The organism is Ralstonia sp. 110700041-2 (genome assembly GCF_056280165.1).
Map to the genome: position 1 here is coordinate 1 of NZ_JBSFAI010000014.1, position 175,254 is coordinate 175,254.

General features: G+C 61.7%; 198 protein-coding genes, 3 pseudogenes and 1 other annotated feature. Of the genes and pseudogenes, 63 read left to right on the forward strand and 138 right to left on the reverse strand.

Annotated elements, in window-relative coordinates; translation table 11 throughout:
* Positions 1 to 116: 116 nt before the first annotated feature.
* The 10 genes from ACUXH0_RS19440 to ACUXH0_RS19485 all read right to left on the reverse strand — a co-directional run bounded on the left by ACUXH0_RS19440 (position 117) and on the right by ACUXH0_RS19485 (position 7,222).
* Positions 117 to 782, reverse strand: coding sequence for a hypothetical protein (locus ACUXH0_RS19440; protein WP_157774047.1), 666 nt, complete (start codon positions 780 to 782; stop codon positions 117 to 119).
* 167 nt (positions 783 to 949) lie between these two features.
* The gene (locus ACUXH0_RS19445) at positions 950 to 1,528 is read right to left on the reverse strand and encodes a hypothetical protein (RefSeq protein WP_157774046.1); all 579 of its coding nucleotides are present in this window, start codon (positions 1,526 to 1,528) and stop codon (positions 950 to 952) included.
* Entirely contained in the window at positions 1,525 to 2,217 is a 693-nt protein-coding gene (locus tag ACUXH0_RS19450; RefSeq protein ID WP_182594754.1) for a hypothetical protein, read from the reverse strand. Before ACUXH0_RS19450 ends, ACUXH0_RS19445 begins: the two co-directional genes overlap by 4 nt.
* 79 nt (positions 2,218 to 2,296) lie before the next feature.
* Positions 2,297 to 2,545 (reverse strand): hypothetical protein, encoded by a 249-nt coding sequence (locus ACUXH0_RS19455; protein ID WP_024542477.1) that lies wholly within the window; start codon positions 2,543 to 2,545, stop codon positions 2,297 to 2,299.
* A gap of 10 nt (positions 2,546 to 2,555) precedes the next feature.
* Positions 2,556 to 3,419, reverse strand: a complete 864-nt coding sequence (locus ACUXH0_RS19460; protein ID WP_182570837.1) for a DNA/RNA non-specific endonuclease — start codon at positions 3,417 to 3,419, stop codon at positions 2,556 to 2,558.
* A gap of 67 nt (positions 3,420 to 3,486) precedes the next feature.
* Positions 3,487 to 4,221: an ATP-grasp domain-containing protein gene (locus ACUXH0_RS19465; protein ID WP_024542479.1), complete on the reverse strand. Its 735-nt coding sequence runs from the start codon at positions 4,219 to 4,221 to the stop codon at positions 3,487 to 3,489.
* A complete protein-coding gene (locus tag ACUXH0_RS19470) occupies positions 4,214 to 5,116 on the reverse strand; it encodes an NAD(P)/FAD-dependent oxidoreductase (protein WP_082076392.1) in 903 nt (300 codons plus the stop codon). Before ACUXH0_RS19470 ends, ACUXH0_RS19465 begins: the two co-directional genes overlap by 8 nt.
* Complete coding sequence (locus ACUXH0_RS19475) at positions 5,109 to 5,750, reverse strand: hypothetical protein (protein WP_024542481.1); 642 nt, start codon at positions 5,748 to 5,750, stop codon at positions 5,109 to 5,111. The genes ACUXH0_RS19470 and ACUXH0_RS19475 overlap by 8 nt, the downstream gene beginning before the upstream one ends.
* Before the next feature lie 3 nt (positions 5,751 to 5,753).
* Positions 5,754 to 6,353 carry a bactofilin family protein gene (locus ACUXH0_RS19480; protein ID WP_024542482.1) on the reverse strand — a complete coding sequence of 200 codons (600 nt, stop codon included), beginning with the start codon at positions 6,351 to 6,353 and terminating at the stop codon, positions 5,754 to 5,756.
* A complete protein-coding gene (locus tag ACUXH0_RS19485; RefSeq protein WP_157774045.1) occupies positions 6,353 to 7,222 on the reverse strand; it encodes a hypothetical protein in 870 nt (289 codons plus the stop codon). Before ACUXH0_RS19485 ends, ACUXH0_RS19480 begins: the two co-directional genes overlap by 1 nt.
* A gap of 160 nt (positions 7,223 to 7,382) precedes the next feature.
* Between ACUXH0_RS19485 and ACUXH0_RS19490 the strand changes: the two genes are divergently transcribed.
* Complete coding sequence (locus ACUXH0_RS19490; RefSeq protein ID WP_024542484.1) at positions 7,383 to 7,649, forward strand: plasmid mobilization protein; 267 nt, start codon at positions 7,383 to 7,385, stop codon at positions 7,647 to 7,649.
* Positions 7,650 to 7,693: 44 nt separating this feature from the next.
* On the forward strand, positions 7,694 to 8,749 hold the full coding sequence (locus ACUXH0_RS19495) for a CAP domain-containing protein (RefSeq protein ID WP_024542485.1): 1,056 nt from the start codon (positions 7,694 to 7,696) through the stop codon (positions 8,747 to 8,749).
* 700 nt (positions 8,750 to 9,449) lie between these two features.
* Here ACUXH0_RS19495 and pilV read toward each other — a convergent pair.
* The 14 genes from pilV to ACUXH0_RS19565 all read right to left on the reverse strand — a co-directional run bounded on the left by pilV (position 9,450) and on the right by ACUXH0_RS19565 (position 24,772).
* On the reverse strand, positions 9,450 to 10,988 hold the full coding sequence (pilV, locus tag ACUXH0_RS19500) for a shufflon system plasmid conjugative transfer pilus tip adhesin PilV (RefSeq protein WP_024542486.1): 1,539 nt from the start codon (positions 10,986 to 10,988) through the stop codon (positions 9,450 to 9,452).
* A 10-nt stretch (positions 10,989 to 10,998) separates the two neighbouring features.
* Complete coding sequence (locus tag ACUXH0_RS19505; RefSeq protein ID WP_024542487.1) at positions 10,999 to 11,478, reverse strand: hypothetical protein; 480 nt, start codon at positions 11,476 to 11,478, stop codon at positions 10,999 to 11,001.
* Positions 11,475 to 12,509, reverse strand: coding sequence for an ATPase, T2SS/T4P/T4SS family (locus ACUXH0_RS19510; protein WP_024542488.1), 1,035 nt, complete (start codon positions 12,507 to 12,509; stop codon positions 11,475 to 11,477). The genes ACUXH0_RS19505 and ACUXH0_RS19510 overlap by 4 nt, the downstream gene beginning before the upstream one ends.
* Positions 12,510 to 12,612: 103 nt before the next feature.
* The gene (locus ACUXH0_RS19515; protein WP_024542489.1) at positions 12,613 to 13,137 is read right to left on the reverse strand and encodes a hypothetical protein; all 525 of its coding nucleotides are present in this window, start codon (positions 13,135 to 13,137) and stop codon (positions 12,613 to 12,615) included.
* Positions 13,138 to 13,329: 192 nt separating this feature from the next.
* Positions 13,330 to 14,379, reverse strand: a complete 1,050-nt coding sequence (locus tag ACUXH0_RS19520; RefSeq protein WP_024542490.1) for a type II secretion system F family protein — start codon at positions 14,377 to 14,379, stop codon at positions 13,330 to 13,332.
* Positions 14,376 to 16,190, reverse strand: coding sequence for a GspE/PulE family protein (locus ACUXH0_RS19525; protein WP_024542491.1), 1,815 nt, complete (start codon positions 16,188 to 16,190; stop codon positions 14,376 to 14,378). Before ACUXH0_RS19525 ends, ACUXH0_RS19520 begins: the two co-directional genes overlap by 4 nt.
* Positions 16,191 to 16,198: 8 nt before the next feature.
* Positions 16,199 to 16,666 carry a type IV pilus biogenesis protein PilP gene (pilP, locus tag ACUXH0_RS19530; RefSeq protein ID WP_024542492.1) on the reverse strand — a complete coding sequence of 156 codons (468 nt, stop codon included), beginning with the start codon at positions 16,664 to 16,666 and terminating at the stop codon, positions 16,199 to 16,201.
* Between the two features lie 140 nt (positions 16,667 to 16,806).
* Complete coding sequence (gene pilO2, locus ACUXH0_RS19535; RefSeq protein WP_027693101.1) at positions 16,807 to 18,054, reverse strand: type 4b pilus protein PilO2; 1,248 nt, start codon at positions 18,052 to 18,054, stop codon at positions 16,807 to 16,809.
* Positions 18,051 to 19,766 (reverse strand): secretin N-terminal domain-containing protein, encoded by a 1,716-nt coding sequence (locus tag ACUXH0_RS19540; protein WP_024542494.1) that lies wholly within the window; start codon positions 19,764 to 19,766, stop codon positions 18,051 to 18,053. Before ACUXH0_RS19540 ends, pilO2 begins: the two co-directional genes overlap by 4 nt.
* Positions 19,763 to 20,836, reverse strand: a complete 1,074-nt coding sequence (locus ACUXH0_RS19545; RefSeq protein WP_024542495.1) for a toxin co-regulated pilus biosynthesis Q family protein — start codon at positions 20,834 to 20,836, stop codon at positions 19,763 to 19,765. The genes ACUXH0_RS19540 and ACUXH0_RS19545 overlap by 4 nt, the downstream gene beginning before the upstream one ends.
* The gene (locus tag ACUXH0_RS19550) at positions 20,833 to 21,645 is read right to left on the reverse strand and encodes a TrbG/VirB9 family P-type conjugative transfer protein (protein ID WP_024542496.1); all 813 of its coding nucleotides are present in this window, start codon (positions 21,643 to 21,645) and stop codon (positions 20,833 to 20,835) included. The genes ACUXH0_RS19545 and ACUXH0_RS19550 overlap by 4 nt, the downstream gene beginning before the upstream one ends.
* Before the next feature lie 3 nt (positions 21,646 to 21,648).
* Positions 21,649 to 23,001 carry a TraB/TrbI/VirB10 family type IV secretion system protein gene (locus ACUXH0_RS19555; protein ID WP_024542497.1) on the reverse strand — a complete coding sequence of 451 codons (1,353 nt, stop codon included), beginning with the start codon at positions 22,999 to 23,001 and terminating at the stop codon, positions 21,649 to 21,651.
* Complete coding sequence (locus ACUXH0_RS19560; protein ID WP_024542498.1) at positions 23,001 to 23,954, reverse strand: TrbG/VirB9 family P-type conjugative transfer protein; 954 nt, start codon at positions 23,952 to 23,954, stop codon at positions 23,001 to 23,003. Before ACUXH0_RS19560 ends, ACUXH0_RS19555 begins: the two co-directional genes overlap by 1 nt.
* Before the next feature lie 23 nt (positions 23,955 to 23,977).
* Positions 23,978 to 24,772 (reverse strand): VirB8/TrbF family protein, encoded by a 795-nt coding sequence (locus ACUXH0_RS19565; RefSeq protein ID WP_024542499.1) that lies wholly within the window; start codon positions 24,770 to 24,772, stop codon positions 23,978 to 23,980.
* Positions 24,773 to 24,933: 161 nt separating this feature from the next.
* Between ACUXH0_RS19565 and ACUXH0_RS19570 the strand changes: the two genes are divergently transcribed.
* Positions 24,934 to 25,425: a hypothetical protein gene (locus ACUXH0_RS19570; protein WP_024542500.1), complete on the forward strand. Its 492-nt coding sequence runs from the start codon at positions 24,934 to 24,936 to the stop codon at positions 25,423 to 25,425.
* A gap of 32 nt (positions 25,426 to 25,457) precedes the next feature.
* Here ACUXH0_RS19570 and ACUXH0_RS19575 read toward each other — a convergent pair whose 3' ends face one another.
* Genes ACUXH0_RS19575 through ACUXH0_RS19610 form a run of 8 tightly spaced genes read right to left on the reverse strand, consistent with a single transcriptional unit; the run spans position 25,458 to position 32,710 of the window.
* Positions 25,458 to 27,071, reverse strand: a complete 1,614-nt coding sequence (locus ACUXH0_RS19575) for a type IV secretion system protein (RefSeq protein WP_045220671.1) — start codon at positions 27,069 to 27,071, stop codon at positions 25,458 to 25,460.
* 9 nt (positions 27,072 to 27,080) lie between these two features.
* Positions 27,081 to 27,380 (reverse strand): hypothetical protein, encoded by a 300-nt coding sequence (locus ACUXH0_RS19580; RefSeq protein ID WP_157774044.1) that lies wholly within the window; start codon positions 27,378 to 27,380, stop codon positions 27,081 to 27,083.
* Positions 27,377 to 28,177, reverse strand: a complete 801-nt coding sequence (locus tag ACUXH0_RS19585; RefSeq protein WP_024542503.1) for a TrbJ/VirB5 family protein — start codon at positions 28,175 to 28,177, stop codon at positions 27,377 to 27,379. The genes ACUXH0_RS19580 and ACUXH0_RS19585 overlap by 4 nt, the downstream gene beginning before the upstream one ends.
* A 10-nt stretch (positions 28,178 to 28,187) precedes the next feature.
* Complete coding sequence (locus ACUXH0_RS19590) at positions 28,188 to 30,674, reverse strand: VirB4 family type IV secretion system protein (RefSeq protein WP_182594753.1); 2,487 nt, start codon at positions 30,672 to 30,674, stop codon at positions 28,188 to 28,190.
* A 3-nt stretch (positions 30,675 to 30,677) separates the two neighbouring features.
* Positions 30,678 to 30,986, reverse strand: coding sequence for a hypothetical protein (locus ACUXH0_RS19595; RefSeq protein WP_024542505.1), 309 nt, complete (start codon positions 30,984 to 30,986; stop codon positions 30,678 to 30,680).
* A 6-nt stretch (positions 30,987 to 30,992) separates the two neighbouring features.
* On the reverse strand, positions 30,993 to 31,322 hold the full coding sequence (locus ACUXH0_RS19600; RefSeq protein ID WP_024542506.1) for a hypothetical protein: 330 nt from the start codon (positions 31,320 to 31,322) through the stop codon (positions 30,993 to 30,995).
* Between the two features lie 9 nt (positions 31,323 to 31,331).
* Positions 31,332 to 32,396 (reverse strand): TadA family conjugal transfer-associated ATPase, encoded by a 1,065-nt coding sequence (locus ACUXH0_RS19605; protein ID WP_024542507.1) that lies wholly within the window; start codon positions 32,394 to 32,396, stop codon positions 31,332 to 31,334.
* Positions 32,393 to 32,710 (reverse strand): hypothetical protein, encoded by a 318-nt coding sequence (locus ACUXH0_RS19610; RefSeq protein WP_024542508.1) that lies wholly within the window; start codon positions 32,708 to 32,710, stop codon positions 32,393 to 32,395. Before ACUXH0_RS19610 ends, ACUXH0_RS19605 begins: the two co-directional genes overlap by 4 nt.
* 150 nt (positions 32,711 to 32,860) lie before the next feature.
* On the opposite strand from ACUXH0_RS19610, the gene ACUXH0_RS19615 reads away from it, so the two are divergent.
* Positions 32,861 to 33,127, forward strand: a complete 267-nt coding sequence (locus ACUXH0_RS19615) for a hypothetical protein (protein ID WP_024542509.1) — start codon at positions 32,861 to 32,863, stop codon at positions 33,125 to 33,127.
* 55 nt (positions 33,128 to 33,182) lie between these two features.
* Here ACUXH0_RS19615 and ACUXH0_RS19620 read toward each other — a convergent pair whose 3' ends face one another.
* The 6 genes from ACUXH0_RS19620 to ACUXH0_RS19645 form a co-directional block, all read right to left on the reverse strand.
* Positions 33,183 to 33,926, reverse strand: coding sequence for a hypothetical protein (locus ACUXH0_RS19620; RefSeq protein ID WP_045220670.1), 744 nt, complete (start codon positions 33,924 to 33,926; stop codon positions 33,183 to 33,185).
* Positions 33,927 to 34,071: 145 nt separating this feature from the next.
* Positions 34,072 to 34,488, reverse strand: coding sequence for a hypothetical protein (locus ACUXH0_RS19625; protein WP_024542511.1), 417 nt, complete (start codon positions 34,486 to 34,488; stop codon positions 34,072 to 34,074).
* An 8-nt stretch (positions 34,489 to 34,496) separates the two neighbouring features.
* Positions 34,497 to 34,994, reverse strand: coding sequence for a TraR/DksA family transcriptional regulator (locus ACUXH0_RS19630; RefSeq protein ID WP_182570835.1), 498 nt, complete (start codon positions 34,992 to 34,994; stop codon positions 34,497 to 34,499).
* 45 nt (positions 34,995 to 35,039) lie between these two features.
* Positions 35,040 to 35,339, reverse strand: a complete 300-nt coding sequence (locus ACUXH0_RS19635) for an HU family DNA-binding protein (RefSeq protein WP_024542361.1) — start codon at positions 35,337 to 35,339, stop codon at positions 35,040 to 35,042.
* Positions 35,340 to 35,356: 17 nt separating this feature from the next.
* Complete coding sequence (locus ACUXH0_RS19640; protein WP_214619643.1) at positions 35,357 to 35,803, reverse strand: endonuclease domain-containing protein; 447 nt, start codon at positions 35,801 to 35,803, stop codon at positions 35,357 to 35,359.
* A gap of 464 nt (positions 35,804 to 36,267) precedes the next feature.
* A complete protein-coding gene (locus ACUXH0_RS19645) occupies positions 36,268 to 36,954 on the reverse strand; it encodes a lytic transglycosylase domain-containing protein (RefSeq protein ID WP_024542363.1) in 687 nt (228 codons plus the stop codon).
* A 159-nt stretch (positions 36,955 to 37,113) separates the two neighbouring features.
* Between ACUXH0_RS19645 and ACUXH0_RS19650 the strand changes: the two genes are divergently transcribed.
* The 5 genes from ACUXH0_RS19650 to ACUXH0_RS19670 all read left to right on the forward strand — a co-directional run bounded on the left by ACUXH0_RS19650 (position 37,114) and on the right by ACUXH0_RS19670 (position 39,579).
* Positions 37,114 to 37,677, forward strand: a complete 564-nt coding sequence (locus ACUXH0_RS19650; protein ID WP_024542364.1) for a hypothetical protein — start codon at positions 37,114 to 37,116, stop codon at positions 37,675 to 37,677.
* Between the two features lie 706 nt (positions 37,678 to 38,383).
* Positions 38,384 to 38,659, forward strand: a complete 276-nt coding sequence (locus ACUXH0_RS19655) for a hypothetical protein (RefSeq protein ID WP_024542365.1) — start codon at positions 38,384 to 38,386, stop codon at positions 38,657 to 38,659.
* A 49-nt stretch (positions 38,660 to 38,708) separates the two neighbouring features.
* Positions 38,709 to 38,843: a hypothetical protein gene (locus ACUXH0_RS19660; RefSeq protein WP_259393754.1), complete on the forward strand. Its 135-nt coding sequence runs from the start codon at positions 38,709 to 38,711 to the stop codon at positions 38,841 to 38,843.
* A gap of 308 nt (positions 38,844 to 39,151) precedes the next feature.
* The gene (locus ACUXH0_RS19665; protein ID WP_024542366.1) at positions 39,152 to 39,406 is read left to right on the forward strand and encodes a hypothetical protein; all 255 of its coding nucleotides are present in this window, start codon (positions 39,152 to 39,154) and stop codon (positions 39,404 to 39,406) included.
* On the forward strand, positions 39,403 to 39,579 hold the full coding sequence (locus ACUXH0_RS19670) for a hypothetical protein (protein WP_167669782.1): 177 nt from the start codon (positions 39,403 to 39,405) through the stop codon (positions 39,577 to 39,579). Before ACUXH0_RS19665 ends, ACUXH0_RS19670 begins: the two co-directional genes overlap by 4 nt.
* Positions 39,580 to 39,716: 137 nt before the next feature.
* Here the strand turns inward: ACUXH0_RS19670 and ACUXH0_RS19675 are convergent, their stop codons facing one another.
* Complete coding sequence (locus tag ACUXH0_RS19675) at positions 39,717 to 41,105, reverse strand: replicative DNA helicase (protein ID WP_024542367.1); 1,389 nt, start codon at positions 41,103 to 41,105, stop codon at positions 39,717 to 39,719.
* A 228-nt stretch (positions 41,106 to 41,333) separates the two neighbouring features.
* Between ACUXH0_RS19675 and ACUXH0_RS19680 the strand changes: the two genes are divergently transcribed.
* From ACUXH0_RS19680 to ACUXH0_RS19710, 7 genes are all read left to right on the forward strand, one after another.
* The gene (locus ACUXH0_RS19680; RefSeq protein ID WP_157774040.1) at positions 41,334 to 41,885 is read left to right on the forward strand and encodes a DUF6878 family protein; all 552 of its coding nucleotides are present in this window, start codon (positions 41,334 to 41,336) and stop codon (positions 41,883 to 41,885) included.
* Entirely contained in the window at positions 41,882 to 42,670 is a 789-nt protein-coding gene (locus tag ACUXH0_RS19685; RefSeq protein WP_024542369.1) for a hypothetical protein, read from the forward strand. Before ACUXH0_RS19680 ends, ACUXH0_RS19685 begins: the two co-directional genes overlap by 4 nt.
* Before the next feature lie 106 nt (positions 42,671 to 42,776).
* The gene (locus ACUXH0_RS19690; protein WP_182570834.1) at positions 42,777 to 43,019 is read left to right on the forward strand and encodes a hypothetical protein; all 243 of its coding nucleotides are present in this window, start codon (positions 42,777 to 42,779) and stop codon (positions 43,017 to 43,019) included.
* A gap of 1 nt (position 43,020) precedes the next feature.
* On the forward strand, positions 43,021 to 43,209 hold the full coding sequence (locus ACUXH0_RS19695) for a hypothetical protein (RefSeq protein WP_024542371.1): 189 nt from the start codon (positions 43,021 to 43,023) through the stop codon (positions 43,207 to 43,209).
* Position 43,210: 1 nt separating this feature from the next.
* On the forward strand, positions 43,211 to 43,585 hold the full coding sequence (locus tag ACUXH0_RS19700; protein WP_024542372.1) for a hypothetical protein: 375 nt from the start codon (positions 43,211 to 43,213) through the stop codon (positions 43,583 to 43,585).
* Between the two features lie 104 nt (positions 43,586 to 43,689).
* Positions 43,690 to 44,676, forward strand: coding sequence for a hypothetical protein (locus ACUXH0_RS19705; RefSeq protein ID WP_182594752.1), 987 nt, complete (start codon positions 43,690 to 43,692; stop codon positions 44,674 to 44,676).
* A gap of 120 nt (positions 44,677 to 44,796) precedes the next feature.
* A complete protein-coding gene (locus ACUXH0_RS19710; RefSeq protein WP_052698651.1) occupies positions 44,797 to 45,291 on the forward strand; it encodes an outer membrane lipoprotein in 495 nt (164 codons plus the stop codon).
* Positions 45,292 to 45,901: 610 nt separating this feature from the next.
* On the opposite strand, the gene ACUXH0_RS19715 is transcribed toward ACUXH0_RS19710, so the two are convergent.
* The 17 genes from ACUXH0_RS19715 to ACUXH0_RS19795 all read right to left on the reverse strand — a co-directional run bounded on the left by ACUXH0_RS19715 (position 45,902) and on the right by ACUXH0_RS19795 (position 60,099).
* The gene (locus ACUXH0_RS19715) at positions 45,902 to 46,438 is read right to left on the reverse strand and encodes a hypothetical protein (RefSeq protein ID WP_024542374.1); all 537 of its coding nucleotides are present in this window, start codon (positions 46,436 to 46,438) and stop codon (positions 45,902 to 45,904) included.
* Entirely contained in the window at positions 46,435 to 46,737 is a 303-nt protein-coding gene (locus ACUXH0_RS19720; RefSeq protein ID WP_024542375.1) for a hypothetical protein, read from the reverse strand. Before ACUXH0_RS19720 ends, ACUXH0_RS19715 begins: the two co-directional genes overlap by 4 nt.
* A 25-nt stretch (positions 46,738 to 46,762) precedes the next feature.
* A complete protein-coding gene (locus ACUXH0_RS19725) occupies positions 46,763 to 47,332 on the reverse strand; it encodes a hypothetical protein (protein ID WP_024542376.1) in 570 nt (189 codons plus the stop codon).
* Positions 47,333 to 47,349: 17 nt separating this feature from the next.
* Positions 47,350 to 47,745 carry a hypothetical protein gene (locus tag ACUXH0_RS19730; protein ID WP_024542377.1) on the reverse strand — a complete coding sequence of 132 codons (396 nt, stop codon included), beginning with the start codon at positions 47,743 to 47,745 and terminating at the stop codon, positions 47,350 to 47,352.
* A 17-nt stretch (positions 47,746 to 47,762) separates the two neighbouring features.
* Positions 47,763 to 48,017: a hypothetical protein gene (locus ACUXH0_RS19735; RefSeq protein ID WP_182570832.1), complete on the reverse strand. Its 255-nt coding sequence runs from the start codon at positions 48,015 to 48,017 to the stop codon at positions 47,763 to 47,765.
* 21 nt (positions 48,018 to 48,038) lie between these two features.
* Positions 48,039 to 48,272 (reverse strand): hypothetical protein, encoded by a 234-nt coding sequence (locus tag ACUXH0_RS19740; RefSeq protein WP_024542379.1) that lies wholly within the window; start codon positions 48,270 to 48,272, stop codon positions 48,039 to 48,041.
* Positions 48,273 to 48,412: 140 nt separating this feature from the next.
* On the reverse strand, positions 48,413 to 50,227 hold the full coding sequence (locus ACUXH0_RS19745; RefSeq protein WP_024542380.1) for a DUF4942 domain-containing protein: 1,815 nt from the start codon (positions 50,225 to 50,227) through the stop codon (positions 48,413 to 48,415).
* Positions 50,228 to 50,334: 107 nt separating this feature from the next.
* Positions 50,335 to 51,060 carry a hypothetical protein gene (locus ACUXH0_RS19750; protein ID WP_024542381.1) on the reverse strand — a complete coding sequence of 242 codons (726 nt, stop codon included), beginning with the start codon at positions 51,058 to 51,060 and terminating at the stop codon, positions 50,335 to 50,337.
* A 150-nt stretch (positions 51,061 to 51,210) separates the two neighbouring features.
* Positions 51,211 to 51,705 (reverse strand): hypothetical protein, encoded by a 495-nt coding sequence (locus tag ACUXH0_RS19755; RefSeq protein WP_052698650.1) that lies wholly within the window; start codon positions 51,703 to 51,705, stop codon positions 51,211 to 51,213.
* A 129-nt stretch (positions 51,706 to 51,834) separates the two neighbouring features.
* The gene (locus tag ACUXH0_RS19760; protein ID WP_045220619.1) at positions 51,835 to 52,524 is read right to left on the reverse strand and encodes a hypothetical protein; all 690 of its coding nucleotides are present in this window, start codon (positions 52,522 to 52,524) and stop codon (positions 51,835 to 51,837) included.
* A 106-nt stretch (positions 52,525 to 52,630) separates the two neighbouring features.
* Positions 52,631 to 53,983, reverse strand: a complete 1,353-nt coding sequence (locus ACUXH0_RS19765; RefSeq protein WP_045220617.1) for a hypothetical protein — start codon at positions 53,981 to 53,983, stop codon at positions 52,631 to 52,633.
* A gap of 108 nt (positions 53,984 to 54,091) precedes the next feature.
* A complete protein-coding gene (locus ACUXH0_RS19770; protein WP_052698649.1) occupies positions 54,092 to 55,306 on the reverse strand; it encodes a hypothetical protein in 1,215 nt (404 codons plus the stop codon).
* Between the two features lie 200 nt (positions 55,307 to 55,506).
* Complete coding sequence (locus tag ACUXH0_RS19775) at positions 55,507 to 56,319, reverse strand: hypothetical protein (RefSeq protein WP_045220615.1); 813 nt, start codon at positions 56,317 to 56,319, stop codon at positions 55,507 to 55,509.
* Between the two features lie 207 nt (positions 56,320 to 56,526).
* Positions 56,527 to 57,348 (reverse strand): ATP-binding protein, encoded by an 822-nt coding sequence (locus ACUXH0_RS19780; RefSeq protein WP_045220613.1) that lies wholly within the window; start codon positions 57,346 to 57,348, stop codon positions 56,527 to 56,529.
* A 17-nt stretch (positions 57,349 to 57,365) separates the two neighbouring features.
* The gene (locus tag ACUXH0_RS19785; protein ID WP_045220611.1) at positions 57,366 to 59,111 is read right to left on the reverse strand and encodes a hypothetical protein; all 1,746 of its coding nucleotides are present in this window, start codon (positions 59,109 to 59,111) and stop codon (positions 57,366 to 57,368) included.
* Positions 59,108 to 59,620 (reverse strand): helix-turn-helix domain-containing protein, encoded by a 513-nt coding sequence (locus tag ACUXH0_RS19790; RefSeq protein WP_045787942.1) that lies wholly within the window; start codon positions 59,618 to 59,620, stop codon positions 59,108 to 59,110. The genes ACUXH0_RS19785 and ACUXH0_RS19790 overlap by 4 nt, the downstream gene beginning before the upstream one ends.
* An 11-nt stretch (positions 59,621 to 59,631) precedes the next feature.
* Complete coding sequence (locus ACUXH0_RS19795; RefSeq protein ID WP_157774038.1) at positions 59,632 to 60,099, reverse strand: hypothetical protein; 468 nt, start codon at positions 60,097 to 60,099, stop codon at positions 59,632 to 59,634.
* Positions 60,100 to 60,201: 102 nt separating this feature from the next.
* On the opposite strand from ACUXH0_RS19795, the gene ACUXH0_RS19800 reads away from it, so the two are divergent.
* Complete coding sequence (locus ACUXH0_RS19800) at positions 60,202 to 60,432, forward strand: hypothetical protein (RefSeq protein WP_024542385.1); 231 nt, start codon at positions 60,202 to 60,204, stop codon at positions 60,430 to 60,432.
* Between the two features lie 338 nt (positions 60,433 to 60,770).
* On the opposite strand, the gene ACUXH0_RS19805 is transcribed toward ACUXH0_RS19800, so the two are convergent.
* From ACUXH0_RS19805 to ACUXH0_RS19815, 3 genes are all read right to left on the reverse strand, one after another.
* The gene (locus tag ACUXH0_RS19805; protein ID WP_024542386.1) at positions 60,771 to 61,106 is read right to left on the reverse strand and encodes a hypothetical protein; all 336 of its coding nucleotides are present in this window, start codon (positions 61,104 to 61,106) and stop codon (positions 60,771 to 60,773) included.
* 158 nt (positions 61,107 to 61,264) lie between these two features.
* On the reverse strand, positions 61,265 to 62,104 hold the full coding sequence (locus tag ACUXH0_RS19810) for a methyltransferase (RefSeq protein ID WP_082076387.1): 840 nt from the start codon (positions 62,102 to 62,104) through the stop codon (positions 61,265 to 61,267).
* A 612-nt stretch (positions 62,105 to 62,716) separates the two neighbouring features.
* Complete coding sequence (locus ACUXH0_RS19815) at positions 62,717 to 63,244, reverse strand: hypothetical protein (protein WP_024542389.1); 528 nt, start codon at positions 63,242 to 63,244, stop codon at positions 62,717 to 62,719.
* Positions 63,245 to 64,999: 1,755 nt separating this feature from the next.
* Between ACUXH0_RS19815 and ACUXH0_RS19820 the strand changes: the two genes are divergently transcribed.
* The 4 genes from ACUXH0_RS19820 to ACUXH0_RS19835 are packed head-to-tail and all read left to right on the forward strand — an operon-like array spanning position 65,000 to position 68,583.
* The gene (locus tag ACUXH0_RS19820; RefSeq protein ID WP_024542391.1) at positions 65,000 to 65,977 is read left to right on the forward strand and encodes a ParM/StbA family protein; all 978 of its coding nucleotides are present in this window, start codon (positions 65,000 to 65,002) and stop codon (positions 65,975 to 65,977) included.
* A 55-nt stretch (positions 65,978 to 66,032) separates the two neighbouring features.
* Positions 66,033 to 66,386 (forward strand): hypothetical protein, encoded by a 354-nt coding sequence (locus ACUXH0_RS19825; protein ID WP_182594751.1) that lies wholly within the window; start codon positions 66,033 to 66,035, stop codon positions 66,384 to 66,386.
* A gap of 5 nt (positions 66,387 to 66,391) precedes the next feature.
* Complete coding sequence (locus ACUXH0_RS19830) at positions 66,392 to 66,694, forward strand: hypothetical protein (RefSeq protein WP_024542393.1); 303 nt, start codon at positions 66,392 to 66,394, stop codon at positions 66,692 to 66,694.
* Entirely contained in the window at positions 66,691 to 68,583 is a 1,893-nt protein-coding gene (locus tag ACUXH0_RS19835) for a DNA topoisomerase (protein ID WP_024542394.1), read from the forward strand. Before ACUXH0_RS19830 ends, ACUXH0_RS19835 begins: the two co-directional genes overlap by 4 nt.
* On the opposite strand, the gene ACUXH0_RS19840 is transcribed toward ACUXH0_RS19835, so the two are convergent.
* Entirely contained in the window at positions 68,507 to 69,067 is a 561-nt protein-coding gene (locus tag ACUXH0_RS19840) for a helix-turn-helix domain-containing protein (RefSeq protein ID WP_024542395.1), read from the reverse strand. The two genes, ACUXH0_RS19835 and ACUXH0_RS19840, sit on opposite strands and share 77 nt — an antisense overlap.
* Before the next feature lie 226 nt (positions 69,068 to 69,293).
* On the opposite strand from ACUXH0_RS19840, the gene ACUXH0_RS19845 reads away from it, so the two are divergent.
* From ACUXH0_RS19845 to ACUXH0_RS19875, 7 genes are all read left to right on the forward strand, one after another.
* Positions 69,294 to 70,508 (forward strand): hypothetical protein, encoded by a 1,215-nt coding sequence (locus ACUXH0_RS19845; RefSeq protein ID WP_182593468.1) that lies wholly within the window; start codon positions 69,294 to 69,296, stop codon positions 70,506 to 70,508.
* 75 nt (positions 70,509 to 70,583) lie between these two features.
* Positions 70,584 to 72,317 carry a type IV secretory system conjugative DNA transfer family protein gene (locus ACUXH0_RS19850; protein ID WP_045220600.1) on the forward strand — a complete coding sequence of 578 codons (1,734 nt, stop codon included), beginning with the start codon at positions 70,584 to 70,586 and terminating at the stop codon, positions 72,315 to 72,317.
* On the forward strand, positions 72,314 to 73,084 hold the full coding sequence (locus ACUXH0_RS19855; protein ID WP_182597235.1) for a hypothetical protein: 771 nt from the start codon (positions 72,314 to 72,316) through the stop codon (positions 73,082 to 73,084). Before ACUXH0_RS19850 ends, ACUXH0_RS19855 begins: the two co-directional genes overlap by 4 nt.
* A 7-nt stretch (positions 73,085 to 73,091) precedes the next feature.
* Positions 73,092 to 75,209: an HD domain-containing protein gene (locus ACUXH0_RS19860; RefSeq protein WP_045220598.1), complete on the forward strand. Its 2,118-nt coding sequence runs from the start codon at positions 73,092 to 73,094 to the stop codon at positions 75,207 to 75,209.
* 256 nt (positions 75,210 to 75,465) lie between these two features.
* Complete coding sequence (locus ACUXH0_RS19865; RefSeq protein WP_157774037.1) at positions 75,466 to 75,705, forward strand: hypothetical protein; 240 nt, start codon at positions 75,466 to 75,468, stop codon at positions 75,703 to 75,705.
* Between the two features lie 72 nt (positions 75,706 to 75,777).
* Positions 75,778 to 76,362, forward strand: coding sequence for a hypothetical protein (locus ACUXH0_RS19870; protein ID WP_037042388.1), 585 nt, complete (start codon positions 75,778 to 75,780; stop codon positions 76,360 to 76,362).
* Between the two features lie 3 nt (positions 76,363 to 76,365).
* Positions 76,366 to 76,968 (forward strand): helix-turn-helix domain-containing protein, encoded by a 603-nt coding sequence (locus ACUXH0_RS19875; protein WP_024542400.1) that lies wholly within the window; start codon positions 76,366 to 76,368, stop codon positions 76,966 to 76,968.
* Between the two features lie 78 nt (positions 76,969 to 77,046).
* Here ACUXH0_RS19875 and ACUXH0_RS19880 read toward each other — a convergent pair whose 3' ends face one another.
* The 9 genes from ACUXH0_RS19880 to ACUXH0_RS19920 all read right to left on the reverse strand — a co-directional run bounded on the left by ACUXH0_RS19880 (position 77,047) and on the right by ACUXH0_RS19920 (position 84,836).
* Positions 77,047 to 78,903 carry a vWA domain-containing protein gene (locus ACUXH0_RS19880; RefSeq protein ID WP_024542401.1) on the reverse strand — a complete coding sequence of 619 codons (1,857 nt, stop codon included), beginning with the start codon at positions 78,901 to 78,903 and terminating at the stop codon, positions 77,047 to 77,049.
* A 36-nt stretch (positions 78,904 to 78,939) separates the two neighbouring features.
* On the reverse strand, positions 78,940 to 79,914 hold the full coding sequence (locus tag ACUXH0_RS19885) for a DUF3150 domain-containing protein (protein ID WP_024542402.1): 975 nt from the start codon (positions 79,912 to 79,914) through the stop codon (positions 78,940 to 78,942).
* 451 nt (positions 79,915 to 80,365) lie between these two features.
* On the reverse strand, positions 80,366 to 81,307 hold the full coding sequence (locus tag ACUXH0_RS19890) for an ATP-binding protein (RefSeq protein ID WP_024542404.1): 942 nt from the start codon (positions 81,305 to 81,307) through the stop codon (positions 80,366 to 80,368).
* Positions 81,308 to 81,416: 109 nt separating this feature from the next.
* Complete coding sequence (locus ACUXH0_RS19895; RefSeq protein ID WP_024542405.1) at positions 81,417 to 81,842, reverse strand: phage protein NinX family protein; 426 nt, start codon at positions 81,840 to 81,842, stop codon at positions 81,417 to 81,419.
* On the reverse strand, positions 81,839 to 82,522 hold the full coding sequence (locus ACUXH0_RS19900; protein ID WP_157774036.1) for a hypothetical protein: 684 nt from the start codon (positions 82,520 to 82,522) through the stop codon (positions 81,839 to 81,841). Before ACUXH0_RS19900 ends, ACUXH0_RS19895 begins: the two co-directional genes overlap by 4 nt.
* Before the next feature lie 190 nt (positions 82,523 to 82,712).
* On the reverse strand, positions 82,713 to 82,919 hold the full coding sequence (locus ACUXH0_RS19905) for a hypothetical protein (protein ID WP_024542407.1): 207 nt from the start codon (positions 82,917 to 82,919) through the stop codon (positions 82,713 to 82,715).
* A 102-nt stretch (positions 82,920 to 83,021) separates the two neighbouring features.
* Complete coding sequence (locus ACUXH0_RS19910; protein WP_182570830.1) at positions 83,022 to 83,507, reverse strand: hypothetical protein; 486 nt, start codon at positions 83,505 to 83,507, stop codon at positions 83,022 to 83,024.
* A gap of 101 nt (positions 83,508 to 83,608) precedes the next feature.
* Positions 83,609 to 84,628, reverse strand: coding sequence for a toprim domain-containing protein (locus ACUXH0_RS19915; protein ID WP_182570829.1), 1,020 nt, complete (start codon positions 84,626 to 84,628; stop codon positions 83,609 to 83,611).
* Positions 84,621 to 84,836 (reverse strand): hypothetical protein, encoded by a 216-nt coding sequence (locus ACUXH0_RS19920; protein ID WP_024542412.1) that lies wholly within the window; start codon positions 84,834 to 84,836, stop codon positions 84,621 to 84,623. Before ACUXH0_RS19920 ends, ACUXH0_RS19915 begins: the two co-directional genes overlap by 8 nt.
* Positions 84,837 to 84,996: 160 nt before the next feature.
* Here ACUXH0_RS19920 and ACUXH0_RS19925 point away from each other — a divergent pair, with 160 nt between their 5' ends.
* Complete coding sequence (locus tag ACUXH0_RS19925; protein WP_182570828.1) at positions 84,997 to 85,899, forward strand: hypothetical protein; 903 nt, start codon at positions 84,997 to 84,999, stop codon at positions 85,897 to 85,899.
* Between the two features lie 24 nt (positions 85,900 to 85,923).
* On the opposite strand, the gene ACUXH0_RS19930 is transcribed toward ACUXH0_RS19925, so the two are convergent.
* The gene (locus ACUXH0_RS19930; RefSeq protein WP_182594750.1) at positions 85,924 to 87,636 is read right to left on the reverse strand and encodes a tyrosine-type recombinase/integrase; all 1,713 of its coding nucleotides are present in this window, start codon (positions 87,634 to 87,636) and stop codon (positions 85,924 to 85,926) included.
* A 189-nt stretch (positions 87,637 to 87,825) separates the two neighbouring features.
* Between ACUXH0_RS19930 and ACUXH0_RS19935 the strand changes: the two genes are divergently transcribed.
* Both ACUXH0_RS19935 and ACUXH0_RS19940 read left to right on the forward strand, forming a co-directional pair.
* Positions 87,826 to 89,826, forward strand: coding sequence for an ATP-binding protein (locus tag ACUXH0_RS19935; protein ID WP_024542415.1), 2,001 nt, complete (start codon positions 87,826 to 87,828; stop codon positions 89,824 to 89,826).
* Positions 89,823 to 91,139 (forward strand): carbon-nitrogen hydrolase family protein, encoded by a 1,317-nt coding sequence (locus tag ACUXH0_RS19940; protein WP_024542416.1) that lies wholly within the window; start codon positions 89,823 to 89,825, stop codon positions 91,137 to 91,139. Before ACUXH0_RS19935 ends, ACUXH0_RS19940 begins: the two co-directional genes overlap by 4 nt.
* A 240-nt stretch (positions 91,140 to 91,379) precedes the next feature.
* On the opposite strand, the gene ACUXH0_RS19945 is transcribed toward ACUXH0_RS19940, so the two are convergent.
* The 17 genes from ACUXH0_RS19945 to ACUXH0_RS20025 form a co-directional block, all read right to left on the reverse strand.
* Complete coding sequence (locus tag ACUXH0_RS19945) at positions 91,380 to 91,901, reverse strand: hypothetical protein (RefSeq protein WP_024542417.1); 522 nt, start codon at positions 91,899 to 91,901, stop codon at positions 91,380 to 91,382.
* A 201-nt stretch (positions 91,902 to 92,102) separates the two neighbouring features.
* A complete protein-coding gene (locus ACUXH0_RS19950) occupies positions 92,103 to 92,972 on the reverse strand; it encodes a hypothetical protein (protein ID WP_024542418.1) in 870 nt (289 codons plus the stop codon).
* Between the two features lie 104 nt (positions 92,973 to 93,076).
* Positions 93,077 to 93,778, reverse strand: coding sequence for an RES family NAD+ phosphorylase (locus ACUXH0_RS19955; protein WP_024542419.1), 702 nt, complete (start codon positions 93,776 to 93,778; stop codon positions 93,077 to 93,079).
* Positions 93,778 to 94,164: an antitoxin Xre/MbcA/ParS toxin-binding domain-containing protein gene (locus ACUXH0_RS19960; protein ID WP_024542420.1), complete on the reverse strand. Its 387-nt coding sequence runs from the start codon at positions 94,162 to 94,164 to the stop codon at positions 93,778 to 93,780. The genes ACUXH0_RS19955 and ACUXH0_RS19960 overlap by 1 nt, the downstream gene beginning before the upstream one ends.
* Before the next feature lie 172 nt (positions 94,165 to 94,336).
* Positions 94,337 to 95,047 (reverse strand): hypothetical protein, encoded by a 711-nt coding sequence (locus ACUXH0_RS19965; RefSeq protein WP_045220687.1) that lies wholly within the window; start codon positions 95,045 to 95,047, stop codon positions 94,337 to 94,339.
* 136 nt (positions 95,048 to 95,183) lie between these two features.
* On the reverse strand, positions 95,184 to 95,675 hold the full coding sequence (locus ACUXH0_RS19970) for a hypothetical protein (protein WP_045220685.1): 492 nt from the start codon (positions 95,673 to 95,675) through the stop codon (positions 95,184 to 95,186).
* Positions 95,668 to 96,045: a hypothetical protein gene (locus ACUXH0_RS19975; protein WP_045220683.1), complete on the reverse strand. Its 378-nt coding sequence runs from the start codon at positions 96,043 to 96,045 to the stop codon at positions 95,668 to 95,670. The genes ACUXH0_RS19970 and ACUXH0_RS19975 overlap by 8 nt, the downstream gene beginning before the upstream one ends.
* A gap of 132 nt (positions 96,046 to 96,177) precedes the next feature.
* Positions 96,178 to 97,221 carry a lambda-exonuclease family protein gene (locus ACUXH0_RS19980; RefSeq protein ID WP_082076394.1) on the reverse strand — a complete coding sequence of 348 codons (1,044 nt, stop codon included), beginning with the start codon at positions 97,219 to 97,221 and terminating at the stop codon, positions 96,178 to 96,180.
* Positions 97,221 to 98,027: a hypothetical protein gene (locus tag ACUXH0_RS19985; RefSeq protein ID WP_052698657.1), complete on the reverse strand. Its 807-nt coding sequence runs from the start codon at positions 98,025 to 98,027 to the stop codon at positions 97,221 to 97,223. The genes ACUXH0_RS19980 and ACUXH0_RS19985 overlap by 1 nt, the downstream gene beginning before the upstream one ends.
* 110 nt (positions 98,028 to 98,137) lie before the next feature.
* Entirely contained in the window at positions 98,138 to 98,590 is a 453-nt protein-coding gene (locus ACUXH0_RS19990) for a zinc-finger-containing protein (protein WP_024542424.1), read from the reverse strand.
* Entirely contained in the window at positions 98,583 to 98,801 is a 219-nt protein-coding gene (locus ACUXH0_RS19995) for a hypothetical protein (protein ID WP_024542425.1), read from the reverse strand. The genes ACUXH0_RS19990 and ACUXH0_RS19995 overlap by 8 nt, the downstream gene beginning before the upstream one ends.
* A gap of 107 nt (positions 98,802 to 98,908) precedes the next feature.
* Positions 98,909 to 99,430: a hypothetical protein gene (locus tag ACUXH0_RS20000; protein WP_157774053.1), complete on the reverse strand. Its 522-nt coding sequence runs from the start codon at positions 99,428 to 99,430 to the stop codon at positions 98,909 to 98,911.
* A gap of 310 nt (positions 99,431 to 99,740) precedes the next feature.
* A complete protein-coding gene (locus ACUXH0_RS20005; protein ID WP_024542428.1) occupies positions 99,741 to 100,022 on the reverse strand; it encodes a hypothetical protein in 282 nt (93 codons plus the stop codon).
* Positions 100,023 to 100,039: 17 nt separating this feature from the next.
* Positions 100,040 to 100,381 (reverse strand): hypothetical protein, encoded by a 342-nt coding sequence (locus ACUXH0_RS20010; protein ID WP_024542429.1) that lies wholly within the window; start codon positions 100,379 to 100,381, stop codon positions 100,040 to 100,042.
* 101 nt (positions 100,382 to 100,482) lie between these two features.
* Positions 100,483 to 100,770, reverse strand: a complete 288-nt coding sequence (locus tag ACUXH0_RS20015) for a hypothetical protein (protein WP_182594749.1) — start codon at positions 100,768 to 100,770, stop codon at positions 100,483 to 100,485.
* The gene (locus ACUXH0_RS20020; protein ID WP_024542431.1) at positions 100,767 to 101,306 is read right to left on the reverse strand and encodes a deoxynucleotide monophosphate kinase family protein; all 540 of its coding nucleotides are present in this window, start codon (positions 101,304 to 101,306) and stop codon (positions 100,767 to 100,769) included. Before ACUXH0_RS20020 ends, ACUXH0_RS20015 begins: the two co-directional genes overlap by 4 nt.
* Positions 101,307 to 101,410: 104 nt before the next feature.
* Positions 101,411 to 102,424 (reverse strand): Sak single strand annealing protein, encoded by a 1,014-nt coding sequence (locus ACUXH0_RS20025; RefSeq protein ID WP_024542432.1) that lies wholly within the window; start codon positions 102,422 to 102,424, stop codon positions 101,411 to 101,413.
* Between the two features lie 14 nt (positions 102,425 to 102,438).
* Here ACUXH0_RS20025 and recD2 point away from each other — a divergent pair, with 14 nt between their 5' ends.
* From recD2 to ACUXH0_RS20045, 4 genes are all read left to right on the forward strand, one after another.
* Positions 102,439 to 104,853: an SF1B family DNA helicase RecD2 gene (gene recD2 / locus ACUXH0_RS20030; RefSeq protein ID WP_082076393.1), complete on the forward strand. Its 2,415-nt coding sequence runs from the start codon at positions 102,439 to 102,441 to the stop codon at positions 104,851 to 104,853.
* Between the two features lie 125 nt (positions 104,854 to 104,978).
* The gene (locus ACUXH0_RS20035) at positions 104,979 to 105,476 is read left to right on the forward strand and encodes a hypothetical protein (RefSeq protein ID WP_024542434.1); all 498 of its coding nucleotides are present in this window, start codon (positions 104,979 to 104,981) and stop codon (positions 105,474 to 105,476) included.
* Between the two features lie 125 nt (positions 105,477 to 105,601).
* Complete coding sequence (locus tag ACUXH0_RS20040) at positions 105,602 to 105,811, forward strand: hypothetical protein (protein WP_024542435.1); 210 nt, start codon at positions 105,602 to 105,604, stop codon at positions 105,809 to 105,811.
* Positions 105,812 to 105,826: 15 nt separating this feature from the next.
* Complete coding sequence (locus ACUXH0_RS20045; protein ID WP_024542436.1) at positions 105,827 to 106,459, forward strand: hypothetical protein; 633 nt, start codon at positions 105,827 to 105,829, stop codon at positions 106,457 to 106,459.
* A gap of 135 nt (positions 106,460 to 106,594) precedes the next feature.
* Here the strand turns inward: ACUXH0_RS20045 and ACUXH0_RS20050 are convergent, their stop codons facing one another.
* The 5 genes from ACUXH0_RS20050 to ACUXH0_RS20070 all read right to left on the reverse strand — a co-directional run bounded on the left by ACUXH0_RS20050 (position 106,595) and on the right by ACUXH0_RS20070 (position 111,914).
* Positions 106,595 to 107,548 carry a replication protein RepA gene (locus ACUXH0_RS20050; RefSeq protein ID WP_027693155.1) on the reverse strand — a complete coding sequence of 318 codons (954 nt, stop codon included), beginning with the start codon at positions 107,546 to 107,548 and terminating at the stop codon, positions 106,595 to 106,597.
* Positions 107,549 to 107,985: 437 nt separating this feature from the next.
* Positions 107,986 to 108,138, reverse strand: coding sequence for a hypothetical protein (locus ACUXH0_RS20055; RefSeq protein ID WP_157774050.1), 153 nt, complete (start codon positions 108,136 to 108,138; stop codon positions 107,986 to 107,988).
* Between the two features lie 363 nt (positions 108,139 to 108,501).
* Positions 108,502 to 109,389 (reverse strand): ParB/RepB/Spo0J family partition protein, encoded by an 888-nt coding sequence (locus ACUXH0_RS20060; protein ID WP_024542438.1) that lies wholly within the window; start codon positions 109,387 to 109,389, stop codon positions 108,502 to 108,504.
* Complete coding sequence (locus tag ACUXH0_RS20065; protein WP_024542439.1) at positions 109,386 to 110,216, reverse strand: ParA family protein; 831 nt, start codon at positions 110,214 to 110,216, stop codon at positions 109,386 to 109,388. The genes ACUXH0_RS20060 and ACUXH0_RS20065 overlap by 4 nt, the downstream gene beginning before the upstream one ends.
* A gap of 507 nt (positions 110,217 to 110,723) precedes the next feature.
* The gene (locus ACUXH0_RS20070; RefSeq protein ID WP_024542440.1) at positions 110,724 to 111,914 is read right to left on the reverse strand and encodes a tyrosine-type recombinase/integrase; all 1,191 of its coding nucleotides are present in this window, start codon (positions 111,912 to 111,914) and stop codon (positions 110,724 to 110,726) included.
* A 185-nt stretch (positions 111,915 to 112,099) separates the two neighbouring features.
* On the opposite strand from ACUXH0_RS20070, the gene ACUXH0_RS20075 reads away from it, so the two are divergent.
* The 4 genes from ACUXH0_RS20075 to ACUXH0_RS20090 all read left to right on the forward strand — a co-directional run bounded on the left by ACUXH0_RS20075 (position 112,100) and on the right by ACUXH0_RS20090 (position 113,922).
* The gene (locus tag ACUXH0_RS20075; RefSeq protein WP_024542441.1) at positions 112,100 to 112,915 is read left to right on the forward strand and encodes a hypothetical protein; all 816 of its coding nucleotides are present in this window, start codon (positions 112,100 to 112,102) and stop codon (positions 112,913 to 112,915) included.
* A gap of 146 nt (positions 112,916 to 113,061) precedes the next feature.
* Positions 113,062 to 113,301, forward strand: a complete 240-nt coding sequence (locus ACUXH0_RS20080; RefSeq protein ID WP_024542442.1) for a type II toxin-antitoxin system Phd/YefM family antitoxin — start codon at positions 113,062 to 113,064, stop codon at positions 113,299 to 113,301.
* A complete protein-coding gene (locus tag ACUXH0_RS20085) occupies positions 113,298 to 113,684 on the forward strand; it encodes a type II toxin-antitoxin system VapC family toxin (protein ID WP_024542443.1) in 387 nt (128 codons plus the stop codon). The genes ACUXH0_RS20080 and ACUXH0_RS20085 overlap by 4 nt, the downstream gene beginning before the upstream one ends.
* 19 nt (positions 113,685 to 113,703) lie before the next feature.
* Entirely contained in the window at positions 113,704 to 113,922 is a 219-nt protein-coding gene (locus tag ACUXH0_RS20090; RefSeq protein ID WP_029738228.1) for a hypothetical protein, read from the forward strand.
* Positions 113,923 to 113,933: 11 nt separating this feature from the next.
* On the opposite strand, the gene ACUXH0_RS20095 is transcribed toward ACUXH0_RS20090, so the two are convergent.
* The 3 genes from ACUXH0_RS20095 to ACUXH0_RS20105 all read right to left on the reverse strand — a co-directional run bounded on the left by ACUXH0_RS20095 (position 113,934) and on the right by ACUXH0_RS20105 (position 118,545).
* On the reverse strand, positions 113,934 to 114,212 hold the full coding sequence (locus ACUXH0_RS20095) for a hypothetical protein (RefSeq protein ID WP_157774049.1): 279 nt from the start codon (positions 114,210 to 114,212) through the stop codon (positions 113,934 to 113,936).
* Positions 114,213 to 114,768: 556 nt separating this feature from the next.
* Complete coding sequence (locus tag ACUXH0_RS20100) at positions 114,769 to 115,530, reverse strand: hypothetical protein (RefSeq protein WP_024542445.1); 762 nt, start codon at positions 115,528 to 115,530, stop codon at positions 114,769 to 114,771.
* Positions 115,531 to 115,578: 48 nt separating this feature from the next.
* Complete coding sequence (locus tag ACUXH0_RS20105) at positions 115,579 to 118,545, reverse strand: Tn3 family transposase (RefSeq protein ID WP_013521180.1); 2,967 nt, start codon at positions 118,543 to 118,545, stop codon at positions 115,579 to 115,581.
* A 167-nt stretch (positions 118,546 to 118,712) separates the two neighbouring features.
* Between ACUXH0_RS20105 and ACUXH0_RS20110 the strand changes: the two genes are divergently transcribed.
* The 4 genes from ACUXH0_RS20110 to ACUXH0_RS20125 are packed head-to-tail and all read left to right on the forward strand — an operon-like array spanning position 118,713 to position 123,231.
* The gene (locus ACUXH0_RS20110; protein WP_069105849.1) at positions 118,713 to 120,431 is read left to right on the forward strand and encodes a Mu transposase C-terminal domain-containing protein; all 1,719 of its coding nucleotides are present in this window, start codon (positions 118,713 to 118,715) and stop codon (positions 120,429 to 120,431) included.
* Between the two features lie 2 nt (positions 120,432 to 120,433).
* Positions 120,434 to 121,342, forward strand: a complete 909-nt coding sequence (locus ACUXH0_RS20115) for a TniB family NTP-binding protein (RefSeq protein WP_011137966.1) — start codon at positions 120,434 to 120,436, stop codon at positions 121,340 to 121,342.
* Positions 121,339 to 122,556 (forward strand): TniQ family protein, encoded by a 1,218-nt coding sequence (locus ACUXH0_RS20120; protein ID WP_011137967.1) that lies wholly within the window; start codon positions 121,339 to 121,341, stop codon positions 122,554 to 122,556. Before ACUXH0_RS20115 ends, ACUXH0_RS20120 begins: the two co-directional genes overlap by 4 nt.
* 60 nt (positions 122,557 to 122,616) lie before the next feature.
* Positions 122,617 to 123,231 carry a recombinase family protein gene (locus tag ACUXH0_RS20125; RefSeq protein ID WP_000904941.1) on the forward strand — a complete coding sequence of 205 codons (615 nt, stop codon included), beginning with the start codon at positions 122,617 to 122,619 and terminating at the stop codon, positions 123,229 to 123,231.
* Positions 123,232 to 123,283: 52 nt separating this feature from the next.
* Here ACUXH0_RS20125 and merE read toward each other — a convergent pair whose 3' ends face one another.
* The 6 genes from merE to merT are packed head-to-tail and all read right to left on the reverse strand — an operon-like array spanning position 123,284 to position 126,431.
* Positions 123,284 to 123,520: a broad-spectrum mercury transporter MerE gene (gene merE / locus ACUXH0_RS20130; RefSeq protein WP_001087809.1), complete on the reverse strand. Its 237-nt coding sequence runs from the start codon at positions 123,518 to 123,520 to the stop codon at positions 123,284 to 123,286.
* Complete coding sequence (gene merD / locus ACUXH0_RS20135; protein ID WP_003465059.1) at positions 123,517 to 123,882, reverse strand: mercury resistance co-regulator MerD; 366 nt, start codon at positions 123,880 to 123,882, stop codon at positions 123,517 to 123,519. The genes merE and merD overlap by 4 nt, the downstream gene beginning before the upstream one ends.
* A gap of 16 nt (positions 123,883 to 123,898) precedes the next feature.
* Positions 123,899 to 125,545, reverse strand: a complete 1,647-nt coding sequence (gene merA, locus ACUXH0_RS20140) for a mercury(II) reductase (RefSeq protein WP_000136268.1) — start codon at positions 125,543 to 125,545, stop codon at positions 123,899 to 123,901.
* A complete protein-coding gene (merF, locus tag ACUXH0_RS20145; protein ID WP_000654684.1) occupies positions 125,542 to 125,787 on the reverse strand; it encodes a mercury resistance system transport protein MerF in 246 nt (81 codons plus the stop codon). The genes merA and merF overlap by 4 nt, the downstream gene beginning before the upstream one ends.
* 2 nt (positions 125,788 to 125,789) lie before the next feature.
* On the reverse strand, positions 125,790 to 126,065 hold the full coding sequence (merP, locus tag ACUXH0_RS20150; RefSeq protein WP_000735441.1) for a mercury resistance system periplasmic binding protein MerP: 276 nt from the start codon (positions 126,063 to 126,065) through the stop codon (positions 125,790 to 125,792).
* Between the two features lie 15 nt (positions 126,066 to 126,080).
* The gene (merT, locus tag ACUXH0_RS20155) at positions 126,081 to 126,431 is read right to left on the reverse strand and encodes a mercuric ion transporter MerT (protein WP_001294667.1); all 351 of its coding nucleotides are present in this window, start codon (positions 126,429 to 126,431) and stop codon (positions 126,081 to 126,083) included.
* 71 nt (positions 126,432 to 126,502) lie between these two features.
* Here merT and merR point away from each other — a divergent pair, with 71 nt between their 5' ends.
* Positions 126,503 to 126,937, forward strand: coding sequence for an Hg(II)-responsive transcriptional regulator (gene merR / locus ACUXH0_RS20160; RefSeq protein ID WP_000429838.1), 435 nt, complete (start codon positions 126,503 to 126,505; stop codon positions 126,935 to 126,937).
* A gap of 124 nt (positions 126,938 to 127,061) precedes the next feature.
* On the opposite strand, the gene ACUXH0_RS20165 is transcribed toward merR, so the two are convergent.
* Together ACUXH0_RS20165 and ACUXH0_RS20170 are read right to left on the reverse strand one after the other, a co-directional pair.
* On the reverse strand, positions 127,062 to 127,526 hold the full coding sequence (locus ACUXH0_RS20165; protein WP_208458422.1) for a cytochrome P460 family protein: 465 nt from the start codon (positions 127,524 to 127,526) through the stop codon (positions 127,062 to 127,064).
* A 111-nt stretch (positions 127,527 to 127,637) separates the two neighbouring features.
* The gene (locus ACUXH0_RS20170; RefSeq protein WP_013521184.1) at positions 127,638 to 128,171 is read right to left on the reverse strand and encodes a carboxymuconolactone decarboxylase family protein; all 534 of its coding nucleotides are present in this window, start codon (positions 128,169 to 128,171) and stop codon (positions 127,638 to 127,640) included.
* Between the two features lie 117 nt (positions 128,172 to 128,288).
* On the opposite strand from ACUXH0_RS20170, the gene ACUXH0_RS20175 reads away from it, so the two are divergent.
* The 16 genes from ACUXH0_RS20175 to ACUXH0_RS20250 all read left to right on the forward strand — a co-directional run bounded on the left by ACUXH0_RS20175 (position 128,289) and on the right by ACUXH0_RS20250 (position 138,668).
* Complete coding sequence (locus tag ACUXH0_RS20175) at positions 128,289 to 129,131, forward strand: helix-turn-helix transcriptional regulator (protein WP_013521185.1); 843 nt, start codon at positions 128,289 to 128,291, stop codon at positions 129,129 to 129,131.
* A gap of 177 nt (positions 129,132 to 129,308) precedes the next feature.
* Positions 129,309 to 129,599 (forward strand): nucleotidyltransferase family protein, encoded by a 291-nt coding sequence (locus ACUXH0_RS20180; protein WP_001247892.1) that lies wholly within the window; start codon positions 129,309 to 129,311, stop codon positions 129,597 to 129,599.
* Positions 129,596 to 129,982, forward strand: a complete 387-nt coding sequence (locus ACUXH0_RS20185) for a HepT-like ribonuclease domain-containing protein (RefSeq protein WP_003100872.1) — start codon at positions 129,596 to 129,598, stop codon at positions 129,980 to 129,982. Before ACUXH0_RS20180 ends, ACUXH0_RS20185 begins: the two co-directional genes overlap by 4 nt.
* 15 nt (positions 129,983 to 129,997) lie before the next feature.
* A complete protein-coding gene (locus ACUXH0_RS20190; RefSeq protein WP_003154411.1) occupies positions 129,998 to 130,171 on the forward strand; it encodes a hypothetical protein in 174 nt (57 codons plus the stop codon).
* A 47-nt stretch (positions 130,172 to 130,218) separates the two neighbouring features.
* Complete coding sequence (locus ACUXH0_RS20195; RefSeq protein WP_003465043.1) at positions 130,219 to 130,575, forward strand: cupin domain-containing protein; 357 nt, start codon at positions 130,219 to 130,221, stop codon at positions 130,573 to 130,575.
* Between the two features lie 254 nt (positions 130,576 to 130,829).
* A complete protein-coding gene (locus tag ACUXH0_RS20200) occupies positions 130,830 to 131,156 on the forward strand; it encodes a hypothetical protein (RefSeq protein ID WP_003100858.1) in 327 nt (108 codons plus the stop codon).
* Positions 131,153 to 131,653: a hypothetical protein gene (locus ACUXH0_RS20205; protein ID WP_003100856.1), complete on the forward strand. Its 501-nt coding sequence runs from the start codon at positions 131,153 to 131,155 to the stop codon at positions 131,651 to 131,653. Before ACUXH0_RS20200 ends, ACUXH0_RS20205 begins: the two co-directional genes overlap by 4 nt.
* Positions 131,650 to 132,021, forward strand: a complete 372-nt coding sequence (locus tag ACUXH0_RS20210) for a hypothetical protein (protein ID WP_003100853.1) — start codon at positions 131,650 to 131,652, stop codon at positions 132,019 to 132,021. The genes ACUXH0_RS20205 and ACUXH0_RS20210 overlap by 4 nt, the downstream gene beginning before the upstream one ends.
* On the forward strand, positions 132,015 to 132,572 hold the full coding sequence (locus ACUXH0_RS20215; protein ID WP_003100847.1) for a recombinase family protein: 558 nt from the start codon (positions 132,015 to 132,017) through the stop codon (positions 132,570 to 132,572). Before ACUXH0_RS20210 ends, ACUXH0_RS20215 begins: the two co-directional genes overlap by 7 nt.
* A 261-nt stretch (positions 132,573 to 132,833) precedes the next feature.
* Positions 132,834 to 133,496, forward strand: coding sequence for a peroxiredoxin-like family protein (locus ACUXH0_RS20220; RefSeq protein WP_013521175.1), 663 nt, complete (start codon positions 132,834 to 132,836; stop codon positions 133,494 to 133,496).
* An 80-nt stretch (positions 133,497 to 133,576) separates the two neighbouring features.
* Complete coding sequence (locus tag ACUXH0_RS20225) at positions 133,577 to 134,482, forward strand: DMT family transporter (protein ID WP_249368007.1); 906 nt, start codon at positions 133,577 to 133,579, stop codon at positions 134,480 to 134,482.
* Positions 134,479 to 135,195 (forward strand): glutathione S-transferase family protein, encoded by a 717-nt coding sequence (locus ACUXH0_RS20230; protein WP_013521173.1) that lies wholly within the window; start codon positions 134,479 to 134,481, stop codon positions 135,193 to 135,195. The genes ACUXH0_RS20225 and ACUXH0_RS20230 overlap by 4 nt, the downstream gene beginning before the upstream one ends.
* 1 nt (position 135,196) lies before the next feature.
* A complete protein-coding gene (locus ACUXH0_RS20235; RefSeq protein ID WP_013521172.1) occupies positions 135,197 to 135,991 on the forward strand; it encodes an SDR family NAD(P)-dependent oxidoreductase in 795 nt (264 codons plus the stop codon).
* A 63-nt stretch (positions 135,992 to 136,054) separates the two neighbouring features.
* Entirely contained in the window at positions 136,055 to 136,669 is a 615-nt protein-coding gene (locus ACUXH0_RS20240; RefSeq protein ID WP_013521171.1) for a TetR/AcrR family transcriptional regulator, read from the forward strand.
* Positions 136,666 to 137,370 carry a glutathione binding-like protein gene (locus ACUXH0_RS20245; RefSeq protein WP_013521170.1) on the forward strand — a complete coding sequence of 235 codons (705 nt, stop codon included), beginning with the start codon at positions 136,666 to 136,668 and terminating at the stop codon, positions 137,368 to 137,370. The genes ACUXH0_RS20240 and ACUXH0_RS20245 overlap by 4 nt, the downstream gene beginning before the upstream one ends.
* Positions 137,371 to 137,498: 128 nt before the next feature.
* Positions 137,499 to 138,668, forward strand: a complete 1,170-nt coding sequence (locus ACUXH0_RS20250) for an AlbA family DNA-binding domain-containing protein (RefSeq protein ID WP_013521169.1) — start codon at positions 137,499 to 137,501, stop codon at positions 138,666 to 138,668.
* A 265-nt stretch (positions 138,669 to 138,933) separates the two neighbouring features.
* Here the strand turns inward: ACUXH0_RS20250 and ACUXH0_RS20255 are convergent.
* Positions 138,934 to 139,203, reverse strand: a pseudogene (locus ACUXH0_RS20255) (transposase); the annotation flags it as partial.
* Positions 139,204 to 139,266: 63 nt separating this feature from the next.
* Positions 139,267 to 139,614 (reverse strand): annotated as a pseudogene (locus ACUXH0_RS20260) (DDE-type integrase/transposase/recombinase); the annotation flags it as partial.
* A gap of 142 nt (positions 139,615 to 139,756) precedes the next feature.
* Here ACUXH0_RS20260 and ACUXH0_RS20265 point away from each other — a divergent pair.
* Positions 139,757 to 142,672 (forward strand): Tn3-like element IS1071 family transposase, encoded by a 2,916-nt coding sequence (locus ACUXH0_RS20265; RefSeq protein ID WP_003049965.1) that lies wholly within the window; start codon positions 139,757 to 139,759, stop codon positions 142,670 to 142,672.
* A gap of 142 nt (positions 142,673 to 142,814) precedes the next feature.
* On the opposite strand, the pseudogene ACUXH0_RS20270 reads toward ACUXH0_RS20265, so the two are convergent.
* The 5 genes and pseudogenes from ACUXH0_RS20270 to ACUXH0_RS20290 form a co-directional block, all read right to left on the reverse strand.
* Positions 142,815 to 143,533: pseudogene (locus tag ACUXH0_RS20270) on the reverse strand (IS3 family transposase); the annotation flags it as partial.
* Positions 143,136 to 143,252, reverse strand: a sequence feature (AL1L pseudoknot). (Overlaps the previous pseudogene by 117 nt.)
* Before the next feature lie 115 nt (positions 143,534 to 143,648).
* The gene (locus ACUXH0_RS20275; RefSeq protein ID WP_182570845.1) at positions 143,649 to 144,254 is read right to left on the reverse strand and encodes a DUF7673 family protein; all 606 of its coding nucleotides are present in this window, start codon (positions 144,252 to 144,254) and stop codon (positions 143,649 to 143,651) included.
* Positions 144,255 to 144,329: 75 nt separating this feature from the next.
* A complete protein-coding gene (locus ACUXH0_RS20280; protein ID WP_182570846.1) occupies positions 144,330 to 144,734 on the reverse strand; it encodes a hypothetical protein in 405 nt (134 codons plus the stop codon).
* 109 nt (positions 144,735 to 144,843) lie between these two features.
* Positions 144,844 to 145,131 (reverse strand): hypothetical protein, encoded by a 288-nt coding sequence (locus ACUXH0_RS20285; protein WP_024542465.1) that lies wholly within the window; start codon positions 145,129 to 145,131, stop codon positions 144,844 to 144,846.
* Entirely contained in the window at positions 145,128 to 146,072 is a 945-nt protein-coding gene (locus tag ACUXH0_RS20290) for a phosphoadenosine phosphosulfate reductase domain-containing protein (protein WP_248694790.1), read from the reverse strand. The genes ACUXH0_RS20285 and ACUXH0_RS20290 overlap by 4 nt, the downstream gene beginning before the upstream one ends.
* A 198-nt stretch (positions 146,073 to 146,270) precedes the next feature.
* On the opposite strand from ACUXH0_RS20290, the gene ACUXH0_RS20295 reads away from it, so the two are divergent.
* Positions 146,271 to 149,198, forward strand: coding sequence for a Tn3 family transposase (locus ACUXH0_RS20295; protein ID WP_024542513.1), 2,928 nt, complete (start codon positions 146,271 to 146,273; stop codon positions 149,196 to 149,198).
* 25 nt (positions 149,199 to 149,223) lie between these two features.
* Here ACUXH0_RS20295 and ACUXH0_RS20300 read toward each other — a convergent pair whose 3' ends face one another.
* The 18 genes from ACUXH0_RS20300 to ACUXH0_RS20385 form a co-directional block, all read right to left on the reverse strand.
* Positions 149,224 to 150,522: a site-specific integrase gene (locus ACUXH0_RS20300; RefSeq protein ID WP_024542514.1), complete on the reverse strand. Its 1,299-nt coding sequence runs from the start codon at positions 150,520 to 150,522 to the stop codon at positions 149,224 to 149,226.
* Positions 150,523 to 150,528: 6 nt separating this feature from the next.
* Positions 150,529 to 151,587, reverse strand: coding sequence for a DMT family transporter (locus tag ACUXH0_RS20305; protein WP_024542515.1), 1,059 nt, complete (start codon positions 151,585 to 151,587; stop codon positions 150,529 to 150,531).
* A 54-nt stretch (positions 151,588 to 151,641) separates the two neighbouring features.
* Positions 151,642 to 152,682, reverse strand: coding sequence for a YncE family protein (locus ACUXH0_RS20310; RefSeq protein ID WP_024972740.1), 1,041 nt, complete (start codon positions 152,680 to 152,682; stop codon positions 151,642 to 151,644).
* Positions 152,683 to 152,741: 59 nt separating this feature from the next.
* Entirely contained in the window at positions 152,742 to 153,677 is a 936-nt protein-coding gene (locus tag ACUXH0_RS20315; RefSeq protein WP_024542565.1) for a DUF1259 domain-containing protein, read from the reverse strand.
* 43 nt (positions 153,678 to 153,720) lie between these two features.
* On the reverse strand, positions 153,721 to 154,989 hold the full coding sequence (locus ACUXH0_RS20320) for an MFS transporter (RefSeq protein WP_029769034.1): 1,269 nt from the start codon (positions 154,987 to 154,989) through the stop codon (positions 153,721 to 153,723).
* Entirely contained in the window at positions 154,982 to 155,287 is a 306-nt protein-coding gene (locus ACUXH0_RS20325) for a hypothetical protein (RefSeq protein WP_024542609.1), read from the reverse strand. Before ACUXH0_RS20325 ends, ACUXH0_RS20320 begins: the two co-directional genes overlap by 8 nt.
* Before the next feature lie 16 nt (positions 155,288 to 155,303).
* The gene (locus tag ACUXH0_RS20330; RefSeq protein ID WP_024979744.1) at positions 155,304 to 155,636 is read right to left on the reverse strand and encodes a hypothetical protein; all 333 of its coding nucleotides are present in this window, start codon (positions 155,634 to 155,636) and stop codon (positions 155,304 to 155,306) included.
* A 90-nt stretch (positions 155,637 to 155,726) separates the two neighbouring features.
* Positions 155,727 to 156,341: a 3-keto-alpha-glucoside-1,2-lyase-like domain-containing protein gene (locus tag ACUXH0_RS20335; RefSeq protein ID WP_024542611.1), complete on the reverse strand. Its 615-nt coding sequence runs from the start codon at positions 156,339 to 156,341 to the stop codon at positions 155,727 to 155,729.
* 20 nt (positions 156,342 to 156,361) lie between these two features.
* Positions 156,362 to 156,823 (reverse strand): chromate resistance protein ChrB domain-containing protein, encoded by a 462-nt coding sequence (locus tag ACUXH0_RS20340; protein ID WP_024542612.1) that lies wholly within the window; start codon positions 156,821 to 156,823, stop codon positions 156,362 to 156,364.
* 35 nt (positions 156,824 to 156,858) lie between these two features.
* Complete coding sequence (locus ACUXH0_RS20345) at positions 156,859 to 157,449, reverse strand: superoxide dismutase (protein ID WP_024542613.1); 591 nt, start codon at positions 157,447 to 157,449, stop codon at positions 156,859 to 156,861.
* A 16-nt stretch (positions 157,450 to 157,465) separates the two neighbouring features.
* On the reverse strand, positions 157,466 to 158,671 hold the full coding sequence (locus ACUXH0_RS20350; protein WP_092582997.1) for a chromate transporter: 1,206 nt from the start codon (positions 158,669 to 158,671) through the stop codon (positions 157,466 to 157,468).
* Between the two features lie 18 nt (positions 158,672 to 158,689).
* A complete protein-coding gene (locus tag ACUXH0_RS20355; protein ID WP_024542615.1) occupies positions 158,690 to 159,655 on the reverse strand; it encodes a chromate resistance protein ChrB domain-containing protein in 966 nt (321 codons plus the stop codon).
* A 73-nt stretch (positions 159,656 to 159,728) separates the two neighbouring features.
* Positions 159,729 to 162,965, reverse strand: coding sequence for a CusA/CzcA family heavy metal efflux RND transporter (locus ACUXH0_RS20360; protein ID WP_024542616.1), 3,237 nt, complete (start codon positions 162,963 to 162,965; stop codon positions 159,729 to 159,731).
* Complete coding sequence (locus ACUXH0_RS20365) at positions 162,962 to 164,134, reverse strand: efflux RND transporter periplasmic adaptor subunit (protein WP_080693769.1); 1,173 nt, start codon at positions 164,132 to 164,134, stop codon at positions 162,962 to 162,964. Before ACUXH0_RS20365 ends, ACUXH0_RS20360 begins: the two co-directional genes overlap by 4 nt.
* Positions 164,131 to 165,378 carry a TolC family protein gene (locus tag ACUXH0_RS20370; RefSeq protein WP_024542618.1) on the reverse strand — a complete coding sequence of 416 codons (1,248 nt, stop codon included), beginning with the start codon at positions 165,376 to 165,378 and terminating at the stop codon, positions 164,131 to 164,133. Before ACUXH0_RS20370 ends, ACUXH0_RS20365 begins: the two co-directional genes overlap by 4 nt.
* Positions 165,379 to 165,468: 90 nt before the next feature.
* Complete coding sequence (locus tag ACUXH0_RS20375; protein WP_024542619.1) at positions 165,469 to 166,041, reverse strand: RNA polymerase sigma factor; 573 nt, start codon at positions 166,039 to 166,041, stop codon at positions 165,469 to 165,471.
* A complete protein-coding gene (locus ACUXH0_RS20380) occupies positions 166,038 to 166,484 on the reverse strand; it encodes a periplasmic heavy metal sensor (RefSeq protein WP_024542620.1) in 447 nt (148 codons plus the stop codon). Before ACUXH0_RS20380 ends, ACUXH0_RS20375 begins: the two co-directional genes overlap by 4 nt.
* Positions 166,481 to 166,768, reverse strand: coding sequence for a CnrY/NccY family anti-sigma factor (locus ACUXH0_RS20385; protein ID WP_024542621.1), 288 nt, complete (start codon positions 166,766 to 166,768; stop codon positions 166,481 to 166,483). The genes ACUXH0_RS20380 and ACUXH0_RS20385 overlap by 4 nt, the downstream gene beginning before the upstream one ends.
* Positions 166,769 to 167,086: 318 nt before the next feature.
* Between ACUXH0_RS20385 and ACUXH0_RS20390 the strand changes: the two genes are divergently transcribed.
* Positions 167,087 to 168,079 carry a DNA-binding protein gene (locus ACUXH0_RS20390; protein WP_068768155.1) on the forward strand — a complete coding sequence of 331 codons (993 nt, stop codon included), beginning with the start codon at positions 167,087 to 167,089 and terminating at the stop codon, positions 168,077 to 168,079.
* Positions 168,080 to 168,318: 239 nt separating this feature from the next.
* On the opposite strand, the gene ACUXH0_RS20395 is transcribed toward ACUXH0_RS20390, so the two are convergent.
* From ACUXH0_RS20395 to ACUXH0_RS20440, 10 genes are all read right to left on the reverse strand, one after another.
* Positions 168,319 to 168,528 (reverse strand): hypothetical protein, encoded by a 210-nt coding sequence (locus ACUXH0_RS20395; RefSeq protein WP_126000476.1) that lies wholly within the window; start codon positions 168,526 to 168,528, stop codon positions 168,319 to 168,321.
* A gap of 40 nt (positions 168,529 to 168,568) precedes the next feature.
* Positions 168,569 to 168,868 (reverse strand): hypothetical protein, encoded by a 300-nt coding sequence (locus tag ACUXH0_RS20400; RefSeq protein WP_024542467.1) that lies wholly within the window; start codon positions 168,866 to 168,868, stop codon positions 168,569 to 168,571.
* Positions 168,869 to 168,877: 9 nt separating this feature from the next.
* Positions 168,878 to 169,924 (reverse strand): phage Gp37/Gp68 family protein, encoded by a 1,047-nt coding sequence (locus tag ACUXH0_RS20405; protein ID WP_024542468.1) that lies wholly within the window; start codon positions 169,922 to 169,924, stop codon positions 168,878 to 168,880.
* 48 nt (positions 169,925 to 169,972) lie between these two features.
* The gene (locus tag ACUXH0_RS20410) at positions 169,973 to 170,155 is read right to left on the reverse strand and encodes a hypothetical protein (protein WP_024542469.1); all 183 of its coding nucleotides are present in this window, start codon (positions 170,153 to 170,155) and stop codon (positions 169,973 to 169,975) included.
* 106 nt (positions 170,156 to 170,261) lie between these two features.
* A complete protein-coding gene (locus ACUXH0_RS20415) occupies positions 170,262 to 170,810 on the reverse strand; it encodes a nucleoside 2-deoxyribosyltransferase (protein ID WP_052698655.1) in 549 nt (182 codons plus the stop codon).
* A 13-nt stretch (positions 170,811 to 170,823) separates the two neighbouring features.
* Positions 170,824 to 171,738 (reverse strand): DNA cytosine methyltransferase, encoded by a 915-nt coding sequence (locus tag ACUXH0_RS20420; RefSeq protein WP_024542471.1) that lies wholly within the window; start codon positions 171,736 to 171,738, stop codon positions 170,824 to 170,826.
* On the reverse strand, positions 171,738 to 172,442 hold the full coding sequence (locus ACUXH0_RS20425) for a DNA-directed RNA polymerase subunit alpha C-terminal domain-containing protein (protein ID WP_024542472.1): 705 nt from the start codon (positions 172,440 to 172,442) through the stop codon (positions 171,738 to 171,740). The genes ACUXH0_RS20420 and ACUXH0_RS20425 overlap by 1 nt, the downstream gene beginning before the upstream one ends.
* 1,045 nt (positions 172,443 to 173,487) lie before the next feature.
* Positions 173,488 to 173,763, reverse strand: a complete 276-nt coding sequence (locus ACUXH0_RS20430) for an H-NS histone family protein (protein ID WP_240480107.1) — start codon at positions 173,761 to 173,763, stop codon at positions 173,488 to 173,490.
* 236 nt (positions 173,764 to 173,999) lie between these two features.
* Positions 174,000 to 174,389: a surface-adhesin E family protein gene (locus tag ACUXH0_RS20435; RefSeq protein WP_338051161.1), complete on the reverse strand. Its 390-nt coding sequence runs from the start codon at positions 174,387 to 174,389 to the stop codon at positions 174,000 to 174,002.
* 247 nt (positions 174,390 to 174,636) lie between these two features.
* Positions 174,637 to 175,254: Tn3 family transposase (locus tag ACUXH0_RS20440; RefSeq protein WP_280818564.1), on the reverse strand; the 618-nt coding region annotated here is incomplete at its 5' end.

Genomic DNA, 175,254 nt, shown 5'->3' on the forward strand with positions numbered 1-175,254 from the left:
GAAAGCCAACAGAATCAACGATCTACCAACACCACCCCCGCGCCAGTGCTGGGTTTGCGTACCGCCAGTTATTGCACTGAAAACGAGGGGACCCCATTGGACAGGCGGGCTTTGACTCAGACAGCTGTACTCGGTGCGCGTGGTGGTACGGGCATCGGCGCGAAGTTGTGGATTGGGCATCCGAATCGATTGGCGAGCTCTCGGGCGTACTTCAGTGCCAGATGTAGTGTGCCGTGATCACCTACACATTCAACCCCGCCCGCGCGGAAGTGCACGTAGACCGAGAAAAGTTCGGGATTCACATCGTCGACTTCGCGGATCCCCACGTTCTCGCCGGCTGGGGTGCGTACGTTACGCACGCCATGCACTTCCAGCGCGTCGAACTCTTCCTGTGTTGTGCCGAAAAGCACGTCATCGAAGCGCTTGTCCAGCGGGGCATCGGTGGCCGGACCGATTCCGGTGTCTGCTTCTTCCCAGCACCACCATCCAGAGCCAACGGCAAACACTTCGATGCGCCTGCCATTGACTTCGATTTGCTGGCCATTGACGAGGAATGGCTCGCCATCGTCGGCGATGACGATGACGGCCGTGCCCGACGCGTCGAATTCCACCTGGCCTGGCATCAGCAGGGCCAGCTGCAAGACAGATGGCCTGGAAAACAGCGGCTGCTGAAATCCATTCCAGAGCCGGCCATTTGTGAATGCCGGAATGCTGGGGCTGCCGTCCAACCAATCGCCTGTAACCCGGCATGCCCGATAGGGGGGCAATGGAACGCTTGCCATGCTCAACTCCTGAAGATCCGGCACAGCGCCGGGGTTCAGGAGTAGTTGTTCAGCGCGGACGAATAAAATGCCCGCCCTTGCAGCCGCGGCAACCGCCCGCGCATTCCAGATAGGTCAAGGGCCGGCAAGGTCGCGGAAATCGGCTGGTGCCAGCAACGGCAAGCGCTTCAACGCCCAAGCAGTTCACGCTGGGCCGCCATCACAAGACCTCTCCAGCCGGCCTGGTCTGGGTCCACACCGTAACGCTCACGCACCAGGCGCTTGGCCTCGGCCTCGACGGATTTGAGCTCTTCTGGAGTTGGCCCCGGTGCTGCGACTCTGGCAGGTGCTGATCGATGTTGGAAGGCTGCCCTGGACCGAGCAAGCCGCTCTCTCTCGGCCTGCTCTCTTCGCAAGCGCTCCTGCTCCCGCAGGCGCTCTTGTTCTTGCTCTTGCTGGCGCGCTCGCTCAATCGCCTGCTGACGCTCAAGCTCGAACTGGGTGATCAGACGCTCGGTGTTTTCGATCAGCAGCTGGCGCTCTTCTGCGCTCAGCAAGCGCCCGGGTCCACCCCCATAGCGCGGCTCGGCCTCACGAGAAAGGCCGACGAAGAGACGATCGAAACAATCCTCGCCGTAGACGCCAAGCGTGCCGTTGTGGCGCACAACGTGGATCCGCTTGTAGACACCCCGGCCGCAGCCTGGCGCTTGGCACACCACTCGATCGTCTTTATCGACTTCGACAACGGCCAACAGTTCTGCGCTCATGATTGATGCCCCAGCTTGTTCTGCGCGGCCTGTGCGTTTTCCTCGCGGGTCTTTCGGCGGCGATCAGCCGGCCCCAGCGCGATATAGCAATTCGACCTCGACCACGGCAGGCTTTGATCCTTGCGGCAGACCGTTTCGCTGAAACCGATCTCGCCGAAGTCCGCCAGAAACTCGTCAAACGCATCCCATCGCGGATCGTATTCGCCATTGACCTTGCCCGCGCCGCGCCGCTGAACATCCCGGCACAAGGCGCGGACCTTGAGCCAGGCGCGATAGATCGAGGTGTGCCCCGATGCCAGTTCGCCATCAACAGCATGGCCGTGGTCCCGCGTTTGCGCACCCTGCTGAACAAGGCGCTCTTCGTGATAACAGCCACAGCTGGTCGTGTCGCCATGACGCAGGCGGGATGGCGTCGTCACAATTTGCCCGCCACAGTCGCAGCGGCAGACGATCTGCGTGTTCTTGGCGGAGCCCCTCTGAATGTCGGTGGCCACCAACCGTCCAAACCGCTTGTGCATCACATCTGCGAACACGCTTTGGCGAGAGGGCTTTTCGTCCTTGCGACGCTCCGCATTCAAACAGCCGCACGACATGACAGTTCCCGCCTTCAGGCCATCCAGGCGTACGTCCTTTTCCGTACCGCAGTCGCAGCGGCACAGAACCCTCGCCTTTCGCCCAATGGACGACACGGCAAGCACGGTATAGCGGCCATAGCGCGTACCGGGTGCCGCTCCAGGTGGGGTCGGGTTAGGCTTGGCTGCCACTATTTCAGTTGAAGGGATTGGCCTCGCTCGTATCAGCCTTGATCGCGATCTTCTTGGGCAGTTGGCCTTTGTCGCGATCGACGGTCAGCGCCGCTTCGATCTGGCGCAGCTGCTCAGCCAGAGCGCGCAGCGTTTTCAGGCCGTCTTCGTCGCGCGTGATGTCCCCCCCGCCGATCGTAATGCGATCAGTGCGGTTGGCAAATTCAAAGTCACCCACCCGCAGCACTTGGCTTTCGTTGGCAAAGTAGTCCATCTGGATCCCCTCAGAAGTTGTTGCTGGAATGGCGCAGCCGCGGCTTCGGCAGGCGCGCCACCATCACACGAGATGCAGCAGAAGCGGCCGGAAAGGGGGCGATACTGGTGCGCCGGGCAAGCTCATCGAGCGAAATCAAATCATACCCGGACTCGTTGGTATTCTCCGTCCACCACACCGCAGCTTCACCCGTGTCGGCCACGTAGACAGCCTTCCAGACGTGCGAGGGAATGGCCACGTGTCCGGTGCGACGCAACTGGCTCCCGAGGAATGCCGGGCCGGTCACCACGTAGACGTCATGTCCATTGAGCGCCAGCTGGCGCGTTGCTCGTTCAATGGATTCCCACAGGTGCTGGTTGTGTTTGGGTGCCTGCGGGATCATGTTCGACAGCAGGAACGTCGCGGACTGGCTGGTTCTGTCCGGTGCGTCCTTGTTGGGACTCATGTGCCCACGATCCCATCCAGATCGTGCGTAATCGTCAAGCTCGGCACGCTCAGCCATCGGCAGACGATCATCGGAGCGGAAGCTGTCTTCGCGGCTCAGATTGATCGAAGCGCGGATACGAGGCTGCGTCAGGTGTTCGGCGCTCCAAAGCGGCGTGCGGGTGATGCCTGAATGAAGCACGGCATACCCGGGGTTGCAAAGCTCGCGCGTTTGGGCGGCCAGCTTTGGATTCGTGACCTGTGGGGCCTGGCCTTGCAAGAAGTTACTCTCGCAGTCTTGTGACAGTGCCGGTGCGCCAAAGATGTCTGTCAGCGAGAGTTGGTGATGGTGTTGGCGCGCCAGCCCTGGCGTAAGCGTGCCACCGAGCGCAACGGCCGCCAGCAGGGCGAGAGCGAAGCGAAGAGAACGGCGGATGTTGTTGAAATTCAAGATTGTGCTCCCCTATGGTTGGTGGCATTTTACCACAATTACCAATAGACGCAACACAATGCAACATTCAGAGGACTTGCTTGGCTATTTCTCCCCAGCGTGCGGCCAGCATCCTGGTGTAGCCCTCCGCCCGGCAGGTTCCCTTGTACAGGCCGATTGCCCAGGCGTCGGTCGCTTCTACAAGCACCGTTTGCCTTGGCCAACGCGCCACATCGAGTGCGTAGCCGCGTGGTGCCCGGCCGGTGGCCTCCCAGCGCTGGATCCACGACTCCACGAGCTTGGCGTCGAGCTCGATGTTCTCCACCGGTCGATCGTCGTACCTGCCGCAGCCAATGATCGCTCCATCGCGCACGTAGACGCGCCACTCAGCTAGCCAGTCAGATTCCGGGATGACGGCTGATTCCCAAACAAGCTCGTCAGGATGGTGGTCACGATCCGATTGCTTGACTTGCGGGAGCCAGGCCTTCGTACGCGCTGGCTTGATCCACGCCCCGATCGTCGCGTCGGCAAATGGCACGCACTGTACGACGCGGCCCAGCACATCGCGTAACGACGCGGGATAATCGATCGGCACCGGCTCGGCCACGCCAGTCAAGCGCATCCACTCGCGGCAGAACTCGACGGTCCCGACGGGACAAAGGTGCCGCTCATCGCGCCTGTAGCCATCTGGCTCGCCGCGCAAAACCGCTATGGCTGCTCCGGCCTCGGCCACAATGTCGTCGCACATCCAGTGCGCTTGGCGTACGGCAGCGCGCTCCACTTTGCACACGCCATCATCGCGCTGCATCATAAACTCAAGCATCGACGGCACCCAGTGACAATGCCTTTTCGGTCCAGCATTGATCGCTGTGCAGGAAGGCTTCTACAGCCTTCGCCACACGTGATCCATCACCCATTGCAGCGAGGATCGATCGCTCCTCGTCAGGAAGGGCGTCACCGATTACCCACAGGCGCGGCAGTGGGTGGCGGCCCTTGAGGGGGGCTCCTGCAGTCAGGCCTGGCGCCTCGATCTTCGGGAGGCGCGGTGCGAATCCCCAGAGCACTGCCACGATGTCAAATTGGTCGTCGTTCCGTGGATCCTGCGCGCGCACGATTCGTCGCCCCTCGATGCGATACGGGCCCACCGCAATCCGTGCGCCAAGATCAAGCGCCTCACGGATGAGTTGCGGTCTTGCGCGGAGATCCCCACGAGAGAACACATCTACACAGGCTGCGCCCTCGCGCCGCATGCGGGCGGCGTTTTCGAACGCGTTGTCACCGCCGCCGCACACCGCCACACGCAGACCACGGACATCGACCGATTCCAACGCCCTGCCCGGCGCGACGATCACTCCCTCGCCGGCGTGCTCCAAACCGCGCGGTGGAGCGCCCGTGGCGAGCACGACGGCAGCATACGGCTGATCATCGGCAAGGATGCAATCCTCGCGCACCTGGATTGATGTCACGCGTCGGCCCAGCAGAAGCGTCAGGCGGGCTTGGCGGGCCTCCTGGCGGAAGCCGGCAACGAGCGAATTAGCGGTCAGGCCAGGAATCGGCACCCAGATTTCGGCGTGCTCATATTGGCGAACCGCGCCACCGACGGCCTGGCCTTGCTCGGCCAGGTCAACCGCCACGTCCATCTTGGCAAGATGGCTTGCGCAAGTCAGCCCAGCCGGTCCTGCACCGACGACCAGCACGCGAGGATTTGCGTCAGGCATGGGCAGCCTCTGGCACGCACTCGCCCGTCATGCGCAAGGCTGCATAGGTCTTCAGAAACCGCTGTTGGCTGGCCAGGAATACGGCGGCCATGGGCAGATGCGCGGTCGGCTGCAAGACGCCAAGCTCGCGGAGCATCGCTTGATCGAACGGGACCACGCTGCGCAGCCCGAACGACGTATGCGGCAGGCCAAGCGCGCAGACTTCGATGTGAAGCGCCTCTACGTCCGCCTGCTTGACGAAAACCCCTGCTTGCGTGCCCGGTTCGCAGCCGAGAGAGCGCAGAACCTTGCGTTCCAGATCATGTTCCTTGCGCTTTGCATGGGTCGTGCCGTAGCCGCCTCCGGTAAGCCATGTTTTCGTGGGGGTGATGACATCGCCGATCAGTGCCTCATGTGCGTCGTGCAAAAGGCCGGCCAAGCATGTCTGGGCCGGCATCCCACGACGGCGCAACAGTTCCGCCGTGAGTACGCAATGGTCAGCGACGCTGTGCCACGAGATCTGGTGATCGTCACGCAGATTGCCGGCAAAACGGCAGATGCGAGAGAGCGTTGCAGCGATGGCGCCAACATCCAGCGCGCCCGGATCGTCCAGATCGATCAGCCGGCCCGCGAAATGCACCGAGCAGCGCTGCATCTCCTAGCCCCTTACCTTGCGCCCCATCCCCTCGATGGTCGCGTCGTCGTAGCAGGCGATACGCCCGTAGTGGTAATTGCCGTAAACCTTGCCGTTACCCAACACCGCCAGTAGGCCCGGCGTGCGGATGATCAGGCGCGTGGCGCCGGTGTTTTCAATGTTGTTTTGGTGCCCCACCTGTCCGTCAACGATAACGCGGCCTTCGGCCTCGATGCCGCCGTCAACGACGCCGGTAGATTCAACGATGACTGAGCCCTTCTCGCAGTAGATACGGCCCTTGACGTGTCCAGCCAAGCGAAGCCCTGAGGTCTTCAGACGAAGATCACCCTCAATGACGTCGCCTTCGGCGATATACGTGCGGATGCCTTCAGCTGCGTCATTGACTTCGACCACGCCGATCGCCATCGGCTTGGCCTGCTTGATCGGTTTGGGTGGTTGCGTAGGGGCGAATTGGCTTGCGTCCTGCCGGTAGCGTTCGATGTTCTGATCGGTGATCAACTGGGCGCGCGGATCTGTGTTTGCGTCGTCTTGCTCATCTTGCAAGTGGGATTGCGGGTTGATCTGGCTATTGTCGCTGTACGAATGTCGGAGCAGGTTGCCCATTATTTTCCTTTGAGAGTAAAGGTCGTGCGGTTGGTGCGCGCCACACCCGACGTCGGATCGGCGGATTCAAGGACGGAGCCATCAGGGAGCTTGCCGCCGGCATGTACCGGCGTGACGTTCTCTCCCTGCGCGACCATCGCGAGCCCAGGCATCGGGATGGAGACGATGCGAAAACCTGGTGTGGCGGGCGCATGCCCGACCGGTTGCGAAGTTGCTGGTGGTACAGGAGCGGAGGGCGCGGGCGCTGCCGGTGTGATTTCCCCCGCGGGCTTTGCGACGTAGAGCACGACGTTTGAAGCATCGGCGTGTGCGGGGCTGCCCGCCACCCTTTCCGGCTTGGCCTTTTCCTGCAGGGGAAGCGCCGGTGCGGTCGCCGCAGCAGGCAACGGAGGCAACGGCATGATGCGACGAAGCTCCTGCATCTGTTGTGCGCCGGGGGCGGCTGCGAGGGGCGCGGAAGCCGCAGGCCGCGTGGTAGGTGAGGCTTTTTGGATTGAGCCCTGCTGAGCTTGCGCGGAGGCGACAACCGCCGATGCGAACACTGGCGCCACGACTTGCGGTGCGCTGGCATCAGACGTTGCAGCAATGACTGCGCTGGCTACCGGAGCAATCGCACTGACCGCGCTTGCTGGAATCGCCATCTGCTTGATCGACGATTGCTTGGCCGACGAGCTATTGATCGTGGGGGCGGTCAACTTTGCGGAATACCACCAAGCGAGTGTTGCTCCGCCGGCTCCCAACATAAGACCCACGACAAGACCCCCTGCTCCACACTGCCAGCGACGGATTCGCTCGTGCTTTTCAAGCAGCATAGCGTCGCGCTCGATGTCGTCGAGAGAGAGTGGCGGCGGAGGCGCGGACACCGCCATGCGGGGCGGCATATGTAACTTGTTCGCGGAGAGGGTAAGGGGGTGGATTTGCATTGTTCGATTGTAGCAAAAAGACCAACACGCGCAACAAATGCTGTAGTACAGTGGTGTTGTAGCAACGCATGTTGCGTTGTGTTGCGCGAGTTGGTATTATTCAGACATGGAACGATATACAGAAAGAATCCTGTTGTTGTTGACGCCTTCGCAGCGCGAACGGGTTGTCGAACAAGCGAAAGCCGCACGGCTTTCACTCGCTGAATATCTGCGTCGCAAAGTCATGGATGAGCAGATCGATACGCCGGCCGCGCACGACAAGCGGCTGAGCGCGGTCGAGGAGCGCATTGACGCGATGGAGAGGGGACTGGCCCAAGTTGTGGCTGGGATGGCGGCGCAGGCCGCAAAGAAAGTACAAGAGCCTTCGGCATAATGCCGCTGGCATGACTGGCAATCCACCAAGAAGAAAGGAGCATCATGAGCACGATTACCTTTAAGCGCACATCTCTCGCGTGCGCACTCCTGCTGTGCACCGCGCTGGCAGCCTGTGGCGGCGGCGATGGCGGCACCACGAGCGGCAGCACTTCCACCGGCGGCACGACCGGTGGCACCACCACGGGCGGCACGGGCGGCAGCACCGGCGGCACATCCACGACCGTAACGGGCACGCTGACGACGCCCCAATACACGGCCTCCAGCGCGCAGCTGGCGGCACTGACCCAGCTGAACCAGTACCGCACGCAATGTGGTTTTCCTGCCTTGCAGGAGAACACGGTACTGGATCAGGCGGCGCAGGCGCACGCCAAGTACATGGGCCTCAACAACGCTGTCTCGGATAGCGAAGTGTCGAGCAACCAGGGTTATACGGGGGCAACGTATGTCGATCGCGCCGTTGCGGCTGGATTCCCGAGTAACGTCCTGGGTGTGGGCGTGAGCGGTGGCTATGCGACAACGAGCGCTTCGTTCACGGCCCAGGTAGCTGGCCAGAATTTCGTGTATTCGCTGCTCGCGGGCGTCTACCACTCGGTTGTTGCGGCATATCCGGTCAACACTGTCGGCATCGGCGAATACGAGACGCAAACGACGTCTGGCAGCTACACCTACACGCAATCCTGGGACAGCATGAGCCTGTTCAACACGCAGGCCCAAGCGATTAGCAACGGCCCGTTGACCTTCCCGTGCCAGGGCGTGACCGGCGTAGCGTACAAGTCGATTTCGGGCGAAATCCCGACGCCACCGAACGTCTCGGCTTCGGGTTGGGGTACGCCGGTGGTTGTCATGGGGAATCCGGGTGCCGATAAGGTATTGCTGACGTCGGCGACGATGGCCGACACCACCGGAACGGTCATCAGCTTGCAGATCCTGAATTCGACGAACGATCCGAACAAGCTCGTTCAACCGGAACAGGCCGTCGCATACCCTGCGTCGCCGCTGCAGCCGAATACGCAGTATTCAGTGAATCTGAGCGGCACGATCAACGGCACGCCTTTCACTCGCAGCTTCACGTTCACAACGGGTAACATCGTCGGCTGACACGCTGCCATCCAAGGAAAAAGGCCCCAAGATTGGGGCCTTTTTTGCGTCTTGCTGGCACTCGCTAGTGGCAAACCTGCCACGACTCGGATGCTGACGCGTTCCCGTTGCCGCCGCCGCCCGCCATAAAAGCTCCGCGGCTGTAACCGGTTCCGGCAAGCGCTTGGTTGATGTCTGTGTCAGTCACAGTGTAGTCGTTCGGCCAAAATTGAAATACGACGGTCTGAAAGCCGTTCCCACCCCACATGACCTGCAATGCCATACCGTCACAGCCCCCATCAGCTGTGCAATTCCCATATGGTGCTAACCGAACATTGTGGTTATAGTCGTAGAGACAGGTCAGCGTCGGCTGAGGGTTGGCGGCGACCGGCGGTGAACATCCTGGCGCACTCCAACTCGATCCGTTCCACGAAGGTGGGCTCGTTTGGGTGTAACCGGCCGGGCAAGCAGGCGGAGCCTGATAATTGCACTGCGGCTGGCTCCATTGCGCCCCCAACCAGACTGCGTTGGAAATCGTAGTCCATCCTGCATCGGTCGAGCACTGGGGGGCTGGAATCGCCCCGTGACTGATCGGCGTGACGCACGTCGAGTCCTGATAGCCAGGCGAACAGAGCGTGGGGTTGGCCAGCGCGGCGCGCGCACCGAACAACAACAGACCCAACAGAAGAATCCGCAAAATCCGCTTCATTTTTCCCTCCCGTTAATAACCGCAATACGTTCCGACTGCGGCCGTTGCACCCCAAAGTGGAGACGACGCGCCATCGACGATGTACACCGTCCAAGGTCCGGATCCCCAAGCGCCATAATTGACAGTCGTGGTTGTATCGACTGAGAAATTGGCCGGCGTGACCACAATCATGGCCGTACCGCCTGCAGGACACGAGGGCGCTGGAATGTACGTCCCGTGGGTCGCTGTGTATTTGCCATAGCGCAGCAGATTGCCGCCAATCGGCTTCCACGTGCCAAAGACGCAATTCAGCCATTGGCCGGATCCGTCAGCATTCACCGCGGCAATACCATTCGGAGAACACGACGTGTTCGGACTGGCTCCCCCATTGACCTGAAGATATTCATTCGCGACGACGCGATGCTGAAACCAGTTTTGAGCGAATTGGCTGTTCAGCTGCCCGGTTCCATTCCACGCCGTAGTGCTCAAATTCAGGTTGTGGCCGTTGGCGGGTTCGACATAGATGTCACCCGTGCTTGCAAGGCCCCACTGATTCAAGGTGGTCTGCCCGTAGCCCGGCGCGTTTGTCGACGAAACTCCGCCGTTGGCCACGGTGTTGCCCGACTGGTCAACAGTCAGCAGCTGCGCGTTCCAGGGACTGTTGACCAGGCGCAAAGTCCCGTTGAGGTTCTCGACGTACATGTTGACGCCATTGGCGCCTTGCATCGTGATGACCCCACCCTCTGCCGCATTATTCCAGGCGGTAACGCGGCCGGCCGCAGCGCTGAGGGTGCCATTGATCGTGGCATTGCCAGCTGCGTTCACGTCACCGTTTGAAACAAGCTTGCCACCGGTCACCGTGCCGCCGGCCGTGACGTTGTTTGCGCCGGCGATGTTGTGTGCTGTTCCGCCGACGTCCTGCATCGAGAGGTCGGTCTGCATTGCGTTCAACTCAGGATGGCCTGGCACCGAGACGCGATACAGGTAGTTGGCGTTGGACTGCTGACTGGTGAAGGCCAGCAGGTTGGCGACGTGGCCAGAGCCGGCGTTGGTGAAACCGGACGCACCCAGGTTCACCTGCCACGCGCCAAACGCGCCGTTGGCGTTGGATGGGCTCATTGCTGAGTTACCACCTTGATTGGCGTATGGCACGAAACCACCCTCTGCCCCAATCTGCGCAGCAATGCCTGCAAGCTGTGCGGTGTTGGTGATCGGATTGCCGCCTGTCGTCATGACGATGGTTTGCAACCTCCCAGCAGTGGGCTGCGAGACTTGCACCTGCCACGTCTGGCCAAACGCAGTGTTTGCCGAAAATCCGCCCGGCAAGTAACCCGCAGTCTGGAGTGTGTTCACGGAGATCGTTGTGGCTGCGCCACCTACGGGCACGCTCGCGGCCAGAGCAGCTGCGTTGTCCTGCACATATTGCGCAGCAGCCTGGTCAATGACGCGGCCCTGGCTGGCGATCGCTGAAGTCTGAATGTTGCGCACACCCATGTCGGCGTACTTTGCGAACCCCGCCATGCTCAGCAAAGAGAGCGTGAGTGCGGCGATGAATCCTATGATTGCGTCCACAATGAATTCCTTACGGGTTGACTTGGGTAAAGCGCACGATGGCAGGCGCCGTGATACTCGCCGGGAAGGCCAGCGTCTGTGCATCCGTCATATTTGTGCCGATGCCCGTGGCAGTTACGCGCCACCAAGCCCGGTCGCTTTGGGTGATGGCATAGACCTGTGCGGAAGTGCCTCCATTGGCCGGCATCCATGCATAGACGTAGCGCCCTCCGCCGGGCGCAGACGTGGTCATGCATGTAGCGCCTGGCGCAATGGCAACCCCGTTGGGCAGTGCGACTGCGATATTGGGAGATACCAGACCTGGACTCGCCGTTGCGGCTTGCGAGCAGGCAGAGCTGAATACGGCGATTTGCTGCGCGCGCACGCGAGCGACAGCCTGCATTTGGCCGGCGGCGCCCGCCCCGGGCACCGCCTGGGCGGTGTCGAATGCTTGTGCAATCAGGCCGGCGAAGAAGATCATGAGGGCCATCGGCACCCACGCGAAGCTCATAGCATTCCTCCTGCTTGCCCGGGAATCAGTAGCACCCGTTTCTGGCGTTCGATTTCCGAGGACAGCTGATGAAATTCGCCGCCGCGCATATGCGCGCGGATGGCCGTAGCGTTACGGCTGCCGGCTACGATGAGAGGAGACACGGTCACGACGCGACGGTTGCGATCTGGTGCGCGCGCATAAGACATCGATTGATGCAGCACTGCCCCCATAGCGTCGCCAAGAAACGCACCATCCAGTCCTTCGTGGACGAGCATGCTTTTGAGACGATGCAGCGCAGACTGGATGTCGTTGGCGTGCAGCGTGGACAACACGAGATGTCCGCTCGTGCCCGCCAGTACGGCCTGAGCCGCAGCTTTAGCGCTGCGGATCTCGCCAATGACGATGATGTTCGGCGCGCCCCTCAACATGCGCTGGATGGCCATCCCAAAATCCTCATCGCGAGGTACTTCAGTTTGGTAGCAGACGCCAGAACCATGCGTGCCATGGAGCAGCGTCTCGACCGGATTTTCAGCAGTCCACGCCACCCCGCCAAACAACTTCAGGCGCGCGGCCAATATGGAGGCGAGCGATGTGCTTTTTCCGCTGCCGGTGGCACCTGTGAACAGAATGAGGCCACCGCCAGTGAATGCGTCAGACAGGAGCGACTTGATCAATTCTGCCGGGTAGCCCAGCCGTTCTACCGGCATCGGTGTCTTCGCGGCTCGGCGGCACACATACACGTCGCCGTCGACTGTGGAGATGCACTGCACGCGCAGTCGTACCCCCTGGATGTCCATCAGAAAATCCACGCTTCCGACGTGCTTGAGCAACTGCTCGCGCAGATACTGCACATCCTCAAGATATGGGCCTTCCAGGGTGTTGCGAACGTTGTCGTCCGGTGCGGTCTTGTACCAAGCGGCACCGTTAGGCTCCAGGTACAGGTCGGAGAATTCAAGGAACGCGAGGCGCGACGCCGCCCCATCCGCCTCGGCAGGATCGATGGCACTGATGACCGCGTCGTCGGTCGGCGTAGGCGGGGTCAGATGCATGTCACGACGGTCTTCTGCGCGCTGTGGTTGTCGGGGTAAAGCGGGAATACGGTAGAAAGGCAACGGCCGGCTGCGCCGGCCGTATTGACGATAGCGAAACGGTTTATTGCATAGTGACCGTAATGGTTTCGCCGTCGTTCATGCACGCAGCGCCGGCGGTTGTGGCATCGGGGGGATTCCCGGTCGTGAAACTCTGACCGGTGCTTGTGGCAACCCGGGTCCAGCCCGTCAGGCTGGTGAGGATCTGCGAGCACTGGCTTGCGGTCAGACCCGTGCCGCCAACCGTCACAGCGAATTGCTGGTTGTTCGACGTAGGAGCGATCGTCACGTCATTACCCCATGCGTCCACGACCCGGCCTGCACGCAGCATGTCGGTCGGAATGACCGCCGAATTACCGGTCGAATCCACAATGCCAGCGGTCGGCGTGCCAGCTGCGACGTTGAAGTTCGCGTAGCCGTTAGCACCCTGGCTGTACTGCGCGCGCGCGTTGGTTTGCAGCAAGCTCAGATCAGTGGTGGTCTGACCGACCTTGTTGCCTGAGAACGCCTTGTAGATGCCCAGACCAACTGCGGCAAGAACCAACAGGCCGAGAACGGTCGCAGCGATACGACCAAGAATTGAATCCATCGAATGACCTCACAGAAGAAAGAATATTGGGGGACAGGAACTACCAAGCACAGTAGCCGTACGACGCGATAACGCTGACAATCAAACGACAGATTGTAAGTTGGGCTGTTGCGCATCCTTAGAAGATTGTAAAGCAAAAAAAAGCCCAATAGGACACCATGTCAACACTCAATTGTTACGAACGCCCCGGCACTACGCTCCAACGCTTTTTGTGATGAGATCCGAAATCGTATTGGCACCGATGGTGATGACACCAAAGGCCATAAACATGGCCATCGAGAACACGCCGCCGATTGCTCCGCCGATGATCATCATCTTGCGTTCCAGGAATTCGGAGTAGTCCCGCGCAACGTTGTCAATCTTTTCCGGAAAATCCGGGAAGTTCATGTAGGCGGCAACTTCATCGATCAGGTCGATCGAGGGGAAGCCCAGCCCGGTTCGGCGCAGTGCGGCCGACAAGTTAAGGCCGTCGCGCAAACCGATCATCACAGGTCGCAAGCGCGACGCGAGCCACGGTGAGGCTGATGTCAGCTGATCTTGCAGTGCGGTGGTGTCTGGCACGCCCGCGCGCAAAAGCGCGGTGAACGACAGCAGCCATGCAAAGCCCTGCACTTCGCGATAGACGTTGTAGGGAAAGACATATTGGTCGCAAAAGGCTCGTCCCCTGCCCGTCCAGCGTGGAAGTGACCAGATGACCGTGGCGCCTAGCACGACCAGGAGGGAAACCGTAATTACCATCCCCCATCCCGTTGCGACGGCTCCCATCAGATACATCCCATAGGCCCATCCCGTCCACTTGCTTACAGGCACTACCTGCGCCAGTGGCGGTACAACGCTTGAGCCGATGACGTACAACGAGGCCAGCAGAGTGATCAGGTACACAATCGGTGCGGTGAAGTAGCTCATCACCTTGCGCTGTATGCGCGTTACACGATCGCGAACGTCGAGCACCAGGCGCATCGAATTGGTCAACTGGCCTGCCTTCTCGCCAGATGCCAGCACACTGCGCTCCATTGGCGAGAGCGTTGGCCCCATCGACTGCACAAAGGTCTTTCCGTCTTTCAGGCAACTGGTGGCTTCACGCATCGCCTGTGCCAGCCCTTTACGCCCGCGTCTCGCCAATCGATCGCGGAAGTCCTCCATTGCCTCGACGAGCGGACGGCCGTTGTCGAGCTGCGACGCCAACTGCTGATATAGCATCTTGCGCGTCGACCAAGACAGCCCGGGCTTAAAGAATTTCAATCTTGTGCTCCTTTCGTGGTGATGATGTCTACGGCGCGCTCGACGTCGCGCGGATCGAATCGGCCGCTGAGAACCCCGACCATTGCGTTACTGAGCATGGACAGGTCGGCCCCTTCTCGCTGGCGTTGTTGCCGACGGGCTTCGTCGGTGCCAAGCTTGATGAAGTCGCGCATCAGTGCTGCGCTGGTTTCCACTACCTCGGCCACAGCGGTTACGCCCTGGATCTTCTCGTCATGGCAATGGTCGCAACCTGCGCCGCGCACCCGCATGGAATCGATCGGCCCCCAGGTCTCCAGCGCGTCGAGCATATCCGCGGGAAGATCCTCAGCGATCTCGGTCAAGGGACGCTTGCAGTGATCGCACAGCACCGGCACCAGGCGCTGCGCCACGAATCCGCGCAGCAGTTTGTGATCGCAGATGATCTCGCGCGACAACTGCCCGCGATCGAGCATTTCCATGCGGTCGATTGTCATGAATGGGTCGTTCACGTGAAGCGTCGTCCAGACAAGGTGGCCGGTCATTGCCTCTTGCAGGGCGGCCACGGCTTCATCAGCGCTGCGCAGTTCGCCTACGAGCACGACGTCCGGGTCCATCCGCAGCGTCATACGCACCATATCGCCGAAAGACAGGTTCGAGGACTTTGTTACGGGCAGCTGCACCGACCAATCCATCGGGTACTCGACAGGGTTCTCGATGGTGATCTGGCGGCTGTCAGGGAACTGCCTGGCTTGATGCTTGAGGAGCTCGTACAGGGTTGTCGTCTTTCCGCTACCCGTCGGCCCCGTAACGACGATGACGCCCGATGGCATACGCGTCATACGCTCCAGGAGTCGGACCTGCAAATCGGAGTACCCCATCTGCTTGAGCGGCAGGGAGCCGAGCGGAGAGCGCGGTGTCCTGAGCGTGAACGGAATCCGTGTCACGTCCGCTTGACCTGTGCTCTTCTTCAGTGGTTGCAAGCGTGCGACGAGGAAGCCGCCGCCCGTCTCCACAGGGTAGGCTGGTCCCCGGATGATCCGCACTGACGCCAAGCCGCTTCCGGGCAGGTCCGAACCGTTGATCTGGGCGTCTTGAAATTCAAACGGGTTGTAGATCGCTTCCTTGACCGAGGAAAGTCCCGTGTACATCGAACGGATGTAGGCCTCGCCCTCGTCGCGGCTCATTTGCAGCGCCGAGCGAAGCGCGCCTTTGACTCGGTATTGCACCTCGGCGATGTCCTCGCGCAGCAGGATATGCAGATCGCTCGCCCCGAGGGCAGCGCCGTGCAAGATGAGGTCGCGCGCAGCATTTAGCGTCGAAAGGTTTGCCGAGTCGCGCTGTACGTTACTTGCGGCGCTCAGGCGAACCTTGTCCTCTCTCAGTTCCTTCAACTCCCTGGGTTGGGTGATGCAGAAGAAACCAAGGTCTGAGGCGTCTTTGCGCCACATGAGGAGCGCTGGGTGCGCGGTGTACCGCTCGTCCACGTAGAGGACGACATGACGCAACGTCTTGGCGATGCGGATCTGATCGGCATCGAGCAACTTGGAAATGAACGTCAGGCGCTCGAAGTCTTCCGTGTCGGCGTTGTGTGGTGGCGCACTTTGAACGTCTCGCTGGTCGATCCACCGCATGGCCAGAGCGATCGCTTCCAAGCCCGCCCGCGTATCTTCCTGCGGCGATGGATCGATTACGACTACATCGCGAAGCACCTCTGGCAAAGCAGGCAATTCAGCGCGCATTGGAGGCTCGATTACCCCAGCAACGGACGCACGGGCGCCGTTCGTGGGGTCTTCGGGCTGAAAGCCGGCTTTCGCCGTCAGCAGACGCATCATGCTTCCCCTCACGGGCGGATCGTTACCGATTTTCCGGACCGCGAAAACACAACTGCCGATGGCATCACATCAGCGACGAGCCAGCCGTCCACGGTAGCGCCGCGGTTAACGATGTGTTGCTCGGCGCCCATACGGACGATTGCCTGGAGCTTGCCGTTGTAGCCCGTGATCGCCAGCACCTGCGGCTGGGACGTGCGTGCGCCCGCCTTGCCTGCGCTGGCTTGGATAGACTGAGCAGGGACACCGATACCTTGCGCAGCCACGCCAAGGGGAGATGGAGCACTGCCAATGCCAAAGCCAGGTGCAGCCGATTGGGGGCCCTGGGAGCCGCCGGAAGGGTGCGCGATTTGCTCCTTCAGCTTCGCGATCTTTGCCTGTGCCTCAAGCAGTGGGATTTCCGCATTCAGCTGCGACAGCTGATCGGCACGCGAACCCGGCTGCGACATCGGCGTGTTGACTTTGTTGACCACCTGCATGGCCGGCGGCGCTGCCGATGTTGCGGACGCCGGTACTGCCATGGGGGCACTAGCGCCCAATGCCACCGGTTGCTGGGCTTGCGTTGCGCCGCAGGTCAGGCAAAGCGATGCCGTGGCGAGAAGAGTACGGGATTTGAGCATCAAGTAGCTCCAGTCGGAAGTGGAATGGCACCGTTTTGGCGGGCCGAATACAGTTGTGCCTGAACGCTCCAGACCGCGCCATCGAACGTCACGCTGGATACGCGAAGTCCCGGCACAGCGTCAAACTGCAGGCCTAAATCCCATGGCGACGAGGACAGGGTTAAGCCCACGCTTTGTGCCACCCAGGGATCAAGCGGCGGGGGTTCTTTGCCTGGGAGCACTTGCGGCCGTGGAACAATGCCCAAGTTCAGCGCGAGGTCATATTGCTGCGCAAACGACCAGATGCGGCGCTGCGCGCCTTCCTGGACCATCACCGAGTGATCTTCTGCCAAGACACCGAGCGCCGCGGATGAATACGCCACAGATTTATTCCCGCTCGGGTCGAGAGCGCCGGGTGCGTTTTCGGCTAAGCCGCCGTTGCGTGAATAATTCGCCTCGGCGGAAACCTGTGCGCCAGCGAGGCTGCATTTCCATGACGACAGGTCCCAGCCATCGGTACTCAACGACTGCTGGCGCCACAGTTCTGCACAGCTGTCCAACACGTAATCCGGCTGCGGCACACGGAACCACGGGGGGATGACCGGCTTGGGCTTGTTTTGCTCCGCCGCGGCACGCAACCGGGCCAGTTCGAGCGCGCGTTGCTTTGCAACTTGCTGGTTGTGGTACGCCCACCAACCCCCGGCAAGCACGGCCAGCAATATGACCGAAGAGCAGGAAGCGAGGATGATCCTCTTGCTTGTCCCTCCAGCGGTCAGACGCCGCACCGGCTTGCGCTTGATAGCCAGATTGCGAACGGCGTCGGCGAGCCCCTGCAGCGAGGCGTCTTCGTCGTAGTCATTCCAAACACCGTAGGCATCGTGCTGAGAACGCAGCTGCGACACTGCGTCTATGGACCCGACGAAATCGCCCTCCGGGATGATCTCCTGCTGATCTCGAACAGCCAGATACCAGTACAGACCATTGCCGATGTCGAAGACGGCGCGCCATGGCGCCGGACGTAAGGCAGCGATAAGCGGCGCAAGCGCGTACATCCGCGCCATCTTCGTGTCGCTCGGCATATCGCTTGGCGGCTGGGAAAAGCCAGCTTGCCAAGCCGCATCGATCGTGTGATAGACCGCGTAGATCTCGCCGCGCTCTTCCGCCATCGAGCGCAGGAGAGCCGGTTTGGGCTGGCTGTCCAGATGTCGCCAGGACAGCCCCAGTAAGAAACTGTCCCGATCGAAACCAGGGAGTTGGATGATCGTCACAGCAACCTCGCCGTAACAACGATGGCCAGAACGTCACGCGCGCGCTGAGCTTCGACCCCGCCGCCGAACAGGGCAAAGTTGGGAGACCCTACGCCGTTGTTCGTATTGGAGGCGGTCTGTTGCTCGTAGCCAGTGAGCACGAGGGTCTGACCAGGCTTGAGTGCCACAGATTGTTGCAGCGTTGCCGACGAGAGCGACGGCAACTGAATCGAACTGCCATTGCTGGTGAAGGTTGAGATACCAAGCAGGTTCGACAGGGTCATGTTGAGTTCCAGCATGATCCGGTCGTTCACGTACTTGGGGAGAAAGACGCCGGTGAAGCCATACGTGACCGAACCCGGCTGCAGCGCAGTGCTCGAGCCAGAGGTCGACGTGAGCGTTGTCTGGCTTGAGGCCAGGTAGCTCTGTGTTTGCGCGGCCTGCAGGTTGAGCATTTGGCCGTTCATCGTTACGCCAGAACGACTGAACACCTGCGACACGTTACCCATGGTCGAAAGCGCTTGGACTGCGGCGTTTGTGCCGCTGAGCGTGCCGCTCAAGATTGATGCGCCGAACTGCACCGGGGTCACGCCGGAAGTCACAGACGGGGCCGCGGCGGACGTCACGGTGAACTTGGCGCCGTTTTGGTTGCCCTGATAGAGGGTGTTGACGGCCAGCGAGAGGTTCAACCCGTAGTTGTCCTCGCGGTTGACGTGCACCTTGAACACGCGCACGTCGATGGCTACTTGCTTTTGCAAGTGGGACGTCAGGGTCTTGACCCACTCGTTGACGCGCTCAATTTGGGGCGGCTGGCCTGTGACGGTGAGCGTACCGAACGATTTGTCGACGATCGACTCAGCGCCGGGGCCCGCAATCGCCTTTGCGGTGGTTTGCAGGTCCGCCCAGTAGTTGACGCTCAGAGCAATGTCGGCATTTGTGCTTCCGCCGCCGCCAGCGCCACTCGTTCCAGAGGACGTGGTCCCGCCCGCCGTTCCGGTGTTACCGTTGTTGCCCGACAGAGAACCGCTGGTAGAGATCGAGCCCGAGCTTTTGGCCTGCACCGGCAGGGTGGGAATGCTCCACGTATGCGTGGTTGTCTTGAAGATCTCGATCTGGCCATTGCGATACGCCCAGTACACGCCAAAGCGCCCAGTGATCAGGTCCAGAAAGCCCTTCAGGTCGCCCGTAAAGCGCAATGGGCGCGAATCCGTGGCCATGCTGGCGACAGCCGACGGCAGCGCAGGCATCGCCATTGTGGAAGCAGCAGCAGGCGACGCCGCCGGCATCTGCATCCCAGGGAATGGAGGAATCGCGGTCGAGCCGGCGCCGGCGTTGGTGGGTGCCGCATAGCCGCCCGTGGCGGCCCCTTCCCTGATCGGCGTGCTGGATAGAGCCGAATCACTCAGATGCGTGACGGCACCGACATTTTGCGAGATCCAGTCCGAGTAGTCGCGCAACGACCAAGAGCCGGAGCTTGCGACGTTGAAAACTACCTGCTTGTCGAGGATGGCCGGCTGGGGCCGGCTCACGGCGATCGCATCACCGGCAAGCCAGGCTGCCTGATGTTCGACCACCACTGGCCGGGACTGCGGAGCGGCATTGGCGGCGGCTTGCGAAGCTTGGTCGGCTACATCCCTTGCTTGTGTGCGGGTCTGCTCAATCGAGCCGCAGCCCACCATGGAGGCGCATGCGGCCAGCGCGATGGCACGATGGAACAACGGTTTGCGATTCAATGCGACTCTCCTGCGGCGTGGACAACAATGGTCTGATTCCCGATATACACATCGGCGCGCACGTCCGCGCCGTTGGCTGCGAGGTTGCTGATGATCTGACGCGCGGCCGAGTCGAAGCTACCTTCGAAAGCGGCTGGGGCTGGCACCATCCAGTCTTGGTCGGCGTTCCAAACCACCGTCCAACCGTGTGCTCTGCCGATGGACATGAGTTGCTGGCCTAGGGGTTGGCCCGCGCTGAGGGTGATGCCCGGCGATGCTATGGCAGCAGTCTTTTCAGGGGCGACGGCTGCCTGCGCAACCGGCACGGACGTTGCAGGCGCTTCCCGCCCAGGAGGCATGGCGCGCGTCGCCACGACTTCGCTGCCTGGCGTGACGGAGATACGTGCGCCGACTTGCGATGCAACACTGGTCAGTGCTTGCAGACGCGGCCCTGCCTTCCAGGTCACGGGCGTCTTGGCGTCCAGACCGATGATTTGCACTTCATCCTTGCTTTCCGAAGCAGGGAGCAAGCGGGGAATCGCCTCAACCAGCATGACACGCTCACCGGCAGGGACAGACTCGCGCCATGTGCCATTCAGTTCGGCTCCCGTGCGCCCCACCTGCACCAAGGCATCCGGCTTCTGGGTCGAATCGCTGGCCGCTGCCGCGGGGGCGTTCTCGGGTGGCAAGGCGGCGGTGATAGCGTCCTCCGCAAGGGGCTTCGCCGGCGCGGGGTTGGTGACGCGTACTGGCGCAACCATCACGGTCTGGCGCACGGGGTCGATCGATGCGCGCAGGCCCATGTCATCGCAGGCCGAGCGCAGTGCTGCACGCCAGTCGCTCGAGGACGGCCAGGTCATCATCAAAGAGCCGGGAACGTTGGCCGCCAGAGTGATTTTCCAAGGCTCTGGAATGATGATCGAGAGAGCTTGGTCGATCGGCGCGGAACCGCCGAGAACGCTGGGGGCCGCCGCTGAGGTTGTCCCCTCCGGGTTGGCCCAGGCTTGTGGGTTCGCAGCGCTCATGCCCCACGCCTCAGCAGTCGTGGCGACCAGCGCCACAACGGAAAGAATTTGCATCGGCTTCTTCATGCCGCATCACTCCCCTGTTGGTATCCATTGACCACAATCGAGCCGTCCGATTCGACGCTCATTGCGAAGGTCCATCCCTTGGCGCTTGCGGCCCGGAGCGCCTTGGCGACCGCTACATACACATTGCTTGCCCTGAATTCGCCCGATGCCCGAACCGGCACGTCCGCACGCGAGTTCCAGCGCACGGCCACGTGGGAACGCTTGCCCCACGCAGCGATGACACGAGACAGCTTTGCTTTGGATGCCTCGACCGGCCAACTCTTGTCTCGTTCCATTGGCGCGAGATCGCTGTCGGCGGTGCTCTGCGCAGGCGCTTCGAACAAAGGCGTGACGGAGTGTGCTATCGGCGTCTCGTCTTTCCCTGCATCCTCAACACTCACGCGCTGCACACGCGACGCCTTCGGATCGGGCATGACCGGGCCCTGCCGGATGGTCTGGCGCTGCTTTGCGTGGACGACAACGGCGCGATAGCCGTTGGCTACGATGTCCATGTGTTCGGGAGTCTGCTGCACCACGATATAAGGCGCGTTGATGGTGAATGGCAGCGGTTGGCCTTCAGCTAAGATCGCCGGCAGCATCTGCCCCGGGCGCATCTGCAAATAGGTCTTTCCCTGCAGACTGAAGACTTGCAGCGGGCGCACGGCGGCATCGCCAGCGATGCTCCATGCCCAGTCCACCCCCACATCGACGGAGGTTGCCGCCGGGCGATCCTGAACTTCAGGATTGCCAGACGCAGGATTGGTCGCACATCCCGCGAGCGTGAGCAGCGTGCAGGTGGCGGCAATGGCAAGACGCGAAAAACGTTGCATGGCTTACCTTGTATTGGCGATAGGGGGAACCTCAATGGCACCCGTCGTGATGATGGTCATCTTGGCGCCCTCGGGCATCGTGATGTTGGGGGCGACGTTATAGCGATGCTGCAATTCCTGATTGGCAGTGTTCGTGATGATCTGCGCGCCATTCACTGCGGGCGAAGTGGTGGTGCCGCCGAAGCTCGTCGAGCTCTGATTTGGCGAGATCTTGTCCATGCCCACGGCTTCGAGTGCGAGTAGCGTCGCGATGCCCATACGCTCAAAAAAGTGCGTGTGCAGGTCGCCTTCGAGGCCGGCACGCCCAAGGGCATCCGCGGCACTCATATTTCCCAGCGGCACCATTCCACCGGCGGGCGTAACGAGCGTGTCGAACACCATGAGTACCCGGTCCTGCCCCTCTTGGACTGAGGAGTTGTACTTGCCCTGCAGCGTCGACCCAGCGGGAATCACCAGATACCGGCCGTAGCGCGAGTCGTATATGTTTTGCGTAACGCGCGCCACGAGTTGACCTGGCAGCTTCGTGTCGACCGCATTGAGCAGCACCGCGCTGATTGCCGTGCCCGGCGCCAGCCAGTAAAGCCCCTTGGCCTGCTGAGCGATGATGGCGGCAGCTGGCTTGACCTCGGCGCTTTGCGTTGCGAACAACCACTTGCTGTTCGCATCGAGGCCCGCAGCCGCAGACTTGCTTGCGTCACCGGAGCCTTGCGCCTGCGCGTATTGCGCAAGCCGCTGCTTTTCAGCGATCAGTCGTGGATCGTAGTTGGGGTCCTGTTGTGCGAATGCTTGGTTGAAACGCTCCCCCTTGTTGCCCGAGTCTCCTGCGTTGAGCGGGTTCGCGCCGCTTTGCACCTGCTGTTCCTTGCCCGACCCGGCCTGGTACATAACGAAACTCGGCTTGGCGGATTGATGATCGCCGGCGGCGTTGCTGCCTGTATCGACCCCGCCGTCGGAGTCGTGTTTGTTGCGGCCTGCTTCAATGGCCTTCTGCGCACGCTCGAGGCGCTCCAAATCGTATTGCGACACAGGCGGTACGCTCGGCATGCCAGCCGGAACGTTGGGAGACGATGCTGCATTGCCAGGGTCGACAGCTGCGGGCGTTGAGGCTGCGTTCGCGATGGCAGCTTTTGCGCGCGTGTATTCCGCCAGCGTTGCTTCGTTCGGATTCTCGATCTTCGTCTGGAGCTTTTTCGCCTCGTCCTGTTGCTGCTGGGCGGCCCGCTTCGCATCGACGGCACTCTGGCCAAAATCGGATCCCTTGGCCACTAGGAGGATGACCGCGAAGAGAGCGATCATGGACAGCCCGACAATCATGGCCAGATTGCGTGACAGCTTCGGACGCGCCAATTCGGCCATCAGCGCGCTCCCTGGGCCGTTACCGTAGTCTCGACCTTGCCAAGCTTGAGGACGAACTTGTCCATCAGTCGGTTGACCAGGATTTGCGAGCCATGGTTGTGCACGGTGTAGTTCACGATTTCAAGCCCGTTGGGGCCATCCGCAAACAGAGCCGGCAACTCTTGAATGTTGTTGGCGAACTGCACCCAGGTAAAGCGGCCGTTGTCCCATACTGCTGTGGGCTTGAATGCCGCGTCGCCAGCGATGCGGTAGTTGAAATTGGGAGCGCCGTTGTAGAGGCCACCCAAATCTGATGCGCCGGTGTCGGTGCTCGCTGCTGGGGTGTTGGCCGCCGCCGACGGCGCTACATACAACCCCCCGCCCATAGAGCTCGCACCGAACTGCTCGTTGTCGAACGCCCAGCTGACGCCCTGATACCACTCGCCTTGTGCTGGCTCGATGCGCAGGTAGTAGATGTGCTTGCTGGTCACTGCTGTTGCGGTCACGACCATCGGTTGCACCAACTTCAGCATCGCGATGTTTGCGGTGGCGTTCACTTGCAGCTGTACGGCTGCAGGAGTGCTGACGGCAATCTGCTGGACCGGCTCGTCCTTCGGGAAAGAGATCGTCGTGAACATCCCAGGGCGGATCGGGATCGCGAACGTCTCCTGAGCGTGGAACGGCAATGTGACCACCTTCGCGCCGCCGGCCTGTTGCGCCGTAACGCTGGCAACCATCTGTTGGGCCTTGCGTACAGCTTCGGGCACTTGATTCACGGTGGCTATCGAGCCATCAGTCGGCACAGTGACCGTATTGACGTCCGGTGAGCCAAACAAGTGCTCTGGCGGCACGGCCATAGCGGGCAGGCATGCCGAGATCATCAGCGTACCTACCGCACAGCGGGCAAATCGAAGAAGGGAATCTGATGCCATGGCGAGCGGCTCGCTTTGGGTGTTTTCTGTTGTGTTGCGCATCCTATGATTTCTCGTAGAAAAAATCAACCGCCACTGGTATTACCGGAAACCTTGAAATCCGTGATGTACAAGCCGATCGGATTGCGATCGATGTCCTCCGGCCCTTGCGGCGGAAGGATGACCCAGTAGACGGTCAAGAGGATGTTGCTGGATTTAGTCATGCCGCCAGCGATCGTCGTCAGCGTCACATTGGCTACCGCGCCATTCTTCGTACCGGCAATGGGCGTAAAGTTTTCGATCTTGATGGTACGCACCATATTGGTGTCCGCAGCCATCCGCTCGAACGTGTGGTCGCTGGCGCGGAAGTTTTGGTACTCGGCAATTGCAGTAGATCCGCGTAGGAATTCCTGAGCGCGCGGTGCATTGATGTTGACCGTCGTGTGCTGGTTGATGGTCAGCATGTCTTCGATCCAGCGCCGCACGAAGAACGACTCATTGGCCCAGGCGGGCTCGAAATGCTCCGACATCTGCTGCCGCGGTGCCGTTACCTCGCCCGTCGTAGTGTTTACGTTGACGACGTATGGAACCACCTTCTTCAGAGGCATGGCCAACATGAGTGCGGCAGACGCGGTAAGCGCAGCGCCGCAGGACAGGATGACTGCGCGCTGCAGTCGGCGATTAACGCCCAGGAGCGTTTCCCTCATGTCGAACTCTGCTCTTGCCACAGAGGACATCGGCGAGAGATCGCCGAGAGCGGGCTTCGCTTCGGCTTCTTTCCGCGACAATACGGGCTCAATGTCGACGACGTTGCCTGCATTACGGCCGGCATTGTTGCCAGGCGACGCCTTCGTCTTCTTGTTGCCAAAAAAAACACGCATAGATAACTCCTCAAGTCTCAAAGAATCGGTGCGGCGCGCTCGCAACGGCGTCGGGTCGCTCGCCGAGCGATGACAACCATCTTAGGACGGTGTGCTAGTATTAACTCGCGCAACACATCGTAGATCAACATGGTTGCTACATAACGAAAGGAAACTGAGCCATGAACCATCCGAGCCAACATCGCATGCGAGCCTTGTTGCACCGGGAATTTCTGGAAACCATCGGCACCGCGCTCTCCGATGCGGGCGGCTTTGCACTTGCGTGCGCCTTGCCGCTGGCCCTGACCGTCGGCCCGCTCGCCGACCTCTTTCTGGCCAATGAAAAGCACTCGCCGTGGTTGGTCGTGGGCGCCCTTTTCACGGGTGCGACCATGTTCCTGGTCATGGCGTCTTTCGCGACCCCTATGCAGACGCGCGCGGGCAGTCTGGTGCGACGCCTCATCATGCTTGCGGGGTTGGCCATCGTGTGCGGCTACATCGGCCTTGCGCGCCATGCACCCAAGCCGAACACACTGAGCGAGATGGTCCAGTCGATTTTTGTCATGGGCGTGTTCGGCATGTTCCTGCTTGCCGTTGTCAGCTACTACATCCTGCGTGCCGCCGAGAAAGTGTCGAGCGCTGGCGCGCACCTGATGGCCGACCGCCGCACTTAATCGCTTGACAGCGACGCCCTGCGCGCGCGCCATCACGAATTGGCCTCGCCGTCGTTCGCAGCCGGTTGGTTGACCTTTGCACCCTGGCCGGTCTTGGGGAGGCTGACAGGCGCAGCGGCCGAACCGGACTGAGTGGCTGACGGTGCTGCCCCTCCCTGCTGTAGGCGCGTATGCACGTTCTTCAGGTACTTTCGCCCGGCCTTCATTGAAACCGCGCCACCAACGACTGCGGCGGCGGTTGCCGGCCCGCCAGCGATGGCTGCCGCGGCGAGTGCGGTTTTAACGGCCGCTTTGCCGAGTGCCTTGCTGCCATCCTTGGCGGCCGCCCCCCCGACAGCCTTTGCCGTGCTACCAAAACTGCCAGCCCCCGCTGCGCCTGCGGCAGTGTTGCCAGCCATTGCCCCGCCAGCTGCGACGGCTGCGCCGGCGGCTCCTGAAACATTCGTGGCCGAGACCGCGCCTGCCTGATTCGACAGGTTCGCCGAACTGCTCGAGGCTGCGCCACCTGCGCCGGCCGCTCCCCCGCCGCCAGATCCACCGCTGCCGCCACCGGGAGCTCCACCTGCGGACTGATTGCTTCCGCCTTCCTTGTCACCATTGTTTTTCTTTCCACCGCCGCGCATTGCACGCAGGGCTCCGCCCATTGCCGCGCCGGCGAGGAAGCCGCCACCACCGATATGCGGCCCGCCAATCAGCGCCGCGCCGAGATGTTCAGCCTTGAACACCATGAAAGCGAGGAAGAGAAGGCCGAGGCCGGTGACAAACATCTGCTGGATGGCGCCTGCCAACGTGGCGCCCTGCATGCTGTGCAGGCTCTGCATGTTGCTGGCGAGTCCAGCAATCATGTTGTTGCTCAGCTTCAGGAACACAATCGCCACGGCGAAGCCCATCCCGGCGGAGAGCATGTATTTGAGCCAGTTGGTTGCCAGTGAGGACAGTGGCTCCCACGGCAGCCAGGCAATCAGAATCGGCCCGAAGATGATGCCAATGGACATCATCAGCAGCGTCCCATAGATCGTGAGCATGGCGGCCAGTGACAGGATGAGAGCCGGCAAGTCAATCAGGAAGATGCTCAGCGCTCGCAAGAACAGGTTGGTCAACAACCCGCCCAGGTCAAAGATGGATGACGCCGCGCTCGGCGCCGTCTTAGGCGGCGTTTGGGCGTTGCCATCGTTGGCGGGCAACGTAATCAGCGGGTCGCCGGCGAAGATCGGATCGGCGTTTGTAGTCGCAGTGGTCGCGTCGGACGTGCCTGTTCCGCTGTCGGTAGACGATCCGACGCTGTTCGCGGCATTTAACAAGCTCGCGACCGCCGTTTTCACGACGTCGGTTCCACCGCCGTAGCCGAGCGCACTCGGGATTTCCTGCTGGAAGAAATTCGATAGGGTCGAGGCTGTAGATTGCCAACTAGCCAATGCCGCCAGGGGAATCGACGCAACCAGCAGGAGGCGAATCGTGGATGCCAGAAAGTCTTGCGCGCCACCTTTGACCCAGAAGGCCAGAAGCGCCGATAGCAGCGGCAGCAGGAAGGCGATCGCCAGCATGGTTTTGCCCAGGCCAACGAGCGTCGTTGACATGCTGCTGGCCTGATCGAACACTCCGGACAGTAGCGTCGCCAAACTACTCCAGTTTGCAATCGCAGACATTCGAATCCCTCAAAACAGGTGACGCAGACCGAAAGCGATCGCGACGCCGTACAGCGTGATCGCTCCCAAAATCACAACCAGCCAAAAAGCCGGTCGAAGGTAAAGCTCGCGCAGTGCCAAATAGGCGAGCGCGAGGCGCAATGACTCCTTGCGCCGCTTTCCGCGCTTCTCATAGAAGCGGATCGTGCGGTCCTCGCTGCCGCCTGCCTCGATCTGTATGGCGGCTTGGCGGGCCGCCCGCAGGACCACTTTTGCCTCATGCGTCGTACGGCATAGCCAGCCGACCGCGACCTTTTCCGGTCCTCTCACAGCTTGTTTGCCCCGGTGAGGTTGATCTGGGTCGGATCGGGCAATTGCAGATCCTGCGCAGATTGCTGTGCTGCGGCTTGTCGCGATTGAACGAAGTTTTGGTATTTGGTCTGTGCGGCGGTAGCCCTCGCCTGCATGTCGTTGGCGTCGTTCTGGGCTTTCATCGAGGCCATGGTGTTGGCCAGCTGCATCTCACGCAGGACTTGCAGATTCGTTGCTTGTTGCTGCGCGCCAAGAGAGAGCACCTGCTGCAGTCCTTGGACCTGACCGGTTACGCCAGGTATTGCGGCAACCGACTGCTGGAGCGCCGTTTGCTGCTGGTTTGCGTTCTGCAACGCGCTCATTTCGCCCTGGTAAATGGTCTGGTACGCCCCGCCCAAGCGCTGGGCAGCGTAGGCCTGCGTCTTCAGGTACTGCATCGGGCTCATGCCGGTGTATTGCACACCGTCTTTAAAGCTCTGCATCTGCGACTGCAGATACTGGTAGGCCTGCAAGGTATTGTTGACCTGGCTGTACAGCCCCATCATCTGGTTCAGCTGATCCATCGGCAGCCCAGAGAGGTTCGCCAGGGTCGACGGGTCCAACTGCTGGAGGCTTTGCTGCAGAGACATCGCCGACTGCAGCGTATTGCGCACCGTGTTGAGCGTGTTGGATGACTGCGTTATGAGCTCAACATGGTTCAGCAACTGCGTGATTTCTGTAGAGCCGCCGGTGCCGGCGACACTACCTGCGCGCGCGTTTAGCGAGACCGCGGCGAACAGCGAGATAAGGGCGATAGCGGCTTTACGCATGCGCATGATGTACTCCTCAGGTGTTTGCCAGCGCCGAGAGATAGCGCTCTTTCCAGGCGGGGTCAGCGGGGTCATAAGTGCGTTCAAGCACCGATTGCGACTGCACGTCACTGCGCAGGCAGTTGACGATTTCGGGTGGAAACTGTGCCTGCATCACTCGGAAGAAACCGGTCTGCGGCTGGAAGACGCAGTATTCGCGGCGCGGCGCGGCGCCGGCGATGAGTTCGATCTGGGTGTTGTTCAGACCGAATGCCTCCCGGTACTTGCTGCTGAGCTCCGGGCGGATGGCCAGGCGGTTCGGCAGGAAGATAATCGTGGCGACGTTGTCGCGGATCGAGGCAGCCAGCTGAGGCTGATGCAGGAAGGTTTCGGGCGACTGGGCCGTCATGACAAGAAATGCGCGCTTCTTGGCCAACGTCATCAGGTAGTCGCGCGCCTTGGCCGCAAAACGAGGATCGTCCAGGAGGAAGCCAGCCTCTTCGAAATAGATCATCGTCGGGCCGAGCTCGTCTTCCTCACGGTCCATCAGGAAGCGCTCGATCCTGTAGAAGGCGTATTCCGAGTACGCCGAGACCACATCGTTCAAACCGGCTGCCAGGAGCGATCCGACCTCGGTAGTGGTAATGCGCGAGATCGAGAACTCATCCTCAGCATGGTCGAAATACTGGCCGTAGGCGCCGCCTTCCACCCACGGGTGCAGCCGCGCGCGTAGGTGTGAGGGCAGCTGCGACATGAGTGTCGAGAGCCGCGCGCCACTCACGCCACCGACACGCTCCAGGGCGGAGTGCAGGTCATTGACATCCTGGGTGCTCAACTGGTCGCCACGCAGGCCGAGCAGTCGGTCCAGCCAGCCAACGAGCCATGAACGGCCGTGTTCGGTCGTGGCCATGCTCACGGGGTTCATGCGCAAGCCGTTGCCGCGCGCCGGGTCCAGATCGATGTGCACACCGTCGAGCAGCAGGGTCTGCGGCTTGCAAGACAGATCCTTGTCGATGTTGAAGATCCGGCTGTTGCGGTACTTGAGGAACTGCGCCTCCAGGAACATCTGGAACATCGTCTTGCCATTGCGAGACGGGCCGACAAGCAGCGTGTGGCCAAGTTGCCCCACGTGGTAGTTGAAGTATTGCACCGTCGCGTAGCGCGAGCGCAGCGTAGCGTTAGGCGGTGTTGGCTGTCCGTCCTCGTCGATCGATGGGTGATGTTGGCTGCCGGAAAAAAGGGAAATGATGGGCGACACGTCGGTCATGTTCGAAGCCTCGCCGAAGTGCCAACGCACCGGATCGCGTACGTTGCCCGGCACGCCCACGCAAAGGCCCGCAAGCGCGCCTTCCCTCTCGCGGATGAAGACGATGCCCGACGCCTCGAGCGTACGCGAGACAATATCCATGCGGAGCTCCAACTCGTCGGGCGTGTCCGCGTAGACCGCGATGGACGCTGCCAGCGCCCCGAACCGCCCGACACGCCGCTTGGCATCGTCCTTGAGCGCCTTGGCTTGGGCGCCGATGCTAGTCTTGGGCGTATCGTCGCCGTCGATCGCATCCTGCGGGGCTGCTGCCATGCGGACGAGCTTGCGTAGCTCCATTGCACGCATCTCGTCGAAGGTGCGTGCCGAATCGAGGAACGACACTGCTTCGGCGACGGAATAGGATCGCCACGCCGCGGCAATGCGCAGCCGCATGGGCAGCGCCAGAAGCGGGTTGAGTACCTGCATCGAATTCGCTGGCGGCACGGTCTTCAGTGTGAACACACCGACGTACTGGCGCTTGACGCCGTCCATCACCAGATAGTCGGCAAACCGGTTGTCGATGAAGGAATCCGACAGCTGGGAGTCCAGGTATTCGTCGGGATGGGCTGCCACCGGAGCGCGCGGATTGACCGACAACGACGCCTTGAGGAAGCCCAGCAGATCCGCGCCTGCCAAGCGGCGCATGCCAAGATCGGGCAGCGCATGGTCGATGGCCGGCACGATGGTCGACTCGAAACGGTGCAGGGCGAGTTCCAGGTCGGCGCGGTTCGAGAAACCTAGTTCCTGCCCGCGCTTGAATTTGGTCTTGAGCGCATCGATGAGCGCCAGCGGCAAGCTTCGGCCGGCATCGAGGGATGCTCGAGCGGCCTCTCCCAGTGTCACCGCATTGCCACGGGTAGGCATCGAGACAGCCAGGGTATGGCGGTTGATGTACAGGTTTGTCGAGGTCAGGTGCTCCTGCCAGCGCTGGTCGATGTACGCCGCCACGTCAACATCAAAGCTCGCCGATGGGTACGTTGTGGCCTGCTCGCGCTCAACGATCGCCCAGACCGTAGCGCCGTCCTCGGCCACGCGGCGCAGCGCGCCGTCCAGCTGCAGGCCGGCGTTCTCCAGCGCATCGACCTCGTTGGACTCGATGTCAATGCCGGTCATGTCCCACGCGGACAGCAGGGAGGAATCCTTGCACGTGACAACGCGCGCGGCGTTATCGGCGAGGAACAGCCACGGCAGCAGTTCAGATGTCGTGTTTTGGGGCATCGCTCAGAACCAGTTGCGCCGCCCGAAGCCGGGCGGGCGTGGGAAACGCAGGTTGGGAAGCGCGCAGTACGCCGGCGAGTACCGGTCGCGGTGCGCCCGGTGGCGCAGATAGACGCGCAGGAAGAACGGATCGCGCAGGCCTGGACCGCGCAGGAACATGATGACCAGTGCCGGCAGGATCAGGACTTGCGGCACGCGGTACATCAGCGCGCCGAAGCCGAAGAACAGGCCGACACCGACGACGATCTTCCATTCGACGCCAGCAATCGTCTTGGGCGTGTTGACGCCCTCGCAGTCGTAGGATTGGCGCATGCCTGATCAGCAGGCGACGGCCGGCAGGCCGATCAGCTGCGGCAGCGTGAAGATGTTGATCAGCAGAGCCAGCGCAACGCCGGTGCGCAGCAGCCAGACCATCACGCCTTCCTTGTTTTCATTGAGCATCCACAGCAGCACCATCACGCCCAGTGTGAGCAGGAAGACCACCGACAGCACCTGCGAGTTCGAGCCGACGAACGGCTTGATGAAGCCGCAGATGCCGGCGACGATGCCGCTGGCCACGCCGCTGGAACCATTGCCGTTGAATTGCGCCCACGAGGCGCCAGGCAGGGTGGCGAGCAACAGGGCCGGAAAGAGAACGCGCTTTTTCATGGAAAGACCTCAGGTGGAAGATGCCGCGTAAACGCGGCGGATGCGGTACTCACCGCGCTCGTCGATCCCGTCGAGGCCGATGACCTCGCGGGGGCCACGCACGCCATCCACCCGCGCCTGGAAGACGACGTAGTGGATTGCTGACGCGATCTGGGCGCGCATGTCGCGCAGCGGCAAGTTGGCCGCGTTCGGGGACATACGCATGAGAGATTCAAGACGCTGAAGTGCCAGGGAGGCGGAGTCGGCATGCAGCGTGCATAGCGAGCCGCCGTGGCCAGTGTTCATTGCGTCCAGGAAGTCGTAGGCCTCCGGGCCGCGAATTTCGCCAACGATGATCCGATCGGGGCGCGAACGCAGGCAGGTGCGGATCAAGTCGCGGATCCCGATGCCATGCGCGGCGTTTGCTTCCAGCTGAACGACGTTCGGCTGGTCCAGCACGATCTCGTTGGTGTCCTCGCAAGTGATCACGCGATCGTCGGGGGAGACCTCAAGCATGCACGACGACAGCAGCGTGGTCTTACCCGACCCGGTGCCGCCGCAAACAATGATGTTGCGCTGGGCCTGCACCGCCCACCGTATAAATTCCAGCAGCCCCCGCCCACCCTGGGAAGCCTGATGCTCGAAATCTTGCTGCGCGGTCATACCGTGCTCGGTTTGCTGGCCAGCCGCCCCGCCGCCCGGTAGAAACGCACCGCTCTGCACATATTCATCCAGGCGAAAGCGCCTGGATGCGTGCTTTCGGATGACGAGCATCGGGCCGTGAATCGACACTGGTGGGAGTGCCGCCGCGACCCGTACGCCGGCCAGGCGAGCATCCATCAGCGAACCGACGTCCTTGTCGTTGAGCATCATGATTGCGCGGATAGAGGCATCCACCGCCATCTGATCGACGCGTGCGTCCACCATCGCCATGCGACCAGCCCGTTCGATGAAGACGCGGATCTCGCCGTCTGCCGTCGGGTTGAGCATGATTTCGGTGACAGTCGAGTCATCGAGATATTCGCGCAGCGCAGACAGCCGATCCCACAATAGCCGCTGCGCCTCTTCAACCTGGCTTGCCCATGGGCGCTTCATTGGTTGGCCCCGCCTCGATTGTCCTCGGCAGTGCGAGTCCGCAGACGCGCGTAGTCGGCGGCATAGAACGAATTCCAGACCCACTGCCGGCATGTTTGGAAGCCGGTATCGAACTTGGATTCCACTGCCTGTGCGGAGCCGGGGGAAAAGATTCGCACTCCGCCAATAACGACCTTCGCTGGCCACTGGAACAATGGCGCGCACGTCCTGTTGATCCTCTCCAGCGGATCACCGGTCAGGAAGAGGTAAATCAAGTACAGGAAGGCAAGCGTGGAGACGATGCCCAGAACCGGTTTGGAGGGATTGAGTTGCATGTACTCGGGACAAACAGGCGTGTCCTGCTGTCAGACGTGTGGTTGTCTCTTTTCGAGAGGCGGCATAACTAGAATTATGCTAGCACGGCAATGCTAAGTAACGCAACGAAGCCATATAATGTCTAATCACATTTCTTCGGAATACCAGTTATGCACGGCTCTTCAATCAACGTCGCGTCCCTGCTTTTCTACGGATTTTTCGTCCTGCTGGCGTTCCTGGTACTGCCTCCGCTGCGGGCCATCCTCGTGTGGATGTTCAAGGAGTTGTCGCCGCACTCGGCCCTTTGGGGGCACGTCAAGAGCCTTCTGCACTTGCTGTGGGAGGCGCACGCGACGGTTCTGCGCAATCTGCAGCCGCGCGCTAAGGTGCTCATGGAGCTCGATCGCAAGCGAACGAGCTATAGCGAGGACATATGAAAAAGCCGCGCGGTTTTCAGGCCGCGCGGCTTTGGGTTCGACTGCCAGGTGCTCGTCAAGCTGCCAGTTCTGGCATCTCCTGGACATCCTCCACTGAACTGACCGTGACTTCGTAGCCCTCCGAATTCATCGCCTTCTCGAGGAAATTGGCCGGCAGGTTTGAACGCAGCACTGTTACCCAGCGCCCATCTTCCTGACGAGCGCTGTCGACGATTACGACGTGGAATTTCTTGCAGATGTCGTGGGGCTGCAGTTGCACTGCGCTCCAGACAAGTACCGTGTCGCTCAACTCCATCATGCCGGCGTCAGCAAGCACCTGCATGCCGGTGCGCCAAATGGTGCTGACAATGTAGCTCAGGCGCTCGACCAGCATTTGCGCTGCCGCGTCATCCTCCAGAGCCTGTCGCATCCAGTGCGCGTCGAACGGGGCTTCGTTGAAGACACGATCGAACAACGTGCGCCGGCCTGGCAGCGTGCGAATGATGTCGGCCGGCAAACCGTCGTAGGCGTGACTGATCTCCATCTTGAGCGACTGAGCGTCGCCGAACACTGCCGACGGCGGCATGATCAACCCAACGCGGACCTCGCCTGGCGTCATTCCACATGTGATGGCGCCAACCTCCTCATGACCGGGGATTTGTCCCTCGGCGTAAAAGGAGGCGACTTCCGGGCGGCACTCGACAACATGCAGTGACGGGGTCGCACGATCCATTGCGTAGAAGGAGACGTTCAACGCCCCATCGACTGGGGAACGCAAACGCTCGAAGGCCATCGTGCAGAGATCGGTAAAGCTGCGCATGGTTGTCTCAGGAAGAAGTTGGTTGATCTTGGCGCCCATTGTAGGACGAATTTTGGTTAAGTTGCACGCATTGGTCATGTAGCAACATAGTTATCTAGTAATTGCTTATCCAATCACGCGTTGCGTACCTGTTTCTGCGGGCGACTCAGCGTCCCGTCGGCTTCACCTGTCTCACACGCCATTCGCTCCGTCGGGCCTGAAGCGCAGGTAGGTCCGCATCGACCCAGTTCCATCCAGCGCCAACTTGGTACACCTCGACACGTTTGCCCTCGATGGTGATCTGCTGTACGCCTATAGTCGTTGCCGCGCCAGAGTCCTCGAACACACTCACGGCGTACGCGGCCTCGTCGAAGATCACTTTGCCCCGCATCAGGCGCACAATCTCCACCACGGAATCCTTCGGAAATAGCGGCTCGGCCCAATTGAGCCCCTTCGCGTACGCAAGGATTCGAGGGCATCCCTCGAGCCAATCGCCGGACACGAAACACCCCCGATAGGGCGTAGATGCGTCTGAAGTTGCCTGAGCGTTGTACTGGCGGCCTGTGGTCGGGCTTTTGCTCATGATCGTTCTCAGACTGCGAACAGTCGGCTGCGGCGCTCGGCGCGCTCTTGTGCCTCGATCGTGCGCGTCGCCAGCGGATTTGCACGCAGGCGTTCGATGGGGATCTCTTCCCCTGTGAGTTCACAGATCCCATATTCCCCGCGGCGCAAGCGGACCAGTGCTGATTCGACCTGGCCAAGCCGCTTGGTCAGCGCGGCCTGAGCAGTGAATCTCGCTTCATGCTCTGCGCGCATTGTTGCGAGGTCTGCTTCGTCACCGTATGCCAGTTCGGTATCGCTCGTAGGGCTTGCCAGTGCGCGAAGATCGGCCTCAATCTGCTCACGCATGGTCTTGAGCGTGGTTGTCGCCCATTTCGCCGTGCTCTCCCAATCATCAGCGGACTGAGCCGGGGAGCCTGCGAGTTCGGGCGCTCGCTCCGCGTCTGGCATGGGCGACGAGGAGGTTTGTGTGGAAGGCTCTTCCATGGCGGATTCCTTGCTGGATGACTGAGAGAGGTTGGCGATCATGTCGTGTCGACCGCCTGGCAACCCAGGCGGGCTCCCTTGAATGGTTTACTTGGACTTCGCCTTGGTGGGTGCCGGCATGGCATCACGCAGGGCCTTGGCTGCGCGGAAGCGCGGCGTCCAGCGCGGCGCGATTTCAACCTGCTCGCCGGTACGCGGATTTCGGCCAGTGCGTCCGTCACGCAGAGAGCGTGAGAACGCGCCCAAGCCAGGCAGCCCCGCCTCATCACCGCGCGCGACGGATTTGGTTACGGCATCAACGAAAGACGCGAGCACTCGCTCAACGGTCGCCTTGCTTTCGCCGCTGTGGGCTGCGATTTCGATAACGAGCTCAGCTTTGGTAGTCATGCAGATTTCCCGGAGAATCAGGCAGCGGATCCAGACGCGATTGCGGGCTCCGCTGCCGAGCGCCCACAAATCGACAGCACCTGTGCGACCACCCCTTCGAGGTCATTGCGCACCTGCGCATGGAAAAACCGCAGCACCCGCCAGCCGTTGGCCACAAACGCGTTCTGGCGCTCACGGTCTTTCTGGAAGGCCTGCTTGCTGCGGTGATATTGGAAGCCGTCGAATTCAATGACCAGATTGGCAGATGCGATAACGATGTCCGCCCGGTATCGCCGCCCTGCGATCAGTCCTGACACCTCGGTTTGCACGGCCTCGTTGCCAAGTCGCGCCCGTAGGGCATCGGCCAGACGTGACTGCGGATCGAATGGGTCCGAACCCGCACGGCGCGGCTGCTTGGGCACATCCAGACCAAGCCTGATCGCCGCCGACGCCGGCAAGCGCAGAGTCCGGCCGGACTGGCGCAAGAGATCCCGCACGGCAGAGACTGGAATGTTCATTTGGGGAAAAAGAGGCGCGCGCCCTGTCCAAAGCGCGCGCTTAACCGGAACAGGGCGCTGGGTGCGCCGGGGGGAGTTCCAGGGGGTCTCTCGTGTCGCTGACGCGAGCAATGCAAATCATGTGTTTGTGCCCCTCGGCTGCATTCCTGCTGCGCGTTTGACCGGCGGGCCGCCGGGGTCAATGCTCACCTTGAGTTTGGACGCGGTTTATTGACCGCTTCCCCCAATCACCCGGAATCGAACCGAGCTCCCTTCTCACCAGACCTCGACCAACGAGCCGGAATCGAACCGACCTTTTGCAAGGATCCTCTGGGGAAGGTCCTTGAAAAAGGCCCCGAAATTCGGGGTAACCCATCTGTTTGGGTCAATGAGGGTAAGTGCAGGTGTTACAGATATGTACTGTATCAGCACATATCAAGTTGCGCAACATATTAGTTTTTTGCGTAAGAAACAGACCTGTACCAGTGAAGCACCTGCGGCACATAGTCCTGTGTCTCGCGGTAGGGAGGAATGCCGCCATAGCGCGACACCGCGCCAGGACCGGCGTTGTAGGCGGCCAAAGCCAGACCGACATTGCCGTGATAGGCCCGCATGAGGTTGGCCAGATACCAGATTCCGCCCCACAGGTTCTGCGCAGGGTCTCGCGGGTTGACGCCCAGACTGCGCGCCGTTGCAGGCATGAGTTGCATCAGGCCGATGGCGTTAGCACCTGAAACAGCCGCAGGCTGGAACTTGCTCTCCTGGTAGATGACTGCGACGACCAGGCGGGGATCGATTTGCGCCTTCGCTGAAATCCAGTTGATCGCCGGCATCCACGGCTGAGCCAGTTGGAGGATTTTCTTGTCGGTCTCCGTCTTGCCAATGACCGTCTGCATTCGCTGGGTGTAAGCGAGGATCCATGTCCCTGCGACAACGCCTGAGCAGTCGTCTGTCCTGACTTTCTGCTCATCAAATCCATAGCGCGAAAGGTAGGGCAACCACCCCTGAGGGATGCCCATCGGGCCGATCGCGCCGGGCTGTTTGGTGCCCGAGTCAATAACATGCTCAATAGTTGCCACAGGGATGCCGTAATTACTGGAGGCGGCGAGTATGCAGGCGCTCAGGGCAATTGCTGGCATCGTAACAATGAATGGTTGTCGTTGCGCGTAATTGTACGACACAATGAAGCGTTGACAACTTTACGATAGCAGTCAGTGGATTCGTGCTCGGCGCTTTAGCCGCCAGGTTGTCGCCATTGGAGCGTTAGTCTCCATCAACGATCGAAACAGGAAAATTCAATGCTCAAAAAATTGGCACCGTTGGCTCTGGCGCTCCTCGCGCCCATCTCGGCACAGGCATGTCGGTATATGGTCCAAGTCTATGGCGAGGGCGATTCATCATGGTTTAGGGAAGTCGTGACGGAGGAGTTTTGCCACAGGTATCCGCACGGCAAATACGAGATTGTGGTCTTCAACAACCAGTTTTCATTCCCAGAACAGGCCGTCACGACAGCAATCGCATACGTGTCGCCAGTGATGAAGAACTCTGACGCGACTAGACCTGTCACCACGCGATACTCAGGTGTCTCCCTGGGCCCAAACCGTGATCGCGCGGTGTTGGTCAAACGCGCGTCGATCATTGCCGTGCAGAATTTGATGGACCATGAGGCTCCTGATCAAGCACCGGCCCCAGTAAATAGCGTTTCACAGGCGCCCAGTCCTGCTGCGCTCAACTATCCGGTCACGTCGCGCGTTGCACAGCCTGAGGCACCAGCTGCTCTGCCGCTTCCTGGCCAGCCGGGATACGTAACGACGTTCCCTGAGGCCGCCAAAATGACGGGCAGCGGCGGCGCACCCTACTGATATGGAGCCGGCCTTTCTCCCGATGCGCAACGCCCCGCCGCTCTGCTCGGGAGAGAGGTGCCAGATTGCCTGCATGACGGCCTGAATAAAGCTGGCAGCCAACGCAAGGCTTCCTTGACCCGCGCATGGGTTTCCTATCTCGCTTCGAATGATTGCCGGTCTCCGGCGCCGCCACCACGCGGGCATACTTGCAGCCCACTTCTCAGCTGGCACATGAAGGCCCCCACTGGCGAAGCGCCATTCGGCCTCCCCGCCTGTCCTGAAACCCCCCACACACAGCGCACTGCGGCACCCTTAGCCCCCCCGACGCCCTTCGGGCGGGGGGCAGAAAAGGCGCATGCGCGCCAAGGGGAGGCGCTGGGCGCCATCGTTTCGGCTGTGCCGATTGTTCCGGCTGCGCCGATGGGGCGCTCGCTCCGCTCGCTTCAAAACGCCCTGCGGGCGAGACGCGCTGCGCGCGCACGCCCTTCGGGCGGCCTGCGATGTGGTTGGGGGACACCCTTCCCTCTCCCCTCTCTTGTGCGTGATCTGGCGCCCGAGCGCGCCGGTCGTCACCGATGGTGCCGACCTTACCCGCGCCTGCGCGGTGCCTGCCTTTGCTGGCCGGCTGGTTTTTTCCCTCTACTGTTCGACAACCACTCTCGAACCATTATCGGCGTCCCATGGGGGGATGCCAGACAAAACATAACTTTGAACGGGTGGAGAAATGAAGAAATTCAACCAACTTTGGAGGGTTGCCTTAGTATTTTTTGGCGACAGTGTCGGGGCCTTGGTGGTCTTCGCAATCATGCTGGGAGGCGTGCGCGGGCTGCACTTTCTGGGGCACGCAATTGCTAACGGCTTGCCGAGCGCTTACTTGCTGTTCGTGGATGCCCTGGAAGCGATTGCCTTCGGTGCGGACTTCTATGTCAGCATGAGCTGGGTCATTTTGAGTGGTGCCAAAGCTATCAAGGAAATCAAAAACATCCTCGACGAGGCGTGAACTCGCCTAATTTATCGGGGATGCCCCGCGTATCCCCTTGGAGTGATCCATGGACACAACGCTCGAACTGATCAAGATCGGATCAAAAGCCTTCTGGCAAGGCTTCACAGAGACCCCAGCCGGCATGATTGCCATGCTGAAGGGGGCATGGCAGGCCGGAATGGAATTTGGCCGCAAGCACTGATCGCAAATCTGTACACCACACCCGCCTCGCGTCATCAGACGCCGGCGGGTTTTCGTTTTACGGGACCGTGCGGGACGTCTTGGTCAACGTACCAAGAACTGCCTGACACTAAATTACCAAATCGCATAAGCGGCGCGGCTTTCATTACCCATAGCCCATCATCGGGGGGGGTAGCCGGATCTTGGCATGGCCTCATCCCAGGCCGACATGCCGTTTTTCTCTTCCCCGTACGCAACAACCACTTGCGAACCCAAGAGGCCATCCCATCCCGGGGCGGCAATTGGGGCAAGAGGGAGGTGCTACGCACAATGACGAATCACAATGGATTGGTCAAAGAGCAGTTGCTGCACATGCTTTTCGGGACTACGATTTTCCTGGTGCTCGGCGGAATTGCGGTGGGTCTTGACCTTGCAGCGGCCTGGGTGGCTGCATTGCATGTCAGTGAATTTACCCACAAAGCCATCGAGTTGACGGCACATGCTATGCTTTTGCTTGACCTGACGCTGTTCGCTCTCTATTTGGGGCGAACGAGTGTTGGGCTGGTCAAGGAGATGTTCAAATGAAATCCCAGATCAATGTTCGTCGAGTGTTTCGCGACAGCTTGCGGATGTACTTCGCGCCGCTCACCGGGGCATTCAAGGGAATCCGCGCTGAGTTGCGCCGCACGGATAGGGAGATTGCGCTGCATCGCTCCCAGGAATCGCGGGAAGACCGCAAGTCGGCGCACATTGCCTGACCGCTGAATTTTGCACACCACATCACCCGCCGAGAGTCGCAAGACTCCGGCGGGTTTTCTCTTTCGGGTCTCCCGTCAATCGAAAATGCCCGCCGCGGCGCGCGCGAGCCGCGCTTGCGGCTCTGGGGTCCTGTGAATCAGGACTCCGCGTCCTCGAACGCGTTCCGACCTGCGAAGTTCTCGAACTTGGTATGTTCGCCCAGGAACGTGAGGCGTACGGTGCCGATGGGGCCGTTGCGCTGTTTGCCGATGATGATTTCGGCGGTGCCCTTGTCCTGGGAGTCCGGGTTGTACACCTGATCGCGGTAGATGAAGAGGATGACATCGGCGTCCTGCTCGATGGCCCCGGACTCACGTAGATCCGACATGACCGGCCGCTTATTCGGCCGCTGCTCAAGGCTGCGGTTCAGCTGCGACAAGGCGATCACTGGACAGTTGAGCTCCTTGGCCAGGCTCTTGAGGGAACGGGAGATTTCCGAGATCTCAGTTGCGCGGTTCTCGCCATTAGACGATCCCGACATCAGCTGCAGGTAGTCGATGATGATCAGGCCGAGTTGGCCGCTCTGGCGCGCCAGGCGCCGGGCCCGCGCGCGCAACTCCATTGGGTTGAGCGCGGGGGTCTCATCGATGAACAGCTGAGCGTCACTCATTTTGCTGATGGCGTGCGTCAGGCGGGGCCAGTCATCGTCACGCAGCCGGCCGGTACGCAGCCGGTGCTGATCCAACCGGCCGACAGATCCCAGCATACGCATGGCCAGCTGCGTGCCCGCCATCTCCATCGAGAACACGGCAACTGGCAGGCCTTGGTCGACCGCCACGTGCTCGCCGATATTGAGCGCCAGGGCGGTTTTTCCCATGGATGGGCGTCCGGCCACGATGATGAGGTCACCCGGCTGCATGCCGCTGGTCATCCGATCGAGATCGACAAAGCCAGTGGCGACACCCGTGATGTCGGTCTGACTGTCGCGATGGTAGAGATCGTCAATTCGCTCGACCACCTGCGTGAGCAATGGCTGGATCTCAAGGAAGCCCTTCTGACCGCGCGAACCCTCTTCGGCGATTGAGAACACCTTGGTCTCGGCCTCGTCCAGCAGCTGGCGCACGTCGCGCCCCTGCAGGTTGAAGGCGCCGGCGGAGATCTCATCCGCCACGGTCACCAAGCGGCGCAAGACGCTGCGATCGCGCACGATCTCGGCGTAGCGGCGAATGTTGGCCGCACTGGGCGTGTTCTGAGCGAGCGCATTCAGATATGGCAGACCGCCCACATCCTCAGCCTTGCCTGCGGCCTGCAGCATCTCGAAGACGGTGACGACGTCCGCCGGCTTGGCCTGCCCGATCAGCCGTCCAATGTTGTGGAAGATCAGCCGGTGGTCGTGCCGGTAGAAGTCCTGCTCATTGATGAAGTCGGCAATGCGGTCCCAGGCAGCGTTGTCCAGTAGCAGGCCGCCAAGAACTGATTGTTCGGCTTCCACCGAATGCGGCGGAACCTTCAATGCATCGAGTTGGAAGTCGCGCGATGTGTTCATTCACGGAATTATAAACACGCGCAACAAAAGAACAATATTTATCCACAGTTTTGGCGAACAAGTGGCCCCCACGAGAAGCAAGACCCGCGCCGCAGGCGGGTTCGACTGGGCTGCTTGAATTTTGGGCATCCGCCCTGAGCAGCATCGACGCGTCCGCTTTTTACGCTCGGCCCAAAGCAACTACTTGGGAACCCCCGGATTTCCCGGGACTTGAGCAAGGAGTTTTTCGTGGGCAACACCGAACTGAAGCAAATCATCCTCTCGAACATCGCAGCGCTCTCGACAGCAGAAGCGGTGCGTCGGCTGACCGGCGCGGTCATCGGCGAAGATGGCCAACCGGCTGCTGCACAACTGAAGATCTTCTATTCGGGCGGCGGCGACAGCGGCGGCATCGAAGAGGTGACCGTCGTGGGTAATGAGGGTGCGCTCCACCCTCTGTCTGACGCGATCGTCCAGGCGCAGTGCGAGATGACGGTTTGCTCAACCTGCTACACCTTTGACGCTGCGGGCAATTACGGAGCGCAAACAACTGTCGCGCAGAAAACGATGTCAGTTGAAGACGCAGCAGAGCACATCCTCAATAACCTAATCGAGCTGACTGACCGCTCCGGCTGGGAAAACGGCGATGGCGGCAGCGGCGAGGCCTACTTTGACCTGCAGACCGGCAAGCTCCTGTCCTTCGTACATACCGTGTACTACACGGAATCGGATACGACGGAGTATGAGCCGGACGAGTTGTTCGGAGTCGAGGAGGCTGCCACCGCGGGGGCAGAACAATGAGCGCCGCCCTCTGCACAGTCACGCCCAACCTGGCGCTCGGGGCCTTTCCCGGGTTTTCGGTGGCGCAGGCGATGCAGGCGGCCCAGTCACTGGCTGATGCCGGAGTGATCCGGCTTGACCACGTTCAGATCTGTCCGCAGAACGCGGGCACGCTGGACGTGGAATCGGCCAGGGCGCTGGCAGCTGCCTACCCGAATACGCGGTTTCGGCTGCACGCCAACGCACGCGTGGCGGGGTGGACATCGTTGGCAGACCTGAGCACGCTCAACCGGCACATGGATTACTACGTCGAATTGGGCAAGGTCAGCCGGGCGATGGGGGCCTGCGCATACACGGTCCACGCCGGACTGCGCCGCAATGCAACGCTGTACGACCTGGCGCGCAACGTCGACGTCCTATCCGACATCATGGGCTGCGACGTTGGTATCGAGGGCATGTACCCGCGCGGGCCGCACCCGGTCGGCGACGAGCACTATCTCGTGGCCACCTGGGCGGAATACGCGGCGCTGGCCGAGAGCGGGATCCCTTACGCCCTGGATCTGTCGCACCTGCAAATACTGGCGCACAAGTCGGGCTGCTGGGACGAGGGCCTGGTGCGCGATCTGCTTGCCAACCCGCTTTGCATCGAGATCCACATCTCGGGCAACGATGGCCAGCACGATCAGCATCGTTCGCTGACTGGAGACGAAGGCTGGCTTGGCCTTCTGGAACATGCGAATGAGCGTGCAGTCATCTTCACTGAAGAGAACCGCCGGGCGCCCGCGAATTCCGCACAGAACGCTTGATTCACCACTCCCCCGAGCAGCATCACGCTGCCGGGGGATTTCTTTCAGCCATACGACGCAACTACTCCCGAACACCGGCATTCCGCCGGCCCTTCAGGAGAGATTGATGAGCAACAACAAGTCCGAAATTCAGATCCGCCTTGAGCAGCAGCAAGCGGTGAAGCTGATGTCGACCATCGCCGATAACGCGCAGGGACTCCCCGTGCACCTGACCATCGAAAGCATCAATGGCGGCCACATCAGCCTTCCCATTCTGATCGATGGCAAGCCGAGCCTGCACGTCTTGCGCCTGGACGCCAACGGTGCCTGGTGGGTCGAGACGGTCCTGCCGGTCATGGAGGGATGCTGACATGGCGACCTACACCCACGCTTACGCCATTACGTTCGAAATCGATTCGCAGACCGAAGACGCGAGCGATGTGACACCGCAGCAGCTTGCGGCGGCGATCCGGGAGCGCGTCGGCAGCTGCGTGGATCACGGCAACTTGCTGGATGCCGTCGGCGCCCCGTATGACACCTTCGAGAAAAAGGAGGTATGACATGGCGACCACCAAGCAAATCCAGCGCATGATGCGGCATCCCGCCGAGTACATGCGCTTTCGGTCCACTGGCCAGTTGCCGAAGGGCATCGTGCCGAAATCGCCATTGCTGGACATCCTCACGCGCATCCCTTCGAAGGATCGTTGCAGGATGCTGGGCTTCGAGATCAACCAGGAGCTGGGTTACGCCGGCCGCCGGCGGTTTCAGACGGTTGAGCAGGCGATGCGCTGGCTCGCGCCGGACTCCGAGGTCTTTGGCTCCTTTCCGGCTGAAAGCTGGCGCATCAAGGGCTTCTGTGCACGACTGAGCTTCGACGATGTGGTGGGACACTGCGCCTGTGTGCCGGACGATGTCTTACTCAGGCACCGCTCTTGACCCGAACCGCCCTCCTGGATCTCCAGGTGGGCGGTTTTTCTTCGGCTGCGCCGCACAACTACCTCCTGAACCCCCGGGCATTCCGGGACCATCAGGAGATCACCATGGGCGCCACCATTTTCACCCGTCAACACATCGAAGTCCTGCCGCTGGCGGACCGCACCAATGCCTTTGTGCTCTGGGAAGAGCACTACGAAAGCAACGTCTATCCCCACAACCCACATTGGTCGTGCACTGGTTTCGGGCGCCGCCCCGAGGCACTGCGGACCATCTTTGCGCACGCGGCCGGCTGCGAAGGCGGATTGTTTCGTCCGCGCTCTGGGCCCTGCCGTCCCGAGAGCTACATCCGGCGCTGGCAACGCGCAGCGAAGCAGGCCAGCATTTGTCCGACGACGACAGTGCGCCTGGACCGCTCGATGAAACCGTTCTTCTGGAATGACGGGGAGGAGCGCGCGTTCGACAACACCATGTCGCAAGACGATCCGCTGGACGAAGCCAGGCGCGGCGCCTGGAACCAGGGGCAGACGATCGAGATCGAGTTGCCTGCGGAATTCGACGTGCTTGCCGCCATTGTCCGCTCCAAGCGGATCCCGGCGTGGCGCGTGTTCAAGTCTGTGCCGGACAGGCTTGGCTATCCCTACGACGCACAGGCCTCGCTGTTTCCGCACGGCGCGCGTAAGAAGGCAACCGAGACGTTCGCACCCCTGGTGCGCATCTCTCAGGCGTCGGACAACCTCTATGAGGAAGTCGAGCCGGGCAAGCTCGTGCATCGCGGCTACGCCTACTCGGCTGTAGCGCAGTTTGTGAAGGATGCAGCAGACGGGGAAATCCACCTCCCGGGCACCTTCCACAGCCGCATTGCTGCGTTCCGCAAGCACGCGCTCGAAGCAAGGGTGCTCGAGGCGACGACGCTGCTCATGCCGTTCGTACCGGAGGGCACGTTGCCCTACCCTGCGGCCGAAACGGCAAAGATGATCCAACGCTACCCGCAAGGCCTTCGCATGAGGGACATCGAAGTGGGTGCGAAAGATGACACGCACATGGCGATGTACGAAGCAGCGAATATCGCCGGTTACCAGATCGTCGCCTGATCTGGGATTTGCCCCAACCCGCTCACCACCCGAACAGGGTGGGAGCGGTTTTTTTCATGCGCGCGCACGACAACAACTCCGGAATCCCGGCAATTTCGCCGGCCCCTTCAAGGAGTCGTCATGCGTTACTTCACCATGCTTTTCACTCTGTCCCTGGCCTTCCTGACCGGTTGTGCGCAGATGCCACTGAATGTGGGCGCGCGGTATCCGTCCTCCGCCTCGATGTACACGCCGCAGCAGACGCAGCAGTTGCAGAACGTTCAGGTTGGCACCGTACTGTCCATCCGGCCGGTCACCATCACCGCCGACACGTCCGCCACTGTACCTACGGGTATCGCTGGCGCGGCCGCCGGCGGGTTGCTTGGCTCGCAGGTCGGCCGCGGTAACGGCAAACTCGCCATCGCGGCCGTCTCCGGTATCGCCGGATATGTTGCGGCGAGCCATGTCGCTCAGACAGCCTTCCAGCGCCATGGCAATCAGATCACCGTGAAGATGGACAACGGCCAGATGGTGGCTGTCACCCAGGCAGGTGACACGGACGTCGCCCTCGGACAACGCGTCCAGATCGTTGGCGGCAACTGGTTCGGCCAGGTGGCGAGAATCATGCCGCTTTGAGCCCCCAACCTGATCGCATCCCCGCACGGCCCTTTTCTGGGCCGGCGGGGATTGTTTTTGGGCCCTTCAAGCAAGGGCTGCGAAGTCGCCCGTTTTTTTCTCTTCTGACTGGACAACAACCAGTGAATCCAAGTTCTCCCTCTGAGGGTGCGGATCGCCTCGCGCCTGGCTGATCACCGGGACTACGCCACGAGGTTCCCAACTTGCACCCCCGAGCGTAGGGGGTATTGGAGGCATTCATGTCTGTTCAAACTGTTGCACGTCTGCTTGGCGAACCGGCTCGCTACACCGTCGCTATGCTCCCGGCTGCGCCGGACCTCATCTTGATGAGAGCACGTATCAGCCCTCGTTGGGCTCGCGGTTGCGCAGAAGAGCTCCGCAGGTCAATCCATTTCTATGGCGGCGCTGACCGTCATGTGGAAGATCTGTTGCGCTCTCTTGACAACCTGAGTACGGTGCCAGCCTTGCTGCGCACCCATCACTGACGACACAATCCCGCTCAGCTTCGGCTGGCGGGATTGTTTTTTTCTGCCGTTGCAGGATGACAGCGCCCAGCCCTACGCCGACCGCTTTGTCCGGGCGATGCTCGACAGGATTGGACGTGAGCGCTTCAGGCGGTAGCGCCGAGCTCAAACGCGGCTTCAAGGGCGGTGAGCAGCGCGACGCGGGAACGTTCGTGCTCGGTCTCCCGCCGGGCTATCGCCGCGGAACTCTCGGTGACGCGTGCCAGACGGATCTTTACCTTGTCGTTGGCGTACTTCTCCGCCAGCGCCATGATTTCCTCGATCGGGCCGGGAGCGCGTTGTCGAGCAGGTTCGTCTGCCGGTTTGCCGGTCTTACACGCATTCATGGCGCGAACGATTTTCGGATGTCTAGCCAGCATGTCTGCATCGGGGTCCAGCAGTTCGTTGCGCGGATCGAGCAGGACAGCCATGCCGAATACCACGCGGAACATGGATCCCTTGCGCGCAGCGTCCAGTAGCCTGCCAAGTGCGATTTGGCATTGGTCAGGGTCGTCCTGGTCAAACCATACGATCCCTTCATCCGAACCACTGGACGGCATGTAGCGTTTGAGCAGGTCATCGAGGATGCGCGTCACTTCAAGCGCAGCGTCCACGTCAGCCTCAGAAGCGCGGGCCATCTTCATGAAGCGCGGTCCTCCACGACTCCGTCGAAATCAGTCGGTTCCTGCAGATCGATGGGCATGACGCTGAAATCGTTGCACGTCGCGCTGTCTTCGCCGGCAGGATGGCGCCTTTGCCACCGATGCTGGCGCTTCATGTACTTTTTCCACTCGGCATCGTTTTCGGGCGTGTCAGCAATGATCTCAGGGCACTCCGGTCGGGCCATGGCGTACGCTCGACACCTGAGCGCGAAAGCCTCTGCCTGGGGCTTCGTTGCAAACGCCTTCACCGGATCGCTGCCCTCGTACAACGAATCGGCCATGACAAGGTGGATGGTCCGCCGCACGTCAACACCCGATCGCTTTCATGAGATGGTAGGTCTTCACGGCGATGCCACCGCCTTTGCGCCATTCTGGCGTCTCAGTGTCCATCAACGTGCAAAGCTCATCCCACCGCTGGACTAATACGGCCCACGTCGGAGAGAGATCGGCCATCATCGGGAATTTCGCCCGGAACTCGGGCACTTGTTCGAGCAGAAGGCGGCAGCGCCTCAAATCAGCGGTGTCGGACGGAGTGGCCGTGGTCCGCGGGACGCTGCCAGAGAGACGGGCGAACATTGCATCGCTGCTGATGCCACGCTCACCGGTCGCGAGCCATGCTCGTGCCGCATCTGACAGGTGATGGTGGGTGGCTGAGACCCGATCCCGCGCTCCAGCCACTACCGACGGATCTTCCTTAAGGCGGTCAATATCAGCTGGCTCGCCGACGACGAAGGTGGCGCCAAGCATCCTCGCAAGATTGGCGTCCATTACTGCCTTCCTGCTCATTCCGTGCGTCAGCACGCCGATGGCTGACAGCGGCAACTCGCCGGTGACGATGCGACAGCCGCAGCGTTCAGTGACCGTGTACGTTGACATGATTTTCCGAGCCCTCTCTATGCGGCAACCTCGTCGCTGGCGGTTGCGCTTTGTGCGCCGGGGGCGCGCTCAACGATTTCGTCAATGACGGCGATGAGGCGCTTCGCATCGCCCTCGGTCTTGACGAACGCGATCGATTTCAGGAGGTCTCGGGCGACTCCCAGCGCCATAGCCGCCTCGTTCGCACCGCTCGTATCTGCAGCGTGGTACTGGCGGGCCATGGGGTCATAACCGATCGCATCGATACGCTCATCCGGCCGCCACATATCAGCCAAGGCTGGGAGGTCGCGACGCGCCTGCGCGTAGTCATACAGGCGCAGGCCATCAAACGCATTACGCAAGCCTGCGCTCAAGTCTTGATCGTTCCAGCCCAGCCACTCAGCAGCGGCCACCAGGCGCTCTCGTGCGTTCAAGTGTTCTCCCCTGTGTCCTACGTTTGCGATGCCAGGTGCTTCTGTTCCGAAGCTTTGCCAAGCTGGATGCCGTCACTCAGTCCATGCTTATAAACGGACACCACGCAACCAACTTGCTCATGCGACCAGTTCAAGCTGGGCAGTCGGAACATGCCCTCGCCGAGCTCGTCGTACACGCGAATAAAGGGGTCCGCGTCTGTGCCCTCCGAATAGGCTTCCCAACCTGTCCCGGAGAACAAGGGGGTGTTCTGCCCCTGGTTGTTTTGTCCCATCTTGAATTTCCCTCGTTGTATTCAGTTAACTCGGTTCGAAGCGCTTTGCCCGGTCTCCTCCAGGATCTGCGCCTCGATCTCGTCGACAGTGATGTCGTAGAACGCAATGTCCGGTCGGCGATTGGCTTTCTCCTGCGCGACCCAATCCAGCCAAGTGCCAACTGGTCCATCCGGCGGGAGATTCAGTGCCGGCACAATCTCTTCGTTCAGATCGCGCTCAAGCGCGGAGAGACTGAAAATTCCGTTGATGTACATCTCGCTATCTCCAAATCATGCAAACGTTGCATGTGTTTGTATTTTGATTGGTGTTGTTTATTGCGTCAAGGTAGGCAAAAAAAACACCGCCGGCCCTGGGTAGGGCGCGGCGGTGGTTGGTCTGAAGGACGTTCTACTGGTCAAGCTGCGACCGCCAGCAGTGGAAGTTGCTCCGGCTCCTTGTGGGATGAAGCGATCGCTGGAAGCGGATCCAGCCCATGCTTGCGAGCGATTGCGTTGAACGCGCTGGCCACTGCATGCTGGGCCCGGGTGGTCCTGCTCTCGTCGCCCCATTCAGGGCCGGTGACAGCACCTATCGACACGCCCGGGGACATACGCGCAGCCTCCGCGCGCACCTCCTCGTCGAACTTCTCGGCCCGCTCGTAGGCGAGCCAGAAGTCCTTCGCGACCATCTCATCGCGCGGCGGCAGCCAGTCCCGCGTGCGGCCGACCAGGCGGTTGAGCCGATCCATCATCTGCTGGTTGCGCGGGAAGATGTGCACTGTCCCCTTTCCGGGATACCAGCGGACGTCGAAGTACGCGCTCGACCTGCGCTCGCCATGAGCCAAGCTCTCGCACTCGCGCTCGAACATGGCGGAGAGACCATAGATGCTGGAGACTTCCTTCCCGTCCAGGGCGGCGAAGACTTTGTCGAAGTCGGCCAGTCTTTGCACCATGCTGTACGACGGACGCTTGCTCCAAGAATAATCAGCCTTGAAGTGCGGCAGGATGAATCGCGTGTGCTTGATGCGCCAGCCGGCCGTGCGGTGCCGATCGTTGCTCTTCCAACCTTCGTAATACACCCTGTTCTCCGAGTGATACCTCGTGATCTCGTCGAACACCTCGCAGGCCATTTGCACCAGCATGTCTCCCCGCGCATCGATCAGACCGATCAGGAACGAGTAGACGTTGGAGGCACTGAAGTCCAGCCGCTTGATGCGCTGGAAGTCTGCCTCGAGACGCTGCTGCGCCTTGCTGGAGAGCTTCGCTGACACCTCGGTGGAACGCAGCACCTCAGACCATGCCCGATCCTTGAGCTCGTCATAGCCCTTGGCGATGCCTTCACGGATAGTCTGGATGAGGTCGCCTTGCGGATCGCCCTTATCCTCGCCATTGCGCTGCGCCAGCGTCTGGCCGACCAGGCGTGCTGCGTAGCTCGCGCGCGCCTGAGCTATGACGCATTCGCGCATGGAGGTGACAGCTGCCTTGAACGCGCGCTCCGTGCGCACGATCACGTCTCCAGGGATCGCCAACTGTCGATCGTCGCCGATGGCATGCGCATCGCCGGCGCCCCCCGTTTCGGCCAGGGAGTCTTCAGCCAGGCTATCCAGCACCGAGCCGATGATGTCGCGCTGCAAGTCTGCCTTCTTCGCAAGACGGACAATGGCCACTTCGACATCGGCCTCCCGCTCGACGCCCTCGCCCTTGAACGCATCCTGGATGAACTCCACGTCGCCATGAGCCTCGATCAGGCGCACGAGGCGCTGGCGCTCCTTCGAGAACGGGTTCTTGATGGTTTCGGCGTTGAGCAGACACACGATCTCGCCATCGAACAGGCCATCCCAGGCCTTCAGCAGGTGGTGCACGCCTGCTGCGAACGGCGGGTTGGCCAGAACGTGCGTGTAGGCTGCCAGGCTTCCCGAGAATTGAAGGAAGTCCAGGCCGATCACCTCGCCGCGCACGTCATCGATCGATTTGAGGGCGTCGTGCTTGCCCATGTCGAGCTCAATGAAATCGACGTGCAGGTCGTCCATGCGGAAGTAGGTGTGATGCTTGACCATCCACGCATTGCGCTCTGCTTTTGCTGCGTCGACCAGGGCCCGCACCAGCGCGCCGTCACCGGCCGAGGGCTCGAGCACGCGAGCGTCGCGGCCCCAGGGGTGGGTGCTGAACTTGGCGATCATGCGGGCAGCCAGGCCTGCGGGGGTGGGGAAAAACTGAAACTCGTCAACCATTTTGATCTCCTCGTGACCGGCGGAATGCCGGGGTTCGGAGGTGGTTGTCGAGCCTGGGGAATACAAAAACCCCCGGCAGCAAAGCTGCGCGGGGGCTGGGGGTGGACCTAGAGGCCAAGCAATGCGTTGCCAAGCTCTTTGCGCTGTTCCTTGTTCAGCAGGCCATCGGGTACAAACGCCCAGGCGGCGGGCCGGTCGTTGATGATCACTTCCTCGTCGGGAACGGCAAATTGCACGTTGGGAAACTTCTCGGCCAGCGGATGCATGCCTTCCAGCAATGCCTTGACGACTTCGGTGTGCGGCTTGAGCGTGGCATACCAGTCGGGCGAATTCTCCTTCTCCGGTTCCTCGCTCTCCAGCGAGCAAAACTCGACCTCGAACAGGATGCCGAACTTGCCATCCTTGCGAACCACGAAGGTCGATTCGCCCCACATCTGGTTGACCAGACGCTCGAGCAGGCCGTCATCATCAGCCAGCAGGTCCAGCGGCTTGTTGTCCGCGTCGTAGTGGTTGAGATCGCCCCACCGATCGGTCAGATTCTGGGAGATATGCCACTCCTCCCATTCTTCCGGTTTGCCGAGAGGGTGAACCTTGACGATGGGATCGGGTACGTCTTTCGGTGCGCGCACCTGGACAGAGGTGCCAAGTTGGTAGCCCACGTGATCGATGCCCTCATAGCCGATGACGACGCATCCAGGCACTGCCCTTTCAATGTAGGTCACGACGGCATACTCGCTCTCGGCAATGGGGTGATTATTGAGAAACGGGCACGACTTGAGGTCGACGCGATTGCCGAGAACCAGGTCTTCTACCTTCTTGGAAATGGTGTTCATTGTTGCTCCTTCATTCGCATGTTGAGCACACCAATCCCAGGGAGGGAAAGATGTGCTTTCCCGCAAGAGTTGTTGAGATGTCCTCGTGCCTTGGTGGCGCGCGGACGGTCGGTTTCATTCAGAAGTCGTGCAGCTTGTCAGTGCAGTTCTTCAGGAATTTGTCTGCAGGATGGAAAGCTCACCAACCGCCGTCGCCCAATCGATCATCCCGGACTGGTGCCGCTGCATGATTGCTGAGCGCTTGACACCGAGCGCCCACCGCTCGGTGGCCGCCACGCGGTCAAGAGCGCCGGTGTCGATCTGGCGGTAGCCGCTCGTCACCATGTCTTCGACGGCCTCCTCGAGCGTCTTGTGGACGTAATGCCCAGAGAACCCGTCCAGGTCGAAATACTGGATGCGGAATCGACCGGGACAGCTGACATCCGCCAGGACGAAAGCCCACGCCTCGCGTTTGACGGCGCGGCACTCGACGCCCACCGGATTGCCTTCGTGCCGGCCCATGATCTTCTGGTAGGCAATTTGCGCCGGCCGCGCCGATTCGCGCAGGACTTGCGCAAATTTCGGATCGAGCTCGGCTGCCTTGTCGCAGATGCGGGCCCAGCCGCGCGTCCGGTAGCGAGCCAGAACACTGGCCGATTGCTGCACAGGTTGTTGCATGATCGCTCTCCCAACTCAGTGCCGGCGGAATTGCCGGGTTCAGGGTTGGTTGTCGAGCGCGGACGAAAGAAAAAGCCCCCCGGCGCGATGCGCGGGGGGCTAGATTAGTCGTACGCTTCAGGTGTCAGCCGCGGCGCGGATCTCAGTGAGAATTCGAGCGCCTTCCTGCTTGCGGCGCTCCATCTCTTCGTCTGAAAGCGGCGTGTTGCCCAGATAGCACCCTTCAGCGCCTGATCGAAGACAGCTTCCCGTCCTGGCATCCCATACGCAGAAGAGGCCGGAACGTTTGGTCACGATCTCGCGTGTACTGCGGGTCACGAAATGGTGCTCGTAGCCGTCGCTGTCGTAAAGCGGCAGCGTCACATCGATCTCAGGGCCGGTCAGCGAAAGGTCTTTGTGGCCGTAGCGGTTGATCTCGTTCGCATCGCCTCCGAGCCGTTCAAGATCAAGCCATTCCTTGACGCCGTTGATCCGGTCGTCACGCCATACGCGGCCGCCGGCCTTGAGGTGCTCCCAGAATTTTCGGTGGGGGCTATCAATGGACGGAACCCTGAACCTCGATTCTTTCCGGGATAGGATATTCAGCGTAGCCTCTGCAGCGGGCCGAGCCAAATATTCGGTGGCAATCTTCCGGATCAAGGCTGAGAAGTTCGGACCGAACATGCCTGCGCCAATATCGCAGCCTCCCGCCTCTGGCTGCTCATCCTTGAAAACTGCCTCCGCGATCTCTGCCGCGAGTGCTTGCGCACCGAGCCTCAGGCCCACGGGCGAGCGCTCAATTGTTGCTTCGGTATTCGGGTTGTCCATTCAATTTTCCTTGGTCGGTTGCCAGCGAAATGCCAGCGTTCAGCATTGGTTGCCCGACACCCGACAAAAAAAACCGCTGGCGTCTGAGACGCGCAGCGGGTTCGGTTCAATGCTGGTTGAGCTTGATGGCAAAGTCGATAGCCTCCCGGGCGGTCTGGAATTCCGCGCCCTTGGGCCACGATTTGAACAATGGTCGTGCCGTCCAGGAATCCGGGTTGACGCGCCGGCTGAGCTCGATTCCAGCTTCGATTGCATCAAGCCGCTCCGTGTCCTTCCCCGGGGCCGCATGACCGGCCTTCAACGCCGCCTGAAGAGTGCGCTCTGCCAACGACTGATGCGGCTCGTCGCCCACGCCAAGCGCCTTGCGGACCATGTCCAGTTCGGCGCGCGCATCTTCGAGCATGTCGCGCACCGCCTGCAGTTCGTCTCCCGACGGCCGTGCAGACGTGGCCAAGGTGCGGGCCTCGTCCAACCGGCGTAGCAGGAATTGCAGGTGCTCGTGGTAGTAGTCCGTCATGAACCCAAGATTGTTGCGCAGCCAGAGTTCCTTGCTGTCGTCGCGCTGCGCTGGCGTCATATCGCCGATGCGCATGTCTTCGATGCCGGTGAAGTCTGGGCGCAGTGCGTTGGGCCCGGCCTGCTGCTGGGTGGAAGGTTGCAGAGCGGCTGTCCGCAGTCCTTTCAGCGTTACGCAGTTGTCTGCATAACCAGCACGGCGGATGATGTCGCAGGCTGAAGTCAGCAAGCCGCGCGGCACGAAGACCAACTCTTCCGACGCCACGGCAGGCACGGCAGCTAGCGCGACCAGTTGCTGGGTCGGCTCGGACCGGGCATCTGACCGCTCCTGCGCATCCTGCGGCTCGGCAGGCGCACCCGCAAGGATGGACTGCAACTCTTGCTCGTAGTCGGACTGTTTGCGCAGCCCTTGGCCTTCTAGCAACCACAGACGATGGGCCGCTGCTTTGATGCGCTCATCCGTCCACACCAGCGGGAGACCGGTGCTTTCGGAATCCAGTGCCGAGGGGTTGGCGCGCAGGTGCTCGTCTAGCAGGTCGAAGAGGCTCGTTTCTGCGCCCACGGTCGTCCACTCGCCACCGAGGATTTCCGAACGCTTCAGGCCGGCAAGCTTGAGGAGCCACTGGCGGTCCGACGTTTCAGGCTGGGCCGTGACAGCAACTGCAGAAACGTTGGCCGAACAGGCATGGCATTCACGATCCTCCATATTGCCTGTCGTCCAGTTGTGGGCCTTATGCACGCCTGTCCCGTGACACGTGTTGCACACGCGCGGCGCTATCGGCGACAAGGCTGCCGCCTCGAGCGCTGCACGCGCGTCCCGTGTCAGATCGCCCTGATGTGCCTCGTAGAACTGCTCCGGCGACAGCTGCGCCGCGTTCGCACGACGAGCGGCGATCGCTCGTGCTGCGACTTCGATTTGCTTGTCGGTAATCGTGTTTTGCATGTCCATCTCCAGGGATCAAGATCCGGCGAAATGCCGGGATTCCCAGATGGTTGTAGGTTTCGGCTGAAAAAAATCCCGCCGACGTCATAGACGCGCGGCGGGATTGGATCACTGTTGCTTTTGCTTCAGGCCTGCACCGGAATGCTGCTGCGTGGGGGCGGCGAACGGTTCAAGAGCGGCGCGCCAGCCTTCCGGTGTGTCTGGCACCAGCATCCCCCGTCGCATCAGATCGCGCACCATCAGCACGTCATCAATGGCCACGCCCGCCCGCTGGCCGGACTGGGCGGCAGTGATAGCGGCCCGAGCAAGGCCTCGGTCCACTTTTTTGATCTCGTCGTGGAGATCGTCGAACTCCATATCAAATGAGCGATCGCCTACACCGTTCGCAAGATCACGACGCAATGCGTGCATGGCAATTGCAGCGCGTTCAATCGCTTCATCCCCCACCGCCACGCCCTGCCAAGCAGTCAAGGAGTCCTTTACAACTGGAGCGGGGTGCTGCTGGGCGGCCATATAGGCTTGCGCGTGCAGCGCATCCACGTGTCCGATCAATGCTCGCAAGTCTGCGGCGTTCACTTCCAGCTTTTCTGCGTTTCGGCAGGCTTTGTAGCGAAGGCGGGCAAGCGCCGATTCTGCGTCGCTCGGCTCGGCCTGCTGCTGGGCGGATTTTCGGTAGCGTTTGCGCGGCTCCGGCTGTTTCTGGCGCGCGAACATCGCATACGGGCCGTCCTCGGTTTCATAGACTGTCAGCAGCGTCCAGCCCTCACCCTCCGGTGGCGTTGGCGTCCACTCAGCGCACCCATTACCAGCATCAACAATGCGCTCATAAGCATCGCAGTCGATGTCGCCATCCATGGCGCGAAAATAGGTTTCCAGGCCGAACGCGCCGAGCAGTTCATCGAAACGCACATTTTCATCGCACACCGGCAATGCGGGATGGTCCAGCCAGCCTTGCGCATCGCGCACGATCTCACGAGGTGCCAACAGGGCTTTTGCCAATCCTTCTAAATTGGCGCCGCTCGGCTCGGCCACTGTCGCGGCAGGAGCGCGGGACAGCATGTGCATGGCGCGTTCAATGAGCGGCAACGTACCGTGTGCCGGATCAGGACAGTCCGTGTCGGGCATGCGGATATAACCCAATTCGACACCATTTCGGATAAAGACGCGCGCAGATTCCAGCGCTGCTGCCACAGCAAGGACTCTTTCATCGCTCAACCCCAGCGCTGCCCGGGAGGAAGCGTGGGTGAAGATCGGCGTCACCGTTCCGTCGCCATGCTCCTGCGCCAGATTCTCAGCCTGTTTGATCTGCTCTTCTGCTGTCATACAAAATTCTCCAATTGGTATCCTCGACCATCCTGTCCGCGTCATATACGGAACTGTCGTCGAGAGTGAAACTGGCCGGCGGAATGCCGGGGTTCCCGATTTGTTGTCAGCGGCAGACCATAAAAATCCGCTGCGAGAAGGTCTTTGGGGAAGACACATCCCTTTCGGCGGTTGATTGCCCGACCGGGATGCGCCCGGGTTCAGCACTGGCTCACACGCACCAGCGCCCGCGAGATCCCCTGCGACAGCACACCGCCGCCGGCGGCGCGCAAAACCTCCTCCGACTTCGGATCCAGCCTGGCTGAGAAGCGGTTACGCCGGACTGTGGTGCTCTTGGAAGCCGCGGGATCGGTGGCACCGCCATCTCCCGCCATCTCAAGCAGATCGGGCAGCTCGGCGAACCGCTTGGCCAGCTCGCGCATGCCCGCGCAGACGTTGCCGTTGCCCAGTCGCAGCAAGATGGCCACGTCCGCCTGCCGCAGCGTGACCATGATTCGCCGCGGGTAGGCCACGCCGTCAACGCTTTTTCTTCCCTGGCAACGGCCCAGGCCGCCGCGATGACCTCGACGACGTTCAGAGAGCGCTTGCTCGATGGCCAGCGACTCGTCCGCCGTGAACTCCGTGAGCCGGACCGCAGGAACTCGTCCGCCCTCGCCCCCCTGTTCGGCGACCGTGTCGGAAATCAGGCGATACCGAGGAGCGTTAGCCGCCCGTCCTGTGCGCAGCAGGTAGCCGATGCCTTCGACCGCCGGTGCCGCGCTGGCGTCTTCGCAAGTCAGGTTCCCGTGATTCACTTGACCTCCCGACGTCACCAGGCGCATGCGGACACGGGCTACCAGGCGCGCGTGCTTGTCCTTGGCTGACCCCGTAGGGATGCTTGGCAGAGACTGGAGCCATTCCCTGGATTGGGCCCGGGTCGGGAACATGACGTCGATAAGGTCCACACGCGTCGCGGTCGATGTAAGAGCGCCGGCGTGGCCACGCGGCTCGGCGCGATCAGTTTGCATCTGCATGCCTCACCTCCCACGAGTGCTCTGCGTCCACGCAAAGACCACTCGCAAACGGCGCCGCCATGCCAACTTGCCCGCCAAGCCGGTTTACAGCCCTGCCAAGCGATTTCCCTCCTTTCCGGCTCCCATCGGATACGCAATGACTTCGAGTGGCTGTGTTGCCCCGCCTCATCGCTCCAAGGTGGTGTTTTTCTGTCATGTCTCTCTCGCTCAGCTAGCAGATGACGCCAGGCGCATACGGCGGTGGCTCGGCCAGTCCAGGTGCAGCACACCCGCGCCGGCCTCCGTCAATCGGTCAAAGCCAGCCGGTGTGAGAAGGTCGCGCAAGACCTCAGGCGGCTCATTCGTCGTCACGATCGTCGGCTTGCGAGCGCCCCACCGCATGTCGATGACATTGAAGAAGCTGGAGCGCTCGAAGTCATTGCCCAGCGATTTGCCGACGTCGTCGACCACCAGCACGTCAACGGCGGCCAGCCGATCGACCAGCTGCGCTTCCTCGGGCCTGGCATTGAAGCTGCGCGCTGCGCGCAGGCGATCCATCAGCGAGATTGCGCGCACGTAGTGCCCGGAGAGCCCGGCCAGCTGACATTTGCGCAACAGTGCGATCGCCAAGTGCGTCTTACCCGTGCCGCTCTCGCCCCACAACACAAGGCTGCCTGCGCTTTCCGCATCGGCCAGCCTCTGCGCGTGGCGCTTGATCTCCATCACGACGACCTCCTGCCGCCGCGACGAGCACGCGTATGTCTCGAACGTTGCATCGGCGAATATCGCCGGTGTCTGGCTTTCGGTGTCCATCACGCGCAGACCAGATTCGCGGGAGCAAGACGGGCAGCCGGGCAGCGCCCGCAGAACCCCCTGCGCATCCAGCTTGTACGGCCGCCACGCGCCGTGGCGCTCGCAACGCTCCACCCTTTCGTGGGGTGCCTCAGCGGGCATCGCCTGTTCAACCACACCGGGCTGACGATCGGCCAGGGTCTGCTGCAGACGGGCCAGTGCCGCATGCAGGCCCGCGCTGCGTGTGTTCGGGGTCATGGTCGCCTCCCTCGAGATCAGAACGCCGTCACGCTGCGGTCATTGGCCGCCCGCGCGGCCGCGACGACCGGGGGGAAATCCGGCAGTTCCTCTGGGCGCAGTGGGATCGGCGGGCTCTGCAGCCAGCCGCGCTGCCTGTCCGTGCGCATCTTGGCCACGCGCTCGGGCAATCGATCGATCCCCACCTGCACGACTTGGCCATAGGGCTCAAGCTCGGCCAGCGTGCGCTGGACCAGATCCGCGTCGATTGCGTCAAGGAGCACGCAGTCCTCGCCAAGCAAGTACAGCCCGCCGTCAAAGCGCAGCACGCGGCGATCCTCCGGGCCTCCTCCCGGAGCAGCGGGGAAGTGATCGAATCGGTTGTAGCTATCGCCCGGCTGCACGCCGAGCCGCGACACCTTACCGGCGCCGCTGGCTTTGTCCGAGCCAGCCGTGTATCGGCCCTCGAGGACCTTGTTGAAGTTGGTCGGCCGCAGCAACCAGCGCAAGTCCGCCGTCCAGTTCTTGTCGTTTTCGCCATGCAGGAAGCGGCTTGCGGCAACCAGACCGAAGAAATGCTCGAGCGCCTCCAGCCCCTGCTCACGCGTCGCAAAGCCGAACTCCTCAATGCCAACGCCCCGCTTGCCGGCTTCCAACCCTTCGCGCCAACGGGCGGTCAGATGCGTCTCCGAATCAGACCCCCTCCACCGTGAGGGCAGCACCCTTGGCAAACGCGGCAACATGCGGTGGTACAGGTCGATGATCTGCGTGTGGGGACAGGGGATCGGTCCGAGCGTCTCAAGCGTTGGGGCGGATCCATCCAACGACTGCGCCGCTGGCAGCTTGAAGGGAGGATCCTGCGTAAGCAGGTCCGTCATATCCCCTTTAGGGGATGGTTTACCTAAATGCTCCTGCTTATGCTTATGAGGGGGGGTATGTCCGTCACCCTGCCTATCACCCTGGCCGACACCCTGCGGGTAACCGTTTCCAGTATCAACCCCGAAGCGTTGATTTTTCGAGGTCTCAGCATCGTCGCCATCCACAGGATCGCGCGTCACGCCTTCACCGTGGGAGGCATCTGCGCCGCCCGCTGTCTGGGCTGAAGATTGCCCCTGATTGGCACCTTGAAGCCCCCCCTGCAAACCACCCTGTGAGTCACCCTGGCCGACACCCTGCTGGTAACCGTTTCTCGCAGATTCAACGGCCGGCTTTTTGGGCCCCTTGGCCGACCCAGACATCGAGGGGGCCCGCCCTGCCTTCGGAGGGTTCGTCATCGACTGATCGCGGTCCATGAACAAGCGGTTCGGCTCATCGTCGAATGCAGTCTTGAAGGCTTCGGCAAAGCCCTTGCCAAGTTGGCAGATGAAGTGCGCCAGATGAGTCCGTGCAACATTGCGAAGATCGCATTCCGGGATGTCGCGGAATGCTCGCCCCCATGAGATCACCACGCTAGGACTCTCGGGCGGGTTGTAGACGACCGCGCGGGGGATGAAGACCATGCGCGCCGCCCAGTCCGCCCGTGCCATGCCCGCCGACTCGATTTCAGACCACGTCTGCACAAACTCGTCGAGCTCCATGCGCATCTCTTCGGCCGCAGTGGACTTGCCGAGCCGAAACAGGCCCGGGATCTTGCTCGTGTGCGGACCCGTGAGCATGAATACCCACAGCAGCTGCGCGTCGCGCGACAGCCCCGTGAACCGCTGGTCGCTCCACATCCGGCAATAGATGCGACGATAAAGCCCTTCAGGCCGCAACGAGCCGCCGGACTCTGCTGCTTTTCTCATGCATAGTCTCCGACGAGCTCATCCGCCACCGACTGCGGCAACAACGCGGGGTCAATGGCTTTGCCCGCCGCGCGCGCGAAAGCGGCTCCGCGTCGTTGCGCGTGCTCCAGCATTTCCTGCACCCACCGGTCCCGAAGAGCGCATTCCGGGATCTGGTCCGCGCTGCGAAGCCGATGGATGAGAACGTTTGGATTGGCAGGCGGCTCGGCAGCTTCCATCCAGCCTGGCAGCCAAATCACATGGGTTGCCTGATCTCGCACGATGACGCCCAGATCCTCCAGTTCGCCAAGTGCCTCGACGACTTGCTCACGATCTGCGGACACCGCCTCGGCGATCGTCGCAATGCCAGCGCACGCAATGCCCGGCGGAGTCTTGCGAGACATCGTGCCTGTGACCAAGAACAAGTAGACGAGCTTGCCCATCGCGCTCATCTCACACACCTGCGGCCACTCCCACAGACTGGAGGGCAGACAACGCGAACTCTCGGTGGATTTGCTTTTCTTTCCCATGTCGCCAGTCCTCACGCCCCCAGTTCAGCGCTGTATGTCACAACCTTGCGTAGCGCAGGATTACCGCCTCGGCGCCCTGCAGCCGCCCGCTTCACCGAGAGATCTCGAGCTCGGATGAGCGCCGGCACCTCGATCTCGTAGCCGCCACCAGCCCGCGCAACCCGAATCAGCATGGCCTCTTGCAACTCGCTCAGGAGCCGCTGCGCATCCTGCTCCGAGACACCAACATGGCGGGAAATCCAGCCAGGCTCCAGCTGCATCCGGCCAAACGACTCGCTGCCCATGTCATTGCCGGAAATCAGGTACACAAGCTCCGCGTACATGCCTCGCGCAGTGAGACTCACCTGGCGCAGCTGCCTTTCGCCGAGAATCCCAAGGTCTTTGACTTTGCGTTGTCCCATGGCATGAATATCGCCAATTTCTGGCGTTGCTCGCGTTAGTAATTCTTGGATTCTGGTTTTTTGCGTTGCGTCTGTCAAGTTGGTTAGGCAAAGTAAAAATATGTCTCCTGCTTTTCATCGCAAGACGACAAGCGGCTGCATACTGCAGCCTGTCTGCAAACCAATGAGGAGTGGGACAGCATGGACAGCCAGTTGGTCGATGGCATCACGGCCGAGGGATTGGCGTGGAACGCCACGATGTACTTTGCGCCTGGCGCACCGGAGGGTGCACAGCCTGAGCGCATCATCGGCATGTACGCCAGTCGCGACGGCGGCGGCTCATTCGACGTGGATACCGTTCTCAACTTGCCGTGGGTGGTGTTCGAAGGAACCGTCACGCGCCGCCACCCGATGCTCTTGAACGTTTGCTGACCAAGCCGTCGGCACCTCCCGGTGCCGACCGGAAGAGGCGTGCGGCCCAAGTCCGTTCTAGCGGGAAACGGTTACCAGCAGGGTGTCCGTCAAGGTGTCGACACTCGCCGGGCCCACAGTCAACACACTGAAAAGCGGCTTGCAGAGGGGTGGACCATTCAGGGGCGCCGCAGTGTTCCGCCTTGGTGGCGGGACCCGCTGCTCGGGGTCGCGAGCCGCGCTGAGCCGCGCGACGACCGCCCGGACAAGTGCCAGCGCGGGCGACTCAGGCGTTCTTCACTGGCGCACCCACTCCCGACGCTCGTTGCAACAGGAAAAGCGTAGCGGCCGGGTTGTCTTCAGGCTTCGGTGGCAGTGAACCATGCGCGACGGCCCACCGTGTGCCCATCGTCATATGCGCGATCGCGGGCGATCTTGTTCGCCTCGCTCTTGCTGCGCGCGGAGACGTTTCGGTATTCGAGGCCGTTCACTTCATCCCAGGCCGGGTGTTTGAACCTAAGCACGACGTTGAACAGCTTGTATGCACCCCGCGTCTTGGCAAGGTTGGCGGCCACTGGGCGCAGACCCAAGGCGGTCTCCACCTCTTCGAGGGCGCCCATCACCGGTTCAGTGTGGTAGCCGTTGGCGAAAGCGTAGAACTTGCCGCCGTTCAGGATACCGATCCGTGCGTCCATCCTTCCCTCCACCGCCTTATCCATCAACAAACGATCGCGGTTGGACCTGACTTCCTTGGGCGCGGACCCAGTCTGGACAATGCGGGAAACGGTTACCGTCAGGGTGTGCTTCAGGGTGTCCGTCAGGCTGCCACCCAGGGTGTGCTTCAGGGTGTCCGTCAGGACATCGATGCTCGTGCGGCGACCAGTACCCGTGCGTAGCGCGTGTGCGCGTCGAAGTCCGCGGCAATCACGCGCGGCGCCTGCCACCCACATCGTTCAGGGATGCCAAGGTCGCCCGCCATCGACGAGCAATTGGCAATCGCGAACAGCACCATCCCGCCTGGCTTCAGATGCTTGCGGGCCTGATCGAGGAACATCTGGTGCAGATCGGCAACATCCGCCGACAACGGCACCACCCCATCCGAACCGTCGTACAGCGGCTCATTGAAGACGATCACGTCGAAGAGCTCATCGCCAGCCGGCGTCAGCAGGCTCCCGCCCATCGCACGGAATCGGGCTTCAAGGCCATTGGCCTGCGCATTTCGCCGTGCCGCGCGGACCGCGCTCGGATCAATGTCCGTACCGAGTACCTGCCATCCTCGACGTGCCGCGCTGAGCCCGATCGCGCCAGTCCCGCACCCCACGTCGCACAACGATTGTCCGGACCGTGGCTGATCCAGGCCTGCCGCCGCGAAGTGGTCGACGAAGAACCGGGTCGAACTACGCGGGCCCGGCTTGTACACCCCCTGCGGCGCGTACAGGTACAGGTCGTCGAACTGGATGTGCCGTTCGGCGTCTATCGCACGCACATGCGCCTGGTGCTCCACATCGAACAGCCCTTTGTTGAGCGGAATCGATAGCAATGACCGCGCGACCTGCGCGGCATCGACACCTGGTTCTGGGTTGGCCTGTGCGCCAAAGACCGGATTCGTGATCAAGGCAGCAGCTGGAGCGATCGAGGCAAGGGATCGGGCAACTCTGGTCATCTGCGAAAGACGGGGGGCGGTGTAGATCATGCCAAGATCATACTCAACCTAATGCCTGTTGTGCGGCTTAGTACGAACTTTTTTTGCTTCATGTGCTATCGTTGCGCTTACTTGTAGCGCATGCCGAGGTGCCTCCCGTGCCCACCATCTTCCTCCCGCAAGACCCAGTCGTAATCGCCGTCTTCCCACACCGCAGCCTCCTCGACGGGCCGCGGCTCGCCTTCGCCTTCAACCGCCCGGTGCTTTTCGGCGTCGACCCCGACTACTCTCTCTGCGAACCCTGGCGCTCCCTCCTACTCACCATCGGCGCCATCACAGGTTGCTCCATGGTCCCCATGCAGCCAGGCAGCAGCCAAGGTCTTCGTACGATGCTGCGCTCCTTGCGATCGGGACCGGCCGGCAGGAGTGTCTGCCTCTTCCCCCAGGGCGGCATCGACACCCTTACTGACCATGATGGCGCCAGGTGGCTCGCCAGGACCGCCGGCGTCCCACTCATGCGCGTCGATCTCGATCACGGACCAGGTGCGCGCAAGGTCCGATGGCCGAGCGTGCGTCGCTATGCATGGACAAGCACCAGCGATTGATCGGGGCAATGGGGACGGCAGGTCGGGGAGATCTCCTCTCTTTCCGGCCTCGGGCAATTCAAATGCGGTACTTCTTGTCCACGCGATGGCCGGCGTCCAGCAGCTTGCGAACGACCGTCTCTTGCAAGACGTCGAGCTTGACGTTCGATGCATCCAGATCTGTCGCCAATATTTGAGAGATTTGCTGCTGGGCACCGAGCATCAATTCGAAGCGCGCGAGGTATTTGCGGTACTGCGCATTCAGTTGCTGGAACGACAGGACTAGCTTGTGCGTCTCCTCAGCACACAGCCCAAACGATCCATCCGTTCTCAACGAGACCAGGCCCCGATAGCGCAGCACCGGCTTCACCACGAACCTTTTCGACTGCGGCGCCTGATGCCACCGCACGAGAACCGGCACGCGCTTGCCATTAGCGCCGCGCCGCCACCAACGAATGTCGTATTTTGTGTAGCCAGGCGGTTGGCTGATTCGCAGCAACTCACCGACACGTGAGATCCGCCGCTCCAACTGCACCAACTGCTTGGTGTGCTGCGCGATCAGACTTGAAAACTCCGCGCCGACAACCTTGATATGCGCCTCATTCAAGTTGTCTCGCCCTGCCTTTTGGTCCCGCAACTCTGGGTCATAGCGAGGATCTTGTCGGGCCTTTGTCAATTTATCCACCCCAATGCGCTGCAAACAAACATGTCAGATTCCAATTAATGCGCCGCATTCAATCTGCGTCGCCGAGTTGTCGGGCCGCCTTCAAGCCCTTTGCATGCGCCTCAATCAATAGACGTTCCGCCGATCGATGCGTGTGTTTGTCTCAGGTCTATGGATATGCGCCGCAATCAATGCTCATCGGCCAGCGATCCCGGCCTGGCGCAGTAGATCCCTCACCGGACCGCAGACCACGAGAACCCCGTCCACCATGCCGCTGCTCCGCTGTCGCGCCAACGGGAACCAGACCACCGGCTGAGCTCGGGCCCATCGCCCAGACCTGAGCGCTTGTGCCAGTGCCTTGTGTGCCCGCGGACTGCGCGAGACCAACCGCCCCCAGCGCACGGCCACCGCCCTCTGGGCTTTGATCTCGATCGCCCATGTCATGCCGTATGAACGTAGCAAGGCGTCTACATCGCCATATGGGCACGGAACCGACGCATGGACGACAACCTTCGAGCAGACCGCCCGGCGTAGTTCTCCGACAGCCTGCGCTTCCACCGCCTTGCCTCTCTCCCGAAACACCCCCCGGGCTACGTTCGCTCGCCCCATCAAAATCAGCAAGACACCAGTGGCCACCACGAACCATGCCGATGCGCGCCATGCTGCCCACACCAGCAGCAGCCCGACCAGCAATCTGGCCGCACCGGTAGCGTAATCCCTGCGCCAGGGAGCGTATCGATTCATAACAGATTCCTCCTCTAACTATCCTACCATTGCGCGCAACAGCAGAAAACCAGACCTACCGCCACCATTTGGGCCATGAGTCCGGAAACAAGCGAGCGAAGGCGAGCGAACATGCCCTTCCACATGTACGGTCGATCTGAGCGAGCGAAGGCGAGCGCAAAGGGGGCCCCAGGCGGTACTGCAGATGGAGCGAGTGAGCGCAGCGAGGGAGTGGAAGGGGTGTCGAAACCGCGCTTCGGACGAAGCGAGTGAGCGCAGCGAGGGAGCGCCAAGACTGACGAGAAAAATGCCTCCAGGAAAAGTTAAGGCCACCCCGGTATTGCATATAAAAGGCTATGTAGGGCACCCCGGGGTATTGCACGGCCAAACACACCAGGCACGTCTCTGGGTTCGGCACCTGAATGCCCCCAAAAGGATCTGCGTGGCTGGTTCCGCTAGCCCCTCTTGTATGGCACGCGAGCGCCCTACGTTCAGACCCTCGTGGGTAGCGCTCTGCCCAGCTGCGATGCATGGACTAACAGCCTATGACGGACGGATCCGATCTCGCGCACTCTCAACGCGCACACGCCAACCGTGGCGTCAGTAAATGGGGCAAAGAGTTAAGACGCGCAGCTATCTGACAGCGACCAGCAGCTAATGAGCAGCGTCGGGCAGCTACTCGGCAACGATTAGCAGCTATCGGGCAGCGGAGAACAGCTACGCAGCAGCCTGCATCAGCTATCCGGCAGCAGTGAGCAGCTAAACAGCAGCCAACATCAGCTATCCGGCAGCAGTGAGCAGCTAAACAGCAGCCCATATCAGCTATCCGGCAGCGATCAGCGGATGAGCAGCGGCAGCGCGCAGCTACAGAGCATCATCGAGCAGCCAATCAGCAGCGACCAGCGGCCGACTACTTGACTTCGATATGTTGCGCGGAATAGTATGTTTTACAGAATCTTTCTATGTGAGGAAAACGTGAAGGCAATCGGTCTGGATGTTGGCCACTCTGCTGTGAAACTGGCGTACTCGCGCGGCGCTCTCCCCGAAACGGCGCTGATTCCCACGGCCGTCGTACCGGCCTTCACCATCTACGACGATGGCGCAGCCAAGCGCGCAGCGCGCGAAACCGTCCAGGTCGGCGGTCGCTCCTACTTCGTAGGCGAAACTGCCATTGCCCAGGGTGGCATGCGCACCACACCCGGTCTTTTCGAGGACTGGGTGCAGACATCTCAGCACGACGCACTGCTTCTGGCCGGCCAGCGCCTGGCCATTGAATCTGGCGCGGACGAGGAAGCGTTGATCGTTCTGGGCCTGCCGGCTGGCCTTTACGCTCGCCAGCGCGACGCACTGCGCGAACGCGCGAGCCGCCTTCTGGGCACTGAAGTGATGGTGATGTCCCAGCCGTTCGGCCCGTTCAGCTTGCACATGATCGACGAGCGCGGCGTTCTCCGCTCGGCTCACGCCCTGGAGAGCGAGTCCTGGGCAGTCATCGAGGTCGGCTACTACACCACCGATTTCACTTTGCTCCGCAATGGCTTGTGGATCGAAGACAAGACCGCGTCGTGCAGCGGAGTGAGCCGAGCCACCGATCGACTGCGCAAGGCGCTCAGCGTTTCGGGCGTCTCCTCCACGCTCATGGAGTGCGAGGAAATTCTGCGCACACGCAAGATGCGCAACTTCGGCGAAATGGTCGGCGTCGATCGCGAAGTCGACGATGCGCTTGGCCCGATGATCTCGGAAATCCTGGACACAGCCGACACCCTGTTTGCTGCCGACGCGCGTGGCCTCGACGGAATCATCGTCACAGGTGGGGGCAGCGACTATGTCGTCGAGGCGATCCAGTCGCGCTGGCAACGTGTCGTCAAGCCGGCGAATCCGCGCTTCTCTGTTGCCGAAGGCATGCGCAGGCAGGGTGAGTACAAGCTGCGCATGCGGGAACCGCAGGTGGCGTGATATGGGAAAGGTCCAGCGCATCACGTTGAATATTCACTCGGACAAGCACCCCGAGTTGACCCAGTTCATCAAGAGCCTGCCGGCCGGCACGGTTGCCGTATTGCTGCGTGACAAGCTGACCCAGATCGTCAAAGAGATCGGGCCAGGCCAAGGAGATCCATTGGCTCGCCTCGAATTCCACCTGGATAGCGCACGCCAATTGCTTGAGCTCACGCGTTCGGGAGGCGTGACAGGTTGCACACAGGTTGGGCCCAAGGTAGAGCCTGCGGCGCCGGTGGCCAACCCGTCCACACCGAAAAGCGATCACACATCAACCCTTGGCATCGAGACGCCTGCGCCTGCGCCCGACAGAGCGCAGCCGACGCCAGCCCTCAGCGAAGCGGCCCGCCGGTTGGCCAACCAATTCTGAAGAACATGCCAAAGCATCCCATCTTCGTATTCGATCCTATCTCTGCCGCATGTGACCTGCTTTCTTTTGGTCATGACGAGGACTTCGTGGCGGCTTACGACTGGATCTTCAGTGGCGATCAGGAACAGGGTTCCTTCCAGCAAGTTTGTGTCGATTCCGGCTACAACCCACTGGCGCTTCAGGAGAGCATTCGCTGCGACTTTCGGATGCTGGATCGCCGCTACCGTGAGATTGTGACGGCGGGCGACGGTATCGATGCGCAGGAATTCCAGATGTGTGATGAAGACACCGGAGAGTGGCCGCTGTGAAGCTGATAATCGCAGAGAAGCCTTCGGTGGCCCGGGCCATTCAGGATTGCCTGCCGGCGACTGGATACGCTGTTACGAACTGCTTCGGCCACCTGCTTGAACTCGCGCAGCCGCATGCCTACGACCCGAAGTGGGAAAAATGGGATCCGGCCACCCTTCCAATCAAGGTCGTCAATTGGAAACTCGTCCCTAAGGACGGCGCCAAGGAGCAGATCAAGAAGATCGCGGCCCTTCTAAAGTCAGCAACCGTCGTGATCAACGCCGGCGATCCTGACCGCGAGGGCCAGCTGCTCGTCGACGAAGTCCTCGAGCACCTCGGTTGGCGCGGGCCAACACAACGCTTGATGCTGAATGCCACCGATCCAGCCTCCGTCAAGAAGGCGCTGGCAAAGATCGAGGACAACGCCAAGTATCACCCCGTACGCGACGCCGCCGCCTGCCGGCAGGGGGCCGATTGGCTGATCGGCATGAATATGTCGCGAGCCGTCACCAAGCTGCTCTCCGACGGCGCACTTGTGAGCATCGGTCGTGTCCAGACGCCCACGCTGGCCATGATTGTCCGGCGCCAGCGAGAAATCGATGCCTTTCGCTCGGAGACCTTCTACAAGCTGCGCGCGACTTTCAGAACGGATGCCGGTGCGACGATTGATCTGATGGCCGAGCCGCAGCCGCGGGTGCTGGACGAGAAGATCGCGCAGGCGCTTGCCACAGCGGTGAAGTCCAAGCGCACGAGCCTGGCGGTGGAGACCGCGGCGGCTGTGCGTCGGGCTCCGCTGCCCTATGACCTCTCCTCGTTCCAAAAGGACGCGGAGGCCGCGTTCGGTTGGACGGCCGCGCAAAGCCTGGCCAACCTTCAGGCCTCGTACGAGGCAAAGCTGACCTCGTACCCCAGAACGGACTGCCGCTACCTACCCAGCGAGCAGGCCGGCGACGCGCTGCGCATCGCAAAGGTGGTGGCCTCCGCCATCAACCCGGCGCCCGCGCCTGCACTGATTGACCTGATGCGCCCATCGTCGCGCATCTACGACAGCAAGAAGGTCGAGGAACACCATGGCGTCATTCCAACCGGGATGGTGCCCGGCTCGACGACGTCCGATGTGGTCCGCAAGGCGTGGCAGTTGGTATGTCTGCAATTCCTCCGCAGTCTTTTACCCGACTCGAAGGTTGAGGAGTCGCGCGTCTCTGCGGTGGTCGATGTCGGTGGGCGCACCATCAAATCGGTGGAATTCTCAGCGAACTATGAGCGCCTCCTGAATGCGGGTGCGTCATGGGAGGCGCTGTCCCGCTCAGGCACGCGCGAGGACGGGGATGCTGAAAAGCAAGTGCGAACACTGCCACCGGGAATTGACGACGGCGACGCTGCGATGGCGATCGCATGCGAGCAAGTTCAGGCAAAAACCACTCCGCCCAAGCCATACACGGAGGCTAGCCTGATTTCGGACATGCGTAGCGTGGCCAAATACGTACAGGATCCCAAGCTGAAGGCAGTCTTGAAGGAAACCTCCGGGATTGGCACTGCCGCGACTCAGGCCGAAACGATCGAAACACTCAAGCGCCGCAGCTTCATCCGAGTGGACAAGAAGGCGATTCGGCCCACCGAACTGGGTTGCCAGGTCATCGACTCGATTCCCCAGGAAATGACTGACCCTGGGGTGACTGCGGCGTGGGAGGATGCGCTAGGAATGATCGCCAAAGGCAAGTACGCCCCGGCGCTTTTCATGAAAGGCATCGATGCCGTGGTCGAGCGCTGGCTAGGAATGATCCGTTCCAGCGCTCGCGATGGCCGGCGCATTACTGCAGAGGCACAAAAACCTACTTCCCGATCTTCGGCATCCGCAAAGCCGGCAAGAAGTGCGTCTTCGAAGCCCGCTCGTAGAGGCGCACGATGAACTGGCGGTCTTTGATGGACAACTTGTTCCACTCTGCGTAGCTGGGGCACAGCAAGTTCGCTTTGTCTTCCTGCATCGCGTGGAACGCACGATCCATAGCGGCCTTGAGCTCGTCGGGTTCGAAGAAATCCTGTGCGGTCAGAATGCCGGCCCAAATGTAAACCTGCGCAACCGAGACGTTCAGGTAGTTCGCAATACGAACAACGAACTCACGCGAAATCGAGCGTGCCCGCTCCGCATTGGAGAGCACCGAGACAAGATACGAGTAGCTCACACCCAGTTCGATCGTCAAATCGGCCAGGCTTTGGCCGCTCTCAAGACGCCGAACGTTGATGCGCTGAGCCAGCAGGTTCGCCGGCTCCTCACTGAACTCCTCGCCCTGACTGGCACGAGCGCCCCGCCCTTTCGTCACCGTATGCGCACTCGAAACAGCCGGGATCTGCGATTTCTTCGCCTGCCGCAACGACACCGAGCCAGTCGTCAATTTCTTTCCCCTAACAGGTTGCATGGCTTATTCCCCATTGAGTAGCCGCCCTGGACAAGCGGTCGTGTTGTTAACAACTATCAATTGTATATGGTTGCTGCGATGTTGGTATTTGTAAACCCTACCCCTTAACAATTATTTACGAGTTGCCCTCCCGCAGCGGAGGCTTATAATTACGCGCAACTTCACGCAAAATGCGTAATGATGACGCCAACCGAGTTGTGGAATGCGCTCGGTTACATCGCCGATTGATGAGCAAGGACACAGGAGAGGAACATTGGACGCTACCAACGATCAGGCAACACCCGTGCAGCCACATGATGTCGAGACAACTGGCGGGGAAGCCGTAGCGGGGCCGACGCGCCTCGGGGCCGCGCCGGAACGTCAGAGGGAACCGGTCGAGCGCCCCAAACAGCTTCTGCGCGGCGGCCTCAAGTACGTCAACGACATGCTGAATATTGGCTGGGTCGCCGGCTTTGCTCACCCTCTGAATGAACGAACCTTCATCGTTCAGCAAAACAATAACCTCGAGCACGCACTACGCGTGGTGGTCGATCCAGCGCGTTACGACACAGCGCGACTGGCCCGCCGTCCATTGACCGTGCAAGTGCATATCCGCGGCGAGCGCGACGAGCACGGCCCGCAGGCTGTGGCGCACTGCATCGGCATCGAACACCCGAACGTGATGGACTTGCCAGCGCAGCGCGTTTGGCTTTCTGGCTTTGGCACCTCGCCCGACAAGCTCAAGCTCCTGCGCGGCATGGCGAAGAAGGACTTCAACCCGTTCGACGAGAGCGGCAACATCAAGCCGGAATACGCACCGTACATGCGGCGTGACGCCAAGCCCGGCGCAGACGAAAGCCCGCTCAACGAAACTACCCGCTCCTACGTTGATGCCTACCGCTATTTCGATGACGTGATCGAAGCCTCCGGTGGCGTTGTCGACTCGCGCCTTGGCGCTGGGCAGAACTACATGGCGGTGGCCGGCTTCGTCGATGCATGCGCCTATGTTCCACCTACCGAACACCGACAGGGCTATGGCCTGGTCCTACTTCGCCAGCAAGCCAACTCGGAAGTGAACATCCCGATTCGGATCGTGGGTCGTAAGGCCCAAGCCGTGCTCAACCGGATCAAGGAGGGAACGCCGATCATGGTTGAGGGCATTCTGCGGCGCAAGGTGTACCCGCGCGATGACGATCCGACGATGATCGCGTCATCCCATACATACATCGAGACCGTGACTGGCGTGGCAATCGCGAAGTACGGTCAGGACATGCTGTCCATCCCCTCGTGGGTGGCGCAGATCCGCCAGCGCTTGTTGGAGCGCGCTGAACAAGCGAAAGCCAGGCGTGCGGCGTTGCACCAAGCGCAGCAAGAGGAGCGTGGCAAACAAAAGCCCTCCACGACGGAAAGCGAGTGGGTGGAGCTCGACAGCCTGTAGGCCGCGGTCGCCCGCGCCGTCGAATCACCGTCGGCGCGGAATCGATTCACCGTTCAATTTACTGGGTGCTGGCGAATGTCCCGACTCGGGTTTCGAAACTTCCTGGACTTGCGGCTTGGCGGATTCCAGGACACAACGGCGCTGCTCGCCGCTATCGGCAGCGGGCTTCTAGCGACGCCGTCCCTTAACGATCTGCCTGGCGCCCTGTTTGCCAGCACGGCCATGTCTGCCGCCGGGATCATGTCGTTGAGCGGGCGCTTCGACTCGCTGTTTGACCGCCGGGCGCACCGATCTTCGGTCTTCATCAATTCGGATACGGAACACGCCGTCGAGCGCCTGTCCCGCGACATCCTGACTGGCGCCTGGGATGGCGTATTGCTCGGTTACACAGTGGATGGCAACGAGCCGATCATCGTGTCCTGGGATGACTGGATGCGCCACGTGTTCATCGTTGGCCAGTCGGGCATGGGCAAGACCGTGCTCGGTGAATGGGTCATGTTCCAGCAGATCATGCGCGGCGGCGGCCTCCTCTGGATTGACGGCAAGGTGGATGCGTCCAACGTCCGCAAGCTCGACGCGATGTGCGCATATGCTGGTCGGCGCGATGATCTGCGCATCATCAATCCCGGCGACCCAAGTTTCTCCAACACCTACAACTCGATCCTCAAAGGCGATCCAGACGAGGTTGCTTCGCGTGTGCTTTCGCTCATCCCCTCGACCGAGAGCAATGCAGGTGCAGACTATTACAAGCAAAAATCCAACCAGGGTATGACCACGCTGGTCGGCGCAATTCAGTCTGCGAAGATGGCCTATTCGTTCAGCGACATCGCCATCCTTCTGCAAAACGAGCGTGCGCTCCAATACCTGTCCACGCTGTTGCCAATTTCGACTGATGCAGGCCGTGAGCTCGCGCTATTCATCGACAGCTTGAAGACTGTCGATCGGCAGGGGCAGCGGGTGATCGACATCAAGAAGATCAACGACCTCTTTGGCGGCCTGGGCGGACGGATGCACATGTTCGGGTCAGGCAACTTCGGCCAAATCACCAACACATACGACCCTGAGGTTGACCTGTACGAAGCCGTACGGAGAAATCAGATCGTCTATCTGCCGCTACCCACGATGGGCAAGAACGAGGCGGCGACAAACTTCGGCAAACTGGCCATCGGCGACTTTCGCTCGGCCATCGCCAAGGTGCAGAGCTTGCCTCCAGAGCAACGGCCGGATCCGCCTTACCTGGGGTTCTTCGATGAAGCAGGCTCATACGTGACGCCAGCATGGAGCCGCATGTTTGAGCAATCCCGATCCGCGCGGCTTGTCATGATGCCGGCAATCCAGACCATCGCCAACTTGGACGCGGTGAGTTCGGAATTGCGCGAAATGGTGCTCGGAAACACCGTGGTCAAGGTGTCCTTCCGCATCGGCACCGAAGACACTGCAGAACATGTGACCAACTTTTTCGGGACCGAGCAGGTGGCGTCTGTCTCGGTATCGATGGGACGCGGTGGCGGCATCAGCGCGAGCGCAGGTACGGGGCAAAAGCAAAACGTCTCGTTAGCCACCAACGCCGGTTACTCGGAGAAGTACCAGGAAGTGCAGCGTATTCCGATCAACGACCTTAAGCGGCTGGAAAAAGGCGAGTGCATCGTCTCTATCGGAGGAAAGAGCGTCTACCACGTGAAGGTGCCCATGGTGCAGTTTTCCAAGTCATTTATGGACTCCATCGGTGAGCCGCAGATCAACCACTCCCGCCGCAAGTTCGTTCGCGGCCTGAACCTTTATGCAGAGGCACCACGTTGGCTGAGTTGAGCAAAGCCGATGGCAAATCGGAATACTACGAATTGCTTGCCCTCCTGGCCAGCGACGGTGACGACCAAGGCGCGCAGCCATCATCGGCCGAGGATACCGAGGGCGACGATGGATTCGAGAATGCCTTCTTTTCCGGCATCGATCTCGAGGAGGAAGCGGCAGATCACCGGCCGCTTGAGGCACCAGTTAATGCAAGCGACTTTGGTGACCCGCGCCTTCAGTTTGTGTTCGAGCGCACCAAGGAGAACATTCGGACCGCCTGCAAAGTTAACACCAAGCCTGGCCCTCGGAAGAACGCTCTACGCTGGATCTTCGTGCCCGGCTCGCCGGACAAATACAGTCTGGAATTCGAGTTGTGCTGTACGGCAATGGGTGCCCGCCCGCTTGTGCTGCGCGCACGCACGCAATATCAGCTGTGGAAGGCCGGCATCGTATTGCCCGAACCACTGGACCTTCTGTCCGTTTCCCTGCCACACGCGTTCACATCCGAGATCATGACCATCATCGGGTTGGAGGCATGCGTAGGCCTAGCAGACATGATCTGGAGTTGGCCTGGTATCTCTGGAGTGTTCCTGCGCAAGCGCAGCCAGGACATTCTCGGCCTAGACGAGCAGGGCTATCGCATGGCCTTGCGCGAGCTCATGGCCAATGGCTTTGTCGCTTCCGGCCACGCCTGCTTGTACTTCATCGCGCGCAATCCCGACCTGATGACCGCCGCCCAGCTGCGGCGCTTCAGCTTTTCACGTTCTATCCACGGCGATACCTGAGAACGCCATGCGTAACGAACTGCTCAAAAGCGTCCTCATCGTTTTCCTATTCTGGTTCATCGTGCTCACGGTAGCGGCGCTTCCGGACTTGCAGATGCTGCGCGCTACCGCAATCAGGTTGGGTGTGATCTGGTCCGGCGGCGTGCTGCTCGGAACTGGATTCTGGCTGCTGCGCCGCGCTGTTAGGGGCGCACCAGGCTCTGAGAGTGCGGAGCAATCGATCGTTACAGCCACCATCATGAGCGATCCGCAGACCAAAAGTACACAGTCAGTGCCACTACCGGCTGCGCTGCTTCCTGCGATGGCCCACAACATCGGCGCGGCATTGTCCGATACCCGCACCGGGCAAATCGCACAGAATCTGATGCAGCGCTATCCCTGGTGGAATGCTTATGCCGCGAAGAATCCGCTCCATGCTGCCGCCCTGCTAGATGTGTGGCGCATCTTGCTTAGCAAGCAAGATCTTCCTGCTGCGCCGGTGCCACAAGATCACGGTGGCGCAACGCTGGTGGAGCACACGCTGAACGTGCTGGATGGCATGCTTGAGCTTGCCCCGGCTTGGCGCTACGAAGGCGTGCGCGACACCAAGGGCAAGGTTGTCGTACCTGTTGCCGACGTCAACCGAGGATTCCACGTGTTCGACAAGGGCGATCCCGTGCTCAACCCCATGCTTGTCCTGGCGGCTGTCGCGCACGATATAGGAAAAGTCGAGTGCTATCGGCAAGTCGACCCCAAGCGGCCTGAACGTGTGGAGGAGGTAGCGCCAAATCATGGCGAGATGGGCGCGAAGATGCTGCGCGGCGTGCCGTCGCTCATGAATCTGTCGATCGGTGACCGTCAGGCTCTGATACTGGCGGTCTCCTACTACCACCACATGTCGGACATGCCGATCGCTGGGTGGATGGGCGACCTCCCGCGCAGTCTCATGATGTTGCTGTATGAAGCTGACTGCCTTGCTTCGTGGCGCGAGGGGGGACGCGACGAGGAGAAGATGAGAGCGGGATCAGTGACCCAGCGCGCCGCGAAGGGCGATGCGGCGCAGCGGTCGCAGGCTTCCGTGCAAGACATGATGCCGCAGGAGGATGATGACGCGCCGGCCTTCGAGCACGATGATCTGCAAGAGGATCCAAACGCAACCGCCACAGAAGAAGCACGGCACCTTATCGATCGGGCACGTGCGGCAGCGCCAGCCCGGGAACACAAGCGCAAGGATGCCACCGAAGTCAACGCCGACGTTGCCCGACCCTACTGGAAACATCCAACTGGGCGTACGCCGCTGGACTTCTTGACTGAGGCACTTACGCGGGATAGCGCGATCAACGGGCGTAGTACGCAAAAGAGGCTGGCAATCTGGTCTGCTCCTTGGTTGTACGTTCTGGACCAAAAGATGCGCACCGTCATGGAGCCGGACATCGGCGACACGTCCGCGCCACGCGGCCAGATGTCCAGCTTCACCAAGGAGCTTCTCGCTCAGCTGGAAGCTAAGGGTTGGCTGTACAACAACCACGAGGGCGTTCGCCTATCCCACAAACGCGCCCTGTGGCTGTGCGACATGGGGGGCGATAACCAGGTGGCCATGCTGGTTGTTTCCGACGAGTGCATACCCAAGATCATTTTGACCAATGCAGGCGGCATCAAGGAAGCGCCGCAAATCGTACGCCCTCTCTGGGGGGCGACGAGCGCCATCAACAAAAGAGGCGGCTCGGTTGATGACGGCGACATATCGGAGACACCCGAGCCACCCGCGACCGCGGGTGAGGCGCGGATGCACTTGAAGGAAGTTGAATCCGAGCGTGAGGCCCCTGAGGATAGCGTGCCGGCGCCGCAAGAGTCTGACGTTTTCTCGGTGCTACCGCCAGGCTTTGGCGCGGCAATCGTCGAGTCAGACGAGCCGGACGACCCCGAGCTTGCCTTACCACCCAGGCCGATCCTAGACCTCTACCGGCTCAGGCAGGACGTGATGGAGGGCAAATTCATGCCCGAGAAGCACGATGATGGAACGGTGCTCGTAGCAGCCGACCTTGTTTGGACCGAATATGAGCAACCGCGCACAATTCCAGAGGGCATGAAGCTGGTGCTCAATTCGAGGACTGGTACAAAATTTCTGCGATTCAAGCTTGCTTAGTGCCTCTACATTCAGAGTTAGAGGTTGCTTAATTCATATGATTCATATGGCGTAGCGGGGAATTTTTCTTCGATCGCAAAGCTTAGTTATTCAAGCTGATCCTGAGACGGGGTACTAAGTTCAATTGCGTACCCCGCTTAGGGGGGATTGTGGATAGTTCGCATTCAGCAAGAGCATACGGGTTCAATATGAATACCCGCAAGATCAAGAGCCGGCGCGCCTTTGACGAGACGGGTGAAATTTTAAGCACATGGGGGTGCGGGTGTTGTTCGATAAAATTGATCCGATGTCACTTGCGCAATTTAACGGGCAAGCGGTTGAAGAGCCCAGAATTGTTTCTATTGGGCGCGACGAGATTGTTTTTCACGGCGGCGTACAAAAAGCCTTGCTTTCCGGCCCGGCTCTTCACGTCGCATTAGCCCATATCTGGACTACTACGCCCATGGCGCACGATGCGATCGTCGAAATCGTGCAGCTGCTCGACCACCTCTTCTAGCGAACAATGGCAGCAACCCGCTGGGATGCATCCCGCCTTCAAGGAATACGGGATGGCACAGATACCGAATACTTGGCCATCCTCAATCGAAGCGTACGTGGATGCGCGGTCGTTGGCGCGCGCGCCCTGGGCAAGAGCGTCGGACATTCCATCTTCGAGGAAGTGTGCCAGGAGCTCTGGATCTTTCTGCTCTCCAAGCTGGATACGCTACGACCGGATGCTCCACTCGAGCCCTACCTGATCGCGGCAGCCAAGCTCATTGCCATGTCCACGGCAAGGAAGCTTTTCCCCCTCGCGGAGAAGAGCATAGACGAGGACTCCGACGGCGAATCTGGTGAAAGCTGGGTGCGTTCGAAGATGGAATTCGAGGCCGGCAACAACCCTGGGGAAGCCGACGGCGGCGTCGGTCTGGCCACGGAAACGGAAGGACATGCTGAGTGGGGCCTTGATGCAGCGCTTGGCTTTCCAGGCGAAGCTGCGACGCAAGGCGGCGACGACACTGCTGAAAACCTAAATGGCGCAACAGATCATCTTCGCGCGACGCCCACGTCTGTTGCGGATGTTGAGGCTCGCATCGACAGAGAAAAAGCGCTACAATTGCTAACCAATAAGAGCCCACAGCTACGTCAGCTGCAGCTCTACAACCGGTTGGCCTAAGCGATGTCGATCTCCAAGCAAATTCACGATCAGGTTGAAGACGATTCCGCACCTTTTCGGATGATTCCCGATGACACCGAAGAGGTGTCGAAAAAGGTTCTGCAAGAAGCCCCGCGCCAGGATCAATCGGCCAAACGCAGGCACGGTCACGTCCCCAAGAGCGAGGCGGGGAAGATTCTGCGCGACATCCGCAAGACGCTTGGCGTCAGCATGATGGAAATGGCCTCCAACCTGAACTTGCAATACGTAACCTACTGCTCGTACGAGTACGGCAAGGTATTGCATGTCAATGAGGAAATCCTGAATCGCGCGCAAGAGCTACTGGTAGCGGACCGTGATCGCCTGAAGGCGCTCGAACCGTTCGCTGGTCGCACGATGCAGCAGATCGTGAAGAACTGGTGCCTGCGAATGGACATCCCGTTTGGCAACATCACCGAGTTTGCTAACCAAATTGGTGTGAACAAGTCGACCGTCAGCCGCTGGCTGTCTGGCGAAATCAAGCCGCAGCCGCAGCAGATCCTGCGCTACGAAGCGATCGTCACGAACGTGGAGCGGCTCTTGAATAACGCTCGCGCACGCGTACTGGAAAAGCAAGCGGCTAATTGACGGCGCATCCGCGCCAGATCTGCTGGTATCAAAAAAAAGACCCCGGAAGCCGCTTACGCGACTGTCCGGGGTTTTCCTTTACTGCGGGCGCATTGCGCGCTGAATGGCTCTGAACGTCGCATTGACGAACGCGTCTGGGTGCCAGTTCACCACGTTCTCTACGACCATCCCTGGAACCTTCTGGTCGCTACCGATCACGACGTTGGCCAGTTCGATGTTGGCCATCTTGGCGGTCTCGATGACGTCTTGCGCAGCCCCGAAATCACCGTCGGTGATGGTCAGCACGATCTTGCGATTACGCCGAGAGCTTGCCACGCTGGCTAGGGCTGTCATGGCAGAGCTTGCCCACATCGTCCCGCCAGTGGGCCGGTAACACGCGGCGATCTGACTGCGGTGCGCCTTCCAGGTTTCGTCATGCTTGAGCAAGACTGTCCGTCCGTCGTTGAAGAATGACATCGAGACATCCACCAGGCCGTTGAACTCCGCGCAGGCATCGCCTACAGCCATGAGGCAGTCCGTGACGACAGTGGTAATACCGCTCATGGAACCAGACGCATCGACCATGATCTCGATCGCCGTGTCCAGGCCCGGTGCGGTATCACCCTCCTCGTAGAACACGTCGCGCTTTCCCAAGCGCGCGGGCAGCATCGAAACGGATAGCAGCCGGCCAGTTTCGCCAGCAGCATCGTCCTCGTCTTCGGCTTGCGCCTGCAACAGGTCACGCATGCGCGTGCGCAGCTTATGAGCCATGCTGCTGATCGGTCGTGAGCTCTTTGGCTGACTGTTCCGCGTCTTGCGCAAATCACCAGCTGGCTTGACGTAGGTGGAGTCGTCGTTTGTGGCGACCCATTCCTTGATCACGTCTTCCGGCGAGACGTTGAACGTGGCATTGGGATTGAACTTGAACTCGTTGCCACCACGTCCCTGGCCATTGCCTGTGGCTCCCTGTGCATTGGTTTTCCCAATGTCAGGTTGCCCACCGCCGCTCGATGCGAGGTCACCACCAGCACCCTGACCGGCATCCTGATGACTCCCGTTCGCCCCTTGCGCGCCCTGTCCGTCTTTCCCAGGCGCCACAGACTGGCCCGACTGGTCCGCCTGGGTACTGCCAGAATGGCCTGGCTGCGATGGTTGGCTTTGCCCGTTTCCGGCGCCGCCCTGCTGCCCCGCCGTACTTTGCTGACTTTGAGCCTGGGGTTGCTGGCTCTGGGGTTGCTGCTGGGGCTGTTGAAGCAACCTGCAGATCTCCTCCGCAGCCTCCACAGCCTCTCTCGTCGATGAGCCTGTCGCACCGCGACGTGCAACCACCATGACCTCGTCGGTCAGTGCATCGCCGAGCGCGCCTCGCATGCCCTTCTCGCACGTGGCATTCTTGGCCAGATCGAGGGGCTGCCTGAGGATTTCCGTGCGCAGGGTACGCAGGATGCCCAGACCGATGCAACTATGTACGTCAGCGGTCGGATCCCAGAATCCACGAGCATCCACTTCGCCCGCCATCTCCGCAAGGATCTTGCGGGCACCCGGGAGCTCCCTCGGCGCTAGCGCTTCGATACGCACGTCCTCTAGCACGTTGGCCAAGGACTGTGCAAACGCAGTGCTACCCCACACCGAAAAATCGGTGTGTCGGCCATGTCCAAGGGCTTCGTGGGCCATCGCGCCTCGGAGCATGGCGCTCATCGGCACAACTTCAGCAGGATCCACAGCCGCCAGCGACGGCGGAATAATCACTGTCATCGTGCCACTGGGTTCCTTCCTGATTGCGAAGGTCGGGGCGTTGCTGTCCCAGACGACCTGCATCCCAGCCTGACGTGCAAGCATGTTTGCGAGAATCGAAAGATTGACCATCTTGAGCTCCTGTTTGGTTCTGGCGAAATGCCAGCGTTCACGATTGGTTGTCCGCTCGAGGAAAAGAAAAAACCCGCCGGCGACATACATCGCGCGGCGGGTTCGTGTTGTGGACTGATCTGTCCCTCACCAGGACCAGGCTTCCACAGGTTCCTCAACTTGAACCGTGGCGACTGCGGTGGACTCTGGTTGGTTCGCCTGAATCGGCGCTTCTTCAGGCAAGGCAGCTTGCCAGTTCAGGTCCAGCGTAGCGACTTGAGCCTGAGCTTGACGTACCCCGAGCAGCAGGGCCGGGTCAATCTGGTCGGGTAGGTTGCTGGAGATGCTGACCAGGAAGTCAGGCCGCTCCAGGGCACCCATCAGCGCAGCGAGGATCGCGTAGTCCGTGCCTTCGATCTTGCCACTATCAGGCAACCGTTGAAGAGTCGCCTCGATGAGCCTGGCCGCTTGCCCCAGATTTCCGCCCAGGAATTCCAGCGTGCGCAGTTTCTCCCGGATTCGGTGAACGATCCCCAGCGTCTTTTTGCCGGCCACGCCCCGGGACGGATCCCACGAAGTGCGGACGTCCTGGGCGATTTCTTCCAGGGCGCGCCGCGGCAGTACGCCGAGCTCGACCAACACGCCGTCTTCTGCCGGATTCGCGTTGGCTACCACGCTGTTGTCGATCTTGTAGATTGCCACCGACACGCCCATACGAGCGCGCGCGTCGTCGATTGTCGGGAACCGGCCTTGGTAGGGCCCGATCTCCGGGTGATCGTCGAGCCATTGCTCCTTGCTTTCCTCGAACTTGTCGAGGAACGCAGAGATGGCTTGGCGAGCATCTTCAACCGTCGGTGCCAGCAGCGCCTGAAGTGTGCCTGCGGCATCCTCCGGCACCGCCCAGCCCGACAAGAAACGCACGCCCATGCTGCGGCAGATGCGCGCCATACGGGAGCGGATGGTGCCCAGGCCGGTCAGCGTCTCGGGATCGATGTAACGAACGGAGCCACCCGTGAACGCCGGACCATTCTCAGCGCCCGTGTCCTTGGAGACCGTACCGCTGATCGCGCGCAGATCCGGGGCGAAAACCACAACGTTCTTGAGAATGCTTTCTTGCGTCATGACACTACTCCTTGTAGTTCCGGCAATGCGCCGGGGTTCAGGGAGTAATTGTCAGATATGGACGAAGAAAAACCGGGGCCTCACGGAGGCGCCCGGTTGTGTTTTGGCATGCTAGCGTCCTTGCGCGACGTGTGCCACGAGGGCTTCGATCGCGCGCGCCTTACTGGAGAAGCGGCCGAGCGCGCTACCGGCGGCCGTCTCAGCGCTCCAGTTCGCCCCGCCACCGAGGACGGTCCCAGCGCGGCGCTCTCCGCACATGACTAGAAAGCGGCCTGAGCCTTCGCGAGTGATTCGAATTTGAAAGTGCATGACAAGATCTCCGGTTGCCCACAGGGATTGGAATGATTGCGGCCTTCGGCCGCTCCATGAATCGAGAGTGGTTGTTGCTATCCGGCAATAGAAAAAGCCCACCCTGCGAACAGCAGAGTGGGCCTTTTGAAGCAGTGCAGGCTTACGCCCCTTCCTTGACCCAGCGATCCCAGATTTCGAGGACCGCGCTGGCTTCATCTTCCGGCGCACCGTTCAGGCTGGTATCCAGAAGCGCTTCACGTGCCGAATCGACGATCCCGCTGATCTTGCTGTAGCCGACCGTCTCCATGGCCCAGACGCAAAGCGAACGGGTGGACATGATCACGCGCAGCGTGCCGCCGCGACCTACGAAGTTCTTGCGAACCTCGCCGGCCAGTTTGACCATGCCTTCCACAATCGCAACCGGAAGACTGGGCGCAAGCTTCTGCAGCAGGGCCTGCTCATCTGTGGCATCCATGTGTCCGACCTTGAACACCTGAAAGCGGTCCAGAAACGCGACCGAACTGATGCGCTCGCCCTGGTACACGCCCGAATCGTCGCCATAGCCGCCGGAGTTACCGGTGGCAATGAAGCGGAAATTCGGATCGGCCATCACCACCTCTCCCGTGTCCGGAATGGTGATCGAAGCGCGACTGTCCAGAACTTCGGCCAGGTTCATCTGCTCACCAGAGTCCAGGCGAGTGATTTCGTTGGCCAGAAAGATACCGCCATGGCGCATGGCCATGACAAGCGGGCCATCGCGCCACTGTGTGTTGCCACCCACGATCTCGTAACCCCCGACCATGTGAGAGAACCGCGTCTTGCCCGAACAGGCCAGACTGAACACGGGGATGTTCAGGCGCGAGGCAATTTCATTGACGATCGAAGTCTTGCCGACCCCCGGTTCGCCGATGAGCATCGCGTTGCGCCGAGCCGGGTTGCCCAGCAGAAAGCGCAGCAGCTTCTTGAGAAGAAGCAGCTGGAACACATACCCAGCGGATACTGCCGGATAGGCCTGCGCCGGGATGCCGTCAATGCGCTCACGCACCTGGATGGGGGCGCTCGCGCCGGGAATGCCGAAGAGATTTTCGATGGTGTTGCTCATAGATCTGGCTCCTGAGTGTCCGGCGGAATGCCGGCGTTCAGGTATGGTTGTCAGCTGCCACCAAAGAAAAACCCATCTCCTCGTGAGGAGATGGGTGTAGTGCTGCAGATCAAATCAGGACGGCCGGGACTTCAACCGTCGGCCCCAGCTTGGTGCCTACCCAACAACGCATCGCCGCGATGAGAGCGGTATGACCGTCAAATCGCTGCTGGCGCTTATGGACCTGATAGGAGTGGCCACCGTAGCGCTTGCCACCGCTAACTGTGTGCTCAGCCCAGTCGACCGTTTGACCATTGCCCATATCGGCACTGCGCATGGCGAACCAGAGGTGCGACCCGGCATGCCTGCGAATGCCGATGGCTTCGCGCGCAATGATTGGCCCGGCGTCTGCCCAGCTAACCGACGGGTCGAATGGGCGCTTTGAGCCGATCCAGATACGCCGACCCTCTGTGATGGTGGGCTCCAGACCTTCGCACATTGCCACTGCCCAATCAAGCGCAGCGCCAACGAGGTCTCTCGTATTCACCGATTTCATGACACGTCCAGCGTCTCGGCTGCCTCGAAAGCATCACACTTGCGCACATAGCCCGAACTGTCGACCAGCCCCGGCCATCCCTTGCCGCACGACGAGCTCTCGCCTGGACTGTAGGTGCAGTGCTTGCAATCCGAGCACAGGTCATCATCGCTGATGGACTTGTCGGTAAAGGGAGTCGGAATCGGGCTCAGGCTCTCGTCCGCGTCATCCTCCTGGGAGATGCCCGCATCCTCTTTGCTCACCCATACCCATGCGAGCACGTACGCACCGTCGTCCGATGGCGACAGCACCGGCCGGTCGTCGAGATCGATGTCGCCGTCAGACCCGGACTGGTAGTTTTCACGAGCGGCCTGCGCGAATGGATCGTCCGGCTCGCTTGCAAACGCGGCCAGACAGTCGCCAAAACGCAGGCCATCCCCGACGAGCGCAGCCAGCAGCGTGCTCGCACTGTCCGAACTGAGCCCCGGTTGCTGGATCTCGATGCCCGGGAACACGTCCACGAGGCCTTGCCGGTCGTTGGCGTCCAGGGCGCCAAGTGCGGACAGCTGGTTGGCAATCGCGCCGACCAGGCATTGCAGCCCGTTGCCTTCGGGCGATGCGATCTCTCGCGGCGGGTAGCCGGCCTCGAGGTCGCGCAAGGCAGTCATAGCGTAGTGCAGCAGTTGAATTGCTTTGATCATGATGGTCTCCATAGGTCCGACGAAATGCCGGTTTCCTGCATGGTTGCCGGATGGAGGCCAATAAAAAACCGGGCACACGGGCTCAACGACCTACATGCCCGTGCCCCAAATGAAAAACCCGCCAGCCTCCCGAAGGAGACGTGGCGGGCGTATAGCAGGTTGCGTGGTTAGATGGGCTTGCGGAGTTGCGTCATGCGCTGATGTGCAGGATGACCTGCTGAACTTCCTCGCCGGGCCTGCCGACAGGCAACTGACCCAGGAACGCACCAACATCTCCTACCTTATAGACCTGGTAGTGGCCGTTGGTCAGTCGGCCAATCGGCACATCGTCCGGCACGCCTTCGATGTAGGCCCGCAGTTCGCCGACCGTTTCAACAATCTTGCTCTCTTTACGCATGATGAGTCCTTTCTGGTTGTCCTGAATTGCGTTAATTCTCTTCCACGTCGTCGACCGTATCGTCTTTCCCGAAATAAGCAGGCGCGTGGCCCGGTTTGGTTGCTATCGCTTGGCGATCTCTGCCCTGTACGCTGCCCACTCTTCGGGGGTGCGCATGGCGTATCGCGGCGCGCCGAGATTCGGGTGCGTCAAATGCGCGACTTGGCCAAGCATCTCGTCCCAGCCGAGGCCGTCGCAACGGCGACCGTCCGGCATCACTACATCGAAGCCACTACCGCAATCGCGCACCTCGACCGTGAACGACAGCTTGAGCGGCTGCTTGAGGAAGTAGCTCGTCGTCGAGTCATCGCGGGCGTTCTCCGGTTGCATCTGCGACAGTTCGTGCGCATAGGCCAGCGCATCGTGGCCCGCATCGTTCTGCAAAAGCAGAACCGTGTTCCCCGACTCGACGCCATCGGAAGCCAAAATCTCGACGACGTTGAAGTAGCCCGCGGAGACGCCTCTATCGAGGTCGTTCCACCAGACTTGCGAGCCCGGCTCCAACGTGCGCAGCCAGGAATCGCTCGAAAGCGAGGTGTTATCGGTCATTTTCTGCTCCAAGTAACTGCCGGCGGAATGCCGGGTTCACAGGTAGTTGACGGGCCGGAAAAAGAAAAAAACCCGCCAGCGCAAACGCTGACGGGTTCGGGTCATGCAGCCAGAAGGGCTTCGTTCCAGTCTTTGCCTTTCTCGGGGCGCAAGCGCTGAGTTTTCAGACCGACGCCGGCGACGGCTTCGATCATCGTCGCGGCGGTGCGATCACCAGCGTCATCCGCATCAAGGCCCACCAGCACCTCCAGATTCGCATTGCGCTGCTTCAGGGTCTCGAACCAGGGCAGACGCCAAGAATTGGCGCCAGGGAGCGCCATGATGGCGGTGTCCTTGTCTTGCCCCTGCTCAACCAGGCTGAGCATGTCGATGTACCCCTCGACGACGATCAGGCGGTTCATCTCGCCGTTCGGCCGCCACCACCATGGGTAGACCAAACGTCCATAGCGCAACGCCTTGACCTCCGTGCGATCAGCCTGGTGATTCAGGCGGAACTCGACGCCCGATTTCTTCGGCAGGATGCCGACGATCGGGCGGAAAGCTGCCGCCGGGCATGCCGCGCCTTGACGCAGCAGGCCTGACGCCATCAGGTGGATGCTGCCGATCTGTTCACGAAGCCAACGAGTGGCAATCGGCGACTGCGATGGCAGACTGCGGATGATGCCTCGCCCCCACGCCTCCTGGAACACCTTGCTCGAGATGCCCCGGCGTCGAAAGTAGGCTTGCGCGTCGCGCTTGCCTTCCTGCGAATCCAGCAGCTTGTCCACGATGACGTTGATGGCTTGCGCCTTGGCGCCATCGTCGATAGGCGCTGGACCCGCCTCTCGGCGGGGAGCCTTGGAGGGTTGAGATTGAACGACTCCAGTACGAGACTGGACCTCCTTAAGCGCGGCACGCAAGGAAATGCCGCGTGAAACGGCAAGGAAGTCGGCCGCGTCCCCTCGGATCCCGCAGGCATGGCACTTGAAGCGCCATTTCCCACCGTCTCCTACATAGACGCACAGCCGGTTCGAGGTTTCCTGCCCCTCACCACACGAGGGGCAGCTGGCGCCGCCCCATGTCCTCCCTTGCTTGCGCAGGGCAAAACCCTGTTCCTGAACAAGCTCGGGAAGATCAACCACGATGACCTCCCAGCCAGGTGTGTTTCCACTCGGCTTGGCGCGTCAGGCTGGCCGCGCGTCGCAGACTCTTCTGACGCCAAGCAGCGCCGACGAAAAAGCACGCGCGACGTAGAAACGCCTGGCCAGCATTGGACTTCACCATCACGACAAGCAGGCGCCACCAGAACAGCAGAGCGGAAGCACCAACCAAAGCAATCAGCCAAACCATGATCGTCTCCTGAAAATCCCGGACATCCCGGGGGTTCAGAAGTAGTTGTTAGCTGGCACAGACAAAAAAGGGTGTTGCGCGAGTTGGTATTGCCAAGTAAGATGAATTTCACGCGGACACAGCACCCCCGCGTTCACCTGGGTGCCATCTGGAGAACAATATGTTTCAAGCCATCGCTGGGCTGCTCGCCCATAAAATCGATCGTCCGCAGCATGTCGAGATGAGTGAATCTCCCCAGCGGACCGCCTCCCCCATTTTCGTCGTCCCCAAAGCTGTCCGGCGCGACATCGAGCAGATCACTGGGCTGAGCCCGGCTGCATTCCTGAACGCCTGCAAGGACTATGCGTTTGAAATCCCAGGTATCGTGCAGTGCCCCGTAGTGGCGCACCTCACCAGCTGGCTAATTGGCCTGGGCGAAGATCCCACGACCGTGTACGACTGCTCGATAGCCGATCTCTGCGACATGGCCCGGAAACACGGAGGGATTGAGCTCGCGCCAATCATCGCCGAGCCGCTGCGCGCCTACGCGCTCTGGCACGCTGGCCGCGCAATCATCGTCATGGTGTCCGTCGGCCGCGGCACCCGGATCGTCGCAGTGCGCCCTTACGAACACGGCACGATCGACTCGCTCATCCCGGATCCCGAATACGCTCTTCGATCTGCCAAGGCCCAGGGCATCGAGCTCAGTGAAGAGGAGATCCAGTCCGCCTTCGCGTATTGGTTCGAGATCAGGGTCGCCGAGGATGGCGCACTGCATACGTTGCGCACGCCGCCCGAGCTCGTCGAGCGCGATGCCTGCGAATACAGGATCGTCGCGACAGCGCGCACTGGCACGGTGAAGACGTTCACGATCCGGCTGAAGAACGAACTGTCCCTGAAGGACCGCGCGAATCCGGAACTGATGCTCGAACATCGGCATGACGTCATGCATCAGGCCTTGGAACATTGCGAAGGCCTGGGCTGCACGCTCTACTTCTTCCTGTCCAGCGACAAGGCAGCTGCGCCGGCGGCAGAGTGGGTGCTCGAGCCATCGATCGTGACCAACGTAGCAGACACGGATTAGGCCGTATCCCAGCCACCTGGGTAGCTATCGATCGGAATCGCCGGACGACTGCTGCCAGAACTCCTGCATCTGCTGCATGCGCAGACTTTGCTCGGTCGTAGCGTAGACGCTAGTGGTGACGAGCGACGTGTGGCCCAGGTTGGCTTGGACCGCCGTCAAAGCGACACCCGCCTCCAGCGCATGCGAGGCGTGCGAATGCCGCAGCCAATGCGCCGAGGCGCCAAGTAGGCGCTCCGCACGCGCCGGATCTTGAGCCTTCACGCTCTCGGCGGCGCGTTCTGCCGCTTGCTTCACGTCTCGCGCAAGCACCGACGCATTCACGCCCTCATATGGATCGAGAGAAATGGTCAGGCCCTTCGGGCCAACCCACCCCAGCAGATACGCGCCATTGGCACGTGCACCTTGGGCTCCGCGCGCATGCGCCATGCGCCGTGCCCTATCGATGATTTCGGCGGGAACAGGCACCTCCCGATACTTCTTGCCTTTGCCGACGACACCAAGCAGGTAACCCTCGCCGAGTGGCATGACATGTTTGAACATCGCACCTGCGGCCTCTGAGATGCGTAGACCCGTGGCGTACAACAAATCGAGCAGCAAAACCGTACGCTCACCGCGCGCGCCTGGGCCTGCGTGCTCACGCAGCAGGTCCAGATCGGCTCGCGAAAGCAGGCGGCGCCCGAACTGTTGACGCAAATTCTGCCGGCCCGGCCGCGGCAGGTGAAGTGCCGGATTGAGGCGCATGATGCCCGTCTGCACGAAGAACGTGAACATCTTGCCGATGATGATGGTGGACTGGCGCAGGCTGGCCTCAGAGAGCGGTCCCTCCAGTGGACGCCACGCTGGGCTGTTCTTCGGAATGTTCCTCGGCGCGCACCAGTGCTCGCGCGGCTGGGGATCCTCCAGGAAGTCCCGGTAAGCAATGACGTCTTGTCGCACGAACTCGACAATGCGCTTGCGGCGCTCGAACGTAGCCCAGATCAGCAGCCTCTCGACTTCGCGGCGGTAGGCGCGCAAGGTGTGGCCGCTGTAGCGCGACAGAAATGCACGTACCGCGTCGGCATGAGTCTGCGCTCCTAGCGCGTTACTTGCACTGGCCGGATCGTCCAGCACGTTCACCAAAGTGAGAAACGTGGCCGGCACCAACAACTCGGCGTTGTCGGCGGCCTGCGATCCCGTGTCGATCGGCACAGCCGGCCAGGCGGCGCGCTCATCAGTCGTCAACGACCACTCGCGCATGAAGGCCTCAAGGCGCTCGGCCTTGAGTCGGCCGATGCCGCTGATGCTCGTGTGCCAGTATGGACTCATCATCCGTACGCACAACGCGTGCAAAGACACGATCCCACTGGCCTGCAGACACGACGCGATACGCGGTGCAAACCAGTCATCGATCGGGTCGCTTGGCACAGGACGGCGCGCAAACTGCGTCTCGATCTGCTCGAGCGCTTGAACGATGGCTTCGCCGCCGACGGTGATCCGCTCCTTTTCAGGCGCAGTTTCGCTATTGCCCGTGAGTGCGAGCACGTCGAAGTCGAACAGCTTGGCAAGCTCGGGCTTGCCCGCCTCTAAGGCCGCGCCTGCGCAAGTCTCATGCACCTCCATTAGAGTCTGGCGCACGAAGCTACTATCGACGCGCCGGCCGTCATAAATCAGCGACAGGTAACGGTCGAACGCAGCGTTGACGTCCATGCCATCGATGACGCTGCGCAAGAAGGCAATGTGCGGAAGATCGATTCGCATAGGTCCGTCCGATGCGCGGCCGGGATACCGCTCTGGGGTTGGATCTGCAGCCATTCTAATGATGTCGAGCCGCGCATCCCTGGCTGCTTGATTTTGATAGTTATCATACCTTGCTTCTCGCAGTGTTGCTACATATACTCGCAACACAACACAAATTGATCGTTATTCGAAGTCCACGAGCCACTGACCATGAACCAACTCAAGAGTGCCAGCGCCGAGGTCTACAGCACCCGCAGCTTTACGGCATTGCTCATCGTGCCGGTGAGCATCATGGCCGCGCTCAGCCTGTTCCCGGCTGCGACGCATGGCGTGGTGTTCGGCCTGATCGCACTGCTGGTGCTGCTGAGCGTTGCGGCGCTCTTCAACCTGTTGCGGCAGCTGCTCGACATGAAGCTGAACAACCTTCCCATCAGCCCCGGTCTAGTGCTTATGGTTGCAACAGGTATCGCGTGGCATGCAGCTGCCCGTACCTTCCCTTCCCTCGCCGGCTGGATCGTCCCGGGCTGCGCGGGCATGCTCATTGTTGGCGCGATCTACACGCTGTTTGCGGTAGCCATGGCGCTGACAACCAAGCCAGTCGTTATGCCCAATCAAGATCTGCTGCTGGTCTGGGAGGAACAATACGCGACCGCCCCTGCCGGTGCCGCTGATCAGACGCAGCTGCCGACGCAGAACTTCCAGTTCCGTGCGGCACGCCCCAGTGTGAACTTCGACAGCATCGTTGGTCAGGAGACCCTCAAGAGCGATATGCGCCGTGCGCTGTCGGCCTGGCAAGAGAAATCGGGCAATGGCGTCCTGCTGTTCGGCCCTCCTGGCGGCGGCAAGAGCCTCATGGCCAGCGCCCTGGCTGGGCAGGCCGCCCTGGGGCTCATTAAGGTGAGCTACGGCGATCTGGCGTCCAAGTGGGTTGGCGCCACCACCGAGAATCTGCGCAAGGTGTTTGAGGACGCCTGGGCGCAGGCGCCCGTGGTGCTGTTCTTCGACGAAGCGGACAGCCTGGTCAGCCAGCGCTCCGGATCGGGCAGCTACGAGGAATACAACCGGATGGTGACGACGTTCCTCTCGCTCGTGGACGACACGCGCACCCACCATCCCGGCGTGCTGCTGGTGGCGGCGACCAACTTCAAGGACCGACTGGACGAGGCGGCGGTGCGCGCGGCGCGCTTTGACTTCCCCGTGGAGGTGCCGCTGCCCGACGCGCAAGCCCGCGCCCACCTGATCGACATCGAGCTTAAGAAGGAACGCATCGGCATCGACAATGGGGTGCTCGAGCGGCTCGTGCGGCGCTGGGGCGGCTTGAATGTGCCGACGATCCAGAAAGCCACCCAACGCGCCATCGAGATCGCTCGCGCGGGCAATGCAAGCGAGGTCAATTTCTCGGATCTGCTCAAGGCCATGCGGACACTGCAAGGCTACAAGGGCGGCGCCGCGGAGGGCACGAAGGAGATCGGCCAGCTGTTCTATGCGCCTGAAGTCAAGCGCCGGTTGGAAAACCTCGCTGCGCAGATGCGCGATCTCGACCGTTTCGAGGAACTAGGCGGCACTCTGCCCAAGGGCGTTCTGTTCTCCGGCCCGCCGGGCACGGGCAAGACTGCAGCGGCGTCTGCCCTAGCCAAGGCGTGCCAGTGGCCGTTGCTCGTGTATTCGGGCAAGCAACTGATGTCGGAGGACGCCGTGCAGAAGCTGCGCGACAAGGCGAGCAACATGCGCCCGGCCATTGTCTTCATCGACGAAGCGGATGACATCCTCGCCGATCGCTCGATGAGCGCGACCAAGGAGGCTACCAACGCTCTGCTGCAACTCATCGACGGCGCCGGCGGCATGCTGCAGGACGTGGTGTGGATCGCGGCGACAAACAATCCGGACATGATCGACGCTGCAGCCGTGCGCGGTGGGCGCTTCGGGACGCGTGTGGAGATTGGGCTGCCCGACGGCGACGTCGTTCGAGATGTGGTGGCCTGGTGGGCGTCCGAGCACGCCGGCTTCCTCGGTGAAGGGGATCCGGTGTCTTGGGTGGATCAGGCGGCCGGAGTGCTGACTGGGCTGTCCCAGGCCTCGATCCTGGAGGCGCTCAAGGACGCCAAGAACATGGCTGTGATGGATGCCATGGGTGGACAGAACACGGGGAAGAAGGCAGTAGTATTGCTCGAGCATGTACAGGCCGCGCGCGCGGCAATGGCGGCTGCATGAGCACGGCAGCATCGTCCCCGGTAGGCGCGCGCCTGCGCGCCGCACTTCCCTGGTCCAACCTGTCTACAGCGGGCAGCTGGGCCGCCCTCGGCGCGCTCGCCGGCTGGTTTTCCATCGAATCCATCATCAGCACAAGCTGGCTGGCGCCCAACGATGCCCAGCGCATGCTGTTCGGCTTCGCCCTGCTGTCCATGACGCTGGCATTTCGGCCGAAACACCGCCGGCGCGATGTGGCACTGCTGTTCTTTGGCTGGTATCTCGGTGCCGGCTCGGCGATTCCATCTCTGTGGACTGGCTTCTTCGCAGGCTCGGTGGCCCCAGGCGTGATGGCCTGGCTAGGCTGGGCGCTGATAATGGCCGCCCCCTTCCTCCTCGCACCGCGAGGCCGGCCTTGGATCGGCATCCTTTGCGGACTGAGTCTGGGCGCAGTACCCCCACTGGGCATACTTGGTATGGCCTCTCCCCTTCTGGCAGCCGGCGCGCTGTTCCCGGGTTGGGGGCTGGCTGGCGTAGCGCTGATCGCCGCGCTGCTGGCCATCGCGTCCTGGAGCTCGACGGCGCGCACCAGCGGGAATAAGGCAGTGACGGCTGCGCTCATCGCAGCGCTACTATGGGGCGCACTCCAGGCTGCCACATATCGTCTGCCTGCCGCTCCCGATCTTGCTTGGGCGATGACGACGTATCTCGGCGACTATCCGGAGGCTCTGCAGCAGCGCTTTGCCCGCCAGGACGACCTCAAGGCGCAGGTGCGCCGCGCGATCGACGAAGGCGCCCGCCTGATCGTGCTACCTGAGGGCGCGAACGCGCAATGGAATGACGGCCAGGCCTTCTACTGGAGCGACATCGCAGAGTTGGCAAGGAAGAAGAAGGCGACGGTTCTGCTGGGAGTCTATGAGACCGATCCACTCACCCAGCATGACGGGCGTGACACTCTGCTCGACCTGGTAACGGACCAGCACTACACAGCGCAAATGCCCATGCCAATTGGAATGTGGAGACCGTGGGCAGATGAGCACTACCCGATGCGGGCACCCGGGGGCGGCCTGCAGACTCGCTACGGCCCGGCGTTAATCTCGATCTGCTATGAGGATCTGCTATTGTGGCCGCTGATTGCCCAGCGTCTGCAGATGACCGCGCATGGCACGACCCCGGCGCTGCTCATTTCAGCTGCCAACCAGTGGTTCGCTCACGACGGCAACGCGGTCGCTCAAACTCGCGCTATCGGCATGCAGGCCCGGATTTGGGGCGTGCCTTTACTTCGCGCGGTGAACTGGGCGCGGCCAGTTTCACATGCTCCATTCTCCGTCAATTGATGCAGGAAGGCCTAGATGCGCAGAATCTTCTTCTTGGCACTGCTGGTGACACTAGCTGCAGAAAGTACCAACGCCAGGTTGCTACATGGACGAAAGTTGAAGGTAACGGCGGTCAAGTAGTCGATGCTTAGGGTGCGTCGACAACCGAATGATCCTACGCTCGCGCCACCGACCCACTGAAAGCTGAAAAACAAAAACCCCCACACAGCCGATCACGGCTGCATGGGGGTCTTGAGTGAATCAGTATGTGGCCTCGATGATCTTCGTCGCATCCACGCCGAAAGTCTCTGCAGCCTCCTCATAGATGTCGCGGATAGAAACGCCGACCTTCTGGATGGTTTCACCGCGGCGTATGAAAGCAGTGGCGTGACCAGTCAGATAGCGCAGCTTCTCTGCACCGATCTCCTGCGCAACCAGCACCTCGCCCTCCGCAACGAACGGCATGATGTGCTGCTCCCACGAAAACTCAGCTTCATCGGTGCCCTCCAGGTCGTCCTCGGGCACCTGCAAGGCTTTCGCCAAGCGGGCGAAGCCTTCGGGGTCAGCCTCACGGTCCGGGATGTTCGGAGACAACCAGCAGGGGAAACCGCCGTTGTCGGAGTCGCCTGCGCCGAAGCCGACGTGCAAGCCTCCCTCGATTTCCTTTTCCCACATTTCCAGATCGGCGCCGATGAGCTCAAGGTGCTCCTGCAATGCCTCAACTGTCACGCCATCGTTGAGGCGGACATAGTTCGTCCGTGCACTGCCATACCAATTTGCCATGTCTTGCTCCTTATAGTCCGGCGGAATTGCCGGGATTCGGGAATGGTTGTGCGATGCCAAAAAGAAAAAACCGACCCACGCTTGCGCGCAGGCCGGTTTTCGGGTCAATGCCCGAGTCCTTGGGGCCGTGATCAGGCCTCCAGTTCTTCGGTCAGGTGAACGGACTGAAATTGCTCGTCCGGGTAGGCGTAATGCGCCTGCTCAGTGCTCGGCATCGCTCCCTTCGAAGTACAGATCCCTCAGATCGATCGCCGTCCCCGCGCCGCCGTCGTAGAACAACACGCCACGGTCGCGCTCGAACCCGGAAGGCAGTTCGCCATCGGTGCTGACACTGGTGATCAGATCGTTGAGATCGATCGCTCGCGTCTCGCAGTCGTAGTCCGCGTTTTTGGGATGCCCACGGAACCAGAACGAGGTGTTCCCCGCCCCGTGCTGCGGATACACCACAAGCTCGCTGTCGCGCATACGCAGACTGTTATCCGGATCGCTCCAGATGCCATTGTCTGCGTCAACATGCGCCACCCGAATGCCGGCCGCCGAAGCAGCTGCCGACACGCGAGCGATCTTGGCCAGAAACTCCGGCTTGACCTCGATTGCAGCGTAAGACGGGCTATCCCCGTCTTGGTTGCACGCGAAGGCATCGATCACCAGCTGGTACGGCGTGAACGACGGGATTTCCGGAAGCGCCTTGCGTGCTGCCATGGCGTCCCCGGCCAGCTTCAGCGCCCCGATGACTTCTTGCGCGGGTACGATGTTCTGGCGTTCGGCCTCGTGAAGCATGGCCTCCAGACTCACGGCACCGCTCATGACGTTTCGCACCACCAGGCCCAGGTCTTCGCCAGACGGCTCGATGGCGACGTCGTTATCAATGACTCGCCCGTCGGGCGCCGAGATTTCAACAGCGCGCAGGCCGGTCCAATCGTACGACGGATCGAAAACGAGATTGCCGACAGCATCCGCCCTTGCCATGACCGCTTCGATGATCTGGCCATCGTTGGCGTCATCCGGCACTTCAATGACTTCGGTTGCGTAGGCGGGGGTGTCTTGGCCCCAGGTGACTGTCACTTTCATGTGGCTCTCCTCAAGGTCCGGCGAAATGCCGGGATTCGGAGATAGTTGCCTGGTAAGGACAGAAAAAAACCTGCGGCCTTCGGGGGACTATCTTTGGGAGCCTGCTACGCCTCGGGCATATCAAACTGCAGCACCGTGTCGTCCCGTGAAATGAGAACACGCTCGGCTGTCGTCTTGCACACCCAGGTCTGTTGCAAACAGGCGTTTGGCATACTCAGTGTCTGGACGTCGAACACCACCTGGCAGGCTCCGTACTCCCTACGCGCAGATTCGTACCGGATTGCACCCGTAGGCGGAATAAGGCTTCTGGCATGCGTTGCAAGCGCGTGACAGTGAGCGTAATTCTCGGGATCACGCCAGTTGGCGCGGTGCGCGTTCCAGGGCGGTTCGGTCAGATCCAACTCTAGCCCGCAAAAGTGTGCCTGGAAGAACGTCAATTCCACGACAAGCTGCGTGTCCTTGAGTCCCTCGCTGTCCATAAAGAATTTCCAGCGCCAGTGGGCGATTTCTGCCGCGACGGTCTCTGGCTCGTCGGCTCCGTACCAAGCACCGCCCTCACCTGGACGGCGAAAGCGCGAGGACCACTGAGAGACATAGCGAAAGGGGGTCGAAAGCAGATAGGGCGCCCCTTCGGCTTCGACAGGCAACGTTGGCTTGCTATCCTCAAGCAATTGCTCGAGTAGATGCTGCTCATCCAGAGAGTCCGCCAGACGCATCGTCGCAACGCGATGCTGCGCCTCCACCGCGCGCCAGAGATCGCGATGTTGGGTGCCAATCGATGCCAGCCATTCTGCGTGCCACTGCATCAGGCGATGGCGCGCGCGCCGTCCAGATAGCTCACCACCCGCACGAGGCCGTCCACCTTCTGGATCGCATCCTTCGGGACTTCGTTGAAGGCGCGGTTAAAGGAAGACATCCAGAGCTTGCGGTGCTGGTCGCTGTTACCGACCATGGCATCCAGAGAACGGTAGACACGCACGAGCAATGTCGCGAGCTCTGCTGGTTTGGTCCCGATCTCCAGTTGCCGCTGGCCGGCGGCCATGCGCGAGACTTGCGACTCGCTCACACCGACCACACGTGCAAGCATGGCGTTATTCAACCCCAGCAGGTCCGCTGAGCGCAGGGCGGCCTTCGTCAGCACCGCGCCGGCGGTCGCCTGATTCTGCTTCCCTACGATTGCGTTGGTTCCCATTTGTTGAGTCCGGTTTCTTGCTATAGAAATCATATATCGCGATTCTTTCATTGGCAATAAAAAAGCCGGGCATGAGGCCCGGCTGTTCTGTGGTTATGTGCTTCATTCGGCGCACCGAATTGGACATCCTTTGAGGCTTGCGCTTGAGCGGCAACCGCATCCGTGAACTGGCCTACGCGTTCTTGACAAACACGGTCACGATACGACCGCTGCCAACGTTCTGGACATCGACGTTGATACCTTCCAGTTCGCGGTCGCGAATGTCATCGAGCGTGAACTTTGCTGCTTCCTCGGGAGAATCAGCAGTGACGCTCATCTCCACCCGGCCGGTCCAGTCCTCGCTGTCCTCGCCCTGCGGCGAATTCAACGCCTCAAGGGCGGCACGCAGGTCAATCCGTCGTGCCTCCTCGATGCTCGCCATCAAGCAGCAATGGGAATCGAGGAAACCGTCCGAAGGCCGTTCGCATTCTTTGTACGGGGTGCCGTCATCCTTTTCGAAATCCCAGATGCTGAGATCAGCAATCTGTTTGACAAACCGCGCCCTTTCCTCCGAATGCTGCATGGCTTGCGATAGCGCGACCTGAGTGGCTTTCATAGCGATAGAAAGGCGGTTGATCACCTCCACCGCATCCTCCGCCACCCCTGGAATTGCCGACTCAACAGAGTGCTCTTCCGAATTGAGGAGGCGTTCACAGATTTTGTTGGCGTTGGCATGGTCTTCCACATTCTGGGACTGCTCGACTGCTTTGAGTAGCCGCACGTATTGCGTTAGATCCCAGAGTCGCGCGGAACTCACCACCATCAGATCGGCTTCGCAGCCTTCATTGCTGCCCGACTCGTTCAGCGCATCGGTCAAGTCAAACAACTTGTTCAAATTGCTCATGGAATTCTCCTTGAGTATCCAGCCGGGATTGGCTGTATTCCAGAGTGGTTGCCCTGCCGGGACATAGAAAATCGGGCCAATGAGAAAAGCCCCGTCTCCGAAGAGAACAGGGCCTGGTTGCTTGATTTACAGTCGCTTAACGACAGCGCACGCTGTGGCAGCGGGCCGAACAGCTTGCCGCATCGAGCCGGTCATCCCATAGGATGTCGAGGGCTTTCCGGTTCGCTTCAGGCTTATTGTCTGCCGCGACCTTGATAATGCCGAGCACCGTGACTGCCACGTCGTCGCCGACGGCTTCAACGGTCACCGAGTAGATCCCGGGCAGCTTGTCACCGATACGTTCCACGTCGCGCCCGAGGTGCGTTTTCGAGTAGTCCTCGTGGTCTTCGTCCTGCTCCAGCACGCGGCCGGTGCGCGGGTCAATCACGAAGAACTCGAAATCATCGAGCACATCCACGCCGATCTCCGAATGGAAGACATCGAGCGCCGCAGCTGCCATGCTGCCTTCGGACAGGCCGGTGGCCACCATGACCGAATACACGGCGGGCACATGCCTGTCCTCGTCGTCCAGGGCCTTCCTGTTCACCACGGGGATGGCGGCGATGGCTACATTGATGAAATCAGCCATGGATGACAGCCTGCGAAGCGCTCTGCGTTGCATTCGCCTCCAAGCCCAACTCCAACAGAGCCTCGGCGTCCCAGTCCTCCAGCTTGCACTGGGAATCAGACTCGACCGCATTGGCCCAGTCCGAAGCCGTCCGGACTTGCTCAATGCTAAGCGGCTCGATCTCAATGCCAACTTCGCGGTAGGTGCCAAATTCGTGCTGATTGGTGGTCAGCACCAGACTCACGCCAACTGGAGGCTGGCCATAGGCGCGCTCGATCTGGCGAATGAATGCTCTGCACTCGCTACGATTGCGCACGGCAAAATTCACCTCGCCGACCTGGGCCACGTCCGCGCAGGAAGGGCCAGCGCCGACCTCGATTACGTTCTTCATCTGGGGTTCTCCTCTCATCTTCGGCGGGGATTCGCCGGTTTCCCCTGTAGTTGTTGCGCGCGGCACATGAAAAAACCCGCCAGCGTGTGCTGGCGGGTTGTGTGATGGTGGTGTGATTCAGCTGACGAACGATCACGCGCTCGCTTGCTGCCCCTCTCTCTGGCCGCTGGCCTTCACGTACCAGGTCTCCTTACCTTGCTTGCGGTACGGTTCGAAGTCGATGTTCAAATCTTTGGCAGCCTTGGCATAGTCGATCGTGCCCTTGACCATGGATTTGATCACCGACACGCCATAGCCTTCGGCGCGGCCACCCTGCTTCTCTGCCAACTCAATGAGTTGCGCGCGCAGCGCGTCTTTCTCGCCTTCGAGGTCGCCAATTCTGTCGACCAGCTCCAGGTAGGCTTGCGCAAGCGGCTCCATGCCATCGCCAAGCGGAGGACGTTTCTCGAACACCGCCTGCCAGAAGTCCAGCAGACACGGCAGCAACCGCTTCGCCATCATCGCCAGTTCGCCCATGTCGACCGGCACGATGACCAGTTCGTCCTTATCCGGGTCGTAGCTCACGAAGAACGCTCGCTTGTCGTTGCCCCAGGACTCAGGCATACCCCAAGCGACCAGCGCCTGGTGCGCGATTTGTGGCACGTAGTAATCGACCACCTGGCCATTCTTGGCCATCTCGTGAACCTTCGCGGATGGCACCTTGATCTCGACGATCGTATTGCCATCCAGGCTCATGCCATCGAACGATGCCGAAAGCTGCGGAAAGGGTTCGCACTCGCCGAAGCAAGGCGACACCATTTCGCCCGTCTTCGCCTCATACGCCAGGCGGGCAGTTTCCTCGTACTGCCGACCCCGATTCATCGCGAAGTTCGATTTCTGCGGCGGCAGTTGCCCGGTTTTCTCCAGCCAGAGGGCGTGTAGAGACCGCGCCCACGACGGCTTGCTGCACAAGCCGCGTCCTGCTGCGATCACCGGTGCATCGGACGCGCCCAAATGCTGCGCACGCCAAGCGTGCCAAGCATCGTTGTCGGGCGAGCCCGAGGACGTGGTAAATGCAACCTGCTTCATTTTTTCCTCCTGCAAAGTCCGGCGGGATTGCCGGTTTTTCAGGAGTGGTTGCTCAGCGCGAAGAAGAAAAAACCGCCTGCGCTTTCGCGAGGCGGTTTGGTGGAACATCAATCGGCGGCTCGGAGCAGCTTCACAGCGATCGTTCTTTCGGCCTCACTCAATGAAGGATCGACCTGATCGCAAGTTTTATTGACGGCTTCGCGCGCCTGGACTTCGCTTCCGATCGCGAATCTGTACGTCTGCGCGCGGCTCCGCACCTCATCGACAATGGATTGGACTGACTTCAGGTCAATGCCACCATCCAGTTCGGCATATCCGCTCAACGAATATGTGTCGACCCAGGTTGCACTGCAGTTTTCGCACTTCACCGATTGCGAAGCGGTAGCTTCCTCGCCTTCGATATGCCCCTGGCAGGAAAGGTCATTGCTCCCGCAAGAGGGGCAATGACAACCACGACGGGCAATGAATTGCGCGTCGGTCATGACGCCCTTCTCCGGCGCCCATTCTGCCGTTGCCGGCGGCTGGCCAGCGGACGATTCGATGGCGCCGACGACTTGCGAGATCTGAGCGGCCATGCCCTGCAGACGATTCAGCGCGCATGTCGTGCTATCTGCGTCCTCTAGTTCACGAACGATGGCCAGAATCAGCGTGTCGCCGATTCCTTCGAACTCACGGACCGACCGCAGTGCGGAATACGTTCCGTCCTCATAGCCGCTGACTGCGATGCGCTGCAGCTTGTTCAGCGGTATCGCATCGCGCGGCTGACCTTCCGCTGTCGAGGGCTTCTGCTCGAGTAGCTCATTGCTACGCTTCAGCGCCTCGGCAATCGTCGCAAGGTTGCGCGCGATCGACGGCATAGTGCCCTCGAAAAAGTTGCGGCCCATCATGGTTTGAAAGAAGTCTGGTCCTGGCATACAGGTCTCCTGTGGATCTCGGCGGGATTGCCAAGGTTCGCAGGTGGTTGTCAGTGGGGGGCAAAAAAAAATCCCGCCTGTAGCAGACGGGATTGGTTGCACATCAGCAGTCACGCCGGGGCAATAGCGCCAGCCGATCGCCGGGCACAGGCCATAACAACCCGTTCACACGTGGGGACGTCGAACCAGCCAATGTGGCATTCATCGACGCACGCGATCCCAAGTTGGCCTGCAAGCCAAGCGTAGGCCTCCGAGCGAGTCATCTGCCTGGACTGCCACAGCGGATTGAATGCCGCCTTGGCTCGCTTGCGCGCCTCGCGGGTGGGTCCGTCCGCCAACGTCCCCAGGGGGATCGCGGTGAAGGGGTGCATTCCCACGTAGGCTCCGCAGCCGCAGCAGCGATACGCCCACGGCCAGTCGCCATATGGCCGCCCGTAGATCTTCTCGTTGCCGACGATCTCGACGGAGCCACCGCAGGCCTCGTGCACCTTCGGCGCCGGCAGCGGGTTCTGCACGCGCGCAATGGCACGGCGCGATGGATTCCAAGGTGTCTTCTCACGCATGGTCCTGCTCCTGCTGCGCGGCGCCAGGGGCGCGGGCTTTGCGGGGCCACTTTGCAGTCAACGCGTAGCCCTCGCGTTGGGGTTCCGGTGTCGAACCAGCCCCGAAGAGAAATTCTTGGCGCTCGACGGGAATGCGCGCCAGCGTCTTGCCGACTTGCGCGGCCAGGCGCACCGCAGACAAGCCGATGAAAGCGGGCACATCGTTTTGCATGTTGATCTCCTGTAAAGGTCCGGCGGGAGCGCCGGTTTTCCAGGATGGTTGTCTCGCGCTGCCGAAGAAAAAGCCCGCTCCATGTAGGAAGCGGGCTCTGGTCGAAATCAAGGCGCGGAATGCACGCCTGGAGTGGTTGGCTCCTGCTGCTGTGCGGGCGCGGCGGCACACTGGTTCCATCGCGCTGCATCCTCCGACACGCCCGCCCGCTGGCCAGAAAGGTCAGTAGCCGAAGAGGAAAGAATGGCGCGCAAGACCTTCGCAGCGGCCGCGGTCGCCGAAGGGAGGAGCTCGTCAAACTCGCCCTGTACGGGACCGACGTTCACCGTCTTGTCGTAGCATTCGAGCCCGTCGGCAATCGCCTCGATGTCTTCTCGGCTGTACCCTCCTAGCTTCAGATCCCCAGCGCCATCATGGCTGGAGGACCGCTCGCACAGCGCCTTCAGATTTCGGATTGCGCCCTCCGGCACGTTGGGCTTACTCCATGTCAGATATGGCCGCCAGTTCCCGTACTGGCCGTCAGCTAACAGGGTGCCGGCCAGTTCGTAAGACCAAGCCACCGGCTCGGCGCCGACCAGAGCAGCCTGCAAGGCCGCCTCAAATTCTGCCTGCGAATAGACTTTTTCCAATTTCATCTCCCGATTGATGTCCGGCTAATCGCCGGGGTTCCACGTTGGTTGTCATGCCCGACCATAAAAAAGCCCGCCTCCTCATCGAGGAAGCGGGCTTAGTACGTATGTCAGGTTTGGATCAAGCCTGGCATCTCCTCAGGCTTCGGTCCCGGACCGTGCACAGTAGGCTCGCACGCAACGTGATGCAGAACGGCGCGTACCGCTTGCACGAACGTCTCGCGAGTCAGACGCCAGGGGAAGTCACCGATGGCACCGCGGGCGATGCGGATAATCTCCTCATCGCTCGGCTTCCTTTGCACCTGGGATGTCATGCGAAAAGCTCCATTTGGTTGACCTCGAACAAGCGGTCCTTGCCCCATACTGACCGGCCATCGAGGGTGAATCCGTTGAGGTAGTAGTCGCCGCCCTTGCCGCACGGCCGGCGCACGACCAGGTGGTAGTGCTCCTGCGACGGGCGCTCCCGACCATTGATTTGGTCGTGGTATTCGACGCAAGTACATGGGCCGTCGATCTCTCGAACGACGTAGGGGCCGGTGCCATAGTTCGTGCGCAGGTGAGCACCGATGGTGACGATGTGCTGTCCAGTCATGGTGTGCCCCTCCCCGCTTATTGCCGAACTGGCGGCTTCTCGCCAGGTGCTGCCGACCGGAGGACGTAGCATTCGCCAGCGACAGGAACGATCTGGCCGGACTCATCCATGTCCCAACACGAAGGGCCGGCGCTTTTGACGCCTCCGCCAACAATCTGGATCGGCGGACGCTCAGGCTTGTCTTCGGTTCGAAGCGTGCCTGGAGCCGGACGGAATTCGCTGTACAGAGTGACCACGGTTACATCGTGAGCGTTTGCCGCAGGCTGCGGCACTTGTGCTTGCGATGCCATTGAGACCAGCATCGACAGCATTGCAGCAAGCATCGGGCGGCAGCCCTGAGTGAAAATGGGTGCAATCATTTGGATCTGCTCCTAAATGTCCCGGAATGCCCGGGGGTTCGGTATTGGTTGCGGCCACGGGCAAAGAAAAAACCGCCGAGCCTTGCGGGCACGGCGGTTCCTCAGTTCAATGTCCTTGCGCTTGGAACGTCGAAGTCCCAGACGTCCAGTGACTCCTCCTCGTCTGCGCATGACCGGCACGGAAAACTTTCGGCCACATCAATGAGCGGCATTAGGCAGATCGGTACGCCCGACGCGTTGAAGATCGAGAGCATTGCGCCCTGCTCCACCACGCAATTGCCGCCCTCTGGAACGTGAACGCTCAGGCCCGAGAAGGTGACAATCAGCGTGTCCCGCGCGCACGTAATCCGCTGGCCAACCCAAGCGGTTTCGAACATTGGCACCATCACGCGGCTACCTCCATGTCGATCTGCGTCAGCAGGGCGATGAGCTTCTGGTGCAGTGTCTGCAGCGTCGAGTCGTTGTGCACCACGGCATCGCACAGCGAAGAGTGGTCCTGCTCGGTAACGTGCGCCCCTGGCTCGATGCCAGGCCGATTGATCCAGACGATGAAGGCGTCGAGCTCACGCAGCATCGCGAACTCATTGGGCAAGCGCGTATCCGTGACGCACACGCGCTTTCCGCTTGCGACTAGGCCCCGGATGCGATCGCGCAGGATCTTCACCCAGTAGTCCGGGTCTTGCGCCCGCCGGCCCATTCCAACTTCGATCAGCAGATCGCGCAAAGACTTCCCGCTCAGGAAATCCTGAGGCTTCTCCTTGTCCTCATCGGCGATTCTGCGAGCCTGAGGGTATTGCGCAAAAATCTCTTCGCGCAGCGCGTCGGCGAAGGCCACGGTCACGTAACCGGCCGCGCGCAGCGCATTGGCTGCTGTGTCCTTGCCGCTGCGCTTGATACCGGCTAGGCCAATGATGTTGCTCTTCATGACTCTCTCCTTTCTTTCCGGCAACAGGCCGGTTTCGCAAATGGTTGCGGTAAGCCGGCAAAGAAAAACCGCCCTGACATACTGATGTCGGGGCGGTTGGTTGGTCAGGCAGCCTTGGGTTCCAGCGCACGCATAGCGCGTTGGATCTCCGCTGCGGTCAGGGTGTCAAGCGCCAAGCCGGGCTTGCCGAGCCAGGTCATCAACGAGTCTTCGGACCGGTCGACTCGCGAAAGCGTTTCGCGCAACGCGTTGATCGCCTCGACGGAGGCTCCTGCGGGCTGCGACCCACTGCCAACGAACGTGGTCTGCAACGCCTCCAGGTCTTCCTTCGCGTAGACGTTCAGGCCATAACCGGACTGCACCGCGATGCCCTTTGCAAGACAACGCATGACGGCGCGGTTCCAATCGTGCGGCGTCGGGGTCGTGAGCGCCATGTGCTCGCGCCGTTTGCCGTTCACCTCGACGACACCCATGATGGGCAGCATCTCGATGTGGCTCTGGCCCTTGTAGGTCACCTTGACCGAGACCATATAGCTCTGGCCAATGACGACGTACGGCTGCTCGCCAATCTCCCCGCTGACCGGGTCAACCGACTCATACTCGATCACCTCCCAGCTGAACTCCGGGTCGGTGATCCGGCATGCCGCCAGCGCGGCGGGCCATGAAACGTACGACGGCCCCTTGTCACCCCCCTTTTTCACGGTCAGGGGCGCCATCTTTGCGAGGTCAGTTGCTGGACCTACGTTGAGGGCGCGCAAAAACGCCGCTGCCTCGTCGTACTTGCCGTACAGGCCAAGTCCAACACCAAGCACCGAGGCAATCGCCTTGGCGCGGCAGCGATTGATCGCGTCGTTCACGTCGCGAGACGTCAGACGCGAGGTCGGGACCGCTTCGTTGCGCGCATCGAGGATCGGCAGCCAGGTCCGATGTCCGTTCATGTCGATGGCCACGACCGCCCCGCCCAGCAACGTACGCGCAGGATTGCCCTTCCACATCACCACGTTTTGCTGCGGGCGCTCAGCGATGGCGAGCGCAGCGGCCCACGGAATGTAGGACTGGCCGTTGGCGTCAGCGACGAGCTCCTTGTATTGCACCTTGATGCCTTCGATGAATTCCATCTCTTTCTCCTGTCATGGACCGGCGGAATTGCCGGGATTCAGGACTGGTTGTCAGGACGGAAAGAGAAAAAGCCTGGCACACAACATCAGCAATATGTTTGTTTCATAAAGATTGCCAAGATGCGCAACGTAAAGCATACTTTGTTTCCAACATCGGAGGAAGAGCAAGATTTCGCAACGTCATGGCTGAAGCGACCCTGAACGGCGAGGTGCTACGCGTCACGTTTCGCAGCGAGGAGAACGACTGGAGCGTTCTCGTACTGCGCAACCCCGACCGCAACGGCCCGCCGGAGATCCACTGTGTCGGCGTGACCAACGCCGGTCCGGGGCAGTTTGTGACTGCCACCGGCAAGTGGACTCAGCGCAATGGCTCGCCGCAGTTCAAGGCGGACCGCATCACCGCGACGAACCCGACCACCCCCGAAGGCATTACCGCCTACCTGGGCTCGGGCACGATTGCCGGCATTGGTCAGAAGAAGGCCGCCGCACTGGTCGCCGCCTTTGGTGTGGATGTCCTGCGCGTGCTGGATGAAGAGCCCGACAAGCTCATTGGAATCAAGGGCTTCGGCCCCGCCACGGTCGAGCGCATCAAGGCGGCATGGGATGAGCAGCGGCAGGTGCGCAGCATCATGCTGTTCCTGCACAGCCAGAACGTCTCCGCCGCCCTCTGTCGGCGCATCTACCGCGCCTGGGGCGACAAGGCCGTCCAGCTAATCCAGTCCGATCCTTTCCGGCTGTGCCTGGAGATCCGCGGAATCGGCTTCAAGACGGCGGACACGATCGCCAAACGCCTGGCCATCCCCACGGACAGCCCGCAGCGCATACGCGCCGGCATGATCTACGTCATGCAGGAGGCCGTTGGCCAGGGGCACGTCGGCGTCCCCCGCCCGAAATTCCTTGAGCTCAACGTCGAGGCGCTCGGTGTCGGTGCCGAGTGTATTGCGCCCATCCTCGATGCGGACCTGAATGACCAGGTCGACAATCCGCAGTTCGTGCAGCACGAGGACTGCGTCTGCTTCCGCTGGCTGGCCGCCGCCGAGGAATTCGTCTGCGAGCGCCTGATCGAGAAGGCCGATCTGATGGCGCCATGGAAGGAGCCGGCTGGCGGCACCGCTGCGCTGATTGCGCGGATAGAGACGCGCGTGAACATGAAGCTGGCCAACAAGCAGCGCCAGGCAGTGGTCATGGCGCTCAACAGCCGCGTGTGCGTCATCTCAGGCGGACCCGGTGTCGGCAAGACGGCGACCACCAACGTCATTCTGGCGGCCATGCGCGAGATGGGGCTGAACGTGGCTGTGGCGGCCCCTACGGGCAAGGCTGCACAGCGCGCGTCCGAGGCCACTGGGCAACCAGCCAGCACGATTCACCGTCTGCTCGGCCTCAAGGGGGGCGACTCCAAGGAGTTGCAGCAGGTGCAGGCGGACGCGCTGCTGATCGACGAGATGTCGATGGTGGACGTGCCGCTGATGCGCAACGTGATGCGCGGCCTGAAGCGCGGCACCGCCCTGATCTTGGTAGGCGACGTTGACCAGCTTCCCTCGGTTGGGCCCGGCAACGTGCTGGGCGACATTATCCGCAGCGGCCGGGTCCCGGTCGTGATCCTGGACGAGGTTTTCCGGCAGGCCCAGGGCAGCCTGATCATCCGAAACGCGCACGCCATCAACCATGGGAAGAACCCCGAGCAAGGCGTGCACGGTGACGATTTCTTCCTCATGACGGAGAAGAACACGACAAGCTTGAGCGACGCCTTGTCGATCAAGGACGAGGATGCCGTGCCGGCCGCCGTCGCGCAGGCCTGCGCGGATGTCATCCGGGATCTGATCACGAACCGCTTGCCGGCCAAGTTCGGCTTCGACCCGGTGCGCGACATCCAGGTGCTCTCGCCGATGAACAAGGGCGCATGCGGAGTTGGAGCGCTCAACGAAGCGTTGCAGCAGGCCATCAACCCTCATCCGTCGGCCGTCGTTCGCCGCTATGGCGCGTGCTTCGGTGTTGGCGACAAGGTCTTGCAGACCCGCAACAACTACGACCTGGAGATCTTCAACGGCGACATGGGCCTGGTTGAGGCCGTCGATGACGACAACTCGGTCCTGCACGTGTCGTTCGACGGCAAACACGTGGCAGTGCCGTTCGACGATCTGGACGACATGCGCCTGGCGTACGCGATGACGATCCACAAGTCGCAGGGCTCGCAGGCGCCGGCGGTGATCATTCCGATGGTCACGCAGCACTGGGCGATGCTCCAGCGCAACCTGCTCTACACAGGTGTCACGCGGGCGCGAAAGCTGGTGGTGCTGGTGGGCCAGTCGCGCGCGATCGCCGCGGCCGTGCGCCAGCGCGATGCGGCCAATCGCGTGACGCGCCTTTGCCAGTTGCTGGCGAACAAATCGCAGGAGGACGAGACAGGAATTTTTCGCCTCGTGGCGTGAGAGATCACGCTGAAGTGGGGGCGAAGAGAAAGGGGGGGTTTTTTTTATTTTCGTGCCAACAACCAATAGGGAAGCGTTTGAAGCTCCCCGTTCTGGGAAGCGGCGTTTTCATCCAAGGAGCAATCATGTCTCTCATCACCATCAACACGAAACAAGTCAGCGGCGCCCTGTTCAACGAGAAAAACGGTCGTGAACTCTTCGTCGCCCGCAACACCAAGTCCCCGGTCATCATGACGGGCTATGTCGGCGCTGGTGAAGTCAAAGGCGAGGACGGCAAGTACAGCCCGACCGAGTACGGCCGCCTGACGATGGAGGCTGCGTTGGCCGGCGAAGGCGACAACAGTCGTCTGGTGCTGTCGATCGGCGGCGGCGCGCTGCGTGGCGTCCTGTTCCGCGCCAAGAAGGATGGCGTGAACTACGACTACCAGGGGATGATCGAGGACGGCAACGGCTTCGAGTACCCGGTCTTCGGTCGCAAGATCGACGGCGAGCGCGGTCAGTTCATCGCCCTTTCCTCGATGGACAAGGCGAAACGCGAAGAAAACGGCAGCGCCAGCAACGCCCCGGCCCGCAAGGAACACGAGGCTGTGCCGGCTGAGCAGGACGAGGGCCTGCCGTTCTGATTCGCCCGTAGCAGCACACTTCACCAAAGCCCTGACCGAGAAATCGGCAGGGCTTTTTCATCGTCTGGCAGTACAACTATTTACGAACACCGGCGCTTTGCCGGATCCAAAACTGGAGAAATGCGATGAGCGGAACGTATGGCTTATTGGCCTGGGAGTATTGCAAGAAGCGGTTATCGTTGCAGGTGCTCAAGTCGAACGCGGGCTTTTACATTGGCACGTTCGATAGCGAGGAAGGTCCATGCTCTCGCGAGTCTGTGGAGTATTTCCGCACGCGCGAACAAGCGCAGATGGCGCTCGATGACAGCACGTGGACGCAGAAGCTTACGCCGTGATTCGACGGCGACCGAATGATCCAGATCCAGCCAGGCCTTGCGCCTGGCTTTTTTCATGCCTCGATCGAGCAACCATTTTCGAACACTCGGCACTGTGCCGACCTGGACTCAAAGGAGAAGGCAATGATTTTGATGGTGCACAACAACGGAGGCTCCCCAAAGTGGTGGGCCAAGGAAGGTAAATTCGGACGAGGCTCCGCCATGTGGGGGCCGATCGAATACATGCACCTCGGCAAGACTGAGGGCGAGACATCGGCGACCTGGCTGGACAAGCAGAAAACGGGCTATGACGTAGTGGTTGACGGCATTCCGGCCTCGACGCTGATGTTGTTGAGTGGTTCCTACAGTTCTGCCAGCAATGAAGCGATCGCGGGGGTGGCTGACGTGCTCATCAGTTGCGAGCGTTCGAGCGGCGGGGTTGCGATGAGCTCGTTGGCACGCGTTGCCAAGCACGTTGCAGAGCAGTGCTTGGACAGCCACCCTCACCTGCGCGCAATGTGGGATGCCAAGATGGATGCGAATGGCGCGCCAGTCGATGCCGTGCTGGTGGAGCCGCCAGTCAGCGTGGCCGAGATGTTGCAGGACCTTGGCAAGCACCTGAGGGAACCGGTAGCCACTGAAGCCGCCCCGTCCCCTTGGGAGTTCTGAAGTAACGGAAATGGCGCCCGCGCGCACCGCAAAAGCCGCAAGGCCGAGCGCCGCGCCGCCTAGAATTGCCTGATTATGAATGCCCCTCCGAGTCTTCTCGGAGGGGCATTTTTCTTTGCGCTGATTTGGGGGCGCTTACCAGTCGGTGACCAGTCGTGGCACGCTTGTTTTCGATGGGCTCAGTTCGAGCCCGGCCTTGGTGGGCCGCACGCCGGCGGGATAAACGGAGAGCACCTGCTGCAGCTGCTTGCTGATCCCTTCCTTGAACTTGCGATCGCGCCCGGCTTCCGATCCGAATTGCAGCTTCAGCGCTTCCCACGGCACGGTCACTGGAGCCTTCAGTGAGAACATGCGGTAGGTCAGCCAGCAGTACAAATCGAGCGCCATCGGCGATTGTCGCAACGCTCGCAGAGCACGCAGATCGATAGGCACCGGCGTGCTGACAACCTCGTCGTAGAAGCGCTCCGAGAGTGTCACTGTCGACTGCCACAGGCCCGCTTGGTCTGGGCGCTGGGGGTCCCACCAGAGCTCGGTGTCATCGGCGATCAAAAACGGCTTATGTGCGAAATCGCTCCCCTGCCCTCCCCCATAGACTATTGCGATGTGGGCTGCAAACAGCCGCTTCATCTGCTCGCGGATACGCGTGATGTTCCCGCGTGGCCCACCGTTCTGCGAGGTGTAGCCGAGGGACTCCAGAAAGTCGGTAAGGCGGTTCCCTAAAACGAGTTGACGGGATTTGGTTCGAAAAGCTTCGGTGGCAATCCAGGCGAGCAGCAAGCGCGGATAAGAACCATATGGAAAGCCAATGCTTTGGGCTTCGTTGTTCTCGTCAAAATACATGCCTGGTTGGATCACCAGACTGACGTTGCCCGCGCGGCGGCCCCAAGCGCGCAGATCTGCTGAAGGTTCCCTGTACGGTAACGTTGCCTGAACCAGCGCGCGGCCCATGAAGCCAATGGTTCCAGCCGCTTTCGCGTCGGCTAGTTCCATTGCTTGTGCCTCCTCGTATAGCCTTGCAGCGATCGTAGGACGAATCACTTGGCCACCGGGGGCAGTCAGGTCTGGTTGTTTGCTCTGTGGCTTTGCCATGCCTATCTCCACGTTTGCGACGGTATAGCACGCACGCAAACCGCAGTCACGCTGATCTGGGGGCGATTGTTTTGACTTTGGCTGTATCTCTTCCATCGTGGTGGACGGCGTGCGTATGGTGGGCAACCGGAGGTTGTCCACAGAAGCGCGTCGCCTTACCAGTAAATCTATGAAGTTAATACCTAATATCAGTAAACTAGATACGGAATTTTCTCTTTAAATTCAATGGTTTGTGAAAATTTTAGCCCTTAGATCAGCGTTAAAGCGCCCCTAGATCAGCGTACGTTCGCCCCTGGATCAGCGCTGCAGTGCCCCCACTTCAGCGTGGCGACGCCCCTGGATCAGCGTGAATAACTGTGGTTTTCCACAGGCCTTATCCACAATCCCGGTAAGAAACAGCGCCCCCACATCAGCGTAGCCCTCGCGGCCGGCCCGCATCACGAGATCGTCGGTGCGTTTTGCCCCCAGATCAGCGTCGGGAGATCGCGCAAGCGCCCCCAGATCAGCGTGACATCCAAAGCAAAGCGCCCCCAGATCAGCGTGGCATCGTCGCTCTCGCCGACGCGGCGGCAATACCGCTCGAGCCGCATTGAATAACCGCGTTGATCGCATCGGCCGGGGCCGAGCGCCCCTAGTTCAGCGTTGATCCAAATACGCCATTTAGTAACTGCGCCCCTAAATCAGCGTGACCGGTCGACAGCAACGCCCCCAGATCAGCGTGAAAATGGTTGTGTGGCGAAGATCGCGCCCCCAGATCAGCGTGAAAACGCCCCTAAATCAGCGCGGCTCAGGAGCCTGCTTTAAAAAGCGCCCCTAAATCAGCGTTGAAAGTGTCCCATTTGGGACACCTTGCAGCGGAAATATTCGAGTGGTGCCCTCAAATCAGCACTGACTCAAGGAGGCGCGCATGTACGCGCCCCGAGATCAGCGTGACAGTGTCCCAGCTGGGACACTTATTCGTCGGCGGCCAGCAATTCAGTCAGAAAGGCGTGCAGACGCTTTGCCTTGCTCTCGGGCAGCGCTACCTGCGAGACCTTGATGACGAATTCTTTGGGCGTCGCGACGATCGAACCGACGCGCGCTCCTTCGTGTATCAAGTAGGTTGTCGGCTCGGCTTCCGTTCTGCTCCGCCGCTCCGCGATACTCTGCTGGAGGAATGCGACCACCTTGCCCTGCTCGAGTTTGCCGGCCTCAACGAGATCCAATGCTTCTAAAAGTCTCGGGGCAAGTTTGGGCACTGCCTTGATGGCCTGCGAAATCTCGGAGGCTGCGCTTCTGCCGATCAGCCCGGGATTGACTCGTAGCCGGTCGATCACGGGTTCAGGCAAGTCGCGGAACGCAAGGTATCGGTAGAGCTCCGAGCGCGAGATATTGATGGCCTTGGCGAGATGGGCCCGTTTCGGGAATTCCACCTCCAAGCGACGCAGACCTTCTGCTACCTCGAAATCAGTCAGCGCCTCGCGATCAATGTTTTCTGACAACGACATGGCCGCGGCTGTAGCATCGTCTACATCGACGATGATCGCCTCAATGGTCGGCTTGTTTAGCAGACGATGCGCGCGCAGACGCCGCTCGCCAGCGATGAGCTCATACGCTTCACCCAACGGGCGCACGATAATCGGTTGCGTCAGACCTATGGCCGCGATCGATTCCGCCAATTCACGAATGCTGGCTTCCGTGAACTTCATGCGCGGCTGGTAGCGGCCTGGCTGGATGCGTTGAAGCGGGATTTTGGTGTGCTGGCGGCCTGCGTCAAAATCCACGGCGTAGTCCGCATCGCGATGCTGCTTGATGTTTGCGGCAGCCTGCCGCGCCAGCATTTCCTTGATGCTCTTGCTCACGCTTCAGCCCCTTCGATCGGTGTCTCATCTCCGACCTTGAGCTTGAGAGATTGGGCCAGCGCTTGCGCGAGCGCGCGGAACTGGCGCGCTGGTTTGGACCCCCGATCGATGCCGTGCGCGCTGGTCTTCATCACGACAGCCTGTCGAACCGCCGTGCCCTGAGAAATCTTTTCTGGCAACAGCGCACCAAAGGTTTGTTCGGCTTGGCCTGCGAGCAGCTTGCAGATGGTCTGGCGGTCGTCGTATTTAATGAGCAAAGCGCCTAGCATTTCGAGATTCGGGTTGATCCTGCGGATCTGTGCAACCTTTTTGAGCAGATCCTCTGCGCCGTACAGGCCATACTGATCGCCGGCCTCGATGGGCACGATAACGTGCGTAGCCGCGGCGAGCGCGTTGCTCGCCAGCAGCTTCAGGCTCGGCGGGCAGTCGATGAGGATGACATCGAAGACCGAGTCCGCTGGCAACAGCTTGCTGCGCAATTCTTCGTTTGGCCGCGGCGACAAGTCTTTAAGTTCGTCTTCGGCCTTGCCGAGTGCCAGACTGCCCGAAATCAGGCAGACACCATCGATGGTGGTGTCGTCTTGGACCGAGGGCGCAAGCAGGCTGTGGTCGCCGGTCAGCAAATCAGCTGCGGAGACTTCGACGTTGGAGGGGTGGACCTTGCCGATATGGAGTGTGGCGTTTGCCTGAGGGTCCAGATCGACAACCAGGACGCGATTGCCTTGCCTGGCGAACTCCGCGGCCAGGTTGACTGTCGTGGTCGTCTTCCCGCAACCGCCTTTGTGGTTGACGATCGCAATCACTTTGGCATTCTTGAATTCACTCATGGATCGTGTACGTTGTTGATGATTTCCGTGCACGATAGACGTAACTATCAGGCAAGGCAAGGATTGACTGTGAAAGTGTCCCATTTGGGACACTTTTCGATGGTATGGGCTGCTGTAAAGGGAAGGTGCGGCAAGTTAGGAGGGCTGTTCGGCGCTTTGCAGCCAAGGCGAACTATTTGCGGTGTTCGTTATTGCAGTATCTTGTGCGCGGACATTCCGGAGTCGCCGCTGAAGTGTCCCAGTTGGGACAGTTTTGAGGTGCGGGGTAGGGGAGTGGCATCACCCTACAGTAGGCGCGCGAAACAGAGGTAGGTTGTCCCAGCCCTGTCTTCGGTTGACTGTCCCAACTGGGACACTTTGCAAGCGAAGGACGACATTCGCGAGCATTCGAGCCCGATCCGATAACAATTCTCGTCGGGAAAAGGGCGGATTAAAAACTGTCCCAGTTGGGACACGGTGCTAATGCCCGGCAACAGCCACGTCAGACCGAGCCAGCAGGGTAGGGGGCTACTTTCGTAAGATGTTGTCGAGCATCAGCCCATCGCTGACATCGTGCGCCAGATCATCCATCTCCTCGTGCGTGTATCTGCGCGTCGTATTGATGTCCTGATGCCGCAGCACGCGCTGGACATTCGTTACTGATTTTCCAGAGCGCAGCAGGTGTGTGGCTGCACTGTGGCGCAGCCAGTGGGTTGAAGCGTGCTCCAATCCGTCGGCGCTGAGCTCGTCGCCTAGGTCCCTGAGGAGGTCGGCCGCCTGCTTGAAAGCGTCCTTGACGATCGCGTAGATGCCGTGGCGCGTTGTCACCCCTCGCTGCAGCAGAAGTTGCAGATCGAGGCTGCCATGCGGCTTCACACGCTTGCGCTTGCCGCCGGCGATGCAGGGGATGACCGCTATCGTGTCGTTGGCCTTCGGCTCCGGGCCCAGGCCGATCGTGCGGCGAAACGCCGAGATTTCCTCCATGGCCGCGTCGCACGGCACTACCTGGTTGTCGCCGCTCTTGGCGTGCCGAACAACGATGACCCAGTAGGGGCCATGTTTGCCATCCCGGCGCTGGAAGTCGGACCACCTGAGTTCGGCCATCTCCGACGCGCGCAAGCCAGTTTGGAAGGCGAGGGCGATCACCATGCGATCACGGTCCTGCTTGAGTCGATCCCAGAACATCTCGGCAGGCCTGGCCGCAATGGCGTCGAAAACGGCCTTCAGCTGCGTGATGTTCAAGTAACGCTGCTGCGTGCCCGGGCCGCGGTTTTCGCGTGAACGGGGAGGGCGGGGGAGAGGGTTGACCCGGATCGCTTGCTGATCGACCAGCCAGTTGAAGAAGCTCCTGGCGATGATCGCGCTTTGCTTGACTGACGCGGCTGAGGGCGGCTTACGGAACGGCCGCCAGGCACCGGAATTCTTCGTGCGCGAGTCGCCGATGGCGTGCTCCGGCGGTGACGCGAGAAATGTGAGATAGGCGTTGGCAGTTGGCTTATCCCACGCCTGAAATCGACGCTCGACCGCGTTCGCGAACCAAAGCAGACGCCGACCTTCCAGGCTGTATTGGCTCAGCGTGTTCTGGCTGATTCCCATCCCAGCGTTGAACAGATCCTTGAGCCATTCGCCAAGCAACTGCTCGTCAGTGCTGACGTCCTGCAGCACCGGGCTGATCAGCGCATTGCTTGGCGTGCGTGGAACTGGCGTCAGATTGTTCATGTGTGCTCCATAAGGCATTTTTTGCCCCATGACGATCTATGGAACGGGATACTAAGCTTATTTTACCATTAGTGGAATAATGGTAAAGCGTAGTCCTAATGCGTAGTGTAAAAAGTATTCTAATAAGTAGCCGATGAGTGCTACGATAGGTGAAATTTCCAGCAACAGCTGTCAGCTGAGCCACGATGCCCCGCACACCGACTTCGTTTCCCGACGCCCAGTTGCAGGCCATCCTGCTGTCCTTACAACAACTGGACGTGCGGTATCCCTATCCGGATAACCGCAATTTCTTGCGGCATGCGCTCGATCAGATCGAACGCATTGCTGGCCGGAGCTACGGCGAGAAGGTATTTCGAAGGCTGATGGCCACGGCCGGCATCACGAATCGCCGTCCGAGCGCGCAGACATTCCTGGCGGTGCAAGCCGAGCGCCGGGCCGCGAAAGACGGGACGCAGGCGATCACGCCCGAAGTTCGCGACGACTGGCTGCGCGGCTACGTGCACAAGGAGATCCAGGTCGCCGTGCGTGAGATCGTGCCGCCCGCCCAGGCAGCAGCTGTCCCCGAGACGAAAGCGCCGTCGAGTGGTGACGCGAACAGCGCCTGGTTGTCTCAGCACTGCGAGCGGCTGGAAGACGAAAACCATGCGTTGCGCGGCCAGCTGCAGCAGGCGCTTGAGCGAGCATCGGCAGCTGAAGCTGAAGCGAACTCGTTGCGGAATCAGTTGGCCGAGGCCAAAGCAGAGGCGAGTGCTCGTGAAAGCGAGCTTACTGGCAGCGTCGGTGGCCTGCCGAGCGCGTTAAGTGCGCTTGCAGACAGACTCGAGGGCGCAGAGCGTAGGCGCATGGTCGAGACCGACAGTATCCGTCAGGCCTTTATTGAAGAACGCAACATGCTCAGGATCCGTATCGAGTCGCTTGAGCGCGACTTGGCAACAGCCAGGACCGCCGTGGATGCCTATCGGCGCGGCGCCGGTGGCGTGCCGACACCACCGAAGCGGTAGCTCTTGCCCATCAGTTCTGCCCGTCATTGAAGCCCCATGCGCGCACAGAGAGTGTCCCAATTGGGACACTTTGTTCTGCTGATTGCCATACCATGATTTCCTAGAACGGACTAAACTAACTGAACTTAGTTTAATCGGAGTCGGTCATGGAAATCGTCAACATCCACGACGCGAAGACGCACCTGTCGCGTCTGGTCGACAAGGCAGCCCGAGGCCAATCCTTCGTGATCGCCAAGGCTGGCAAGCCGCTGGCCAAGGTGACCGCTCTCGATGCGCCCGCTCAGCCGCGCCGTGTTGGCTTCCTGGTCGGCGAGATCGCAGTGCCGGCGGACTTCGATCGCATGGGTGCCGATGCCATTGAACAGATGTTCGGGGGCGACGCGTGAAGTTGTTGCTCGATACTCATCTGCTGCTGTGGGCCGCTGGCCAGCCTGACAAGCTGTCGCGCGACACGCTCGCTCTCATCCAGGACCCGACGCACGAGCTGGTGTTCAGCGCTGCCAGCCTGTGGGAGGTGGCTATCAAGCGAGGACTGGGCCGGCAGGACTTTCGCGTTGATCCCAGGCTGCTACGCCGAGGGCTCTTAGACAATGGCTATCTGGAATTACCCATCACCAGTGAGCACACGGTCATGGTCGATAGCCTGCCGCCTTTGCACAAGGATCCATTCGACCGCATCCTGGTGGCGCAGTCGCTGGTGGAAGGCATCCTTCTAGTTACGGCCGACCCGATCGTAGCGCAGTACAGCGGCTCGATCCGCAAGGTTTGACAAGGTGATGGGATCGCGCATGAAACCACTTACCAAATGGCTTGCTTGCGACACCTGCGGGGTGCTGCGCCATCACACGCCGGACGCCCCGGCGATGACGCCGTTTGGCGCCGACCAACCGACCGAGAACTGGATCTGCTCCACCTGTCGTGCTGTCCATCCGCTCACGAAGCCAGGCACCGATCAGGCTGTGCGAGAACACCTGGAGCAGCGCGGCCAGTTACGCCTGTTTGTCTGAATTGCGCGTGGTCACTTCACCATCCCGGCTGGGTGCGGGCAATCGGTGCGGCCGGTGTTGCGCCCAAAGATACCTTGCGATGATTTTTCGCACTGGATCGAGATCGCCGCATCCTGCCCACGCATTTCCATCAACCGCTCTCTGCGTGCAGCGACCTGCCGCTCCGCGCATTGAGAAAACTCTGGTGTGCCACGGGTGTACCCCATTGCTTCGCAGTCACTAGCTGCCCGCTGGGCCGCACAACCAGCGAGAGCAACCATGGACGCGGAAATGATCAGCAGATATTTCATCTCTCCCCCTTTCGATTGGTGAGGCATTTTTGTCTTTACGACCGGCACGCCGGCCGGTAAGCGGCTCATCTTCTGCCGGCACCGCCCGCGTATTTCCTCAGTGCATTGTCTTCTACTGCTTAATCCACGCCTGGGTGTGACAGAGATCCGTCGTAACAACCCCATAGTACGAGGGAGCGTGGTGCGATTCGTACACAGACTTGATGACTTCCTTCGCCCGGACGGGGTCGAACCCGTTGAAGCTGGTCTCGTTCTTCTCTCCGTCAAGCGCTCCGCTGAGAGAGTGTTGCCACATCATCCCCTCTGCAGCCTCTTTGGCTAGCCCGCCGTTTCGCATTTGGGCTACCTGCACTGCATACAATCCCCAATCAGTGCAAGACGCGTGCGATGACAGCGGTATCGCTGCGATGAGCAAGGCAAAAGCTATTGTTCGTTTCATTGCGGTCTCTGTCTGGTAGCTGGTTTTCACCGGCCATTGATGGCCAGCACAGCGCGGTGCGATGAGCGAGCAGCAACAAGACGGCGGCCAGTTCGCATCGGCTCATATGACTCCCGATCACGCGCCAATGAAGCGCTCCCGAAACGCTCGTCGGCCCTGGTCGTAAGGCACGGGGTTGGTGGCGTGCGGGACTGGCGCGTTTCTGTCACCGATAAGATAGTTGATTCGGTATGTGCAGTTACCGGACGGGTGCAGCATCCCGCCGATGACCCGTTCTGGACTCAGGACGCGCTCGTGGATCAGGCGATCGAGCACCTTCTGGACCTGTGGCCCGAGACCGACAAATACGGCTTCCTTGAGCTCCTCGACCTCCGCCGCAAAGTATTCGAGCAGGTATTTCCGCAGCAGCGGATGCTTGGTCATATCTGGAGTGCCACGGTAATCACCGTCCTTGACGAACACCGGATAGCGTAGGAGAGAGGTAGTCTGCACCAAGTGCTGTGACCTGGAGAATAGGTCGGCCGAATCGCTCAGGCCGAGCCACTTTTGGAAGCCCCAATGGTTGAGTTGATTGATCAGGTTACTCCGCAGCGGCTCGCCACTGAAAGCGCCGACGCTCTTTCCGGCCTGCATCGCCTCGATGCTGGACTTGCCCGCCTGAAGAGCGCGCCGCGCCTCGTTGTTGGCATTGACCATCTGGGTGGGGCCCGGTGTGATCCCGACCAGCACGAGCCGTGCACTCGGGTTGATGTATTCGAAGGGCGCATAGTAGATCTTCACGTCGCCGCTTGCATCCATCAATAGGCGTGGGTCACGCACCACTGGAGGTGTCGACGCACAGAGCACCGGTGCGTACTTTTCGATCAGATCCGTTTTCATTGTCAGTCTTCGTAAGGGGTCGTCTCAGAAAACGGAAAATAAAGCACGCTAAGCCGGTTGCAGCGGCCGTAGCGGCCTGAACTTGCCCGCGCCGATCTTGGCGCTGCTGCGCCAGAGGTAATCGCCGGTCAGGTTGATGTGCTCCCAGCCGAGCGGCGACAGGTACTGCAACAGGCCGTCATCGACGGCTTGACCGTGGCCACGCAAGGCGTTCGCGGCCCGTTCCAGATAAACCGTGTTCCACAGCACGATGGCTGCCGTCACCAGGTTGAGGCCGCTGGCCCGGTAGCGTTGCTGCTCGAAACTGCGGTCGCGGATTTCGCCCAGGCGGTTGAAGAACACGGCACGGGCCAGCGCGTTGCGGGCCTCGCCCTTGTTCAGTCCGGCATGCACACGGCGGCGCAGCTCGACGCTTTGCAACCAGTCTAGGATGAACAGCGTGCGCTCGATGCGGCCCAACTCGCGCAGGGCGACGGCCAGACCATTCTGGCGCGGATAGCTGCCGAGCTTGCGCAGCATCAGCGAGGCCGTCACCGTGCCTTGTTTGATCGACGTGGCCAGCCGCAGGATTTCATCCCAATGGGCGCGGACGTGCTTGATGTTGAGCGTGCCGCCGATCATCGGTTTCAATGTCTCGTAGGCGGCATCGCCCTTTGGAATGTAGAGCTTGGTGTCGCCCAGGTCACGGATGCGCGGCGCGAAGCGGAAGCCCAGCAGGTGCATCAGCGCGAAGACGTGATCGGTGAAGCCCGCCGTGTCGGTGTAGTGCTCCTCGATGCGCAGGTCGGATTCGTGGTACAGCAGGCCGTCGAGCACGTAGGTCGAGTCGCGCACGCCGACATTCACCACCTTGGTGTGGAACGGCGCGTACTGGTCGGAGATGTGGGTGTAGAACGTCCGCCCTGGGCTGCTGCCGTATTTTGGGTTGATGTGGCCGGTACTCTCGGCCTTGCTGCCGGTGCGGAAGTTCTGGCCGTCCGATGACGACGTGGTGCCGTCGCCCCAGTGCTCGGCGAAGGGATGCCGGAACTGCGCGTTGACCAGCTCGGCCAGCGCCGCCCCGTAGGTTTCGTCGCGGATGTGCCAGGCTTGCAGCCAGGCCAGCTTGGCGTAGGTTGTGCCGGGGCAGGACTCTGCCATCTTGGTCAGGCCCAGGTTGATCGCGTCGGCGAGGATCGTGGTCAGCAGCAGGTTCTTGTCCTTGGCCAGGTCGCCCGATTTCAGATGCGCGAAGTGCCGGGTGAAGCCCGTCCATTCGTCCACCTCCAGCAGCAATTCGGTGATCTTGACGTGCGGCAGGGCCATTGCGGTCTGGTCGATCAGGGCCTGCGCGGTGTCGGGCACCGCCGCGTCGAGTGGCGTGATCTTCAGTCCCGATTCGGTGATGATGGCATCCGGCAACTCGTTGGCCAGCGCCATGCGGTTTACGGTGGTGAGCTGCGTTTCCAGCAGCGTCAGCCGTTCATGCAGGTACTGGTCGCAATCGGTGGCCACAGCCAGCGGCAATTCGCTGGCCTGCTTGAGGCTGGCAAATTTCGCTGGCGGCACCAGGTAGTCCTCGAAATCCTTGAACTGGCGGGAGCCTTGCACCCAGATGTCGCCGGAGCGCAGTGCGTTCTTCATCTCCGACAGCGCGCACAGTTCGTAGTAACGCCGGTCGATTCCGGCGTCGGTCATCACCAGCTTTTGCCAGCGCGGCTTGATGAAATCGGTTGGCGCATCGGCGGGCACCTTGCGGGCGTTGTCGCTGTTCATGTTGCGCAGCACTTCGATAGCGTCGAGCACGTCCTTGGCGGCGGGCGCGGCCCGCAGCTTGAGCACGGCGAGGAATTCCGGCGCGTAGCGGCGCAGCGTGGCATAGCTCTCGCCGATGCGGTGCAGGAAATCGAAGTCCTCGGGCTGCGCGAGTTTCTGCGCCTCGGTGACGCTCTCGGCGAAGGCATCCCAGGACATGACGGCTTCGATGGCGGCGAACGGATCGCGGCCGGCTTGCTTGGCCTCGATCAGCGCCTGGCCGATGCGTCCGAATAGCCGCACCTTGGCATTGATCGCCTTGCCGGATGCCTGGAACTGCTGCTGATGTTTGTTCTTGGCGGCGTTGAACAGTTTGCCCAGAATGCGGTCGTGCAGGTCGATGATTTCGTCAGTGACGGTCGCCATGCCTTCGATGGTGAGCGCAACCAGAGTCGCGTAGCGGCGCTGCGGCTCGAACTTGGCCAGGTCGGCTGGCGTCATCTGGCCACCCTCGCGGGCGATCTTGAGCAGCCGGTTCTGGTGCACCGACCGCTCGATGCCGGAGGGCAGGTCGAGCGCCTGCCACGCCTTGAGGCGTTCGATGTGTTCCAGCATGTGCCGCGAGTTCGGTTTGACCGGGGATTGCCGCAGCCAGGCCAGCCAGGTCGTCTTGCCGTTGTCGCGGCGCTTGAGCAGATCGTCGAGGCGACGGCGATGCATGTCCGATAGCGGTTCGGCCAAGGCGTCGTAGATGCGCCGGTTGGCGCGGGTGATCGCCTCGGCGCTCGCCCGCTCGACGGCGTTGAGAGCAGGCAGAATGACCGACTGCCGCCGCAGGTGCTCGATGAAGGCGCTTGCCAGCACAATGCCCTTGTCGGTTTGCATGGCCAGCTCGGTCAGCGTGTGGACGGCCTGCCGGTAGTGGCTCATGGTGAAGGGCCGGAAACCGAAGACGGTTTGCAGCTCGATCAGGTGCTCACGCCGGGTCTGCTCCCGCTGTCCGTACTTGCCCCAGCTTTCGATGCTGACCTTGAGCTGGTCGGCGACCAGTTTCAGCAAGGGCGGGAACGGCGGTTCATCAACGCCCAGTATGACGCCCGGAAAGCGTAGGTAGCAAAGCTGCACCGCGAAGCCCAGCCGATTGGCCGGGCCGCGCCGCTGCCGGATGATGGAGAGGTCGCTTTCGCTGAACGTGTAGTGACGGATCAACTCATCCTTGGTGTCCGGCAACGCCAGCAGGCTTTCGCGCTCGGCGGCGGAGAGGATCGAACGGCGGGGCATGCGGTTTCCTTCTTCTTGAAAACGTAGGTTTGTGACAAGCCCGCCAAGGCAACCGGCGCGGCTGTCATTTTCAGAAGACGACTGCACCATTCAGCGCGGTTTGAAGCCTCTTGTGCATACGGCTCCTGACAGCCAGATATCAGGACTCCTCTGCACGAAACTCGTCTATGCTCAATACTCGTGTGCACCAAAGCGAGATGAGCATGGCGACCGATACCGCACCGATTACCGAGCACGGCGTGGCCACCCTGCCAGAACAGGCATGGGAGCGTGCGCGTCGTCGCGCGGAGATCATTGGGCCGTTGGCGCAGTCGGAGACGGTTGGGCATGAAGCGGCCGACGCGGCAGCCCAGGCATTGGGGCTGTCCCGGCGGCAGGTCTACGTCCTGATCCGCCGTGCCCGGCTAGGATCGGGGCTGGTCACTGACTTGGCTCTTGGGCAGTCGAGCGGTGGCAAAGGTAAAGGCCGCTTGCCGGAGTCGGTCGAACGAATCATCCGCGAGTTACTGCAAAAGCGCTTCCTGACCAAGCAGAAGCGTAGCTTGGCGGCGTTCCACCGCGAAGTTGTGCGGGCGTGCAAGCTGCAAAAGCTGCGGGTGCCGGCGCGCAACACGGTGGCTCTGCGGATCGCCGGCCTCGATCCGCGCGAGGTCACTCACCGCCGGGAAGGACAAGATGCCGCCCGCGACCTGCAAGGTGTTGGTGGTGTTCCGCCACCCGTCTCCGCGCCGCTGGAGCAGGTGCAGATCGACCACACAGTCATCGACCTGATCGTGGTGGACGAGCGCGACCGGCAACCGATTGGCCGTCCATACCTGACCCTCGCCATCGACGTATTCACCCGCTGCGTGGTTGGCATGGTCGTTACGCTGGAAGCCCCGTCCGCCGTCTCGGTCGGCTTGTGCTTGGTGCATGCCGCCTGCGACAAGCGCCCTTGGTTGGAAGGGTTGAACGTAGAGATGGATTGGCCGATGAGCGGCAAGCCCAGACTGCTCTACTTGGACAACGCGGCCGAGTTCAAGAGCGAAGCGCTACGCCGAGGCTGCGAGCAGCATGGCATCCGGCTTGACTATCGCCCGCTCGGGCAGCCGCACTACGGCGGCATCGTGGAACGGATCATCGGCACGGCGATGCAGATGATCCACGACGAATTGCCAGGGACGACCTTCTCCAACCCTGACCAGCGCGGCGACTACGATTCCGAAAACAAGGCCGCCCTGACGCTGCGTGAGCTGGAGCGCTGGCTCACATTGGCGGTCGGCACCTACCACGGCTCCGTGCACAACGGCCTGCTCCAGCCGCCGGCAGCGCGCTGGGCCGAAGCTATCGCGCGGACCGGCGTGCCAACCGTCATCACTCGCACCACGGCTTTTCTGGTCGATTTTCTGCCCATCATCCGCCGCACGCTGACCCGCACCGGCTTCGTCATCGACCACATCCATTACTACGCCGATGCGCTCAAGCCGTGGATAGCTCGGCGCGACCGCTTGCCTGCGTTCCTGATCCGGCGCGACCCGCGCGACATCAGCCGCATTTGGGTGCTGGAGCCGGAGGGGCAGCACTATCTGGAAATTCCATACCGCACCTTGTCGCACCCGGCTGTCACCCTCTGGGAACAACGACAGGCGCTGGCGAAATTGCGGCAGCAAGGGCGCGAACAGGTGGATGAGTCGGCGCTGTTTCGCATGATCGGCCAGATGCGCGAAATCGTGTCCACCGCGCAGAAAGCTACGCGCAAGGCGCGGCGCGACGCGGATCGACGCCAGCATCTCAAGGCAACGGCACCGCCTGTCAAAACCACGCCACCACCAGATGCGGACATGGCTGACCCACAGGCCGACAACCAGCCGCCGGCCAAACCGTTCGACCAGATTGAGGAGTGGTAGCCGTGGACGAATATCCCATCATCGACTTGTCACACCTGCTGCCAGCGGCACAGGGGCTGGCTCGGCTGCCGGCGGACGAGCGCATCCAGCGCCTTCGCGCCGACCGCTGGATCGGCTATCCGCGCGCGGTCGAGGCGCTGAACCGGCTGGAAACCCTGTATGCGTGGCCAAACAAGCAACGCATGCCCAACCTGCTGCTGGTCGGCCCGACCAACAACGGCAAGTCGATGATCGTCGAGAAGTTCCGGCGCACGCATCCGGCCAGCGCCGACGCCGACCAGGAGCACATTCCGGTACTGGTCGTGCAGATGCCATCCGAACCGTCGGTAATCCGCTTCTACGTCGCGCTGCTCGCGGCGATGGGTGCGCCATTGCGACCGCGCCCACGGCTGCCAGAAATGGAACAACTGGCGCTGGCACTGCTGCGCAAGGTCGGCGTGCGCATGCTGGTGATCGACGAGTTGCACAACGTCCTGGCCGGTAACAGCGTCAACCGCCGGGAATTTCTCAATCTCCTGCGCTTCCTCGGCAATGAACTGCGCATCCCACTGGTCGGGGTCGGCACGCGCGACGCCTACCTGGTCATCCGCTCCGATGACCAGTTGGAAAATCGCTTCGAGCCGATGATGCTGCCGGTATGGGAGGCCAACGACGATTGCTGCTCACTGCTGGCCAGCTTCGCCGCTTCGCTTCCACTGCGGCGCCCCTCGTCGATTGCCACGCTGGACATGGCCCGCTACCTGCTCACACGCAGCGAAGGCACCATCGGCGAACTGACGCACTTGCTGATGGCGGCAGCCCTCGCCGCCGTGGAGAGCGGCGAGGAAGCGATCAACCATCGCACGCTGAGCATGGCCGATTACACCGGCCCCAGCGAGCGGCGTCGGCAATTCGAGCGGGAACTGATGTGAAGCCAGCGCCACGCTGGCCACTGCATCCGGCTCCCAGGGAAGGTGAAGCCTTGTCTTCGTGGCTCAACCGCGTGGCCCTTTGCTATCACATAGAGGTGTCCGAGCTGCTGGAGCACGATCTTGGTCACGGTCAGGTTGATGACCTGGACACCGCGCCACCACTGGCGCTGCTGGCGATGCTTTCCCAGCGGAGCGGCATCGAACTGAACCGGCTGCGTTGCATGAGCTTTGCCGGCTGGGTGCCTTGGCTACTGGACAGCCTTGATGATCAGATTCCAGATGCATTGGAGACCTATGCGTTCCAGCTCTCGGTGTTGCTGCCGACACACCGCCGTAAGACGCGATCCATCACGAGCTGGCGTGCCTGGCTGCCCAGCCAGCCGATACACCGCGCCTGTCCGCTATGCCTGAACGATCCGGAGAACCAAGCCGTACTGCTCGCGTGGAAGCTGCCCCTGATGCTGAGCTGCCCGCTGCATGGCTGCCGGCTGGAATCCTATTGGGGCGTGCCAGGGCGGTTTCTAGGCTGGGAGAACGCCGACGCCGAACCGCGCACCGCCAGCGACGCGATTGCGGCGATGGACCAGCGTACCTGGCAGGCACTGACGACCGGTCACCTGGAGCTGCCGCGCCGACGCATCCATGCCGGATTGTGGTTTCGGCTGCTACGCACGCTGCTCGATGAGCTGAACACACCGCTTTCGGCGTGCGGAACCTACGCGGGGTATCTCCGCCAAGTCTGGGAAGGCTGCGGGCATCCGCTGCGTGCTGGGCAAAGTCTGTGGCGACCGTATGAAACCCTGAATCCGGCAGTACGGTTGCAGATGCTGGAGGCGGCGGCAACGGCAATCAGCTTGATTGAGGTGAGGTACATAAGCCCGCCAGGCGAGCAGGCAAAGCTGTTCTGGTCCGAGCCCCAAACAGGGTTCACCAGTGGCCTGCCGACGAAAGCGCCGAAGCCCGAACCCATCAATCACTGGCAGCGTGCAGTCCAGGCCATCGACGAGGCCATCATTGAAGCGCGGCACAACCCCGAGACGGCACGCTCGCTGTTCGCGTTGGCTTCCTATGGTCGGCGCGACCCCGCTTCCCTGGAACAGTTGCGCGCCACCTTCGCGAAGGAAGGCATCGCCACGGAATTTCTGTCACATTATGAGCCTGACGGATCCTTTGCATGTCTTAGACAGAATGACGGGTTAAGTGACAAATTTTGACGACCTTAACTTTCCGGCGCACACTGTCACATAATCGAACGTATATGTGACAGGTACGACATGCTGATAGGCTACATGCGGGTATCGAAGGCGGACGGCTCCCAGGCTACCGATTTGCAGCGCGACGCGCTGATTGCCGCCGGGGTCGATCCAGTACATCTTTACGAGGACCAGGCATCCGGCATGCGCGAGGATCGGCCCGGCTTGACGAGCTGCCTGAAGGCGTTGCGAACTGGCGACACACTGGTCGTGTGGAAACTGGATCGGCTCGGACGCGACCTGCGACATCTCATCAACACCGTGCACGACCTGACTGGGCGCGGCATCGGCTTGAAGGTATTAACCGGGCACGGCGCGGCCATCGACACCACGACCGCCGCCGGCAAGCTGGTCTTTGGCATCTTCGCCGCCCTGGCCGAGTTCGAGCGCGAGTTGATCGCGGAGCGCACGATTGCCGGCCTAGCCTCGGCCCGCGCGCGCGGGCGGAAAGGCGGCCGGCCGTTCAAGATGACCGCCGCCAAGCTGCGGCTGGCGATGGCGGCAATGGGTCAGCCAGAGACCAAGGTCGGCGACCTGTGCCAGGAACTTGGCGTCACGCGGCAGACCCTGTATCGGCATGTTTCACCCAAGGGTGAGCTACGTCCAGATGGCGAGAAGCTACTCAGCCGAATTTGATGCCGGCATGAGGCAACGTAGCGACAGCGTGGTTTGTCTCAATGGGAAGCGCTCATGATCGATCTTTGAAGGCCCGCAGCAGTCGTGTCACAGACAGGACGAACAAACCGGTCAGCGTGAGGGCTGCGATACCCCAGTACTCTCCGATGAACGCGCCGGCCGTCGTGCCGGCCAGCACAATGGCGAGAATCGGCAAATGGCAGGGACAGGTGAGCACGGCCAGCGCGCCCCACAGGTAGCCGGTGATCGGTTTGTGCGTCTCGGACGGCAAGCGCTCGGGGCTGTTCATGGCAGACTCTCCGCGTGCTGTGCCGGCTCGGTCGGCATGGTGGCCAACTGCACCTCCAGATCGGCCAACGCTTCGCGCCGACGCTCGACGAACTGGCGCAGAACGGCAAGCTGCGCGGCCGCTTCATCGCCGTCCGCAGCATCCAGCGCCCGGCACAGCCGCGCCAGCGCGTCCAGGCCGATGCCCGCCTCGAAGGCCGCCCGCACGAAGCACAGCCGTTGCAAGGCGGCATCATCGAACAGGCCATAGCCGCCCGGGGTGCACGCCACCGGACGCAGCAATCCGCGCAGCAGGTAGTCGCGCACGATATGCACGCTCACCCCGGCATCAAGGGCCAGCCGGGACACGGTGTAGGCGCTCATTGAAAACCTCCTTTTTTTATCCAGCGCAGCAGGAAAGCTGCTTCACGTCCTTGTTGAAGGTCTGCGCCGCAAGCTTCAACCCCTCGACCATTGTCAGGTAGGGGAACAACTGGTCGGCCAGTTCCTGCACCGTCATGCGGTTGCGGATGGCGAGCACCGCCGTCTGGATCAGTTCGCCCGCTTCCGGGGCCACCGCCTGCACGCCGATGAGCCGTCCGCTACCTTCCTCGATGACCAGCTTGATGAAGCCGCGTGTGTCGAAGTTGGCAAGCGCTCGCGGAACGTTGTCGAGTGTCAGCGTGCGACTGTCGGTCTCGATGCCATCGTGGTGCGCTTCCGCCTCGCTGTAGCCCACGGTGGCGACTTGCGGGTCGGTGAACACCACTGCCGGCATCGCGGTCAGATTGAGGGCTGCGTCGCCGCCGGTCATGTTGATCGCGGCACGGGTGCCGGCGGCCGCTGCCACGTAGACGAACTGCGGCTGGTCGGTGCAGTCGCCGGCCGCGTAGATGTTCGGGTTGCTCGTGCGCATGCCTTGGTCGATAACGATGGCCCCTTGCGCATTGACAGTGACCCCCGCCGCGTCCAGCGCGAGGCTGCGCGTATTCGGTGCCCGACCGGTGGCAACCAGCAACTTGTCAGCGCGCAATTCACCGTGTCCGGTGGTCAGCACGAATTCGCCGTTCACATGGGCGACCTGGCTGGCTTGCGTGTGCTCCAGCACCTCGATGCCCTCGGCGCGGAAAGCGGCTGTCACGGCCTCGCCGATGGCCGGGTCTTCCCGGAAGAACAAGGTGCTGCGTGCCAGGATCGTGACCTGGCTGCCGAGCCGGGCAAAGGCTTGCGCCAGTTCCAACGCCACCACCGACGAACCGATCACGGCCAGGCGTGCGGGAATGGTGTCGCTGACAAGCGCTTCGGTGGAAGTCCAGTAGGGTGACTCTTTCAGGCCCGGAATCGGCGGCACGGCCGGACTGGCACCGGTGGCGACCAGGCAGCGGTCGAACGTTACCTCGCGCTCGCCACCCTCGTTCAAACGGACGACCAGGCTCTGGTCGTCCTTGAAACGCGCTTCACCGTGCAAAACGGTGATGGCTGGATTGCCGTCCAGGATGCCTTCGTATTTGGCGTGCCGCAGTTCATCGACACGGGCCTGCTGCTGGGCCAGCAGTTTGCTGCGGTCAATCGCAGGCACAGTTGCCGCAATACCGCCGTCGAACGGACTTTCCCGGCGCAGATGGGCAATATGGGCAGCGCGGATCATGATCTTGGACGGCACACAGCCGATATTGACGCAGGTGCCGCCGATGGTGCCGCGTTCGATCAGCGTGACCGTCGCGCCTTGCTCGACGGCCTTCAGCGCCGCCGCCATCGCGGCCCCGCCGCTGCCAATGATGGCGATATGCAAACCGGCGCCCTCAAGTGCATCACGGATTTTTGGTTCATCTTTGAAATCACCAACCCGGATCGAGCCTTGATAACCCAATGCGGCGATGGCGGCCAGCAGTTGGTTGTGGCTCACGGCGGTGTCTGCCATGACTTGCGCGCGGCTTTCTGGATAGGACACCACAGCGGCATTCACGCCGGGAATCTTTTCCAAAGCATCTTTGACATGGGTGGCGCAGGATGTGCAGGTCATGCCATTCACGGTGATTTCGGTCATTTTTTTACTCCATTGAATTTCGGGGTGCAGCAGGCATCGGCTTGGCGTTTTCGTTGGATGGCGTAGATGGTCAAGCCGATGAAAATCGCCAGCGCAGGCAGCAGCACATAGTCCAGATAGCCGGTCAGCGCGGACAAGCCGACCACACCGAGCAAAATGACCAGAACAGGGGTGAAGCAACACAGCGCCACGAGGGTTGTGCCAATGATGCTGACCCGCAGCAGTGTCTTCGGGTCTTTCATGATCAGTTCTTGACTGATGATGGGTAGCCCGCATCCTCGGTAGCCTTGGTCAGTTTCTGCACGCTGGTCTTGGCATCATCGAAGGTGACCACCGCTTCGCGCGTCTCGAAGGTCACGTCAACTTTACTGACGCCATCGACCTTGGAAATCGCCTTCTTGACAGTGATCGGACAGGCCGAGCAGGTCATGCCCGGTACGGACAGCGTAACGGTCTGGGTGGCGGCCCACACGGGGGCAACAACGGCAGCGAGGGCAAGGGCGGAAAGCAGCTTTTTCATGGTGAACTCCTGTGATCAATAGAAAAATGGCACGACGTAGGGAAATCCGAGCGCGACCAAAACCAGCACGGCCACGCCCCAGAAAATGAGCTTGTAAGTAGCTCGCACTTGGGGAATCGCGCAAACCTCACCCGGTTTGCAGGCGGCTGACGGCCGGTAGATGCGCCGCCAGGCGAAGAACAACGCCACCAGCGCCACGCCGATAAAGATGGGGCGATAGGGTTCCAACACCGTCAAGTTGCCGATCCAAGCGCCGCTGAACCCCAAGGCGATCAGAACCAGCGGCCCGAGGCAGCAAGCCGAGGCGAGGATGGCGGCCAGCCCGCCAGTGAAGAGCGCGCCGCGCCCGTTTTGAGGTTCAGACATACGTTTGTCCTTTCGAATCTGAATTGGATAGCTTAAGCTTACTTCCGTAGTTATGTACGGAGTCAAGCGATATGGAAAACAATTTGGAGAACCTGACCATTGGCGTTTTCGCCAGGACGGCCGGGGTCAATGTGGAGACCATCCGGTTCTATCAGCGCAAGGGCTTGCTCCCGGAACCGGACAAGCCTTACGGCAGCATTCGCCGCTATGGCGAGACGGATGTAACGCGGGTGCGCTTCGTGAAATCAGCCCAGCGGTTGGGCTTCAGCCTGGATGAGATCGCCGAGCTGCTGCGGCTGGAGGATGGCACCCATTGCGAGGAAGCCAGCAGCCTGGCCGAGCACAAGCTCAAGGACGTGCGCGAGAGGATGGCTGACCTGGCGCGCATGGAGGCCGTGCTGTCTGATTTGGTGTGCGCCTGCCATGCGCGGAAGGGGAACGTTTCCTGCCCGCTGATTGCGTCACTGCAAGGGAAGAAAGAACCGCGCAGTGCGGACGCGGTGTAGCCCGAGGGAACTACGCCTTAGCGTGCTTTATTTTCCGTTTTCTGAGGCGACTCCAACGTCAGAAAAGACCGTGCGGTCGACTTTTGATATTTCGTGCTGTCGCCTTCTGAAAGTGACAAGCAAGTCAGTGCTGGGTCAGTGTCGGATAGCCCTGGATGAATACGCGGTCGGTCTTGGCCGCCGGCACATGGCAGCCCATGCAGTCGGCTGCGTAGCTGACGGCGACATTCTTGGCGGGGGCGTCGGCCTTGAACAGCGCCCAGCCCCAGCCGTCGCCCCACAAGGGGTTGCTGGCGAAACGGCCTTTGGCGTCCTTGACCATCACGAACCACACGGCCGCATCGGAACCCCAGACCACAGGGTCGCCGGTGGTCATGGCGCTGGTTTCGAGCTTGCGGATCTCTTTCACCAGCGTGGCGCCGTCCGGGAACTTGCCGGTCTTGCGGTAGTGCTCGGCCGAGGCCTTTTCGGTGTACACATCGTGCAGGCCGCGAGAGGCGGATTTTTCGTCCAACACCGCATATGAGCCCAGGTGGACGAAGTTTGTGCGGAAGTCTGTGGGGCGGCTGATGCCGCCCTGGCTGTCCACATAGGGCGAAAAGTCGCCGGCCGTGACGGCCAGTGGCAGGACGAGGGCGCTGGCGAGCAGAGCGCCGGTGAGTGCGATTTTCGTTGTGTTCTCCTTATATGCCTATGGAGATCAGACGGCGACCACGGGGAAATCCACCGTGGTGTCGGCGATGTGGTTGGTGTAGTTGGTGAGCGTGTTCAGCGCGATGTTGGCGATCACTTCCAGTATCAGGCCGTCGTCGAGCCCCGCGCGGCGGTAGTTGGCCATGGCGTCGGCCGACACCACGCCGCGTTGCTCGACCAGCGCGCGGGCAAAGCCGGCAATTGCATCGTCAAGTGCGTTGGCCGCCTGGCCGGTGCGGGCCGCGGCGATGGCCTCTGCCGACAGTCCGGCACCTTTGCCGATCAGGGTGTGTGCGCTCAGGCAGTACTGGCAGCGATTGGCTTGACCGGCAGCCAGCGCAACGATCTCGCGCTGGGTGGCACTCAGGCGGCCGGTGCCCAGCGTTTCGGACAGGCCGAGGTAGCCGTTGAGCGCTGCCGGCGCGTGGGCCAGCGTGGCGAGCAGGTTCGGCACCACGCCGAGCTTGGCTTTGACGGCCTTGAGTGTGGCAGCGGTAGCGGCGTCAGCGGTGTCGATGGTCAGGGGGGCGATTTGGGTCATGTCTATCTCCGTAGTGGGTGAGGTGCAAGAGCACGTGGGCATGATCGCCCTTTGTTTGGTACGATATGGCACGTAAAGTATCAAATACGTAACCTATCGTCTTATATGGAGAGTGGAATGGCGGATCGACTGGCCGGCTTGCTCCGGCACTACTCGCTTTCGGCGCGCGTTTTTCACAGCGGCGCCTTCTGTGGGCAGCATCATTACGCGGCGCCGCATGGCTATATCCATCTGGTGCGGCGCGGCCCGATTACGGCGCGTTCGCCCGTGCATGAAGATCTGCTGGTTACCGAGCCGAGCCTGCTGTTTTATCCGCGCGTGGCGTCGCATCGTTTTGTCGCCGCCCCCGGCGATACCGCTGAGCTGTTGTGTGCGGAGGTCGATCTGGGCGCTTCGACGGGCAATCCGTTGGCCATGGCCTTGCCGTCGATGCTGCTGATTCCGCTGGCGGACTTGCCCGGCCTCGGGCCGACGCTAGAGCTGCTGTCTGCCGAAGCCGAGCGCGACCAGTGCGGTCGGCAGGCCGCCATCGACCGCTTGTGCGAGTTGCTACTGATCCAGTTGCTGCGTTATCTGATGGATGGGCGGCTTGGCGCCACCGGACTGCTGGCGGGACTGGCCGACCCGAAACTCGCGCGCGCCATAACCGCCATGCACGATGCGCCGCAGACCGCGTGGTCGCTCGAGGCGCTGGCGGCGCAGGCGGGCATGTCACGCGCGCGCTTCGCCGCCGCGTTCAAAGACGCGGTGGGCGTCACGCCGGGCGACTATCTGGCCGACTGGCGGATGAACGTCAGTTGCACCCTGCTCAAGCAGGGGCGTCCGGTGGCGGTGGTGGCCGACCGCGTCGGCTACGGCAGCCCGAACGCGTTGGCGCGCGCCTTCCGCGTGCGCATGGGCTGCGCCCCGCGCGACTGGCTGGCGCAGCAGCGCGGTGACGCGTCGCTCAGCGGTTCGTGAGTTTGAGGTCGATTCGCCGGTTCTTGGCGTAGGCGGCGTCGGTGTTGCGCTCGTCGAGCGGGTGAAATTCACAGGCGCGGCACGGGAATCAAGGCATTGCGATTCTCGAAAATAGTTCTTGAAATTCTATTCTTGATTGCATATCATCTCAACGAGTTTCGATAAGAAAGGATGCGCATGCGACCGTCTGTTGTGCTTGACATGAAGCGAAGCGCAGTGCGTGAAGCGGTAGGCCGCTTTCGCGCCGCGAACCCGCGCGTCTTCGGCTCGGTGCTGCATGGCACCGACCGGGATGGCAGCGACCTCGACCTGTTGGTCGATGCGCTGCCCGGTGCCACGTTGTTGGACTTGGGCGATTTGGAAGAAGAACTGAAATCGCTGCTCGGCGTTGACGTCGATCTGCTGACTCCCGGCGACCTGCCGCCGAAGTTCCGGGCCAAGGTGCTCGCGGAGGCGCAACCGATATGAGCGAGAACCGCCTGCCCGATTACCTCGACCACATTCAGCAGGCCGCAACCGATGCGCGCAGCTTCGTGGAAGGGATGGCCAAGGACGACTTCTTGGCCGACAAGCGCACCCAGCAGGCCGTCATCATGAGCCTGATCGTCATCGGCGAGGCGGCCACAAAGGTGATGGATGGCTACGTCGAGTTCACCCAGGCGCATGCCGACGTGCCGTGGCGCAGCATGCGCAATATGCGTAATCGCATGGCTCACGGCTATTTCGACATCAACCTCGATGTGGTGTGGGAGACGGTACAGGAATGGCTGCCGGCGTTGCTCCAGCAATTGCCCGCCGTGCGTCAAGATGCCGACGATGAAGACCGTAACGACAAAGGCATGGAGCCATGACCAATCAAGCCGCCGATGTTCGGCCCCTCTGGCGTGTTCGATCCCGCGACCTATGAGCCGCGCTCGGGCAAGACCTTCTGGATGGCCGCAACGGACGTGAGTTCGCTGGTGGGCAAGGAGGCAGCAGCCGACACGCTCATCGGCAACTGCACGACCGCACGACCAGCCTCCCGTTCAAATTCGAGTTAGAACTCATATCCAGCCTGTCTGGGGGCACTGTGAAAGAGGGATCTCCGATGACTGTTGAATCGAGAATATTTTCTGTAGCCGAGTATGTTCAGCCGTCCGAAGGCGAGCCTATTCGTTCCGTTGTGCTTGAAACCCGAGACTCAATTATCGTGGTTTGGCATGTCCATCCCGGGCAGGAAATTGCGGCTCACATTCATCCTCACGGCCAAGACACGTGGACTGTTTTGTCGGGAATGGCTGATTACTTTCAGGGCAATGGGATTGTTCGTGCCCTCAGGGAAGGTGAGATAGCCGTGGCAAGACCGGGCCAAGTGCACGGGGCGCGAAATACAGGTACCGAGCCATTTGTGTTCGTCTCGGTTGTGGCATCAGCCAATGCCGGTTTCGTATTGGCTGAGCGATAGAGCCCAATCTCTGGAGTTGGTCCAATGAGCGGTCGGGGAGATAGGTAACAGACATGCAGCGGACACGGCTGCTAAACCAGGTCGCAAACCTCCTTGCGTCGCAGCGTGCCGCAAGCGACGCGATCAATCGAATGGGGTCGGCATGAGACTGAACACCATCCAGTTCCCGACCGCGTAGCCGCCTGTCCTGCCGATCAGGTCTTGACCATCGACGCCTGGGATCAGTCCTGAATGTTCTTGGAGACCACTACGTTATGAGCCGCAGCCGCCGCAAAACACCCATCGTCGGGCACACGACCTGCGGCAGCGAGCGCGAGGACAAGAAGCTCTGGCATCAGCGCTGGCGCACCCGTGAGCGCACGGCGCTGACCAGCGCGTCGCCCGAAGCCCTGAGCGCCCATCTGCCCCTGCTGGAAAACCAGGCCAGCAGCGTCTGGTCGATGGGCAAGGATGGCCGCTCCTACTGGCCCGTCAAGCGCCAGGCCGCCACGGCGGATCGCATCGCCAATCACAAGGGACGCAACCCGCAAGAACGCGCCTCCCTGAAAAAGCGCCTGCTGCGCAAGTGGATGAGCAAATGAAGCTCTCCTTCCATCAGCACATTGCGCTGTTCTGGATGATCGGTGCTCCGGGCGTCTTCGCGCCCGTGATCGAGAACGCCAAGCGGCCCGATGCCGGCGCCGTCATGGCGTGGGGTGTCGCGATCGTGGCGGTGATGATCCTCTTCACCCCTTTGCTGCTGCGCTGTCCACCATTCCGGCGCTGGTATGGCCGGACGGATGCGCTGTCGGAGCGGCAGCGCCAGGCGCTTGCCGAGCGCGGCCTGCGCCGCTACTACCAGACCGCTTTCGATGACGGCTACGTGCCCCGCGTGATGCCCTACGTGTGGCGCATCATCTGGACGGTCGGCGGGTTGATGGCTGTGACCGCCGTACTGCCTACCAACACCGGACGGCCAGCCTTCGATGCCTTGGTGGTCTTCTCGACCTGGTATCCGATAGGCGTGATGCTGCTGGTTTTCGCGTCGAGGCCCCTTGGCCGGTTGATTCGCCAAAGAGCACAGGAGCGGCGGAAATGAGCACGTCAACCATCGAGGCGCTGGCCAGCGCCTGGGCAAGGATTGCCGAGGAAGCGGAATTCCCCGCTGACTACGAGGGGACTGCCACACCACAAGCGCATCGGGCTAGCGAAGCTATTCAGGAGCAGATTCGGGAGCGCATCGTCGCCACCAACGACATGCGGCTGTTCAGCCTGCTGCACCTGCTGGGTCAGGCGTCGCTGCGCATGGAGCAAGCGCTGTGGCCGGAGGATTACGAGCGGATGACGCGCGAGGTTGAGGAAGCCCTGCGGCAAGCCACCGACGCCAACGCCAGATCGTACACCCACGAAGAAGTGATGCAGGCGATGCAGGAACGCATCGACCGGGCGCGAGACAAGCCATGTTGATTGGCTATGCGCGCGTCTCGACGCAGGATCAGAACCTGGAGCTGCAACGCGAAGCCTTGAGCAAGGCCGGATGTAAAAAGGTCTTCGAGGACAAGGTGAGTGGCACGCGGGCAGACCGGCCTGGCTTGGCCAAGACGCTCGAAATGCTGCGCGAAGGCGATACTTTGGTCGTCTGGAAGCTCGACCGGCTGGGCCGGTCGGTCAAGCAACTGGTCGATCTGGTCGGCGATCTGCACAAGCACGGTGTCCAGTTCAGGAGCCTCACCGACTCCATCGACACCGGCACACCATCCGGGCGGTTCTTCTTCCACGTCATGGCGAGCCTTGCCGAAATGGAGCGCGAGCTGACCGTCGAGCGCACCCGCGCCGGGCTGGAAGTCGCCAAGCAGCTCGGCCGCAAAGGCGGCCGCAAGCCGAAGATGACCGACAGCAAGATCGAGTCGGCCAAGAAGCTGCTGGCCAGCGGGGTGCCGCCCAAGGACGTGGCCAAGAACCTCGGCGTGTCCATTCCGACGCTGTACCGCTGGGTGCCAGCCTCCACGCACGCTTAGCGTGCTTTATTTTCCGTTTTCTGAGACGACCCCAATAGACGACTGCACAACAGCCTTCAAACCGCGTTGTCTGGTGCAGTCGTCTTCTGAAAATGACAGGTGGGGCATCTTCCATGCGCAGCCGTTGACCTGTATAGGCTTCTGATGCGACCTGCATTCAGGCAAAACGCTTGACACAAGCCATTTTTTATCGACTGATATAAAATAACGGGAGTCCGCTGCGATCCCCGCCGCGACTGCCTTGCTCGAAGGGAGATCCAAGTGGCCGTTATTGATCTTGATCGACAACTGCAAGAATTGCGAAAGGAGTTCGCCCGCACCGCTCCAGCCGGCCGGGTCGCGCTCTATGAGTCCAGGATCGAGGAACTGCGATCGACCTTTGCGAGGCACGCTGCGCTGAAGGAGGGAGACAGGGCCCCCGACTTTTCGTTGCCGGACGCCCAAGGCGGCACGGTGTCGCTGTCCGCTGCTCTCAAGCAAGGTCCTGTGGTGGTGACCTTCTATCGAGGTGGCTGGTGTCCGTACTGCAACCTCCAACTGCGGTCCTACCAGGCCTTGCTGCCCGAGTTGGCATCCTTTGGCGCAAGCATGCTGGCCATCTCACCTCAGCTTCCGGACGCATCACTGTCAACCGCGGAGCGCGAGGCGTTGACGTTTAACGTCCTGAGCGATCTGGGCAATGACGTGGCTCGCCAATTCGGGCTGGTCTATCCATTGCCGCAGGAACTGCGCGATGCCTTGAGTTCCAGCAACAAGGCGCTGCCGAGCATAAATGGGGACGCCAGTTGGGAGCTGCCCGTTCCCGCCACCTATGTGATCACGCCGAACCAGAGGATCTCGCTGGCTTTCATCGAGGTCGATTACCGGCAGCGATTGGCCCCGCAGCGACTTCTTGCGGCGCTGCAAGAGCAGGCGGTTACGTGACGCAGGCCGTCGACTTGGTGCAAGAAGCGGTAGTCGGACCGGCTGCCGCGTCGTGGCCTCAGAGATCATCCCGGAACGTCTTGCGCGGATTCTGCTGGGCCGGGCTCAGCGTCACGATCTTTGCGGGCTGGTTCGTCGTGACGCGCTTCAGTGTCACGCGCGAACTTCGCCTGTGGGATGTGACCGCGCTGCGGTTCGGCATCGGTGCCGTCATTCTTCTTCCAGTGCTGTTGCGGGGAAAGAGACGCCTATCAGCCAAGGAATGGCGTGAGGGGCTGGTCTATGCCTGCCTTTGGGGGTTGCCCTTCGTCCTGGCGGTCGCGCTCGGCCTGCAGCTCACGTCGGCCGGCCGCGCGGCAGCGATAGCGCCGACCCTGATGCCGGTATTCGCCGGCGCCTTCGCGTGGATTTTCCTGAAAGAGAAACAGGGCCGCGCGCGCTGGTGTGGCTACCTCGCCATCATCATCGGACTGGTGTTCATGGTTGCAGGCGGTGTTTCCGCTCACGGTGGCATGAACCCGATGGGCCTCATCGCCCTGATGACTGCCGCTGCCATGTGGGCCGTCTACACGCTGCTTTTTCGGCGCAGCGCCCTGACACCTGTGCAGGCCGCAGCCCTGATCTGCTTCTGGTCGGCCATCCTCTTCCTGCCGATCTATATTTTTGGCGGGCTCAGTCGCCTCGCCATGGCCTCACCCAGCGAGATCGGCTTGCAGGCCGTCTATCAGGGCGTCCTGATGAGCGGCGTTGCGATCGTTTCCTTCAATCGCTCTGTCGCGCTTCTGGGCCCATCTGCGGCCACAGCCATCATCGCCCTGATTCCGGTCGTTGCTTCGCTGGCCGCCATTCCCGTACTTGGAGAGCTGCCGTCTGGTGGAGAGTGCGTTGCACTTGCCGTCGTTGTTGGCGGCGTGCTCTTGGCAGCACGTCCTGCCCGTAAAGCAGCGAAGCCATCGATTTCCGCAACCACGAGGCATACACCATGATCCGGTTCTACTTTCATCCGACCCCCAACCCCGCAAAGATCGCGCTCTTTCTGGAGGAGACCGGTCTGGCCTACGAAGCCTTGCCGGTCGACACAAGCAAGGGCGAGCAGCATGCGCCCGCCTTTCGTGCGATCAATCCGAACGGCAAGGTACCGGCCATCGTCGATACCGAGGGGCCGGGCGGCAACGAAGTCAGGGTCTTCGACTCGACCGCCATCCTGATCTATCTGGCGGAAAAGACCGGCCAGCTTCTGGGCACGTCCGAGGATCGGCCGGAGTTGCTGTCCTGGCTGCTCTTCATCGCCTCGGGATTGGGGCCGTTCTCCGGGCAGGCGGTGCACTTCCAGTTCGCCGCGCCCGAGGGCTTGGACTACGCGGCCAATCGTTACCGCCGCGAGGCGGAGCGGCACTATCAGGTTCTCAACGATCACCTGTCCGGACGCGAGTTCATCGTCGGCAGCGGTTTCACGATCGCCGACATCTCCGCCTGGGGCTGGCTCGATCGCGCTTCCCGCGTGCGCAAGGGCGCCGAGGATCCTCTGGGGCCCTTTCCCGAACTGAAGCGGTGGTTCGCAGGCGTGGATGCGCGTCCGGCGGTCGCTCGCGCCCGGGCGCTCGCCAAGAGCCATGCGTTCAAGGCGATCAACGACGAGGAGACCAAGCGTGCGCTCTTCCCGTCGAACTATCCCCCTGCATCGGCGCAAGGAGTTTGAAATGGAACTGAAGAACAAGCGGGTCCTCGTCACGGGCGGATCGAGCGGGATCGGCCTCGCGCTGGCCCATGCGCTGATCGCGCGAGGCGCCAGGGTGGTCATCACCGGAAGGCGCAGAAGCGTCCTGGACGATGCACTGCGCAGCCTTGACTCGGCGACGGGCGTCTGCGCTGACGTGGGAAGTCCCGAGGGACGCGCGGCCACGCTGGACCAGGCGATACAGACGCTGGGCGGACTCGACATCCTCGTCAACAACGCCGGCGGCGTGCGGGCTGGCCGGCTGGAGAACACCACGGAAGCCGATATCGAGCAGATGGTGATCGTCGACTTGCTCGCGCCAGTCTTGTTGACCCGCGCGGCGCTCCCCGCTCTGCGGGCCAGCGGAGATGCCATGGTGGTGAATGTCGCCTCCGGCATTGCCCTGGTCGGCGCACCCTTCTATGCAACGTATGCCGCGGTGAAAGCAGGTCTGGCTCGCTTTGGCGAGGCGCTCAGGCGCGAGCTCAAGGGCGAAGGCATTCATGTGTTGACGGCCTATCCTGGAGGCACGGACACGCCGATGATGAAGTCGAATCGCGCTGGTCCCGAACTGGGGTTTTCGCGCGAGCCTGCTTCTGCGGTGGCCGATGCCATCGTCGCCGGGATCGAGGCGAACGCTTTCGAGGTCATCCGGGGCGGGGAGGCGAGAGCCCAGATGATTGCGCTCAACCGTAACGATCCGGTAGCGGTCGATGCGAGATTCCTGACGCTCAAGAGCGCGCTGGAAGAGGCGGTCAAGGACCACAGCGCATTGTGACGACGCGGCATCAAGCACCGCATCCACTCACGAAGCCAACCACGAACCGATCCAGGAACGATCATGGCGCGCCCCAGAGAGTTTGACGAAGCAGTGGCCCTCGATGCCGCGATTCAATGCTTCTGGTCGAGGGGCTACGAAGCCACCTCGGTGCGGGACCTGGCCGACGCGATGGGTATCGCCGGCCCCAGTCTGTACAACACGTTTGGCGACAAACGCACGCTGTACCGGCAGGCGCTCGAACACTATGTCGAGCGAGGCTTTTGCGATCGGGTCCGGCGCTTCGAGTCCCAGTTGGCACCTCGTGCGGCCATCGGTGCGTTCTTCGATGAGATCATCGAATTGTCGCTGGCCGACGACCAGCGCAAGGGATGCCTGATCGTGAACTCGGCACTGGAGCTGGCACCTCACGACGCGGAGTTTCAGGCTGCACTGGCCGCTGTCTTGCGCGACATGGAGGCCTTCTTCTACCGTTGCGTCAAGGCCGGCCAAGATGCCGGCGCGATCAACATCACGTTGCCGGCCGATGATCTCGCCCGGATGCTGCTCGGCTTGCTAATGGGGCTGCGCGTCCTCGCGCGATCGCGGCCAGAACCGGAATTGCTGCGTGGGCTTGTCCGGCCCGCATTGGCGCTGCTCGATGGCGCCGGCACATCTCAACGACGGAGTCGCAAATGATCGACCTCTACTATTGGCCCACGCCCAATGGCCACAAGGTCACGATGTTTCTGGAGGAGGCTGGCCTCGAATACCGCATTCATCCTGTCGACATCAGTGCGGGCGACCAGTTCAAGCCTGAGTTCCTCGCGTTCTCGCCGAACAACCGGATGCCTGCGATCATCGACATGCAGCCGGTCGACGGCGGGGAGCCCGTGACCGTCTTTGAATCGGGCGCCATCCTGGTCTATCTTGCGGAGAAAACGGGTCGCTTCATGCCGACCGACCTGCGTGAGCGCAAGGCGGTGCTGGAATGGCTCTTCTGGCAGGTCGGTGGACTCGGCCCCATGGCCGGTCAGAACCATCACTTTGGCATCTATGCGCCCGAGAAGATCCCCTATGCCATCACGCGCTACGTCAACGAGACCAATCGCCTGTACGGTGTGCTCGACCGACGCCTGGCCGTGCAGGAATATCTCGCAGGTGAAACCTATTCGATCGCGGACATGGCGACCTACCCCTGGGTGGTGCCGTGGAAGCGCCAGCAGCAGGAACTCGACGAGTTCCCCAGTCTGCGGCGGTGGTTTGATGCGATTCGCAATCGTCCCGCGACGATCAGGGCCTATGCGCGCGGCGAGCCTTTCGCATCGCGTCCTGCGGTGACGGAGGAGGGCAAGAAGCTTCTGTTCGGTCAAACTGCCGCAGGCCCGCAGGCGCGCTGATACGTTTATGGTGCACACACCAGCGATTACTCAAAGTCAAAGCAATCACGCGACGTGGGCGTGCGCCAGCTGCTGCAGGGAGCTCGGGAATTCGTGGAGATCTTTCGAGGCGCGGGCATGATATCGCTATGACCATCGAACCGTGGGCGGACGCCCAGCTATCTGAAGATATTCCTCGGCTTGCTCAGGGCGGTGAGAGCGAGACTGTGGAATTCAAGCGAGAGCTGCCAAAGCAGGTGCGGGATCTTGCCAAGGAAATCGCGGCTTTCGCTTCCAGCAGCGGGGGCCGACTCCTTCTTGGAGTGGCAGACGACGGCTCGATTCCAGGAGTCGAAAATGCACATGACCCAGCGGTTCGAGATGATCTCGGCAGAAGGATCGTGGGCGTTTGCCAGATCATCGATCCCCCCGTCCGCCCGCAGATCGGCTGGACATCGGCAAATGGGCTCGGCGTTCTCGTCATCACTGTCGAGAAGGGTTCAGAGCCTCTGTACTACGTGGATTCGCGCGCGTACATCCGGCACGGCACGGTCTACCGACCGGCGACGGCCTCAGAGGTTCGCGCTGCCTTGACAGCTTCCATGCCCGGGGAGGCCGCAGAAGGACCCAAGAATCATCCGGAGCTGTCTGCGCTGGCCGACGTGCTCGCCAACGTGCGACGCTGGAGCGATACGGACTCCGAGATGCGAAGCCTGAAACCCTGGATTGAAGATTGGTCGGCAGATGCGGAGGTCTATGCGTCAAAGCTGCGCGACCTGTCCGTCTCCGACTGGGCCATTGAGAGCCACGTCAATGAACGGTTGGAAGCCACAGCTGAGAAGCTCGATGAAGTCGCACAGTTCCGGCACTACCTCGGCGAAGGGGAAAACTTCAACGACGTGTGCAACTCCGCAGGCTTCGCTGCTGCGGAGTTGATGCGCGATCTGGTCGATCCTATCGAGGTCAGCGATGAGACACAGCGAAAAGTCCTGGAGGCGATTGCCAAACTTGCCCGCAAGTTGACCCAAATGTGGGACCGTGCCAACAAAGAGATCTTCGATGGGCGTGTCGAGAAAGCCCAGCAGGAAACCTATGGCATCGGCCAGCAAATCGCCACTTGGACCTATTTCAGGCTGTCTGTTGTGCCGGAAAGCACGCTGGCCGATCTGCGCCGAATCGGTCTTAGCCTGCTCCAACTGGTGTCCATGAGGGTCTACATGGATGGCGGCGCTTCACTACAGCGCATCGTCGATGATGCTCAGACTCTTGTGAAAGAGCTGAATGCGAACGTCGAGAGTTTCCTGCAGTTCGATCGCTGAGTACTGTGTGCGCCGCCGTTTGCCCTTGGGCGGCTGCGGGCCACGGCTGCCAGAGGCGTGCTCGCTCCAGCGGTACGGTGACCGTGCGCGCACTCAGCGTCTATGCGCTGGCGCGCGCCTCAGGTCGCCGGGAAGCACAATCCCCAGGCTCCCATGCAACTCCTGACATGGATGCGGTCCGTAGCTACCCGGAACCCGAATACCCTCTAAACCCGCGTCAGATATGGGTTTGCGTCCGTCCGATGCAAATCGAAAGTCCTTGACAGCGGACATTTTTTAGGATGTCGCGCTCCTCGGTCAGACGCTTGATCTCGGCCTTCAGTCGCCGGACCTCCGCCGAGTCCTTCGCCGTCGGCAGCAGTGCCGCCTCCGCGCCGTCGGCATTGGCAGCGCTCTTCGCCTTGCGCAGCCACTCGTACAGGCTGTGGGTGGAGACCCCGAGCCGCTGGGCCACATCGGCCACCCGGAAGCCACGTTCGGTTACCTGCTTGACCGCTTCGGCCTTGAACTCATCCGTGTACTGCCTGTTGCTCATAAACACCTCTGTCGTTGCCATGAATTATGGCTCCTAGGTGTCTACGAAAGGCTGGCCGGTCCAGACCTCCGTTTTGTACAAGCCGTTGATAGTTTCAGCCAGGGCGTTGTCATAGGAGTCGCCGGTGCTGCCCACCGAAGGCATCAGGCCAGCTTCCTCCAAGCGCTCTGTGTAGCGAATGGACACGTACTGACTCCCCCTGTCGGAGTGATGAATCAGCTTTTCATCGCTTGAAGGATGCCGTGCGTAGAGAGCTTGCTCCAATGCATCCACAACAAAGTCAGTGCGCATGTGGCTGCTGACTCGCCAACCCACAATCCGGCGGGCATAGACATCAATCACAAAGGCCGCAAACATCTGACCTTGCCATGTCGATACATAGGTAAAGTCTGCAACCCAAAGCTGGTTGGGGTCTCCTCGTTTTCAGTGCAATAAGTGACGGTACGCAAAGCTAGCACTGGCGCGGGGGTGGTCTGGGTAGACCGTTGATTTCATTGACTTTCCTGTTCGCTTTGTAAACGGGTATGGTGGCCTCCCACTTTTGAGGTTCACGATGCAGGGTTGGCACACAACGTTTTTGGGGATGCGTGGGCTCCCCCGCGATATCAGCGACTTCGAGATGAAGGCATTTTTCACCTTCGATGGTGCCGAGCGCGACGCAATCAATGCACGCCGAGGTGATTCCCACAAGCTTGGTCTGGCGCTCCATATTGGTTTCCTGCGCATGAGTGGGCGTTTGCTCGGTGCCTTTCGGGTAATTCCAGTAGCCTTGTGGCGCCACCTTGGCAACGAGCTTGGCATTGCAGCACCAGAAGTCGCCTCGCTGAGAGCCATGTATGAACGCGGGCGCACGCTATTCGATCACCAACAAGTAGCCTGCACGGTCCTTGGATTCCAGTGGATGAGCGAGCACCAGCGCCGCTCACTGGTACGTGAACTGCGCGACGAAGTGGCGCGCTGCGCCGACCGCGATCAGCTACTCGTGCGGGCGCGTCAATGGCTGTACAAGAACAAGCTGGTGATCGTGCACGAGCGGGCAATTCGGACACTGATTGCGGCGGCACTTGCCCAGCTTGAAGTTGAAACAGGCACCGCCATCGCCGCCAGCGTTGATCCAGCAACACTTGATCGCTGGCGAGCCTCAGTTTCAGAGCTGCGCCCAGATGGACAAACCCAGCAGAGTTGGCTATGGGCTGCACCGGCGAAACACTCAACCCGCCAAATCAGCGAGGTACTGGAGCGCATCGACCTGCTTTACACGCTGGACGTTCATAAGCACCTGGCAGACATCCCCGATCTCATCTTGCGCCGCTACGCGCGCCGACTTGTCTCCAGGCCGCCCTCAGCCGGAGCCAAGATCAAAGAGCCAGCGCGCACCGTGGAGGTCGCATGCTTTCTTCGGTATTGCCTGTTCACCACCACAGACCAGTTGATCCTTATGGTGCAGCGCCGGATCGCCGATCTGTGGCGTCAGGCTGCCGCCGATGTCCCCGCTACCGTCAATTGGGCCGCAATGTACAAAACGCTGCTCGGCGAACTTGTTGCCTTGAGCGCGCAAGGTGCGGTGCCAGATGCTGAGTTGCGTGCCCGTCTTGAAGCCTTGATCACCGAAACCCAGAAACGCAAACCACCGAGCAGGGCCTCCCTGGTCCGCGAGGGATTGATTGATGGAATTCGCCCCGTGCGGTCGTTGCTCGTCGCCATTGCAAAGCTGCCCTGGCAGGCCACCGGCGAGCATCCTGCCATCGAGTACCTTGCCAAGCTGCAAGCTTTATATCTCAAAGGATCCAGAAAGCTGCCAGTTGAAGTGGTGGCACCAAGTCTGGGAATGATCTGGCAGGTTTCGATCTCCAGCCCAGACCGGGAACGGGCGTTTCAGGCGTTGGAGGTGGCCACCCTGTTTGCCCTGCGCCGCGCGGTGCGCAATGGCTCGGTCTGGATTGAGCACAGCCTGAGCTTTCGGGGTCGTGCGCGCTTGTTCTTCACGGACGAGCGTTGGCAGGCAGAGTCCAAGAAACACTATGCCCGTCTATCGTTACCCAGCAAGGCTGCCACTTTCTTGAAGCCTTTGCTGGCCAGAGTAACTGCCGGTGTCGATGCGGTGGCCGCTGCAGCCCGCAGTGGCGTACTGCGCGTGGATGATGAACTCCATTTGTCGCCATTGCCCGCAGAGGACGAAGACCCAGAAGTGACCAAGCTGCGCGCGGCTTTGGATCACCGCATCGGTGAGGTTCAATTGCCGGAAGTGATTCTGGCCGTTGACGCCCAGGTGCGCTTTAGCTGGATCATGCTCGGACGTGAGCCGCGCTCTACCGACGAGCTGCTGATGGTCTATGCCGGCATCATGGCCCACGGCACCAGTCTGACTGCGGTCGAATGCGCGCGCATGATTCCGCAATTGTCTGCCACCAGCATTCGCCAGGCCATGCGCTGGGCGCGGGACGAACGGCGTCTGAGCCAGGCCTGCCAGGCTGTGCTGGAATTCATGCAGCGACACCCGATTGCCGCCACCTGGGGGCGGTCCGATTTGGCATCTTCTGACATGATGAGCATGGAGACCACCAAACGGGTGTGGCAAGCCCGGCTTGATCCTCGGCGCAACACACCTTCCATTGGAATCTACTCCCATGTAAAAGACCGGTGGGGCATCTTCCATGCGCAGCCCTTTGTGCTCAATGAGCGCCAGGCGGGCGTGGCCATTGAAGGTGTCATCCGCCAAGAAAAGCTGGAGACCAGCCAGCTTGCTGTGGATACCCATGGCTACACCGACTTTGCCATGTCACATGCCCGTTTGCTTGGTTTTGATCTTTGCCCGCGGTTGAAGGAACTCAAACAGCGCCACCTCTTTGTGCCACGCGGCACCAAAGTGCCCGCAGAAATCGCTGCGGTGTGCGAAGCCAATGTCGACGTCGCTTTGATCGAAAAGCATTGGGATAGTCTGGTGCACCTGGCAGCCTCGGTCATGAGCGGACATGCCAGTGCGGTGGCAGCTCTTGCGCGGTTCGGTTCTGCCGCCCAGGGCGATCCAATCTATGAGGCTGGCGTGCAATTGGGGCGGTTGCTGCGTACGGCGTTTTTGGCTGACTACTTTGTCAAGGACGCTTTCAGGAACGAGTTGCGCCGGGTGCTCAATCGGGGCGAGGCTGTTAACGCCCTCAAGCGCGCCATTTATACCGGCCGGATCAGCCCGGCGCAGGCCAAACGTGTCGATGAAATGCAGGCTGTGGCCGATGCGTTGAGCCTGATGGCCAACATCGTGATGGCGTGGAATACCTCACAGATGCAGGCGGTCCTGGATCGCTGGTCGAACCGCCGCCAGGTCATTCCACCGGAACTGATCGGGAAGATTGCGCCCACCAGGCTGGAGAGCATCAACTTGCGGGGTGTGTTTCGCTTCCCGGTTGACCGCTATGCTGACCAAATCCTGCCTTCGCGGCCAAATGCATCGATAACTGGCACCAATGGATGAAACCGACCACGGTTTGACGCCACGAATCGCAGATTTGAAAGTGAACAGGAAAGTCAATGAAATCAACGATCTACCAACACCACCTCCGCGCCAGTGCTAGCTTTTCGTACCGTCACTTATTGCACTGAAAACGAGGAGACCCCTGGTTAGGACGTTGGGCTGTGAACTGGCGGTTGACGAGGTCTAGTGGGCATGGCCTTGCCACATCTGGGCGTGTTGTGCACACCTTCTTGCCACGCCGCGCACCCTCCAACCCTAGCTTGCGCATCAGGCGCTGCACCGTGCAGCGGGCAATAGGCAAGCCCTCTCGATGCATTTGCTTCCAGACTTTGATCACCCCATAAACTTGCCAGTTTGCATGCCATACACGTTGGATATGACCGCAACTCTCTTCGTCTGATTGGCTGCGCTTGCAGCGCAGCCATGGGCAGTTTCTTTGTTGAACCCTGCGTCTGTAGCCCGATGGGGCAATTTGCAGCAGTCGGCAAATTGGCTCGACCCCATAGGCATCACGGTACTTGTCTACAAAGTCAATCAGCTCTTGATGCGACGGTCCAGCTCCGCCTGCGCAAAAAAAGCGCTCGCAGCCTTGAGTATGTCATTGGCACGCCGCAACTCCTTGTTCTCCCGCTCCAGTTGCTTGAGCCGCTCACGTTCATCTGTAGTCAAACCCGGTCGTTGGCCTGCATCTATTTCTTTGCGCTGTACCCATCCATGCAGGGTACTGACAGAGCAGCCAATCTTGGGGGCAATCGATTCGCATGCACCCCACAGTGATGCGTAATCCGCTTGGCACTCCTGCACCAAACGTACGGCACGTTCACGTACCTCAGGGCTAAAACGAGCAGCTTTAGTGTTCATGACTCAATCCTCTCAGGAGTTGAGCCTCCACGGAAGCCGGTGCGATTCAGTTGGGCAATTGCAATTGCCATGGTGAAAGTGCCACGAACAGTCAAACATCTGGGTAAGTAAGGGCTTAGCGTGCTTTATTTTCCGTTTTCTGAGGCGACCCCTCGTAAGGCGTCTCGCCGCCGCGCTCGAACCAGGCATCAATCTCGTACTTCGCACTCTCGGCCGACCATGCCGCGCCGCTGGCAACCTTTTTACTGTCGCCGCCCCACCGCGATACAGACCACTTCCACACCAGCGTCTCGCCGCGCACGCCTGCCTCGATGTCGAGGCGGTACGCGCTGCGTCTGCGCGTGAACCCGCTGCCCGCCGGCTCCCACTCGGTCTTGTACAGATTCCAGTCCTGCGCCAGTTGCTCGAAACGCTCGCCGCCGCGCGGGAAATACGTGTGGACTTCTGCCCGTGGCCGGCTGTCCATCCGCAGCACTCGCATCATGTCCTCAAAGATCGAGGCATCAACGCATCGGAAGTCAGTCAGATCGAACGGGAATCGAGTGCCGTTGTACAGACCAAGCAGGAAGCGCGCGACGTGACGGCACTGTCCACTGCTCCCGTTCGCCAGATCGAATAGGCGCTTCAGTGAATCCAGGCCGTCGTTCTCGTCCTGAGCGCGGATCTCTGCCGCCCGCTGGGCATCCGTGTCGCCCTCATGGAAGGCGCTCAGGTGTTCCATGAATGCCTGCAATTCGGGCTTTGCTACTTTGCTTTTGACTTCTACGAACCCGCTATCAGATGTATTCATTGTTGGTCAAATGCGTAGGCTGCCGGCAGCCGGGTCTTCGATCGGCGTCTGTTTTGGTGCCTCGACGGTGTCTGGGACGATCGCGACCGACGTTCCCGGCGCCGGCACGCTGACGAGCCAACTCTGGGCGTAATCCGTAGTGTCGCCGTTCCACTGGACGTGGCGCTCGTAGCCGGACAGCAGGAACTGCCCCCCCTTGGCCCAGACAAGTTGGACATCGAACAGGATCCACTTCTCGCCCTCGGCGCGGACGGGGCGGTGGTTGAAGAGCTCTGCAACGCGCGTGCTGCGAAGATTAACGGTATCGCGCTTGTCTCGGATTCTCAGCGTTCCAACTGCGTTGCCCATTGCCCGTAACCACTTTTGTTTGGTCTGTCCCTTGCTTTTAAGTGGCGTTACATGCACTTCCATGACACCCTCGAAACAACTGTATATATGTACAGTATATCTCGGCTTCATTCAGGCAAGACAGGTGCGCAGGCCGATCCAAAGCGCCTAACGTTCTACTCCTCGCCCTTAATTAGCGCTCGGCCATCGTCATATTACGCATCAAAGCCTGCTCGCACACATCAGCAGGCGGGGCATCGCACGGCGAAAAGGTCCGCACGCCGCAGAACTGGCACACCTCGTCGGCAAGCGCTGCCGCGAGAGCGGCGCGCGCCTGCGGCACGACGTGCTCAATGACGTGGCCGACCGGTATGAATGGATCACGGTCAGCTTCCTCCACGATGCGACGCAGGACGTCCAGGGCATTGCCGTACCCAGGGGCATCGAGATTAGATGGACTCATAGCGATGTTCAGGATCAAACGATGACGAGAGAGTTCGGCGCATGCTCCTCGCGCCGATCAAGAAGCTCCGCGTATCGGTCGCGGATTTCGGCGGCATGGAGATACCTGACCTCGATGCCGACAAGCTCGGCAACCCGCCGGCGGATCTGCCCGACCAAGGTAGCCTCATCGAACGTCGGCACAGCCGTTGGCAGGCCGCCGGTGTACAGCAGGTGTGCCGGCAGCCTGGCCTCCAAGGCTTCACGCTCGGCAGCGGCCAGCTTGGCACGCTCCACCTTGGCTTGCAGGTCCGTGGATAGCAGATGGGGTGCGACATCGGCCAGCCAACGCCCAGACTGGAATCCGAACGTGCTGGCAGCCTCGAGCTCGACCATCTGCAGGTAGACCGGCTGGTTGTCGATACACGACACAGAGGCCTCCAGGTCGGCAGCCGACGACATGATGCAGAACGCGCAGCTGACGCGGCTCATGCCATAGCGCGTATAGGCCTCGTGCAGCTGCAGGCCCGCGTCCGCGATGGCTCCGAACACCTCCTGCACCTTCCACTCGATGATCGGGTGCCATGAAAGCCCTTCGGCTCCTTTCCGGCAAAGCTTTGGCATGCGCACTGACACAGGCATCTTGCTTCGTGCGGCGCTTTCCTGGCGGCGGATGCCCGACACGTTGACGATCTCCTGCGTCGGCCATCGCTTGCGCAGCGCCGACGAGATGATGGCGACCTTGAGCTCGCTCGTACAGAAGCGCATAGACGGCGTGCTCCACGGCAGTATCAGCTTGACGCAAGCCAGGTCAGCATAGCGCTTGACGTTGTTTTGCCATCGGCCCTCCCATCGCGCCAGCATGTCGCCGGCTTGGCGCGTGACGACCAGCAGTTCCCAGCCCAGCGCGTGCGCCAGGCGCTCGCATGATGGCAGGCTGTCGCGCCACTCGACGCGCCCCAGATCCGAGTGGATCAGCACGCGCGGACCAGTGTGCCCGATCTCATCCAAATAGGGGTAATCGTACTTCTCGTGCAAAATCTGGCGGTTTCCCGGCAAAGCCTTTTTTCATAAGGCTTTCCAGGTGATTCCGACTATTGTCTGCTGCCTTCCGGCGTCTTCGGGAGTACGATGTCCGCCCCGCGATTTCGGATCGCGTCACCTGAACGGGGGCGGAAGATGTCGGACTTGCAATTTCGCTATGTGGGAAAGGACTGCTTACCGGCCCGCTTATCCGAGTTCGATATCGATCATTACTTTGCCTTGACCGGCAGCGATATCGCCGCGATTAACAACAAGTTCCGACGGGACGGGCGAGCCGGCGCCGCCATTCAGCTGGTTTTCCTGCGTGCTAGCGGCCGCACCCTCGACCAGCTCAATACCCTACCCCGGCAGTTGCTGCGCTACGTCGGCGACAAGCTCGGCTTGCCAACCCCGACCATTGCGTCACTACGCACAATCTACCAACGCTACAAGACGCTTTACGAGCATCAGGTCTGGGCTTGCGATTACCTCGGCCTGAGGCGGCTGGATGAAGACCAGTGGACGGGCCTCGAAGCCTGGATGCGGCAGGACGCCACCGAATCGCTGTCGCTGGACGAGCTGGTCCAGCACGCCAACTACTGGCTGTACGAACGGCGGATTCTGATCCCTTCCACGCGCGCGTTGCAGGACTTGGCGCGTTCCATTTGGGCGAGCATCGAGCGTGACCTGCTGGCCACGATTGAAGCGGTCGTGCCCATGGAGCAGGTTGCGCGGGCTGAGGCCGCTGTATTTGCCCAGCATGCGGCCTCCAGTTCGACCGTGCTGGAATGGCTCAAGACGCCGCCCGCACGCCACAGCCCGTCCACCATGAGCGAGACGCTGGACAAAATCCGCTTTCTCAAAGGACTGGGCGCGCATACCTGGGCGTTGGATGGCATCCCGATCGAGAAACAACGCGCCTATGGCCAGCGCGTCCAGGCCCGCCGTCCTGCCAAGATCCGCGAACTGAAAACGTCCACGCGCACCATCGAACTGTTGTTCTTCCTGCGTGTGACCCTGCTGGAGTTGACGGACGCGATGGCCTACCAGGCCGGACGCCGCGTCTCCGATCTCATCAGGCAGGCCTACAACAAGACCACTACGAAGCAAGCGCGCTCGGCGCTCCAATACCGGCAGCAACTGGTCGAGATCAAGGGGCTGGTTGACGACGACAGTCGCTCGGCCGAAGCGCGCCTGGCAGACATCGGCCAGCTGCTCGAAGGCCTGTCTGCCAAGCCCACCGCAAGCCATGCCGCGAGCGTGCGCGAAACACTCACAGAAGATCACCACCGCATCCGCAACCTGCTGGCGCCCCTGCGGGAATTGGAGCTGGCCGGAAACGGCAACGAGCCGGTCATGCGGCAGCTTGAGGTCATCGGCAAGCTGTACGAACATGGTGCGACGGAACTGCCGCCCGATTGCAATGTGCCGGTGAGCGCAAGCTGGCGTGATTTGGTCGATGGCGAAGATCGTAAGCGCGCGCTGCGCGCGATGGAAGCCTGCGCGATCACGGGCTTGCGCAAAGCTCTGCGCCGCGGCACGGTCTGGATCAGCCACAGCCTGTCGTTCCGGGAGCGCGATCAGTTGCTGATCCCGCCGACACAGTGGGAATCGGAGCGGGACCGGTATCTGTCCTCGATCGGTTTGCCGAACCAGGCTGACACCTACCTCAACCGCCTCACGGATCATCTGAAGGCAGGTCTTGCGGCGCTGGACGAGGCCCGCGAGGCGGGTCACTTCACGATGGATGCGAACGGTGTGTTGCATCTGTCGCCGCTGGACGCGGCCCCAACCGACGGTGTACCCACGCGTACACGTGATCTGCTCTTCAAGGACATTGGCAGCGCGCAGTTTGCCGACATGATCCTGGAGATGGATGCCCGTACGAATTTCAGCGAGGTGCTGCTCGCACGCAAGGCGCGCGATGCGCACGAGTTGATCTCGCTCTACGCTGCATTGATCGCCCACGGTACCGAACTGGATGCCAAGGGTGTGGCGGCCATGATCCCGCAATTGGACACGGCGCACGTCTCTACTGCGATGCGCGCGTTGGAGATGCCGGGGCGGCTGCGCCGCGCGAATGAGCGCGTGGTGGAGTTCCAACGCACGCACGCGATCACCGAGCTGTGGGGAACCGGTCAGCAGGCGTCGAGCGACTCGATGAGCCTGGATACCTCACCCCACTTGTTTTACGCACGCGCCGATCCGCGCCGGCGCACCCATGCGGTTGGCATCTACACCCACGTGCTGGACCAGCACGGTATCGCGTACAACCAGCCCATGGTGCTCAACGAGCGGCAGACCGGCGTAGCGATCGAAGGCGTGCTGCGCCACAACGAGACCCGTACCGGCGGCGGGCTCCTCCGGCTCGCGGTCGATACGCACGGCTATACGAACGTGGGGATGGCGGTGGCCAAATTGCTCGGCTTTGACCTGTGCCCATGGCTTCGCAACCTGTCCGAGCGCAAGCTGTACGTGCCGCGTGGGCTGCTAGTGAGCGACGGCTTGTCGGCCGCAGCGTCTCACGAGATCTCGCTCAAGACTATTCGTGAGGGCTGGGATGGGTTGCTGCGCTTGGTGGCGTCAATCTATTCGGGACGCGTGAGTGCGATTGTCGCGCTGCAGCGCTTCGGCAGCGCCGCCCAAGGCGACCCCATCCACAAAGCTGCGGATCACCTGGGCAAACTGCTGCGCACGCTGTTCCTGTGCGACTTCTTCAGCAATGCGGAGTTTCGCCGCGAGTTGCGCACCCTGCTCAATCGGGGTGAGTCGGTCCACCAGCTTCAGCGGGCCATCTATTCCAGCAAGGTGGCACATGACCGCGGGCGCCGTCAGGACGAAATGATCGCGATTTCCGGATCGCTGACCCTACTGACGAACCTGGTGATTGCCTGGAACACGCAGCGTATGCAGGCCACGGTCGATGCGTGGCGCCGCAAGGGGCTGCGCGTCGAAGACGACTGGCTGCGCCGCATGGGCCCGGCCCACTTCGCGCATGTGAATTTCCGGGGCATCCTGAGTTTCCCGATCCACCAGTACCAGGACACCCTGCTGGAGGCAGCGCCTCGCCGGCGTGCGGGATAATGGCAATTCGCAAGTCCCAGGCTGATTAGCTCCAGTGGGTATCGGTCACCGGATCGTGCAGCGTCACCTCGACAAAGCAGTTGCACAGGTCCGCCTGGTCGTGCATCTCCGCAATCAGTTCCGCGATGGCCTGTTCCAGTTCGGGGCCAGCGGCAAACGGCATCACGATCTCGTATTCGGTGCGGGGGCCCTCCAGCGGCCGCATTTGGTACTGGGCCAAGCAGCACTGCTCAATCCAGCGACGCGCCTTGGACTTGCCGCGCACGAACTTGCTGTTGCGCTCGATATAGAGGCGCACGATCAAGCGCGTCTGAGCCACGGGCTTGGGCACAGCCATGGGGCGCTGCTCCGTCGATGCGGGTGGGATGGCCCGCGGTGGCATAGGTGCTGCAGGCGGCGCCAGCGCCGATTCGATACGGTGTTGTGCGAATGGGTCTGCCGCGTCAATGTAGCGCATGGCGGAGCGGACATCCTTCCAGCCGACGTACTCCATCAGCATCTTGAGATCCCACTGGTTCGCGTTGGCCCAGGAGGCAAAGCCGCGCCGCAGCGAGTGACTGCTATAGCGAGCCGCCTCGGGCAGGCCGGCTTCCTGGAACAACGTTCGCAACAAGGGCACGACGCTGGCGGCCTGCAGCCCGGCGTCGGCGATCTTCCCCCAGCGATCGATGCGCCGAAAAACCGGACCCCGCGTCAAGCCGGATGCGGCCAGCCATGCCTCGTAGGCCGCCACCGGGCACAGACGCGACAAGGCCGGTGCCCGGTGCGTCGTACCAACGTGGTCTGTCTTGGTGCGCGGCAGGAAGATGGTCATGCCGCGCCCAGGTTCGACGGTGATGTGCTCGATCTGCAGCCGGCTCAGTTCGTCCGATCGGAAACCCCGCCAGAAGCCGATCAGCACCAGCGCCTTGTTACGGGTGTGGACCTGGAGTTGACGGCCCGCATTTGCCACCGTAGCTGTGGCGATCTGGGCATCGAGCCACGCGACCAATCGCTCCAGTTGCATGAGTTGCAGCGGTTTGGCGCGCCGCTCCTGGGCAGGGTGCAGTGCCTGGATGCCCTTGAGCACCTTCCGCACGTGTGGCGCCCGGGTCGGGTCGGGGAAACCCTGTGAAACGTGCCACTGCCCGATCGCAGCAAGGCGCTGACGCAGCGTGTTGATGGCAAGCGTCTGCGCGTGGTCGGCCAGGTAGCGCGCAATGCTGTCGGCGCTCGCCGGCAGGAAGCCTCCCCACTCGACCTCGAAATGCCGAATGGCCGATTGGTAGCTGCGCCGCGTGTTATCGCGGGTCGCGGCTTCGAGATAGCGGTCAATATCCGGCATCGCGCCCTAGTGCGTATGACGATGGTGGATGTCCGGATAATGCGGGTGTTTGTGGACCAGCACCTCATGCTTGTGCGCATGCACGTGTGGCTCCTTGCCATCCCACGGGAAATCGTGCTCATGCTGGTGGTGCTCGTCGTGTCGATGCGCATGCATGTGCTCCATGGGCTCGTGCACGTGCTCATGCTCGTGCCGCTCGCGCAGATGCAGCCAGACCCCTAGCGCCATCAGCGCCGCAGCGATCCAGAACAGAATGCCGGGAACCTCAGGCCAGATGAGGAATGAAATCACGACGCCGAACAGCGGCGCGACCGAGAAGTACGCTCCGGTGCGCGCGGTGCCCAGATGTCGCAGCGCGACCACGAATAGCGCCAGGCTAATCCCATAGCCAGCAAAGCCGACCACCATGGCCGCGACAAGAGGCAACGCAGCCGGCAGCGCATTGCCGGCCACCAGTGCGAAGCCAGTATTGCAGGTGCCGGCCACCAAGCCTTTCAGGCAGGCGATCAACACCGCATCGTTGGACGAGACGTTACGCGTCAGATTGTTGTCGATCGCCCAGCAGGCACAGGCGGCAACGATCAACAAGGCGCCCGGTGACAGGCTCGCCGCATCGGGTTGCCACGACAGCAGCACGCCGCCCGCGACGATGGCGACCATCCCGAGAACGATTTGCCGGTCGGCGTTTTCCTTGAATATGATCCACGCCACCAGCGCGGTGAAAACCCCTTCGACGTTCAGCAATAGCGACGCGGGCGCGGCGCCCGTGTGAGTCAACCCCGTCATCAGGAGTGCTGGCCCCGCCACGCCGCCGGCGACAATCGCGCCCAGCAGCCAGGGAATCTCACCCCGAGGAATGGCAGGCCCAGGCTGTGCCGCCTCGCTGGCTGTCCTGGTCAGCCGCCTGAATAGCAGAACACCCGCCAAGCCAAGGCCACTTCCCAGATAGAGCAGTCCCGCCAGCAGGATCGGTGAAACCGCGCCAGTCAGGGTCTTAGCCAAGGGCGTGCTTGCGCCGAACAGCAGTGCGGCTGCCAGGGCTGGGGTTGCGGAGCGGAGGGACATGTCGACAATCGTGGTTGAGCGCGGGCTCGACTATTGTCGCGCGTTCGGCGTGCGTCAGGTGTCGGGCTTCAAGACACGCATCACCGGATGATGGTCGATGTCCGGCAGGGGAAGATAAATCTCATGCGTGGCGGGATCGATCGCCAAGCTGTGCGCATTCGGCCCCACCCAACCTTCGCCGATCTTGGCCACTCCGGCTGCCTCAACCTTAAAGATCGTCAAGACGCCGGATTCGCTAGCGACATACAACCATCCGAGCGCCGCGTCGTAGGCCACGACGTCGGGCGTCTGTCCAACCCCGAAGCTTGCAACCACCTGTCTGGTGTTCAGGCTCAACACCAGCAAGCGACTGTCGCCCTCGCACGCGATAAACGCCAGTCGCAGCTTGGGCACGATCAGCAGCCCATGGTTTCCTTCGGCACCGGGCAATGGGATGCGATCCACGACTTGATCGGTGCGCGGGTCGATCTCGGCCAAGATCCCCCGTCCCTGGACGTTGACGAGGATGTGCTTCGAAACCGGGTCATACTGCGTGTTCCCAACGGCGCCGCCCAGCGCGATCGTCGTTATTCGCTGGCTGGTGCGGGCATCAATTACCGTTTCCGTGTTACCGGTCTCATCGGAAACATACAGCTTGCCGAGTTCCGGGGCGTAGGCGACGCCGTCAGGATAGATGCCTCCCGGAATACGGGCGACGATTCTCAGCGTCGCGGCGTCGATTGCCACGATTTCGTCGGTCCCCGTCGCGGAGGCATACACACGGTCGAGCTCCGGAACGGCCAACGTGCCATGGACATGACGGATGTTGCTGATCGTGGCCAGCACCCCTTTGGTTTTGGTGTCCACGACAACCACCGCGCTATCCCCGAGGTGGGCGACAAACAGCCGCGACCTGGTCGGGTCCAAGCTGAGGTAGTCCCAGCGCGTCGTGGCGCCAGGTAACGGATAGTCGCCCACATGTCGCAACGGCAGTGTCCCGGCCGGCCTTTGCGTTGCCGCACTGACGGTAAGTGCCAAACCGAGTGCGAGGGTGGCAAGTGCGAGTACGCACCTGAATGACGTGCAGCCTTCGAGTATCGGCGATCGGGTGTGCATGGCTCTCAAAGTTTTGAGGACCGCAGACAAGCGCGGGGACCGGACATGCTGGCCCGCGCTCACCGCATCACTGATTTGTGCACGCTGGCCTGCGCGTCCAGGGCTTTCTTCACGCCCTTTGCCAGGTCGACCGCTTTGCCCTTGCCCCAGTAGTGCAGGAACATGTAGCGCGGCTGCTCGTGCGTCATGTGCTGGTGAATGGCCACGATGTTGATGCCATCGGCCCGCATCGACTTCAGCACGGGCTGCAGCTCGTCTTCGCGCATCGCGAAGTCACCATCCACCACGGCCTCGTCATCGGTGCCGGCAAACGCGGCCCAGGTGTTCAGCCCCATTTCATTGCCGAAGGACACACCGTGCATGGTGCCCTTGGCACCGATCACGACCTTGAACATGCCATTGCTGGCTTGCCCCTTCGTCCCAAAAATGGCGTCCAAGGGCGCCGGCGTGATCTTGTTCTCGCTGGCGATCTTGCCGGGAAACGCCGTCCCGGGAGCTGGGTTCGCCGCACGAATCTCGGCGATTTTGTCGTAGACCTTCTTTACGCCAGCGGCGAGTTCGGCCGGGTCGCCCATGCCGCCGATATGCATGAAATACACCCGAGGCCGGTCGAAGAAGAAGTGGTTGTGCAGTGCCGTGACCTCCAGCCCGGCGTCGAGTGCCGCGCTCATGGCCGGGTTCACCTCATCCTCGAAGAGCACGGTGTCGCCCATCAGCATGGCGTGGCCGTCATGGGCTGGCGTGAACGCCGCCCAGGAGGTCAGTCCCATGAAGGGCGGCATGGCCACGCCGTCCACTTGGATGGGGACATCGTTGCGCGGCTTCGACACCTTGAAGACGTTCTCCCGCTCGGAGAAGCTGCCCTTCAGGCCGGTGACCTGTTCGATGCGAGCGGTATCCAGGGCGGCTCGCTGCGCGGGCGACGCCGCGTGGGCGATGGCACAGACGCTGACGGTTGCAGCCAGGGCAAGAGCAATCGGTGTTCGCAAAGCCATTTCATACTCCAAGGGTTGGGGGGGGGACGGGGAAACGCCTCGGTCAGTTGAGCGGTTCGACGCGCCGAAATCCGCGCAGGATGGCGAGGTCGTAGACAATTTTCAGGACGCCGCAGGCCACCAACGGTGCGCCAATCCAGCCGGCGGCGAGCATCGCGCTGGCCAGTGTCGGGCTGATGGCAGCGGCCAGGCTTCTGGGAACCGAGGTCAGGCTTGCCGCGGCGGTGCGCTCGGGCGGCGTCACCACCGCCATCACGTAGGCCGTTCGGGTCGGCACATCCATTTGGGAGAGCGCGCTGCGCACGAGCAGCAGCCCCAGGGTCAAGGCCAGCGACGGCGCGAACGCCGCCGCGATCAGGCAGAGGCTGGACGGGATATGCGTGAACACCATCGTGTTGAGCAAGCCGATCTTGCGCGCGAGGGGCACGGCGACGAGCTGGGACGCCGTCGTCAGCAGCCCCGCAAAGAAGAAGAACTGGCCTGCGGCCCCGGGCGAAAGGCCAAAACGCTGCATCAGCCACAGCGATAGCAGTGCGTTGACCACCAGGCCGCCCGCAAACGCATCCACGCTGAAAAGCAGCGCCAGCCGGATCACGATGCCGCGCGAAGGCCCCAGTGGAGTTGCAGCCCCGCCTGATTGCGGCTGATGCAGAGGCAGACGCGCATAGAGCACCCAGAGTGCGACACCGATCAATGCGTAGACGAAGAACATCGCTCGCATCGCCGCCAGGAAAGACAGGCCGCTATGCGTAGCGAGCCAGCCAGGCAGGGCTGCGGCCAAGGCACCGATGGCGGCGGAAAACGCCCCGATCAGGCTGTAGCGGGCGAAGAGCGCGGTACGGGCATCGGGCAAAGCCGATTCCGCCAGACGCGCCTGCTCCAGCGGGAGGAACACACTGACATCGCCTGAACTGGGGTTGAGCGTGCCGACAAAGGCGATGGCCAGCAGCGGCCAGAGATCGGAGAGCCCGGCAAAGCCCACGCCGGTCGCCGCCATCAAGGCGGCCGCCAGCATCAGGAGGCGGCGCGGCGCAAAGCGACTGCCGAGCATGCCGACCAGAATCGTTGCCAGCGCCGAGCCGATCAGCGTGGCGCTGCTAACGAGCCCGACGGCCCACTGGGTGAGCCCGAGCGCCAGCAGGTATGCCGGCAACAGCACGGCGATGTAGCCGTCGCAAAAACCGCGCAGTGCCCGGCCGACAAGGATGAACCAGGCACCTGCATCAACGCCCGACGGCAGAAGCCAGCGTGTGAGCCGGCCCCGGGTGGCGGCCACGGCAGATGCCAGGCCGTGATGTACAGCCTCAGTCATCGTCTTCGTCGGCGATTTGCTGACCGTCTTGGCCGATGAGCACGGTGGACTTGTCGCTTCCACTGCCGAGCGTGACCTCGTAGCGGACCCGGCCGTTCTGCGTCTGCTTCTCGATTTCGCCGATCGCCCGCCCGCCCGCCTGCCGATCAATCGTCGCTTTGACTGGCGCCGGGACTTGCGCAATACCGACGACCTCGCTGCTGCGCTCGCCAAACGGGTTCTTCTTGCAGCCGGCGATCGCGAAGGCTAATGAACAGGCGAGAACGATTGCAGCGAGCTGCTGGGCGTCATTCGACATGGTGGGCTCCGATACGTCATCTGTTGACCAAATCCCCCTGCGCAAAGCCGTTTCCATTGCGCCGATATTCGATTGCGTGGCCATGGCGCCAGACTTCGAAGCAATCCTCGGCCTGGGGCTTGCCCTTGCCGTTGGAATCGGCAATGCACAACTCGCCGCCCCGCACGCGCCAGCGGCCGCCTAGGACCTGTCCGTGCATGACGGATTCGACCGTGCCGTCGGGCTTGAACTTGTCCGACCAGTGGGTGCCATCAGTGATGGTCTTGCCAACGATCGCCTTCTTGAGTTCAGCACCGCTCAGGTGCTTGAAACCTTCATCGGCCAGCACCGAAGTGGTGGTACATAGCATCGCGATTCCAGCCCAGACAATTGCGCATGGCAACCGGCCTTTGGTCCCGCCCACTTCCGACTTGAAATTCACTTCTTTCTCCTCTCTGTATTACTTCGCGGTGGTGCCGTACGAGAACGCGTCGAACAGGGTCACGCTGTCGGCCTTGGTCCAGACCCCAACCGCGCCGGTACCGCGGATGTGATCGTCCGTCACGTCGATGTAGCGCTTGCCATCCAGCGATACCTGAATGCGATCGCCCGCGAATTCCACCCGCAACGTATGCCAGGCCTGCGCGGCAACCGGCGCATCCTGGTAGCGAAGCGTGTGCCGGTGACCACCCGTCGTGTAGTACAGCGAGACGTTGTTCTCCAGCGCGTTCGCGCGCGCGACGTAGTAATCGTTGCCGTCCTTCCAGCGCCAGACGACGCCCCCGGCCTGATCTTCATGACCAGCGACAGGCTTGAACTTCACCTCGACGAACCCGTCGGCGACGGCGGTACCCTGTTTCACGCACCACGGGAAATCGCCGGAGCCAGACTGCTTGAGCACGTTGGTGCCGGCAGCGTCCGCCTCAACGGTCCATCTGGGCGTGCCGTGGCCGGTGACGCCAGCCACCCATCCCGCAGGCAATGCGCCAGGCTTGTCCTGGGTGAACAGGATCGTTTCTCCTGTCGCCGGCATGGCCAACAACAGCAGCCAAGGCATCAGCAGGGTCCGCTTCATCGCTCGTCTCCTTGGCCGGTTCAGGCCGGCATCTTGGGAGGCCACTTGTGCGTCTCGGCCTGGCAGCGTTGGCACCACGCATAGAGGGCGTCGTACATCACCAGCCCGTGCTCCAGCATCTCGTGGTCGTCGGCATACACCTGCGAGAGTCCGAGCGAGATGGCATACAGCCCGCTGGACTGCGGCGTCAGGTCCAGCCGCGACGTATCCGCGCCGCGCACGATGCGGGCCAACTGCTGCAGCGCGGCGTCCTGGCCGAGGCGGTACTTGTTGAGGAAGGCGTCGAAGCTGCACAGCTCGCCGACATGCGTAAGCTCCACACCAGGGATGTCGTACGGAATCGCACCACGTTCGTTGGCGATGCGCACCACATCGCCCGACGGTACATAGAGGAACTCCGGCGTCTCATCGATGAAGCGGGCGATCAGCCAGGGACAGGCAATGCGATCGATCTTGGGGCGCTCGCGCGTAATCCACTGCATGACAACCTCCGCTGCGATTAGTTGATGGAAAGGCACTACCGCTGCACGGTGGCCAGACGCTCGGCGACGCGCGCCCAGTGCACGTTCTGCATGAACGCGTCGACATAGGCCGCGGCCTTGGCGCCGTAGTCCATGTGGTACGCGTGCTCGTACATGTCGAGCGCCAGGATTGGCGTGCCGCCGGCCAGCGTATGGGTGTGGTCCGCTGCCCACTGGTTGACGAGCCGCCCATCACGCGGCGAGTAGGTCAGCAACACCCAGCCGGAGCCGCCGCCAAGCGCCTTGCCCATCGCTGTGAATTCGGCCTGCCAGCGCTCGACCGAGCCGAAATCGCGTTCGATGGCAACCTTCAGGTTGCCCCCCAACGGCCCGCCATCCCCAAGGCTGTCGAAGTACACCTCGTGCAGGATCATGGAGTTCGTGGCGATCAGCTCTTCACGCTTGAGGCCGTTGAGCACGAACCCCGCAGCCGTGGTCACATCGAGCGCCGCAAACGCCGCCGCGATGGCATTCAGGCGCTTCACGGCGCCGCCGTAGTTGTTCTCGTAGTGGCTGGCGATCAGCTTCTCCGACAAGCCGGACAGCTTGGTCGGATCGCATGCCAGCGGCTTCATTTGGGTAGTCATGGTCGTCTCGCCCGATTCAGTGGTGGAGCAGTGGATACACCGCCAGGCCGATCAACGCGGCGCCGGCCACGATCACCGGCTCCGTCAGCTTCTTGAACTTGAGCAGCAGCGCGACCGTCACCAGCGCCAGCAACACCGTCGGCACATCGACGATGGAGCGCTTGGCCAGCACGATCACCGCGCCGGTAATGGCACCCACGGCGGCGGCTGTGACACCGTCGACAAACGCCAGGATGGCGGGCAGCTTGCCGTACTTCTTGAAGTACGGCGCCGGCAGGATGGTGAACAGGTAGCACGGCAAGAACGTGCCAGCCGCTGCTACGCAAGCGCCGGGCAGGCCCGCGATCAGGTAGCCGATGAAGCCCACCGTGATGACCACCGGCCCCGGCGTGATCATTGCCACGGCCACCGCATCGACGAACTGTTTATCGTTGAGCCAGTGGTGTTCGGTGACCACGCCGCCATAGAGGAATGGCACGATGGCCAGGCCCGAGCCAAACACGAAGGCGCCCGCTTTGGCAAAGAACACGCCGATCTGCGACAGCAGCGGCCAGTCGATTGAGCTGAAGATGCCGCTGGCCGCCGGCAGCGGTGTCGCGGCCAGCGCATTCACCTTGCCCTGACGTACCCACTTGGGCGGTGCGCGCCAGAACCAGACGAGCACACCGCCGGCCAGGAACAGCCAGGCCACTTCCGATTCCGTGATGACGGTGACGGCCGCCAGCACCAGGTAGACCGCCCACAGCAGCTTGTCCTTGCCAACGCTCTTGGTCGTCAGCTTGTAAGCGCTGATGGCGATGATGCCGATCACGGCCGCACCGACCCCGTAGAACACCGACTGCATCCAGGTCAGGCCGCCGAAGCGCACATAAGCCCACCCCAGCGCCACCACCATCAGGAACGACGGCAGCACGAAGGCGATGCCGATCAGCGTTGCCCCGAGGATGCGGTAATGCACATAGCCGAGGTAAATCGCCAATTGCGCGGCCAATGGGCCGGGTGCCAACTGTGCAAGCGCGAGGCCTTCCTTGTAGTCAGCCTCGGTGATCCATTGCTTCGCGTCCACCAAGTCGCGGCGCATATAGCCGGCCAGCGCCACGGGGCCGCCGAAGCCCAGGGTGCCGAGCCGCACAAAATACAGCACCAGTTGCCAGAGCGTGTAGGACGGGCGTTCGTGGTGAGGCTGCGGTGGCGTGGGCGCGGTGGATGGGGTCGTGTTCATCATGGTTGTGCAGTGAAGTCAGCTTGGTTTGCGGCTGCCGGAGAAGTGGGCATAGAGGGAATCGAGCACACTGCCGATCTCTGTCAGCAGCGCGTCGTCATCGGCCAGTCGTTTGCGAGCGCCGGCCAGGATGGCTTCGAAGCCGCCAGCTTCCGGCACGGTGGTGCCGCCCACGTCCAGCGCGTGCACGACCGCGCCGAGCCGGGCGAGCCCGTGATTGCCGTCCAGGCCGAAGCTGGCGAGCAGCACCTCGAACGACACCCGGTCGCCGACGTGCGTGAAGGTCGCACCGTCAAAGTCGAAGCCCAGCGCATCTGCCGGGCAATCGGCGGGGCTCTCCAGCCAGAGAAAGCGCGCGTGCGGATCGATGAAGCGCTGGATCAGCCAGGCGCTGGCAACGCGATCGACCCACAGATGCTGGCGTGTGGCCCACATACGGCCCTGATACTGCGCAGGGTCGCGGCGCGGGATGCTGCCGGCGGCCGCATGCGGCTCACCCGGCGATTGAACGGCAGTGACGGCGCCCGCAAAGTCCCGCCACTGCGCCTGCGCACGGATCGACGCCTCGTTGGGGAAGAAGTCGATCTTGCGGATGGCCTCATAGGTGCGGGCGTGCCGACGGTGCAGGCGGTTGAGTTCCGCCGCGGCCAGGCCGGGGAGCGTCTTGCGGGCATCCGACAGCTCGGCCAACCAGTCCGTGTAATCAGGGGTGCGGTCGAATAGGGCCTGATAGATCGCCGCCTCATCCGGCCCTGGGGCCTGGACGTGCAGCAGCCAGGCTTGGCCGTTTTCCCGTACGACTTCGTCGGCCAACTCGCGCAACTGGGGGGCTTGTTCCGCGTGGGCAGGCAATAAGTAGGCGCCGTCGCGCAGGGCGGCACAGCCCAGCGCCTTGAGCGCGCGCCAGACGCGCATGCGCGCGGTTGCGCTCGCGGTTGGCAGGCTGACGATCAGCAGGAGCCAGGAATCGAGAGGGGCAGTCATGACGGCAGCTTAGATTGCCGTATGCGACGCTGCAATGATGTAGAGATCGCTACATCAATACGGCTGCCCCCCGTTATGGCTGCGCTTCGAGTACCCCCTGGTCACCCGACTCGCGGCGGGCCTGCCGCCGCAACACCAGCCCGCAGAGCGCGGGTAGCACGAACAGTGTCAGGACGGTGGCGGTGACCAGGCCGCCGATCACCACCGTCGCCAGCGGCTTCTGCACCTCGGCGCCGGTACCCGTCGCAATCGCCATCGGCACGAAGCCGAGCGAGGCAACCAGCGCCGTCATCAGCACAGGCCGCACCCGTTCCATGGCCCCTTCGACGACTGCCGCATCGGGCGCCATGCCATCTTTCAGGCGCTTGCGGATGGCCGAGATGAGCACGAGCCCGTTGAGCACCGCCACCCCCGACACGGCAATGAACCCGACGGCAGCGGAGATCGAGAACGGCATGCCGCGCAGCAGCAGCGCAAACACGCCGCCGGCGAGCGCGAGCGGCACGGCGGTCAATACCGTCGCCGTCAGCATGGCGCTGCCGATCGCCAGATAGAGCGTGGCCGCGATCAGGATGAAGCACGCCGGCACGATGATCGCCAGGCGCTTCGTCGCCGCCTGGAGATTCTGGAACTGCCCGCCCCATTCGATCCACGAGCCGGTCGGCAGCTTGACCTCGTTGGCGATGCGCTTGGCAGCATCGTCGACGAAGCTGCCCAGGTCGCGCTCGCCCACGTTGGCCTCCACGTAGATGCGCCGCTTGCCGTTGTCGCGGCTCACTTCGTTCAGACCTTGGGTGAAGCGGAATTGCACCAACTGACGCAGCGGTACCGATGCGCGTGGTTGGCCATCAGCCTGTGGCAGCATGACCGGCAGCGCGCCAAGCACATCGAGGTTGTCGCGTTGCTCGCGGGCCAAGCGGACCACGATATCGAAGCGCCGGTCGCCATCGAACACCTGACCGGCCGCCTTGCCGGCCAGTGCGGTCGACAGCGTGTCGGCCACTTCCTTGACGGTCAGGCCGTAGCGGGCAATCGCGGCCCGGTCGAACACGATGTCGAAGGTCGGGAAGCCGCCGGTAAGCGGCACACGTACGTCGGCCGCACCCGGCGTCTTGCGCAGCACCGCCGCAACGCGCTGGGCCGTGGCCGCGAGCTCATCCAGATCCTCACCGTAGATCTTCACAGCCACGTCGCTGCGCACGCCACCGATCAGCTCGTTGAAGCGCATCTCGATCGGCTGTGTCACGTCGTAGTTGTTGCCGACCATCGCGGCGGTCTTCTGGCGGATGCGCTCGATCACCTGTTCCTTGGTGGTCACCCCCGCCGGCCATTCGTCCTTAGGCTTCAGGATGATGTAGTTGTCGGACGCGTTGGGCGGCATCGGGTCTGCCGCCAGGCTGGCGGTACCGGCCTTCGAGTAGACCGTCTTCACTTCCGGCAGCGTCATCACCGCCCGCTCCAGCGGCAAGTCGATGGCCACCGACTGGTCGATCGACGTCGACGGAATGCGCACGGACGAGAGGTTCAGGTTCTGTTCGTCCAACGTCGGCATGAACTCGCGGCCGACGAAGGCAAAGGCCACGGCGGCCAGCGCGAGCGTAAGCGCACCCGCCCCAAGAAAAGGCAGCGGACGCCTTACCGCTGCTTGCAGCCACGGGCGATACCGCTGCTTGGTGGCCGCGATCACCCGCACTTCCTTCTCTGCGACCTGTTTGCGCATCAGCACCGCGATCATGGCCGGCACGAAGGTCAGCGACAGCACGAAGGCTGACGCCAGCGCCAGCATCAGTGTGATGACCATCGGCGAGAACATCTTGCCCTCGACGCCCTGGAAGGTCAGGCACGGCAGGAAAACCAGGAAGATGACGAGCTGGCCATAGACCGTGGGGCGGACCATCTCGCGCGACGACAGCACCACTTCGTCCAGCCGTTCGCGCAGCGTCAGCAGGCGGCCCTCCCGGTGCTGGCGTTCGGCCAGCCGGCGCAGTGTGTTCTCGACGATGATGACGGCACCGTCGATGATGAGGCCAAAGTCCAGTGCGCCCAGGCTCATCAGGTTGCCGGAAATGCCCAGCGCGTTCATACCGATTGCGCTGATCAGCAGCGACAGCGGAATGACCAGCGCCGCGATGGTCGCCGCCCGCACGTTGCCCAGCAGCAGGAACAGGATCACCACCACCAGCAACGCGCCTTCGGTCAGATTTTTCGCCACGGTTTCGATGGTGGCCACAACCAGTTGCGAGCGGTCCAGCGTCGGCACGATCACCACGCCCGGCGGCATCGTCTTTTCGATCTGCTTGAGCTTGTCGCCCACCGCTTGCGCCACCGTGCGGCTGTTGGCGCCCACCAGCATCAACGCACTGCCGACCACAGTTTCATAGCCGTTGCGGCTGGCTGCCCCGGAGCGCAGTTCGCCCCCGACCTTGACGACAGCAACCTGGCCGACCGTGATCGGCACGTTCTGCCGTTGCGCAATGACCGCGCGTGAAATCTCGTCCACCGAGCGGATGCGGGCGTCCGCGCGCACGAGATACGACTCGCCCGAGCGCCGGATGTAGTTGGCGCCGACCGAGAGGTTGGCGTCTTCCAGCCCCCGCGCCAGTTCAGCATACGAGATGCCGTAGGCCGCCAGCTTGGCCGCGTCGGGCTCGACCACATACTGCTTGACGTAGCCGCCCAGGGAATCCACGTCGGCCACACCGGGCGTGGTGCGCAGTTGCGGCCGGACGATCCAGTCCTGCACCGTGCGCAGATAGGCGAGCTTGGAGACCTGATCGGTCAGCCGTTCTCCCCGGTCCGTCAGAAAGCTGCCGTCGCTCTGCCAGCCGGGCAGCCCATCCTTGATCGTTGCGCCTTTGCCATCAGGGTGGGCATATTCCACGCTGTAGTGGAACACCTCACCCAGGCCGGTCGATACCGGTCCCATTTGCGGCTCGGCCCCTTCGGGCAGGCTCGGGCGCGCCTGCGCCAGCCGCTCCGACACCTGCTGGCGCATGAAGTAGAGGTTGGCACTCTCCTTGAAGATCACCGTGACCTGGCTGAAGCCGTTGCGCGAGAACGAACGCGTGCTCTCCACACCGTTCAAGCCGGACAACGCGGTCTCGATCGGATAGGTCACACGTTTCTCAACCTCCACCGGGCTGAGCGTCGGCACCACGGTATTGATCTGGACCTGCTTGTTGGTGATGTCGGGCGTGACGTCGATCGGCAGCAGGTTGAGCTGCCAGGCGCCGACTGTCGCCACCACCGCCGTCAGGAACAACACGAGCCAGCGCAGCCGGACCGCGCCGTTCAGAATGCTGCCGATCATTCGTCGTCCCCGGCGCCTTTGTTCATCTCGGCCTTGAGCAGGAAGGCGTTGCGCGTCGCCACCTGTTCACCGGCGCGCGCACCCGAGAGAATCTGGGCGGACCCGCCACTGCGGATGCCCACCAGCACTGGCTGGGGCCGGAACCCCTGCGGCGTGCGAACGAACAACACGTCGCGCCCGTCCAGGTTCTGCACGGCATCCTCCGGCACCGACAGGGCAGCGGGGCCGCTCGTGCGCGTTTGCAGGCGCACCTGCACGCCTTCGCCGATCACCAGCTTGTCCAGCGCTTGCGTGGGCGTCAGGACCACAGTCGCGGTGCGGGCGCTGCTGTTCACCGTCGGCGTCACCGAGTGCACCACGGCGGGCACGGGCGAGCCGCTGCCCAGCAAGATCACCGCAGTGTCGCCGGCCGCCACGCGGGCGGTATCAGCGGCCGTGACCGAAGCCTCCACCTGTGCCGTGCCGCTGCCTGCGACCCGGAACAGTTCGGCCTGAGGCTGCACGAAGGCGCCCAGCGTGACGGATTGCGCCGTCACCCTGCCGGCAATGGGGCTGGTCACCGCGACCGAGCGACCGTCGCTGGCAAGATGCGCGGATTGCGCCACGGTCGCTGCGCGCTGCGCCTCGGCATTGGCGACTTCGAGCGCGGCCTTGGCCGCTTCCATCTCCTGACGCGGCGTGACGCCTTGCTCGTACAGTGCGGCTTCTCGTGCGTAGGTCTTGCGCGCCAAATCGGCCCTGGCGGCGGCCACCCGGCGCTCTGCAGCCATCGCGGCCGCCTCCGGGCTGTCCACCAGGGCCAGCACGTCGCCCGCACGCACGACCTCACCAAGCCGGCGGTTGATCCGCTGGACAGCACCCGACGCGCGGGCAATGATCACGGCCTCGCTGCCCGGCGCGGCGACCACCGTGGCGGGCGCAAGGATCTCCGCGCCCACGCCAGCCGTGGCCACCGGCTCGACCGCGATGTTGGCGGTGGCCAGGTATTCGAGGGGAACCTTGACCTCAGTGGGGGCGGCTTTTTCGGGCGCGGCGGCTGTCTTGGCCGCTGGCGCCGCAGAATGACTGGGCACAAGCCCGCGCGCCACACCGAACCCCACCAGGGCGGCCACCCCGGCAATCCCGGCGATCAGCGGCCAGTTGGCCGAGCGGAGGTTGTCTTTCATCATCGAGCTTCCTCAAAAGCCAGGCGGCCGTCAGCCTGTGCCAGTGCGGCCAACGCGCGTACGCGCGCGAGGCGCGCGTCAATCGTGAGTTGCCTTGCTTCAAACAACGCGCGCCGGACGGCGAGCAGTTCAATCAACGGGGTCTTGCCGGCGTCGTAGCCGAGACGGCCCAGGCGATAGGCTTCGGCGGCTGCGCGTTCGCCTTCCGCCGCTGCGGCGAGGCGTTTTTCCGAAGCCGCAGCCTGAGCCTGGGCGGATCGTTTTGCCGCAGATGCTTCCAGGCGCACGGTGTCCAGCCTGGCTTCTGCGGCGGCGGCACGCTCGACCGCAGCGGTCACCGCGTGCGTGTTCTGGTCAAACAGTGGAATCGTGGCCGACAGGCCCACGACGTAGCCACTGGCATTCGTCCAGCCGTAGCGGCGCACGCCTGCGCTGACGCCAACCTCGGGAACCCACTTCTTGCGCTCGACCTCGACCTGGGCGCTTATCACGTCTCGCTCGGCTTGCGCCGTGACGACAGCGGGGGCTTCGTCCGCCGCGCCCGACGAGGCGGGAGGTGCCGCCGATGTGGACAGAAGCGAGCCAGCCAGACGGGTGTAGGGCTCGTCAGAGCCGGCCAAGGCAGCCAACTGCTCCAGCGCTTGCGTCGCGTCCGCGCCAGCCGCATGTTCAGCCGCAGTGGCGGCGGCGACGCTGGCTTGCGCCTGGGACACGCGCAACGCAGCTTCCTTGCCGGATTGGACTAGCGCGCGGGCCACGCGAAGCTCCTCGCGCGCGCGCCCGAGGTCTTCCGCAGCCAAGGACTTTCGCGCCAGCATGGCCTCTGCCGTCGCATAGGCGGTCGCCAATTCAGCCGCGTACGCGATCTGCGTTTGATGCTCGCGCGCTTGTGCGGCGGCGAAGCCGCGCTGCCCGGCTTCGATGCGTGCGCCACGCTTGCCGCCGATCTCAATCGGCTGTGTGATGGAAAAGGTGTTCTGGCGCTGGCTCACGCCATCGCTCTGCGGAGCCCCCAGATTCTCGAACACCGACTCCGCACGAGGGTTGGGCCACGCGCGCGCCTGGGCGGCATCGGCGCCAGCGGCCAAGACGTTGGCGGCCTGCACGCGCATCGCGGGCGCGTGGGCGAGCGACTGCTGCAGCAATTCTGTAAAGGGCGGTGCCTCGGCCGCCCAACCAGATGCGGCGGACAAGGCCAGCGATGCGGCAAGCACGCTGAGGGTATGGAAAGAGGACACGCGGGTCATCGCCGGATTTCTTGAGGGAAGCAGAAGCCGAAGACGGCACAGATTGGTCAATACGGCGCCCAGCGCGGCACCCCCTCGCGCCCGTCGAAATTATTCGGTGCTGCGGGCGTCGATCAAGGCAGCCAGCTTGGCACGGGCGCGGCCAATGCGCCCCTCAATGGCCTTCGGCGTCATGCCAAGTGCGGCAGCCGCCTCCGGCTGCGACATGCCGACGATGGCGGTCAAAACAATGGCTTCCCGCGAGTTCGCATCGAGCCCGTCCAGGACAGCCACGACGCGTGCCAATTCGCGCCGGGCAGAAGCACGGCGCTCCGGGCCCGGGTCTGGATCGGCCAAGGCAGGGCGTTCGGGGTCCGTCAGATCCTCCGCGCCGAACAGGAAGTGCCGCACGCGCCGGAAACGGCGCAGGTCACGCATCTTGTTGAGCCCGATGTGGAACAGCCAGGCACGGAACGGTCGAGCCTCGTCGTAGTCCCCCAGCGCGCGCCAAGCTGCAACAAAGGTGTCCTGCACGACATCGTCGATATCGGTTTCCGGAATGCCAAAGCTGCGGCCAGCCTGCGCCAGGGCGGGGCTATGCCGCCGCACCAGGATGCCAAACGCATGGTGATCTCCCCGAGCGGCGCGCCGGGCGAGCACGCCGTCCGCTTCCGTACTGGTCACTGCGAACCACGGCGAAGCGCATCAACCAGCACGCGGTCATAAGCAGGCCGGTGCTCGGGCTTCAGGCCCGCGCGCATCTCGAAAACGTGGACCAGCGTGGCCCGCTGCAAATCGGCAGCCGCGCGTTCCACTTCCTGGGTGGCCGCCTCGACCTCTGGCGACCACGTGGGATTCTTGGCAATCGCGTCAGCGAGTTGACCGTTGGCCGTGCGCAGCCGGGTTTCGATCTCCCGGCGGCGTTGGGCGAAGGCCTGTTCCTTCATGTCGAGAATTTCACGCTCGTTGGCGTCCAGCGGCACCGCCTCGTGGAGCATCTCGTGCAGGTCGGTCCGGTGCTCCTGCGATGGGTGCGACAGGAAGACGACGGCGCCGGCAATGGCCACCCCCACCAGAGCGCCGGCTAGCGTTGAGAGGGAAAGACGTCGGGTGCGTGGCGTCATCATTCACCGATCAGCAGGCCAAACGGAGAAGCGGCAGACGGTGTGGCAACCCAGGTTGGGCCCGGCTTGTTCAAGACGGCGGTCGCCACGCGGTCGATCACCGTGAAGGCCACCAGCGCAGCGATGGCGGCGCACAGCATGGCACGCCGCGCATCATAGCGGGCGACCAGCACGTCGGGCGCGGGCTCGGCTGCAAGCCGTTGCTGGATGCGCGCGGTACTTACCGCAGACGGTGCTTCATGGGTGATCCTGGCTGCGTCGGCGAGCCATTGGTCGAGGTCGGCCATTGCTGATCTCCTTGGTGGTTGCCCTGTATACGGCTCGCGCATGCAAATACCCCCGGGTGGCTTCAGAAGGCACCGGCAATCGCGGTAGGCCAACTGCCCCGTCCCGCAATTGGGCAGCACCGAGAATACGCGGCCTTCATCACTACATCCGGCGCGTTTCGTACCGGATTGGGGACCACCAGGGCGCCATGACACCTCTCACACGTGATAATCCGCCATTATCACTTGTGAGATTTCCGCATTTCACAGCCAACTTGACGCCTTCTTTTGGTACGTATATACATAGTATGTAATACGGTATGAAATTGTAGGAGAGCCATGGCCCGCGCCGGACTCAGTCGTATTGACATCAAGCGTGCCCGCGATTCGCTGCTCGCCCAGGGGCAGCACCCGTCGATCGATGCGATACGTATCGCGTTGGGCAACACGGGCTCGAAAACGACGATCCATCGCTATCTCAAGGAGCTGGAAGAAGAGGAAGGCGCGGCGCTGAACCGCGCTGGCTCGACCTCCGACGCCATCCTGGATCTGGTGGGCAGATTGGCGGCGCGGTTGCATGAAGAAGCGCAGGCGGTGGTCGATCAGCAGGCGGCGGCCGCCACGGCCCAGCGCCAGCTCGTTCGTGCCGAAGTCGACAAGCTGGCCACGGATGTGGTCGCACTTCGCGCCGAACTGGAACAGGCGCAGAGCACACTCGCCAGCGTGCGGGCCGCGCACGCTGACACGCAGACAGCGCTGCAGCAGCGCGCGATTGAGGCTGAACGCTCGGCACAGCAGGTCCAGGACCTCGGCACCCGGTTGGCAGAACATGAAAGTTTTCGGCGCTCGCTGGAGGACAAGCTACAGCACGCTCATCAATCACTGGAGCACTTCCGCAATGCCAGCAGGGAACAGCGCGATCAGGATGCGCGCCGGCATGAGCAGCAGGTCCAGCAACTGCAGGCGGAAGCCCGACAGGCCAATCAGACGCTGATCATCAAGCAGGGGGAGATCACGCAACTGAACAAGGACAGCGCTCGGCTGGTCGCGGAACTTGCCGCCTCGGGCAAACGCATCCGAGAATTGGAAACGCAGGCAGAACAGGCTCGCGTCAACCTGAACCAAGCGCGCGTCGATCAAGCGCGCACCGAAGCGGAACGAGATGCGCTGCGATCTGCGGCGCAACAGCAGGCGGATGAACTAGCCACCGAACGCGCCGAACGCGAACGCCTGGCCGGCGAGTTGGCCAAGGGCAACGCCCGACTCGAAGCCCAGCAGGTGTTGTTGACTGAATATCGGGCGAGGCTCGGCCTGGCCGATGCGGCAAACTGATGATGTCCGCCTCCGCCCGGCGCTCCGAAGTGAGACGGTGGCCCAACTTTCGCTGAAACCGGCTTATTTACTGCGCAGTGAATATGGCACCTGCAGCGCCGAGCCGTGTCGCCACGACGCAGGGAAACCGCCAGATTTCGCACGAAAAGGACAGCGCCCAGGAAAATGCTGAATTCCCAAGCCGTTGATCTGAAAGGGAAATCCCACCTAAACCGCCAGATTTTGCACGGAAAGGACGACTACCCCAAATAGCGCGCGGTGGCGAGCGCGCACGCGACTGAATCCTTGCCGCCGCTCACGCCCACGGCGACCACGCAGTCGCGAGAGAGCGCGGCGGCAACCTCCGGCGTGGTGGTCACGGGCGGCAAGTCCGTCTTTGCGCTGACCGGCTGCCAGAAAGAAGCGGGTGGCGTGCGCGGAACGAAGTTGAGCGGTAAGAGCGTTTGCATGCGTGCGTTGGATGATGGTGTTGGCAGACGGATTACTTGCTCATTCCGGCTTCGGCGTCCGCCCAAGCGGAACCACGTTGGAAAGCTCGCGCTCAACCGCGCCAGATTCTCGGTATGCGTTCCACAGAATGAGATGGCCGGGGCAGTAGTGCACGTTCGGCGCAACCTCGTAGCCGTGGCTGTTGCACAGTGGCAAGTCGCAGGTCTTGCCCTCGCCTACGGGGAAATCGCACAAATTGACGCCCAGCGCGCAGCATTTATCGGCTGCGCAATGCGGCCCAAGGTCGCCGCACAGGAACATCACGCCGCCGTCCTTCGTTCGTTCGATGTAGCAAGGCATGGCTATTCCTCACGAGCGCACATGCGGAAATTGGTCGTGCTGGGCGCCGTCGAGCAGGCGGTCGGCCGCCTTCTTCCCAACCCGATGGACCATTGCCCAGCCGTCTGCGGAAGTTGCGCCGCGCGGATAGGCGGCCGCGTCAAATCCACCTGGGACAATGCGACCGTCGCGTGCAACAGCCGCTGTGACGTATTGCCCAGCACCGAAGTCGCCAGAGCCCGGCACAAACTCCCCCCATTGCTTGAAGAGAAAGGGCACGCCGGCCGACACGCACTGGTCACGCAGATCTCGAGCCCAGTCCGGGTGCATTGGCCGCGCGCCAGGACCGCTCTCTCCGCCGACGATCACCCAGTCGATGCGCCCCGGCATATCGCTGTGGTTCGTGAATCCGCCGCGAGGTTCGCCAAGACCCGCGGCCGGCCCACAGGCCAGCACGCCCGCCTTGTTCCAGTAGCCTCCTCGTAGCGCATCGACGCGATGCTCGGCTATCGACGGCCACGCCACGCTCTCCAGGTTGATCGGCCCAAGCATCGGCTCGATCGACAGGAAGTGCACGCGCGCGGGCGTCTCGAGTAACTTCTGGATGTCGCGATCGGCCTCGGCCTGGTTGACGATCGTGGCGCCGAGCCAGACGTTTTCTGGCAGCCAGCCCGGAATAAGCGAAACCATGCTGGGTACATTGCCGATGCGTTTTGTGAGCAGCAGCCAGTCAAGATTTGGGGTTGCGCGGATCAGAGCGAATAGATCCTCGCGCCACGTCGGATCGACTGCGTTGTCGAACACGTCGGCGAGGCTCGCGCAGAAGACGCGCTGCCTTCGCCCGTGTTGGGCGTAAAACTCGCCAGCATTCCTGTTCCAGGCTATCGGCTTTCTCCAGTTGGCAGCCGAAGTGCGCCGACGCGGCGCGCCAGGCCCCCAATTGACGGACGTACCGCCACTGAATCGAGCATTTCGCGTCTCCGCGTAGCAGTGGTCGCAGCCGGGGCCAACCTTCTGACAACCTTCCCACGGATTGAAGGTGTGATCGCACCATGCAATGTTTGTGTTTTCCGCCATGAAGCGTCCCCTGTCATCTCAAGCGAAGTTGGACTCCCATTTCAGATCTCACGCGAAGTAGCGCAGTGGCAGCACGGTCACGAAGACTTCGGCCGACACCAGCAAGCTGGCCAGCGGATTGGTGTGCCACCAGCCGCCGGAGTCCTTCAAGAGGTAGACGGTTTGGGGTAAGCAGCTTTCGTCCGCAAATCTGGCGGCAGCGGCTTGTGCTTCTTCGAGAGTTGTATCCATCGGCTATCTACGAGCATTGAAGGGTGGGCGCCTGGCTCCCCCTGCTTCACAGCTTGCCGCCTGCAAAACGGCTGCTGCGCCAGGCGCCCATTGAGCGGTAATGGCTTCAGGCAGCGGCTTGCGCAGCGCCAAATAGGATCTCGGCGAGAGCGCGAACTGCCTCATCCGCCGAAGAAAACGTTGGATGTTCTGCGCACAGCATCAGATTGGCGTGTAGCCCGAAGTTCTCGACGAGCAGGCCCTCATCATCACGACCATGCACATTGAGCAGCCGCCCCGCGCGCAGCGTTCGGGTTCGAGTGTCCAGGCCATCGAGGCAGTACGCGACGACAGGCATCCCGAGCGCGGCAGCAAAGCCAATTTCGTAGGCCGTGCCCGAGTCCGGCTCCAGACCGTTAAACGGCGTAATGTTGGCGAGCACGGCGTCCGCGCTGCGCAGCTGCGAAAGGTCGTGCTCGCGAATGCGGCGCGCACAGGCCGCAGTTGGCTCGATGGGGAAGGTCTGGCCATCCGTCGGCGCGACGCCTTCGAGTCCATAGCGTGCGCACAGATCCTTCAGCGCGTCGTAGCGCGCTTCGGCATCCGGGAAGAACAGATCAGGACCAGCGAGGTAGATGCGCGGCATGGTGTGTGTGCTCTCGGTAGTGTTCGTCATGGGACGCCCTTGTCTACGCGGCGTTGCGCAGCGCGTTCAGCAGATCGGCGGCAACTTGCGGGCACACGGCATTGCCCAGCATGTGCATGGCTTCCTTCTTGGTTGCCGGCAGCGTGTAGTCGGGCGAAAAGCCCATTGCCGCCTTGATCTCGGGGACCTGCAACATCCGCATGCGATCACCGTCGATCACCGCCCAGCGGTCGCGTGTGGTGATGGTCCCGATGGGTCGGTGGATGCTGCGGCCTTTCAAACCACTGCCGCTGCTGTAGTAGGGTGCGACGAAGCGCGAGCCGAATTCAGCGCGGCCGGCCTCGGTGCGCTGCAAGGTTTTCGGACTGCGGCCGGGCTTGTCGATGGGCGTCCATGTGTGAGCGTCCCAATCGATCACGCTGCCAATGGAGACGTGCTCGCGGCGCGGCAGGCGCAGCTGCAGCGGAGCCTTGCTCTGGGTGCAGACCAGGAACAGCCGCTCGCGGTGCTGCGGCACGCCATGATCGGCGGCATCCACCAGATGCGGGGACACGCTGTAGCCCAGACTGCGCATCGCGTGTTCCCAAGCCGGGTATAGAGTCCAGTCCCTGAAGCCCGGGACGTTCTCTACCAGGACGATCGGGCTGCGATGGTATTCAGCGCAGCTGACCACGGCCCATGCCGTGCTGCGTAGCGCATCGTGGTGCGGCCGTTCCTTGCCGCGTGCCGGACTGTGACCTTGGCACGCCGGAGACGCCAGCTGTATGTCGTGGCGCGGAACATCCCGCCAGTCGGCCTGCTGCAGGTCCTGGCATTTGTGCGACGTGCCGGGATGGTTGGCTGCGTGAAATTGCACGGCGAGTGGCCAATGGTTGGCTGCCCAAGCGACGTGCACCCCGGCCAGCTTGGCCCCCTCCGAGAATCCGCCAGCGCCGGCGAACAGGTCGATTGCGATCATCAACGAGCTCCGGCTTGATTGCGGCTCGTGGCCAGCTGGAAGCCGCGTGCCGCCAGTTCGTGCTCGATTTCCGCCAGCCCCTTACGCCCGAGGTTCGGAATGCGCAGCAATTCATCGGCGCGGCAGCCCATCAGGTCAGCCAGCGTCTTGATGCCTTCCAGCCGCAAGCAGTTATGCGTGCGTGTGGACAGATCCAGGTCTTTCACGGCCATGGCTGCGGGAGCGATGGCCGGATCGATGGGTTCCGGCAGCTGGGCCTTGGCGAAGGCATGCAGCCGCTCCAGCGCTCCGAACGCGATCGCGACACGCTCGATGTACCGGTCCACGGCGGCGCGCTGCAGCGTCGTGTTGGTCGCGAAGTACCCTGCTTCTTCCACGGCGGATTCCGTCGCGTCGAGCATCGCGTTAGCCAGGATGGCCGCGCGCATGTCGCCGTCAGCCTCGCCAATGCGCTTGGCGATCGCCGCCCGCATCAGATTCAGGCCCGCGGCCAACTCGGAATGCAACTCGCTCTTGATTTCCCTGCGCGCCGCTTTTGTGCGCGCCGCGTCCTCGGGCGACGGCACGCCGCGCTCGAGCGCTCCAGCGATTTCAAGCACCTGGCTTGCAGGCAGCGCCACGCGCAGGCCCGGCGAATACTGTCCGCCAGCTTCGCGCACGACCTCTTCGACACGGGCGCGCAGGGATTTGGGGGTGGTGGTCATCGTCGAAACAATAAAAAGTGCCGGATGCGTGTATTAATGCTGTTTGGGGCCAAAAAAATGGCGCGTCTATACATGCTGAGCGCCACCATCGGTATTGGTGCCGGTTACGTCTCCGGCGCAGGCTTTCACTGCCGTCTTGCTGCGCTGGTGACGGGTTCCAGCGTCCGCCCTATCGTGCGGCCGGTTTGGGGTGAGGGGCCGGAGGTGTGTATCCCGGCTTGCGCGGCTCACGCGAGGCCCGCTTGCGGCTTTCAGACGCGCGTCGCCCGTCTACCGGTACAGCGCATCACCACTGCGCGTTCCCTCACGGCTGGCGACTCGATCCCAAGCTCATCCGGCTTGCGCGGGCCGGCATGTAGTCGGCGGGACTGGGGTAGCCGACTTTCAGCGAATCGCCATGCGTGAAGGTTGAGGGGCCAGTGCTGAGCTCTGTCTGGCTTCCGCTAGTCGCGGCTCTCGCGCGGAAAGGTTTCGTGCCGCCCGACCCTTGCGCGTCAGCCCGCGCGTTCCCTCACGGCTGGCGACTGTTTTCCCGCTCTGCAGGCCAGTCCCTACGGCATCAAGCCCAAGTCGGCAATCGCCATGCATGAGGATGCTGGGTTTTGCTATGCCCAATCCCCGGTTCTTCAGCCCAGCGAAGCGCCCCGGTTAAGTCGGTCCCTGGGATCCCCGCCAGGCTGTCCGACAGGCCCGGCGGATCGACTCCTCGCGTAAGGGATGGCCGGTTACTCGCTCCGGCGCCAGATGTGCACCTGGTTGTGCCGCCCTTGATCCGCGTCCGCGGAGGGCCTTTCCCCAGGCTCGGCAGCGTCGGATCCGAGACCCGACCTGGACTGTTTCGCTGTCCCGCCAGGCGTCCATGTCCGGGGGTTAGATGCGGTCTTGCGCGACGTTTACCCGCATCAGCTTTGGGCCATTTCCTCGACGCTCACGCGCTCGGCCCAGTCAAACTCGATGTGGCTTATTATAGAGCGTTGCGTGACTTTGTAAAGTATGGCGTAGCGTTTTTACGCGATGCCATTGGATAGCGTGAAGATGTAAGGGCTCAGGAAACTAGAAAGTCCTCGCGCTTCTTCCCCCCCGCCAGCGCCTTGACCAGCCAGAACGGTTGCCTTCCGCGGCCGGACCAGACGTTCCCGTTGGTGTCCCGGTATTTGACCGCGACCGTCCCGACTACCTTGACGCCCTTGGGTTTTCCGAACAAGTCTGCGGGGGTGATCTCGTACGCGTGGATTCTCTCGCGCACTTCAGCAATGAACTGGTCGCGCTCGCGAATTCGAAGTTGCTCGGCTTGCACCTTGAGATCGTTGATCTGCTGCATTAACTCTGCGTACGTGGACATGGGTTGCCTTAAAGCGTGAGTGGATCTGTAAGTAGTTTGGGGTCAGGCGAAACCGATCCCAATAAATCAGCATGTTGCGTGACATGACAATACATGCATTAAAATATTCTCGCAACGTCCGCAGATCAAAACGGCTCGCTCTTAATCACGTCAGAGGCAAAAAAACCCGCCGTGTCCTACGACAGGCGGGTTTTACTCAGGCTAAGGCTACGCGCTTACCGTGGAGACGCCGCGCAGACTGCGCGCATTAATGTTTCTCCATTTGAGTCGGGAGGTACGTCTACCAGTTTTATGAAATCGAATGATGTGCCTTGAACAAGAGTACCTTTGCCGTCGTAGAAATAGGTAGAAAGCAAAGCCAATTTCCTTTGTCCGCAATCGACGAGCACTCTCGTGGAAAGCTTGGCGTAGCGCTTGTGATTAGGTGCTTCTTGAGGCTTATTGAAGATATGCGCCACCCACGCCAAGCGAGTGCCGTCGGGCTTAACGACAAGACTGGAAATGTCGATCAAGTGCCTTGCATCACTGTCACTCGAATAAGCATACCAATCACTCGCTGACGATATACCAGGGATCAGAAGTGACGCCGTAGCGAGTGCAGCCACCCATTTTTCTTCATTTCACCCCCCTGAGTTGCTTTGGTGTTTGTTGTACCACACTCTGTTTCTTCAGCCTCTAAGTGTGAAAAAAAGCCCGCCTGGTCCATTGGGGGGTCCCCTCGTTTTCAGTGCAATAAGTGACGGTACGAAAAGCTAGCACTGGCGCGGAGGTGGTGTTGGTAGATCGTTGATTTCATTGACTTTCCTGTTCACTTTCAAATCTGCGATTCGTGGCGTCAAACCGTGATCGGTTTCATCCGTTGGTGCCAGTTATCGGTGCTCCCTGCCGCGAGGGCAGGATTTGGTCGGCATAACGGTCAACAGGAAAGCGGAACACGCCTCGCAGGTTGATGCTTTCCAGCCTGGTGGGAGCAATTTTTCCGATCAGTTCCGGCGGAATGGCCTGGCGGCGGTTCGACCAGCGATCCAGAACAGCCTGCATTTGTGACGTGTTCCACGCCATGACGATGTTGGCCAGCAGACTCAACGCGTCGGCCACAGCCTGCATTTCGTCCACACGTTTGGCCTGTGCCGGGCTGATCCGGCCGGTGTAAATGGCGCGCTTGAGGGCGTTGACCGCCTCCCCCCGGTTGAGCACCCGGCGCAATTCATTCCTGAAAGCGTCCTTAACAAAGTAGTCGGCAAGGAACGCGGTTCGCAGCAAACGTCCCAATTGCACGCCAGCGTCATAGATGGGGTCACCCTGGGCAGCAGAGCCAAACCGCGCCAGTGCTGCCACCGCACTGGCGTGACCACTCATGACCGAAGCCGCCAGATGCACCGGGCTGTCCCAATGCTTTTCGATCAGGGCATCCACCGAAAACCAAGGGCCGTGCACGCTACTTGCTGGTGATCGAACAGTGTCTTCTCC

Bases quoted from the DNA above. Each gene is read 5' to 3' on its own strand.
- ACUXH0_RS19440 (WP_157774047.1), bottom strand. From the start codon at position 782: ATGGCAAGCGTTCCATTGCCCCCCTATCGGGCATGCCGGGTTACAGGC.
- ACUXH0_RS19445 (WP_157774046.1), bottom strand. From the start codon at position 1,528: ATGAGCGCAGAACTGTTGGCCGTTGTCGAAGTCGATAAAGACGATCGA.
- ACUXH0_RS19455 (WP_024542477.1), bottom strand. From the start codon at position 2,545: ATGGACTACTTTGCCAACGAAAGCCAAGTGCTGCGGGTGGGTGACTTT.
- ACUXH0_RS19465 (WP_024542479.1), bottom strand. From the start codon at position 4,221: ATGCTTGAGTTTATGATGCAGCGCGATGATGGCGTGTGCAAAGTGGAG.
- ACUXH0_RS19470 (WP_082076392.1), bottom strand. From the start codon at position 5,116: ATGCCTGACGCAAATCCTCGCGTGCTGGTCGTCGGTGCAGGACCGGCT.
- ACUXH0_RS19475 (WP_024542481.1), bottom strand. From the start codon at position 5,750: ATGCAGCGCTGCTCGGTGCATTTCGCGGGCCGGCTGATCGATCTGGAC.
- ACUXH0_RS19480 (WP_024542482.1), bottom strand. From the start codon at position 6,353: ATGGGCAACCTGCTCCGACATTCGTACAGCGACAATAGCCAGATCAAC.
- ACUXH0_RS19485 (WP_157774045.1), bottom strand. From the start codon at position 7,222: ATGGCGGTGTCCGCGCCTCCGCCGCCACTCTCTCTCGACGACATCGAG.
- ACUXH0_RS19490 (WP_024542484.1), top strand. From the start codon at position 7,383: ATGGAACGATATACAGAAAGAATCCTGTTGTTGTTGACGCCTTCGCAG.
- ACUXH0_RS19495 (WP_024542485.1), top strand. From the start codon at position 7,694: ATGAGCACGATTACCTTTAAGCGCACATCTCTCGCGTGCGCACTCCTG.
- ACUXH0_RS19505 (WP_024542487.1), bottom strand. From the start codon at position 11,478: ATGAGCTTCGCGTGGGTGCCGATGGCCCTCATGATCTTCTTCGCCGGC.
- ACUXH0_RS19510 (WP_024542488.1), bottom strand. From the start codon at position 12,509: ATGCATCTGACCCCGCCTACGCCGACCGACGACGCGGTCATCAGTGCC.
- ACUXH0_RS19515 (WP_024542489.1), bottom strand. From the start codon at position 13,137: ATGGATTCAATTCTTGGTCGTATCGCTGCGACCGTTCTCGGCCTGTTG.
- ACUXH0_RS19525 (WP_024542491.1), bottom strand. From the start codon at position 16,190: ATGATGCGTCTGCTGACGGCGAAAGCCGGCTTTCAGCCCGAAGACCCC.
- pilP (WP_024542492.1), bottom strand. From the start codon at position 16,666: ATGCAGGTGGTCAACAAAGTCAACACGCCGATGTCGCAGCCGGGTTCG.
- ACUXH0_RS19545 (WP_024542495.1), bottom strand. From the start codon at position 20,836: ATGAAGAAGCCGATGCAAATTCTTTCCGTTGTGGCGCTGGTCGCCACG.
- ACUXH0_RS19550 (WP_024542496.1), bottom strand. From the start codon at position 21,645: ATGCAACGTTTTTCGCGTCTTGCCATTGCCGCCACCTGCACGCTGCTC.
- ACUXH0_RS19555 (WP_024542497.1), bottom strand. From the start codon at position 23,001: ATGGCCGAATTGGCGCGTCCGAAGCTGTCACGCAATCTGGCCATGATT.
- ACUXH0_RS19560 (WP_024542498.1), bottom strand. From the start codon at position 23,954: ATGCGCAACACAACAGAAAACACCCAAAGCGAGCCGCTCGCCATGGCA.
- ACUXH0_RS19565 (WP_024542499.1), bottom strand. From the start codon at position 24,772: ATGCGTGTTTTTTTTGGCAACAAGAAGACGAAGGCGTCGCCTGGCAAC.
- ACUXH0_RS19570 (WP_024542500.1), top strand. From the start codon at position 24,934: ATGAACCATCCGAGCCAACATCGCATGCGAGCCTTGTTGCACCGGGAA.
- ACUXH0_RS19575 (WP_045220671.1), bottom strand. From the start codon at position 27,071: ATGTCTGCGATTGCAAACTGGAGTAGTTTGGCGACGCTACTGTCCGGA.
- ACUXH0_RS19585 (WP_024542503.1), bottom strand. From the start codon at position 28,177: ATGCGCATGCGTAAAGCCGCTATCGCCCTTATCTCGCTGTTCGCCGCG.
- ACUXH0_RS19590 (WP_182594753.1), bottom strand. From the start codon at position 30,674: ATGCCCCAAAACACGACATCTGAACTGCTGCCGTGGCTGTTCCTCGCC.
- ACUXH0_RS19595 (WP_024542505.1), bottom strand. From the start codon at position 30,986: ATGCGCCAATCCTACGACTGCGAGGGCGTCAACACGCCCAAGACGATT.
- ACUXH0_RS19600 (WP_024542506.1), bottom strand. From the start codon at position 31,322: ATGAAAAAGCGCGTTCTCTTTCCGGCCCTGTTGCTCGCCACCCTGCCT.
- ACUXH0_RS19605 (WP_024542507.1), bottom strand. From the start codon at position 32,396: ATGAAGCGCCCATGGGCAAGCCAGGTTGAAGAGGCGCAGCGGCTATTG.
- ACUXH0_RS19610 (WP_024542508.1), bottom strand. From the start codon at position 32,710: ATGCAACTCAATCCCTCCAAACCGGTTCTGGGCATCGTCTCCACGCTT.
- ACUXH0_RS19615 (WP_024542509.1), top strand. From the start codon at position 32,861: ATGCACGGCTCTTCAATCAACGTCGCGTCCCTGCTTTTCTACGGATTT.
- ACUXH0_RS19620 (WP_045220670.1), bottom strand. From the start codon at position 33,926: ATGCGCAGCTTTACCGATCTCTGCACGATGGCCTTCGAGCGTTTGCGT.
- ACUXH0_RS19625 (WP_024542511.1), bottom strand. From the start codon at position 34,488: ATGAGCAAAAGCCCGACCACAGGCCGCCAGTACAACGCTCAGGCAACT.
- ACUXH0_RS19630 (WP_182570835.1), bottom strand. From the start codon at position 34,994: ATGATCGCCAACCTCTCTCAGTCATCCAGCAAGGAATCCGCCATGGAA.
- ACUXH0_RS19635 (WP_024542361.1), bottom strand. From the start codon at position 35,339: ATGACTACCAAAGCTGAGCTCGTTATCGAAATCGCAGCCCACAGCGGC.
- ACUXH0_RS19645 (WP_024542363.1), bottom strand. From the start codon at position 36,954: ATGCCAGCAATTGCCCTGAGCGCCTGCATACTCGCCGCCTCCAGTAAT.
- ACUXH0_RS19650 (WP_024542364.1), top strand. From the start codon at position 37,114: ATGCTCAAAAAATTGGCACCGTTGGCTCTGGCGCTCCTCGCGCCCATC.
- ACUXH0_RS19655 (WP_024542365.1), top strand. From the start codon at position 38,384: ATGAAGAAATTCAACCAACTTTGGAGGGTTGCCTTAGTATTTTTTGGC.
- ACUXH0_RS19660 (WP_259393754.1), top strand. From the start codon at position 38,709: ATGGACACAACGCTCGAACTGATCAAGATCGGATCAAAAGCCTTCTGG.
- ACUXH0_RS19665 (WP_024542366.1), top strand. From the start codon at position 39,152: ATGACGAATCACAATGGATTGGTCAAAGAGCAGTTGCTGCACATGCTT.
- ACUXH0_RS19670 (WP_167669782.1), top strand. From the start codon at position 39,403: ATGAAATCCCAGATCAATGTTCGTCGAGTGTTTCGCGACAGCTTGCGG.
- ACUXH0_RS19675 (WP_024542367.1), bottom strand. From the start codon at position 41,105: ATGAACACATCGCGCGACTTCCAACTCGATGCATTGAAGGTTCCGCCG.
- ACUXH0_RS19685 (WP_024542369.1), top strand. From the start codon at position 41,882: ATGAGCGCCGCCCTCTGCACAGTCACGCCCAACCTGGCGCTCGGGGCC.
- ACUXH0_RS19690 (WP_182570834.1), top strand. From the start codon at position 42,777: ATGAGCAACAACAAGTCCGAAATTCAGATCCGCCTTGAGCAGCAGCAA.
- ACUXH0_RS19695 (WP_024542371.1), top strand. From the start codon at position 43,021: ATGGCGACCTACACCCACGCTTACGCCATTACGTTCGAAATCGATTCG.
- ACUXH0_RS19700 (WP_024542372.1), top strand. From the start codon at position 43,211: ATGGCGACCACCAAGCAAATCCAGCGCATGATGCGGCATCCCGCCGAG.
- ACUXH0_RS19705 (WP_182594752.1), top strand. From the start codon at position 43,690: ATGGGCGCCACCATTTTCACCCGTCAACACATCGAAGTCCTGCCGCTG.
- ACUXH0_RS19710 (WP_052698651.1), top strand. From the start codon at position 44,797: ATGCGTTACTTCACCATGCTTTTCACTCTGTCCCTGGCCTTCCTGACC.
- ACUXH0_RS19715 (WP_024542374.1), bottom strand. From the start codon at position 46,438: ATGAAGATGGCCCGCGCTTCTGAGGCTGACGTGGACGCTGCGCTTGAA.
- ACUXH0_RS19720 (WP_024542375.1), bottom strand. From the start codon at position 46,737: ATGGCCGATTCGTTGTACGAGGGCAGCGATCCGGTGAAGGCGTTTGCA.
- ACUXH0_RS19725 (WP_024542376.1), bottom strand. From the start codon at position 47,332: ATGTCAACGTACACGGTCACTGAACGCTGCGGCTGTCGCATCGTCACC.
- ACUXH0_RS19735 (WP_182570832.1), bottom strand. From the start codon at position 48,017: ATGGGACAAAACAACCAGGGGCAGAACACCCCCTTGTTCTCCGGGACA.
- ACUXH0_RS19740 (WP_024542379.1), bottom strand. From the start codon at position 48,272: ATGTACATCAACGGAATTTTCAGTCTCTCCGCGCTTGAGCGCGATCTG.
- ACUXH0_RS19745 (WP_024542380.1), bottom strand. From the start codon at position 50,227: ATGGTTGACGAGTTTCAGTTTTTCCCCACCCCCGCAGGCCTGGCTGCC.
- ACUXH0_RS19750 (WP_024542381.1), bottom strand. From the start codon at position 51,060: ATGAACACCATTTCCAAGAAGGTAGAAGACCTGGTTCTCGGCAATCGC.
- ACUXH0_RS19760 (WP_045220619.1), bottom strand. From the start codon at position 52,524: ATGGACAACCCGAATACCGAAGCAACAATTGAGCGCTCGCCCGTGGGC.
- ACUXH0_RS19765 (WP_045220617.1), bottom strand. From the start codon at position 53,983: ATGCAAAACACGATTACCGACAAGCAAATCGAAGTCGCAGCACGAGCG.
- ACUXH0_RS19770 (WP_052698649.1), bottom strand. From the start codon at position 55,306: ATGACAGCAGAAGAGCAGATCAAACAGGCTGAGAATCTGGCGCAGGAG.
- ACUXH0_RS19775 (WP_045220615.1), bottom strand. From the start codon at position 56,319: ATGCAGATGCAAACTGATCGCGCCGAGCCGCGTGGCCACGCCGGCGCT.
- ACUXH0_RS19780 (WP_045220613.1), bottom strand. From the start codon at position 57,348: ATGACCCCGAACACACGCAGCGCGGGCCTGCATGCGGCACTGGCCCGT.
- ACUXH0_RS19785 (WP_045220611.1), bottom strand. From the start codon at position 59,111: ATGAGAAAAGCAGCAGAGTCCGGCGGCTCGTTGCGGCCTGAAGGGCTT.
- ACUXH0_RS19790 (WP_045787942.1), bottom strand. From the start codon at position 59,620: ATGGGAAAGAAAAGCAAATCCACCGAGAGTTCGCGTTGTCTGCCCTCC.
- ACUXH0_RS19800 (WP_024542385.1), top strand. From the start codon at position 60,202: ATGGACAGCCAGTTGGTCGATGGCATCACGGCCGAGGGATTGGCGTGG.
- ACUXH0_RS19805 (WP_024542386.1), bottom strand. From the start codon at position 61,106: ATGGACGCACGGATCGGTATCCTGAACGGCGGCAAGTTCTACGCTTTC.
- ACUXH0_RS19810 (WP_082076387.1), bottom strand. From the start codon at position 62,104: ATGATCTACACCGCCCCCCGTCTTTCGCAGATGACCAGAGTTGCCCGA.
- ACUXH0_RS19830 (WP_024542393.1), top strand. From the start codon at position 66,392: ATGCCAAAGCATCCCATCTTCGTATTCGATCCTATCTCTGCCGCATGT.
- ACUXH0_RS19845 (WP_182593468.1), top strand. From the start codon at position 69,294: ATGCGCTCGGTTACATCGCCGATTGATGAGCAAGGACACAGGAGAGGA.
- ACUXH0_RS19850 (WP_045220600.1), top strand. From the start codon at position 70,584: ATGTCCCGACTCGGGTTTCGAAACTTCCTGGACTTGCGGCTTGGCGGA.
- ACUXH0_RS19860 (WP_045220598.1), top strand. From the start codon at position 73,092: ATGCGTAACGAACTGCTCAAAAGCGTCCTCATCGTTTTCCTATTCTGG.
- ACUXH0_RS19875 (WP_024542400.1), top strand. From the start codon at position 76,366: ATGTCGATCTCCAAGCAAATTCACGATCAGGTTGAAGACGATTCCGCA.
- ACUXH0_RS19880 (WP_024542401.1), bottom strand. From the start codon at position 78,903: ATGTATGTCGCCGGCGGGTTTTTTCTTTTCCTCGAGCGGACAACCAAT.
- ACUXH0_RS19885 (WP_024542402.1), bottom strand. From the start codon at position 79,914: ATGACGCAAGAAAGCATTCTCAAGAACGTTGTGGTTTTCGCCCCGGAT.
- ACUXH0_RS19890 (WP_024542404.1), bottom strand. From the start codon at position 81,307: ATGAGCAACACCATCGAAAATCTCTTCGGCATTCCCGGCGCGAGCGCC.
- ACUXH0_RS19895 (WP_024542405.1), bottom strand. From the start codon at position 81,842: ATGAAATCGGTGAATACGAGAGACCTCGTTGGCGCTGCGCTTGATTGG.
- ACUXH0_RS19900 (WP_157774036.1), bottom strand. From the start codon at position 82,522: ATGATCAAAGCAATTCAACTGCTGCACTACGCTATGACTGCCTTGCGC.
- ACUXH0_RS19905 (WP_024542407.1), bottom strand. From the start codon at position 82,919: ATGCGTAAAGAGAGCAAGATTGTTGAAACGGTCGGCGAACTGCGGGCC.
- ACUXH0_RS19910 (WP_182570830.1), bottom strand. From the start codon at position 83,507: ATGACCGATAACACCTCGCTTTCGAGCGATTCCTGGCTGCGCACGTTG.
- ACUXH0_RS19920 (WP_024542412.1), bottom strand. From the start codon at position 84,836: ATGGTTTGGCTGATTGCTTTGGTTGGTGCTTCCGCTCTGCTGTTCTGG.
- ACUXH0_RS19925 (WP_182570828.1), top strand. From the start codon at position 84,997: ATGTTTCAAGCCATCGCTGGGCTGCTCGCCCATAAAATCGATCGTCCG.
- ACUXH0_RS19930 (WP_182594750.1), bottom strand. From the start codon at position 87,636: ATGCGAATCGATCTTCCGCACATTGCCTTCTTGCGCAGCGTCATCGAT.
- ACUXH0_RS19935 (WP_024542415.1), top strand. From the start codon at position 87,826: ATGAACCAACTCAAGAGTGCCAGCGCCGAGGTCTACAGCACCCGCAGC.
- ACUXH0_RS19940 (WP_024542416.1), top strand. From the start codon at position 89,823: ATGAGCACGGCAGCATCGTCCCCGGTAGGCGCGCGCCTGCGCGCCGCA.
- ACUXH0_RS19945 (WP_024542417.1), bottom strand. From the start codon at position 91,901: ATGGCAAATTGGTATGGCAGTGCACGGACGAACTATGTCCGCCTCAAC.
- ACUXH0_RS19950 (WP_024542418.1), bottom strand. From the start codon at position 92,972: ATGAAAGTGACAGTCACCTGGGGCCAAGACACCCCCGCCTACGCAACC.
- ACUXH0_RS19955 (WP_024542419.1), bottom strand. From the start codon at position 93,778: ATGCAGTGGCACGCAGAATGGCTGGCATCGATTGGCACCCAACATCGC.
- ACUXH0_RS19960 (WP_024542420.1), bottom strand. From the start codon at position 94,164: ATGGGAACCAACGCAATCGTAGGGAAGCAGAATCAGGCGACCGCCGGC.
- ACUXH0_RS19965 (WP_045220687.1), bottom strand. From the start codon at position 95,047: ATGAGCAATTTGAACAAGTTGTTTGACTTGACCGATGCGCTGAACGAG.
- ACUXH0_RS19970 (WP_045220685.1), bottom strand. From the start codon at position 95,675: ATGGCTGATTTCATCAATGTAGCCATCGCCGCCATCCCCGTGGTGAAC.
- ACUXH0_RS19975 (WP_045220683.1), bottom strand. From the start codon at position 96,045: ATGAAGAACGTAATCGAGGTCGGCGCTGGCCCTTCCTGCGCGGACGTG.
- ACUXH0_RS19980 (WP_082076394.1), bottom strand. From the start codon at position 97,221: ATGTTCCACCAAACCGCCTCGCGAAAGCGCAGGCGGTTTTTTCTTCTT.
- ACUXH0_RS19985 (WP_052698657.1), bottom strand. From the start codon at position 98,027: ATGCCAGGACCAGACTTCTTTCAAACCATGATGGGCCGCAACTTTTTC.
- ACUXH0_RS19990 (WP_024542424.1), bottom strand. From the start codon at position 98,590: ATGCGTGAGAAGACACCTTGGAATCCATCGCGCCGTGCCATTGCGCGC.
- ACUXH0_RS19995 (WP_024542425.1), bottom strand. From the start codon at position 98,801: ATGCAAAACGATGTGCCCGCTTTCATCGGCTTGTCTGCGGTGCGCCTG.
- ACUXH0_RS20005 (WP_024542428.1), bottom strand. From the start codon at position 100,022: ATGACTGGACAGCACATCGTCACCATCGGTGCTCACCTGCGCACGAAC.
- ACUXH0_RS20010 (WP_024542429.1), bottom strand. From the start codon at position 100,381: ATGATTGCACCCATTTTCACTCAGGGCTGCCGCCCGATGCTTGCTGCA.
- ACUXH0_RS20020 (WP_024542431.1), bottom strand. From the start codon at position 101,306: ATGAAGAGCAACATCATTGGCCTAGCCGGTATCAAGCGCAGCGGCAAG.
- ACUXH0_RS20025 (WP_024542432.1), bottom strand. From the start codon at position 102,424: ATGGAATTCATCGAAGGCATCAAGGTGCAATACAAGGAGCTCGTCGCT.
- recD2 (WP_082076393.1), top strand. From the start codon at position 102,439: ATGGACCGGCGGAATTGCCGGGATTCAGGACTGGTTGTCAGGACGGAA.
- ACUXH0_RS20035 (WP_024542434.1), top strand. From the start codon at position 104,979: ATGTCTCTCATCACCATCAACACGAAACAAGTCAGCGGCGCCCTGTTC.
- ACUXH0_RS20040 (WP_024542435.1), top strand. From the start codon at position 105,602: ATGAGCGGAACGTATGGCTTATTGGCCTGGGAGTATTGCAAGAAGCGG.
- ACUXH0_RS20045 (WP_024542436.1), top strand. From the start codon at position 105,827: ATGATCCAGATCCAGCCAGGCCTTGCGCCTGGCTTTTTTCATGCCTCG.
- ACUXH0_RS20050 (WP_027693155.1), bottom strand. From the start codon at position 107,548: ATGGCAAAGCCACAGAGCAAACAACCAGACCTGACTGCCCCCGGTGGC.
- ACUXH0_RS20055 (WP_157774050.1), bottom strand. From the start codon at position 108,138: ATGCGGCTCGAGCGGTATTGCCGCCGCGTCGGCGAGAGCGACGATGCC.
- ACUXH0_RS20065 (WP_024542439.1), bottom strand. From the start codon at position 110,216: ATGAGTGAATTCAAGAATGCCAAAGTGATTGCGATCGTCAACCACAAA.
- ACUXH0_RS20070 (WP_024542440.1), bottom strand. From the start codon at position 111,914: ATGAACAATCTGACGCCAGTTCCACGCACGCCAAGCAATGCGCTGATC.
- ACUXH0_RS20075 (WP_024542441.1), top strand. From the start codon at position 112,100: ATGCCCCGCACACCGACTTCGTTTCCCGACGCCCAGTTGCAGGCCATC.
- ACUXH0_RS20080 (WP_024542442.1), top strand. From the start codon at position 113,062: ATGGAAATCGTCAACATCCACGACGCGAAGACGCACCTGTCGCGTCTG.
- ACUXH0_RS20090 (WP_029738228.1), top strand. From the start codon at position 113,704: ATGAAACCACTTACCAAATGGCTTGCTTGCGACACCTGCGGGGTGCTG.
- ACUXH0_RS20095 (WP_157774049.1), bottom strand. From the start codon at position 114,212: ATGAAATATCTGCTGATCATTTCCGCGTCCATGGTTGCTCTCGCTGGT.
- ACUXH0_RS20100 (WP_024542445.1), bottom strand. From the start codon at position 115,530: ATGAAAACGGATCTGATCGAAAAGTACGCACCGGTGCTCTGTGCGTCG.
- ACUXH0_RS20105 (WP_013521180.1), bottom strand. From the start codon at position 118,545: ATGCCCCGCCGTTCGATCCTCTCCGCCGCCGAGCGCGAAAGCCTGCTG.
- ACUXH0_RS20110 (WP_069105849.1), top strand. From the start codon at position 118,713: ATGCTCAATACTCGTGTGCACCAAAGCGAGATGAGCATGGCGACCGAT.
- ACUXH0_RS20125 (WP_000904941.1), top strand. From the start codon at position 122,617: ATGCTGATAGGCTACATGCGGGTATCGAAGGCGGACGGCTCCCAGGCT.
- merE (WP_001087809.1), bottom strand. From the start codon at position 123,520: ATGAACAGCCCCGAGCGCTTGCCGTCCGAGACGCACAAACCGATCACC.
- merD (WP_003465059.1), bottom strand. From the start codon at position 123,882: ATGAGCGCCTACACCGTGTCCCGGCTGGCCCTTGATGCCGGGGTGAGC.
- merA (WP_000136268.1), bottom strand. From the start codon at position 125,545: ATGACCGAAATCACCGTGAATGGCATGACCTGCACATCCTGCGCCACC.
- merF (WP_000654684.1), bottom strand. From the start codon at position 125,787: ATGAAAGACCCGAAGACACTGCTGCGGGTCAGCATCATTGGCACAACC.
- merP (WP_000735441.1), bottom strand. From the start codon at position 126,065: ATGAAAAAGCTGCTTTCCGCCCTTGCCCTCGCTGCCGTTGTTGCCCCC.
- merT (WP_001294667.1), bottom strand. From the start codon at position 126,431: ATGTCTGAACCTCAAAACGGGCGCGGCGCGCTCTTCACTGGCGGGCTG.
- merR (WP_000429838.1), top strand. From the start codon at position 126,503: ATGGAAAACAATTTGGAGAACCTGACCATTGGCGTTTTCGCCAGGACG.
- ACUXH0_RS20170 (WP_013521184.1), bottom strand. From the start codon at position 128,171: ATGACCCAAATCGCCCCCCTGACCATCGACACCGCTGACGCCGCTACC.
- ACUXH0_RS20175 (WP_013521185.1), top strand. From the start codon at position 128,289: ATGGCGGATCGACTGGCCGGCTTGCTCCGGCACTACTCGCTTTCGGCG.
- ACUXH0_RS20180 (WP_001247892.1), top strand. From the start codon at position 129,309: ATGCGACCGTCTGTTGTGCTTGACATGAAGCGAAGCGCAGTGCGTGAA.
- ACUXH0_RS20185 (WP_003100872.1), top strand. From the start codon at position 129,596: ATGAGCGAGAACCGCCTGCCCGATTACCTCGACCACATTCAGCAGGCC.
- ACUXH0_RS20190 (WP_003154411.1), top strand. From the start codon at position 129,998: ATGTTCGGCCCCTCTGGCGTGTTCGATCCCGCGACCTATGAGCCGCGC.
- ACUXH0_RS20195 (WP_003465043.1), top strand. From the start codon at position 130,219: ATGACTGTTGAATCGAGAATATTTTCTGTAGCCGAGTATGTTCAGCCG.
- ACUXH0_RS20200 (WP_003100858.1), top strand. From the start codon at position 130,830: ATGAGCCGCAGCCGCCGCAAAACACCCATCGTCGGGCACACGACCTGC.
- ACUXH0_RS20205 (WP_003100856.1), top strand. From the start codon at position 131,153: ATGAAGCTCTCCTTCCATCAGCACATTGCGCTGTTCTGGATGATCGGT.
- ACUXH0_RS20210 (WP_003100853.1), top strand. From the start codon at position 131,650: ATGAGCACGTCAACCATCGAGGCGCTGGCCAGCGCCTGGGCAAGGATT.
- ACUXH0_RS20215 (WP_003100847.1), top strand. From the start codon at position 132,015: ATGTTGATTGGCTATGCGCGCGTCTCGACGCAGGATCAGAACCTGGAG.
- ACUXH0_RS20230 (WP_013521173.1), top strand. From the start codon at position 134,479: ATGATCCGGTTCTACTTTCATCCGACCCCCAACCCCGCAAAGATCGCG.
- ACUXH0_RS20235 (WP_013521172.1), top strand. From the start codon at position 135,197: ATGGAACTGAAGAACAAGCGGGTCCTCGTCACGGGCGGATCGAGCGGG.
- ACUXH0_RS20240 (WP_013521171.1), top strand. From the start codon at position 136,055: ATGGCGCGCCCCAGAGAGTTTGACGAAGCAGTGGCCCTCGATGCCGCG.
- ACUXH0_RS20245 (WP_013521170.1), top strand. From the start codon at position 136,666: ATGATCGACCTCTACTATTGGCCCACGCCCAATGGCCACAAGGTCACG.
- ACUXH0_RS20250 (WP_013521169.1), top strand. From the start codon at position 137,499: ATGACCATCGAACCGTGGGCGGACGCCCAGCTATCTGAAGATATTCCT.
- ACUXH0_RS20265 (WP_003049965.1), top strand. From the start codon at position 139,757: ATGCAGGGTTGGCACACAACGTTTTTGGGGATGCGTGGGCTCCCCCGC.
- ACUXH0_RS20275 (WP_182570845.1), bottom strand. From the start codon at position 144,254: ATGGAACACCTGAGCGCCTTCCATGAGGGCGACACGGATGCCCAGCGG.
- ACUXH0_RS20280 (WP_182570846.1), bottom strand. From the start codon at position 144,734: ATGGAAGTGCATGTAACGCCACTTAAAAGCAAGGGACAGACCAAACAA.
- ACUXH0_RS20295 (WP_024542513.1), top strand. From the start codon at position 146,271: ATGTCGGACTTGCAATTTCGCTATGTGGGAAAGGACTGCTTACCGGCC.
- ACUXH0_RS20300 (WP_024542514.1), bottom strand. From the start codon at position 150,522: ATGCCGGATATTGACCGCTATCTCGAAGCCGCGACCCGCGATAACACG.
- ACUXH0_RS20305 (WP_024542515.1), bottom strand. From the start codon at position 151,587: ATGTCCCTCCGCTCCGCAACCCCAGCCCTGGCAGCCGCACTGCTGTTC.
- ACUXH0_RS20310 (WP_024972740.1), bottom strand. From the start codon at position 152,682: ATGCACACCCGATCGCCGATACTCGAAGGCTGCACGTCATTCAGGTGC.
- ACUXH0_RS20315 (WP_024542565.1), bottom strand. From the start codon at position 153,677: ATGGCTTTGCGAACACCGATTGCTCTTGCCCTGGCTGCAACCGTCAGC.
- ACUXH0_RS20320 (WP_029769034.1), bottom strand. From the start codon at position 154,989: ATGACTGAGGCTGTACATCACGGCCTGGCATCTGCCGTGGCCGCCACC.
- ACUXH0_RS20325 (WP_024542609.1), bottom strand. From the start codon at position 155,287: ATGTCGAATGACGCCCAGCAGCTCGCTGCAATCGTTCTCGCCTGTTCA.
- ACUXH0_RS20330 (WP_024979744.1), bottom strand. From the start codon at position 155,636: ATGCTATGTACCACCACTTCGGTGCTGGCCGATGAAGGTTTCAAGCAC.
- ACUXH0_RS20335 (WP_024542611.1), bottom strand. From the start codon at position 156,341: ATGAAGCGGACCCTGCTGATGCCTTGGCTGCTGTTGTTGGCCATGCCG.
- ACUXH0_RS20340 (WP_024542612.1), bottom strand. From the start codon at position 156,823: ATGCAGTGGATTACGCGCGAGCGCCCCAAGATCGATCGCATTGCCTGT.
- ACUXH0_RS20345 (WP_024542613.1), bottom strand. From the start codon at position 157,449: ATGACTACCCAAATGAAGCCGCTGGCATGCGATCCGACCAAGCTGTCC.
- ACUXH0_RS20350 (WP_092582997.1), bottom strand. From the start codon at position 158,671: ATGAACACGACCCCATCCACCGCGCCCACGCCACCGCAGCCTCACCAC.
- ACUXH0_RS20355 (WP_024542615.1), bottom strand. From the start codon at position 159,655: ATGACTGCCCCTCTCGATTCCTGGCTCCTGCTGATCGTCAGCCTGCCA.
- ACUXH0_RS20360 (WP_024542616.1), bottom strand. From the start codon at position 162,965: ATGATCGGCAGCATTCTGAACGGCGCGGTCCGGCTGCGCTGGCTCGTG.
- ACUXH0_RS20365 (WP_080693769.1), bottom strand. From the start codon at position 164,134: ATGATGAAAGACAACCTCCGCTCGGCCAACTGGCCGCTGATCGCCGGG.
- ACUXH0_RS20370 (WP_024542618.1), bottom strand. From the start codon at position 165,378: ATGACCCGCGTGTCCTCTTTCCATACCCTCAGCGTGCTTGCCGCATCG.
- ACUXH0_RS20380 (WP_024542620.1), bottom strand. From the start codon at position 166,484: ATGATGACGCCACGCACCCGACGTCTTTCCCTCTCAACGCTAGCCGGC.
- ACUXH0_RS20385 (WP_024542621.1), bottom strand. From the start codon at position 166,768: ATGGCCGACCTCGACCAATGGCTCGCCGACGCAGCCAGGATCACCCAT.
- ACUXH0_RS20390 (WP_068768155.1), top strand. From the start codon at position 167,087: ATGGCCCGCGCCGGACTCAGTCGTATTGACATCAAGCGTGCCCGCGAT.
- ACUXH0_RS20395 (WP_126000476.1), bottom strand. From the start codon at position 168,528: ATGCAAACGCTCTTACCGCTCAACTTCGTTCCGCGCACGCCACCCGCT.
- ACUXH0_RS20400 (WP_024542467.1), bottom strand. From the start codon at position 168,868: ATGCCTTGCTACATCGAACGAACGAAGGACGGCGGCGTGATGTTCCTG.
- ACUXH0_RS20405 (WP_024542468.1), bottom strand. From the start codon at position 169,924: ATGGCGGAAAACACAAACATTGCATGGTGCGATCACACCTTCAATCCG.
- ACUXH0_RS20410 (WP_024542469.1), bottom strand. From the start codon at position 170,155: ATGGATACAACTCTCGAAGAAGCACAAGCCGCTGCCGCCAGATTTGCG.
- ACUXH0_RS20415 (WP_052698655.1), bottom strand. From the start codon at position 170,810: ATGACGAACACTACCGAGAGCACACACACCATGCCGCGCATCTACCTC.
- ACUXH0_RS20420 (WP_024542471.1), bottom strand. From the start codon at position 171,738: ATGATCGCAATCGACCTGTTCGCCGGCGCTGGCGGATTCTCGGAGGGG.
- ACUXH0_RS20425 (WP_024542472.1), bottom strand. From the start codon at position 172,442: ATGACCACCACCCCCAAATCCCTGCGCGCCCGTGTCGAAGAGGTCGTG.
- ACUXH0_RS20430 (WP_240480107.1), bottom strand. From the start codon at position 173,763: ATGCAGCAGATCAACGATCTCAAGGTGCAAGCCGAGCAACTTCGAATT.